The sequence below is a fragment of the Bacteroides difficilis genome, assembly GCF_048319815.1.
Lineage (GTDB): Bacteria > Bacteroidota > Bacteroidia > Bacteroidales > Bacteroidaceae > Bacteroides > Bacteroides zhangwenhongii.
In genome coordinates this window covers 2,364,528-2,595,213 of the sequence record NZ_CP182814.1, presented here as the reverse complement: position 1 = coordinate 2,595,213, position 230,686 = coordinate 2,364,528, and the positions used below count along the sequence as shown (strand labels likewise).

The 230,686-nt window shown below is 42.6% G+C and carries 165 protein-coding genes, 2 tRNA genes and 2 pseudogenes (2 of these 169 only partly in view); 104 read left to right on the top strand and 65 right to left on the bottom strand.

Annotated elements, in window-relative coordinates:
* From ACNOGP_RS09495 to ACNOGP_RS09450, 10 genes are all read right to left on the bottom strand, one after another.
* A protein-coding gene (locus ACNOGP_RS09495; RefSeq protein ID WP_186966892.1) for a sigma-54 interaction domain-containing protein crosses the window boundary here: on the bottom strand, positions 1–124 show its 5' end (the start). Its footprint begins 1,106 nt before the window's first position; the window shows 124 of its 1,230 coding nt (coding positions 1–124); its start codon is at positions 122–124; the stop codon falls past the left edge of the window.
* Between the two features lie 7 nt (positions 125–131).
* The gene (gene pdxA, locus ACNOGP_RS09490; RefSeq protein ID WP_007758311.1) at positions 132–1,226 is read right to left on the bottom strand and encodes a 4-hydroxythreonine-4-phosphate dehydrogenase PdxA; all 1,095 of its coding nucleotides are present in this window, start codon (positions 1,224–1,226) and stop codon (positions 132–134) included.
* Between the two features lie 4 nt (positions 1,227–1,230).
* Positions 1,231–2,271 carry a DUF4837 family protein gene (locus ACNOGP_RS09485; protein WP_418214649.1) on the bottom strand — a complete coding sequence of 347 codons (1,041 nt, stop codon included), beginning with the start codon at positions 2,269–2,271 and terminating at the stop codon, positions 1,231–1,233.
* An 18-nt stretch (positions 2,272–2,289) separates the two neighbouring features.
* Positions 2,290–3,324 carry a 23S rRNA (adenine(2503)-C(2))-methyltransferase RlmN gene (rlmN, locus tag ACNOGP_RS09480; RefSeq protein WP_418214648.1) on the bottom strand — a complete coding sequence of 345 codons (1,035 nt, stop codon included), beginning with the start codon at positions 3,322–3,324 and terminating at the stop codon, positions 2,290–2,292.
* 355 nt (positions 3,325–3,679) lie between these two features.
* Positions 3,680–5,821, bottom strand: coding sequence for a peptidylprolyl isomerase (locus ACNOGP_RS09475; RefSeq protein ID WP_418214647.1), 2,142 nt, complete (start codon positions 5,819–5,821; stop codon positions 3,680–3,682).
* A 119-nt stretch (positions 5,822–5,940) separates the two neighbouring features.
* Positions 5,941–7,197, bottom strand: coding sequence for a hemolysin family protein (locus ACNOGP_RS09470; RefSeq protein WP_007758316.1), 1,257 nt, complete (start codon positions 7,195–7,197; stop codon positions 5,941–5,943).
* Between the two features lie 3 nt (positions 7,198–7,200).
* Positions 7,201–7,812, bottom strand: a complete 612-nt coding sequence (gene lptC / locus ACNOGP_RS09465) for an LPS export ABC transporter periplasmic protein LptC (RefSeq protein WP_007758317.1) — start codon at positions 7,810–7,812, stop codon at positions 7,201–7,203.
* Between the two features lie 43 nt (positions 7,813–7,855).
* Positions 7,856–9,178, bottom strand: a complete 1,323-nt coding sequence (locus ACNOGP_RS09460; RefSeq protein WP_418214646.1) for a hypothetical protein — start codon at positions 9,176–9,178, stop codon at positions 7,856–7,858.
* Between the two features lie 62 nt (positions 9,179–9,240).
* Complete coding sequence (locus ACNOGP_RS09455) at positions 9,241–10,527, bottom strand: hypothetical protein (RefSeq protein ID WP_272720042.1); 1,287 nt, start codon at positions 10,525–10,527, stop codon at positions 9,241–9,243.
* The gene (locus tag ACNOGP_RS09450) at positions 10,514–11,245 is read right to left on the bottom strand and encodes a type III pantothenate kinase (protein WP_007765277.1); all 732 of its coding nucleotides are present in this window, start codon (positions 11,243–11,245) and stop codon (positions 10,514–10,516) included. The genes ACNOGP_RS09455 and ACNOGP_RS09450 overlap by 14 nt, the downstream gene beginning before the upstream one ends.
* A 525-nt stretch (positions 11,246–11,770) precedes the next feature.
* Between ACNOGP_RS09450 and ACNOGP_RS09445 the strand changes: the two genes are divergently transcribed.
* From ACNOGP_RS09445 to ACNOGP_RS09425, 5 genes are all read left to right on the top strand, one after another.
* Positions 11,771–12,994 carry a DUF4105 domain-containing protein gene (locus tag ACNOGP_RS09445; RefSeq protein WP_418214645.1) on the top strand — a complete coding sequence of 408 codons (1,224 nt, stop codon included), beginning with the start codon at positions 11,771–11,773 and terminating at the stop codon, positions 12,992–12,994.
* Complete coding sequence (locus ACNOGP_RS09440; RefSeq protein ID WP_195531954.1) at positions 12,994–14,568, top strand: alkaline phosphatase family protein; 1,575 nt, start codon at positions 12,994–12,996, stop codon at positions 14,566–14,568. The genes ACNOGP_RS09445 and ACNOGP_RS09440 overlap by 1 nt, the downstream gene beginning before the upstream one ends.
* A gap of 195 nt (positions 14,569–14,763) precedes the next feature.
* Positions 14,764–18,084 carry a preprotein translocase subunit SecA gene (gene secA / locus ACNOGP_RS09435; protein ID WP_007765267.1) on the top strand — a complete coding sequence of 1,107 codons (3,321 nt, stop codon included), beginning with the start codon at positions 14,764–14,766 and terminating at the stop codon, positions 18,082–18,084.
* Positions 18,085–18,246: 162 nt separating this feature from the next.
* Positions 18,247–19,353, top strand: coding sequence for a DUF6340 family protein (locus tag ACNOGP_RS09430; protein ID WP_418214644.1), 1,107 nt, complete (start codon positions 18,247–18,249; stop codon positions 19,351–19,353).
* Positions 19,354–19,414: 61 nt separating this feature from the next.
* On the top strand, positions 19,415–19,861 hold the full coding sequence (locus tag ACNOGP_RS09425; RefSeq protein ID WP_007765259.1) for a hypothetical protein: 447 nt from the start codon (positions 19,415–19,417) through the stop codon (positions 19,859–19,861).
* Positions 19,862–20,034: 173 nt separating this feature from the next.
* Here ACNOGP_RS09425 and ACNOGP_RS09420 read toward each other — a convergent pair whose 3' ends face one another.
* The gene (locus ACNOGP_RS09420) at positions 20,035–22,671 is read right to left on the bottom strand and encodes a valine--tRNA ligase (RefSeq protein WP_418214643.1); all 2,637 of its coding nucleotides are present in this window, start codon (positions 22,669–22,671) and stop codon (positions 20,035–20,037) included.
* A 127-nt stretch (positions 22,672–22,798) separates the two neighbouring features.
* Between ACNOGP_RS09420 and ACNOGP_RS09415 the strand changes: the two genes are divergently transcribed.
* Positions 22,799–23,851: a DUF3810 domain-containing protein gene (locus ACNOGP_RS09415; RefSeq protein ID WP_418214642.1), complete on the top strand. Its 1,053-nt coding sequence runs from the start codon at positions 22,799–22,801 to the stop codon at positions 23,849–23,851.
* Positions 23,852–25,391: 1,540 nt separating this feature from the next.
* Here the strand turns inward: ACNOGP_RS09415 and ACNOGP_RS09410 are convergent.
* Positions 25,392–25,965: pseudogene (locus ACNOGP_RS09410) on the bottom strand (IS1380 family transposase); the annotation flags it as partial.
* Positions 25,966–26,133: 168 nt separating this feature from the next.
* Between ACNOGP_RS09410 and ACNOGP_RS09405 the strand changes: the two are divergent.
* From ACNOGP_RS09405 to mazG, 3 genes are all read left to right on the top strand, one after another.
* A complete protein-coding gene (locus ACNOGP_RS09405; protein WP_418214641.1) occupies positions 26,134–26,832 on the top strand; it encodes a DUF4468 domain-containing protein in 699 nt (232 codons plus the stop codon).
* 392 nt (positions 26,833–27,224) lie between these two features.
* Positions 27,225–28,394 (top strand): ATP-binding protein, encoded by a 1,170-nt coding sequence (locus tag ACNOGP_RS09400; protein WP_418214640.1) that lies wholly within the window; start codon positions 27,225–27,227, stop codon positions 28,392–28,394.
* 36 nt (positions 28,395–28,430) lie between these two features.
* The gene (gene mazG / locus ACNOGP_RS09395) at positions 28,431–29,219 is read left to right on the top strand and encodes a nucleoside triphosphate pyrophosphohydrolase (protein WP_272720032.1); all 789 of its coding nucleotides are present in this window, start codon (positions 28,431–28,433) and stop codon (positions 29,217–29,219) included.
* Positions 29,220–29,328: 109 nt separating this feature from the next.
* Here the strand turns inward: mazG and ACNOGP_RS09390 are convergent, their stop codons facing one another.
* The 5 genes from ACNOGP_RS09390 to ACNOGP_RS09370 are packed head-to-tail and all read right to left on the bottom strand — an operon-like array spanning position 29,329 to position 33,297.
* Positions 29,329–29,799 (bottom strand): hypothetical protein, encoded by a 471-nt coding sequence (locus ACNOGP_RS09390; protein ID WP_418214639.1) that lies wholly within the window; start codon positions 29,797–29,799, stop codon positions 29,329–29,331.
* Between the two features lie 27 nt (positions 29,800–29,826).
* Entirely contained in the window at positions 29,827–30,204 is a 378-nt protein-coding gene (locus ACNOGP_RS09385) for a hypothetical protein (RefSeq protein ID WP_418214638.1), read from the bottom strand.
* 47 nt (positions 30,205–30,251) lie between these two features.
* Positions 30,252–30,803: an RNA polymerase sigma factor gene (locus ACNOGP_RS09380; protein WP_418214637.1), complete on the bottom strand. Its 552-nt coding sequence runs from the start codon at positions 30,801–30,803 to the stop codon at positions 30,252–30,254.
* A 24-nt stretch (positions 30,804–30,827) separates the two neighbouring features.
* Positions 30,828–32,369 carry a L,D-transpeptidase family protein gene (locus ACNOGP_RS09375; RefSeq protein WP_418214636.1) on the bottom strand — a complete coding sequence of 514 codons (1,542 nt, stop codon included), beginning with the start codon at positions 32,367–32,369 and terminating at the stop codon, positions 30,828–30,830.
* Positions 32,359–33,297, bottom strand: coding sequence for a ribonuclease Z (locus ACNOGP_RS09370; RefSeq protein ID WP_418214635.1), 939 nt, complete (start codon positions 33,295–33,297; stop codon positions 32,359–32,361). Before ACNOGP_RS09370 ends, ACNOGP_RS09375 begins: the two co-directional genes overlap by 11 nt.
* 167 nt (positions 33,298–33,464) lie before the next feature.
* On the opposite strand from ACNOGP_RS09370, the gene ACNOGP_RS09365 reads away from it, so the two are divergent.
* From ACNOGP_RS09365 to ACNOGP_RS09330, 8 genes are all read left to right on the top strand, one after another.
* Entirely contained in the window at positions 33,465–35,189 is a 1,725-nt protein-coding gene (locus tag ACNOGP_RS09365) for a DUF6377 domain-containing protein (protein WP_195531940.1), read from the top strand.
* Positions 35,190–35,481: 292 nt separating this feature from the next.
* Positions 35,482–38,616, top strand: coding sequence for a glycoside hydrolase family 2 TIM barrel-domain containing protein (locus ACNOGP_RS09360; RefSeq protein ID WP_418214634.1), 3,135 nt, complete (start codon positions 35,482–35,484; stop codon positions 38,614–38,616).
* A 28-nt stretch (positions 38,617–38,644) separates the two neighbouring features.
* Positions 38,645–39,943, top strand: coding sequence for a hypothetical protein (locus ACNOGP_RS09355; RefSeq protein WP_418214633.1), 1,299 nt, complete (start codon positions 38,645–38,647; stop codon positions 39,941–39,943).
* A 12-nt stretch (positions 39,944–39,955) separates the two neighbouring features.
* Entirely contained in the window at positions 39,956–40,903 is a 948-nt protein-coding gene (locus ACNOGP_RS09350; RefSeq protein WP_418214632.1) for a family 16 glycosylhydrolase, read from the top strand.
* Between the two features lie 30 nt (positions 40,904–40,933).
* Positions 40,934–42,634 carry a hypothetical protein gene (locus ACNOGP_RS09345; protein WP_418214631.1) on the top strand — a complete coding sequence of 567 codons (1,701 nt, stop codon included), beginning with the start codon at positions 40,934–40,936 and terminating at the stop codon, positions 42,632–42,634.
* Positions 42,635–42,644: 10 nt separating this feature from the next.
* Complete coding sequence (locus tag ACNOGP_RS09340; protein ID WP_418214630.1) at positions 42,645–44,120, top strand: fimbrillin family protein; 1,476 nt, start codon at positions 42,645–42,647, stop codon at positions 44,118–44,120.
* A gap of 54 nt (positions 44,121–44,174) precedes the next feature.
* Positions 44,175–46,424: a beta-glucosidase BglX gene (gene bglX / locus ACNOGP_RS09335; RefSeq protein ID WP_418214629.1), complete on the top strand. Its 2,250-nt coding sequence runs from the start codon at positions 44,175–44,177 to the stop codon at positions 46,422–46,424.
* A gap of 152 nt (positions 46,425–46,576) precedes the next feature.
* Complete coding sequence (locus ACNOGP_RS09330) at positions 46,577–48,232, top strand: IS1182 family transposase (RefSeq protein WP_418212848.1); 1,656 nt, start codon at positions 46,577–46,579, stop codon at positions 48,230–48,232.
* Between the two features lie 94 nt (positions 48,233–48,326).
* Here ACNOGP_RS09330 and rpsA read toward each other — a convergent pair whose 3' ends face one another.
* Positions 48,327–50,129 (bottom strand): 30S ribosomal protein S1, encoded by a 1,803-nt coding sequence (gene rpsA, locus ACNOGP_RS09325; RefSeq protein ID WP_004301842.1) that lies wholly within the window; start codon positions 50,127–50,129, stop codon positions 48,327–48,329.
* A 96-nt stretch (positions 50,130–50,225) separates the two neighbouring features.
* On the opposite strand from rpsA, the gene ACNOGP_RS09320 reads away from it, so the two are divergent.
* Positions 50,226–56,183, top strand: a complete 5,958-nt coding sequence (locus ACNOGP_RS09320) for a DUF3320 domain-containing protein (protein WP_418214628.1) — start codon at positions 50,226–50,228, stop codon at positions 56,181–56,183.
* A 1-nt stretch (position 56,184) separates the two neighbouring features.
* On the opposite strand, the gene ACNOGP_RS09315 is transcribed toward ACNOGP_RS09320, so the two are convergent.
* Positions 56,185–57,315, bottom strand: coding sequence for a retron St85 family RNA-directed DNA polymerase (locus ACNOGP_RS09315; RefSeq protein ID WP_418214627.1), 1,131 nt, complete (start codon positions 57,313–57,315; stop codon positions 56,185–56,187).
* A 297-nt stretch (positions 57,316–57,612) separates the two neighbouring features.
* Between ACNOGP_RS09315 and ACNOGP_RS09310 the strand changes: the two genes are divergently transcribed.
* Together ACNOGP_RS09310 and ACNOGP_RS09305 are read left to right on the top strand one after the other, a co-directional pair.
* Positions 57,613–58,815, top strand: a complete 1,203-nt coding sequence (locus tag ACNOGP_RS09310; protein ID WP_418214626.1) for an IS110 family transposase — start codon at positions 57,613–57,615, stop codon at positions 58,813–58,815.
* Between the two features lie 597 nt (positions 58,816–59,412).
* A complete protein-coding gene (locus tag ACNOGP_RS09305) occupies positions 59,413–60,615 on the top strand; it encodes an IS110 family transposase (RefSeq protein ID WP_418214626.1) in 1,203 nt (400 codons plus the stop codon).
* A gap of 318 nt (positions 60,616–60,933) precedes the next feature.
* Here the strand turns inward: ACNOGP_RS09305 and ACNOGP_RS09300 are convergent, their stop codons facing one another.
* Positions 60,934–63,141 (bottom strand): DUF5686 family protein, encoded by a 2,208-nt coding sequence (locus ACNOGP_RS09300; protein ID WP_182505752.1) that lies wholly within the window; start codon positions 63,139–63,141, stop codon positions 60,934–60,936.
* Positions 63,142–63,680: 539 nt separating this feature from the next.
* Between ACNOGP_RS09300 and ACNOGP_RS09295 the strand changes: the two genes are divergently transcribed.
* The 12 genes from ACNOGP_RS09295 to ACNOGP_RS09240 all read left to right on the top strand — a co-directional run bounded on the left by ACNOGP_RS09295 (position 63,681) and on the right by ACNOGP_RS09240 (position 81,215).
* The gene (locus tag ACNOGP_RS09295) at positions 63,681–65,870 is read left to right on the top strand and encodes a glutamine synthetase III (RefSeq protein WP_055278443.1); all 2,190 of its coding nucleotides are present in this window, start codon (positions 63,681–63,683) and stop codon (positions 65,868–65,870) included.
* A gap of 116 nt (positions 65,871–65,986) precedes the next feature.
* Positions 65,987–66,688, top strand: coding sequence for a Crp/Fnr family transcriptional regulator (locus ACNOGP_RS09290; protein WP_143865401.1), 702 nt, complete (start codon positions 65,987–65,989; stop codon positions 66,686–66,688).
* A gap of 33 nt (positions 66,689–66,721) precedes the next feature.
* Positions 66,722–67,276, top strand: a complete 555-nt coding sequence (locus ACNOGP_RS09285) for an RNA polymerase sigma-70 factor (protein WP_007765204.1) — start codon at positions 66,722–66,724, stop codon at positions 67,274–67,276.
* Between the two features lie 67 nt (positions 67,277–67,343).
* Complete coding sequence (locus ACNOGP_RS09280; RefSeq protein WP_418214625.1) at positions 67,344–68,501, top strand: FecR family protein; 1,158 nt, start codon at positions 67,344–67,346, stop codon at positions 68,499–68,501.
* 34 nt (positions 68,502–68,535) lie between these two features.
* A complete protein-coding gene (locus ACNOGP_RS09275) occupies positions 68,536–72,117 on the top strand; it encodes a SusC/RagA family TonB-linked outer membrane protein (RefSeq protein ID WP_418214624.1) in 3,582 nt (1,193 codons plus the stop codon).
* A gap of 20 nt (positions 72,118–72,137) precedes the next feature.
* Complete coding sequence (locus ACNOGP_RS09270; RefSeq protein WP_418214623.1) at positions 72,138–73,682, top strand: RagB/SusD family nutrient uptake outer membrane protein; 1,545 nt, start codon at positions 72,138–72,140, stop codon at positions 73,680–73,682.
* A gap of 38 nt (positions 73,683–73,720) precedes the next feature.
* A complete protein-coding gene (locus tag ACNOGP_RS09265) occupies positions 73,721–74,776 on the top strand; it encodes a hypothetical protein (RefSeq protein ID WP_418214622.1) in 1,056 nt (351 codons plus the stop codon).
* Between the two features lie 52 nt (positions 74,777–74,828).
* The gene (locus ACNOGP_RS09260; RefSeq protein WP_418214621.1) at positions 74,829–75,830 is read left to right on the top strand and encodes a peroxiredoxin family protein; all 1,002 of its coding nucleotides are present in this window, start codon (positions 74,829–74,831) and stop codon (positions 75,828–75,830) included.
* A 38-nt stretch (positions 75,831–75,868) separates the two neighbouring features.
* Positions 75,869–77,575 (top strand): S8 family serine peptidase, encoded by a 1,707-nt coding sequence (locus ACNOGP_RS09255; RefSeq protein ID WP_418214620.1) that lies wholly within the window; start codon positions 75,869–75,871, stop codon positions 77,573–77,575.
* A gap of 19 nt (positions 77,576–77,594) precedes the next feature.
* Positions 77,595–78,734 (top strand): aspartyl protease family protein, encoded by a 1,140-nt coding sequence (locus tag ACNOGP_RS09250; RefSeq protein WP_418214619.1) that lies wholly within the window; start codon positions 77,595–77,597, stop codon positions 78,732–78,734.
* On the top strand, positions 78,721–79,920 hold the full coding sequence (locus ACNOGP_RS09245) for a hypothetical protein (RefSeq protein WP_186966857.1): 1,200 nt from the start codon (positions 78,721–78,723) through the stop codon (positions 79,918–79,920). Before ACNOGP_RS09250 ends, ACNOGP_RS09245 begins: the two co-directional genes overlap by 14 nt.
* Before the next feature lie 5 nt (positions 79,921–79,925).
* On the top strand, positions 79,926–81,215 hold the full coding sequence (locus ACNOGP_RS09240; protein WP_272720012.1) for a thioredoxin domain-containing protein: 1,290 nt from the start codon (positions 79,926–79,928) through the stop codon (positions 81,213–81,215).
* Positions 81,216–81,350: 135 nt separating this feature from the next.
* Here ACNOGP_RS09240 and trxB read toward each other — a convergent pair whose 3' ends face one another.
* Genes trxB through ACNOGP_RS09225 form a run of 3 tightly spaced genes read right to left on the bottom strand, consistent with a single transcriptional unit; the run spans position 81,351 to position 85,497 of the window.
* A complete protein-coding gene (gene trxB, locus ACNOGP_RS09235) occupies positions 81,351–82,301 on the bottom strand; it encodes a thioredoxin-disulfide reductase (RefSeq protein ID WP_143865421.1) in 951 nt (316 codons plus the stop codon).
* A 39-nt stretch (positions 82,302–82,340) separates the two neighbouring features.
* Positions 82,341–82,988, bottom strand: a complete 648-nt coding sequence (locus tag ACNOGP_RS09230; protein ID WP_418214618.1) for a LolA-like putative outer membrane lipoprotein chaperone — start codon at positions 82,986–82,988, stop codon at positions 82,341–82,343.
* 19 nt (positions 82,989–83,007) lie between these two features.
* Positions 83,008–85,497, bottom strand: coding sequence for a DNA translocase FtsK (locus ACNOGP_RS09225; RefSeq protein WP_418214617.1), 2,490 nt, complete (start codon positions 85,495–85,497; stop codon positions 83,008–83,010).
* 125 nt (positions 85,498–85,622) lie between these two features.
* On the opposite strand from ACNOGP_RS09225, the gene ACNOGP_RS09220 reads away from it, so the two are divergent.
* From ACNOGP_RS09220 to ACNOGP_RS09175, 10 genes are all read left to right on the top strand, one after another.
* Positions 85,623–86,273, top strand: coding sequence for a DUF5063 domain-containing protein (locus tag ACNOGP_RS09220; protein ID WP_007765165.1), 651 nt, complete (start codon positions 85,623–85,625; stop codon positions 86,271–86,273).
* Between the two features lie 6 nt (positions 86,274–86,279).
* A complete protein-coding gene (locus ACNOGP_RS09215; protein WP_418214616.1) occupies positions 86,280–86,924 on the top strand; it encodes a 3'-5' exonuclease in 645 nt (214 codons plus the stop codon).
* A 6-nt stretch (positions 86,925–86,930) separates the two neighbouring features.
* Positions 86,931–88,109 carry a class I SAM-dependent rRNA methyltransferase gene (locus tag ACNOGP_RS09210; RefSeq protein WP_007765161.1) on the top strand — a complete coding sequence of 393 codons (1,179 nt, stop codon included), beginning with the start codon at positions 86,931–86,933 and terminating at the stop codon, positions 88,107–88,109.
* Positions 88,110–88,420: 311 nt separating this feature from the next.
* Positions 88,421–89,668, top strand: coding sequence for a nucleoside permease (locus ACNOGP_RS09205; protein WP_143865429.1), 1,248 nt, complete (start codon positions 88,421–88,423; stop codon positions 89,666–89,668).
* Between the two features lie 17 nt (positions 89,669–89,685).
* Positions 89,686–90,240 carry a bifunctional nuclease family protein gene (locus ACNOGP_RS09200; RefSeq protein WP_143865431.1) on the top strand — a complete coding sequence of 185 codons (555 nt, stop codon included), beginning with the start codon at positions 89,686–89,688 and terminating at the stop codon, positions 90,238–90,240.
* 8 nt (positions 90,241–90,248) lie between these two features.
* Positions 90,249–90,947, top strand: a complete 699-nt coding sequence (locus ACNOGP_RS09195) for a 16S rRNA (uracil(1498)-N(3))-methyltransferase (protein WP_186926867.1) — start codon at positions 90,249–90,251, stop codon at positions 90,945–90,947.
* Between the two features lie 50 nt (positions 90,948–90,997).
* Entirely contained in the window at positions 90,998–92,545 is a 1,548-nt protein-coding gene (locus ACNOGP_RS09190) for a DUF4836 family protein (protein WP_186966851.1), read from the top strand.
* A 16-nt stretch (positions 92,546–92,561) separates the two neighbouring features.
* Entirely contained in the window at positions 92,562–93,206 is a 645-nt protein-coding gene (locus ACNOGP_RS09185; protein ID WP_007757309.1) for an ATP-binding cassette domain-containing protein, read from the top strand.
* A 73-nt stretch (positions 93,207–93,279) separates the two neighbouring features.
* Positions 93,280–94,485, top strand: coding sequence for an ABC transporter permease (locus ACNOGP_RS09180; protein ID WP_418214754.1), 1,206 nt, complete (start codon positions 93,280–93,282; stop codon positions 94,483–94,485).
* A 16-nt stretch (positions 94,486–94,501) separates the two neighbouring features.
* Positions 94,502–97,162, top strand: a complete 2,661-nt coding sequence (locus ACNOGP_RS09175; protein WP_418214615.1) for a TonB-dependent receptor plug domain-containing protein — start codon at positions 94,502–94,504, stop codon at positions 97,160–97,162.
* A gap of 556 nt (positions 97,163–97,718) precedes the next feature.
* Here ACNOGP_RS09175 and ACNOGP_RS09170 read toward each other — a convergent pair.
* The 9 genes from ACNOGP_RS09170 to ACNOGP_RS09130 form a co-directional block, all read right to left on the bottom strand.
* On the bottom strand, positions 97,719–98,660 hold the full coding sequence (locus ACNOGP_RS09170; protein ID WP_255508065.1) for a glycosyl hydrolase: 942 nt from the start codon (positions 98,658–98,660) through the stop codon (positions 97,719–97,721).
* An 8-nt stretch (positions 98,661–98,668) separates the two neighbouring features.
* On the bottom strand, positions 98,669–101,353 hold the full coding sequence (locus tag ACNOGP_RS09165) for a hypothetical protein (protein ID WP_186966923.1): 2,685 nt from the start codon (positions 101,351–101,353) through the stop codon (positions 98,669–98,671).
* 31 nt (positions 101,354–101,384) lie between these two features.
* Positions 101,385–102,398 (bottom strand): hypothetical protein, encoded by a 1,014-nt coding sequence (locus ACNOGP_RS09160; RefSeq protein WP_186966849.1) that lies wholly within the window; start codon positions 102,396–102,398, stop codon positions 101,385–101,387.
* Positions 102,399–102,417: 19 nt separating this feature from the next.
* Positions 102,418–104,073 carry a RagB/SusD family nutrient uptake outer membrane protein gene (locus ACNOGP_RS09155; RefSeq protein ID WP_186966848.1) on the bottom strand — a complete coding sequence of 552 codons (1,656 nt, stop codon included), beginning with the start codon at positions 104,071–104,073 and terminating at the stop codon, positions 102,418–102,420.
* 15 nt (positions 104,074–104,088) lie between these two features.
* A complete protein-coding gene (locus ACNOGP_RS09150) occupies positions 104,089–107,229 on the bottom strand; it encodes a SusC/RagA family TonB-linked outer membrane protein (RefSeq protein WP_255508064.1) in 3,141 nt (1,046 codons plus the stop codon).
* Positions 107,230–107,271: 42 nt separating this feature from the next.
* Positions 107,272–109,095, bottom strand: a complete 1,824-nt coding sequence (locus ACNOGP_RS09145) for a glycoside hydrolase family 2 protein (protein WP_186966847.1) — start codon at positions 109,093–109,095, stop codon at positions 107,272–107,274.
* A 12-nt stretch (positions 109,096–109,107) separates the two neighbouring features.
* Positions 109,108–111,141 carry a glycoside hydrolase family 2 protein gene (locus tag ACNOGP_RS09140; protein WP_418214614.1) on the bottom strand — a complete coding sequence of 678 codons (2,034 nt, stop codon included), beginning with the start codon at positions 111,139–111,141 and terminating at the stop codon, positions 109,108–109,110.
* A gap of 19 nt (positions 111,142–111,160) precedes the next feature.
* Positions 111,161–111,940 carry a family 16 glycosylhydrolase gene (locus tag ACNOGP_RS09135; RefSeq protein WP_418214613.1) on the bottom strand — a complete coding sequence of 260 codons (780 nt, stop codon included), beginning with the start codon at positions 111,938–111,940 and terminating at the stop codon, positions 111,161–111,163.
* Positions 111,941–112,124: 184 nt separating this feature from the next.
* The gene (locus tag ACNOGP_RS09130) at positions 112,125–114,950 is read right to left on the bottom strand and encodes a hypothetical protein (RefSeq protein ID WP_418214612.1); all 2,826 of its coding nucleotides are present in this window, start codon (positions 114,948–114,950) and stop codon (positions 112,125–112,127) included.
* 178 nt (positions 114,951–115,128) lie between these two features.
* Here ACNOGP_RS09130 and miaA (ACNOGP_RS09125) point away from each other — a divergent pair, with 178 nt between their 5' ends.
* The 12 genes from miaA (ACNOGP_RS09125) (at position 115,129) to ACNOGP_RS09070 (ending at position 128,854) form a co-directional block, all read left to right on the top strand.
* Entirely contained in the window at positions 115,129–116,049 is a 921-nt protein-coding gene (gene miaA / locus ACNOGP_RS09125) for a tRNA (adenosine(37)-N6)-dimethylallyltransferase MiaA (RefSeq protein ID WP_007765136.1), read from the top strand.
* A 55-nt stretch (positions 116,050–116,104) separates the two neighbouring features.
* On the top strand, positions 116,105–117,031 hold the full coding sequence (locus ACNOGP_RS09120) for a diacylglycerol/lipid kinase family protein (RefSeq protein WP_143865441.1): 927 nt from the start codon (positions 116,105–116,107) through the stop codon (positions 117,029–117,031).
* Between the two features lie 36 nt (positions 117,032–117,067).
* The gene (kdsA, locus tag ACNOGP_RS09115; protein WP_287668734.1) at positions 117,068–117,868 is read left to right on the top strand and encodes a 3-deoxy-8-phosphooctulonate synthase; all 801 of its coding nucleotides are present in this window, start codon (positions 117,068–117,070) and stop codon (positions 117,866–117,868) included.
* An 80-nt stretch (positions 117,869–117,948) separates the two neighbouring features.
* On the top strand, positions 117,949–120,786 hold the full coding sequence (locus ACNOGP_RS09110) for a M16 family metallopeptidase (RefSeq protein ID WP_195531917.1): 2,838 nt from the start codon (positions 117,949–117,951) through the stop codon (positions 120,784–120,786).
* Positions 120,787–120,808: 22 nt separating this feature from the next.
* On the top strand, positions 120,809–122,302 hold the full coding sequence (locus ACNOGP_RS09105) for a DUF5687 family protein (RefSeq protein WP_418214611.1): 1,494 nt from the start codon (positions 120,809–120,811) through the stop codon (positions 122,300–122,302).
* Positions 122,303–122,342: 40 nt separating this feature from the next.
* Positions 122,343–123,047, top strand: a complete 705-nt coding sequence (locus ACNOGP_RS09100) for an ABC transporter ATP-binding protein (RefSeq protein ID WP_007765126.1) — start codon at positions 122,343–122,345, stop codon at positions 123,045–123,047.
* A gap of 26 nt (positions 123,048–123,073) precedes the next feature.
* Entirely contained in the window at positions 123,074–123,586 is a 513-nt protein-coding gene (locus ACNOGP_RS09095) for a C40 family peptidase (RefSeq protein ID WP_418214610.1), read from the top strand.
* A gap of 23 nt (positions 123,587–123,609) precedes the next feature.
* On the top strand, positions 123,610–124,248 hold the full coding sequence (locus ACNOGP_RS09090) for an HAD-IA family hydrolase (RefSeq protein WP_418214609.1): 639 nt from the start codon (positions 123,610–123,612) through the stop codon (positions 124,246–124,248).
* A gap of 140 nt (positions 124,249–124,388) precedes the next feature.
* On the top strand, positions 124,389–124,706 hold the full coding sequence (gene rplU / locus ACNOGP_RS09085) for a 50S ribosomal protein L21 (protein WP_007765121.1): 318 nt from the start codon (positions 124,389–124,391) through the stop codon (positions 124,704–124,706).
* 22 nt (positions 124,707–124,728) lie between these two features.
* Positions 124,729–124,992 carry a 50S ribosomal protein L27 gene (rpmA, locus tag ACNOGP_RS09080; protein WP_007757287.1) on the top strand — a complete coding sequence of 88 codons (264 nt, stop codon included), beginning with the start codon at positions 124,729–124,731 and terminating at the stop codon, positions 124,990–124,992.
* A 146-nt stretch (positions 124,993–125,138) separates the two neighbouring features.
* Positions 125,139–126,413: a serine--tRNA ligase gene (serS, locus tag ACNOGP_RS09075; RefSeq protein WP_418214608.1), complete on the top strand. Its 1,275-nt coding sequence runs from the start codon at positions 125,139–125,141 to the stop codon at positions 126,411–126,413.
* Between the two features lie 140 nt (positions 126,414–126,553).
* The gene (locus tag ACNOGP_RS09070; protein WP_055278458.1) at positions 126,554–128,854 is read left to right on the top strand and encodes a bifunctional dihydroorotate dehydrogenase B NAD binding subunit/NADPH-dependent glutamate synthase; all 2,301 of its coding nucleotides are present in this window, start codon (positions 126,554–126,556) and stop codon (positions 128,852–128,854) included.
* Positions 128,855–128,957: 103 nt separating this feature from the next.
* Here the strand turns inward: ACNOGP_RS09070 and panD are convergent, their stop codons facing one another.
* Positions 128,958–129,311, bottom strand: coding sequence for an aspartate 1-decarboxylase (gene panD, locus ACNOGP_RS09065; protein WP_007765116.1), 354 nt, complete (start codon positions 129,309–129,311; stop codon positions 128,958–128,960).
* A gap of 18 nt (positions 129,312–129,329) precedes the next feature.
* Complete coding sequence (gene panC / locus ACNOGP_RS09060) at positions 129,330–130,175, bottom strand: pantoate--beta-alanine ligase (RefSeq protein WP_418214607.1); 846 nt, start codon at positions 130,173–130,175, stop codon at positions 129,330–129,332.
* 142 nt (positions 130,176–130,317) lie between these two features.
* Here panC and ACNOGP_RS09055 point away from each other — a divergent pair, with 142 nt between their 5' ends.
* Entirely contained in the window at positions 130,318–131,157 is an 840-nt protein-coding gene (locus ACNOGP_RS09055; RefSeq protein ID WP_007765114.1) for a glycogen/starch synthase, read from the top strand.
* A 21-nt stretch (positions 131,158–131,178) separates the two neighbouring features.
* Positions 131,179–132,750 (top strand): DUF4270 domain-containing protein, encoded by a 1,572-nt coding sequence (locus ACNOGP_RS09050; protein WP_418214606.1) that lies wholly within the window; start codon positions 131,179–131,181, stop codon positions 132,748–132,750.
* Positions 132,751–132,950: 200 nt separating this feature from the next.
* Here the strand turns inward: ACNOGP_RS09050 and ACNOGP_RS09045 are convergent, their stop codons facing one another.
* Genes ACNOGP_RS09045 through ACNOGP_RS09035 form a run of 3 tightly spaced genes read right to left on the bottom strand, consistent with a single transcriptional unit; the run spans position 132,951 to position 137,604 of the window.
* Positions 132,951–134,363: a glycoside hydrolase family 57 protein gene (locus ACNOGP_RS09045; RefSeq protein WP_418214605.1), complete on the bottom strand. Its 1,413-nt coding sequence runs from the start codon at positions 134,361–134,363 to the stop codon at positions 132,951–132,953.
* 17 nt (positions 134,364–134,380) lie between these two features.
* Positions 134,381–135,649 (bottom strand): glycosyltransferase, encoded by a 1,269-nt coding sequence (locus tag ACNOGP_RS09040; RefSeq protein ID WP_186966833.1) that lies wholly within the window; start codon positions 135,647–135,649, stop codon positions 134,381–134,383.
* 17 nt (positions 135,650–135,666) lie between these two features.
* Positions 135,667–137,604, bottom strand: coding sequence for a glycogen debranching enzyme N-terminal domain-containing protein (locus ACNOGP_RS09035; protein WP_143865460.1), 1,938 nt, complete (start codon positions 137,602–137,604; stop codon positions 135,667–135,669).
* A gap of 165 nt (positions 137,605–137,769) precedes the next feature.
* On the opposite strand from ACNOGP_RS09035, the pseudogene ACNOGP_RS09030 reads away from it, so the two are divergent.
* Positions 137,770–137,907, top strand: a pseudogene (locus tag ACNOGP_RS09030) (rhomboid family intramembrane serine protease); the annotation flags it as partial.
* Positions 137,908–137,953: 46 nt separating this feature from the next.
* Here the strand turns inward: ACNOGP_RS09030 and ACNOGP_RS09025 are convergent.
* From ACNOGP_RS09025 to ACNOGP_RS08975, 11 genes are all read right to left on the bottom strand, one after another.
* Complete coding sequence (locus tag ACNOGP_RS09025; protein WP_418214604.1) at positions 137,954–139,126, bottom strand: redoxin domain-containing protein; 1,173 nt, start codon at positions 139,124–139,126, stop codon at positions 137,954–137,956.
* A 1-nt stretch (position 139,127) separates the two neighbouring features.
* Complete coding sequence (locus ACNOGP_RS09020; RefSeq protein ID WP_418214603.1) at positions 139,128–140,648, bottom strand: S41 family peptidase; 1,521 nt, start codon at positions 140,646–140,648, stop codon at positions 139,128–139,130.
* A gap of 14 nt (positions 140,649–140,662) precedes the next feature.
* A complete protein-coding gene (locus ACNOGP_RS09015) occupies positions 140,663–143,269 on the bottom strand; it encodes an alpha/beta hydrolase family protein (RefSeq protein ID WP_418214602.1) in 2,607 nt (868 codons plus the stop codon).
* Positions 143,270–145,255: a TlpA family protein disulfide reductase gene (locus ACNOGP_RS09010; RefSeq protein WP_418214601.1), complete on the bottom strand. Its 1,986-nt coding sequence runs from the start codon at positions 145,253–145,255 to the stop codon at positions 143,270–143,272.
* Between the two features lie 39 nt (positions 145,256–145,294).
* Positions 145,295–146,218 carry a hypothetical protein gene (locus ACNOGP_RS09005; protein WP_186966828.1) on the bottom strand — a complete coding sequence of 308 codons (924 nt, stop codon included), beginning with the start codon at positions 146,216–146,218 and terminating at the stop codon, positions 145,295–145,297.
* A gap of 36 nt (positions 146,219–146,254) precedes the next feature.
* Positions 146,255–147,694, bottom strand: coding sequence for a RagB/SusD family nutrient uptake outer membrane protein (locus tag ACNOGP_RS09000; RefSeq protein WP_418214600.1), 1,440 nt, complete (start codon positions 147,692–147,694; stop codon positions 146,255–146,257).
* Between the two features lie 55 nt (positions 147,695–147,749).
* Positions 147,750–151,364, bottom strand: coding sequence for a SusC/RagA family TonB-linked outer membrane protein (locus ACNOGP_RS08995; protein WP_418214599.1), 3,615 nt, complete (start codon positions 151,362–151,364; stop codon positions 147,750–147,752).
* A gap of 106 nt (positions 151,365–151,470) precedes the next feature.
* Positions 151,471–152,559, bottom strand: coding sequence for a FecR family protein (locus tag ACNOGP_RS08990; RefSeq protein ID WP_418214598.1), 1,089 nt, complete (start codon positions 152,557–152,559; stop codon positions 151,471–151,473).
* A 56-nt stretch (positions 152,560–152,615) separates the two neighbouring features.
* The gene (locus tag ACNOGP_RS08985) at positions 152,616–153,137 is read right to left on the bottom strand and encodes an RNA polymerase sigma-70 factor (protein ID WP_143865477.1); all 522 of its coding nucleotides are present in this window, start codon (positions 153,135–153,137) and stop codon (positions 152,616–152,618) included.
* 644 nt (positions 153,138–153,781) lie between these two features.
* On the bottom strand, positions 153,782–154,768 hold the full coding sequence (locus ACNOGP_RS08980; RefSeq protein ID WP_195477624.1) for an IS30 family transposase: 987 nt from the start codon (positions 154,766–154,768) through the stop codon (positions 153,782–153,784).
* A gap of 158 nt (positions 154,769–154,926) precedes the next feature.
* Entirely contained in the window at positions 154,927–155,526 is a 600-nt protein-coding gene (locus ACNOGP_RS08975) for a MarC family protein (RefSeq protein WP_143865478.1), read from the bottom strand.
* A 137-nt stretch (positions 155,527–155,663) separates the two neighbouring features.
* On the opposite strand from ACNOGP_RS08975, the gene ACNOGP_RS08970 reads away from it, so the two are divergent.
* Positions 155,664–156,332, top strand: coding sequence for a Crp/Fnr family transcriptional regulator (locus tag ACNOGP_RS08970; RefSeq protein WP_007765079.1), 669 nt, complete (start codon positions 155,664–155,666; stop codon positions 156,330–156,332).
* Positions 156,333–156,493: 161 nt separating this feature from the next.
* On the opposite strand, the gene guaA is transcribed toward ACNOGP_RS08970, so the two are convergent.
* Together guaA and mscL are read right to left on the bottom strand one after the other, a co-directional pair.
* Positions 156,494–158,017 carry a glutamine-hydrolyzing GMP synthase gene (guaA, locus tag ACNOGP_RS08965; RefSeq protein ID WP_143865480.1) on the bottom strand — a complete coding sequence of 508 codons (1,524 nt, stop codon included), beginning with the start codon at positions 158,015–158,017 and terminating at the stop codon, positions 156,494–156,496.
* Between the two features lie 135 nt (positions 158,018–158,152).
* Positions 158,153–158,599: a large-conductance mechanosensitive channel protein MscL gene (mscL, locus tag ACNOGP_RS08960; RefSeq protein WP_007757250.1), complete on the bottom strand. Its 447-nt coding sequence runs from the start codon at positions 158,597–158,599 to the stop codon at positions 158,153–158,155.
* 143 nt (positions 158,600–158,742) lie between these two features.
* Here mscL and gap point away from each other — a divergent pair, with 143 nt between their 5' ends.
* From gap to ACNOGP_RS08930, 6 genes are all read left to right on the top strand, one after another.
* Entirely contained in the window at positions 158,743–159,753 is a 1,011-nt protein-coding gene (gene gap, locus ACNOGP_RS08955; RefSeq protein WP_007765077.1) for a type I glyceraldehyde-3-phosphate dehydrogenase, read from the top strand.
* A 168-nt stretch (positions 159,754–159,921) separates the two neighbouring features.
* Positions 159,922–161,982, top strand: a complete 2,061-nt coding sequence (locus ACNOGP_RS08950; RefSeq protein WP_418214597.1) for a M3 family metallopeptidase — start codon at positions 159,922–159,924, stop codon at positions 161,980–161,982.
* A 9-nt stretch (positions 161,983–161,991) separates the two neighbouring features.
* A complete protein-coding gene (locus tag ACNOGP_RS08945) occupies positions 161,992–162,501 on the top strand; it encodes a DUF4847 family protein (RefSeq protein ID WP_418214596.1) in 510 nt (169 codons plus the stop codon).
* Between the two features lie 17 nt (positions 162,502–162,518).
* A complete protein-coding gene (locus tag ACNOGP_RS08940; RefSeq protein WP_186966823.1) occupies positions 162,519–162,968 on the top strand; it encodes a dCMP deaminase family protein in 450 nt (149 codons plus the stop codon).
* A 43-nt stretch (positions 162,969–163,011) separates the two neighbouring features.
* The gene (locus ACNOGP_RS08935; protein WP_143865487.1) at positions 163,012–164,694 is read left to right on the top strand and encodes a S41 family peptidase; all 1,683 of its coding nucleotides are present in this window, start codon (positions 163,012–163,014) and stop codon (positions 164,692–164,694) included.
* A 37-nt stretch (positions 164,695–164,731) separates the two neighbouring features.
* Positions 164,732–165,211, top strand: a complete 480-nt coding sequence (locus tag ACNOGP_RS08930; protein WP_229092525.1) for a 5-formyltetrahydrofolate cyclo-ligase — start codon at positions 164,732–164,734, stop codon at positions 165,209–165,211.
* On the opposite strand, the gene ACNOGP_RS08925 is transcribed toward ACNOGP_RS08930, so the two are convergent.
* Together ACNOGP_RS08925 and recF are read right to left on the bottom strand one after the other, a co-directional pair.
* Positions 165,198–165,485, bottom strand: coding sequence for a DUF721 domain-containing protein (locus tag ACNOGP_RS08925; protein WP_007765066.1), 288 nt, complete (start codon positions 165,483–165,485; stop codon positions 165,198–165,200). The genes ACNOGP_RS08930 and ACNOGP_RS08925 overlap by 14 nt on opposite strands.
* The gene (gene recF, locus ACNOGP_RS08920) at positions 165,482–166,591 is read right to left on the bottom strand and encodes a DNA replication/repair protein RecF (protein ID WP_418214595.1); all 1,110 of its coding nucleotides are present in this window, start codon (positions 166,589–166,591) and stop codon (positions 165,482–165,484) included. Before recF ends, ACNOGP_RS08925 begins: the two co-directional genes overlap by 4 nt.
* Before the next feature lie 161 nt (positions 166,592–166,752).
* Here recF and ACNOGP_RS08915 point away from each other — a divergent pair, with 161 nt between their 5' ends.
* The 8 genes from ACNOGP_RS08915 (at position 166,753) to ACNOGP_RS08880 (ending at position 174,198) form a co-directional block, all read left to right on the top strand.
* Positions 166,753–167,436, top strand: a complete 684-nt coding sequence (locus tag ACNOGP_RS08915) for a tetratricopeptide repeat protein (RefSeq protein WP_418214594.1) — start codon at positions 166,753–166,755, stop codon at positions 167,434–167,436.
* A 155-nt stretch (positions 167,437–167,591) separates the two neighbouring features.
* Positions 167,592–168,086 carry a 6,7-dimethyl-8-ribityllumazine synthase gene (ribH, locus tag ACNOGP_RS08910; protein ID WP_418214593.1) on the top strand — a complete coding sequence of 165 codons (495 nt, stop codon included), beginning with the start codon at positions 167,592–167,594 and terminating at the stop codon, positions 168,084–168,086.
* 52 nt (positions 168,087–168,138) lie between these two features.
* A tRNA-Tyr gene (locus ACNOGP_RS08905) sits at positions 168,139–168,221 on the top strand.
* Positions 168,222–168,229: 8 nt separating this feature from the next.
* A tRNA-Gly gene (locus ACNOGP_RS08900) sits at positions 168,230–168,302 on the top strand.
* Positions 168,303–168,544: 242 nt separating this feature from the next.
* On the top strand, positions 168,545–168,754 hold the full coding sequence (locus ACNOGP_RS08895; protein WP_186966922.1) for a hypothetical protein: 210 nt from the start codon (positions 168,545–168,547) through the stop codon (positions 168,752–168,754).
* 8 nt (positions 168,755–168,762) lie between these two features.
* Positions 168,763–169,653, top strand: coding sequence for a YitT family protein (locus ACNOGP_RS08890; RefSeq protein WP_007757706.1), 891 nt, complete (start codon positions 168,763–168,765; stop codon positions 169,651–169,653).
* Positions 169,654–169,725: 72 nt separating this feature from the next.
* Positions 169,726–173,079, top strand: coding sequence for a glycoside hydrolase family 2 TIM barrel-domain containing protein (locus ACNOGP_RS08885; protein WP_418214753.1), 3,354 nt, complete (start codon positions 169,726–169,728; stop codon positions 173,077–173,079).
* A 30-nt stretch (positions 173,080–173,109) separates the two neighbouring features.
* Complete coding sequence (locus ACNOGP_RS08880; protein ID WP_143865511.1) at positions 173,110–174,198, top strand: phosphotransferase enzyme family protein; 1,089 nt, start codon at positions 173,110–173,112, stop codon at positions 174,196–174,198.
* 25 nt (positions 174,199–174,223) lie between these two features.
* On the opposite strand, the gene ACNOGP_RS08875 is transcribed toward ACNOGP_RS08880, so the two are convergent.
* The 3 genes from ACNOGP_RS08875 to truA are packed head-to-tail and all read right to left on the bottom strand — an operon-like array spanning position 174,224 to position 176,576.
* Positions 174,224–174,874: a DUF3256 family protein gene (locus tag ACNOGP_RS08875; protein WP_418214592.1), complete on the bottom strand. Its 651-nt coding sequence runs from the start codon at positions 174,872–174,874 to the stop codon at positions 174,224–174,226.
* A gap of 7 nt (positions 174,875–174,881) precedes the next feature.
* Positions 174,882–175,781, bottom strand: a complete 900-nt coding sequence (locus tag ACNOGP_RS08870; protein WP_007765029.1) for a DMT family transporter — start codon at positions 175,779–175,781, stop codon at positions 174,882–174,884.
* 30 nt (positions 175,782–175,811) lie between these two features.
* Complete coding sequence (truA, locus tag ACNOGP_RS08865) at positions 175,812–176,576, bottom strand: tRNA pseudouridine(38-40) synthase TruA (RefSeq protein ID WP_007757711.1); 765 nt, start codon at positions 176,574–176,576, stop codon at positions 175,812–175,814.
* Positions 176,577–176,703: 127 nt separating this feature from the next.
* Between truA and ACNOGP_RS08860 the strand changes: the two genes are divergently transcribed.
* The 19 genes from ACNOGP_RS08860 to miaA (ACNOGP_RS08770) all read left to right on the top strand — a co-directional run bounded on the left by ACNOGP_RS08860 (position 176,704) and on the right by miaA (ACNOGP_RS08770) (position 195,603).
* Complete coding sequence (locus ACNOGP_RS08860; RefSeq protein ID WP_007757712.1) at positions 176,704–177,201, top strand: hypothetical protein; 498 nt, start codon at positions 176,704–176,706, stop codon at positions 177,199–177,201.
* 21 nt (positions 177,202–177,222) lie between these two features.
* Positions 177,223–178,869: a flotillin family protein gene (locus ACNOGP_RS08855; RefSeq protein ID WP_007757713.1), complete on the top strand. Its 1,647-nt coding sequence runs from the start codon at positions 177,223–177,225 to the stop codon at positions 178,867–178,869.
* A gap of 432 nt (positions 178,870–179,301) precedes the next feature.
* On the top strand, positions 179,302–179,979 hold the full coding sequence (locus ACNOGP_RS08850; protein WP_418214591.1) for a DUF5715 family protein: 678 nt from the start codon (positions 179,302–179,304) through the stop codon (positions 179,977–179,979).
* 102 nt (positions 179,980–180,081) lie between these two features.
* Positions 180,082–181,074, top strand: coding sequence for a PhoH family protein (locus ACNOGP_RS08845; protein ID WP_418214590.1), 993 nt, complete (start codon positions 180,082–180,084; stop codon positions 181,072–181,074).
* A gap of 88 nt (positions 181,075–181,162) precedes the next feature.
* Positions 181,163–182,107 carry a phosphoribosylaminoimidazolesuccinocarboxamide synthase gene (locus ACNOGP_RS08840; protein WP_007757719.1) on the top strand — a complete coding sequence of 315 codons (945 nt, stop codon included), beginning with the start codon at positions 181,163–181,165 and terminating at the stop codon, positions 182,105–182,107.
* Between the two features lie 2 nt (positions 182,108–182,109).
* Positions 182,110–182,847, top strand: a complete 738-nt coding sequence (gene ubiE, locus ACNOGP_RS08835) for a bifunctional demethylmenaquinone methyltransferase/2-methoxy-6-polyprenyl-1,4-benzoquinol methylase UbiE (RefSeq protein ID WP_418214589.1) — start codon at positions 182,110–182,112, stop codon at positions 182,845–182,847.
* Positions 182,848–182,876: 29 nt separating this feature from the next.
* Entirely contained in the window at positions 182,877–183,623 is a 747-nt protein-coding gene (locus ACNOGP_RS08830) for a shikimate dehydrogenase family protein (RefSeq protein ID WP_143865524.1), read from the top strand.
* Positions 183,624–183,682: 59 nt separating this feature from the next.
* The gene (locus ACNOGP_RS08825; protein ID WP_195476521.1) at positions 183,683–184,633 is read left to right on the top strand and encodes an alpha/beta hydrolase; all 951 of its coding nucleotides are present in this window, start codon (positions 183,683–183,685) and stop codon (positions 184,631–184,633) included.
* Between the two features lie 3 nt (positions 184,634–184,636).
* Positions 184,637–185,557, top strand: a complete 921-nt coding sequence (locus ACNOGP_RS08820) for a TPM domain-containing protein (protein WP_195531801.1) — start codon at positions 184,637–184,639, stop codon at positions 185,555–185,557.
* Between the two features lie 93 nt (positions 185,558–185,650).
* Positions 185,651–186,232 carry a LemA family protein gene (locus tag ACNOGP_RS08815; protein ID WP_007757729.1) on the top strand — a complete coding sequence of 194 codons (582 nt, stop codon included), beginning with the start codon at positions 185,651–185,653 and terminating at the stop codon, positions 186,230–186,232.
* 90 nt (positions 186,233–186,322) lie between these two features.
* Positions 186,323–187,489: an AIR synthase-related protein gene (locus ACNOGP_RS08810; protein WP_418214588.1), complete on the top strand. Its 1,167-nt coding sequence runs from the start codon at positions 186,323–186,325 to the stop codon at positions 187,487–187,489.
* Between the two features lie 3 nt (positions 187,490–187,492).
* Positions 187,493–188,605 carry a peptide chain release factor 1 gene (prfA, locus tag ACNOGP_RS08805; RefSeq protein ID WP_418214587.1) on the top strand — a complete coding sequence of 371 codons (1,113 nt, stop codon included), beginning with the start codon at positions 187,493–187,495 and terminating at the stop codon, positions 188,603–188,605.
* 58 nt (positions 188,606–188,663) lie between these two features.
* Entirely contained in the window at positions 188,664–189,497 is an 834-nt protein-coding gene (gene pyrF, locus ACNOGP_RS08800) for an orotidine-5'-phosphate decarboxylase (protein ID WP_143865530.1), read from the top strand.
* A 4-nt stretch (positions 189,498–189,501) separates the two neighbouring features.
* Positions 189,502–190,731, top strand: coding sequence for an HD domain-containing protein (locus tag ACNOGP_RS08795; protein ID WP_143865531.1), 1,230 nt, complete (start codon positions 189,502–189,504; stop codon positions 190,729–190,731).
* 82 nt (positions 190,732–190,813) lie between these two features.
* Entirely contained in the window at positions 190,814–191,854 is a 1,041-nt protein-coding gene (lpxD, locus tag ACNOGP_RS08790; RefSeq protein WP_272720300.1) for a UDP-3-O-(3-hydroxymyristoyl)glucosamine N-acyltransferase, read from the top strand.
* A 3-nt stretch (positions 191,855–191,857) separates the two neighbouring features.
* Positions 191,858–193,243, top strand: a complete 1,386-nt coding sequence (locus ACNOGP_RS08785) for a bifunctional UDP-3-O-[3-hydroxymyristoyl] N-acetylglucosamine deacetylase/3-hydroxyacyl-ACP dehydratase (RefSeq protein ID WP_007757741.1) — start codon at positions 191,858–191,860, stop codon at positions 193,241–193,243.
* 19 nt (positions 193,244–193,262) lie between these two features.
* The gene (gene lpxA / locus ACNOGP_RS08780) at positions 193,263–194,030 is read left to right on the top strand and encodes an acyl-ACP--UDP-N-acetylglucosamine O-acyltransferase (protein ID WP_418214586.1); all 768 of its coding nucleotides are present in this window, start codon (positions 193,263–193,265) and stop codon (positions 194,028–194,030) included.
* Positions 194,031–194,051: 21 nt separating this feature from the next.
* Positions 194,052–194,606: an IS1096 element passenger TnpR family protein gene (locus ACNOGP_RS08775; protein ID WP_007765005.1), complete on the top strand. Its 555-nt coding sequence runs from the start codon at positions 194,052–194,054 to the stop codon at positions 194,604–194,606.
* A 97-nt stretch (positions 194,607–194,703) separates the two neighbouring features.
* On the top strand, positions 194,704–195,603 hold the full coding sequence (miaA, locus tag ACNOGP_RS08770) for a tRNA (adenosine(37)-N6)-dimethylallyltransferase MiaA (protein WP_418214585.1): 900 nt from the start codon (positions 194,704–194,706) through the stop codon (positions 195,601–195,603).
* 31 nt (positions 195,604–195,634) lie between these two features.
* Here the strand turns inward: miaA (ACNOGP_RS08770) and ACNOGP_RS08765 are convergent, their stop codons facing one another.
* Both ACNOGP_RS08765 and ACNOGP_RS08760 read right to left on the bottom strand, forming a co-directional pair.
* Positions 195,635–197,263, bottom strand: coding sequence for a M56 family metallopeptidase (locus tag ACNOGP_RS08765; RefSeq protein WP_418214584.1), 1,629 nt, complete (start codon positions 197,261–197,263; stop codon positions 195,635–195,637).
* Positions 197,264–197,286: 23 nt separating this feature from the next.
* The gene (locus tag ACNOGP_RS08760; RefSeq protein ID WP_009000503.1) at positions 197,287–197,655 is read right to left on the bottom strand and encodes a BlaI/MecI/CopY family transcriptional regulator; all 369 of its coding nucleotides are present in this window, start codon (positions 197,653–197,655) and stop codon (positions 197,287–197,289) included.
* 308 nt (positions 197,656–197,963) lie between these two features.
* On the opposite strand from ACNOGP_RS08760, the gene ACNOGP_RS08755 reads away from it, so the two are divergent.
* From ACNOGP_RS08755 to ACNOGP_RS08745, 3 genes are all read left to right on the top strand, one after another.
* Positions 197,964–200,174 carry a S9 family peptidase gene (locus ACNOGP_RS08755; RefSeq protein WP_418214583.1) on the top strand — a complete coding sequence of 737 codons (2,211 nt, stop codon included), beginning with the start codon at positions 197,964–197,966 and terminating at the stop codon, positions 200,172–200,174.
* Complete coding sequence (gene lipA / locus ACNOGP_RS08750) at positions 200,174–201,022, top strand: lipoyl synthase (protein ID WP_418214582.1); 849 nt, start codon at positions 200,174–200,176, stop codon at positions 201,020–201,022. The genes ACNOGP_RS08755 and lipA overlap by 1 nt, the downstream gene beginning before the upstream one ends.
* 62 nt (positions 201,023–201,084) lie before the next feature.
* Positions 201,085–202,203 carry a hypothetical protein gene (locus tag ACNOGP_RS08745; RefSeq protein WP_007764997.1) on the top strand — a complete coding sequence of 373 codons (1,119 nt, stop codon included), beginning with the start codon at positions 201,085–201,087 and terminating at the stop codon, positions 202,201–202,203.
* On the opposite strand, the gene ACNOGP_RS08740 is transcribed toward ACNOGP_RS08745, so the two are convergent.
* Genes ACNOGP_RS08740 through ACNOGP_RS08730 form a run of 3 tightly spaced genes read right to left on the bottom strand, consistent with a single transcriptional unit; the run spans position 202,169 to position 204,773 of the window.
* Positions 202,169–202,873 carry an SAM-dependent methyltransferase gene (locus ACNOGP_RS08740; protein ID WP_186966803.1) on the bottom strand — a complete coding sequence of 235 codons (705 nt, stop codon included), beginning with the start codon at positions 202,871–202,873 and terminating at the stop codon, positions 202,169–202,171. The two genes, ACNOGP_RS08745 and ACNOGP_RS08740, sit on opposite strands and share 35 nt — an antisense overlap.
* Positions 202,874–202,904: 31 nt before the next feature.
* Positions 202,905–203,909 (bottom strand): gliding motility lipoprotein GldB, encoded by a 1,005-nt coding sequence (locus ACNOGP_RS08735; RefSeq protein WP_143865545.1) that lies wholly within the window; start codon positions 203,907–203,909, stop codon positions 202,905–202,907.
* Positions 203,910–203,915: 6 nt separating this feature from the next.
* Entirely contained in the window at positions 203,916–204,773 is an 858-nt protein-coding gene (locus tag ACNOGP_RS08730; protein WP_007749728.1) for an enoyl-ACP reductase FabI, read from the bottom strand.
* A gap of 235 nt (positions 204,774–205,008) precedes the next feature.
* Here ACNOGP_RS08730 and ACNOGP_RS08725 point away from each other — a divergent pair, with 235 nt between their 5' ends.
* The 4 genes from ACNOGP_RS08725 to ACNOGP_RS08710 all read left to right on the top strand — a co-directional run bounded on the left by ACNOGP_RS08725 (position 205,009) and on the right by ACNOGP_RS08710 (position 210,730).
* On the top strand, positions 205,009–206,649 hold the full coding sequence (locus tag ACNOGP_RS08725) for a glycoside hydrolase family 28 protein (RefSeq protein WP_418214581.1): 1,641 nt from the start codon (positions 205,009–205,011) through the stop codon (positions 206,647–206,649).
* A 203-nt stretch (positions 206,650–206,852) separates the two neighbouring features.
* A complete protein-coding gene (locus tag ACNOGP_RS08720; protein WP_418214580.1) occupies positions 206,853–208,085 on the top strand; it encodes a DUF4861 domain-containing protein in 1,233 nt (410 codons plus the stop codon).
* 189 nt (positions 208,086–208,274) lie between these two features.
* Entirely contained in the window at positions 208,275–209,951 is a 1,677-nt protein-coding gene (locus tag ACNOGP_RS08715; protein WP_418214579.1) for a glycoside hydrolase 43 family protein, read from the top strand.
* A 116-nt stretch (positions 209,952–210,067) separates the two neighbouring features.
* The gene (locus tag ACNOGP_RS08710) at positions 210,068–210,730 is read left to right on the top strand and encodes an HAD family hydrolase (RefSeq protein WP_186966798.1); all 663 of its coding nucleotides are present in this window, start codon (positions 210,068–210,070) and stop codon (positions 210,728–210,730) included.
* A gap of 510 nt (positions 210,731–211,240) precedes the next feature.
* Here ACNOGP_RS08710 and ACNOGP_RS08705 read toward each other — a convergent pair.
* Genes ACNOGP_RS08705 through ACNOGP_RS08695 form a run of 3 tightly spaced genes read right to left on the bottom strand, consistent with a single transcriptional unit; the run spans position 211,241 to position 214,757 of the window.
* Positions 211,241–211,669 (bottom strand): hypothetical protein, encoded by a 429-nt coding sequence (locus ACNOGP_RS08705; protein ID WP_418214578.1) that lies wholly within the window; start codon positions 211,667–211,669, stop codon positions 211,241–211,243.
* A 22-nt stretch (positions 211,670–211,691) separates the two neighbouring features.
* Positions 211,692–213,242 (bottom strand): right-handed parallel beta-helix repeat-containing protein, encoded by a 1,551-nt coding sequence (locus ACNOGP_RS08700; RefSeq protein WP_418214752.1) that lies wholly within the window; start codon positions 213,240–213,242, stop codon positions 211,692–211,694.
* Between the two features lie 45 nt (positions 213,243–213,287).
* A complete protein-coding gene (locus ACNOGP_RS08695; protein WP_418214577.1) occupies positions 213,288–214,757 on the bottom strand; it encodes a glycoside hydrolase family 28 protein in 1,470 nt (489 codons plus the stop codon).
* A gap of 228 nt (positions 214,758–214,985) precedes the next feature.
* Between ACNOGP_RS08695 and ACNOGP_RS08690 the strand changes: the two genes are divergently transcribed.
* Positions 214,986–216,887, top strand: coding sequence for a rhamnogalacturonan lyase (locus ACNOGP_RS08690; RefSeq protein WP_418214576.1), 1,902 nt, complete (start codon positions 214,986–214,988; stop codon positions 216,885–216,887).
* Positions 216,888–217,112: 225 nt separating this feature from the next.
* Here the strand turns inward: ACNOGP_RS08690 and ACNOGP_RS08685 are convergent, their stop codons facing one another.
* Both ACNOGP_RS08685 and ACNOGP_RS08680 read right to left on the bottom strand, forming a co-directional pair.
* Positions 217,113–217,421, bottom strand: a complete 309-nt coding sequence (locus ACNOGP_RS08685; RefSeq protein WP_143865592.1) for a HigA family addiction module antitoxin — start codon at positions 217,419–217,421, stop codon at positions 217,113–217,115.
* Positions 217,422–217,432: 11 nt separating this feature from the next.
* On the bottom strand, positions 217,433–217,750 hold the full coding sequence (locus ACNOGP_RS08680) for a type II toxin-antitoxin system RelE/ParE family toxin (protein WP_143865594.1): 318 nt from the start codon (positions 217,748–217,750) through the stop codon (positions 217,433–217,435).
* A gap of 459 nt (positions 217,751–218,209) precedes the next feature.
* On the opposite strand from ACNOGP_RS08680, the gene ACNOGP_RS08675 reads away from it, so the two are divergent.
* From ACNOGP_RS08675 to ACNOGP_RS08655, 5 genes are all read left to right on the top strand, one after another.
* Positions 218,210–222,511 (top strand): two-component regulator propeller domain-containing protein, encoded by a 4,302-nt coding sequence (locus ACNOGP_RS08675; RefSeq protein WP_418214575.1) that lies wholly within the window; start codon positions 218,210–218,212, stop codon positions 222,509–222,511.
* A 214-nt stretch (positions 222,512–222,725) separates the two neighbouring features.
* Positions 222,726–225,689 carry a glycoside hydrolase family 2 protein gene (locus tag ACNOGP_RS08670; protein ID WP_418214574.1) on the top strand — a complete coding sequence of 988 codons (2,964 nt, stop codon included), beginning with the start codon at positions 222,726–222,728 and terminating at the stop codon, positions 225,687–225,689.
* Between the two features lie 135 nt (positions 225,690–225,824).
* Positions 225,825–226,703: a sialate O-acetylesterase gene (locus ACNOGP_RS08665; RefSeq protein ID WP_418214573.1), complete on the top strand. Its 879-nt coding sequence runs from the start codon at positions 225,825–225,827 to the stop codon at positions 226,701–226,703.
* Between the two features lie 207 nt (positions 226,704–226,910).
* Complete coding sequence (locus ACNOGP_RS08660; protein WP_418214572.1) at positions 226,911–230,042, top strand: SusC/RagA family TonB-linked outer membrane protein; 3,132 nt, start codon at positions 226,911–226,913, stop codon at positions 230,040–230,042.
* A 14-nt stretch (positions 230,043–230,056) separates the two neighbouring features.
* Positions 230,057–230,686, top strand: the beginning of a protein-coding gene (locus ACNOGP_RS08655) for a RagB/SusD family nutrient uptake outer membrane protein (RefSeq protein ID WP_270539891.1). 975 nt of this gene lie beyond the right edge of the window; the window shows 630 of its 1,605 coding nt (coding positions 1–630); the start codon lies at positions 230,057–230,059; the stop codon falls past the right edge of the window.

The following is a 230,686-nucleotide window of genomic DNA, read 5'->3' as shown; positions in this document are numbered from 1 at the left end:
TAATCAGCACAGACAAATCGGTAGGAGCCACTTGAATAGCAATATCAATGGCGCGTGATAAAGCTTCGGTATTACCAATAATACCGAAACGTTGTTTCACTTGTTGTAACTCCGCTCTTGTCATTACTCTTTTACTCTTCGTCTACTGTATCCAGTTTCAGTTTATCACTATCATCCCGTTTCTCGTAATACTGTTTCCGTAACGGATTCGCACGGGCCGCTTTTTCCCGTTGACGATTGCGGAACACATCAATGGCGACATAGACTGCCTGACGGAAAGAGTCTTCACTCGCCAGCCCCTGCCCTGCAATGTCGTATGCCGTGCCGTGTGCCGGAGAAGTGCGAACCACCGGCAACCCAGCCGTATAGTTCACGCCGTCGTCCATTGCCAGTGCCTTGAACGGAGCCAATCCCTGATCATGGTACATCGCCAGAATACCGTCGAAATGAGTATAATTGCCCGAACCCATAAAACCGTCGGCCGCATAAGGACCGTAGCACAGGATTCCTTTTTCTTCCATTTCCTTCATGGCAGGAATGATCACTTCCTGTTCTTCCATTCCCAGCAAACCACCGTCACCGGCATGAGGATTGAGCGACAGTACTGCAATGCGCGGAGCACCGATACCGAAATCCTGTTTCAGGCAACGATGAAATATCATCAGCTTCTCCTGAATCAATTCTTTGGTAATCGTTGTCGCAATCTCCCGGACAGGGATATGCGTTGTCACCAAAGCTACACGGAAATCATTCTTCATCAGAATCATCAATGACTTATTGCCATTGCCCAGCCGTTCCTCGATATACTCGGTATGTCCGGGAAATGAGAACTCTTCCGACTGAATGGTATGTTTATTGATCGGCGCCGTTACAATAACGTCAATCAACCCCTCACGATATTCTTCAATGGCACGCTCCAATGCGCCCAATGCAGCTTTACCGGCTTCAGGATCCGGTTTGGAGAATTCCACTTTTACCTCATCATCGGTACAGTTCACTACACTCAGCCGGTTGTATCCCGCTTCGGAAGCACTGTTAATTATACTGAAATTAGCCTGAACATCCAATGCTTTCCGGTGATAGGCAGCCACTTTCGGCGATCCGTAAATAATCGGAGTGCACAGCTCCAGCATAGTAGGATCCGAGAAAGTCTTTAAGATCACTTCATAACCTACCCCGTTTATATCTCCTTGGGTAATGCCGATTCTTATTTTGTTATCTTCCATGTTTTTATTTATTAGTTTGTTCCGCTTCCTTAGTTTCCTCTCCCAATGGAATCTGGTTCTGCTGAACTTCGTTCGGAAGTTTCAGCGTGTACAGAGAGGCTTCCATCTGGCGAACCAGGTTGCGTTTCATTTTATCAGGTGAATAGACAAATATTTCTGCTGTAATGATTCGTTGGTTCTTCTCGTCAAGACGGGTATGCGACACATACGGACCACCCATAAAGTCACCCTTCATGCGCCACAGTCCGCGCGCTTCCATCGTGTAGCTGTTCTGCACATTGATGGGGCGGACATCCGTCAGTAAGCTGTCGGTTGCCATATAAACGCCTTCCTTGAATCCGGGAATGTTGGCTTTCATCACAGAGTCACGTTTATGGACAAAATATTCTTTGGTAAACGTATCCTTATCCGTATAAGGATAAGAGTACATCACGAAGTTACGGTCGGCAGTACCGGTATTGGTAGAAGCCCAGAAGAAGTCTTCCCCCGTCTTTGAATTAGTCAGCTCGGCAGGCAGCCAGATATCGCAACCGAACAAGCTGTCCACCTTGCTTGAAATAAAGTTGCTGTGCTTCTTTTCGAGCGAAGTGATCTGGCGGTTCATTTCCGCACGGGTGAAGAAATTGATAATCGTCTGTCTGTTCTCCTTCACAAACTTCTCGAACTCTTCTTCGTTCGGAGCCTGGATAGTCAATATCATCTGCGGATTGGCATACACATCTTTCGCATATTTGAAAGAGGCCTTTGTATATATATCCTGTATATCTACAATAATAATGTTGCGTATCAACTTCAGCGTAGAGTCATAATCTTTGGGTGAAGTGTACATGATACGGAAAGAAGGTTCCGATTGCGGCAATCCGGGCATATCGGAATCGAGTGCATCATGCAAGGCTCTTCCTGCCGCACGATCCCAAACACCGTGGTCTACTACTACCAAAAGCTCGTATGCACGTCCACTAGAAGTGTGGTTTCCTTTCAGACCACAAGAAGCAAAGACAAAGGTTACCAAAGCAATGCTCAAATAAGAAAAGTACTTTTTCATGATGTTCGGTTTTATATATTAACTCTTATTATTTTCCTCCTGTTTCGCTGTCGACAACATACCGCAAGCTGCAAAGATATCTTCACCCCGCGAAGCACGGATCGTAGTGAAAAGCCCGTGCGATGTCAGGTAATCACGGAAACGGGTCATCGTATCCATATCCGCTCCCTCAAGGTCTACGCCCGGTATGGCATGAAAACGAATCAGATTGATTCTGCAATCCAATCCGCGAAGGAGCTTCAGCAACTCTTTGGCATATATCTGCGAATCATTGAGTCCTTTAAAAACAATATATTCAAATGAAAGTCGACGCTGTTTGCTAAAATCATAGTTTTTTAACAGTTCCACCATTTCGGTAATAGAGAACGCTTTTTCCGCCGGCATTAACTCGGAACGCTGGACCGCCACCGGAGCATGCAGGCTGATAGCCAGATGGCAATCGCTTTCTTCGATGAACCGCCGCAGTCCTTTCCGCAGTCCTACTGTAGAAAGAGTGATACGCTTCGGACTCCATGCGTAACCGTAAGAGGCGGTCAGCACTTCCAATGCTTTAAGTACTTCATCGAGGTTATCAAGCGGCTCGCCCATCCCCATCATCACTACGTTGGTCAGTTTGTCGCGTTCCGGCAATGAATGGATCTGATTGATTATCTGGTTGGCGGTCAGATTGGCGGTAAAGCCTTGCTTGCCGGTCATACAGAACTTACAGTTCATCTTGCAACCGACCTGTGAAGAGACACATAACGTCGCCCGGTCGTCATCCGGAATATAAACCGATTCAACAAAATGGTTATCGCCCACTCTGTACAGATACTTCACCGTGCCGTCCACAGAACGCATTTCATCCACAGGGGGGAGTGCTCCTACCTCATAGTCCTGTTTAAGCAACTCACGGTGTTTCAATGACAAATTAGTCATTTCATCAATCGAGGTCACCTTCTTTTCGTAAAGCCAGGACGCAATCTGCTTGGCGGCAAAACCGGGCATTCCCAGCCTTTTTGCCAATGCTTGAAGCTCTACGAAGGTCATTCCTAAAAGGGGATATTTAGACATTCTTCTTTCTGTTGATGGTTTATATCTGCAAATGTAAGGAAATAAAGTCAGTTTCACCACAGATTAACACAGATTTTCACAGATTAAGAAGAGGAAGAAGAAGGAAGAAGTGAATTCTCAGGTGCAGAGATGCAGAAAAAGATAGAAAAAAACATAGAGAACGCAGAGAAGATAGAGAGCATGGAAAATGTAGAAAATGTAGAAAACGCAAAAGACGCGAATCAACCGGATTCATTCATAATAATCCGACTAATTCACGTCTATATGGTGCACCACACTAATTTATTACAGCATTCAAAGATTTTCACTCACCTTTTTAATCTGTGAAAATCCGTGTAATCTGTGGTGAAATAAGTTAGAAGAACAGGAAGCGTGTATCCTTTACATTTGCTTTCAGATACAAGTCGTTCATCAGACGGCTGGCGAAGCGAGCGTGCATATTAGCCAACGTAGCTTCTTCCGTTTTCGCGTCAAATGTCTCGTTCAGTTTGTCCTTGCCGTAAACTTGCAGTACAAATACTCCGGCATTACCCTTGATAGGTGTGCTCAACTTGTTCATTTCAGCAACAGAAGCATAGGCGCCTACCAACGGTTCACTGCTGCGCAATGCGGAAACATAAGCAGGAGCGGCGAAGGTAACCATCTTCAAAGAATCGCTTACAGCGTTAGTCATAGACTTGTATTGGTCGAATGAAGTGGCATTTGCCGATTTCATATCCGCCATAATCTTTTCAGCCTTCTTGTCTTTTACGATTTCAGCTCTCAACTGATCCTGTACAGACTTCAAAGAACGGTATCCTTCCGGTTTGATGCTCACCAAGCCTACAACCATCATGTGATCGCTTTCGCCACATTCGTACAGGCCGGAAACTTCACCCGGTTTAGCTTTATCAAATGTCCATCTCAAAGCTTCTTTAGTACCTCTCACGCCACCGATACCGTGTTCAGAGCTGTTCAAGTCTGCTCTGTCAAGCAATCTGTATCCGGCTTCTTCAGCGTTAGCCACCATCTTCTCAACACTAGGATTGGCTGCGATAAACTGGCTGAAATCATTGTAAGCGCGATTGTAAGTTTCTTTACTGAACTCTACTTCACGCTTGACAACAGCTACTTTATATTTGTCTTTTACAGCTTTCTTGTTGGTTACTTGCAGAATTACGTTTGCTTGTCCCATCGGTAAGTTCACCAATTCGTTCACACCTGTATTGTTGATGGCAGAGATGAATTTCAGGTTATCACCGTCGATCTGCGCACCTTCGTACTGAGCGGCAGTCAACCAATTAGAATCACCGGTCTGACCGTATTTTTTAGCCAGCTCCACAAAGTTGGCGCCACCTTTAATCGCATTGTAGATACTGTCTGCCAATGTCTTTGTCTTCAACGCATCTTCCGCGTATACCTGAATCTGGCGGAATTCGACAGAGTCGGCAGCAGCAGCCTTAGCAACAATCTTGAAAGAGTTGATTGTGTTATCGGCACCATTGTAGTAAGGACCGTATACCGCACCTACGGAAGCAGAGTCCAAACGTGCCACTACATCCGAGGGGAAAGCAGTCTTGTTATAGAACAAGTCTACGTACGGAGCATCCGAACCTACCGATCGGATAAAAGAAGTGTAATCGTCTGTTGTAGTAGCCAACTGAGCAGTTGCCTCGTCCACTTCTTTCTGGATAGCAGCTCTGTCCTCAGGGCTTGCAGTCACCTGTACATCGATGTACTTGATGTCACGAGCTTCCTGATATTGCTTGAATTGTTCTTTCTTCTTGTTATACAGTTCTTTCAGTTCCGATTCTTTCACTACGATTGTAGAATCTACTACTGAAGAGTAAGGAATGCCTGCCAGCAACACATTGTATTGATTCACTCTTGCGTCGAAAGCGTCCTGAGCCTCTACCGGGTTAGAAAGAAGAGCTTTAGCGACCAAAGCCTGATATTTTTCAGCCAAACGACTTTGAATCAAAGTTTTCTGAATAAACGACCAGTATTTATACATATTATTGTATTGTTCGGCATACTGTACCGGCATCTGTGATTCGTTCATCTTAGCATATTCAACAAGGAACTTGTTCAACATATCCTTATCGAAGTTGCCTGTTTGCGGATTTTGGAAAGGAGTCTGTCTCAGCAGAGGATGTACACCAGCTTTCAGAATATCCTGAATTTCAGCAGTGGAAACAGTGAGTCCCAAAGCTTTTGCTTCCTTTTCGATCAGTTTATTGTTTACGTATGAACGCCATACTTCATCACGCACCTGGTTGGTTTGTTCGTCGTTCAAGGCGTTCACTCCACGCATGAGTTTCACCACTTCGGTATATTCCTCCACCAAATTCTGATACTCCTGAGCGGAAAGAGCGTCTCCGTTCACCTCACCTACGTCATGCGCCTGATGCGGCTGCATCACTTTCCATGCGTCACCCGCAATGAAAGCAAACAGCGCCAAGCCGATAACAATCACCAATAGAGGTCCTTTCGACCTAATGTTTTGTAACGTTGCCATTTTGATTAATACGATTTATGTTTATTATTATTTCTTTCTTTTGTCGTTTTAGCGCACGAAGATACAAAAAATGCTAATATGCTTCTATTTATTAGCTAAAAATTTCTTGATTATCGTCATTATTCCAAGACTTTTAAACGAACAAGTTCGATTTTCGTCGCCGTCACCTTGATTATCTTGAATTGATAACGTCCGATCTGAATCACTTCATGTAATTTCGGGAAGCTCTGATATTGGCTCAGGATCAACCCTCCTACCGTCAGATAATCATCCGATTCGGGCAGGTCGAGTCCGAACGTCTCATTCACCTTCTCTATTTCCAGACGGGCGGCCAGCACATACTCATGTTCGTCTATCTGCTTGCAGATATAGGAGGTATTATCGTGCTCGTCCTCTATATCACCGAAAATCTCTTCCACCAGGTCTTCCAACGACACAATGCCGGACGTGCCGCCAAATTCGTCTACCACTACGGCAATCGTCTTCTTCTGCTGCATAAACAGCTTCATCAGCTTATGAGCCGACATCGTTTCAGGCACAATTGGCACTTGCTTCACATTGTCGTGCCAGTCTTTCGGGGCGCGAAACATTTCCGAAGAATGGATATAACCGACTACATTGTCGATATTCCCGTCGTATACGATTATCTTGGAGATACCGGACTCTATGAAACGGTTTTTCAGTTCGTCCAACGAGGTTGTCAGATCGACAGCTACCACCTCCGTACGCGGAACAATGCAGTCGCGTATTTTTATATTCGAGAAATCAAGCGCGTTCTGAAATATTTTCACCTCCGTGTCCAGCTCTTCTTCATTCTCGGCATTGTCGATACTACTCTGTACAAAGTAATCCAGATCGACTTTTCCGAATGCGATATCAGACGCTTCCTTATTCACCTTCATACCAAAAATGCGAAGGAACAAACAAGACAGTCCGGAGGACAATTTGGAGACGGGATACAAAATAATGTAACAGACAATAAGCGGAACGGCAAAAACATTCAGTACCAGATTAGGATTGATCTTGAACAATGTTTTCGGCAAAAACTCTCCGGTTACCAGGATGATTAAGGTAGAGATAACGGTCTGCGCCAGTACCATAAGGAAGTGATTTTCTATGAATCCCGACAATAAATTGTCTCCGATAATCTGTGCCATCAGAATACCGTAGATAACCAAGGCTATATTATTGCCCACCAGCATAGTGGAGATAAACTCATTCGGATTCTTGAAAAAGACAGACAGGATGCGGGAAGTGACTCCCCCTTTACGTTCCATTTCAAAGCGCAGTTTGTCTACCGAGACAAAAGCTATCTCCATCCCCGAAAAGAAGGCGGAGAAAACCATAGTGATAATTAGAGAGATATAAATATTCATAGCTTATTTCACAGAATCTTTTTTCACGGAATCCGGCAAGGCTTTCAGTTCCGGCTGCGTAGTGCCCGCTTCATCATCCACATAGAAAATACCCTCTATATTGTGAATGGTGTAAACTGTCATTTGCTGGTTGGAGTCGAAGCCATGTCCGGTGATAGTACGGTCCGGCTGCTGAATACGTATAAACTTGTCGGAATACACCTTCTGAGTAGCTTCGTTCCAATATAACAATTCCGTATTGAAACGTTCGCCTTTCCGGTTCTGTATATCTACGTTCCCTATCAGCTTCCAAAGCCTTTCTTTGTCATAGTAGTAGGCAGTATCCGCTTTGATACTGGCTTCTATATGAAAGATAGAGTCAAACTGCTCCAGATATACTCCTTTTTCAAATGCCCAATAAGAAGGTTTCTTTCGGTCGAACACCTGCCACTCTTCCGTATTCACTCTATAACGTGTCACTCCGGAATCGGATATAAGGGTAGTGACCCCTAGCGTACTCATCATCGGAAGAGAATCCCGTTCAGTGATAGCTTCACCTATCGCTTTCGACTTGCCGCCACAGGAAGGAAATAAAAGAAGCATAACAATTGTCCCCAGGACAATTGTTATGCTCATGCTTTTATGCAATAAACGTTTTCTTCGTTTTCGCAACATACATTTATCTAATCGTTGTAGTCTCTCCGATCCAACCGCCGATAGTAATGCGGTCACCGGCTTTATAACCCAACATGAAAAGGTCTTTAGCCTGCGGAGTATGAGCAGAATATCTGCCAATCAACTTGTTCGCTTCTTCAGCCACACTAGGATCTACCGCCTTTGCACGTTGCAGTTTGTCAATCACTGCAAAATAGGTACACTTGTTCAGAGCGGATTCATCGCTCCAGTTAGGACTCATCGCATAAAGGTTAGCGATCAGAATGTAAGGAGCACCATAATTTTCGTTGAAGCTGATAGCCTTCTGGCAATAAGATCTAGCCTGAGACAGTTTCTTGGCGGAAGCCAATACCGCTGCTGCCGCATACGCCTTTTCCGCTTTCTTCAAATTGTCAGTCTCCAAGTTCACCGCTTCGTCAAAGAACTTCACAGCACTGTCGATATCACCTTTCTTGAATGCCTGATATGCACATCCTGTGGCAGCTTCGGCAGTAGGTTCCATTTTATAAGCATAAAATGATGCCTGCAGATATGCTTCACTTTCAGTACATTTCATCATTTTCATAATATCGATTACTTTCTTCAAGTATGCCAGATCCGTTTGGTTAGCTTCCACCTTCGGTCCGTAAATGCCTTGCAATGATTCACAATCGGCAGTTCCGCTATTAACGAACAAAGCGACCAAGTTATCTTTGATACCCATATAGGCTTTCTTCTTTGATTCCTTAGTTTCGGCAGCAATAGCCGCATCTGCATACTCGGAAGCAGCCAAATAATCCTGAATGAATTGTTCCTTATGAGTAGGATCCGCTTTCAGCTTATCCAATGACATCTGCAAGAAATAGAACAAAGTAGCGGCAGCCGACTCGCCTTTCACAGCGTTAACAGATTGGCTCAACCACTGATAAGCCTGATTTACGTCCAACTTCGGAGCAAAAGCGATATAATCTACAGCCTTGATACCCAATGCTTCTTCAGGAGAAGAGACCTTTGTTCCCTTAGCCAAGAAGTCAGGCGTATATTTGATACGCAAATCGTGCGTATTCATCAGTTCCTTAAAGTATTTCTGATAATCCGGATTGTTTCTGTCCTTGATTTGTCCCATCAAGCCTTTCAGAATTTTATATCCGTCCGTAAAAGTATAGAAACGAAGCGTCGGGCAATTTTCCAACACAGCTTTCCATGGAGTATACGCATCTTTAAAGTTACCTGCACGCACAGCTTCATGCGAGATACTACTGTTTGAATTACAGTTCGCATCCTGTGCTACCACAGTAGTCGCCCCTGCTGAAAGGAACAACATAGCCACAAGCGTTTTAATCTTCATTGTATTTAAATTTTAGTTGTTATTATAAAGTCGTCTATTCTCTCTCACTTTGTTGCAACTAATTATTCTACCCGGCGCTTGAAGAACCAACGTTCGTTGAACGTCAATCCAATGCTCACACGGAAGATGTTTTCATTCACCATATTCGTTTCCAATCCTTTGACGCGGACAAACTGCCCACTTATACTGAGAATGGAACGCGAACGAGGAACAGGCAAACCGAAACCGGCAGTCACTCCATATTCGCGGGAAGCCTTTTCACCGTTGACCTTATAATACGGAGTCGTATAATAAGCTCCCAAACGATATTTGATATGGGCAAGGTAAGAACGTCCTATCAAATTAGGAATGTACTCCGCACCCATTGATATTTTATGACGGTCACAGTAAGTATATGTTTCATGCATATCATTGTCCACATCATCCCCCTTATAGTTTACATCAGCCCATTTCTGAAGACTATAATCAACACCTACTGTCAACTGCCTATTATAATTGTAAGTAACTCCCACACCAAAAGAATTAGGCAATCCCAATGTTGCATCCAACTCATTGCTGACCGTTGTACTAGCCTGTGTGGTTACCGTTACATCGTTATTCAAATTATGCTTTGGCGAATAAACCGCACCGATTGTCACCGAATGTTTTTTGCCAAAGTCCTGCGTATACTGTGCGCCAAAATCCAACTTATAATCAGAAACAGACACAGCATTCTGTCTCACAAATGAATAAGAAGAAGATGTATTCGGATAAAGCATTGTCAATGAACGAGTGATATCTCCCCAAAAATAAGAGACATTGACTCCCAAAGACAAATTCTTTAAAACCTTCACTCCTACTCCCGCATACAACTGGTGCAACCCGCCATCTCCGGCAAGTGTTTTCGTATAATCCGGCGTTGCATTATTGGCACCATCCGTTTCCGCAGTACCGCTATGACTTTCCGACACATTATATCCTACACTTGAGAAAGGCAATAGCCCCACACTCATTGCTATTCTGGGATGCAAGCGGAATTGCATTGCCAGATAGTCAAAACTAGAGTTCTTAGCGTTCAGCTTCACACCGCCGTTATTGACATTCATATTTTGCAGACTGACGCCTCCTTCGAAAATGAAAGTCAGAGAGTCAATGGCTGTATACGAAGCAGGATTCAATGGATTGATCTGCGCTCCATCACGGAGTCCAAAAGCAATTCCTCCCATCGCCTTGCTATTTCCGAAACTTTGATCGGACAAATCGCCATAGCCATATCGTGTATAAGGAGAGTTTGTATTATTTTGAGCAATTGCCATTCCGGTAACCATCGTGAGCAAAAGCGCACATAGTGTGTGTTTAAATCCTACCATTATTATAGTTTAAAATTCTATTTAATCCTTTCAACACTAAAAATCTATCTGCAAAGATGATACTTTTTACGCTGCTATCAAAAGAAAATTCATCTCCACCCGTTAAAAAAACCAAAAGTTCAGGATATTTATGCTTCATAGACTCAATATAACCTGAAATTTCGTATTCCATCCCTTTTAAGACTCCGGCACGTATAGCCGTTTCAGTATCCCGTCCCATCGGGAGTTTGCGCCCGTTGGTATCCACCAGAGGCAAACGTCCGGTGAACTGCCGGAGCGCTTTGAAACGCATTTGCATACCGGGAGAAATATTACCGCCATGATACTGACCTTTCGAGTCAATGAACTCATAAGTAATGCAAGTCCCTGCGTCAATGACCAATATATTTCTATGCGGGAACTGTTCATTCGCACCTACCACAGCAGCCATACGGTCGTATCCCAATGTTTCAGGAGTCTCGTACAAGTTGACTACCGGCAGAGGTGTCTCATGATTCAACCAGAGTAAAGGAAACGGCAAAGCAGCCAGATCCGCCAATACCCGTTCGTTCAAATCAATGACAGTAGCCACAATCCCCTGATTCACCGGATATTTGGCGCAAAGCGCTTTCAAGCAATCCAACGACTGATTGGATTCTGTAAGCACTTCCACCATCTCCCCGTCATTGAAGAGAGCGACTTTCGCCATCGTATTTCCTATGTCGATAATTAAATTCAATGCGTTTTTTATCTTTAGCGGGCGCAAAGGTATAGTAAAAAAAGAAAAGATGAAGCATACGAAAAGAATTATCTTATCAAAAACGTTGCAAACCATTGAAATATAAGTGATTTCACCATGCTTATATACTTGAAAGCTTTATAGATTTTCATACATTTGATAAGTTCCGATTAGCTATAATGAAAATAAAATTAGCTATAATGAAATCCGGATTAGCTATAATGAAAATAAAATCGGCTATAAAGAAATGGCTACCGTGAAGCACAGGGTATCTTGAGGGTAAAAGCCTATGATTCTCTTTATATAATTATGATTCTCTTCATTAATAACGTACACGGACGCAGGCGCGAGAGAATACTCTTTTATTAGAAAAAAAGCGTGTTATTGAGGGTGAGCCCCTCACCCTCAATAACACGCTTTTTTTCTAATAAATATAATAATATAGAGAAAACAATAAGTAGTATACATCGATTCTTCGTATATTCGCCGCCGAATAAAAAAGAATTTCCCCAAAAGAAACGTCCGATGAAACGATTTAATGACTTTTTCCGCTGTATGTCGCCGCTTGTGCTATTCATGTTGTTCTTTTCCACCACCGGTGCGTCCGCAATGAAAAGCAACGGCCCGGCCGCAGACGGTCATGACTCCATCCGTATCAGCCTGCTGACCTGTGCTCCCGGCGAGGAGATTTATTCTCTGTTCGGACATACAGCCATCCGTTACGAAAATCCTTCACAAGGGATTGATGTAGTTTTCAACTACGGTCTGTTCAGCTTCAACACCCCCAACTTCATACTTCGCTTCTCTCTCGGAGAGACAGATTATCAACTGGGCGCAACCGATTATGCCCATTTTGCGGCAGAATACGCATTCTTCGGACGTAGCGTATGGCAACAGACTCTGAACCTGACCGAAAGAGAAAAGGCCGAATTAATCCGTCTGCTACAAGAGAATTATCGTCCCGAGAACCGGGTGTACCGTTATAATTTCTTTTACGACAATTGCGCCACCCGTCCCCGCGACAAGATAGAAGAAAGCATTGCCGGAAAAGTGATTTATCCCGCAAAACCGCAGGACGGCTCACGGTCTTTCCGCGACATCGTGCATCAATATTGCAAAGGTCATACGTGGGCACGCTTCGGCATTGACTTATGTATCGGAAGCGAAGCAGACCGTCCTATCACACAGCGGCAGATGATGTTTGCCCCATTTTATCTGATGGATGCCTTTGCCGGAGCGCAAATTGAGAATGACTCCATTCAGCGACCGCTTGCGGAAGCCGCCCGACTGATTGTAGACGCCACTCCCGAGACGGATGAAAGCGGCTGGATATTCACTCCGCTACAATGCGCCCTGCTTTTATTTATATTGACAGTCGGCGCTACCATCTACGGTATCCGGCGAAGAACCAGACTATGGGGAGTAGACCTCTTCCTTTTCAGCGCGGCAGGTATCGTAGGTTGTGTTCTTGCCTTTCTGGCTCTCTTTTCCGAACACCCGGCCGTCAGTTCCAATTTCTTATTGCTCGTGTTTCACCCCGGACAACTTCTTTTCCTTCCCTACATCATTTATTGTGACCGAAAAGGAAAGAAATGTTGGTATTTGACCTTGAATTTGATCATTTTAACACTTTTTATAGTGCTTTTTCCGCTAATTCCACAAAGATTTGACTTAGCTGTTGTACCTTTGGCACTCAGTTTGCTGATACGTTCAGCGAGCAACTTAATTGTGACATCTAAAAAGAAATAATGAAAGGATTACTGACTTCCCTTATCACCGTACTTACCTTCACCGGGCTACAAGCTCAGTCGTTGCCTGCTGCACCCAAGCTCGTGGTGGGACTGACGATTGACCAACTGCGTACGGACTACCTGGAAGCATTCTCATCACTTTACGGGGAGAAAGGTTTCAAACGCCTTTGGAAAGAGGGAAGAGTGTTCTATAATGCCGAATATACTTTCAGCGGTGTGGACCGCTCGTCTGCCATAGCCGCCATTTACAGCGGAACGACTCCCTCCATGAACGGAATCATCTCCAAGCGATGGATGGACGCGGCTACCCTACGTCCTGTCAACAGCACAGACGACACGGCTTTCATGGGGTACTATACCGACCAGACGTGTTCTCCTTCCAAATTATTGACTTCCACCATTGCCGATGAGCTCAAAATAGCGACTCAAGGCAAGGGGCTTGTATATGCCATCGCTCCCAAATGTGACGCGGCGATTTTTGCCGCCGGACATGCCGGGAACGGTGCTTTCTGGCTCAATCCCAACACGGGAAAATGGAGCGGAACAACTTATTACGGAGAATTTCCTTGGTGGGCAAGTCAGTACAACGACCGCCAAGCCGTCGATTTCCGTATTGCGAATATCGTATGGGAACCGGTATTTCCTCGCGGGATGTACACATTCCTGCCAGACTGGCGGGATATGGTTTTCAAATATAAATTTGATGACGACCGCAACAACAAGTACCGCCGTTTCATCACCAGCCCTTTCGTGAACGATGAAGTGAATGCGCTTGCCGAAGAAGCATTGAGCAAGAGTTCAATCGGCATGGACGACATTACTGACTTATTGGCACTGACTTATTATGCCGGCAACTACGCACATAAATCCGTACAGGAATGTGCAATGGAAATGCAGGATACCTACGTGCGCATTGACCGTAGCATTGCCAACCTGCTCGAACTGCTCGACAGGAAAGTGGGCTTGCAGAACGTGCTCATCTTCGTCACTTCCACCGGATATACAGACAGCGAATCGTCTGATTCGGGATTATACAAAATTCCCGGAGGAGAGTTCTACCTCAACCGTTGCGCCGCTTTGCTGAATATGTATCTGATGGCTACGTACGGGGAAGGAAAATATGTGGAAACTTATCACAACCAACAGATTTATCTGAATCATAAGTTGCTGGAACAAAAGCAACTCAATCTGACGGAAGTACAAGAGAAGTCCGCCGAATTCCTGATGCAATTCAGTGGAGTGAATGAGGCATATTCCGCCAACAGGCTTCTGTTGGGTTCGTGGACTCCGGAAATCCACAAAATACGTAACGGATATCATCGTAAACGCTCGGGGGATCTGGTAATCGATGTTCTTCCCGGATGGTCAATCGTTGACGAGAACAGCCACGAGAACAAGGTGGTACGCCATTCGTTCATCCCCTCACCGCTGATTTTCATCGGTCACTCGGTGAAACCGGCTATCATACAGACTCCTGTAACCATTGAACATATTGCGCCTACACTGGCTCATTTCATGCGTATCCGGGCTCCCAACGCCTGCAGCTCCGCCCCTATTACCGACTTGCGGTAAAAGTTTACTCATAAAAACAGGGTGCAAAACATAAATAAATCAGCATTTTAATGTAACTTTGCAGGGATTATCCACCACGGATTCCACAGATTCACACAGATTGAAAAGAAAAATCTGTGTCCTGTATAAAAGATCCGTGAGAATCTGTGAAATCCGTGGTGCAAAAAAGATAAATAATAAACTAAATAATAGAACATGGGATTTAATGAATTTTTAAGCTCGATTTTCGGAAACAAATCCACACGAGACATGAAAGAAATCAAGCCCTGGGTGGAGAAGATTAAAGCCGCCTACCCGGAGGTTGAGAAACTGGATAACGACGCACTCCGCGCAAAAACGGAAGAACTCAAAAAATATATCCGCGAATCAGCAACCACCGAACGTGCGAAAGTGGAAGAACTGAAAGCGAGTATCGAAAGCCTTGAACTGGAAGACCGCGAAGAAGTATTTGCGCAAATAGACAAGATAGAAAAAGAAATTCTGGAGAAATATGAAAAAGCATTGGACGAAGTATTGCCCGTTGCTTTCTCCATCGTTAAGGCAACTGCCAAACGTTTTGCCGAAAATGAAGAAATTGTAGTGACTGCCACGGAATTCGACCGCCAGCTCGCTGCAACAAAGGATTTTGTACGCATCGAGGGAGACAAAGCCATTTATCAGAATCACTGGATGGCCGGTGGTAACGACACGGTGTGGAACATGGTTCACTACGACGTACAGTTGTTTGGTGGTGTCGTTCTCCATAAAGGCAAGATTGCGGAAATGGCAACCGGTGAAGGTAAGACATTGGTAGCTACCCTCCCGGTATTCCTGAACGCATTGACCGGAAACGGTGTTCATGTGGTAACCGTGAACGACTATCTGGCAAAACGTGACTCCGAATGGATGGGTCCTCTCTATATGTTCCACGGTCTGAGTGTGGATTGCATCGACCGCCATCAACCGAACTCCGACGCACGCCGTCAGGCATATCTGGCCGACATCACTTTCGGAACGAACAACGAATTCGGTTTCGACTACCTGCGCGACAATATGGCTATCAGTCCGAAAGACCTTGTACAACGTCAGCACAACTACGCGATTGTCGATGAGGTTGACTCCGTACTGATTGACGACGCACGTACTCCGTTGATTATTTCCGGGCCTGTGCCGAAAGGCGATGACCAATTATTCGAACAACTCCGTCCGTTGGTTGAACGTCTGGTAGAAGCGCAGAAGATATTGGCTACCAAATATTTGTCTGAGGCCAAGAAGCTGATCGCAACCGGTGACAAGAAAGATATGGAAGAGGGATTCCTCGCTTTGTATCGCAGTCATAAGGCATTGCCTAAAAATAAAGCGTTGATAAAGTTCTTGAGTGAGCAAGGCATCAAGGCCGGTATGCTCAAGACAGAGGAAATCTATATGGAGCAGAACAACAAGCGTATGCATGAGGTGACTGATCCGTTGTATTTCGTCATCGACGAGAAGCTGAACAGCGTAGATTTGACAGACAAAGGTGTAGACCTGATTACCGGCAACTCAGAAGACCCGACCTTGTTCGTACTCCCCGATATCGCCGGACAACTCTCGGAACTGGAGAATGTGCCGGACCTGACTAACGAGGAAAAACTCCAGAAGAAGGACGAACTGCTGACTAACTACGCCGTTAAATCGGAACGCGTACATACAATCAACCAATTATTGAAGGCGTACACCATGTTCGAGAAAGATGACGAGTATGTGGTTATCGACGGACAAGTGAAGATTGTAGACGAACAGACCGGACGTATCATGGAAGGCCGCCGCTATTCTGACGGACTGCATCAGGCTATCGAAGCAAAGGAACGCGTGAAAGTGGAAGCTGCTACGCAGACTTTCGCCACGATTACTTTGCAGAACTACTTCCGTATGTATCACAAGCTGTCCGGTATGACCGGTACTGCCGAGACGGAAGCAGGCGAACTTTGGGACATTTATAAATTGGATGTTGTGGTAATCCCGACCAACCGTCCGATTGCCCGCAAAGACATGAACGACCGCGTTTACAAGACTAAGCGCGAAAAATATAAAGCCGTGATCGAGGAAATCGAACAATTGGTTCAGGCAGGACGTCCGGTGTTGGTAGGTACCACTTCGGTAGAAATCTCCGAAATGCTGAGTAAAATGCTGACCATGCGTAAGATTGAACATAATGTATTGAATGCGAAGTTGCACCAGAAAGAAGCCGAAATCGTAGCGAAAGCCGGTTTGAGTTGCGCGGTAACGATTGCAACCAACATGGCAGGTCGTGGTACGGATATCAAACTAAGTCCGGAGGTAAAGGCTGCAGGCGGTTTGGCGATTATCGGTACGGAACGTCATGAGTCCCGCCGTGTAGACCGCCAGTTGCGTGGTCGTGCAGGACGTCAGGGTGACCCGGGTTCTTCTGTATTCTTCGTATCACTGGAAGATGACTTGATGCGTCTGTTCTCTTCCGACCGTATCGCAAGCGTAATGGATAGACTCGGTTTCCAGGAAGGCGAAATGATTGAGCATAAAATGATTTCCAATTCTATCGAACGCGCCCAGAAGAAGGTAGAAGAAAACAACTTCGGTATCCGTAAGCGTCTGTTGGAATACGACGACGTTATGAACAAGCAACGTACGGTTGTCTACACGAAACGCCGCCATGCGCTGATGGGTGAACGTATCGGTATGGATATCGTAAATATGATTTGGGACCGTTGCGCGAATGCCATCGAAAATAATGACTACGAGGGTTGTCAGATGGAACTGCTCCAAACGTTGGCTATGGAAACTCCGTTCACAGAGGAAGAGTTCCGCAACGAGAAGAAAGAGAAGTTGGCCGACAAGACTTTCAACATTGCGATGGAGAATTTCAAACGCAAGACCGAACGTCTGGCTCAAATCGCTAATCCGGTTATCAAACAAGTATATGAGAATCAAGGACATATGTATGAAAACATCCTGATTCCTATTACGGACGGCAAACGTATGTACAACATCTCTTGCAACCTGAAAGCGGCTTACGAATCGGAATCGAAAGAGGTGGTGAAATCATTCGAGAAATCAATCCTGCTCCATGTGATCGATGAAGCATGGAAAGAGAATTTGCGTGAACTGGACGAACTGAAACATTCGGTACAGAACGCCAGCTATGAACAAAAAGACCCGCTATTGATTTACAAACTGGAATCCGTAACGCTGTTTGACGCAATGGTGAACAAAATCAACAACCAGACTGTGTCTATCCTGATGCGTGGACAAATTCCTGTACAGGAAGCTCCGGACGAACCGTCCGCACGCCGGGTAGAAGTACGTCAGGCTGCTCCGGAACAACGTCAGGACATGAGCAAGTATCGTGAGAACAAACAGGATTTGAACGACCCGAACCAGCAGGCTGCCGCCAATCAGGATACCCGCGAACAGCAGAAACGCGAACCGATTCGCGCCGAAAAAACAGTAGGACGCAACGATCCTTGTCCATGCGGAAGCGGTAAGAAGTACAAGAACTGCCACGGAAGAAATCTTTGATCAATGAGGTAAGGAGCAGACGACAGGATTTGTACCCGGCGCTCCCTATCTTCCGATTATAAAAGAAAGCCTTAAACGGTTAAAAACTGTTTGAGGCTTTCTTTTGTTCTTTCAAAATAGTACTTTTGTTCAAACTACTAAATGTATTAAATTGTATTGACTATGGCAAAATCTTATTCATTGGCATTCGTTTCTCTGTTTCTATTACTATTCGGCAGCTGTCAAAGTATAGAACAGATTTCCATTGATTATCTGCAACCTGCCGATTTAAGTTTTCCTCCTCAACTTCGTAAAGTGGCCATCGTAAATAATACAAGTAATGCACCGGACGATAAGCTGACTCCCCAAACTAAAAAGTCGAAAGACAATAGAGTTGAAATAAGCCGTGCCATAGCTTATACCAATGGCGATCCTAAGGTTGCGGCAGAAGCGATGGCGGAAGAGATAGCGCATCAGAACTACTTTGACGAAGTGGTGATTTGCGACTCTGCCTTGCGGGCAAACGATAAAATCTCCCGTGAAAGTACACTTTCTCAAGAGGAAGTCCGCCAACTAGCTTCCGATCTGGGAGTAGATCTGATTATTGCTTTGGAAAATCTGCAATTCAAAATAACGAAAACAGTACGTTACTTGGAGGAATTCGGGTGTTATCAAGGTGCGATAGATGCGAAAGTCTATCCAACGGTATCCGTATACCTGCCCGAACGGAGTAAACCGATGGCTACTATCCGTCTCAATGACAGCATTTTCTGGGAGGATTTCGGAATTTCACCTACAGAAGCCGCCGCACAAATCATCCCCACAAAAGATATGCTGAAAGAGGCTGCTGAGTTCGCAGGAACCGTGCCCGTAAAATATATTGTCCCTATCTGGAAGAACGGGAAGCGTTATCTGTATACCGGTGGCTCTGTCCCCATGCGCGATGCGGCCATTTATGTACGCGAAAATTCGTGGGACGAAGCATACGAACTTTGGAATCAAGCCTACCAATCGACTAAAAACGAAAAGAAAAAGATGCGTGCAGCTCTTAATATAGCTGTTTATTATGAGATGAAAGATAGTCTGGCAAAAGCGGAAGAATGGGCTACTACCGCTCAACAACACGCCCGGAAAACAGAATTGAAAAAGAATACCGGCAACAATAAAATCAATACCGATGAAGCACCGAATTACTTCTACATCAGCCTCTATTTAACCGAATTGAAGGAGAGAAACGCCCAATTATCCAAGCTTAAGCTACAAATGAGCCGATTTAATGATGATTTTTAAGGAAATCGTGTATCAAATCTTATTTTTTTTATACCTTTGAGCTAACAAAAAGAAGGAACCCATGAAATTGAGCGAACAATCACTATCTATTATCGAATCGGCTATCCAAAAGGCAGTCGCTAAATACACCTGTAACTGTGAACAAACAGCAGTAACCGATATCCACCTCCAACCGGACCAGACTTCGGGGCAACTTAATGTTTACAACGATGATGATGAAGAATTAGCTAACGTCATGATAGAAGAATGGGCTACATACGACGGTGATGATTTTTTGGAGAATGTAGAACCTTCTTTGCGCAGTATCCTGTGCAGAATGAAGGAGGCGGGGGACTTCGAGAAGATTACCATCTTGAAGCCTTACTCATTCGTTCTGGTAGATGAAGAAAAAGAAACCGTAGCCGAGTTGTTATTAATAGACGACGATACAATACTGGTAAACGATGAACTTCTGAAAGGATTGGATAAGGAATTGGACGATTTCTTAAAAGAGTTGTTAGAAAAATAAACTCCTTCACTAATTACAATTCTTTCTATCAAGCTGATTCGTTCCAGCTTAGATTGGAACGAAATATTCAATATTAAAAGTTAATTTAGAAGAAACAGCACTTATTGAATTAACAACAGAAGGCATCCCAAATCTAATTGAGATGCCTTACATATACAAAAAGTATCAGAAAGTTATACCTTCTTCAAAGCCTCAATACTTTCTTTCAAAGATTTGATAATACTTTCCGCATCTGCCTGTTTCTTACGTTCCAATTCAAGAACAGCTGCCGGAGCATTATTAACGAATTTCTCGTTACTAAGTTTTTTCAGCACTCCTTGCAAGAACCCTTCTTTGTGTTTGAGTTCCGCTTCCATACGGGCGATCTCCGCTTCCACATCAATCATATTCCCCAATGGCACGGCGAATTCAGTTGTTCCGATCATGAAGGAAGCGGCACCTTCCGGCTTGCTCTCCACTACTGTAAGAGAAGAAAGATTACACATCTTAATGATAATCGGATTCATCTTCTCTACCGGATGACTGCCTACAACCTGCAATTCAAGTTGTTCTTTCATGGCAATATTCTTCTGCAAACGGATACTGCGAACATTACTGATAATTTCCTTAGCAACCTCAAACTCTTGCAGGAATTTCTCATTCACTTCATTCGGCTCGAACATTTGGGTTACCATCAAGCTGGCACCCGGTTTACGTTCACGCAGTTGCTGCCACAGTTCTTCTGTAATAAACGGCATGAAAGGATGAAGCATTTCAAGCAGACGTTCGAAAGAGCTAAGAACCATATCATAAATAAAACCATTTACAGGTTGTCCGTAAGCCGGTTTCACTATTTCCAGCAACCAAGAAGAAAATTCATCCCAGAACAGCTTATAAACCAACATCAACGCTTCACTCAAACGATATTTGGAGAAAAGATCGGCTACTTCAACTGCCGCCGCATCCAGTCTTTGATCAAACCATTGAACAGCCAAATGTGCATCAGCGGGAATGGGAACGGAACCCATACCATTTGTCCATCCTTTAATCAGACGGAAAGCATTCCAAATTTTGTTACAGAAGTTACGTCCCTGTTCGCAAAGCGCATCATCGAAAAGGATATCATTGCCAGCGGGAGCAGACAACATCATTCCCATACGTACACCGTCAGCACCATATTTGTCAATCAGTTCGAGCGGATCGGGAGAGTTACCGAGTGACTTGGACATCTTACGCCCTAGCTTATCACGAACGATACCCGTGAAGTAAACGTTCTTAAACGGCATTTTTCCTTCATATTCATAACCTGCCATAATCATGCGGGCTACCCAGAAGAAAATAATATCCGGACCTGTCACCAGGTCACTTGTCGGATAATAGTACTTGATTTCTTCGTTACCCGGATTGTTGATACCATCAAACAAAGAAATAGGCCACAACCATGAAGAGAACCAAGTATCCAGACAGTCTTCGTCCTGGCGAAGATCGTCTATCGTCAAAGCGGCATTGCCTGTCTTTTCTTTTGCCTTCGCCAATGCCTCTTCCGGAGTAGCGGCCACTACATAACCACCCTCCGGCAGGAAATAAGCGGGAATACGATGTCCCCACCACAACTGACGACTGATACACCAGTCTTTGATGTTTTCCATCCAATGGCGATAAGTATTCTTATATTTTGCAGGATAGAATTTCAATTCATCATTCATCACAGGAGGCAAGGCCATATCTGCAAAATGCTGCATCTTGAGGAACCATTGCATAGATAGTTTCGGTTCGATCACTACGTTGGTACGTTCCGAGTAACCTACCTTATTTGTATAGGCTTCTGTTTTCTCCAGCAGACCGGCAGCTTCGAGATCTTTCTCAATCTGTTTGCGGACATCAAAACGATCCATACCGATATACATACCGGCGGCTTCACTCAACGTACCGTTATCATTGAAGATATCAATGCTGGGAAGATTGTATTTTTCACCCAGCATATAGTCGTTTACATCATGAGCGGGAGTTACTTTCAAACAACCTGTACCGAACTCGATATCCACATACTCATCTTCAATCACAGGAATAGTACGGTTCACTAACGGAACAATTACTTTCTTCCCTTTCAGCCATGCATTTTTCGGGTCGTTAGGATTGATACACATTGCCGTATCACCCATGATCGTTTCCGGACGGGTAGTTGCCACTACCGCATAACGGCCTTCCGGATCACCTTCTACTTTATAACGGAGATAATACAGTTTTCCATGTTCTTCTTTGTAGATGACTTCTTCGTCCGAAAGAGCGGTCAGCGCTTTCGGGTCCCAGTTCACCATACGGACTCCGCGATAGATCAAGCCTTTATCGAACAAATCTACGAATACCTTGATAACACTTTCACTACGTTTTTCGTCCATAGTAAAGGCAGTACGATCCCAATCGCAGGATGCACCGAGCTTGCGAAGCTGTTTCAGGATAATACCTCCATGTTCGTCCGTCCAGTCCCAAGCGTGCTTCAGGAACTCGTCACGAGTCAAATCGGTTTTCTTGATACCTTGCGCGGCTAGTTTGTTCACCACCTTCGCCTCTGTCGCAATAGAAGCATGATCGGTGCCCGGAACCCAGCACGCATTCTTGCCTTCCATACGGGCACGACGAACCAAAATATCCTGAATGGTATTATTAAGCATATGTCCCATGTGCAGCACACCAGTGACATTAGGAGGAGGAATGACGATGGTGTAAGGTTCACGGCCATCGGGTTTAGAACTGAATAAATGATTGTCCAGCCAATACTGGTACCACTTTCCCTCCACATCAGCGGGATTGTACTTACTTGCTAATTCCATATTGCTTTATGTATATAATAAATTTATTTATTGCGAAAGTTTGCGAAATACGGGTGCAAAATTAATAAATAAGTAGAATATAGGCGCAAGAATCAGTACTTTTGTTCTTTGAAAATAGCCGAGACGTATGAAAAAAAGAAAGCGGACGATTCGATATATCATTTTAGGCAGTTTGCTGTTGTTGGTATGGCTCACTCAGATGTTGCCGTTTATGGGAGAAATATATGCACGCACGATTTACCCTGTCATATCTTATTGCCTGTCATTTTTCTCCCGATGGATTCCGTTCGCGCTAGGAGATTTATTTATCTTTCTCAGTATCATAGGGGTTATAGCCTATCCTTTCTACGCTCGTCTTCATAAAAAGTTACGTTGGAAGAAGATCCTTCTGAATGACGGTGAATATCTTCTGTGGATTTATGTCTGGTTTTACCTCGCTTGGGGGCTTAACTATTCTCAGAAGAATTTCTATCAACGGACGGAAATTCCTTATACTGAATACAATAAAGAGAATTTCCAAACGTTTGTCAATGAATATATCGATTTATTGAACCATTCATATACCCCCGTAACCAGTATCAATGAGAAGCTGGTACGTGAAGAAAACATACGGTTATATCATCAACTGAGTGACAGTCTGGGCGTACACCGTCCTCCACATAATTATCTCAAAGCGAAAACAATGCTGTTCACTCCGTTTATCTCAATGGTAGGGGTAACGGGTAGCATGGGACCTTTCTTTTGTGAGTTTACGCTGAATGGAGATTTACTTCCTGTCAATTATCCTGCCACTTATGCGCATGAACTTGCCCATTTATTGGGTATCACCAGCGAAGCGGAAGCTAATTTTTATGCCTATCAGATATGCACCTGTTCCCAAGCGATGGGTATTCGTTTTTCCGGTTATTTCTCTGTGCTCGGTCATGTATTGGGAAATGCATACAGGTTATTGCCGGAAGAAGAATACACTCAACTGCTTGAACGCATCCGACCTGAAATAATTGAATTGGCAAAAGAGAATCAAGCGTATTGGACGGCCAAATATAGTCCGGTAGTCGGTGCTGTTCAGGATTGGATATACGACCTCTATCTGAAAGGTAACAAGATAGAAAGTGGTAGGAAAAATTATTCGGAGGTGGTAGGACTACTGATTTCGTATAGGGAGTGGAAAAAGAAATAATTTTAGATTGTGCCTTGTTTTGGCACATAGTATCCCGATATTTGCAACACTAATATAAAACGGATAAGACTAATTTCATTATGGCAAAAGATCTTTTTAACCCACATTGCGCATAACTTCTAATCTATTCCATTGAAAATCAGTCATCATTTTTTTGGAGTGATGCTTTTGGGTGCACTATGGATTTCATTTCAGTCAACGTATTAGGACTGATTCCTAATGCGGCATAGATATTACGCATAGTGTCTTCCGGTGTGTGTTTTGTCTTACAGCAATAGTCCTGCCACCTTCAGCTTCGAATTCAGCTGTGACTCAAACTCGTGCGTTCATTATACGAATAATCTCATTCCACCGTATATCAATTCCTTTTAGTGCCAAATTATATTTGGTCGTCGAAACCACCCAATATGCCAAAACTGCAAGATTGAGGTGCGATTTAGTTCCTTGGTCAGTTTTATGGAACACCGGGCGTATATCGAAATCCATATTCAGGGTCTTGAAGAACTTATGTAAAGCTTTGCATAACTCCAACAAGGAAAGCAAAAGTTATCTATCACTTGGAGGGTATAACTTTAACGGACAGATTGCAGACTGTACGCTTTGCTTCATCACCTATATCGTACTAGCCCTAGATAAAAGATTTTCTGATTATGAGATTATGGGCGACCTTTTTAGGAACAACTGTTGACTTTGACACTATAGAAACGCATACTTGCATGCTTAGAAACGATGCTCACAGCCATGACTAAGTTAATAGCGTAGAGCCATTGCAAATGCTTCAAAGATAACGCCAAACAGATAGAAGTTATGGTTGATGCGCTACAGAAATACCATGCTGAAACAAGGCAAGCTGCAGCTTAACTATTTTTAGGAATAAGTTAAAGACTAATTATATATTGTTTTGAAGGATACCATCCCTCTTCAATTGCCATCAAATAGGGGTGGAAAACTTTTGATAATAACTTCAACGAAGAGTAGTCAATATCCCGATACTAGACAGTCAACCCATTGTGAAACATTATTTCAACATTACTCACCAGTTTACTTTTTGTAGGCGGACAACATTGTGAAGATACAGGTTACATCTTCGAGGCCGTTGTCGCATCTGCAGATTTTTCTGAGTGTATTATCTCTACAGGTACTACATCAACCTTACAATATTTTTTATACCAGCGTTCAAACTAGTTATAGACTATTCCGTTCATCTGACAGTACTGAACGATCGATATGGAATGAGGAACTCCTTCTTTTTGACAGCGTTCCCATAAAATCTTTAAATCTGTGCTGCTTGCCATATTTTTTTGAGTTTATGGCACAAATGTCTAACTTATGATTTGATAATACAAATAAGCAATTTAGTGCTTACTACATATTTAGGGGACTGTCATATAAATCTGCTAATACATAGTTTTCATAACGTGGATGTACATCACTCCTCCAATGATTAGAAGATGATTCTATTTCAATTCTTCCCCAACGAACATTTTCAACATTACCTTTCATAACTAAATCAATTTATTTGATAATAAACCCAGACTACCTGATTGAAGCGAACATTGACATTGCCATCATGCCTTCAATGTTGACTATTTTGTCATCTATGCAAGCCACTGCGGCACAGTAACCGAGAAACCTCTTGTAGGCAGGCTTTGTGGCATACTTTTCAGTTTCAATGAACTGATGACCAAAGTCAATGTCATATTCTTCACCGGTTTTCAAATCGCCTGTAGTAATCAGAGCATTTACAAAAAACTCATTGAGTTTATCTGCCGTATTGAAATCGTATACCTTTCCGCTGCCGAAAATGTAAGCCATGCTTGTCCAACTCGTCAATGGTTCTAAGAAAGGTATCCGCACTACAGGTCTGAAGGATTGGGTAGAGAGAAAGGTGGTGCATAAGATGGAATGTCACATCTTTCACACATGAACCGCCACAGAAGAAAACGCACATGAAAGAACGGATAATCTCGCTGTACTGATAACCCCAAAGGAGGCATCGCAGACTAAGGAGTGCTGTCAATGATTGGTGTCAAAAGACGATTAAACAGCTCCATTACGCTAAAAATTCCACCAAAAGGTGTGAGCTTCTCTGATTTTATTTGTACTTTTACCATGTCATTACTGATTTTGCTCGTTTTTGGATTTGCAACACGAAGATAAGTGAAAAATCAGACATGACAAAATCCTGGTAATATATTATTATCCAGTAGCTTATAAATAATATTAGTGAATTAAGTTGTGGAATTAAGGTTATATTTTTAAACAGCAAACATCAAGTCAATATGAAAAAGATTATCTTTATAATGTTACTAGGGTTAGTCTGTAATACAATCAATGCCCAAATTGTGACTAAACAAGAATTAGAAGAATATACTAACATAGGCAATATGTCTTGGTCAGCAAAGGCTAAGGAGCTATCCAATGAATATCAGTTGAATGAATTGGGCGAACTATCATTATCAATTATAAAAGAGTATAAAGGTCAGTCCCAATCTCAACTATACCGTAAAATTATGGATTGGATCATATCTATGTCTTCCGATGCAAAGTCAGCTATACAGGTATCAAATGAAGAAGAAGGAACAATCATAGCACGTTGTTATCTGCCTAATATTGCAAAACGTACTATGGGAGATAATTCATATAGGGTAAGCATCCGACCACTTCTTAAATTTAATTTTAAAGAAGAACGCATCCGAATGACATACACTCTACAAAATTATGAGGTATTGAAGATAAATGACGATAGTGGATATGTAATAATGTTTGGTGGAGGTTTTGGTGTAACAGGTAATGGCATTACTAAAGACACCCAAATATGGGCACTTTCTGATTGTTATCCATTTGCAAAAAACATACAACACCCTAAAGTGACATCATCACGAGCTTTTGTTTATTCACTATCATGTTGTAAAATCCTTGTAGACAAAATTGATACAGTTCTAAAGAAACCATTGCAAATAAGTGATGATGATTGGTAATTACTCCCTGCAATTCCAGCATTTTGAAATTGCGGCATAGTTATCATTCTTTTATTAACGCTTACGTTCACCACATATGTCTCTACGAAACTTGTGACTATTCTTTCTCCGTTACACTACGAAAGATAATAACGTCACTCTCACAGACATACTCTAAAGGGTTCAACTCCCGCTCCGCACTTGAACAATCCCCCTATTATCAATTAAGGATTCATTGGAATATAGAGATCTCGGAGAAATAATAAATTAGGCAATGAAGGGCGATAATTGGAATAAATGGGGAACTGGGGAAATCCTATACATTAATTGCACAACAAAAGTGCAGAAAACTATTAATTTCTGCACTTTTGTTGTGCAATTAATGTATCTTTGTGCATAAATATATGCCAACCATGGACAGATTATACGAAAACTTCAATAAACTCCTTAAAGCTACAAGTACCGATTTCATCCGATACAAGTATGCTGAAATAAATTGGGGCAGCCATATGCTCGGACTTGTCGGACCACGCGGAGTAGGTAAAACCACCATGTTCCTGCAACATATCAAGCAGAACATGAATCCGAAAGATACATTATATGTTTCAGCAGACAATATGTATTTTGCCGATAATTCCCTGATTGACCTAACGGACAAATTCAGCAAACAAGGCGGCAAACATTTATTCATTGATGAAATACACAAATATCCTAATTGGTCTCGTGAATTAAAGCAGATATTCGATTCTTATCCGGATATGCAAGTTCTTTTTACCGGTTCCTCTATTCTGGATATTTATAAAGGAACGGCAGATTTGAGCAGACGTGCACCAATCTATGAAATGCAAGGACTGTCTTTCAGAGAATATTTAAGTATGTTCCATCAAATTCATGTACCAGCCTACTCATTAGAAGAAATACTGGAGCATAAAGTTGAAATTCCGGGAATAGCACATCCACTTCCGCTGTTCGCTGAATATATACGACACGGCTATTACCCGTTTAGCAAAGATACCACTTTTGAAATTGAGTTAAACCAAGTAATCAACCAAACTATGGAGAATGACATTCCTCAATACGCTAATATGAATGTCTCGACAGGACGTAAATTGAAACAGTTATTGATGATTATTGCCAAAAGCGTCCCATTTAAACCTGTCATGCAGAAACTCGCTGACATCATCGGAGTAAGTCGTAATTATTTAAGCGATTACTTACTTTATATTGAGAAAGCGGGAATGATAGCTCAGGTTAGGGATGATACAGGTGGAATCAGAGGGTTAGGAAAAGTAGAAAAAATATATCTTGATAATACTAATCTCATTTATGCGTTAGGAAGAGAAAATTCCAATACCGGTAATATCCGTGAAACATTCTTTTATAATCAAATGCGAGTTAAACAGGATATTATATCTTCCAAGATTTCTGATTTTCAAATTGGAAAAAGAACATTCGAAATAGGAGGAAAAAACAAAGGACAGCAACAGATTGCTAAAGCACAAGAAGGATATATTGTGAAAGACGATATTGAAACCGGTTATGGGAATATTATTCCACTTTGGAACTTCGGGATGAATTATTAGTCATATCTTTGCATCAACTTTTAAATAAAAAGACTTATGTCACATACCAGACAAGAACAGATGGAAGCCTTCGGACGCTTCCTGGACATTCTCGACGAACTGCGTGTTAAATGTCCCTGGGACCGTAAACAGACGAATGAAAGTCTACGTCCCAACACTATAGAAGAGACTTACGAACTTTGCGATGCCCTGATGAGGGATGACAAGAAAGAAATCTGCAAAGAATTGGGAGACGTATTATTGCACGTCGCTTTCTATGCCAAGATAGGCTCGGAAACAGGAGATTTTGACATCAAAGATGTTTGCGACAAACTGTGCGATAAGCTGATTTTCCGCCATCCGCATGTGTTCGGAGAGGTGAAAGCAGAGACAGCCGGACAAGTTTCCGAGAACTGGGAACAATTGAAACTCAAAGAGAAAGATGGCAACAAAAGTGTATTAAGCGGTGTGCCCGCTGCCCTACCCTCGCTTATCAAGGCTTACCGTATTCAGGACAAGGCCCGCAATGTAGGTTTCGACTGGGAAGAACGGGAACAGGTTTGGGACAAAGTGAAAGAAGAAATAGGTGAGTTTCAGGAGGAAGTAGCCAATATGGATAAGGATAAGGCGGAAGCAGAATTCGGCGATGTCATGTTCAGTCTTATCAATGCGGCACGCCTTTATAAAATCAATCCCGATAATGCACTGGAACTTACCAACCAGAAGTTTATCCGCCGTTTCAACTATCTGGAAGAGCACACCATCAAAGAAGGCAAGAATCTGAAAGCCATGACCCTGGAAGAGATGGATGCCATTTGGAACGAAGCCAAGAAAAAAGGATTATAGTTTCGCATGAACCTGATACCGAAAAAAATGAAGGCTCTATTCCTACGAAAACAGAGCCTTCATTTCCCACAGACGAAACGTCTGTCCGCACTCCGACAGAGCGTCTGGTTTATTCACTTACTTTTTTTGTATCTTTACTTTCTCCCTTACGGTGCATACCTTTGATCATTTCCCTATGGAAACGCATTTCCGCCCGTTGCACAAGAAAGATCTTCTTGCTGGAAAGGATTTTATTGAACTTGCCCAAATAGGTTCTATCTAGTTGGTCGGCAGCAATACGGTTCTCAGCAATCTTCTCATTGATTTCTTTGTATTGAGCTTCCGTAGTTTTATCATCCTTGCCTTTACGCATCAGATTCCATGATTCGTCATTCAATTTTTTCTTCTTATCCTGAAGTTCAAAATAAATAGGAAAGAACTTTGCAGCTTCTTCTTTAGTCAGTTTTGCTTGTTCAATAATATATGCCTTTTGTTTTGTTCTGAATTCCTCGCGAGATAAATGTTGTTCACATCCGTCGGCAGCCCAAAGAAGGGGCATAAAGCCACACAACAAAACAAGTAATGCAATTAATTTTTTCATTTTCCGTATTCAATCAGTTTTAATAAATCATTCTACACTCGCGTCACTCAGATAGACATACAACGAATAATCATCCAACATGGCACGATCCAATGCCATATCAATCATTTCATCGGATATGACTTCAGTTTCTATCTCAGTCACCGCCACATCAATATCTGCAACAGACTTACGATCTGACGACGCCACCCGTATAATCAAGGCAGCCCCCACAAACATAGCTGCCATATAGAGCAATGGTTTCAGTCTTGTCCATGTACTGACAGGTTCTTCCTTGAAAACCACTTTCTCTTTTTCAGGAAGTTTATTCATCACCTCTGAAGTCAGGTTCTCAAAGTAACCACCAGGAACTTTGAAGGAATCTTCCTTACCAAGTTTCTTCAATAGGATATCTTCTTCTTTCATTCGTTTTTCTCCTCTCTTTGATTTAGACATAGTCCGAGTCCAAAGGTTTAATCAATGTCTTCTAAAAACTTCTCTATTTTCTTCACTGCATGATGATAAGATGCTTTCAAAGCACCGACTGAGGTACCGAAGATTTCAGACATTTCTTCATATTTCATTTCTTGATAGTATTTCAGATTGAACACCATGCGCTGTTTCTCCGGTAAAGTCATTAATGCCTTTTGCAAACACAACTGCGCCTCATCATCCGAAAAGTACGGGTCGCTTTCCAGTTTCTGCACAACCGCCGCTTCCGGATCATCAATGGCCAAGGTAGTGACGGCACGTTGCCTATTCAGGAAAGTGAGGCATTCATTCAACGCAATACGATAGAGCCAGGTAGACAACTTCGCCTCAGCACGGAAATAATCAATATTCGTCCATGCCTTGATAAAAGTATTTTGCAGGAGATCGTTCGCATCCTCATGCGACAGCACCAGCCGACGGATCTGCCAATACAATTGTTCGCTATACTGCGATACAATCATTTCAAATCCTTGTCGCTGCGTACTCTCCTCCTGGAGGAGCTTCAGAACTTCGCGCTCGTTATAAGGGGTCATAATCTCTTGTATCTCTATGTTTATTTATGGTTTCAAATCCAGATCGGTCATTGCCTTTAGTAAAGACGGATCATACTTATAAATGTCATCACAATACATCAAATTATTATCGGCAGACAGATAAACAGTCTGATAATCTATAAACAAAGGCACATATTTCTCCAAACTATAATGTTTCAATTCACGATAGGCCGCACTGATAGGAAGCTTCTTTCCTTCCTCGCTTATCGGCTTGAGGTCCATTGCAATGCGGATACGGTCTTCCAGTAATTCATCCGGTTCTTCTAATAAGAAGAAAGCAAAATCGAGTGCTTTCTGAAGACGTACACAACCATGGCTCACCGCCCGGTTCTTTCGCGTGAAAGCCCAACGGGAAGGAGTATCGTGCAAATAAACGGAATAAGGATTTGGGAAACGGAAGATGATACGCCCCAACGAATTTCCCGTCTTATTATCCTGTTTCACAGTATAAGGTACTCCCTTGCCCGCATACCTCGCCCATTTGATACTATGAGGATCGACTTGTGTACCATTCTTATCATACACCTTCATGCGGTTACGGGTAAAGTAAGTCGTATCTCTGCGATAAGTAGGAATAATCTCTTTCCGGATAATACTTTGAGGAACATTCCAATACGGATTCAGCTCCATATAGTAGATTCTGCTGGACAACAAAGGTGTTTTATTCCTCACACTTCCCACACAAATGCGCATTTCCAGAATAGAGTCTGCTTCCTCGTTGACGGCTTGCAGCATGAATGCCGCCACATTTGCCACCACATATTTCTTCCCTTTATCCAGAGCATATTGCCAACGCGCCCGTTCCAGATTCAGTAATAAACGATCCCGGTAATAATCCGTAGTATCCGTCTTTCCCCAATCATTCACGCGCACCAATTCTTCCTGCATTTTCTTATAAAGACGGGAAGAGGGTTGCGCCCAATGAAAGGCGGCAGTGGGATTGGCACGCAAAGAATCAAGAGCCGACAATGCAAATTTCATATCACAACGCTTCAGAGGAATACGGTCTATCGAATCATTCCATCTGCGCTCCGGAGGTAGAAAACCAAATTTTAACCGGCACACATACGAAAGGTAGACGGTCGTTAACTGATATTCCAAATCCGCCAACAGACTATTCATCGTTTTTCCATCCTGCAATTGCAATGTACGTATCTGCTGCAGCCCGTTACGGATACTATCCGCAGAATAAAGATTCGGATTAATCCCATGCCGCGAGATATTCTCCAGCCAATACAACATTGAGTCCGCCGCCTGCACGGTCGGCTTATCGGAGACTAATGAATCATTCAACCATAAGAAATCACCTTCCTTCTGATAATGAGAGACTAACGCGGAATCCCAGGCAGTAGCCTGTTTATTGTCTCTCAAATAGACACGAATGATCTGCCGAATACTATCCGCACTGATCCGATAGGCTGGATTAAGCAGTTCCTGAAGATTAGACAGAGAATCCGGTATCGGAGACAAAGGTTTCTCCTTTTTACAAGCAACCAAGCAAATTATACATACTATTACTCCCCAAAACAACCGACTACTTTTCATATACAGTTCCTCCGTCAACGTCAATACATAGATTTTCTTTCGCTAAAATTGTCTGCGGAAAAATGGCGGACGCTTCATTAAGTAAAACCGATTCATCTTCATATCGGGCAGAGAAATGTCCGATAACCAATTGTTTTACATTCGCATCCAAAGCAATTTGCGCAGCTTGTGCAGCCGTCGTATGATAAGTTTCTTTCGCTCGTGCCTGTTCTGTTTGTGCAAAAGTAGCTTCATGGAACAGCAAATCTACATTGCTGATTTGTTCCACCATGGACGGACGATAAATCGTATCAGAGCAATAAGCGTATTTGCGTGCCGGGGCCGAAGGACGGGTCAAACGCTGATTGGGAATAACTTCTCCTTCGGGAGTAACAAAATCCGCTCCGTTCTTAATACGGTTCAGTTCGTAAACCGGGACTTTATAAAAATCCACCATTTCCCTGATGATATGATTCGGACGTTGTTTCTCCTCAAACAGGAATCCGCAACAGGGAATTCGATGTTTAAGAGGAATCGTAGTTACAGTCACCGAACGGTCATCATAAATCTGTATCGGTTCTTTCGTCTCAAATTCGTGAAAAAACACTTTATAGGTCAGTGTCTTACAAAAAAAAGCTAGCATCGGCGCGAATAATTCTTCCAGCCCCTTAGGAGAATGAATATGTAAATCGGCCGTCCTCCCCAATAATCCGAATGTAGAGATTAGCCCCAAGAGTCCAAAGCAATGATCACCGTGCAGATGAGAGATAAAGATATGATTCAAACGGGAAAATTTAAGCCGGGAACGACGTAATTGCATCTGAGCCCCTTCCCCACAATCAATCATAAATAATTTTTCACGCAAATTGACGACTTGTGAAGTCGCAAAATGTCGTGTAGTGGGCAAAGCGGAACCGCACCCTAATATATGTAACTCAAACTTTTCCATCTCCGGCAAAGATAGAAAAAAAACATGTTAATTTCGCAAGCAGTGAAACAAAAGTCTTATTACCTGCCATATAGTATCAAAAAAGAATATATATTTGCATATCGACAACCGGTTTCAAGAACATGATATGAAAGCTGGTCACAGTATCAGAAAAAGAAGTATTTAATATGACGAATCCCTTTATATACAGAAAATTATCAGTATTGTTCCTACTGTTTATTGCTTTCGGGAATGTTTATTCCAAGAATAAAGAAATGGAACAATTGTTTTCCAGATTGGATTCCGTATTGACAAACAGTGAAAAGTACGTTTTAGAGAAAGAAGATAAAATAGAAGAACTGCGTAAGAAACAGTCTATGCCTCTAAAACCGGAAGAAAAACTATGGCTTAACAAAATGCTGTATGATGAATATTTTGTCTATAATGCGGACTCGGCTATGGTTTATGTAAACAATAATATAGAGATAGCCGGCGCATTAGGCCGAAAGGACAAAGAACAGGAGTGGATACTGCACAAAGTTTTCCTTCTTGCAGCCCAGGGGCTACTGAATGAGGCTGAGAAAGAATTATTGAATGTAGATATAGCTTCATTAAGTAAAGAAAATATGTATCAGTATTATGATACAAAAATCTATCTATACTCCCATTTGGTACAATTCATCGGTAACCGCCTGGAACTGACAAATTCTTATTACAATCTTGAGAAGGAATTCAAGCACGAAGCCAAGAAATACATAACTCCTGATCATCCTTCATATTATAGTTTTTGCGCGTCACTACATAGAGAATATCCCCGTTCTGCAGAGGGAGACAGTATAAAATTAAAATTAAAAGATATAGTAGACAAGTCATCATTGTCCACGCGGGTGGATGCCATCAATTCTTATATGCTTGCTATCATGTTTTACAATGAAGGCGATGAAGATAATTACGTAAAATACCTTATTTATTCTGCCATAGCCGATATTAAAATCTGCAACCGCGATATAGCTTCATTGGAGGAACTTTCCAATATCCTCTATTTGCGTGAAGACATAGACAGAGGCTACACTTACATCAGTTATTGCTTTAAAGCCGCATTGCTGTATCCCAACAGGGTGCGCGTAATAAACATATCGACCGTTATGGATAAACTACAGCAGGCCTATCGCGAAAGGAACAAAATACAGGAAAGCAAATTGCGTAAATCACTCTACACCACAAGTATATTATCCATTGTATTGCTCATCTCCATACTACTCATTTATTTCCAATTCAGAAAACTGTCCCGTTCACGTAAAAAACTGAACGAAAGTAACCGACTGCTTAATTCACACGTCAAAGAACTTTCCGAAGCCCAACGAATGCTGGGTGAAGTGAACGGAGAACTTAGCGAAGTAAATGAAAAGCTAAAAGTGATCAATAACCAATTACTAGAGTCCAATTATGTGAAAGAAGAATACATCGGATATGTATTCTCAATATGCTCCAATTATATAACCAAACTTGAAGAATACAGGAAGAATATCAGCAGAAAACTTAAAGCCGGCCAAATAGACGATATCAAATCATTAACTTCCAACATTACGATGGTACAAAGTGAGTTGAAGGAATTCTATCATAGTTTCGACGCTATTTTCCTACACGTATACCCCGATTTTGTAAAAGACTTCAATTCGCTCCTGCGTCCCGAAGAAAAGATAATGCTTAAAGAAGGCGAACTCCTGAACACGGAGTTGAGGATATATGCGCTTGTCAGACTCGGAATAAACGACAGTATAAAGATTGCAGAATTTCTTCATTGCTCTCCGCAGACGGTTTACAATAATCGTTTAAAAACCAGAAACAAGGCAATAATTCCTAAGGAAGAATTCACCGAGACGGTACGTTCATTGGGTAAAATGCAAAAATAGAGAGAGCAAACAAACCATTTTACTTCATAAACTATTTACCTCCACCAAACACTATATAATTAATAATCAACATATTAACTTTTTATTTATTTACTCTTACTATTTACTTGTATATACACCGTACCTTATACTATACTACCTTTGTCCTCCGAGAAATTAATCGAGTATATACTTTTTAAATTTAATCTATGAGGCAAGAGAAACTACTAAATCCAAAGCAAACTATGAAACATACGTTTGTAATCTCAGACGCTTTCTTTTCACAAAGTGCTAATTTGTTATTTTACTTATCATGAAAAATGTAATATTATTATCTTTGCTAATCCTTTTGTCCATTCCCCTTTCGGCACAACAGGAAAAAGTCTCCTTAGTCAACGACAGAACAGGTTCCAAGTTGCTTGTGAACGGTAAGTCTTTTATGGTGAATGGCATGAACTGGGATTACTTCCCAATCGGCACCAATTATTCATATTCCTTATGGACAAAGCCTGACGATATAATCAAGGCTGCTCTCGATACGGATATGTCTTTATTGAAGAACATGGGTGTAAACGCTATCAGACAACACATAGGCGTTCCCCCCAGATGGGTAAAATATATCTATGAGCAATATGGTATTCACACAATGATATATAGCTCCTTCGGACGCTATGGAGTAGCTTTGGACGGGGCATGGATGGCTAACACCGACTATTCCGACCCTAGAGTAAAAAAAGTACTTCTCGACGAGGCGAGAGAATTGGTAAAGGAATACAATAATACTCCTGGAATACTCCTCTATCTTCTTGGAAATGAAAACAATTATGGTTTATTCTGGCAAGGAGCAGAAACGGAAGATATTCCGGTAGAAGATCGTAAATCCACTATTCAAGCGGTTCACTTATATAAACTGTTCAACGAAGCGACTGTCGAGATGAAGAAAATGAATGCTTCAGCTCCTATAGCCATTTGCAACGGTGACCTTCTATTCCTTGATATTATAGCCAAAGAATGTAAGGATGTTGACATTCTGGGAATCAACTGCTATCGCGGTGACTCGTTCGGCGACTTGTTCAGCAGGGTAAAAGCGGAGTATGGAAAACCGGTATTGTTTACAGAGTTCGGATCCGATGCATTCAATGCCATAACTCAAAGTGAAGCACAAAAAGAGCAAGCAGACATTCTGTTGAAGAATTGGACTGAAATATATCTGAATGCGGCAGGGCTAGGCAACAACAATAACTCACTCGGAGGTTTCACTTTCCAATTTGCCGACGGTTGGTGGAAATTCGGCCAAAATACTAACCTGAGCATACATGACACCAATGCATCATGGGCCAACGGCGGATATGTATTTGACTATGTGAACGGTGAAAACAATATGAACGAAGAATGGTTCGGTATATGCGCAAAAGGAACTCCTGACAGCAGGGGAATATACGAACTTTACCCGCGTGCCGCATACTATGTGCTGAAAGATGTCCACAAGATTAATCCTTATTCTCCCGGAAGTACCACCTCTTCGATAATAAGCAAACTTTCCGATATCAATGTAATGTCAGCCGTTTTATCCTCCAGAAGTGATAAAACTGCCTTGCAAGGCGAAAAGACTCAGCTAATACGCCTGAGCGAACTGAGAGGTGACATAACTACCTACAATACAGGAGCAAAGAATACTACCACTCCAAGCTCCAGACCGAAGAATCCGACAAGTTTCCCCAGCTTTAAAGGCTTTGACCATACTGAATCGTTCTACGTAGGCGTAGCTTCAAAACCGGCAGAGAATGTACAGGCGGAAGTCACTGTAAATGTTCTTGGAAATGTGGCAGAGAACCCGATAGACGAAATCTTTTATGAGAACAGAGGACGCTCCAGATATATAACGGACGAAAGCGGAGAAGTAGTAGATCTGGGTCCGTTGGAACGCTTAAGACTTTATAGTGCGAGTTTTGACTGGGATGGCAAACTTTTTAATCTGAAAACATTTTACCGCAAGGGACACTATCATTGGGGATACGAAGGAGACTTCTTTGGATTGTATCCAGAAGCGAGCTACGGCGATAATATGGATATCTATGGTGGCGAAGCTCCTTTCGGAAGTGAAATTGAAGGTAAGAAATACTTCAAAGGGCTGAAAATTGCTTTCGGTCCCGAACTATGGTGGGGTGCAAACCCGGCTCTGCTTGTCAAATACCAACGGAATATAGGTAAATATAACGTAGCAGGTATTTTCCATTATGATATAGACCAGCGTGAAGGAACGACTACTTCTTACGCCATACCCCGCCCCAAGAATACACGGGCCTCTCTTATGGTGGAAAGAAGTTTCGGACGTTTCAATATTACAGCGGGCGGATTATGGTCAGGAACAACGCTTGTAGGACGGGAATTTCAAGCTACCACAGAATACAATAAAGAAGCTATCGTATATTCCGACGTAATAAAAACATCCGATACATTCGGAGGGAAGATGAAAGTGGTATATAGCGGAGGAAAGTTCAATGCCTATGCGCAGGGGGCGATAATGGGATTGGTAGCCAGTGGCGGAGCCGATTACACACAGACTTTAACAGGATGGAGGCTGAAAGATAGCGGTAGCGGAAATCAATCGAACGTCCTTGCCGGTTTTACTTATCAGATAGGCAACTTCCAGGTTGCCCCTAATTTCCTGTGGCAGAAACCGCTTGTAGGGCCAATGCCTAATGGAATCGATGCTCCCGGAAGATTACGAAATATTATTGATGATCCTTTTGCTGTTAGGGATAACAGGGAGACAACAGCGGGAGAATTGTTGCTGACTTATGACCCGACACCCGCTACTTGGATGTACGACTGGGAGAATGACAATAACGAAGATGCACCGTTTGCCGCTTCACTTGGTTTCATTTACCGCCATCATCCCACTTCACAGGATGCAGCCATAGGTATACTTGCCAACGGGCGTTCTACCTTTGCTTTCGGAGGAGCTGCACCGGCTCATGATTTATGGGAAACAAACCTGAAAATAGCGTCTAGAATATCAAGAGATTTCGGTATCATATCAAGTATCTACTGTGGTACTGCCCAAGCCAACGGAGATGATACCCGTTTAGTTAAGCGGGTAGGTGCAGACGCCAAAATGATTTATAAGAAACTGCGGCTGAACGCAATGGTGAAGTTTAATGACTGGGGACCGTACGACTATCACAGGGATTTTAACCTTACTTTCCCTTTCCAATGTATGTTAGACTTTTCGACCAGTCTCGCCAAGCCTAAATGGTTGGGCCCGGTATCCACTCGCGTAGGAATCAGAGGTACTTTCAGAACATTAGATCAATATTCTCCTCGTTACGTTGCCGGATATATACCGGACGGTTCCGGTGGTTTTGAACCAAGCACAGATATTGTAGGCGCAGGTCGTGGCAACGAATGGGAAATAAGAACCTACATTTCATTCAGCATTTTCTAATCTACGAACTAATTAATAAGATAGTTTTATGAATCACAAAATCAATATATCATGTAAGCTCTCTGTTGTCGCTGTTCTCTTTTCGTTGACAGGATGTACGAGAGATATAAATACGGATGTGCTGGCAACTTACCCAAACTTGTCTGATGTCTTTATCGATGAATTTGCATCCGACCTGCAATACCAGGCATGGGGAAAAGTAACTAATTTTGGGGTGGATACTGAAACCACCTACGACGGCACGTCATCTATGCGAATAGAAGTTCCCAATCCGAGTGATCCTATGGGAAGTTGGGCAGGAGGTACTTTCTATTCCGCTACAGGCAGAAACCTGTCCGGATATGACGCACTGACTTTTTATGCCAAGTCTTCCGTAGCTACCGCTATTGAAGTTGGAATAGGAAATTATGATACTACCGAATATCTGGTTCAAGTTAATGATGTCCAACTGAATACAAACTGGAGCAAGATTATCATCCCTATTCCTAATTCCGCAAAACTTTTATCGGAAAAGGGATTATTCTACTACTCCGCCGGTGCAGTAAATGACGAAGGCTACACCATCTGGTTCGATGAGGTCAAGTTCGAAAAACTCGGTACATTGGCTCATGCCAAAATAGAAGATATAGAGGTCCCCGGTTTTCCCGGAAAACTGACAATAGGAACTCTGACCGAGACTATCAATCTTCCGAACGGCATTAACCGTAAAATGCGGGTCTCTCCTAATTATTTTACATTCGAGTCATCTGACGCCAATGTAGCTTCGGTAACAAATGATGGTAACATAACCGTGCACAAAACAGGAGAAGCCGTTATATCGTTAAAGGAGGCTGAAGGCGAAATAAAGGTACATTGTTACGATTTCGCTCCAACACCTACGAGAGACGAATCGGAAGTGTTGTCTCTGTTCAGTGATTCTTATACTAATAAGATTTCCGCAAACTGGAATCCTAGATGGGAATGGTCAACAGCCGAATATACGGAAATAGATACCGGTGATAATCATATAGCACAGTATAGCGGTTTGAACTTTGTAGGTATTGTATTCAACAAAACAGCGGATTGTTCGTCAAAGACTCACCTCCACCTGGATGTATTATGCATGGACGAAGTAAGTAAAAGCACTATTATAACAATCTCTATATACTATGGAACAACGGAAATAAAGCATCCGATAACATTGGAGAAATATCCTGATTTCAAATCAAAACAGTGGTTGTCACTCGATCTGGAACTTGAAAAAGAAAATAAACTAATACCACAATTGGCATTGGCATGTGATGACAACACTAGGAACATTCTTTTGGACAATATTTATTTCTATTAAAAATGATAACTTATGAAACCATATAAAACAATATTGCTTAGCTTGCTGATACTTCCTTTGCCACTGTTACTTGGAAGTTGCGAGAAAGAAGAAGAGATAGAAAACACCCGATGGGTATTGGTGTGGTCGGACGAATTTGACACACCGACTCCCGACAACAGACCCGATCCTTCAAAGTGGACGTATGAAAAAGGCGCTTCAGGATATGGTAATCAGGAACTTCAGAACTATACCGATAGAGTAGAAAACGCTTCATACACGACTCACAAAGGTTTAGGATGTCTGAAAATAACAGCTTTGAACGACAATTATGACGGAATAGCTTACTCTTCTGCCAGAATAAAGACCGAAGGACTGTTCGAACAACGATACGGACGTTTCGAAGCACGTCTGAAACTTCCGTACGGTCCGGGACTTTGGCCTGCATTTTGGATGTTAGGAGCAAACTATGCCACCGATGTATGGCCAAAATGCGGTGAAATAGATATTATGGAAAATAAAGGATACCAACCTAATATCGTATCAAGTGCTCTACATTTTCCGGGACATTCGGGTGGAAATCCCATAACACAGACTTTTGGCTATGAGGACCAACGTTTTGACACAGACTTCCACGTATTTGCCGTAGAATGGGATGAATCCAAAATAGACTTCTTTGTGGATAATGTACTTTACAAAAGAGTGAAAGCCGCTGATGTAACAGATGGCGAATGGATATTCGATCATCCATTTTTCATTATTCTGAATGTAGCGGTAGGCGGTACATTCGGTGGTAATCCCACAGCAGACACTGTATTCCCCCAAAGTATGTATGTAGACTATGTCAGGGTTTATCAGAAATCAATAGAAGTACAACCCGGAACTAATACCGGAGATATCTCTTCAAACGGTTCAATTCCCGGATGGGATTTTAACGGACCGGATTCTGATAAAGGACTTATAGAGCCTGAATTAAAATAAATAACAATGTAACTGCTAAAGATTAAAATTATGAATTTAATAAAAATACAAAGATACTATTTAGGGCTTATGGCAGTCATAAGTCTTGGAGCGGTTTCATGTACGAACGAAACGGAATTTGCCAATTCGCTGGATAAAGGCGACATTGCTTTCTCAGCTCATGTAGGAAAAACGATGAGCAGAGCCACAGAAAGCGCATGGGATGGTGACGAACTGATAGGTGTGAAAGCGGGAGAAACAGTAAAAACTTACAAAGTGACAACCAATGGAAAAATGTCTACTGAAGATACACCTTATACATGGGATGGCACAAGCTATGATCTGCTGGCATGGACTCCCCTCACAGCAGAACAGATAAACCTAACAGACCAAACTACCGAAGAGAAACTCTTCGACTGTGACTTATTGGCAAGTAATGCGAAAGTGGAAGCAAAGAATGTACATTTTGTATTCAGACACAAAATGACCCGTATGTGGTGGGAACTGCAGAAATTTGAAGGATATAAAGATAAAGAAGTGAGCAACGCAAAAGTTTCGTTTATCGGTTATGGAAGTGTAACGTATACTAATGGAGAAATCACAACGGTAGGCGACGCTGACCAATTGATTTCTACTCATAACACAAAAGGAGAATATTATAGAAACGGCGAAGCTATGATGGTTCCTTGTGAAATGTGGGAGAAACCATTGATAAAAGTAGAAATAGGAGAAGATACCTATATCTATACTCCAAGTAAGTCCAACCCCAATGACGTCAATAAGAAAACCGGAGATTTGCTTCCCAATACATGGCAAAGATATTACTTGTCTGTCAGTAAAAAAGGACTGACTGTAGAAATGGAATCCGGAGAAATTAATTGGGATAATGAAAAGATCGATGACAATCAGGTTACGGATGCTAAATTTAAGGCTACAGTACCAGAATTGACAGATCGGAATATAATAGGTTTGGATAACAATACTATTATCGGTGAAAATTTCACAGTCTCTTATACAGAAAACGGAAGCGGAGGACTAAATTACGAAGGTATTTGCGATATAGAAAGAACCGTGGAAGGAAACACTCATACATATACATTCACCAATATAGCCACTGATATAAAGATTTACCACACAAACGAATATATAGTAGTAGGTGATTATTACTATTCAGACGGAACATGGGGAAACAATCCTGATAAAAGTAATTGTACTACTCTTGGAAGAGTATTCAAGGTTGGAGCACACAAAACTGATAGTCCAGAGTTATATACAGGTATGGATAAGATTCGTGGTTATGTCGTATGTACATCGCTAAACGACAATAATAAATACGCATGGATATCAACCGTTGACGCTGATTATAGAACCATACTAGCAAGTTTAGGGAATACGGATGACGCTTTAAAAAGAAACGAAGGATATTTAGGATATACATTGACAACATCTATCCGTGCAGCACTAGATGGATATGCAACTTTAGAATCCCATTTTCCTTATTGGTATGCTTTCACCACATTGGATATTCAATGTCCTGACAAAACTTCAAAATGGTATATCCCCTCTATAGCCCAATTGACAGACATCCAAGTTTCTGGAGTTTATGCTGATTTTACAGGTGAATATTGGTCTTCCAATGTATATACTGATGCTGAACGCATGTGGGCTTATGAGTATAATGCTAATGAAAAAATTTATAAAGCTAGTTGGGGATCAGATGAAAGAAAATTAATTTTAATATTAACATTCTAACCGGACTAATATGAAAGCAAGATATTTATACAGTATTATCGTCTCCTCAATACTATTCATTTCATGTAATAATGATATTCTACCAGAAGATCGAGACAACAATTTATCAGCAAATTCCATAAGAATAGAAAGTGTAGAACAAAACGACTTCGAAGCAAATCAAACTACACGTTCATCTTATATAGGATATGCCACAAAGTTTGAAAACGGTGATAAGTTAGGACTGATACTAACAAATAAAGACGGGAAACAATTGGCTAACATTCCATTCTCCTATACAGAAAATGGTTGGACTAATGACAATGCACAGCCTTATTCATCGGGTATAAACAAAATTATTGCTTATTATCCGTATAATGAAGAACTCTCGAATGAAGTTACATCTTTAGATCAATTAAAGGAAACCGTAACCATAGTATCCGACCAAAGTTCAGTGGAAGATCTTAAACGGATGGATTTACTCGTATACGAAATAGAGAATCCCTCCGCAAATCTGAATATACAATTTAAACATGCGTTCTCCATGATTGCGCTTTCTGCAATATCAACTTTAACAGTGGGAGAAGAAACATTTGATTACAATGTAGAAATGTCAAATGTATCATTATCAATCGGTGAGGCTATGTATACATTATGCAGTATTAATGGTACTTATGTCTGTCTTATCAAAGACAAATCCCTGTTACAGGAAGATGAGTTCAGATATTTCTATACTATATCCGATAAAGCAGCAGTCAAGACAGTAAACCAGGATATAATAACTAGCTCCGGCAAAAGATACACATTTCCATGCACCGTATCGGGCAGTGAAGAAATATCACCGGCTATAGGTGATTTCTATTGTGTATCTAACAGCAGCAATAATATCATAATTATTCCTGGGAAAGCAGCTAGTATTCCTACCGGTCTTACTTGTAAAGGAATTGTATTCCACATAATGAAAGATTTTGGTGATTTCTGTACCCTAAATAATCTGATAAGTACGGGCTATCCCGGTTATAATGAGAAACATGGTCTTATTGTCTCAAGTATGAATGGAGAGTTATTTGGTATGAGCAATGATAATAAAGATATTGTAACCTCTGTATTTTCCGCTACTTCAATAGACGACTACAACAACACAAATGTATCAAACGGTTACAAGTTAACTAAAGTTCTAAAGGAGGCGGCAGAAGATGAAAGTTCCGGTCTATCCTTCACAGCATTAGACAATCACACTGAACTATTAACGAATACCACTATATGGTATGCACCTTCATTCAATGAGCTTAAATACATGATACGAGGTATACAATCAGATGTAGTATCGACTAACGGGCAGGAATATATCAATAAGCAACTGAACAAAATTGGTGGAACCGAAATAACAGGGAATATCCCTTCTATCACTTTTAATGACGGGTTCTATCTTATGGAAAATGGTACTGAAATGGGATGGCATGGTATACCGGGTGCTGAAACGTACAGACCCATTTGTGCATTCTAACACAACTTTCCTGCAAGAGAATTAACAACAACTATCTATAATAAAAAACAAGTTATGAAGATAAACAAGTTATTATTTACCACAACACTGACAGCATTGGCATTAACAGCCTGCTCTCCGAAAGAAGCCAACTCAGATTCTGAGATAGAGAACAAAGTAGAAGCCTTACTGGATAAGATGACTTTAGAGGAAAAGCTAGGGCAGATGAATCAGTTGAGTCCGTGGGATCCTAACGAACTGGCAAACAAAGTTCGTAATGGAGAAATAGGTTCCATATTGAATTATATGAATCCCGAAGAAGTGAATAAAATACAGAAAATCGCAATGGAAGAGTCACGGTTAGGTATCCCCCTACTAGTGTCCCGCGATGTAATTCACGGTTACAAGACCATCTTCCCTATTCCATTGGGACAGGCAGCCACATTCAATCCTCAGATAGTAGAAAACGGAGCACGTGTAGCTGCCATAGAAGCTTCAGCAGATGGTATCCGTTGGACTTTTGCCCCCATGATAGATATATCACGTGACCCTCGTTGGGGACGCATAGCCGAAAGTTGCGGTGAAGATCCCTACTTGACTTCCGTAATGGGAGTAGCTATGATTAAAGGGTTTCAAGGAGATTCGCTGAACAGTCCGACTTCAATGGCGGCATGTGCCAAGCACTTTGTAGCTTATGGTGCATCCGAAGGCGGTAAGGACTATAATTCTACATTTATCCCCGAAAGAGTACTGCGCAATGTATATCTACCTCCGTTCAAAGCTGCGGTAGACGCTGGTTGTGCCACTTTCATGACTTCGTTCAACGATAACGACGGTGTACCGTCTACGGCAAATAAATTTGTATTGAAAGATATATTGCGCGATGAATGGAAATATGACGGTATGGTAGTAACCGATTGGGCTTCGGCTGCCGAAATGATCAATCACGGTTTCTGTGCAGATGGCAAGGAAGCTGCCGAGAAATCGGTAAATGCAGGCGTTGACATGGATATGGTGAGTGAAACGTTCATCAAAAACCTCAAGCAGTCTTTAGCAGAGAATAAGGTTTCCATAGAATCAATAGACGACGCCGTACGGAATATTCTCCGTCTGAAATACCGAATGGGCTTGTTTGAAAATCCGTATATTGTTACACCACAGAATGTGAAATATGCGGAAGAGCACTTGAAAATAGCAAAAGAAGCGGTAGAGCAATCCGTTATTCTCCTGAAGAATGACACACAAACATTACCGCTTACAAACAAAATCCGTACTGTAGCGGTAGTAGGTCCGATGGCTGACGCACCCTATGAACAGATGGGAACATGGGTGTTCGACGGTGAAAAAGACCATACTCAAACACCTCTCAAAGCTATCAGAGAAATGTATGGCGATCAGGTTAACGTAATTTTCGAACCTGCACTCGGTTATAGCCGTGACAAAAACCTAAACGGTATCGCCAAAGCCGTAAACGCGGCACGCCACGCAGATGTAGTCCTTGCTTTTGTCGGTGAAGAAGCAATACTTTCGGGTGAGGCCCATTCTTTGGCAAACCTAAATCTTCAGGGAGCACAGAGCCAACTGATACAAGCACTGTCCACTACCGGCAAACCATTAGTAACCATAGTGATGGCAGGACGCCAACTTACAATCGCTGATGAAGTTGAAGCTTCGGATGCAGTTCTTTATGCGTTCCATCCGGGCACTATGGGAGGACCTGCCATTGCCGACATCCTTTTCGGAAAGGTTAATCCAAGCGCAAAGACTCCGGTTACATTCCCCCGTATGACAGGTCAGGTACCTATATATTATGCTCACAACAGCACAGGTCGCCCGGCCAACCCGAAAGAAATGCTCATTGATGAAATCCCTGTCGAAGCGGGGCAAACATCTATTGGCTGCCGTTCCTTCTATCTCGATGCCGGGGCTTCTCCCTTGTATCCGTTCGGCTACGGATTGTCTTACACTACCTTTGAATATAGCAATCTGAAGTTGACTTCCGACAAACTTGCTATTAACGGCGAGATATCAGTCACGGTAGATCTAAAGAATACAGGAAAGTATGACGGCACGGAAGTAGTACAACTTTACATTCAGGACAAGGTAGGCTCTGTAACCCGTCCGGTAAAGGAACTGAAGGCTTTTCAACGTGTAGAACTCAAAGCCGGAGAATCAAAGAATGTTTCATTCTCTCTGCCTGTTTCAGAACTGGCTTTCTGGGGCTATAATATGACTTACAACGTAGAACCGGGAGATTTCAAATTATGGGTAGGAACAAACAGCGCTGAAGGTTTATCTGCCGACTTTACCATATCGGCTTTATAAACAATCCTCAAAGAACATAAAAACATAAATAATAAAAAGAAGGTGTGTCAAAATGCACACCTTCTTTTTTTATGGACAAAGCCCCGACTTTCACAAGCTGGGGCTTTGTTATTACCTAAAGATTTTGTATCTTTAAGCATACAAATTTAACTATGTCAAAGATACATTATCGTCCTTACATTCCCAATCAAACAGTGCTATTTCCTCAAAGAATTGATGAGGATATTGCAGAAAACGATCCGGTGCGCATGGTTGACGCTCTGGTTGAAAGTTTGAATCTTGAAAGTTTCAGGAAGTTATATAAAGAATGCGGTCGCAGCCCTTACCATCCCAAGATGATGCTCAAGGTCATTCTGTATGCCTACATGAACAACATCTACTCCTGCCGGAAAATAGAGAAGCTCCTTCATCGTGACATTCATTATATCTGGCTGGCCGGGTATGAGAAACCGGATTTCATTACCATCAACCGTTTCCGCAACCGGGTGAAGAAGGAAATCAACGAGGTTTTTACCCAAACCGTACTTCTGCTCTCTTGCAAGGGCTTCATCAGTCTGAATGTGGAATACATTGACGGAACAAAGATTGAGTCCAAGTCCAACAAGTACACTTTCGTCTGGAGAAAAACGGTTGAGCGGAACCGTGAACGCCTAATGAAGAAGATACACGTTCTGTTAGGGCAGATAGACGATGTCATCGCCCAGGAGAAATCATCGGAAAGTAATGAGGAAGTTGAATTCACTCCGGCTATGCTGACCGAAATGGCGAGAGAGTTGCGTCATGCACTTGAACAGGTTCCGGAGTCTTCCACCAAAGAGGAAAAGACTGAGCTGAAAAAGAAACGCAAACAACTGAAGGAGTTGGAAGAACACAGAGATAAACTGCAGGAATACGACAACCATCTGGACACTCTGCAGAACCGGAACTCCTATTCCAAAACAGACAAGGACGCTACTTTTATGAGAATGAAGGAAGATGCCATGCGCAATGGTCAGACGAAGCCCGGTTACAATCTTCAGATCGGTACCGAGAACCAGTTCATTACTGATTTTGCACTCTTCCCGAACCCTACGGATACACTGACCATGATACCTTTCCTAAAATCCTTTTCAGACAGATATGACAGGACAGCGCATACGGTGGTTGCCGATTCAGGCTATGGTTCTGAGGAAAACTACCGCTTCATGTCAGAAAACGGCATGGAAGCCTACGTCAAATACAACTACTTCCATATGGAACAGCGGCCGAGATTCAAACCGGATCCGTTCAAGGCGGAAAACTTCTACTACAATGAAGAACATGACTATTGTATCTGCCCCATGGGACAAAGGATGCAGAGGATAGGAACCGGACATCAGAAAACGGCATCCGGATATGTAAGTGAAAATGCCAGGTACAGAGCTATCAGGTGTGAAGGCTGTCCGCTAAGATGCCGATGTTTTAAAGCAAAAGGAAACAGGACGATAGAACTGAATCACAGGCTCAGAAGATACAAGCAAAAAGCCAAAGAGCTGCTCTGTTCAGAGGAAGGGCTGAAACATAGAGAACAAAGATGTATAGAACCGGAAGCTGTGTTCGGACAAATAAAATACAATATGAACTACAAACGTTTCCGTCATTTTGGAAAGGATAAGGTTTTCATGGACTTTTGCTTCTTTGCCATTGCCTTCAATATAAAAAAGATGTGTGCGAAAATGAAAGAAGAAGGTATAAACTGGCTGATTAAACTGTTTCATGAGCTTACAGCTGCTCTATTTGGATGCTGGGAACACATAAACCGAAGTAATAGTCAAAATATCGCTGCTTAAAGAAGACTAACTGATTTTTATAGCTAACGAAAAAAAAGAAGGTGCATCGTGCATTACGACACACCCCCTTCTGTTTATTTAGAAATACTTTTTATTATTTCTTTCCTTCCAACTGTTCTTTCAATGCAGCAAGAGCGTCGATATCGCCCAGCGTAGTTGAAGCAGCCTGGTTCTGGATCATCGGAGAATCTTCTCTCTTGTTGCTAGAAGATGACTTCTTAGCACCAGAAGCAGCTTTCTTTTCTGCTCTTTCTTCAGCCTTAGCTACATCTTCGAAGATACGGCTGTGAGACAGGATGATTCTCTTAGCGTCTTTGTTGAACTCGATCACTTTGAATTCAAGTTTCTCATCCAACTGTGCTTGTGAGCCGTCTTCTTTTACAAGGTGTTTCGGAGTTGCGAAACCTTCTACACCGTAAGGAAGAGCTACAACAGCACCCTTATCCAACATTTCGATGATTGTACCTTCGTGTACAGAACCTACAGTGAACACAGTTTCGAATACATCCCAAGGATTTTCTTCGAGTTGTTTGTGGCCAAGGCTCAAACGACGGTTTTCTTTGTCGATTTCCAATACCTGAACTTCGATGTCAGCACCAATCTGAGTAAATTCTGACGGGTGTTTTACTTTCTTAGTCCAAGAAAGGTCAGAGATGTGGATCAAGCCGTCAACACCTTCTTCGATTTCTACGAATACACCGAAGTTAGTGAAGTTACGAACTTTTGCAGTATGCTTAGAACCTACAGGATACTTTTCTTCGATAGTTTCCCATGGATCTTGTTTCAGTTGTTTGATACCCAAAGACATCTTACGTTCTTCGCGGTCAAGTGTCAGCACAACAGCTTCTACTTCGTCGCCTACCTTCATGAAATCCTGTGCAGAACGCAGGTGTTGGCTCCAAGACATTTCTGAAACGTGGATCAAACCTTCTACGCCCGGAGCAATTTCGATGAATGCACCGTAGTCAGCCATAACAACCACTTTACCTTTCACCTTGTCACCTACCTTCAAGTCAGTGTCAAGAGCATCCCATGGGTGCGGAGTCAGTTGTTTCAAGCCAAGAGCGATACGTTTCTTTTCGTCATCGAAGTCAAGGATAACAACGTTGAGCTTCTGATCCAGTTCAACCACTTCTTTCGGATCGCTAACACGTCCCCAAGAAAGGTCAGTGATGTGGATCAAACCGTCTACGCCACCAAGGTCGATGAATACACCGTAAGATGTGATATTTTTAACAGTTCCTTCAAGAACCTGTCCTTTTTCAAGTTTACCGATAATTTCTTTCTTCTGTTGTTCCAGTTCAGCTTCGATAAGAGCCTTGTGAGATACAACAACGTTTTTGAATTCCTGGTTGATTTTAACCACTTTGAATTCCATTGTTTTGCCAACGAATACATCATAGTCGCGGATCGGTTTAACGTCGATCTGAGAACCCGGCAAGAATGCTTCGATTCCGAATACGTCTACGATCATACCACCCTTAGTGCGGCACTTGATGTAACCCTTGATAATTTCTTCATTTTCCAGAGCAGCGTTAACGCGATCCCAAGAACGAGTAGCGCGGGCTTTTCTGTGTGACAGAACGAGCTGTCCTTTTTTGTCTTCCTGATTTTCGATGTATACTTCTACTGTATCACCGATCTTCAGATCCGGATTGTAACGGAACTCATTCAATGGGATGATACCGTCTGATTTGTAACCGATGTTCACAACTACTTCACGCTTGTTCATTGCGATTACGGTTCCGTCAACAACCTCACGGTCGTTCACTTTGTTAAGCGTACCGTCGTAAGCTTTTTCCAGTTCATCGTGGCTAACGTTGGTTACTGTTTCGCCATTTTCATAAGCATCCCAGTTGAAATCTTCAATAGGAGCTACGTTCTTTAAGTTTTCCATTAATAAATAAATTGTTTAATACTTTAATTAAATAAGACATTATATTATCTATAAATCGGGCGCAAAGGTAGGAATATTTTCTTGATTGACAAAAGAATGGCAGAAGAAAAGAGAATTATATCCGTATTTTTTGTAATATTGCAATCTTTAATTTATACAGTTTTTGCCATGGACGAGAGATTGGACAAAGTCAAGGTGCAATGCGACTATTTACCGCTTATTAATTTTGCGATACAACAAAACGGTGCATCAATCATTCATCAGCTTTCTATTGAGAATACAACGCCTGCCCCGCTGAAGGACATTCAGGTACAAATCACGACAGAACCGACTTTCGGAAACGCTGCTCCGATAGCTGTGGCACAGATTCCGCCCAATGAATCGATATGCCTGTCGTCATTCAATCTCACTTTGTCCGCCAACTATTTCACACAGCTGACCGAACGTTTATCCGGCAATCTGAAAATTGAAATTACTTCCGAAGCAGAATCCGTATTCTGCCAAACCTACCCTATCGACATTCTGGCATACGACCAATGGGGAGGGCTCAATGTATTGCCCGAAATGCTTGCCGCTTTCATCACCCCCAATCATACAGCCATTGTGCCGATCATCAAGAGAGCCGCTTCCATCCTGGGACAATGGACTGACAATCCGTCCCTCGACGAATATCAAAGCCGCACTCCGGACCGGGTAAGGAAACAGATGGCCGCCATCTACACGGCTATCACGGAACAACAGATTATATACAGCACCATCCCCGCCAGCTTCGAGGAATATGGGCAACGTGTACGGCTAGCCGACTCCGTGATGGCACAAAAACTGGGAACCTGTCTGGATATGGCTTTACTCTATGCTTCCTGTCTGGAAGCAATCGGGCTGAATGCTCTCATTATCATCACTCAAGGGCATGCTTTTGCTGGAGCCTGGCTAGTGCCGGAGACTTTTCCGGATCCTACCATTGACGATGTTTCCCTGTTAACCAAACGGACTGCCGAAGGAATCTACGACATTACTTTAGTTGAAACGACCTGCATGAACATGGGACATTCGTCCGATTTCGACGATGCAGTGAAGAAAGCGAACGGAAAGCTGACGGATGGAAACAGTTTCATTCTTGCCATAGATGTGAAAAGAGCGAGACATTCGGGCATCCGTCCCATCCCCCAACGCATTCTGCACGGGCAGGTATGGGAAGTAGAAGAAAAGGAGACCGACATTCAAAGAAGTGCCGTTCATGCCACTCCGCAAAGTATCAATCCGTATGATTTATCGGGCAATGAAACCCAGACCGTGATTACCAAACAACTGTTATGGGAAAGACGGTTGCTGGATTTAAGCCTGCGCAACAACTTGCTGAATATCCGGATTACCAAAAACACGCTCCAACTCATCCCGGCTAATCTATCCTGTCTGGAAGATGCATTGGCCGACGGAGAAGAATTCCGCATCCTTCACCGCCCTGCCGATTGGGAAAGTCCGGCGATGGACTTCGGGATTTATTCCTCCATACCGGAGTCTGATCCCATGGTTGGTTTCATCAACTCGGAACTTTCACAGAAAAGGTTACGTTTCTATCTGCCCGAAAACGATTTAGGTAAGGCACTGACTCACTTATACCGCTCTTCGCGTACTTCTATCGAAGAGAATGGAGCCAACACGCTCTATCTGGCTCTCGGACTTTTGAAATGGTATGAGACACCTTCCAGCGAACGCCCCCGATATGCCCCCATCTTGCTATTACCGGTTGAAATTATCCGCAAATCGGCAGCCAAAGGTTACGTAATCCGTTCCCGGGAAGAAGAAACAATGATGAACATCACCTTATTGGAAATGCTTCGCCAAAACTTCGGAATCGCCATATCAGGATTGGACCCGTTGCCTACCGACGAAAGCGGCGTAAACGTCAAGCTGATCTATTCCATTATCCGCAACAGCATTAAGAACCAGCGTAAATGGGACGTGGAAGAGCAAGCGATTCTGGGTATCTTCTCTTTCAACAAGTTCATCATGTGGAATGACATTCACAACAATGCCAACAAACTGGTTCAGAACAAGATTGTGTCCAGCCTCATCAACGGAAAGATAGAATGGGAAGCCGCCACAGAGGAAATAGATGCAACGGATATGGACAAACAAGTGTCGCCCGCAGACATTGTATTACCCATCATCGCCGATTCTTCGCAACTGGAAGCTATCTACGAAGCCGTACACGACAAGACTTTCATCCTGCACGGCCCTCCGGGAACAGGAAAATCGCAAACGATTACCAATATCATCGCCAACGCGCTTTACAAAGGAAAACGTGTTTTATTTGTAGCGGAAAAGATGGCTGCCCTCTCCGTTGTGCAAAACAGGCTGGCAGCTATCGGCCTGGCTCCGTTCTGTCTGGAAATTCATTCCAACAAGACAAAGAAATCCGCCGTTATCTCGCAACTGAAAGAAACTACGGAAATTATCAGGCAGACACCTCCCGAAGAATTCAGAAAGGAAGCGGAACGCCTGCTGAATTTACGGGCGGAATTGAATCAATATATCGAAGCCCTGCATAAAGAATACCCGTTCGGAGTTTCATTATACGACGCCATTATTCATTATCAATCCGTGGACGTCGAATCTTGTTTTGATATTCCACAAGCTTATCTGGATACATTAGATAAAGACACATTTGCCCAATGGGAAGATGCCATCGAGCTGCTAGTCCGGACGGCCAATGCGTGTGGACATCCTTACCAGCATCCATTAACCGGTATCTCGATTACCGAATATTCATCAGCCGTTAAGGAGGAATCCTCCCTACTGCTCACCGGATTTATCGACCTGTTGACCACCATCCGGCAGAAGCTGGATGTATTCTCCATACTTCTAAAAGATACGGATATACACCCTACACGCAAGGATTTCCAGACAATCGCCCACATCATCCGGAGAATACTCGACATTCCGGAACTGACTCCCGGATTGCTGACTTTGCCGTTGCTCAACGAAACACTGAATGAATACCGGGAAGTAGTGGTTCACGGACGGAAACGGGATGAACAAAGGAAAGAGATAGAAACCGGATTCACCCAAGAAATCCTGTCCATCAACGCAAAGCAGATGTTAGCCGAATGGAACCGGGTATCCGGTCAATGGTTCCTTCCCAGATATTTCGGACAGCGGAAAATCAGAAAGGCAATCAACGTATATGCTTTAAAAACGATTGAAACAGAAGATATCAAACCTCTGCTCCACCGCATTATCCGGTATCAGGAAGAAGCAGAAGCCGTCCGGAAATACATCGGACAACTTCCCTCCCTATTCGGACGCCCCGGCAAGAACGAGGATTGGAACACCATTGAGCAGATAATCGACGACATGGCTTCCCTTCATTCGCATTTGTTGAACTACGCAAAAGACATCGCCAAAGTTTCGCAAATCAAGCAGAATTTGTCCGTACAACTCACTGAAGGAATTCAAACATTCAGAGACATTCATGCTCATTCTTTCAACGAACTGTATCAGCTCGCAGATACACTCACAGCCACCGAAAAGAAATTGTCCGGCATGCTGGGTATCTCGATCGAAGAACTTTATACCGATTCAGCCGACTGGATAACGATTGCCTTGTCAAAAGCCCGAACCTGGAAAGAGAACCTCGACAAGCTCAAGGACTGGTATCAGTGGCTACAAGCCTACCAAACCCTGCATAGTCTGGGAATAGGATTTATCGCAACGGAATATAAGGAAAAGAATATTCCTACCGGCCAACTTACAGACAGCTTCCGCAAGAGTTTCTATCAGGCGGCTATCCGGTATATCATCGCCAAAGAGCCGACTCTGGAATTATTCAACGGCAAGATATTCAATGACATCATTGCTAAATACAAACAAATATCCGCCAAATTCGAAGAAACGACGCAAAGAGAATTATTTGCCCGGTTGGCCTCCAACATTCCGTCTTTCACTCATGAAGCCATCCAAAGTTCCGAAGTGGGTATCCTTCAAAAGAATATCCGCAACAATGCCCGCGGCATATCTATTCGCAAGCTGTTCGACCAGATCCCCACTTTGTTGTCGCGTATGTGCCCATGTATGCTGATGAGTCCTCTTTCCGTCGCTCAATTCATCGATACGGACGCTGATAAATTTGATTTGATTGTCTTTGATGAAGCCTCACAGATGCCTACTTATGAAGCGGTGGGTGCCATTGCACGGGGTAAAAACGTCATTATCGTAGGCGACCCGAAACAAATGCCTCCTACCAGTTTCTTCTCGGTCAACACCATTGATGAAGACAACATTGAAATGGAAGATTTAGAGAGTATCCTTGACGACTGTCTTGCTCTGTCTATCCCTTCCAAATATTTATTATGGCACTACCGAAGCAAACATGAGAGCCTCATCGCTTTCAGCAACTCCGAATATTACGATAACAAACTGATGACTTTCCCCTCACCGGACAACATTGAATCGAAAGTCAGGATAGTCAACATCAACGGTTACTATGATAAAGGCAAGTCGCGCCAGAACCGGGCGGAAGCTCAAGCTGTGGTGGACGAAATAGCCAGAAGATTGAGAAGCGAGGAATTAAGAAAGAAAAGTATCGGTGTAGTCACTTTCAGCATTGTCCAACAAGCCTTGATAGAAGACTTATTATCTGACCTCTTTATCTTTTATCCCGAACTGGAAACTCTTGCGCTGGAATGCGACGAACCGTTATTTATCAAGAACCTGGAGAATGTGCAGGGAGACGAACGCGATGTTATTCTCTTCTCTGTGGGCTATGGCCCGGATGCAGAAGGGCGCGTCAGCATGAATTTCGGACCACTGAACCGGGCAGGCGGCGAAAGAAGATTGAATGTAGCCGTTTCCCGTGCCCGGTATGAGATGATTATCTATTCCACCCTAAGGTCGGATATGATCGACCTGAACCGGACTTCTTCTATTGGAGTAGCCGGACTAAAACGTTTCCTCGAATATGCGGAGAAGGGAACCCGAAGCACCATCAGCAGTGTGCCAAGACAACTGTCGGAAACAACAGCCTCCATCGAAACGATCATTGCCGACAGACTGCGCTCATTGGGTTACACCGTGCATACAGACATCGGTTGCTCCGGATACAAAATAGACATAGGTATCGTCGACACCGAAAATACCTCTAACTATCAGTTAGGTATTATCTGCGACGGCAAAAACTACAAACGTACCAAGACCGCACGTGACCGGGAAATTGTGCAGAATAATGTATTGAAAGCACTCGGATGGGACATCTACCGGATATGGACAATGGACTGGTGGGAAAAGCCGGACGAAGTAATGGCAACTATCCAAGAGGCTATCGCCCGGAAAAAGAGTTCAAAGGTCGGCTCAATGGCAGCAGCCGAAATCAATTCTACTCCGACAGAAGTGACAGCACCTGCACCGACGGCACAGATAACCAACAATGAGATTTCATTCGTGCTCAAGGCATCGCCTGTTGCTCCTGAAAAGCAAGCAGCTTCCGTTCTTTCTACGCAAAACCGGATAGAACAAAAGTACAAGTTTGCAAAGATTACCCCATACAATTATTCACCGGAAGACTTTTTCTTTACGGACAGTTACTCTATCCTCCTCTCCCAAATACGGAAGATTATGGAAAGCGAGGCGCCAATCAGTAAATCTCTGCTCTGTAAGAAAATCCTGTCCGAATGGGGAATCAGCCGCTTGGGAACACGGGTAGAGGCACAGATAGAAACAGCACTCGACACATTGAATATCTATCGCACAGAATACGAAGGACTTGTCTTCTGCTGGAACGACAAAGAGCAATGCGCTTCCTATTCAATCTATCGCCCGGTTTCCGACCGGGAAGCGACAGACATACCACCTGAAGAAATAGCCAATGCCATCCGGCAACTATTGACCGACTCCATCAGCCTGCCTGCGGCAGATTTGATAAAAGCATGCGCACAACAGTTCGGCTTTGCCCGTATGGGATCGAACATAGACGCTGCCATGCAAAGAGGTATTCGCGAAGCTGTGAAAAGGAATTACGCCAAGATAGAAAATGAACAGGTAACGATTGCCAATTAGATTAATACCCTTTCTCCAAATATTTCAAACGGTTAATAGAATCGGATACATACGCATTGTCCGGTTCTATTGACCGCCAATAACAAAGTTCTCCAATCAGCCGTTTCAGATAAACAGGATCACTCGAGCCAATCCGGCGCTGATGTTCCGCCAGGCCTTTCGTCAGGATAAAATAGACATTCTTCCGGATCTCTCTCTTTCTGGCTTTAGGGATTGTCAGTTTCGCACCGGAAGAGACAGATACTCCTGTAATAATCTTCCTGCCATACTCATTGATAAAACGGGTCTTCTTATGATTCGGTTCGAATTTCTCATCACGGATGATTTGCTTGATCCAGGGAATAATTTGTTCTTTGGGGAACACATCTCCCGAAAAAGTCAGGTCGTCGGCATAGCGGGTATAAGTCAGTCCGTATTCCGCTGCCAATGCAGCCAATTTCTTGTCCATCTCATACCCCACGATATTGCTTAACGCCGGACTTGTAGGCGCTCCCTGCGGCAAGTGCCTGTACAAGCAGCACAACACTCCCAATACTTTAGACACATTTTCCGGATAACCGATCTTCTCAAATGTCTTTTTCACCCTCCGACTCCGTATCGAAAAGAAAAAATCATGAATATCCATTTTCAAGACATACCGCTTTCCCAGATGGGGACTGGCATTATCAACCACAGAATGACCGCTCCGGAAACCTACTGCCGCCGGATGAATCATTGTCACAGATGATAATATTCGAGAATTAATAGTGGTTTGAATAGATTGTAATTCTTTGTCAGGAGCAGAAATCATCCGATAACCTCCCTTTCTTTTTCTCATCCAGAACTCCCGGTAATGTTCGGAAACATCCCGTAGAATTTCCTTCAACCGTGCCGTTTCCACTCCCAACAAGTTGGCGCACCAAACAACAGCCGATTCATCAAACTTTTGAACATACTGCGCTCTCGGAACAGTTCCCCCCAAAGCATGCCTAAGCCAGGCTCCGTGTTCCCATTTTACCTTAGTAGTCTTTTCTTCCTTACCACTGCTTGTTGCTTTCCATCTTTTATACCCCTCCTGTTTCCTGCTTGAGGAAATCATCTTATAAACCAGGAAAGCGGTGATAACAATGATCGTTATTAAAATTCCGTCCATTTTGTATATGCATATAAAAAAGAGAGAAGAGAGGATGAGTTATTTACTAAAATAAATTTAGGTATTTATACCTTAGAATTTATTTTCTAGGAAAATACCTGTGCTTATGAGGCGACTACACCTCTTTGATGCTAAATTCTGCCCTCATCCTCTCTTATACAAAAGTATATAGAAAAATCAAGTTTTTCTATACCGGCGTAATAAAAAGCCAAGGCCAGTGTAAAAAACTCTGCCTTACACCTCGTGTAATTGATGTAAATGTCTATATTTAAGGAGTGTAACTTAAAAAAAATAAATATGGACAGAAACAGAACGGTGGCTGGCCTTGACATTCACAAAGATACAATTTATTTGTGTGTGATGAGCCACAACGAGACCATTATTTTTGAAAATGTTTATGGAACATTGACTCCTGAATTACAACTTATGTGCTCCGACATGATTTCTTATGGAGTGACAGAAGCCGCAATGGAAAGTACTGCGACTTATTGGGTACCGGTATGGAATGCCTTGTGCGACAGCATGTCGCTCAAACTGGTAAATCCTTATTTCATAAAGCAGCTTCCCGGTCGCAAAAGCGATGTGAAAGACGCCCAATGGATAGCGGAATGCCTGCTGAAGCAGCTGATTCGAGGGAGTTTTGTTCCGGATAAGACAGTGCAGGATATGCGCAAGTACAACCGTCGCATTTTTGACCTGAACGAAGACATGACTTACAACACCAATAAGCTAGACGCTGCCTTGCAACGCTGTGGTTTTCGGTTGAGCAACTATGTTTCGCGGATCAAGGGGAAAAGCTACCGGAAGTGCATCAAAGCAATAATAGATGGGGTGACAGATCCTGATAAGTTGGTGAAACTGATTCATGGAAGAACTATACGAAAATTCGGGAATGACACCCTGAAATCCGCCGTAACCGGAAACTTTCACCAAGCGGACATATGTCTGATAAGGCAATACACAGAGTTTATAAACATGATTGAACGGCAAATCGAAGAATGCAAGAATGCCCTCATTACAATGTGCAAGGAATATTTTCCAAAACCATTCAAACGGTTGCAGAGCATACCCGGTGTTAGTGAACGCGCGGCTTCGGCTATAATTGCGGAAACTGGGGCTGACATGAAGCCATTTGAAAAAGCGACAAATCTTGTAGGCTGGTGTGGGCTAAAGCCACGTAATGACGTAAGTAACAATAAAGTAAAAAGCAATAGGACTACACATGGGAATAGATTCCTACGCCAGATATTAATTGAAATATCCTGGGTCGCATCAAGAACCAGAAACTGCTTTTTCTCAAACTTCAGCTACGTACAATGCACACAACGGCATAAGAACAAGATGAAAATACAAGTGGCAATCGCTCGAAAAGTATTAGTCGCAGTATGGCACATGTTGACTAAAGATGAGGACTTTATAGATGTCTACATCAGGCGTCTTGAAAAGGAAGAACAATGGATAAATGAAATCCGGACATTAGAATCGTTAGTGGTCAAATAGACCATTCCGATAGACCTCTATAGACAACATAATTATCTTTGTGCTGCCACATGAGCGCGTTTACAAAATTATTGCATCTATAGAGGAATTGGACACCGGCGTAGTCCTTTTTAGGCTGAAGAGGAAAGTAACAAACTTTATTGGTTCAGACGACAAAAGACTTGTCGCCTAAGCTGGTTTATGTGCCAGGAGACAGAATATAAGCATAATTGATTCTATACACATGGCGAATATTCAAATATGGTAGCTGAGGGGAACTTTACTTTTTAGAGGAATGATCGTTATTAAAATTCCGTCCATTTTGTATATGCATATAAAAAAGAGAGAAGAGAGGATGAGTTATTTACTAAAATAAATTTAGGTATTTATACCTTAGAATTTATTTTCTAGGAAAATACCTGTGCTTATGAGGCGACTACACCTCTTTGATGCTAAATTCTGCCCTCATCCTCTCTTATACAAAAGTATATAGAAAAATCAAGTTTTTCTATACCGGCGTAATAAAAAGCCAAGGCCAGTGTAAAAAACTCTGCCTTACACCTCGTGTAATTGATGTAAATGTCTATATTTAAGGAGTGTAACTTAAAAAAAATAAATATGGACAGAAACAGAACGGTGGCTGGCCTTGACATTCACAAAGATACAATTTATTTGTGTGTGATGAGCCACAACGAGACCATTATTTTTGAAAATGTTTATGGAACATTGACTCCTGAATTACAACTTATGTGCTCCGACATGATTTCTTATGGAGTGACAGAAGCCGCAATGGAAAGTACTGCGACTTATTGGGTACCGGTATGGAATGCCTTGTGCGACAGCATGTCGCTCAAACTGGTAAATCCTTATTTCATAAAGCAGCTTCCCGGTCGCAAAAGCGATGTGAAAGACGCCCAATGGATAGCGGAATGCCTGCTGAAGCAGCTGATTCGAGGGAGTTTTGTTCCGGATAAGACAGTGCAGGATATGCGCAAGTACAACCGTCGCATTTTTGACCTGAACGAAGACATGACTTACAACACCAATAAGCTAGACGCTGCCTTGCAACGCTGTGGTTTTCGGTTGAGCAACTATGTTTCGCGGATCAAGGGGAAAAGCTACCGGAAGTGCATCAAAGCAATAATAGATGGGGTGACAGATCCTGATAAGTTGGTGAAACTGATTCATGGAAGAACTATACGAAAATTCGGGAATGACACCCTGAAATCCGCCGTAACCGGAAACTTTCACCAAGCGGACATATGTCTGATAAGGCAATACACAGAGTTTATAAACATGATTGAACGGCAAATCGAAGAATGCAAGAATGCCCTCATTACAATGTGCAAGGAATATTTTCCAAAACCATTCAAACGGTTGCAGAGCATACCCGGTGTTAGTGAACGCGCGGCTTCGGCTATAATTGCGGAAACTGGGGCTGACATGAAGCCATTTGAAAAAGCGACAAATCTTGTAGGCTGGTGTGGGCTAAAGCCACGTAATGACGTAAGTAACAATAAAGTAAAAAGCAATAGGACTACACATGGGAATAGATTCCTACGCCAGATATTAATTGAAATATCCTGGGTCGCATCAAGAACCAGAAACTGCTTTTTCTCAAACTTCAGCTACGTACAATGCACACAACGGCATAAGAACAAGATGAAAATACAAGTGGCAATCGCTCGAAAAGTATTAGTCGCAGTATGGCACATGTTGACTAAAGATGAGGACTTTATAGATGTCTACATCAGGCGTCTTGAAAAGGAAGAACAATGGATAAATGAAATCCGGACATTAGAATCGTTAGTGGTCAAATAGACCATTCCGATAGACCTCTATAGACAACATAATTATCTTTGTGCTGCCACATGAGCGCGTTTACAAAATTATTGCATCTATAGAGGAATTGGACACCGGCGTAGTCCTTTTTAGGCTGAAGAGGAAAGTAACAAACTTTATTGGTTCAGACGACAAAAGACTTGTCGCCTAAGCTGGTTTATGTGCCAGGAGACAGAATATAAGCATAATTGATTCTATACACATGGCGAATATTCAAATATGGTAGCTGAGGGGAACTTTACTTTTTAGAGGAAAGATAACTAAAATCTTTCGATAAAACAACCGGAACGAAGAAAACTATCGGTTGAACAACTCAAACGTGAACTTACAGCCTATTCCTCCAAATTTCCAGTTTTCGCTGCTCACAAAAACTCCAAAATCAAAGATATGCGTACCAATGCCATACCCTACTTCCAGATAAGGCTGAAGGTGCGGCATAGTGAGCGCACCGACATAAATGCGTTCATTCTGCACATAACGGGTGTACTTCATCAGATGTCTCAATATAAGGAACGGGGCTTCGTAAGTAAAATGCCCGCGCACATACCGGCGGGAAGAGTTGTACCAGCGTCCGTCAAGCACTTGGAATACTCCGCCGATTTCGTCATTCCAACCTACGGGAAGATTGTGACGGGAAAAATTGGCAAAGTCAACAAAATATAACTCATCCTGATTAGTAAACGCTCCGAAGCCGAAACGATAATAAATATTACGCATCAATCCCAAACGGATTTGATGCTGGAGATCAAATTCTATTCTTTCGTATTCGCCCGTACTCTTGAATACGCCTTTGATTCCCCGTTCATAATCAACCGAGAAAGTAGGATACAATGAACGCAGGTTTATCTTCCGCTTCCCGTTCATATAATAATAGAGTCCCGGTGTCCATTCCACCCGGACACGAGGGGCGAAACTTATATAAGTATTCTTGAATTTGTCCATAAACTCCGGAGGAGGCATCGGATAATCACCGGTTATCACAAAACGTGAAGGTTCTACGGCAGTTCTCTTATGGGCAGAGAAACCGACACTGACATCCAATCCATTGACAACCTCGACTGTATGGCGGAAATTGAAATACAAGTCCTTGAAATAATCAAGATGAATCAAGTTGAAATTGAATATACTGTCCGGCATGGCTTTCAGTTCATCCAGCACCTTACTGCTATAAATTCGGTTACCATTCCCCACATTCAAGCGGACAAATCCCCGTTTCTGCGGCCAGTACTCAAAATCTGCGTTCAATGACCAATAAAACTCCTTACGTGTGAAATTATATCCGAGTTTAGGAACAATACGGAGCAGTTTATCTCCCCTGAAAAGACGGTTATAACGAAAATCCTGCCGATATGACAAGCCATTGCTTCCACTATAACTGAACAATAGAGGATTAATGAATGGAGAAAAACGTACACTTCCGATATTAGCCAGGTTGAATTTATAGTCCTCTACCATCAAGTCACCCATCGTTCCCCAGAAAGCCTGACTTTTGGATGGCTTATGCGTTGTCGCCGTGTCACGCCTGAGCAGGTAATCACGGTAGAGTTTCTTCTCACTCTCACTCAATGGAATAGGACGCATGACAGCAAAGGTCGAAGCATCCGTCTTGTAAGCATTCGTATCACACTGCAAGGAGAATGATTCCGACAAGTTATACTTTTTCTTTTCTTTCTTGCGTACTTTCTTTTCTTTCAGTTCAATCGATTTATAATTCAAAGAAGCGGTATAATTGCCATCCACCCTATTTCCGAGAAACTTGAAAAGTGCCTCCACATTGTAACGGACCGGCAAAAATTCATCTTTCTTACCCACCTCTCCCATCTTAATCCAACATGTAAATGTTATCAGCTCCGACCGTCCCGAAAAACGTATTTCCCGGACACTCCAGACATTACTGCTGACAACCATATAACCGCCGACCAACTGATCGCTTTTTGTCCGAGGGATAAAGCGTATCCGGTAATCGAGATTATTGGGATCTCCCATCACACTATCTATCTGATATTTATAATATTTCTGTCCGTTCTTGGCAAGCGGCGACAGCAACCGTTCATCATTCAGCAGCGAAGACGAATAGATATTGACGCTGAAATATTCAAGCAAACCCGGCAGTCCTCTGTTTCCCCGCACAGTACCTTGATAGGCTTTTACTTTTTGATCGTAAATATTAGGAGCCGTATAATGAAGATCACTGTAAGTTTCGAGCAAATATTCGCGTACACCTTTCTGCAGACGGAACATAGAGGGCACATAGCGAAGAATAAAATTCTTTTTCTGGATATCCATTTTACCTTTTATATATAGGCTGGCACGATAATCACTGACGATCGTTTCATACAAAGGGGCAAAGGTCATGACACGCTCTATGATGGAATCAGCGGAGATCTCCTGACGCGTATACGGATTCATTACATAATCGTGAGCCGTTCCTTTTGAAGTAAAAAAGAACAAGCCCAATATGCATACTATCAATATTTTATATCTCAATCGTCGTATCTCCTTCATTAACGGAGACAAATATAAAAAAGAATATCGAAAAGCAAGAAGAGTTAGACACTAAAAAGAGTTATCAAAAGAAAACCTTCGCATGGCATAAATACATAACTGCATCGGAAATAAACAGATTTGTGTCCGAACAGCTCATATTTTCTATGCTCCCTCTTGCTTTTTACTGATTAATTTCGTATCTTTAGTGATTTCCATCCTTTCAAATATAGATGGTCATCTTGCATAATGACTAATGTCACGTTATAAGCAGACTAATGTCACGTTACAATGTGACATTGGTCACCATGTAAGGGGACCACTACTCGGGTGCATAAACTATTATAGTTTTTTGCACTGCAATTTCAAATTCCCTGCACAGAATAACCTTAAAGACTACGAATCATCACCGGACGAATCAAACTAAAGGAGTATAACCCTAAGAAGGGGGTATACTTCTAAAAACACATCTATTTTTAAAAATACCCCCTCTAAAATAGGGGTACTTTCAGAAAAAACATATATTTTTGCGCCATCAACCGATAAAAAGAAGACCATTTATGTCTAAAATGAGATTTTTTGCATTACAAGAACTTTCCAACCGGAAACCTTTGGAAGTGACTGCTCCTTCCAACAAACTTTCTGATTATTATGGCAGCCATGTGTTCGATCGCAAAAAGATGCAGGAGTATCTTCCCAAAGAAGCCTATAAAGCTGTCATCGATGCCATCGAAAAAGGTACACCTATCAGCCGCGAAGTGGCAGACCTCGTTGCCAACGGCATGAAAAGCTGGGCAAAGTCACTCAACGTCACACACTACACGCACTGGTTCCAACCCTTGACGGACGGAACAGCCGAAAAGCATGACGGCTTTATCGAATTCGGAGAAGACGGTGGAGTAATTGAACGTTTTTCGGGAAAATTGCTGATCCAACAAGAACCCGATGCTTCCTCTTTCCCTAACGGTGGTATCCGCAATACTTTCGAGGCACGCGGTTACACAGCATGGGATGTTTCTTCACCTGCATTCGTAGTAGATACGACTCTCTGTATCCCGACCATCTTCATCTCTTATACAGGAGAGGCGCTGGACTACAAGACTCCGCTACTGAAAGCACTAGCCGCTGTAGATAAAGCTGCAACGGAAGTCTGCCAGTTATTCGACAAGAATATTACACGTGTATATACGAATCTGGGATGGGAACAGGAATATTTCCTTGTGGACTCTTCCTTATATAATGCGCGCCCCGATCTTTGCCTGACAGGACGGACTCTGATGGGACATTCTTCCGCCAAAGACCAACAACTGGAAGACCATTACTTCGGTTCTATTCCTCCACGTGTCACTGCCTTTATGAAGGAACTCGAAATTGAATGCCATAAACTGGGGATTCCCGCCAAAACCCGTCACAACGAAGTAGCTCCCAATCAATTCGAGTTGGCTCCTATCTTCGAAAACTGTAATCTGGCGAACGACCACAACCAGCTCGTCATGGATTTGATGAAACGAATCGCCCGCAAACATCACTTCAACGTACTTTTGCACGAGAAACCTTATAACGGGGTCAATGGTTCCGGCAAGCATAACAACTGGTCTCTTTGCACCGACACAGGTATCAACCTGTTTGCTCCGGGAAAGAATCCGAAAGGGAATATGTTATTCCTGACTTTCCTCGTCAACGTATTGATGATGGTCTATAAGAACCAAAACCTGCTGCGCGCCTCCATCATGAGTGCCAGCAACAGCCACCGTCTGGGGGCCAACGAAGCTCCTCCCGCCATCCTGTCCTGCTTTTTGGGTTCACAACTCTCCGCCACTCTCGACGAAATTGTCCGCCAAGTAGGAAACGATAAAATGACACCGGAAGAAAAGACTACACTGAAACTGGGTATCGGACGTATTCCTGAGATTTTGCTCGATACAACCGACCGCAACCGTACTTCTCCTTTCGCTTTCACCGGAAACCGTTTCGAATTCCGCGCCGCAGGTTCTTCTTCCAACTGCGCTGCCGCAATGATAGCTATCAACGCTGCCATGGCAAATCAATTGAACGAATTCCGTGCATCGGTAGAGAAACTGATGGAAGACGGAGTAGGAAAAGACGAAGCCATCTTCCGGTTGCTGAAAGAAACAATCATCGCTTCCGAACCAATCCGTTTCGAAGGCGACGGTTACTCCGAAGAATGGAAACAGGAAGCTGCGCGACGCGGACTGACCAATATTTGCCACGTTCCGGAAGCATTGATGCATTACGTCGACAATCAGTCTAAATCGGTGCTTATCGGCGAACGTATCTTTAACGAAACCGAATTGAACAGCCGTCTGGAGGTGGAACTGGAAAAATATACCATGAAGGTTCAGATTGAAGGCCGCGTATTGGGTGACCTTGCTATCAACCACATCGTACCGACCGCGGTTGCCTATCAGAACCGTTTGCTTGAAAACCTTCGCGGACTGAAAGAAATATTTCCGGCTGAAGAATACGAAGTACTGAGTGCCGACCGCAAAGAACTGATCCGTGAGATTTCGCACCGGGTGACTTCCATTAAAGTATTGGTTCGCGAAATGACTGAGGCACGAAAAGTTGCCAACCACATGGACAACTACAAAGATAGAGCCTTTGCATACGAAGAAAAGGTACGCCCATATCTTGACCAGATTCGCGACCACATCGACCACTTGGAGATGGAAGTAGATGATGAAATATGGCCATTGCCTAAATACAGGGAATTGTTATTTACCAAATAAAACGTCCGTAAGATTGCACGAAAGCTCTCACTTTTGTGCAATCTTTTTATAGATTCGTTCATTTTTTCATTTTTTATTTCTACTTTTGTGCTGTATAACACAGTTTTGTAGCACTCATGGTAAAAATGAATATGTCAGACATCGATATTTCGGAACCGTTATCCGATATGTTAGCTCCTCTAAACAATGAACAAAAGGAGTTTCTGATGAATAATTATACGATTCAAACCTACAAAAAAAATGAAACCATTTACTGTGAAGGAGAAACGCCATCGCATCTAATGTGTCTTATCAATGGTAAAGTCAAAATCTTCAAAGATGGTGTAGGAGGTAGAAGTCAGATTATTCGTATGATTAAGCCACACGAATATTTTGCATATCGTGCTTATTTTGCCAAAGAGGATTTTGTTACTGCCGCAGCAGCTTTCGAACCTTCTGTTGTTTGCTTGATTCCCATGAGTGCCATCATGACTTTAGTTGCCCAGAACAATGACTTGGCCATGTTCTTTATCCGCCAGCTTTCCATCGATCTCGGCATTTCTGACGAACGAACCGTCAGCCTGACACAAAAACACATTCGAGGACGTTTGGCCGAATCTTTGATCTTCTTGAAAGAAAGTTATGGATTGGAAGAAGACGGCTCTACTTTGAGCATTTATCTTTCACGCGAGGATCTGGCAAATCTATCAAATATGACTACTTCGAATGCCATCCGCACACTGTCGCAATTCGCTACGGAACGGCTGATTACAATCGACGGAAGAAAGATCAAAATCATCGAAGAAGAAAAGCTGAAGAAAATAAGTAAGATTGGTTAAGAGTGTTCCTACACCAATCACTCCACCTTAAAAGTGAACATACATATAGAAAATATAATTGCAGACATAAAACGTGGCAACAAACAGGCTTTCAAAAAGCTATTTGATGACTACTACCCTATTCTTTGTGTTTTCTCCAACCATTATATCGAAGACAAAGAAGTTTGCAAAGATATTGCACAAGATGTATTATTAGCTTATTGGGAACGAAAAGAAGATTTCAATGACATTCTGAAAGTAAAAAGCTTTCTTTATACCGTTACCCGAAACAAATGTTTGAATCATCTCAAACACGAACAATTAGACATCCCTATTTTCTCCGGCCAAGAAGAGTTTGATAATGGTTTCGAAGCTACCATCATTGAACAGGAAACGTTCCGCATAGTTCGCAAAGCGGTAGAAGAATTGCCTACTCAGATGCGGAATATCATCTTATACTCAATGAAAGGGTTAAAAAACCATGAGATTGCTGACAAATTGCAAATTTCAGAAGGGACTGTCCATACGTTAAAAAAAATCGCCTATCGCAAACTTCGTGAAAACCTTAAAGGCATAAGCTACACCTTATTACTATTTTTATGCAAATAAAGTAACTTTTTGATTACCCCGTTTTTTCGATTGGATTGTTTTACTTATATAACAAATCGAAAAAACGATGAATTCATTCAAAGAAAAATTTAAAATTGCAAAAATCTTAGCTTCCTTATTTACTCATTCGTCTACCCCCGAAGAGGAAAAGATGTATAAAGAATGGATAGAGGGACATCCAGAAAATAGTGAACTCGGAACCCGGATTCTCAATCAAGAGAACTACGAACGCAACAACCGATTATTGCAACAATTTCCACCTCACAACGCCTGGAAACGGATCAAACCCTTATTAGACAACCGGCAAATCAAAATTCGTCCAACATGGGCACGTGCCTCAAAATACGCCGCCGTTATCTTATTTATTCTGTTACCTACTTTTCTCCTTATATATAATAAGGTGACGGAAAAATCCATTAGCGAGATAACACCAGGCGTCCACGATGGAGAAGTAACTCTAAGCAACGGCAATACATTCAAGCTATCCGACCATTCGCTTCCCGAAGGAGCTGTCAAGGTATTTACTATCGACACCGAGGGAATTAACTACCAGACTCCATCTAACAAGCCACAGGTAAAAGAGATGAGAAACACGCTCCGTACCCTGCATGGCATGGAATGTCACATCACCCTTTCGGACGGAACAAACGTACACCTCAATGCACAAACTCGTCTCACCTACCCGATATGTTTCAGCGGAAAAGAACGTATTGTAGAGGTAGAAGGAGAGGCCTACTTCAATGTAGCTACAGACAAGGAACACCCCTTTATCATACAGACTCCACACAACATGGTCAAGGTGACCGGCACTTCTTTCAACATACGTGCCTATGACGATGAACCGGAAGAGAGTGTCACTTTAGTAAATGGAAGCGTCACCATCAATCATGAAGGCGAAGAGTATCCACTGGCACCGTGCCAGCATTTTGTTTACGACAAGAACAGTAGTCAAACCTCCATTCGTAATGTCAACACAGAGTTATACACCAGTTGGGAATCGGGAGCATTCTTCTTTATCAATAAGCCGCTCGAAGAAGTGTTCGCTTATCTGTCCAAATGGTACGGGTTCCGTTACTCGTTCCGCGATGAAGCTGCCGGAAAAGTAAAGATCGGTGCTTATCTCAACCGTTATAAAAACATGAATCCCATTATTGACATGATTGAGGATTTAAATCTGGTAAGAATCAGTCAAAAGGATGATACACTTTACATCACCACGAAATAATACAACTAACATCAATCCATAATAAAAAGCGAGTATGAAAAAACGAGATTTTTCCCCGTTACGGACAATGTCCTCTATTGGCAGCCGACTGCTTAAGCTCTGCCTGCTTTGGATATTCTCCCTTTCCTCATTAGTTATTCAGGCGCAAGATGCCCAGCGCATCTCAGTCGACTTGAGAGGTGAAACCCTGGAAGCCGCCTTGTGGTATCTGCAGAACAAAACAAAGTTCGTCTTTATGTATGCAGCGAAGGACATAGCCAATGTTTCCGACATCAACGTAGCGGTCAAAAACAAAACAGTAATTGAAATTGTTGAAAAGTGCCTGGAAGGAACTGATCTAACGTTTGAAGTAAAAGGCAACGCCATTGTCATCAAGAAGTTGGAACGCCCCTTAGTGACCGTAAACGGATGGGTGCGCGACTCAGATGGAGAAGCGTTGGTAGGCGCCACCGTCATGATTCGGGGCTCTAAGAAAGGAGCTATCGTAGGTTTTGACGGTCGTTATACATTAAAAGTGCCCGACCAACCGGGACTGGTACTGACCTACTCTTTCATCGGTATGGAAAAGAAGGAAATACGCTACAACGGCAAGAAAACCCTCAACGTTACGCTAACCAGCAATAACACTGAAATAGAAGAGGTGGTAGTGACCGGTTATCAAAACATCAAGCGCCGCGATTTAGTCGGTTCCATTACCACTATCAAAGCAGACGACATCCTCATGCCTTCATTCACCACCATCGACCAGATGTTGCAAGGACGGGTAGCAGGTATGATTGTGACCAATTCCAGTAGCCGTGTAGGTACTGCTCCGAAAATTCAGATTCGCGGTACAAGCACCTTACTAGGTAATACTTCACCACTATGGGTAGTGGATGGTATTATTCAAGAAGACCCATTGGAACTGAACAGCAGCAACCTAATGACGCAAGACTTGGAAACCATCATCGGTAACCAGGTATCTTGGCTGAATCCCGCCGACATTGAGAACATCAGTATTTTGAAAGATGCTTCCGCTACTGCCATCTACGGTTCGAAAGCATCCAACGGTGTTATTGAAATCACAACCAAAAAAAACACGACTGACCGTCTGATGGTGAACTACTCAGCCAACCTCAGTATCGGTTCACGCCCTAACTACGGAATGTTTGACTTAATGAACTCGCAAGAGCGCATTCAACTCAGCCAGGAAGCTTTCAACGCAGGTGTAGCCTATCGCTTTGTTCCGTTCAAACAAATCCACAACTACGAAGGTTTGTTGCGTATGTACCTGGAGCACGACATATCAAACGAAGAATACCAATCCTATCTTCAACAACTAGAAACACGCAATACTGACTGGTTTGACCTGCTTACCCGCCGTTCGTTCAGTCACAACCATAGCGTAAGCATCTCGGGAGGTACACATAAGTACAACTACTCAGTCTCAATGGGCTATAACAATAGCGAAGGTCAGGAAATAGGTAACAACAGTGAACGTTTGACCGGACGCATCTCGCTTACTTTGCGCCCCATACAAAAGCTGACTATTAATGCCAGTATCAACGGAAGTGTGAGCACCAACAAAGGATTTGCCGGAGGTGTAGACCCAATGAGCTATGCTACAAACACCAACCGCGCCATTGCTCCCGATGCATTCTACCAAATACAGGCCGGATATACATACAATGAAAATGTGAAATCACTGTCCTACAACTTCATGAACGAAAGAGACAATAGCGGTGCCAAATCCAAGTCAAGTTATATGTCCGCCGCACTGGATGTACAATGGAAGATACTCGACTGGTTGAGCTACGAATTTACGGGAGGCTATACCGCCAACAATAACAATAGCGAATCGTGGATGGGCGAACGCACCTATTACATTGCGGATACCTATCGTGGATACGACTATAACAGCGTATCGCCTACCAGCCCTGAGTTCAAAGCTGCCATGCTCCCTTTCGGTGGCGAGTTATTCACCAGCAACGCACAACAAAATTCATACAACATTCAGAACAAGCTGCAAATCAGCAAAGCTTTTGATTCGGAGAATCGTCTGAACGCCTTACTGGGTATGGAAATCCGTTCTGCCGATAAGCAAACACTTGGAAATACAGTGTGGGGGTATGTGCCCGAACGTGGGGAAACCATCATACGTCCTACTACACCGGAAGAATTCGAGCCTATCAGCGGAGGGAATATATCCGGTTGGGGTATTTTGAATGATATGTATAGAGGCAGATGGAAAAAGACGGCGCAGACAGACAACTTTATATCTGTGTTTGCCACATTCGCCTACTCCTTCAAGAACCGCTACGTATTGAATGCCAATATTCGTAACGACTGGTCTAACCGTTTCGGTCAAGACACCAAACATCGGTTAGACCCCACCTATTCATTCGGTTTGTCATGGAGAGCGTCTGAAGAAAAATTCATGAAAGAATATCTTCCTTGGATTTCGTCTCTTAACCTGCGCGCCACTTACGGTATACAAGGAAACGCGTTGACACGCGAAAGTCCCGATTTGATTCTGACACAAGGCGGTATAGCCAATGTTTACAACCAATATGAATCAAATATTTCACAGATTCCCAATCCGCTTCTTACATGGGAGCGTACGAAGACATGGAACTTCGGTATCGATTGGGGATTGTTCAACAAGTTCCACATGAACTTAGAATATTATACCCGACGTTCCAACGCCATCATCAGCGTACCTCTTCCTTTTGAATACGGCGTAAGCAGCATGAAGCAAAACGGAGGTATTATCTACAACCGAGGCGTTGAATATACACTCTCATTCAGTCCTATTCAGAAACGGGATTATGCACTGAACATTAGCTTGAATGCATCTAAAAACTGGAATAAGGCAGGCGGTTCACAGCTCGACTTAAAGAAAGTATCCGATCTGAAACAACAATACTTGAGCGGTCGTTCGGACATCATGTTGAAAGAAGGATACCCAATAGGCGCATTCTGGTCATATTCTTTTGCCGGATTAAATCCGGAGAATGGTGAAGCTATGTTTAATTTACTTGACATTCCGGAAGACCAGCGCAACGCAAAGATAGACCCGACCACTTTCTTGGTCTATTCCGGTCAGACAGAACCGTTCTTTACCGGTGGACTCAGTTTGGGGTTCCGTTACAAATCATTGACTTTAAATACCAGTTTTTCTTTGCTGCTAGGCGGAAAGAAACGCTTAACCTCTCCTTATAGCCAGTTTGGAAGTTCCATATATATGCCAGACTCTGAAAATAATCTGAGCAGAGAATTGATCAACAGATGGAAACAGCCCGGAGATGAGGCACACACCATTATCCCATCGCTCCCGTTTGCCGGTGAAATAATAACACTTCCCGACAAAACGACCGCAACCAATAAGATTCCGTTGTGGGAAAAATCAGATGCGATGGTAGTCAACAGCACATTCCTGCGCTGTCGCAACCTTAGTCTTTCTTGGCAAATGAAGCCGGAATGGTGTGAAAAGATTCATGCTAAAAACTTGTCGCTCAGTTTCAATGTAGACAACCTATTTGTCATCGCTGACAAACGTTTCAACGGGTTCGATCCGGAACTGGGCAATAGTGTTATGCCACACACCTATTCACTAGGTCTCAACGTTAGTTTCTAACCAATGATAAAAATAAAATTATGAAAAAAAGGAATATATTATATACGCTAGCCGGAAGCATTCTACTACTGCTGAGCACGGCATCTTGTTCTGATTTTCTGGAGCCTAAGTCTCCCAACGAATATGTCCCCAAAGATGCAAACGCACTTCAAGAACTACTGATAGGCGCTGCTTATCCCACCGCCTACGGGGGAAACAGATTTTTAACTTTTGTAGATTGTTTCAGTGATGATTGGCAATTTCACAAACTGGATGCATCGTTTGCCGACGACGACATTGGACGAGAAACCGCCTTGAGAGCTCTTTTTACCTGGCAACCGGATATGTTTATCACTATGGAAACTCAAGGATATTCATATAACAATATATGGCAGGGATACTATAAATACATATTGGGCACCAATGCCGTGCTCGACTACATTGGTGATGTAAAAGGCACTGACGAGGAAAAAAACTACGTCATCGCTCAGGCATTAGCTTTACGCGGATTCTACTACTTCATGCTGGTCAATCACTTTGGAGCACCCTATAATTATGACAAGGATGCGCTTGGCGTACCTTTAAAACTGGAAAGTAAATTGAATGCAGAAGATGAGGTCTTAATTCCCCGCAACACGGTGGGTGAAGTATACAAGCAGGTACTTGCCGACCTTAACGAGGCGGAACGTTGCTTTCTTACCCTGCCCAAAGCCAAACAATACCAACTGGACTATATGATGAACCTACCTGCCGTCCAATTGCTAAAATCGCGCCTCTTCCTTTATATGGAGAATTGGGCGGAAGCAGCCAAATATGCGAATAAGGTAATTACCGATTGGAACTTCTCTTTATTGGATTTGAACAACCTGCCCGAACCGACCAAGAAAGAGCCGTACTACAATTTCGTATCACCAGATTCGCCTGAAGCAATCTGGTTCTTTGGAAATATCGATGACTTAGCCGGAATCAACGAAAGCGTTGCATTAGAAATAGAAGATCCTTCGGGAAAAAGCGTATACCGCGATGTATTCATTGCATCCGATGAATTGCTTAACTCATTTGAAGAGAACGACCTGCGAAAAGATAATTACATTGTCAAAGAATTCGATAACACTAATACAGAATTCTTAGATAGCTATAGCGTATATGGGAAATTTAAGATAAGTTCTAAAGGTGCCCCACAGAGTGGTGAAAGTTTCGCTCTTGCTCTTCGTCTTTCCGAAGCATATCTCAATTTAGCCGAAGCTTCTGCCCTCAATCAACAAGAAGGAGCAGCTCTCAATGCCATGAAGACATTGCTCGAAAAGCGCTACAAAACGGATACTTACCAGCAACCCGCCAATCTAACCGGAGAGACTTTGGTTAACTTCATCCGCAACGAACGTCGTAAAGAGCTTTGCTTTGAGGGACAACGCTGGTTCGACTTGCGCCGATACGGAATGCCGTCTTTCAGTCGTATGTGGGCAAAAGAAGTATACACATTAAAGAAGAACGACCCTTCCTACACCATGCCTATCCCTGAGGAGGTGCTGAGAGAAAACTCCAGTCTGGAACAGAACCCATTGGCCCCCTCCCGGAAGGATTAATGAAAAGACTTATTTTTTACTCATTAAAAAACAGAACAATGAAAAAGTTATATAAATTAGGAATCCTCTTATCGGCAGTCGGCATATTGGCTTCTTGCTACCAAGAAGACGATCTTACTCCTAGCGAGAATGGAATGATCTTACGATATGAAATGCCGCAAGGAAATAATGCATGGGATGAAGATATTGCCCAAATCTACGAAGAATACGGAGTGTATCTGGTATACAAAGAACTGAAAGACGCCGACTTCAACCGAAGCTGGAGTGGTAGCGGAAGTGTCATCAGTACCTCCTTATATGGAGGTTCGCCTCAGAATGACGAACTGGTAAAAGGTTATGTCAAGTTTATGAAGAGCCACATATTTCCTTACTTAACTCCCACCATTACCAGCAAGACATTACCCCTGTATTGGTATCTATCGTATGGTTGCTACCGGAAAGCCAGCCTTATGGGAATTTTTGAATATTATCAAGCACAGGACTTTTATAACGAAGGACTCGACTTTTGGGCCATGTGCATGACTGGAGACGAGCTTCCTCCTCCCTCTAATCCAGCCATTCCCAACGAAGACTATTTTACCCCTGTTTCCCAACAGGATTATCGCGACTTCAGAGCTAAGATATTGGCACATATCTATGAAGAGGCAGTCAAAAAAGGAAGCCTTCTGATTCCGGAAGCCTTCAATACAGGATTCGACCACACGACCGATATCACCACTGGATATGCAGACGAAGAAGATCCCAATTACTATTTGACAAGAGGTTATATAGGAAAAGTTTATGGAGGCAACGCCGGTGCTATAGCCATTTCCAGAGTTCAGGACGGTCTTCCTCCTACCGTGGAAGAAACTTTTATTGGTTATCTCACCACCAGTCTATGGTACACTAAGGAACAGATAGAAGAAGCTTATCCTACAGAGAAATATCCATTCATCAAAGAGAAGTTCAATTTTGTTCAGCAATACATGAAAGACTCTTACGGTATCGACCTGCACGAAGCAGCTGAAGGTCCTACAGATTGGAACTCTTGCAACTTCCCTGAACCAGAACCAGAACCAGAGCCCGACGATCCGTGGGGTGATTGGGGATGGTAAGGGAGCCTGGACTATACCAATCAATAACAATAAGGAACAAAAAGAAACAAATATGAAGAAGAAATATTACATACTGACATTATTGCTCTTATGTAGCATTAGCACTGTCTGGGGAGAGGGCAGACTAAAAATATCCGGCAAGCTACGTGTCATTAAGCCAACGCAACTTGAGATAAAGGACCTGAAAGGAAAGACGGTTCTTAGTTCCGCCATCGGAAAAGACGGTCTTTTCGAAACGGAAAGTATAGAAATTGTACCCGACGTATACACTCTCTGTATAGGTAAAACGGAACAGAACATCTATCTGGAAAACAACACCGTTGACATCAAAGGATTCTTTGATGAACTACATCCCGAGAAAAGCTCGCTGACATTCACCGGTATCGATGCTTACCTTGCTTTGCAAAACTATATGCCTACCGAAAAAGACCCCGATGAACGTACTATTCCCGTTTCTGCCAAAGGAAACTTGACACCGGGACAAGCAGCCGCTTTGGCCTATATAGCCAACATTAGCGACTATCGCTCCAACAAAATGCTACTTGACCTGATTCCTACCGACAAACGTACTTCGCAATCCGCCCAATGGCTGGTGACCAGAGTAGAAGTGCTGTCCCATCAGGTGATCGGAGCCGAATGTCCGGACTTCACGTTTGTAGACACTACAGGCAAGCAGGTCAGCCTGAAAGACTTCCGTGGTAAAATCGTAGTGTTGGACTTCTGCGCTTCTTGGTGTGGTCCCTGTCGAAAGGAAATGCGCAGTATGCTCACCATCTACAACGACCTGAAAGCCGATGACCTCGAATTTATCAGCGTATCTTTGGACGACAAGGAAACCAACTGGCGTAAAATGGTTGAAGAGGAAAAACTACCCTGGGTAATGCTTTGGGACAACGAAGGATTTCCTAAAGACTCCAAGCCCAACAAAATTCAAGACGCCTACGGATTCTTCTCCATCCCCTTCCTTGTAGTAGTGGACAAGAAAGGAAAACTCGCCGCAAGGAATGTACGGGGCGAACAGGTACGCGAAGCTATCTTAAAGCTCAGAAATTAAAAGAAATAATATTAACTCAAGAAAAATATATTAGAGACATGAAAAAACTTATACTGCCCATCGTCTGCGGACTCTTTTGCGCGTCCACATCAGCACAATTGGTAAAACAACAAACTAGTGACACGCAGGAGCAATCGAAACTAGACTGGTATAATTGTTCGTTCGACAAGGACGGTGTGTATGGAGCGGAAGTAAACAAAGCTTACGACCTACTGAAAGCACACAAGAAAAAAGCCAAAGCAAATCCCATTGTAGCCATTATCGGCACAGGCATGGATGTAGAACATGAGGACGTGAAACACGCTATATGGGTAAATAAGAAAGAAAAAAATAACGGGAAAGACGATGACAAGAACGGATTGGTGGACGACATCAACGGATGGAACTTCATCGGCGGCAAAGATGGACAAGTGATGGAAAGCCTGCTACGCGAAGGCGAACGCGAATTTTACCGCTTGAAAGACCAATACGGAGGCTATATCACCGACGGTACAAAATTCTTCAAAATCATCAATGGTAAACGTCAGGAAGTACCTGCTCCCGCCAACATGAAGGAATATGAGTATTACCGCAACAAAGTGCTCCCTCAATCACGATTGGCAAGTACTTATGGTGGCATACAGCTAGGCTATGTGCTGAACGAATATTTTGATAAATTCGACCGCGAATTGAAACAACGTTTTCCCGGCAAGGAACTGACAGTAGAGGACTTTCAGACTTGCTACGACCCCAAAGCCAAACGGGACACCTTGTCCGAAGTGACGTTTATGATTGCCGCCTACGCTTTTAGCATCTACAAGACGGACAAATGGGAAAAAGTGTATCAAATGATGGGAAGTGGTAATGAAAAACGTTCGCAAGATTCATACAACGATGCTGTGAAGAAATACGGCTTCGACAACCGGAAAGAGATTGTGGGCGACGACCCGAACGACATCACCGACACCCACTACGGCAACAACGTCTTACTGACCTCAGATGCTGCCACCGGCATTATGAAAGCAGGCGTGATAGCCGCCAAGCGTGACAATGGACTAGGGGGAAACGGTATCGCTGACCATGCCAAGATTATGACGCTCCGCGTACATCCGGGCGTAGGTGAGACTTATCTGAAAGATATGGCACTCGCCATCCGCTATGCCGTAGACCACGGTGCCTGCATCATCAACCTGCCTGAGCAAAATAGTCTTTATCCTTCCACCCAAAGAGAATGGGTGGAAGACGCATTGAAATATGCTGAAAAAAAAGGGGTATTGGTGATTGTTCCCGTATGGGATCTGTCGGAAGATTTGGACAAGGAAGAGTACTTCCCCCACCGCAAGATGTGTAAGGAAGGAGAACTGACCAACCTCATGGTAGTGGCTTCATCCGATGAGAAAGGAAACCCGGTGATGAACACCAACTACGGAGCCAACAGTGTAGATCTCTATGCTCCGGGCACAAACCTTTATTCCACCTACATGGGCGACACATACCAGAAAGGATCAGGTGAAACCATGTCCACCGCCACCGTAGCAGGTGTAGCAGCCTTGCTGAAGACCTACTTCCCAAAACTGACCGGCTCACAAATCCGGGACATTCTAATCAAGAGTGTCACTTCACGCAAGGGCGTGGAAGTGGAAAAGGGAATCCGTGTAAATGGTAATCCCTCGCAAGACTTGTTCCTGTTCGATGATCTCTGCATCTCTGGTGGCATTGTCAACGCCTACCAAGCTGTGAAAGAAGCAATGAAAGTAAGCAAATAAACACTTTGTTTGAAAAGATATGAATAGTAAACGGTTCTGGGGAACGGTCATGGCAGCCTGCCTGACCGTCTCCCTCCTAGCACAACAACATAAATCGGTGATTCCCTACAAACTGGTGGGGCAAAAGATGATCATTGAAATGTTAGTGAACGGGCAGCCCCGCCCATTTGTGTTCGACACAGGCGGACGGAACGCACTGACCACCGAAGCCTGTCAAGCATTGGGTTTATCGGTAACCGACTCTATGAAAGTGACGGATGCCAATAATGCGGTAAGCTATTGCAAAACCACACGTATCAAGACTTTGGCAACCCCCGACCGGGTATTCGGATTTACGAATGCGCCTGTCCTCATCCTCGACCGCATTCCCGGATGGGAATGCTTTGAAGCCGACGGTATCATTGGGAGTGACCTTTTAGCACAGACCATCGTTACCATCGACTCCAAAAGCCAAACCATCACCCTCACCACTGCCGAAAAAGCTCCGGCAGTCTCTTTACGGAAGATGCGCCCATTCGTTAAAGACGGCTTCATGCCGCTTATCAGTATGCAAGTGGCCCCGGCAAGCAACTTCACCGCTTTATTCGACACCGGATGCGGCGGCTTGCTCTCGTTGAAGAAAGAAGATTACGAGAAGATGAAAGGGGAAGCAGACTTGAAAGTAACGTCTGAAGGATATGGTGAAGGCAGTATCAGTGTAGCAGGTCAAGCCCCCCGTGCCTCCTCGCTTCGGGTAAAAATCCCCCTGCTCTCGCTGGGAAGCACTAAGTTCCGCAACCTCACTACCACAACCGGAACTCCACCTTACACCCTGCTGGGAGTAAAAGTGCTGGAATACGGTAAAGTGACCATCGACTATCCCCGCCGTCGCTTTTACTTCGAAGCTTATGAAGTGGAAAATAAGATAGACAATCGTACAAACAATTTCGACCTCACGGTAAAAGACGGTGATTTAGTGGTTTCCACAGTATGGAGCAGTGCTAAAGGGAAAGTGGAAGTGGGCGACAAGGTAATCAAAATCAACGGAAAACCGATAGGCAAATACGATTTCTGCGAAAGTATTATCAACGGCATTCCTGAACTGAAAAACAAGAAACGAGTAAATCTGACCATCCGAACCGACAATGGAGAAAAGGAAATTGCTTATGAGAAAGAATAAAACAGGTCGTATGACGTGGCAAACGCTGACCATCGCCTTGATTCTCCTGCTTACAAAAGGAGTATCTACAATGGCACAGATCAGCAATAAGGTGTGCGATACTATCCCGTATGAGTTTGTCCACAACAAAATCATCATCCCCGTCACTGTCAACGGCATGCAGGTGAAGTACATTGTTGACACGGGCGGAATAACGGGAACTATGTGGGAAACCGCTGTGAAGATGAAAGCTACCGCTGCAGGATACACTCGTGTATCCGATGTAAACACCCAATCATCCGGCTATCAGGAAGCATACATCACTAACTTCAGTATCGGTAAAGGATACAAGGTGCCGAAACTGAAAACAATGGTACTGCCTGCCAACCCGTTCTTTACCGGTCTAGGCGTGGTGGGTATCTTAGGTGGTGACGCTTTTGCACAATCAGTTATCACATTCGACTCACGCTCACAAATCATGGTCATCAATTACCCTTATCGTCCGGAACGGCTGAAAGTAACGGACGGCGTTCCCCTACTTGACCAAGACAAGCAACGGTGTAATGTCAATATACAAATGGGAGACGCAACACAGGAGGTGCTGTTTGATACGGGAGCTGACGGCTTTCTGCTCTACTCCACTCACGATTATCAACAATCGGGAGCTGCCGCCCATGCGAAGACTGTGACACACGGGTTCGGTATCGTATCGGCAGGCATCAACGGATTAGGCAAACCTGTCGACCTCTACAAGGTAGTGGTTCCCTCGCTCCGTTTTCTGGGTAAAGAATTCACCAACGTAGGCTGCACCACCACAGTAATGAACGGTACCATCATCGGAGTGGATATGTTAAAGTATGGCAAAGTCATCGTGGACTATATGCGCAAACGGTTCTACTTCCTACCGTTTGATAAGGGACCTACCGACATGGGAGGCGCACCCTCGCTTTGGAACGTCAGTGTACTACCTCTCAACAAACGTTTTGAGATTACCACCGTATGGGACAGCATGAAAGACCAAGTAAAGATAGGCGACGTTGTGACCCACATCAACGGGATATCACTGAAAGATTGCGAAATGAGCCAGATGGCAGTGGAAGCTATCATGAATGCCATTCCCGGAGATACGAGCTACATCCTCGTGAATCGGGACGGAAAAGAAGTGAAAATAGAAATAAAAAAAGAGAAACAACCAATCAAGAAATAAAAAATATGAAAACCATTTATACACGCGTGCTGGTCTGCCTAATGGCATTATCTGCCGCCATCAACATAAAGGCGCAGACATTGAACAGCATGACGGAAGTTATTCCGTTTAAAATGACCGACGGAAAAATTATCATAGCCGCTACCGTAAACGGTGAGCCTGCCGATTTCGTACTCGATCTCGCCGGGCACACTGCCCTCCTCCCCGAAGCGGTGAAGAAACTACGCATCGATACAAGTAAACCCGGCTCTTTCAGTGCATATCAAGACTTCCAGTTCAAGAAAGTAGCCACCGGAGAAATTTATAACATCGGCACACTGACGATAGGCAACAACATCTTTGCCAACGACCTGCCCGCTTTCATCCTAAAAGACGAACCTTACCTGCGCAAGCTTGGTGTGATGGGTGTTATCAACTGCTCCGCTTTCCGGTCGTCAGTACTTACCATCGACACCCAACGAAAGAAAATCACGCTGACGCAACCCTACCGCCCCTCGTACATGAAGCTGAACTATCGTGCCGGATTCAACTTGATACAGGGTTTGGGCAATGTCTGTCCCCTCCTTATTCAAGGAAAAGAGGTGAACCTCGTGCTTGACACTTGGAGCGAGGGTTTGGTAAATCTCACCGAAAAGGACTTCGCCGCATGGAGTACCACCTATCCCAAAGGCACATTGCAGAAAGTATCCAACGGCTACAAGGAAACCGCAACCGATGAAGAGAGCCTGATACTCCCGGAAACTATGTTTGTAAAGACTAAAATAACAGAAGCTACGGCTGTTAAGAATCCGTCACTGAAACGTTCTACACTGGGAAAGGAGATATTGAACTACGGTATCATCTCGCTGGACTACGGTCACCAAAAGGTATATTTCCAGCCGTTCGATCTAGCTCCTATCCCGGAAAATGAATCGAAAGTGATAGAAATAAAAGTAGAAGACGGCAAGCTGACTCCCATCACCCGTCAGTTCTTCATCGACCACATCTTCGACTTCCGTAAAGGTGGAGAATTCGTGAGCAAAAGCGACAAACCTATAGTTATCGATTTCTGGGCCACCTGGTGCGGTCCATGTATGCGCCTGCTTCCGCAAATGGAAAAAATGGCGGAGCAATACAAAGGGAAAGTGATGTTCTACAAAGTGAATGCAGACAAAGAAAAGGATTTATGCAATCACTTCGGTGTACAGGCATTGCCTACCTTATTCTTCATACCTGCAGGCGGCAAACCGATTATTGAAGTCGGAGCTACTCCGGAGAAGTACGTACAAATCATCGAAGAACAACTACTGAAATAGAAAGATAAAATAATTGCAAGTACTTTTAGTACGAATACTTCATAATGACTGCCCCCTAAAAGTTTTTTATTCAACTTTTAGGGGGCAGTTCAAATATGTTTTAAGTTCCGTCTTTTCCTCTAATACAACAAACTATCAAATCTTTCCTATCGAAGAAAGATAACGTTCCGCCTCAATAGCAGCCTTACAGCCACTTCCCGCAGCAGTAATAGCTTGGCGGTAATGCGGATCGGCAACATCTCCTGCAGCAAATACTCCCGGCACTTTCGTACGTGGGCTATCTCCATCCGTAATAATGTAACCTACTTCATCCGTATCGATATAGTCTTTGAATATATCCGAGTTCGGTTTATGACCGATAGCCAGGAAGAAACCGTCGATAGGCAGGCTGTAACGTTCTTCATCAGGTTCGCCCCAACGTTTTACAAGGTTCACCCCTTCTACTCCATTATCACCATATAGACCAACAGCGTTGTGTTCAAAAAGCACTTCAATCTTCTCGTGATTCATCACACGCTCCTGCATAATCTTTGATGCACGCAGGAAAGGTTTGCGGACAATCAGATATACTTTAGATGCCAGACCGGCAAGATAAACAGCCTCTTCACAAGCTGTATCACCACCGCCGACAACAGCCACGACTTTCTTACGATAGAAGAAACCGTCACAAGTGGCACAAGCGCTGACCCCCATTCCTGCATATTTCTTTTCATCCTCCAATCCCAGGTATTTAGCAGTAGCTCCGGTAGCGATAATCAATGCTTCCGTTTCTATTTCTTTCTCACCGTCAATCGTAATCTTATAAGGCGCTTTGCTTAAGTCTGCCGCAGTCGCAATGCCAAAACGGACATCGGCTCCAAAACGGCTGGCCTGAGCACGTAGATCTTCCATCAATTGCGGACCGCTGATTCCTTCCGGATAACCGGGAAAGTTCTCTACGTCCGTAGTCGTTGTCAACTGACCGCCGGGTTGCAACCCTTCATAAAGCACCGGACATAAGTTTGCACGTCCTGCATAAATCGCTGCCGTGTATCCGGCAGGTCCTGAACCAATAATCAGGCATTTAACTTTTTCTATTTCTGCCATTTTATTATACCTTTATCGTTTTATTTAATCAAAAACATTTTATCTCAAATCTATAATTTCCGCACTCGGATATTGCTTTCTGTCAAAAGTGAAAAGAGTATCCGCATACTTCTGTCCGGTCTGATAACTCGTAACGGTAATCGCGTTACGTGTCGGATGCGCACGTTGTTGAAGCAATATATATAAAGGTTCGTATCCCTCTTTCGTCACATAAAGAGTTATGCGTTCCAAATCCTGCGCCTTGTCTTTAGCCGTCAACACCACTTCCCAAATGGCTTTGCCATGAAAAGTTTTCATTGTTCCCAGCTTATAAGAGAATCCCTTCTGATACATATAAAGAAATGTATAAGGATTGATCTGCTGCAACTCTTCCTGAGTCGGGTTGCTAACATTCACTTCATCATTCTTCGCTACATAACTCCACTGCGTCTTCCCATCAAACCAGGTTACAATATCGGTTGTTTTCAATACGAATTTCTCTCCTTTCAATTGGATCGTTCCATGCTCGACACCTTCTATCAGACCATCCGTTATAACCTTTACCGTAAAATCAGCCTTCACTCCTCCTGCTTTCCGAAAAGCCTCAGCAGTTTTATCCAGAATACTCTTAGCCTGCGACTGCTGTTGTTGAGCAATCACAGGCAATGACAGTAAAGCTATTAAAACACTAAAAATGTACTTTTTCATTTGATTAATAAACGAACTGTTACTGCAAATTGTTCAAACGCATTTCAAGGTCATTATCATCAATACACAAGACGTCACGCGCCTTGCTGCCTTGCGTAGGGCCCACGATACCTGCTTTCTCCAACTGATCCATAATACGTCCTGCACGATTGTATCCGATAGCAAATTTACGTTGAATTAACGAAGTAGAACCTTGCTGATGAATAACGACTAATCGGGCGGCATCTTCAAACAAAGGATCAAGACGCCCCATATCAATATCCCCTACCTCATTACCACCATCCTCACTCACATATTCAGGCAAAAAGAACGGAGTAGGATAACCTTGCTGACGAGCAATGAACTTCGTTATTTCTTCCACTTCCGGCGTATCAATAAAAGCGCACTGCACACGCACCGGATCAGCTCCCTGTAAGAAAAGCATATCTCCCTTACCAATCAACCGGTTCGCACCCGGACGGTCAAGGATAGTACGTGAGTCCATCATAGCAGATACACGGAAAGCGATACGTGCCGGGAAATTGGCCTTAATCGTACCCGTAATAATATTCGTAGTCGGACGCTGTGTAGCGATAATCATGTGAATGCCGACAGCACGTGCCAACTGTGCGATTCGCGCAATCGGAAGTTCCACTTCCTTACCTGCCGTCATGATCAAATCACCGAACTCGTCAATCACAACTACGATATACGGCATAAACTTATGTCCCTTTTCCGGATTCAGGCGGCGATTGATAAACTTCTCATTATACTCTCTGATATTACGCACATGAGCCATCTTCAGAAGGTCGTAACGAGTATCCATTTCCACACAAACCGAATTCAAAGTTTGTACCACTTTAGTTACATCCGTAATAATCGGTTCACCTCCATCCGGAAGTTTAGCCAGAAAATGATTCTCAATTACCGAGTAGATACTAAATTCCACTTTCTTCGGATCGACCAGCACAAACTTCAGTTCAGCAGGATGTTTCTTATATAATAAGGAGGTGATAATCGCATTCAGCCCCACAGACTTACCCTGACCTGTCGCACCTGCCACCAACACGTGCGGCATTTTACAAAGGTCGAACATAAAGACTTCATTCGTAATAGTCTTACCCAATACGATAGGCAAATCATATTTAGACTCCTGAAACTTCTTACTTCCGATCACACTTTGACCGGAAACAATTTTCGGATTCTTGTTCGGCACTTCAATACCGATAGTTCCCTTACCCGGTATCGGAGCAATAATACGAATACCATCGGCAGATAGGCTCAATGCAATGTCATCTTCCAATCCGCGAATCTTTGAGATACGAACTCCCTGTTCCGGAGTAATCTCGTACAGCGTCACCGTAGGACCAACCGTCGCTTTAATGGTGCTGATCTCAATTCCGAAACTACGTAATGTATTGATAATACGATCTTTATTCGCATTCTGTTCGTCCATATCAATCGTAGGATCATCATTCTCAAAATGTTTCATCAAGTCGATCGTAGGAAAGCGATAGTTTTCCAAATCCTTAGTCGGGTTGTAAGGTTCCAGTTCAGGGCCCTGATATTCCTCTTCTGCAACTGCCGGTTCCACTTCAAATCCGGGTTCTTCTTCATCTTCGGTATCCTTAGGTATCGACGGAACCGAATCAGAAACAGTCGGTTCAAATACCATCGTAACTCCTTCACTCTCATCTGCCGCAGAAGAAGGCTCATCCGGTTCAGCGTGCTCTGTTGGAAACTCTTCCTCTTCTTCGGACTGAACATCCACCACAGCCGGAGGAGGAGTCTGCTTATAAGTCCGTTTCAGATTGAATTCTACTTCCTGAGGTTGAGAAGTAGTAAATTCCGGATTATCTTCGCCTGCCGGAATCGTCTCAACTTCTTCTTTCTTTTTACGTTTCAGGAAACTCAAAGCAAAAAGTTTACGCAACCAGATAATCGTGCGCGCACTGATATATATAAAGAAGCAGATAGCCGTTATCAACAGAATCATCCACACGCCGGGCACACCTACCTGGGAAATCAGCCAACGGCTGACATTGTATCCGTGCATTCCCCCCAGATAGATGAAGGAATCCTGATAATGCTCCATAAAAGCAAATCCAAAGAAAACGGAGAACCAGACCAGCAACAAGGTACATCCGATAAACCATTTCCACAGTCGTACGACACGTACACGCATCAACTTCAATCCCGCCACAGCCAAAAAGACAAGGATAAAGAAAGAAGAGATTCCAAAACAGTCGTTGATCAGATAACTTGCCAACTGCGCTCCGCGTGAACCAGCATAGTTCTTCACATGATTATCAACGACCGACAAATCTGCCGGATTTCCACTGTCGATAATACTCTGGTCGGCCGCTCCCGTAAAGAAGAAAGAGGAAAAAGCCAAAAGTAAATAAACAGAAAAGATTACCAACATCAGTCCAATCACAAAATGGACAGTCTCATTCTTGAATATTGCAATAATTTTGCTAGGGGAAGAGGGAGTACGTTCCGTCTCCTTATCTAATTTCTTCTTTGCCATGAGTCTTTTTATTCTTTTTATAAAACTGGGATCATAATCTAAGCTGCAAAAATAATAAAAAAATAACGAGCACTACGCTCATTCAATCCTTTTTCTTACCTTTGCGTTTCAAATCAATGCTGATTATGGAAAAAGAAAGCCAAACGATATTTGATAAGAATGTAATTGAGTTCGTAACGGTAGCCGCCGAATTTTGCGCATTCCTCGAACGTGCCGAACGCATGAAGCGTAGCGATTTCGTTGACACATCCCTTAAAATACTTCCCCTACTCTATCTCAAGGCATCTATGCTCCCCAAATGTGAGACTATCGGAGAGGAAGTGCTCGAAACGTATGTAACGGAGGAAATCTATGAGATTCTACGTATCAACCTTGCGGAATTGATGGGTGACAAGGATGATTATCTGGATGTATTCGTACAAGACATGGTTTATAGCGACCAGCCGATCAAGAAGTCCATTTCGGAAGATCTGGCGGATATCTATCAGGATATCAAAGACTTTATCTTTGTTTTCCAATTGGGGTTGAACGAAACGATGAACGATTCATTGGCTGTCTGCCAGGAAAACTTCGGAATGTTATGGGGACAGAAACTGGTCAACACGTTACGCGCATTGCACGACGTAAAGTACAGCCAACAGGACGAAGAGGACAATGAAGAAGGATTTTACGAACCAAGTGACGACGGTAACTGTTGCGAAGACGATGAGTGCCATTGCCACGATGACGATTGCCACTGCCACGAGAACGGCTGTCATTGTCACCACGATGAATAAATAAAAATGATTGTAAGAAGAACTATAAATAAAGATGAAGTAAAGGAGCTCCCGAAAACGGTTTTTCCGGGACGGATTTATGTCATCCAATCAGAAACGGAAACGGAAAAAGCAGTGGCTTATCTGCAATCCCGGTCTGTGGTAGGTATTGACAGCGAAACACGCCCTTCCTTTACAAAGGGGCAATCACATAAAGTGGCACTCCTTCAGATTTCATCGGAAGAATGTTGTTTCCTGTTTCGCCTCAACATGACCGGACTGACCCGGCCGTTAGTCGATTTGTTAGAGAATCCGGACGTGATAAAAGTCGGTCTCTCACTAAAGGATGACTTTATGATGTTGCACAAACGTGCTCCTTTCAACCAGCAAAATTGCATCGAATTGCAGGATTACGTACGCCAGTTCGGCATCCAGGATAAAAGTCTGCAAAAGATTTATGCAATCCTGTTTAAGGAGAAGATTTCCAAGTCACAACGCTTGTCTAATTGGGAAGCCGATGTGCTGAGCGACGGCCAAAAGCAATATGCCGCTACCGACGCATGGGCCTGCCTCAACATATACAACTTATTGCAGGAACTGAAGCAAACGGGCAATTATGAAATTGCTCCCGAAGAGAAGAAAGAAGAACATTTAATTGAATCAGATAAATAAAATATCATGCATAAAGTATACCTCAAACCCGGCAAAGAAGAGTCTCTCAAAAGATTTCACCCCTGGATTTTCTCAGGTGCTATCTCCCGTTTCGACGGAGAACCCGAAGAAGGTGAAGTAGTAGAAGTATACACCTCAAAAAAAGAATTTATAGCCGAAGGACACTTCCAAATCGGAAGTATCGCTGTACGTGTGCTTTCTTTTCAACAGGAACCTATCAATCACGATTTCTGGAAGCGTAAGCTGGAAATAGCATACGATATGCGCCGCAGTATCGGTATCGCCACGAATCCGACCAATAATACCTATCGTCTGGTACACGGTGAAGGAGACAATCTTCCCGGATTGGTTATCGATGTCTATGCCAAGACTGCCGTTATGCAGGCACATTCGGCAGGAATGCACGTAGACCGTATGGTTATTGCCGAAGCCTTGTCCGAAGTAATGGGAGATCAGATTGAAAATATCTATTATAAATCAGAGACAACCCTTCCTTTTAAAGCAGACCTTTTCCCTGAGAACGGTTTTCTGAAAGGAGGAAGCAACGATAATATCGCACAAGAATATGGCTTGAAATTCCATGTAGACTGGTTGAAAGGTCAGAAGACCGGTTTTTTTGTAGACCAACGCGAGAACCGTTCTTTATTGGAACGGTACGCCAAAGGCCGTTCGGTACTTAATATGTTCTGTTATACCGGTGGCTTCTCGTTCTACGCCATGCGTGGAGGTGCCAAGCTCGTTCATTCTGTTGACAGTTCCGCTAAAGCGATCGACCTGACAAATAAGAATGTCGAATTGAATTTTCCCGGCGATCCCCGCCATGAAGCTTTTGCCGAAGACGCTTTCAAGTATCTTGACCGTATGGGCGATCAGTATGATTTAATCATTCTTGATCCTCCTGCTTTCGCCAAACATAAAGATGCGTTACGAAATGCACTGCAAGGTTATCGGAAACTGAATGCCAAAGCTTTCGAGAAAATCAAGCCGGGCGGCATTCTGTTTACTTTCTCCTGTTCGCAAGTAGTCAGCAAGGATAATTTCCGTACAGCCGTGTTTACAGCCGCAGCGATGTCAGGACGTAGTGTACGCATTTTGCATCAACTGACCCAACCTGCCGACCATCCGGTAAACATTTATCATCCTGAAGGAGAATATCTGAAAGGGCTGGTACTCTATGTAGAATAACCGAATCCGTGCAATCTGTGGTGAAACAGCAAGCAATAGCAGAAAAAAGAAGGATTCAAAGTTAATTAGAGTTAACAAACAGAAGTTTTATAGCAAGACATTATGTTGTATAACATAAAACCACTTATCTTTGCACTGTGTTTTTCATGGTATTAGATTTAAGGTTAACAAAGATTGGCTGTCTGGGATAGATAGCCTTCTTTTTTTTGTACCTTTTTCTCCGATTACTAGTTCACCTATCCAATGAAAATATTATATTTGCATCTATTATCAACTATCAACGAGAAAGAGAAACACAAATTTAAAAAGTCATGAGTATAAAAGTTCGTTTGATTATTATGAACTTCCTGCAATTCTTTGTATGGGGGTCATGGTTAATATCATTAGGTGGTTATATGGGCAGAGAACTCCACTTCGAAGGTGGACAGATCGGCGCCATTTTCGCCACAATGGGAATCGCTTCTTTAGTAATGCCCGGTATCATCGGTATCATAGCCGATAAATGGTTTAATGCAGAACGGTTATACGGACTTTGCCATATCATAGGAGCCGCTTGCCTTTTCTACGCCTCTACAGCAACGGACTACGATCATATGTATTGGGCGATGTTACTTAATCTGCTGGTATATATGCCTACCCTATCACTCGCCAATACTGTTTCATACAATGCATTAGAGCAATATAAATGCGATCTGATCAAAGACTTCCCTCCTATCCGTGTATGGGGAACTATCGGTTTTATCTGTGCCATGTGGGCGGTAGACCTTACCGGTTTCAAGAATTCGAGCGCGCAGCTTTATGTAGGCGGTGCTTCCGCACTATTGCTCGGCCTTTATTCATTCACCCTACCGGCTTGCCTGCCTACCAAATCTGAAAACAAATCATGGCTTTCAGCTTTCGGACTGGATGCATTGGTGTTATTCAAAAGAAAGAAAATGGCTATTTTCTTCCTATTCTCCATGCTCTTGGGAGCTGCACTACAAATCACCAACACTTATGGAGATCTCTTCCTGAGTAGTTTTGCCGGCATTCCGGAATTTGCCGACTCTTTTGGAGTGAAACATTCGGTTATATTGTTATCCATATCACAAATGTCCGAGACATTATTCATTCTCGCTATCCCCTTCTTCCTGAGACATTTCGGAATCAAACAGGTAATGCTGATCAGTATGTTCGCTTGGGTATTCCGGTTTGGACTGTTCGGCTTCGGAGATCCGGGTTCCGGACTTTGGATGCTCATCCTTTCTATGATTGTTTACGGTATGGCCTTTGATTTCTTCAACATTTCCGGTTCATTGTTTGTTGAACAAGAAACCAATTCTTCCATTCGTGCCAGCGCACAGGGGCTATTCTTTATGATGACCAACGGATTGGGAGCGATTATCGGCGGATATGCCAGCGGCGCTGTGGTGGATGCATTCTCCGTATATGCCGATGGCAGGCTGGTAAGCCGCGAGTGGACAGATATTTGGCTGATATTTGCAGCTTATGCACTCGTTATAGGTGTTTTGTTTGCTTTAGTATTCAAATACAAACACCAGCGAGAAAGTCAAAACTAATTAAGTAAGAAAAAACAATGGATAAAAAGGTAGAATTACAAGTTATAAATATTACAAACAGTCAGGCACAGATAGGCGCATTTGCCATGCTGTTAGGCGAAGTGGACGGTGAGCGGCAATTGCCTATCATCATCGGTCCGGCAGAAGCCCAAGCCACCGCTTTATACCTGAAAGGAGTGAAAACTCCCCGTCCGTTGACACACGATTTATTCATTACAAGCCTCACCGTACTGGGGGCAAGCTTGATACGTGTATTGATTTATAAAGCCAAAGACGGTATTTTCTACTCCTATATCTATCTTAAAAAAGACAACGAGATTATACGAATCGACGCACGTACTTCGGATGCGATAGCATTGGCTGTACGTGCCGATTGCCCGATTCTTATCTATGAATCCATTCTTGAACAAGAGTGCCTGCACCTGTCGGGAGAAGAAAGAACTCGTTCCGGACAGATAAATGATGAGGGAATATCTCTTGAAGAAGCATTGCAACAGGCTATCAAAGAGGAGAACTACGAGCTGGCTGCCCGGATACGGGACCAGATTAATTCAAGAAACAATAATCAGTAATTAACATTATGCACGTTTTTTATACTCCCGATATACAGAAAAGTAACGAACTGCCCGATGAGGAAGCACAACATTGCATCCGTGTTTTACGGTTGAATATCGGAGATGAAATCACCCTTACCGACGGTGAGGGAAACTTCTATAAAGCAGAAATTACGGCAGCGACCAACAAACGTTGCCTGGTGGCTATCAAGGAAACCATATTTCAGGAACCACTCTGGCCTTGTCATCTTCACATTGCCATGGCACCGACAAAGAATATGGACCGTAACGAATGGTTTGCAGAGAAAGCTACCGAAATAGGATTTGACGAATTAACCTTCCTCAACTGCCGTTTCTCGGAACGTAAAGTTATCAAGACCGAACGAATCGAAAAGATTCTCATATCGGCTATCAAACAATCACTCAAAGCACGATTGCCGAAACTGAATGAAATGACCGATTTTGATAAGTTCATTACCCGTGAGTTCAAAGGACAGAAGTTTATCGCACATTGCTATGAAGGCGACAAACCTTTATTGAAAAACATTCTCAAACCCGGAGAAGACGCGCTTGTCCTGATAGGTCCCGAAGGAGACTTCAGCGAAGAGGAAGTAAAGAAAGCCATTGAACAAGGATTTGTCCCAATCAGTCTGGGTAAATCACGGCTTCGTACGGAGACAGCCGCTTTGGCAGCCTGTCATATATTGAATCTTCAAAACCAATAACACAACAATCGACTGAATAGATGATTATACAACTTTTAAATAACATAAGTATGGTAAAGAAAATGATTTCACGACTCTCGGTACTGGCAGTACTGATTGTTTTTCTGGCAGCATGTTCCAAGACATCAGAGTACACAAATGTGATACCGGCTGATGCTTCGGTAGTTGCTTCTATCAACCTCAAATCCCTCGCAAGCAAAGCCGGATTGGACGATAAAGAGAATGAAGCTGCCAAACAAAAAATACTGGAAGCACTGAAGAGTGGAATGAACGCCGCTACTTTCCAACAATTGGAGAAGATTATGAAAAACCCCAGTGAATCGGGAATTGACGTGGAATCTCCGGTCTATGTATTCTCGTCCTCTTCTTTCCCATACCCCACTATCGTAGGAAAAGTGAGCAACGAAGACAATTTGCATGCTTCATTGGATGTAATGGCAAAAGAACAGATCTGCCAGCCGGTGAGCGAAGCCGATGAATACAGTTTTACGACAACAAACGGAGATTTGCTTGTATTCAATAACCTCACTGTGATGATCATCGACGTAAACGGAGCTTCCCAGACCGAAAAAGCCAAAGAAGGCATTGTTACTCTAATGAAACAGACAGCAGAGAACAGTATCGCAAAATCCGGAGCTTTCCAAAAAATGGAAAAGCAGAAAAACGATATTAATTTCTTCGCATCCATGACAGCCATTCCTTCCAATTACCGCAATCAAGTAAGCATGGGGCTACCTGCCGAAGTAAAACCGGAAGATATTACTCTTGTGGGAGGATTGAATTTTGAGAAAGGCAAGATTGCCCTCAAGACAGAGAACTATACCGAAAACGACGCTGTAAAGGCTTTACTGAAAAAGCAAATGGAATCTTTCGGGAAAGCCAACAATACTTTTGTCAAATATTTCCCGGCTTCCACACTAATGTTTTGCAATATAGGAGTGAAAGGAGAAGGACTTTATAATCTGCTAAGCGAAAATAAAGAATTCCGCAATACGGTATCCATTGCCAAAGCCGACGAAGTGAAAGAATTATTCAGTTCATTCAATGGAGATGTTTCCGGAGGCCTTATCAATTTCACGATGAGCAGTGCTCCGACCTTTATGATATACGCTGATGTCAAAAATGGAAATGCACTTGAAACTCTTTATAAAAACAAGCAGTCGTTGGGACTGAAAAGAGGTGAAGACATTCTGGAACTTGGAAAAGATGAATATGTCTACAAAACAAAAAGCATGAATATATTCTATGGAATCAAGAATAAACAAATGTATGCGACGAATGATGAGTTACTTTACAAAAATGTCGGCAAAGCAGTAGACAAGTCCATCAAAGATACTCCTTATGCTTCCGACATGAAGGGTAAAACCGTATTTATGGCTATCAATGCCGAAGCGATACTCGATCTGCCCGTTGTTAAAATGATAACAGGTTTCGGAGGCAAGGAAGTAAAGACTTACCTTGAATTAGCCAACAAAGTATCTTATCTATCTATCAGTTCAGAAGGTGAAACCAGCGAAATCGACCTTTGCCTGAAAGATAAAGATGTCAATGCTCTTAAACAAATCGTTGACTTTGCCAAGCAATTTGCCGGCATGTAATCTGTAAACAAACGGTATGAATAGTATTCACTTACAGCAAACACTTCCCCAAGTGTTTGCTGACCGTAATTCGATAGTCTCGGATATATGGCATCAGGATCTTTTCTTCCGAAAAGGAAAAATGTATCTGATTGAAGCAGCTTCCGGCACCGGTAAGTCCTCGTTGTGCAGTTACATCTATGGCTATCGAAACGATTATCAAGGGATTATCAATTTCGATGAAACAAATATCAAAGCATACTCCGTGAAACAATGGGTAGACTTGAGAAAACATTCATTGAGTATGCTTTTTCAAGACTTGCGCATCTTTACCGAACTTACCGCTCTCGAAAACGTACAACTGAAAAACAACCTTACCGGATATAAAAAGAAGAAGGAAGTTCTCGCATACTTCGAGCAGTTGGGTATTGCAGATAAAATCAATGTAAAAGTCGGTAAACTGTCTTTCGGACAGCAGCAACGCGTTGCTTTTATCCGTGCACTCTGCCAACCGTTCGATTTTCTTTTCCTCGATGAGCCGATCAGCCATCTGGACAATGAGAACAGCCGTATCATGGGAGAAATTATCACAGCCGAAGTTGAAAGGCAAGGAGCCGGAGTCATCGCAACTTCCATTGGCAAGCATATTGATTTACCTTACGACCACATCTTCCAACTATGACCAGCTGTCTCATAAGAAAATACTATCACGCTCTTTCAAACCGTTAATTGTAATCTGTAAAATCGTAAACAAAATGTCTGCTCTTGTCTGGAAACTCCTCCGCCAACATATCAGTATCGGCCAGCTGGCCGGTTTCTTCTTGGCCAACCTATTCGGAATGATGATTGTATTGCTTAGTATGCAATTCTATAAGGATGTGATTCCGGTATTCACCGAAGGAGACAGCTTTATGAAAAAAGATTTCATCATAGCTACAAAGAAGATCAGCACGCTGGGGGCTTTCGCAGGAAAAAGCAATACATTCACAGCCGAAGACATCACCGACCTGAAAAAACAGCCGTTTACTAAAACAATAGGAGCTTTCACTCCTTCACAATTCAAAGTATCAGCCGGATTAGGGATGCAGGAAGCAGGAATCCACCTTTCCACAGATATGTTTTTCGAATCAGTCCCTGACGAATTTGTCGACATCAAACTCGACAAATGGCATTTTGACGAATCCACTCATACAATCCCTATCATTATTCCCCGCAATTATCTGAACCTGTATAATTTCGGATTTGCCCAAAGCCGCAATCTGCCCAAGCTCTCGGAAGGATTGATGAGCCTTATCCAAATGGACATAATGATGCGAGGCAACGGACGGGTAGAACAATACAAAGGAAACATTGTCGGCTTTTCCAATCGTCTGAACACCATTCTCGTGCCGCAATCATTTATGAAATGGGCTAACGAAAACTTCGCTCCGGGTGCAGAAGCACAACCTTCGCGACTAATCATAGAAGTCAACAACCCTGCCGACTCTTCCATTGCAGGTTACTTCCAGAAAAAGGGATATGAAACAGAAGACGGAAAACTGGATGCAGGAAAGACCACTTATTTTCTCCGCCTCATTGTAGGAATAGTATTGGGAGTAGGTTTATTTATCAGCATTCTCTCATTCTATATATTAATGCTAAGTATCTTCTTGTTACTACAGAAAAACACCACAAAATTGGAAAGCTTATTATTAATCGGTTATAGTCCCAACAGAGTGGCATTGCCTTATCAATTACTCACGGTAGGTTTAAATATTGTCGTACTTGTCCTATCCATCGGACTAGTCTACTGGTTACGTGGTTATTACCTCAACAGTATCCAATTACTTTTCCCGCAATTGGAAACAGGTTCATTATGGGTAGCCGTCAGTATGGGAATTCTGTTATTCCTCGTTGTATCTGTAATCAATATACTCACAGTCAGAAAGAAGATTTTTTCCATTTGGACACATAAGTCGTAAATGTAAAGCACACAGTATGAAAAGCAAGACTACGTTTTCTATCAATCAAAGTTCAATGGCTTTCCTCATCGGAATGCTGTTGTGTATTTCCTCAGCACCGGTAACCGTATCTGCACAAAACATGCAAGATACCATCATAGCCCATTTTAATCTGCTGGAAAAAGTACCTCAGGAAAAACTATATCTGCACCTGGATAAACCTTTCTATGGAGCAGGGGAGAAAATATGGTTTAAAGGGTATTTGGTAAATGCAGTCACACATCAGGATAATACACAAAGTAACTTTATCATTACAGAACTTGTCAATCGTTCCGACTCGATCATAGAACGGAGAAAGATTCGCAGAGATTCCTTAGGATTCCATAATGCCTTCTCACTTCCTCCCACGCTCCCTGCAGGCGATTATTACCTGCGAGGATACAGTAATTGGATGCTTAACCAAGAACCGGAATTCTTTTATTCTCACAATCTGAAGATCGGTAATTCGATTGATAATACAATCGTTTCCACCATTGAATATCAACAGGAAGATGAAACACACTACACCGCTAAAATAAAATTTACCAGCAATACTCAGGAAACGTTCAACAATACAACGATTCGTTACCGTTATATCGAAAATGGCAAAGTGGAAGACAAAGGAAAGAGGAAGACAGACGAGCATGGTCTTATTTCTATTTCCCTGCCGGATTTAAAACCTGCCGCCACCCGACAGATCATAGTAGAATTTGACGATCCCCAATACATCTATAAGAAAACCTTCTACCTGCCTTCATTCACAAAAGATTTTGATATCAAATTCTTCCCGGAAGGCGGTGCATTATTAGCTGTCCCCCACCAGAATATAGCTTTCAAAGCGCAGGGAGCGGACGGTCTGTCAAAAGAAATAGAAGGTTTCCTGTTCAACTCACAAGGAGACACCTTGACCGTTTTTCGTTCCGAGCACGATGGTATGGGAGTTTTTACCTTAAATCCAAGTGATGGAAATTCCTACTATGTAATTGCCAAATCCGATGATGGTATCAGCAAGCGATTCAATCTTCCCGCTGTCGAACAGCAAGGAATTACCCTCTCTATGACGCACTACAAAAAGGAGATACGTTATGAAATCCAGAAAACAAGTACAACCGAATGGCCTGAAAGGTTATTCTTAATAGCACATACTCGTGGCAAATTAGCTATTCTGCAACCGATCAATGCGAGCAAACCTTTCGGAAGAATGAATGACAGCCTGTTTCATGCCGGTATCACCCATTTTATGCTTATCGACCAACAGGGCAATGCGCTTAGTGAGCGGTTGGTTTTCATCCCCGACCGTAATCCACATCAGTGGCAAATCCTTCCCGACAAACCGACATACGGAAAAAGAGAAAAGGTATCTCTGCAAATCGCAGCTAAAGATCATAACGGCAGTCCCATAGAAGGAAGTTTTTCTATCAGCATTACCGATCGGAGAAGTATCCGGCCGGATTCCCTAGCAGATAATATGGTATCAAACCTTCTTCTGACTTCCGATCTGAAAGGTTATGTGGAAAATCCCGGATATTATTTTCTCCGCCAAGATCTCAGAACTCTACGTACCCTGGACTTCTTAATGATGACACACGGGTGGCGCAGACATCATATCAAAAATGTAGTAACTCCACCTTCTTTGAATCTAGCCAACTACATAGAAAAGGGGCAAACGATCAGTGGACGAATCAAAGGGTTCTTTGGAGGTAATGTGAAAAAAGGCCCTATCTGTGTCTTAGCTCCCAAACAAAAGATTGTTGCTACCACTACTACGGACGAAAAAGGAGAATTTATCGTGAATACATCATTCAAAGATAGTACAACTTTCCTCGTACAGGCACGCACCAAAAGGGGATTTGCCGGAGTAGACATAGAAATCGATACTCCTAAATATCCGGCAGCCTCCCCAAAATCGCCTTTCCGTAATGAAGCAGCAACCTTTATGGAAGACTATTTACTCAACACACGTGACCAATACTATATGGAAGGAGGTATGAGGGTGTATAACCTGAAAGAAGTACTTGTCACGGGAAGTCGTAAAAAGCCCGGTTCGGAGAGTATCTACACAGGAGGTATCAACACTTACACTATCGAAGGGGATAAATTGGAGAATTATGGTGCACAGACAGCCTTCGATGCAGTCAGCAGACTTCCGGGAGTCAGTGTGACAAACGGCAATGAGATACATATCCGAAATAATCCCGAGCAACCCGTCATTGTTATTGATGACGTTGTGTATGAAGACGACAATGATATCCTGACTATGATACAGACTGGCGATATGTCCAGTCTGAGCCTTCTTCGTGGAGCGGACGCTGCCATATTAGGTTCTCGTGGTGCGGCAGGCGCCATTGTTATCACACTGAAAGAGGGCAAAGATCTTCCTGCAAGACCCGCGCGAGGCATTATCACATACACTCCGCTAGGCTACAGCGATTCTGTCGAATTCTATCAACCCACTTACGATACTCCTGAAAAGAAGAATGCACAGCGTTCGGATTTAAGAAGTACGATTTATTGGAATCCAGCACTGCAACTGAATGCAGAAGGAAAAGCAACCATTGAATATTATACTCCGGACAGTACCGCACCGGAAGATATAACCATAGAGGGAGTGGACAAAAACGGAAAGGTATGCCGGATAGTTCAAACAATCAACAATTGATAGCAGTTCAAGCTCCTCAATAGCTTTTATATTAGGGTATCCTTGTCCTATCAAGCAAGCACTATTGTGTTAAGGTGCCTTTATCCCTGTTTTATCAAGCCGGTATTGTTCCATTGAAACACCGACATTGTTAATTCACCACGACCGTGGAGAGATCTTCTCACGGCTGTGAAGAGAAGCTACCACGGCTGTGGAGAGAAGTCGTCACGGTCGTGGAGAGTTAAAGATAAAGGCACCCTAACTGAATAATACCGGCATTTCAACACTACTTTACCGTCAGCTTAGCCTTATTCTTCCAGTATCTCAAAAGCGTATAACCACGTATTTATCAAACAATCCACCTGGGAAAGAGACAAAAAGCAGGCTGACAATAAAAGTATCATCTCCTATTGTCAGCCTATTATCAGCATCTATTGTCAGCTATATTTTCACTGATAATCAGCGGATTAATTGTTATCCTGACAGATTGACAATAAAAACTGAATAAAAAACCTTGTATCTTGAGTCAAAGTAATCAACTTGAATTAAAGTAATCAGTTACTCTTCATATACATCATCATTGTGGCATTGTCATTCCATTGGCAGGAGCAGCATCATCATTCGGATGAATTGTTGCATAATAATCTCCCAAAGAAGTCAACTTACCGTCTTTATCAACTAACATTGAAGTCCATAGGCCTGCCATTGTCGGGCTTCCACTAAACCATGCATACCGAAACACTTCATCCATATTCTCATAATCCGTAAGCACGGGTTCTATAAAATTATTACGAATCCACTCTTCTGAAACTTTGTTGGTTTCAGGCTGTCCGGAAGTGGCACTATCATCTCTGGGGGCAAACTCCGTGATCCAGATTTTCTTACCATAAGTAGAGAATATCTTCTTAACCTGGTCTGAATATGTCTGGGGAGATTGTCCCATATAGATATGTAGAGCAATATAATCCATCCGCAAATTCTGACTTTGCACCCCTTTCATAAAGTCATTGAACCATGCGGCTCCAGGCCAAGAGACAGCAGGACTTACCAGTTTAATACCCGGATCAAGTCCGTCAGAAAGCTTCTTCCAATCTTCCAATGCCTGTTCGACACTCATATTACCCTCCTCTTTCAGATCGGGTTCATTAAAGCCGAGTACATAGAATATCTTTTTCTGACGATATAAATCATTTACCATATCAATATTGGATTGAGTGACATTGGTATGGCCCCAGAACATCGGCACGAACTCCACGTTTTGTGGAGCGTATGGGTCCTGACATCCAGTCAGTCCCCATGTATAATACCAATTTGCTTTCAGATTTATAATATTCGCCCACCATTGTCCAGTACTTGTTCCCAAGCTAAATCCACAACCACGCTTATAGGTAGTTGCTTTATTAGACGATGTAACAGTTCCATCTTCATCCGTAAGATCAGTTATCATTTGATCTTTGGTGCAAGCACCGAACAAAGTCAGTATGCACATGAATGTAAATATCTTATTTATTGTTTTCATAGTTCTTCTTATTTACGTTTATAACCTACATTCTTAAGGGTCAGCTTGCCATCTTTCCATTCCCAAACATTCATATCAAAGCCTAATGATTGATACCATGACTGCGTCATCTGCGCCTGACTAACTGTTCCACCATCCAGCCCTGCCGCATCATCAATAGCGGAAGAACTGATGTCTTCATTGTTTCCATCAAGGAGTGTGACATTATATGTCCAGTTGTCGGCTAACGGAGCACCCGGATTACTACTTACAGTTGCAGGATTGATAGCAGAAATACGCTGCACTTTGGCTCCTTTTATTGTGGTAGATTCTACCACACAACCTTTGGTAGTTCCATTGTTCTGATAATTTCCATTAATTCCGGTAACAGCCTTACTCGTTCCAACAATTCCGGATATATCGGTATTACGCACAATACAGTTGGTAGCATACTTTTTATTAGTACCACATATACCTGCCGCATTACCATTCGAGCCGCTCACCGTATTGCTTACCGAAGCATTCTCAACCAAACAGTTCAATACATTAACTCCTACTCCGGCAATACCTCCGACATCATTCCCGCTCCTTACGGTTCCGGTAAACATACATTCCTCAATCTTCATGTCATTGTTATTGTTGGCTCCGAAGATACCTCCAACACCATTAGCTCCAGAAGTAGTAGCAGTAATTGTCATTGAAGAAAGGCATCCTTTTATCAAGTCGGGACCCTCACCACGTCCAACAATACCCGCAATACGAGTTTTGGAACCGGTGACTGTCAGAGTTCCCTCCGACGTACAATTACGTACTATGGCTTCACTGCCCGTACCCTTGTTACGTCCGGCAATACCACCAACCATACCACAAGTAGCTGTCATATCCAAATTTACATAACAGTTTTCAATGACACCTTGCGCTAGGTTATCACCTACAATACCGCCCAACAAATCACCGGTATTTGTACTAACGATCTTTCCGGATACTTCAATATCACGAACTGTTCCTTGATTAATTCCGGCAATTGTTCCGAAAGACTTAGTTGCAGCAACATCTACATCTACAAATTTGAGATCGTGGATGGTTCCCTTATTAGTTTTCACAAATCCTGAATTAGCATCCTTTGCATTTATCTTCAACCCTGTTACTGTATATCCTTTACCATCCAAATCACCCGCAAATTCTCCTATCATCGCCCATTCTCCAGCCAGCTGAATATCATTCTGTAAGACAATATAGCTTGAAGGAGCATTTGTCATCATTGCAGCCAACTGTTCTCCGTCCGCTACGATATATGGAGAAGATTCAGAACCATCGCCACCTTCATTCATCTTCTTTGAAGCAATAGTGATAATCTTAGGTAAAGAAATAACATTAGATCCACTTCCGGTTTCCGCTAATTTCAGTTCGATTGTAATATCACCATTCTCAAAGCCACCATTAGTAATATCAGCAGTGATTTTTCCATCAGAGAAACTGTAAGAAATATCTGCATTTGTCGTATTTGTAACTACATTTATAGATATATCCAACGGAAGGACATCAAGTAATTCACTTGCTGACATTTCCCCTAGTGTAATATTAATCAATGTCGGAAAATCCTTACCAATTGTCAATATACGACTATCTTTCTCCTCGCCGGAAGCAATCAACACTGCCAAATTATTTTCTCCTTTGACCAGTACATTATCTGCATTACAGTTCTCTAGAGCCACAACACTACTAGCTGCTACTCCGGCAACAATATTACGACCGGTCACTTCACCACTGAAATTCAAATTCTTCACTTCTGCTCCTGTACCTATTGCTCCGAAGAATGCCTGAGAGTCATTTATAGGGGCATTAATATGATAAGTTATCTGGTGACCATCTCCATTCAAAACACCAACGAACGGCGTTTCTAATGTTCCTACCGGCGCCCAATTCGATTCTACCTCTATATCATCCGTGAGAATAAATGCTTTATCCAAAGCAAACCTTAACTTATTCAATCCGTCGGCATCAGAAATCTGATAAGGCGATTCTACCGTACCGGCTCCCTCACTAAATGCATTTACGCTGATTTCTTTTACAACCGGTGTACGTGCACCGAACGAGGCTGTAATCTCTACTGTTCCTGACAATAATTCAGCATTAGGAATCAATGTAACGACACCCTGTCCGGTATTCAAATCCTGTGTGATCTTCACATTCAACCCTTGAAGTTCAGAGGCCGTTACCGCAGCCATAGTAGGCAGTACTGTAAATGGAATCTCAACCGTCGACTTCATATTAGTGATCGGGGTAGCCTCCATTTTAAATTCAATACTACCGGAAGGATCTGTATCTTCAAAGATTACAACAGATACTGTTGTTTCATATTGATAACCCATATATTCTACCGACACCGGCAAATACATAATACCCAATTCCACAGGTACACCCATAATCCGTAATTTTACAGTTCCGGCTTTATCGTCCAAAGCTAAAGATGTTTTCTCTATACGGATTCCATTCACCTCTTCCGAACTAAATGTAGCCGTTCCACCCACTGCATTCACATAAGAAATCGAAGCCTGACAATTAGACAATAATTCCGCTCCCTGCACAAAACTACCTTCTACGCTATTATGTTCAGTATCCAGCGCAAAGGATATATACTTATTCTCTTCATCTTTGTTACACCCCACTAATAAGATAAGGCCCAACAAATATAACAGTATATTATTTTTCATATCTATCACAATTTTAATAGTCAACATTCACTTAATTAGCAGGCTCTGTTGCCGCTTCCGGATCAATCCAGCCTTTCCGTATCATTACAATCTGGCGGGTAGCTCCATCCGAACAGCTTTTCCACACTACCATCTTATCATCCGTTATTGATTTTATCTGATAATTGGCACTCCAATCCGTGAAATAGAAAAGAAAACCACCGTTTCCATCTGCCGTTTTCGGCAATAACAAAGAGTAATTACCGGCACCATCCTTTAGAATTGTCCATGTCATTTTCTCAGGAGGGGTACACTGTACAAGATAATCTCCGGACGCTCCCGGATAGAATGCAGAAATCTTATCCGCACGTGTTGTTTTCCATGCAGGATCTTTCACCAACAGAGAATAAATTCCGGCTCCTGCATTAGGATTTCCAGCTGCAATCGGATTAGAAGCCGCACAACTAGAGCCGTTGTTTTCGTAAATAAAAGCAGGTCCGTCTGTATCCGTCAACTTAAATGTTATCTCATCATCATACATACCTCCACCGGTTTTATTATTTGCACGATTCTGATGACCTGCTATTTGAGCCGCCCAATCGCCATTTCCTCCCTTCTGAGGATTCTTGATAAGGTGTCCCGGAAGCAAAGAATCTACTACCCAAGTCTTTCCCTTTTCATTATTAATACCACCTGTCAATTTCTCATAAATCGGATCACTCAGCAAATCATAATTGCTCTTTATCACAGGAAGTACAATAGAAACGGAATTAGTTTGCCCGCCTTGTCCAAAAGCTTTCAATGTAACAGAATAATTGCCGGGAAAAGGAAACTCACCTGTCACAGAACTAACACCATCAGCAACAACTCCGTTGCCTAAATCCCAAAATCCGATAACATCGGCAGGGGTTGTCTTAAATGTATATGTATTAGGCTTTTCACCCGGAATTACAATAATTTTCAAGTCCTGAATAGGTTCCTCCAATCCCATCCTATCATCCGGCGAACAACTAGCCAGAACCGACATGACAACTAATACAACATATAAATATTTATTTCTTATCATAACTTATCTTCTTTAATGGTTAATACCCCGGATTTTGTTTCAACGAACCTTTTGACTGACTGATATCATACTGCGGAATCGGCATTAATCCTGCTCTCGTTTTATTATATACCACACTAAACTCATTCGGTTCGCCATTAGTCAATATTTTATCCGCATAATCTTGTCCTCTACGAAGGATATCCCAATAACGGTGTCCTTCTAAAGACAATTCATAGATTCTTTCCTTATCGATCAAATCCAGTGTCAGCTGATTCTGAGAAAGATTCACACTTCCCGCTCCCAATGCTCTTTCACGTACACGTTTATAATAACTCAACGCTTTCGCCTTATCTCCGTATAATAATTCTAATTCAGCTCCCATTAACAAAACATCTGCAAAACGAATCATCGGATAATTGTTACGATAGTTCAGTTCTCGTGTGCCTCCATACCGGCAATTATTAGCTGTAAGCGGAGTAAACTTCCGATTAAAAAAGCCTGTGTTCTGATATCCTTTTGTATAATTCAATCCTTCTCCGTCATTATCACCAACTGCCGGTTCTGCATTAATGAAAGTGGCCAATCTACGAGGATCGTTGGCTTCAAACCGATCGAAAAGTGTTTTGCTGACAGGAGCAAACGACCATCCGGCTGCATATGCACCTCCAACATCACGCATCCCCCAAAGAATGACAGCTTGGTTACCTAAACAACCCTGCCGGTTCTTCCAGTCACCCCATTTAGATAAATCAGTATACTGAATTTCAAACACTCCTTCTATATTATTCTTATTTGCTACATCAAACAGAGGAGATGTTTTACTAGCCAACGTATATTCTCTGTCATACGCATTAGGCATCAGATCGTGTCCACTGTTCTCGATAACATCCTCAATGTATCCGACAATATCTTGCGCACTTACTTCCGGTAACTGATTTTGTTGATAATAGCCTGTGTAATACAACCAGACTCTTGCCAATAATGATTGGGCAGCAGCCCGAGTTACCCTGCCTTTATCGGCAGCGTCCAACTGTAAAGAGGAGGTCGGAAGACTATAGTTGCCTTCTGAATCCTTAGCATTGATAGCCTCCAACAAATCTTCTGCAATTTGCTTATATATAATTTCCGGAGCAACTTGTTCTTGTCCATAATCAGCAGGAGTAATCGGAGTCAAAATCAAAGGTACATTTCCAAAGAGGCGAACCACATCAAAATAATAATTAGCACGTAAGAAAAGAGCCTCAGCTTTATATCGTGTCCGCAAGTTCTCGTCTACAAACTTAATATTATCAATCTTTACCAATAACTGGTTTGTACGATAGATACCTGTGAAGTATTTATACCATAAAGCTTCCGGAGCCGGATCGTTCACACGCATCTCAAAAGTATTAATACGGCCTGTAGTAGGAATATCATTAGCATTGGCACCACCAGCATAACAAGCGTCTCCCAATATCTCACTCACTATCTCGAAGGCACAATTCTGAGGGCTACCCGCAGCTGTACTGGGAGCGCTCCAATTCAATATATTATATGCAGAAGTCAGAGCTTGAAAAGCATCATTCTGATCTCTGTAAAAATTCTCTGTCACCTGTGTCATAGGCGGCTCCAAATCCAACAAATCACCACAGGACGTTACAAGTCCCAATATAAACATCAGTATAGATGATTTCAATATATTATTTCTATTCATAATCGTATGTATTTATCAGAATGTTACATTAATACCGAAAGATACCGTTCTAGGATGAGGATATACACCGGAATCTACTCCTGTACTCATTACTCCACCACCTATTTCCGGATCATAGCCTTCATATTTAGTAAAAGTGAACAAGTTATTTACCGAAGCATATACCCGGAGGCTTTCGATATAATAATTCTTCAATAATTTGGTAGTATATCCCAACATGATATTTCTTACTCTGAAATAGCTACCGTCCTTCACATGAAAATCAGACGGTTTGCTCCACGACTGATTTGTATCATTGGTCGTTACACGAGGAATAGAATTAGAAGTACCTTCTCCGTGCCAACGTCCTAATGCCCATGACTGATAGTTACTCATCGGCAAATCCATTCTACGCAACACGCTAAATACCTTGTTGCCAATCGTTCCACTTGTGTTGATCGTCAAATCAAAACCACGATATTCAAGATTCAAATTGAAACCATACGTTACGTCCGGATAAGGATTTCCCAAATTTTGGCGGTCATTGTCATCAATAACCCCATCATTATTGGTATCCTGAAAACGAAAATCGCCCGGCTTCGCATCCGGTTGGATCAGTTGTTTGGTACCGTCCTCATTAATATGTATATAAGAGTTCACCTCCTCCTGATTTTGGAAAATACCCATGGTCTTATATCCCCAAAAATATGCCATCGGATACCCCTTCTCCATCCTTGTGACTGCACCTGACATACCTTGTACGGTAGTACCCGCCACAAATCCTGTATAAGTACCTACATACGTCACTTCATTTTTGTTATAAGCCATATTAGCACTTACTGTCATATTCAATTTGTTAATCCGCTTTTTATAACTTACAAAAGCCTCAAATCCTTCATTACGAACCGAACCGGCATTCATGGTAGGGAATGTATTTCCCAAAAATAAAGGAGTGGGAGAAGTCAATAATAAGTCTTTTGTGTTCTTACGATAATAGTCCAAATTGACTGTCAAACAATTAAAGAAAGTAGCATCTACCCCAATATTGGTCTGTTCAATTGTCTCCCATTTCAAATCAGGGCTCAAGACCTTAGTAGGAGCAGCTCCCGTAGAAATAGCCTGCCCATCCAACTGACTTCCAAAAGCATAGCCCAAACCATAGGTAGAGATGGTAGACATATATTGGAAGTCACCAATATTTTCATTACCATTACGTCCCCAACTTGCACGCAACTTCAATGCGTTCAGCCAATTGAAACGTGACATAAAACGCTCGTTCATCAGATTCCAACCTACAGAAACAGATGGGAATGTACCAAAACGGTTGTTTGGACCGAAGCGGGAAGAACCGTCACGACGTAAAGTAAATGTCATCATATAGCGGTCGTCGTAAGAGTAATTGGCACGGCCAAAATAAGAAAGCAGACGTGACGGATTGCGCATACCACCGGATACTCCAGCTGTAGCAGCCGTTGCCATACTTAAATAAGCATACTCCGGATCGTCAATAATCAAATCATTACGATTGCCGGACATGAAAGTAGCAGAACGGTCAATATAAGAAGTACCGATCAAAGCGGAAACAGTGTGGGCTCCATAGGTATGCCCCCAATTCAATACATTCTCATAACTCATGGACCAAGTATTTTCCATACTCTGACTCGCTCCATTAGCCGTTGTATTTCCAGTCGTTGAATTCAAGCGATATAACGGAGTATAACCATAAGAGACATTCCAGGTTCGTTCGGTTCCAATAGAAAAACGATATTTAAAATCTTTCAGAAAGCTGATCTCTGCGAAAGCTGAGCCTATCAACTTAAAATAATTGGAATTTCCATAAGAATAATGGATACGGGCCACAGGATTTACTATTTCCTGAGATACGTACTTTGAAGAACCAAAACCACCATAAAGCGGATCTTCATTCTTTGAATCGTACACCGGAGTCAACGGGTCCATATTCAATGCACTGACTAATGGACCTGCCGTTAAACTATTCTGTGTCACCGACTGCCGCTCTACTTTTGATAAAGATACATTTTCACCTACCTTAAGATGATCATCAAAGAAACGACGTTCAGAATTCAGGTTAACCGTAATACGCTTAAAATTTGATTTTCCTTTTGCTAAGATACCATCTTGGTTGAAATAGGAAGCAGATGTAAGGAAAGATCCTTTCTTATCCCCTCCAGAAAGAGATACTTGCGCCTGCATAGTAGGAGCATTACGATAAAGCACCGCTTCCTGCCAATCTGTACCTTTATTATATCCGGCAATTTGCTCTTCCGTAAAAGGTAATGGTTGCCCCCCATTCTGCGCAGCCTCGTTTTGTAAAATACAATATTCTTTCGCATTCAGTACATCTACTTTTCTTGCCAGATTCTGAATACCATAAGAAAAATTAGCAGTGACGGAAGTCTTGCCCTCACTCCCTTTTTTAGTAGTTACAAGAATAACCCCATTACCTCCGCGAGCTCCATAAATGGCTGATGATGCAGCGTCTTTCAGTACTTCAATGGATTCAATATCTGCAGGATTCAAGTATTCTATATCCCCCACCGCCATTCCATCGACAATATAAATAGGTTGTGCCGTACCATTTGTTCCGACACCACGAATACGAATGGAGGTTGAAGTTCCCGGCTGTCCGCTATTAGATATAATCTGTACTCCCGGTGTTTTTCCCTGCAGAGCATCATCCGCACGCATAATACCGGTCATTTCCAATTCACTTCCTTTGACGGAAGCGATAGCACCTGTCACCAAGCTCTTCTTTTGAACACCGTATCCAACAACTACAACCTCATCCAATGCCATCGCATCTTCTTTCAATTTGATGTTCAATTGGTTTCCGGATGCAGTCAGTTCTTGCTGTGAGTATCCTATATAAGAAACAAGTATTACCGGATTTCTTGTTGTAACGGTTAATGTAAACCGTCCGTCCAAGTCCGTTATCGTTCCCATAGTAGTCCCTTTAACTTTCACATTCACACCAATTAACGGATCACCGGTTTTATCATCCACTACCTGACCGGTAATTTTTCTCCCTTGCTGCTGGACACTTTGTATAGTCACCGCTTCAGCCCTACCTACTTGTTCTCCCATAATCTGCTGCAACGGTAATGCAGCTAGCAACAGAGAGAAAAATCGTAAATATAAATAACATACTTTTTTCATAATACTACTTTTGGTTAATTTATCAAAGAAAATATACTTTTATTACTTATTCCTATACCATTCCTGAAGTATATAGAAAGCTTTCTTCTTTTGCCCGCGATTGGATATCAGCCCTTTTCTGTTGAATCCGTCTTGAACTTGCGGCAGCAGTCGTCTCGGAGAACGGAAATCCATTAATATCCAAGGAGAAATACCCGCAACCGGCGGCATCCGTTCATCAATCATCTTCAGCATTTTCTTGTAAAGCTCTTCCTGATATTCTTCTGTCCAAATCTGTGCTTTATCTCCATGATAACCGGCAACAGCTCCTCCACCCATTTCACTAAACACCAAAGGCTTTTCATAATCAACCTCCCAACGCACACGGTCTATCTTCTCATTCAATCCATCATACCATCCCAGATATTGATTGCAAGAGATGATATCTACATATTCACTCATCTTATCCTGAATGGAAAGCACCGTAGCCGACTTGTCCGAACGTTCCATCGCCATACTCAATAAGCGTGAGTTATCTTTTTCACGGGCAGCTTTCGCCAGATTGGACAAAAATCGGTCGCGTGCTTCTCCATGTGGCGTTTCATTGGCTATTGACCAAATGATAACCGCTGCCCGGTTCTGATCCCGTTCAATCATTTCCATCAATTGATTATGTGCATTCTGGTAAGTATCCTTGTTTTCCCACTGAATAGTCCAGTAAACAGGGATTTCCGACCAAACCATCAACCCCATTTTTTCAGCCAGACGAACCATCTTCTCGTTGTGAGGATAATGTGCCAATCGCACATAGTTGCATCCAAGTTCCTTCGCCCAATTCAATAATGTCAAATCCTCTTCTTCCGAGCAAATACGGCCGGAACGAAAAGGAGCTTCTTCATGAATGCTGATTCCCTTTAAAAATACAGGATTGCCATTCAAAAGAATCTGACGACCTTTTGTCTCTATTGTACGGAAACCTATTTCATCCGTCACTTTATCTGTATCCGTGCTCAAAGACACCTGATATAAATAAGGATTCTCCGTACTCCATAAAATCGGTTTTGCCTTTATTTCAAAAGAAGCATAACCTTTAGCGTCTGTCGTAAGCTCCTTTTTGATTCTTAGCCCGGGAATTTCTAACTGAACTTTATGTGAAGCAACTGCTCCGTCCATCTTCACATAACCTGTCAGTGTATCTTTACTTCCTTTCTTCAATTGTACATAGTAGCTGCTTATATAAGTTTGAGGAACCTCAACTAACATCACATCACGCGTGATTCCACCAAAATTGAACCAATCGCAGTTCAATGTCGGCACTCCCTCCGCAGTACGTTTATTGTCAACTTTCACAACTACAAAGTTTTCTCCGTCTTTAATCTGACTCGTTACTTCCATATTGAAAGGAGTATAGCCACCGATGTGCTCTCCCACCTTTGTACCGTTCAAATAAACTTTCGCATCATAATTGGCTGCTCCCAAATAAAGATAGACTCTATGATCTGTCTTTTTATAAAAGAATTTATGCTTAAACCACATGGTTCCCTCATAAAAGAAAAAACGGTCTTCCCAGGTATTCCAGTCGCCCGGAATAGCCATTACAGGTGCTGAATCAAAATCATACTCTTTGTAGGCAGTAACGTTATCTACTACTGGATCTTTGAAGAATCCATTAGGATCGGGTGTACGGCGATAATTATAATATCCCACCTCTAATTGGTCCAATAGATAGCTCCAATTACCATTCAATGAAATAGTTTGCCTCCCATATACATTCTGGATAAGAGGATCCAGTTTGGGATTGCTTTGTGCAGATACGGTCTGTCCCAAAGGTAACAGTACCCACAACAGTGATGCGAGCACCCAAGTCTTTTTCAAATATTCTCTCATAGCATTTTATTTTTAGTTTTCTGATAAATAATACCAAACTACTTTATCTTCAAGCTGCTTATCTCCTTGATAAGCTAAAGCTTCTACATGATTCACTCCAACTTTCAACGCAATCGTCCCGGATACCAATATGTGTTTTTCCCTTTTCTCTAATGGAATTTCTTCTCCATTGAGTTTCAGAATCACTCTTTCGCAATTCGAATAGAGCCTCACACTTGTTTCCGGTTGGGTACGTCCGGTAAACCGACGTTCACAGATGTACACCATTGGCTCCGGATTCCAATTGACTTTATAGAAGTAATAGGCGTCTTTCTTTATCTGTCTGTCATGAGTAATCAGACCTTTATCATTGATTCCCGGTTGATTTCCTTCATTACGGCTATCCGAGGCAAAATCATACGCCGCCCATACGGAAGTACTCCACAGATAAGGACGTTGCTGGATAGCTTTCAAGTAGCCTTCATGAAAATAGGTCTGATAACCCTCCGGATGCCAGTGCCCGTCTATATCCGGTTTCCCATTCCCCTCCTGATGCTGATATGGATGTGCTCCTGCACCGTATTCACTAAAACCGATACAGCGCTGCGGATATTTCTGATGAAGTTTATCGGCAAATGTACCTATCTCTTCTACGGTATTATAATACCATCCGTCATAGCGATTATTGGAATAAACGTCAGTAATCAAGTTGGTAGGTCTTTCGGAAAACATGGCAGCCAATGTGCTGGGACGAGTCGGATCTTCCTGATGTACCAACTTATTCAGTCTCTCAATCAGTGGAACCGGATTCGGACCTTTCCGGTAGTTTATCTCATTGGAAACTCCCCACACCACTATGGATGGATGATTATACAATTGACGAATCAAACTTCTCAATCCGTTTTCACAATTTACTGCAAATTCCTCTGTATCTTTTATCTTATTAATAACCGGAGTCTCCGCCCAACAAATTATTCCCAAAGAATCCAGGTAACGATAAGTAAAATCACCATGCTGATAATGAGATAAACGTATATAGTTACTTCCCATAGCGACGATTCTGTCAATATCTTCCTTGCGTTCGGTATCGCTAACCGCATTCCCTTTATCTTTTCTCTCTTCGTGTAACGATACTCCCCGCAAAGGATATGAGCGTCCATTAAGTATAAATCCCCGATCCGGATCGATAGAATAATAACGAATCCCTAAAGGAAAAGTATAGTTATCTACAATTTCAGAGCCTACCTTCACCTTCACTTCCGCAATATATAAATAAGGATCTTTCTTTCCATTCCACAAATGAGGATTACCTATCCGGAAAGTGCTTGTTATCGGCATAGTGGTTTTAGGAAGAATCATCTTTTCTTCTTTTGTCTCTTTTAGCACTTTACCATCCCGTTCTTTTATAAGGAAAGAGATCACAGCCTTTTGAGCGTTCTTTTCCGTATTGCGCACTTTTGCTGTAAAGGAAAGTATTGCTTCTTTATCCGAAACCTTATCTTGACGAACATATACACCATTCGAACCATAATCTTCTGCAGTGATATGTAATTTATTCTTTTTAATTAATTCTACACCACGAATCAATCCTCCGAAAAAGGTAAAATCAGCAGAAAGAGGAGGGATGGGCAATCCATCAGCATTACTGACTTTCACCAGTAATTGGTTAGACATATCATAACGGACAAACGGAGTGATATCAAATGCAAAAGCGGTATATCCACCCGAATGTGTACCAATCAATACCCCATTCAAATATACTTCTGTCAAATAGTTAGCAGCTCCGAAACGCAAATAAATACATTTGCCCCGATCATTCTTATCAAGCGAAAGAGCACGCATATACCAACCTGTTCCCCGATAATAATCGTCACCGCCATCTTGCCCGTCATACCCATTCCAAGTATGAGGAAGGGTGATATTTGTCCAGACTGCTTGCTGAGAAAGCATAGACACATCAATATCCCCTTTGGCAAATTTCCAATGATCATTCATAGAAATTCGCTGTGCATGAGCAGAACTCAGCAAATAGCAACATAAAATCAAGAAAGTATAAATTAGCTTCATAGTATTCAATATATTTTAATTAGTTAGCATATACACGTACCCAATCAATGATAAAAACTTGTGGAAAGATCGAATTATCTATTCCCTTTTTACCTCCCCAGTTGCCACCTACGGCCAGATTAAATAAAATATAATGCGGTTTGTCAAAGGGCCAATTCTGTGGTGTTTTCTTTTCCGGTGCATATACATAAAAAGGGGTTTCCGGATCATCAATATAAAACTCTATCTTATCTTTATCCCAATTGATGCCATAGATATGGAATCCTTTTTCCAAATTCTTTACCTCTACCTGTTTTTTATTGATGGTAGCACCGTGACTAGAGCGCGTATGCAATGCAGAATGAGCGACACCCGGTTGATAACCCACATATTCCATAATATCAATCTCTCCGCTATCCGGCCAGCCTCCCTCTGTTCCCAACATCCAGAAAGCAGGCCAAATACCCTTACCGATAGCCAACTTCATACGGGCTTCGATACGACCGTACAGAAAATTTCGTTTATTTTTGGTTGAAATGCGGGAAGAAGTATAATCACCTCTTTTCTTGTCATCACCTACTTTCTTTGCAGTAATAACCAGTTTTCCTTTTTTAAAAGAGATGTTGTTTGACGTATAGTTTTGAAGTTCCTTATTTCCCCATCCATCATTCTGTGATCCATAACCGGATGCTATAGTCCAATTACTTTCATCTAATTGTTTGGAATTAAATTCATCACTCCATATCAACCGATGTTGGCTATAAAGAGAAGCGATTGGAAACAACGACAGGCAAATTGCACTTAAAAGAAGTTTTTTCATACTATTACTTTTTGGGGTTGGTGCAAATATAAAACAGGCTTAATCAGTTCCCAAAAATCCAAGCCCTACAAACACTATACAACCTAAAAAAAGTAAAATATCACCCCCCTACATTCACCTGACAACAAGTAACATAACATATTATATTTCAATTATATAACAAATAAATACTCCCCCCTACAAATCAATCATTAACAAAAGATTTTAATGTAGCTATAACTTCCGTCAAATAATAGGGTAAAGCAACAGATTCATCCAACTCCAGTTTTTTTCTTAGACGATATTTAGCCATTTCTACAGAGGAAGAAGACACATTCATTAAAGAAGCTATTTCTTTAGTACTTAAATTTAAACGAATATAAGCACATAATCTTAAATCACTATTAGTTAATTTCGGATGTTTCTCTATCAAACGATCGAAAAATCCATTGCAGGTGTTATTAAAATGTTCGGCAAAATTATCCCAACCACTCTGGTCATTCAACTGCCGTTCAATATCTTTCACTATACGTTGTACTTGCTGCTTAATAACAGGTGACTGGCCCGTATCTATATCCGACACCGCATCTTTTATCTTTTTAAGGAAAGTATTATTCTGTACACCTAGCATTGTTATACTCATCAATTTACTATTTTTATTTCCCAATTCTTCCTGAAGACAATTCAACTGATAACGTTCCATCTCCTCCTTACGTTTTCTTTCCTCATTTAAACGGATCTTTTCTTCTTTCCTTCTAGTTTGAATAAGTATGACTTCATATATCAAGAATACAATGACAACAACCAATAAACTATAAAAGATATAAGCATAAGTGGTGGCATACCATGGTGATGCAATGTGCAACATTACTTGACTCGTTTCCGAATGAATACCATAGCCATTAGTACTTCTTATCTCCAATGTAAAGTCTCCTGAACGAAGATAGGACAACTGAATATATCCTCCGGAAGAATTCTCCCACTTATCGCCACGCTCCACAATACGATATTCCACTTGCCGTTCCCTATTTAAGGCAGTGAGCCACAACCGTACCATATTAATATGCGCAGGAATGGAAAGATTACCTTCTTCCAAACTTAAAAGCCGATTTTCCAACTCTCCTACAATCTCTGCTTTCCTAATATGTGGTTTCTTCATAGAAGACTGACCATTTAATGCAGTAATATTCATAATTCCCAATCCATTCTCCAAACCAATGGCATATATACTATCTTGCAATTGAATCACTTTACGGAATCCTTTGGGTATAAACTGATCTTTCATACGAGCGAACAATCCGGCATTTACCATCACTTTATTATAATTTTTCTGCAATAAACAAACGCCATCTTCATTGATTTGCCAGAACCGGTCATCAAAAGCTTGAATCCTTAATATATCCCGATTGATTGTTGACAATAAAGTAGCATAATATTCATCCGATTGAAGCGTATTATTCAACTCATTATATTTATAAACTCCTCCCTCATTATTCATAAAAATAAGGTCATTACCAACTTTTACCATAAAAGCACGTTTGGATAATGTAGTGGGAACAGTATAAATTTCAGACTCAACAATAGAAGTATAATTGTTGTCGAAACGAAGCCGCATATACCCCCGCCTTGAATGAGTGATCCATAAATTTCCATCTTTATCGAATACACAGTTCTGTACTAAATCATCGTAACCGGATATATTATTACAAAACGTCAGTTTGCCATCCTTCATTTCATAAAGCGATAATCCCACGTAATTTCCGCTAATATAATATCCAGGACGAGAAGGAATCGGAACTAATGTATAGACCCCACTATGTTTTATTTCACGGAATGTACCATTAAAAACACTGAATAGTCCTTTATTATGAGCTACAACCACTTCATCACCTATATGATATAAATCCCAAACTTGCCCCTTAGATTCAGGTACCAAGACAAACTTTGTTTGTTTATCTTCCTTATTCATATAAAAAAGTCCCTTATTAGTACCTACATACAACTGTTCCTCCCGATCCACCGCACAATATACATATCCGATACTTTCTTTAGGGTCAAGCAATAAAGATTCTTCTTTAACACTTTCCTCAATCATCATAATTCCACCATTCAACCCTAACCATATATCACCTTTATTATTAACCCCAACACTCAACACTGTATTTTTCAACCCCATCTGCTCTCCTACTTTCGAAAGAACCGTACCATTTTCATCTATTCTATAAAAACCTGTATTTCCGGTGCCAACTAAATAATCTTCTCCCAAGCGGCTCATAGAAGTAATGCGCATATTGGTTTCATAAGATATATGTTTTTCAATTTTTCCTCTTTCATCCAATAATAATGTCCCTTTTTCCGAACTAAAAAGACGAAGCCTACCGTCACTCGCCAAAGACATATAAACCAAATAGAAGTTTTCCAATTGATCCGTTATCATCTGTTTTTCATACCCATCCAATCGATAAAGATAATTATTTTGCTGTACATATACCTTCTCACCAACAATAAACAAAAAATGAAATCTCATTCCATCATCTGCCAACGGAGTAATCTTACCTGTTACCATATCATACACCAAAAGTGATAATGGAGACTCAAAATAAACTAAACGACTACCGGGCACCTTTGCAATTTTCCAAAATTCCTGAGTCGGAGCACTAGGAGAATTTTCATACAAGACAGTGTATTGCAAATTACCATATTCATCGTATTTCCAATATCCGAACTCATTTACTCCACCACTGTATGCCACTTTATTTTCTTCATCATAAAATACACTTCTCATGATACATTCACTCGGAGTCACATATTTTTCCCACCGTACTCCATCATAAAGTACAATTCCTTCATTTGTGGCAAAATAAACATCATCATATTCTCCTTTAGAAATACTCCACACTTGTGCATCACTTTTATATTCAGAAGGAGTATAAAAACGAACAGGCTTACTGGTTATATTATCTACAGAATTAGAATATAAATTTACACAGCACCAGAGAAATAAAAAAGACAAGAAGTATAGTTTTATCATATAATCAGATTTAAATTCCTGTTCAAACGCTATATAGTTCACTTTAAACTAAAGACAAAAATACGTATTCCTCCCTTTTCTGCAAATTTCCCAAGCTCTAATCTTCATAAAAAAGTAGTTGTATACCGGATAGGTTAAATTTATTTCGTAATTTTGCGGATATATAAAGAATGAAGCTATGCCGGACTATGATTTAATCACCATACTCGGACCTACCGCATCGGGCAAGACTCCTTTTGCTGCTGCTTTGGCCTATGAACTCAACACAGAAATTATCAGTGCCGACTCCCGCCAGATATACAAGGGAATGGATCTTGGCACAGGGAAAGACCTTGCCGACTATACAATAAACGGACATACGATTCCCTATCATCTGATTGATATTGCCGAGCCCGGATATAAATATAATGTATTTGAATATCAACGCGATTTCCTGATTTCTTACGAATCAATTAAACAAAAAGGCCGCCTCCCCGTTTTATGTGGAGGAACAGGTATGTATCTGGAATCCATACTGAAAGGATACAAACTAATGCCCGTACCGGAAAATCCGGAACTGCGTACCCGCTTGGCGAATCATTCCCTTGAGGAACTGACAGAAATATTAAGCCGCTACAAAACATTGCATAACTCTACCGATGTGGATACAGTAAAGCGTGCCATTCGCGCCATAGAAATCGAGGAATATTACGCCACCCATCCGGTTCCCGAACGTGAGTTTCCGGCACTGAACAGCCTTATCATCGGAGTAGATATCGACCGGGAGCTACGTCGCGAGAAGATTACCCGCCGATTGAAACAACGGTTGGAAGAAGGAATGGTAGATGAAGTACGACGTTTGATTGAACAAGGCATTTCACCGGACGATTTGATCTATTACGGGTTGGAATACAAATACCTGACATTGTACGTCATAGGTAAGTTGAGCTATGAAGAGATGTTCAACGGTTTGGAAATAGCCATCCACCAGTTTGCCAAGCGGCAAATGACTTGGTTCAGAGGCATGGAAAGAAGAGGATTTAACATTCATTGGGTGAATGCGACACTTCCAATGGAAGAAAAGATAGCTTTTGTAAAAGAAAAACTGAAAGAGATTTAGTATCTTTGTCGGTTATTAAAGTGAGATTTTAATACAGTAGGATAGGAATACGAATATGAGTGTAGAACCGAACAAATGGGGTGTGATTTACAACCCGAAAGCTGGTACCCGAAAGGTAAAAAAGCGCTGGAAAGAGATCAAGGAGTACATGGACAACAAAGGTGTTGATTATGACTATGTACAATCCGAAGGTTTCGGTTCAGTAGAACGTCTCGCAAAGATTCTAGCCAACAATGGTTATCGTACTATTGTCGTTGTAGGCGGTGATGGAGCATTGAATGACGCCATCAACGGTATTATGCTATCCGACGCTGAAGACAAAGAAAATATCGCACTTGGCCTGATTCCGAACGGAATCGGAAACGACTTCGCTAAATATTGGGGACTCAGCACTGAATACAAACCAGCAGTGGATTGCATCATCAATCATCGGCTGAAGAAAATAGACGTAGGCTACTGTAACTTCTATGACGGCAAAGAACACCATCGCCGTTATTTCCTCAATGCCGTCAATATCGGATTGGGTGCACGAATCGTAAAGATCACCGACCAGACCAAACGTTTCTGGGGAGTAAAGTTCCTGTCATACGTTGCAGCCCTGTTTTCTTTGATATTCGAACGAAAACTATACAGAATGCATTTACGCATCAACGACGAGCATATCCGCGGACGCATCATGACCGTATGTGTGGGTAGTGCCTGGGGATGGGGACAAACGCCCAGTGCCGTACCCTACAACGGATGGTTGGACGTTTCCGTAATCTATCGTCCGGAATTTCTACAGATTATTTCCGGACTATGGATGTTGATTCAAGGAAGAATCTTAAATCATAAGGTAGTGAAAAGCTACCGTACCAAAAAGGTAAAAGTACTTCGGGCACAAAACGCATCCGTAGATTTAGATGGCCGTCTGCTTCCCAAGCACTTTCCTTTAGAAGTGGGAGTACTTCCGGAAAGAACAACGCTTATTATTCCGAACTAATATTGATTGACAACCTGTAATTCATTAAATAACAAAATGATAGAACTTAAGAACAATCCTGCCGGTAACTTTTTCCTATTGGCCGGTCCGTGTGTGATAGAAGGAGAAGAGATGGCAATGCGCATTGCCGAACGAGTAGTAAAAATCACCGGAACATTGCAAATTCCATACGTATTCAAAGGCTCTTACCGCAAAGCCAACCGTTCGCGGCTTGACTCATTCATGGGTATCGGTGACGAGAAGGCACTAAAAATACTACAAAAGGTACGCGACACGTTCGGGGTTCCTACCGTAACGGATATCCATAGTGCAGACGAGGCCGAAATGGCAGCCGAATATGTGGATATTCTCCAAATACCGGCTTTTCTCTGCCGCCAGACAGACTTATTGGTCGCAGCGGCTAAAACAGGAAAGACAATTAACATCAAAAAAGGGCAGTTCCTTTCTCCTTTGGCTATGCAGTTTGCCGCTGACAAAGTGGTGGAAGCTGGCAACAAAAACGTGATGTTGACCGAGCGCGGTACGACTTTCGGTTACCAGGATTTAGTAGTAGACTATCGTGGTATCCCTGAAATGCAGTCATTCGGATATCCGGTCATTCTGGATGTCACCCACTCTTTGCAACAACCCAACCAGACCAGTGGCGTTACCGGTGGTATGCCGCAACTGATAGAAACCGTTGCCAAAGCAGGTATAGCCGTAGGAGCTGACGGACTATTTATCGAGACACACGAGAATCCTGCCGTAGCCAAGAGTGATGGTGCCAATATGCTCAGACTGGACCTTTTGGAAGGTCTGTTGACCAAGCTGGTCCGCATAAGAGAAGCTATAAAATAACTATTTTGCTGTCAATTTGTGATTTAACGCCAAACACTACGACAAATTACTCAGAAACATTTATTTAAATTAAATAGAACATGAAACATTTATTACGTGGATTATTTATTGCAGTTCTTCTGATATGCTGCAATTTCCAGTCCGTACTTGCACAACCGATGCAACAACTGCCTGTGGACAAAAATGTCCGTATTGGCAAGTTAGACAACGGACTGACTTATTACATTCGCCATAACGCACTTCCGGAAAAGCGTGTAGAGTTTTACATCGCACAGAAAGTGGGTTCAATACTTGAAGAGCCGCAACAACGTGGTTTAGCCCATTTCCTGGAACACATGGCATTCAACGGAACAAAGAATTTTCCCGGCGATGAAACCGGATTGGGCATTGTGCCTTGGTGTGAAACAAAAGGTATCAAATTCGGAACAAACCTGAACGCATATACCAGTGTGGACCAGACAGTATACAATATCAGTAACGTTCCTACAGAAAACCCCAATGTAGTAGACTCTTGTCTGCTCATTCTTCATGACTGGTCAAATGCCATCAACCTTGCCGACAAGGAAATCGACAAAGAGCGTGGTGTGATCCGTGAAGAATGGAGAAGCCGCAACAGTGGTATGCTCCGCATCATGACAGATGCACAGCCCACGCTATATCCGGATTCCAAATATGCTGACTGTATGCCCATCGGAAGCATTGACGTAATCAATAACTTCCCTTATCAGGCCATCCGCGATTATTATGCCAAATGGTATCGTCCGGACCTACAGGGAATCGTCATTGTCGGCGATATCAACGCGGAAGAGATGGAAGCCAAATTGAAAAAAGTATTCGAAGATGTGAAAGCGCCTGTAAATCCTGCCGAACGTATCTACTATCCGGTATCAGACAACCAGGAACCGCTTATTTATATCGGAACTGATAAAGAGGTGAAGAATCCTTCTGTAAACATCTTCTTCAAACATGAAGCTACCCCGGATTCTTTAAAAAATACAATTAGCTATTACGCCAGCCAATACATGCTCAGCATGGCTATGACTATGTTGAACAACCGTTTGAATGAACTTCGCCAGACCGCCAACCCTCCTTTCACCAACGCAAGTGCAGGATATGGAGAATTTTTCCTTGCCAAAACAAAAGAAGCATTCAGTCTGGATGCGAGAAGCAAGGTAGACGGTATCGACCTGGCAATGAAAACCGTATTGGAAGAAGCTGAACGCGCACGCCGTTTCGGATTCACCGCTACTGAATACGAACGCGCACGTGCCAATTATATGCAAGGCGTAGAATCTGCTTACAATGAACGTGAAAAGACAAAAAGCGGTTCATACGTTAACGAATATGTAAACAACTTCCTTGATAAGGAACCGATTCCGGGAATTGAATTCGAGTATATGCTCACCAAGCAAATGGCTCCGAATATTCCGGTAGAAGCCATCAATAAGATGATGCAACAACTTATCACAGACAACAATCAAGTGGTTCTGTTGGCCGGTCCGGAAAAAGAAGGAGTAAAATATCCTACTAAAGAAGAAATCGCCGCTTTATTGAAACAAATGAAGTCATTCGACTTGAAGCCGTATGAAGACAAAGTTTCTAATGAACCGTTAATCTCCGAAGATCTTAAAGGTGGAAAAATCGTATCCGAAAAAGCCGGAGAGATTTATGGGTCTACCAAGTTAGTACTTTCCAACGGTGTGACCGTATATGTGAAACCGACTGACTTCAAAGCTGATCAGATTGTAATGAAAGGTGTAAGCCTCGGTGGAACCAGTGTATTCCCGAACGATGAAATCATCGATATTGCCCAATTGAACGGAGTAGCTTTAGTAGGTGGTATCGGTAACTTCAGCAAAGTAGATTTGGGCAAGGCTCTTGCCGGTAAACGCGCATCCGTAGGAGCCGGTATCGGTAATACGACAGAAACGATTTCAGGTAGCTGTTCTCCGAAAGATTTCGAAACAATGATGCAGCTTACTTACCTGACATTCACTTCTCCACGCAAGGATAATGAAGCTTTCGAATCTTATAAGAACCGCCTGAAAGCTGAACTTCAAAATGCGGACGCCAATCCGATGAGTGCTTTCAGCGACACGATTACAAGCGCATTATACAACAATCATCCGCGTGCTATCAAGATGAAAGAAAACATGGTAGACAAAATCAACTATGACCGCATTATTGATATGTACAAAGACCGTTACAAAGATGCCAGCGACTTTACTTTCTACCTGGTAGGAAATGTGGATTTGGAAAAAGTAAAACCAATGATTGCCAAGTATCTGGGAAGCCTGCCGGCTATCAACCGCAAAGAGACTTTCAAAGATAACAAGATGTATATCCGCAAGGGAAAATACAAGAATGAGTTTGCCAAGAAACAGGAAACTCCGATGGCTACCATCATGTTCTTCTATAGCGGCACTTGCAAATACGATCTGCGCAACAATATTCTGCTCAGCTTCCTTGACCAGGCTTTAGATATGGTTTACACAGCAGAGATCCGCGAAAAAGAGGGTGGAACTTATGGAGTAAGCTGTAACGGAAGTCTCGGAAAATATCCGAAAGAAGAACTCATTCTTCAGATTGTATTCCAAACAGACCCTGCCAAGAAAGATAAATTGTCTGCTGTTGTCGTAGAACAATTGAACAAGATGGCAAAAGAAGGTCCGTCTGCCGAACACATGCAGAAGATCAAAGAGTATATGTTGAAGAAATATAAAGATGCACAGAAAGAAAACGGCTACTGGCTTAATAATCTGGACGAATACTTCTATACAGGTATCGACAATACAAAAGATTACGAAAAGATAGTCAACAGCATTACAGCAAAAGAAGTGCAAGACTTCCTCGCTAAGCTGCTGAAACAGAACAACGAAATTCAAGTTGTAATGACTATGCCGGAAGAAGCCAAATAAAATTCTCTAGCATATCAACAGAATGATGATATTCAACGAATTACGCAAACATGGAAGGCTCGCCGCCAAACGGCATCCGATGTATGAAAAGAACAAAGTAGCTAAAATACTCGGTTATGTCATGGGCGCATTTTGGGCCGGTTACCTGATATTCTTCGGTACGACGTTCGCGTTCGGTTTTTCAGATATGGTTCCCAATCGGGAACCATATCACGTTATGAACGGCGTAGTTTTGATTTTTATCCTGGCACTCGATTTCCTGTTGCGTGTTCCGTTCCAAAAGACACCGACACAGGAGGTAAAGCCCTACCTCCTGCTGCCGGTTAAACGGAATCGCGTCATCGACTTTCTTCTTATCCGTTCCGGACTTAGTCTGTTCAACCTGTTCTGGTTATTCCTATTTGTCCCTTTTTCTTTCATCACCATTACCAAATTCTTTGGTACCATTGGAGTCATTACCTATCTCATAGGCATTTTACTTCTGGTTATCGCTAACAATTACTGGTATTTGCTTTGCCGGACACTTATCAATGAACGTATTTGGTGGATTCTGTTACCCATCGTTTTTTACGGTGGAACAGGTTGCCTTCTTTTAATTCCCCAAGACAGTCCGCTCTTCTATTTTTTCATGGATCTGGGAGACGGGTATATTCAAGGGGACATCCTCTATTTTCTCGGCACGATACTGGTCATCATCCTTCTATGGCTGATCAACCGCAAGATTATGTCCGGACTTATCTATGCCGAATTATCTAAAGTAGATGACACCCGGATCAAGCATGTTTCCGAATACAAATTCTTCGAACGTTACGGAGAAGTTGGCGAGTACATGAGACTGGAACTGAAAATGCTCCTACGCAACCGCCGTTGTAAGGGCTCACTGCGCAGTATCACCATCGTAGTTATAGCCTTCTCCACCCTGCTCAGTTTTTCGAGTGTCTATGACGGTAACGTCATGACCTCCTTTATCTGCGTTTACAATTTTGCCGCTTTCGGAATGATCATCTTATCACAAATAATGTCATTCGAGGGTAATTACATCGACGGATTGATGTCTCGCAAAGAATCAATCAGAAGTTTGCTTAAAGCTAAATACTACATTTATAGTATAGGTGAAATCATTCCTTTCCTATTGATGATTCCCGCCATCATCATGCACAAACTGACTCTGTTAGGTGCTTTCGCCTGGTTTTTCTATACCATCGGCTTTATTTATTTCTGTTTTTTCCAACTGGCTGTTTACAATAAGCAGACAGTCCCCCTCAACGAAAAAGTAACAAGCCGCCAAACCAACAGTGCGATACAGATGTTAGTCAACTTTGGGGCATTCGGTGTCCCTCTTATTTTATACAGCCTATTAAATACATTTTTAGGTGAAACGATTACTTACACCATCCTGTTGGTAATCGGGCTTGGTTTTGTCCTGACTTCTCCGTTATGGATCAAGAATGTATATCATCGCTTCATGGAGCGGAGATACGAAAATATGGAAGGTTTCAGAGACAGCCGCCAATAAAAAGTTCATGAATCATTAACCCATATAAACATAGAAAGTCATGATTGCCATTGACAGACTTAGAAAGAATTTCGGTGAAAAGGTTGCGGTAGATATAGAACACTATGAAATCAATCAAGGTGATATGCTCGGCTTGGTAGGAAACAACGGTGCCGGAAAGACAACGCTTTTCCGATTAATGCTCGACCTATTAAAAGCGGACAACGGGAAAGTAGTGATCAATGACATTGACGTAAGCCAAAGCGAAGACTGGAAAAGCTTTACAGGCGCATTTATAGATGACGGATTTTTGATTGACTATCTTACTCCTGAAGAATATTTCTACTTCATCGGAAAGATGTACGGATTAAAAAAGGAGGAGGTGGACGAACGCCTGGTTACTTTTGAACGCTTCATGAACGGAGAAGTGATCGGACACAAGAAACTGATCCGTAATTACTCCGCCGGCAACAAACAGAAAATCGGTATCATCTCCGCCATGCTTCATCATCCGCAATTATTGATATTGGATGAACCGTTCAATTTCCTCGATCCCAGTTCCCAGTCTGTCATCAAACATCTGCTGAAAAAATATAACGAAGAATACCGGGCAACAGTCATAATCTCCAGTCATAACCTGAATCATACGGTAGATGTATGTCCTCGAATAGCTCTGCTGGAATATGGGGTAATCATCCGCGATATAACCAACAAGGACAATTCAGCCGAAAAAGAGTTGGAAGATTATTTTAATGTGAAAGAATGAGGGTATTTACTATTTAAGAATAAACGATGAAAGCAAAATTCAAACTGATACTTATTCTAGTAGGGCTGACCGCCATGCTCAGTTCCTGCCGCACCTCCGCTCCACGTCTGGATTATCAGGCATTGGCACGGGCTTCTATCCTATTAGGGGTGGACATCAATATGGAAGATAACCACAAGCTCTATCTGGAAGCGGCCAATTGGATAGGAACTCCCTATCGTGGAGGTGGAGACTCAAAGAGAGGTACTGACTGTTCCGGCATGGTTTATCAGATATATCGTAAAGTATACCGCATTCAAGTGCCACGCAACACGGAGGCCCTGAAAAACAGGAGCAACAAGATAGCCAAACGAAACCTGAAAGAAGGAGACTTGCTCTTTTTTACCAGCAACCGCTCTAAAAGAAAAGTAGCCCATGTCGGCATCTACCTGAAGAATGGAAAGTTCATTCATGCCAGCACAAGTAAAGGAGTAATAGTCAGCAGGCTAAGTGAAGATTACTATAACAAACATTGGATTAGCGGAGGCAGAATCCGTTAACAATTAAACCCCAAAGTTCCCCTATGAATTATAAAACCTATTTATTTGATTTCGACTATACCCTGGCCGATTCGTCACGCGGCATCGTTAAATGCTTCAGAATCGTACTTACCCGTCACCAATATTTGACAGTCACTGATGAAGCTATCAAACGTACTATCGGTAAAACACTCGAAGAATCTTTCAGCATTCTGACCGGAGTGACCGACCCGGCACAACTTGCAGCCTTCCGACAGGAATACAGGCAGGAAGCAGATATACACATGAACGTGAATACCCGTCTTTTTCCCGACACATTATCAACATTGACAGCGCTGAAAAAACAAGGTGCCCGTATCGGCATTATCTCTACTAAATATCGTTTTAGAATAGTAAGCTTTTTGGAAAAGTATATGCCTGAAGATTTTCTGGATATTGTGGTGGGCGGAGAAGATGTGAAAGCCGCCAAACCTTCACCGGAAGGAGTACGATTTGCTTTGGAACATTTGGGTAGTGCACCTCAAGAGACCTTGTATATCGGAGACAGCACCGTTGATGCGGAGACTGCCCGCAACGCCGGAGTGGACTTTGCCGGAGTACTCAACGGAATGACTACCGCAGAAGAACTGCAAGCTTATCCACACAAAATCATCATGAGAAATCTTGAAGAGTTAGTCCGATAGCAAAAAAATAAAAGAAATATTTGCCGGGTATGAATAAAAATAGTACTTTTGTGCCCGATTATTCCGCAACGGGTTCGACAAAGAGTTCTCTAAGTGATTAAAGACCACCCGCCGGAGCTAACTTATACATTATATATAAGATGTACGCAATTGTAGAAATTAACGGTCAGCAGTTTAAAGCAGAAGCTGGTCAGAAGTTGTTCGTTCACCACATCGAAGGTGCAGAAAACGGTTCAACAGTAGAATTTGAAAAAGTTCTTTTGGTAGACAAAGACGGAAACGTAACAGTAGGTGCTCCTATTGTAGAAGGCGCTAAAGTTGTTTGCCAGGTTGTATCAAACTTGGTTAAAGGTGACAAGGTACTTGTTTTCCACAAGAAAAGAAGAAAAGGTCACAGAAAATTGAACGGTCATCGTCAACAGTTCACTGAGTTAACAATCACAGAAGTAGTAGCTTAATCAATTTAAAAAGTAAGAAGAAATGGCACATAAAAAAGGTGTCGGTAGTTCTAAGAACGGCCGCGAATCAGCAAGTAAGAGATTAGGCGTTAAGATATTTGGTGGCGAAGCTTGCAAAGCAGGCAACATCATCGTTCGTCAAAGAGGTACTGAATTCCATCCGGGTGAAAATATCGGAATGGGTAAAGACCACACTCTTTTCGCTTTGGTAGATGGTACAGTTAGTTTCAAGGTAGGCAAAGAAGACAGAAGATATGTTTCTGTTGTTCCTGCAACTGAAGCGTAATTGCATTACAGAAAATATTCAAGAGAAGGAGATGTAATCCAAGTGATTGCATCTCCTTTCTTTTTTATGTCAGTTTTCATTGCTTGGTTCTTTGTTTTTTCTTTATCTTTGCATCCATTAAACGAAAGTTCATTAAAAGTATAGATATGCTTACCATTAAACAAATTACAGAAAACACAGAGGCGGTTATCCGCGGACTGGAAAAGAAGCATTTCAAAAATGCAAAAGAGACAATCGACCAAGTGATTGCTTTAAACGACAAGAGACGTACTACACAAAATCAATTAGATAAAAACCTGGCAGAGGTCAACTCGCTTTCGCGTACTATCGGACAACTGATGAAAGAAGGCAAGAAAGAAGAGGCTGAATCTGCACGTGCCCGCGTTGCCGAACTGAAAGAAGGTAACAAAGAATTGGATGCTGTCATGACACAAGCTGCAACAGAAATGCAGAACGTGCTCTACACGATCCCCAATGTTCCTTATGACAGTGTACCTGAAGGTGTAGGAGCAGAAGACAATGTCGTAGAAAAGATGGGGGGTATGGAAACAGAACTTCCTAAAGATGCGCTTCCTCATTGGGAATTGGCTAAAAAATACGACCTGATTGATTTCGATCTGGGTGTAAAAATCACAGGTGCAGGCTTCCCTGTATACAAAGGTAAAGGCGCACAACTTCAACGTGCCCTTATCAACTTCTTCCTGGACGAAGCACGCAAGTCCGGATATACCGAAATCATGCCGCCGACAGTTGTCAACGCTGCTTCCGGTTACGGCACAGGACAGCTTCCCGACAAAGAAGGACAGATGTATCACTGCGAAGTAGACGATTTATATCTGATCCCGACAGCAGAAGTCCCTGTGACAAACATCTATCGTAACGTAATTCTGGAAGAGAAACAGTTACCGATTATGAACTGCGCATACACTCAATGTTTCCGTCGTGAAGCAGGTTCATACGGCAAAGATGTGCGTGGCCTGAACCGCCTGCACGAATTCTCCAAAGTAGAATTAGTCCGTATCGACAAGCCGGAACACTCTAAGCAGTCTCATCAGGAAATGCTTGACCACGTAGAAGGCCTGTTGCAGAAACTGGAACTTCCGTACCGCATACTTCGCCTTTGCGGTGGCGACATGAGTTTCACCGCTGCGCTCTGCTTCGACTTTGAAGTATATTCGGAAGCACAGAAACGCTGGTTGGAAGTAAGTTCCGTATCCAATTTCGATACTTATCAGGCCAACCGCCTGAAATGCCGCTACCGTAATGCGGACAAGAAAACCGAGCTTTGCCATACATTGAACGGTTCGGCATTGGCACTCCCCCGTATCGTTGCCGCTTTACTCGAAAACAACCAGACTCCGGAAGGTATCAGAATCCCGAAAGCACTGGTTCCATATTGCGGCTTTGACATGATAGACTAATAAAAGAGCAAGTATATAAAGAGCCACTCATCAAAAGAGTGGCTTTTCTTTTTTGTTTTTCGTAAATAAGCTGTATCTTTGCCGAAATTTATAACATTCTGATAGCAGTTACGTAATAAAACCAACAAAATAATTAGATAATGAACAAAATCATTAGCAAAGAACGCTTTTCTGAGAAAGTATTCAAATTTGAGATTGAAGCTCCTCTGATTGCTAAATCTCGTAAGGCCGGACACTTCGTCATCGTACGTGTAGGCGAAAAGGGAGAACGTATGCCTCTGACTATAGCCGGTTCTGACGTAAAGAAAGGCACTATTACCTTAGTAGTACAGGAAGTCGGGCTTTCTTCAACCCGTCTTTGCGAGCTGAACGAGGGTGATTACATTACGGATGTAGTAGGTCCGTTGGGACAGGCTACACACATTGAGAAGTTCGGAACAGTAGTTTGTGCCGGTGGTGGTGTAGGTGTTGCTCCGATGCTCCCCATCGTACAGGCTTTGAAAGCTGCCGGAAATCGTGTGATTACCGTATTGGCGGGACGTAACAAAGATCTTATCATCCTGGAGAAAGAAATGCGTGAAAGTTCCGACGAAGTAATCATCATGACGGACGACGGTTCATACGGCCGCAAAGGTCTGGTGACGGAAGGTGTGGAAGAAGTTATCAAACGCGAGAAAGTGGATAAATGCTTCGCCATCGGTCCTGCAATCATGATGAAATTCGTTTGCTTGCTAACCAAAAAATATGAGATTCCGACCGATGTTTCACTAAACACTATCATGGTGGACGGAACAGGTATGTGCGGTGCTTGCCGTATTACCGTAGGAGGAAAAACGAAATTCGTTTGTGTAGATGGTCCCGAATTTGACGGTCACCAGGTTAATTTTGACGAAATGCTGAAACGTATGGGTGCGTTCAAGAATATCGAACGCGAAGAAATGCACAAGCTGGAGTCAGAATGCGAAGCCACTAAAGAAATAGACGAAAACAGCCGCAATGCAGCCTGGAGACAGGAGTTGCGCAAATCAATGAAACCCAAAGAACGTACAGCGATTCCCCGTGTAGAGATGAATGAGCTTGACCCGGAGTACCGTTCACACAGCCGCAAAGAAGAGGTAAATCAAGGTTTGACGGCAGAACAGGCAGTTACAGAAGCCAAACGTTGTCTTGACTGTGCTAATCCGGGATGTACCGAAGGCTGTCCGGTAGGTATCGATATTCCTCGTTTCATCAAAAATATCGAGCGCGGAGAATTCCTCGAAGCAGCCAAAACCTTGAAAGAGACAAGTGCGCTTCCGGCTGTTTGCGGTCGTGTTTGTCCGCAGGAGAAACAGTGTGAATCAAAATGTATTCATCTGAAAATGAATGAGAAGCCGGTCGCTATAGGTTATTTGGAACGCTTTGCCGCTGATTACGAACGCGAAAGCGGACAAATTTCAGTACCTGTCATCGCTGATAAGAACGGTATCAAAATAGCAGTAATCGGTTCCGGACCTGCCGGACTGGCATTTGCCGGTGATATGGCTAAGTTTGGCTATGATGTAACTGTATTTGAAGCATTACATGAAATTGGTGGTGTATTGAAATACGGTATTCCCGAATTCCGTCTGCCCAACAAGATTGTAGATGTAGAAATAGACAACCTTGTGAAGATGGGGGTTAACTTTATCAAAGACTGCATCGTAGGAAAAACAATCAGCGTGGAGGATTTGAAGGCAGAAGGTTTTAAAGGCATATTTGTGGCTTCCGGTGCGGGACTGCCGAACTTTATGAATATTCCCGGAGAGAACTCGATCAACATCATGTCTTCCAACGAATATCTCACCCGTGTCAATCTGATGGACGCAGCCAGTGAAGAATCCGACACTCCGGTAGCTTTCGGCAAGAATGTAGCGGTTATCGGTGGAGGAAACACAGCTATGGATTCTGTTCGTACCGCCAAGCGTCTGGGTGCCGAACGTGCCATGATTATCTACCGCCGTTCGGAAGAAGAAATGCCCGCACGTATCGAGGAGGTAAAACATGCCAAAGAAGAGGGAGTAGAATTCCTGACACTCCATAACCCCATCGAATACATAGCCGATGAACAGGGATGCGTAAAACAGGTAGTCCTGCAAAAGATGGAATTAGGTGAACCTGACGCTTCCGGACGTCGCAGTCCTGTACCCATTCCCGGAGCAACAGAAACAATAGACATCGATCTGGCTATCGTCAGTGTAGGTGTATCTCCCAACCCGATTGTTCCGAGTTCTATCAAAGGATTGGAATTAGGACGCAAAGGAACGATTGCCGTTAATGACAATATGGAATCTTCCATTCCCATGATTTATGCAGGCGGCGACATCGTGCGCGGTGGAGCTACAGTCATCCTCGCTATGGGAGACGGCCGCAAGGCTGCTGCTGCCATGAATGAGCAACTAAAAGCAAATGCCGGCAACTAACTACCGGCACTTGCTTCAGCATAATAAAAATAGAATAAGGAAAGCCCCGTCTACATCAAGTAAACGGGGCTTTTCTTATTATTCAAATATCAAAGATACTTTCCTACTTTACCACTTTGTTTGTCTCAGGATCCGGGAAAATAACTGTCGGTTTAAACGACTTGGCTTCCTCAAAATCCATCAATGCGTAAGACATGATAATAACAATATCATCCGGTTGCACCTTACGTGCCGCAGCACCATTCAGGCAAATTTTGCCCGAACCGCGTTCACCTTTGATAATGTAGGTTTCAAAGCGCTCGCCGTTATTGTTATCGGCAATATACACTTTCTCCCCCGCAATCATGTTTGCAGCGTCCAGCAAATCCTCATCAATCGTGATGCTACCCATATAGTTTAAGTTAGCTTCCGTGACGCGCGCGCAATGAATTTTCGACTTCAACACTTCAATCATCATAAGGTTTCGTCTTTTTAGTTATTCTTTATATTTAATGTTATCAATCAGTCGTACTTCCCCGCAGAATACGGTGATACACCCTACCGCATAAGAAGTATCTTCCCAATCATTTATCTTCTGCAATGTATTTCCGTCTACAATCTCAAAGTACTCCAAACGCAAGCCCGGTGCAGCTTCAATCGCATCTTCCACCATCTTTTGCGTCTCACTTACCGTATGAGTGGCCGCAAAGTTACGACTTTTAAATAATGTGCGGGAAATATTTAAAGCATTTTCACGTTCTTCTGCAGACAAACGCTTGTTACGGCTACTCAATGCCAACCCGTCTTCTTCACGTACGATCGGGCAACCCACAATCTCCAAAGAATAATTTAATTGCCGAACCATCTCACGGATAATCGCCAACTGCTGGAAATCCTTCTCACCGAAATAAGCCCTATCCGGCTGCACTGCGTCAAACAGCTTGCTGACAATCTGGCAAACACCATTGAAATGTCCCGGACGGAACGCTCCTTCCATCACAGTATCCAACGGAGCATAACTGAACTGACGGGTATCCGGTTCCGGGTACATCTCACTCACCGAAGGAGCAAATACCAATGCTGCACCACATTCTTCCAACAAGCTGCAATCAGCCTCCAACGTACGCGGATATTTCTCTAAATCGTTTTTATCGTTAAACTGTGTGGGATTCACAAAGACACTCACTACAGTTACACCATTCTCACTTACGCTGCGCTTTACCAGAGATGCGTGTCCCGCATGCAAAGCACCCATTGTAGGAACCAATCCTACCTTTTTACCCTGGACTTTCAGTGCCGACAATTCGGCCTGTAAGTCCTTGATAGTGTGCACTACTTTCATTTTCGTCTATTGGTTTATGTTTTACTCGTTTGCAAAAACTCTGCAAAATAAACTAATATTTGCCACATAAAGAAAGAATATCTTATTTAATGTGTCTTTTTTTTCGTATCTTTGCACAATATTATAGAGAACTATTGTTATTATGACAAAGGCGAATAAAGTTTTATTTATTACTCAAGAGATTACACCTTACGTTTCAGAATCCGAAATGGCCAATATAGGTAGAAACCTTCCACAGGCGATCCAAGAAAAAGGCCGTGAAATCAGAACCTTTATGCCCAAATGGGGAAACATCAATGAGCGCAGAAACCAACTGCACGAAGTGATTCGTCTTTCCGGTATGAATCTGATTATTGACGATACTGACCACCCCCTAATCATAAAAGTCGCTTCTATTCAATCCGCACGTATGCAGGTATATTTCATCGACAATGATGATTATTTCCAGAACCGTATGCAGACTGCAGACGAAAATGGTGTGGAATATGATGATAACGACAGCCGCGCCATCTTCTATGCACGCGGCGTGCTGGAAACGGTGAAGAAGTTGCGCTGGTGTCCGGATGTAATTCACTGTCACGGCTGGATGACTGCTTTGGCTCCTCTTTATATTAAGAAAGCCTACAAAGACGAGCCTTCTTTCCGTGACGCTAAAGTAGTATTCTCGGTTTATGAAGACGACTTTAAAAATACACTTAGCGATGACTTTGCAACTAAATTGATGTTGAAAGGTATCACAAAGAAAGACTTGGGTGATTTGAAAGAACCGGTAGATTATGCTGCTCTCTGCAAACTAGCTGTTGATTATTCCGATGGAGTAATACAAAACAGTGAAAAAGTGGACGAATCCATTATTGAATATGCCCGCCAATCAGGCAAGCTGGTACTTGATTACCAAAATCCAGAAAACTATGCAGATGCCTGCAATGAATTCTACGATAAGGTATGGGAAACTACTGCCAGCAATAACGAAGAAGAATAAAAAATTCAAGATACGACGATCATGAAAGCAAAATATGCCTTAATAGCTTTATTGGCAATCACTTTTTTCGGCTGTGATGATAATACAGCCGGTTTGGGACTAGGAATGTTTCCGGGAAGTGACCAGAATATTAATGGAAAACTAACGACATTTGACGTGACAACCAAATCTATTCCTGTCGGAGAAGTTTACGCCAAAACAAATATCGGATATGTAGGAAAGTTTACAGATGAAATATTTGGAACTTATCAAGCTGGCTTTTTAGCTCAACTTAACTGTCCGGAAGGCATGACCTTTCCTGAAGCTTTCAAAGGAGATTACAATAGTGGTACAGGAAAGATGATAACGGATTTCGATAAGGTAGATGAAAGCATATCTAAAAATTATACGATCATAACAGAAGACGGAGATAATGGTGCAATCGGCAACTGTCAAATTAATATTTATCTTTGGTATGACAGCTATTTTGGAGATTCTTTGACTGCTTGTCGTTTGAGTATGTATGAATTGGATCAGACAGTAGACGGAGCATATTGGTACAAAGACCCGAAAGCCTATTATACCGACATAGATCCCACCCGATATTATAATCAAGAGACCAGTTTATTAGGTAGAAAATCCTACACGGCAGTTGATTTATCCATTAGCGACTCCATACGCAACCTTTCGACTTATACTCCTTATGTTAAGATCACATTAGATAAGGCAAGAACGGAAAAACTAGGAAGAGATCTTTTAACGGAAGGACGTACGAAAGATCTATATAAAGAATTCCAAAATATATTTCCCGGACTATATGTAGAAAGTGACTATGGAGATGGTACAATTCTCTACGTTAATGCTGTGCAAATGGACGTAGCATTTCTTGAACATGCCAGAGATAGTATAACAGGTGCTAAATTACACACGTATACAGGAAAAGACTCCGTGATATATGCTGGACGTTCTTTCACATCCACACGTGAAGTTATTCAAGCAAACAAGCTAGAGAATGGCACAAAAATTGACGAGTGTATTGACCAAAAAGACTGTACTTACCTAAAAAGTCCTGCAGGGATATTCACAGAGGTAACACTTCCTATCGAAGAAATATCGAACACACTCGGAAATGATACACTTAATGCCGTTAAATTAAGCATTCCTATTTATAATGAAGCGACAAGTGATAAGAAATTCGGAATGTCAGTTCCTAGAAGTGTTTTGTTGATACGTAAAAAATATAAAGACGATTTCTTTAAAAACAATGAGTTAAGTGACGGTATAAAATCATCCTTGTTTGATTATTCATCTTCTACAACGAGTCTCACCGCATACACATTCAACAACATCACTCAGATGGTAAATGATTGTTTGGCCGATAAAGATAAAGGAGAAGATTGGAATAAATTTGTACTTATTCCAGTACTTGTAACTAAAGACTCTTCCTCAAACAGTTATTATGGAAGTTCTTCTAATGTAATCAGCATACAGCACGATTTAAAGCCTGGTTATGCACGATTGAAAGGCGGAGCATACGCAACGGAAGCGTCCCCCGAAGAGCAAGATAAATATAAATTAAAACTTGAGGTCGTTTCTACAAGTTTCAAGCAATAATTTTGTTCACCACAGATTACACAGATTCTCACAGATTAAATATTGAAATAACTGATTTAGTTTTCTATAAAATAATCTGTGAGAATCTGTGTAATCTGTGGTGAGTCTCCCCCGTAGAAGCACAATAAAAACCCCGTGAGTTTGATGTAAATTACATCTCATTCACGGGGTTTCATTATAATCAGATACTTATTCCTTCTTTACTTTTCAGTTGTTTTAGTTTTCTTGGGTCTTCCGGTTGTTTTTTTCGGTTCAGCTTCAACCTTTTTAGCAGCAGCCTTCTTTTCTACGGATTTCGTAGCCGTTTTCTTAGCAGCAGTTTCTTTAGCTACCTTTGCCTGCAACTTCTCAACCATTTTCTCCAACTCAGTAATTTCATCTCCCTGGTTCTTGATCGTAGTCAGCAAAGAATTAAGTTCCTCGCTATCCACATCGGCAGGATACAATGAATCCACCCGTTTAATGAAGTCACCTAAAATATTCATGTAGTTAGTGAACGCATCATAAGGAGAATCATAAATACCACGATTCAGCCAGATACCCGTATTCTTCGTAGTCATAAAACGGAAGTTGTTACTTGCCTGCAAATAATCCCAGTCCTGCTTGATACGGCGGTCATCACTCAAATGAACGCGTTCCGCCACACTATACAATTTGTTGAAAGCCTCACGTTGCATGACATTACCCAACCAGCAGCTAGTATCTCTTTCCTCATCCACCCATGACATCGGATAGGCAACGTCAAGCTGAGATACAGATTTCAGTTTCGTCACAATTTCGGTCGGTGTAGAGAAAGTAATACCTTTCGCCTTTGCGCATTCCGGCAAAGCCTTCAAGAACTCCAGAATATTAGAAGACAACGGTTGAGCCATACCAAGCGCACTCAATTCCATAAAGATATTGATAACCTGTTCTTCCTGTGGCAACGCATCAATCCAACTGATATACTTATCTGCAAACAGAGGATATTCCGCCCAATCCGAGTTAGAGAAACGCAAACTGATATCATCCGACAACTTAAAATCTCTCAACAGAAGTTTAAGACTGGGAGCTTGATTGCAGTGATATACATAATGCGGACTCTTCCATCCCAATACGTGCTTAGCACCTTCCGTCAACATTCCTTTGAAGCCCATAGAAGCCACCAATCCACCAATATCGTCCGAGTAAATCAAACTGGAATTGCGGAATACCTTCGGTTCTTTGCCAAACATCTGTTTCATCTTATTACGCTGGCGAATCACCTCCTCACGGAAACAATCCTCGTTAGCAAGTGAGGACAGGCCGTGTGAATAAGGTTCGCAAAGGAACTCGCAACAACCGGTATCGTTCAACTGATGCAACAAATCAATTACTGCCGGAGCATGGATCTCCAACTGTTCCAAAGCCACACCCGAGATAGAAAGCGCCACCTTGAAAGCGCCACCCGAATTTTTAGCCATCTCAATCAATGCACTGAGAGCAGGAATATATGAACGTTCGGCAACCTCATTCATACTCGTTTCATTCGCATAATCATCATAATAATAATGATCATTACCGATATCGAAGAAACGATAACGTTTCAAATGTATAATTTGATGTATTTCAAAATAAAGACAGATAGTTCTCATTTTTGTATATTGTTTCGTTATTTACCATAGTTTCTTAACACATCCTCGTAGAGAGCACGGATTCTCAAGCCTACCTTTTCCCAAGTAATTCCATCCACTTCCCGCTTTCCTTCTTCCTGTAGATACTGGAAAAGAGACGGATTGGTACAAATGGAATAAATCGCATCGGCCATCGCATGAATATCCCAATAATCAGTCTTAATCACCTTATCGAGAATTTCACCGCATCCCGACTGCTTTGATATAATGGAAGGCGTTCCACATTGCATCGCTTCCAACGGGGCGATACCGAAAGGTTCTGATACAGAAGGCATAACAAACACATCGCTATTCTTATAAACCTCATATACCTGCTTACCTTTCATAAATCCCGGAAAGTGGAAACGGTCGGCAATACCACGCTCGGCAACCAGATTGATCATGGCATTCAACATATCACCCGAACCTGCCATCACGAAACGGATGTTACGGGTACGCTGCAACACCAGAGCGGCCGCCTCCACAAAGTATTCAGGACCTTTCTGCATTGTGATACGTCCGAGGAAAGTAACTACTTTCTCTTTTGAATGATCGGGACGTGGAATATCTTGAAGTTCCTGCGACAATGGATAAACGGCATTGTGCATGGCAAATACTTTTCTTGGATCCTGATGATATTCATTAATCACCGTACGGCGAGTCAGTTCGGACACACACATGATACAGTCGGCATGATCCATACCGTTCTTCTCAATCGAATAAACAGTCGGATTGACTTTTCCGCGAGAACGGTCAAAATCCGTAGCGTGCACATGGATACAAAGCGGTTTGCCGCTCACCATCTTGGCGTGCACACCGGCAGGATAAGTCAGCCAGTCATGCGCATGGATAATATCAAACTCCTGCTGACGGGCTACTACTCCGGCAATAATCGAAAAGTTGTTGATTTCCTCGTGCAGATTTCCAGGATAACCGCCTGCAAACTCCATACATCCCAAATCATTGACATGCATATAGGAGAAATCGGCATAAATATGGTCGCGGAAAGAATAATATTCTTCCGGTGACATCCCCCCCTGCAAGCGTGACTTCAGATAGTCATAATTAACATCACGCCACACAATAGGCACTTGGTTCATACCGATTATTTTCAAGAACTTTTCTTCTTCACCACAGGGCTTAGGCATACAAAATACTGTTTCCATATCACCCTGCAAGCTCAATCCTTTAGTTATTCCGTAAGAAGCAACTGCAAGACCACCATATATTTTCGGAGGGAATTCCCATCCAAACATTAAAACTTTCATCTTCGTTCCTCCTTTCTTTAATAATATTTAGACAGCAGCTTCAAAACACGCAATATTTCCGCTACATTCATTGCAAATGACACAGCACCACGTCCTCTGAAAGGCGGATTTCCATCAAACAGTTCGGCAATGGAACCCACACAATGGCTTGTCATTTCATCATCATAGCTAATCAACTGACGCTCAACGAACGACAGTCCGCTCGTCTTATAGATCCGTAAGTAAGCCTCCAGATAGAATCCCATCAGCCAAGGCCAAGCCGTTCCCTGATGATATGCATAATCACGCTGTACCTGCGGACCTACATAATTCGGATTGTATCCCCCACTCTTCGGACTCAGTGAGCGAATTCCCTTAGGAGTAAGTAATTCTTTGGTTACGATATCGAGCACCTGTTTCTTCTGTGCCCTGTCCAAAGGAGAATAATCAAATGCTACGGTAAATATCATGTTCGGACGTACACTCCAATCCATCATATTACCATCTACATAATCGAGCAAATATCCATATTCGTTACGGAACACCTCCACGAATGATTTACCGGTCACTTCGGCCTGCGCATCAAGTTCATCTGCAAGGATTACATCACCACCTTCGCGTACCAAATCAGCCACAAAGCGCAACGCATTATACCACAACGCATTAAATTCAACAATATATCCCGTACGCGGAATCACCGGATGACCGTTTACCGTAGAATTCATCCAAGTAATCGCCTTCTCCGTACCGTTGGCATACAACAGTCCGTTTTCATGCAGGAAGAGGTTATCATGCTTCCTTTGACGGATAAATACCATGATATCTTTCAAAAGCTCTCCATATTTCTGGCGGCACTGTTCGCGCGAAGTTTCTTTGGTATATTGCTGCAAAGCCCATACAGCCCACAGCAACACATCGGGGTGTTCCATTTCATAAATTTTGTACCCCACAGGTTCTTCATTGATGAAGTTACGGATTGCCTTTTCCGCCGTTTTCATCACATCTTCAAACTGATCTATCTCGTCAATGGCAAGTGTCAGTCCCGGCAAAGCGATGAACATATCGCGCGCCCGACATTTGAACCACGGATAACCGGCAAGAATATAGTGTTCGCCCTCCTGCTGATTGTGGAATTGATGAGCAGAGTTCTCCAAACAGTGATAGAAACTATCACGCGGTGTACGATCGGCCACTTCCGCTTCAAATGTCTGTTTCAGCCTGCGAGTCGTCGTTTCTGAAATTCCGGCAGAGAAAACAATGCTTTCTCCTTTCTTTATATCCACTTCGAAATAACCGGGTACATAAAGATCCTCATTGAAGTCATATCCGCGTTCCTGTTCCTTCGGATATTCGATTCCCCGATACCAGTCGGGTTGGAAATGGAATTCACATTTTTTATTCAACTGCATGTAAAGTTCCGGATATCCGGGATACATACAAGTCTTGATTCCGTTCTCCACTAATTGATACTCACGGCTCGCCTGAGCGTTTTCATGGGTATATTCGCGTACACTTCTGAAAGCAAGAAACGGCCGGAAACGCAAAGTTGTCGCCGAATGAGCGTCCAGCAACGTATAACGAATCAGGATTCTATTTTCATGATGTACAAAGATTTTTTCTTTGCGGAGAACCACACCTCCAACACGGTAAGTTGTCGCCGGGATATGTTCACAATCAAATTCACGGATATACTTGTGCCCGTTAGGACTAAAGTTATTTCCTTGATATTTATGCAATCCCAAGTTAAACTCTGCACCGTGTTGAATTACCGTTTCATCAAGAGAAGATAGCAGCACATGATTTTCATCGTCTATATTGGGGATAGGAATCACCAACAGGCCGTGATATTTGCGTGTGTTACAATCAACAATCGTTGTACAATGATAAGCTCCTGCCTTGTTCGTCCGAAGAATTTCTCTTTGAAGAGACTCTTCGAGATTCGTCATGAGGGTCTTGTCAAATCGTAAATAACTCATAGTTGTGCATTATTTAAAGGTTAATTATTGGTCATTATATTGTATATATATTACCGTCATATTGCATATATATCGGCTAGAGCGGTATATACAACGGGTATAATGCCCAAATGTACAAATTATAGATAAAAACAAAAATAAAAAGGCTTTTTATTTTCAGTTTTTGTGCAAATATTCGTAGTATTGCGTAAAATATCTAAAGAAAAGAATGTCGTGAAGCAAGATATTCAGCGTATCATGCTGGCTACAGCAAAATCTTTGTTCCCAATTTTTATCCTAATATGTCTTGGAAAACTAAGAGTCACCACAGAGACAGTACGAAGGTCGAATGCTATGTTCTATTAATATCTTATTTATTTTTCGCTGCCAATAATTCCTTTATTGCATTCTCCAGCTTATAATCATGTAAATTACGCACTGCAATTTTCCCTTTCTGATCGATCACAATAATAAAAGGAATCGCACTTATAGCATAATCTTTAGTTATCGTACCATGCCAACCTTTCAAGTCAGAGATTTGCGGCCAAGGAATCTGATGTTTTTTCACAGCAGCCTCCCATGCACTTCTTTTCGTATCCAGAGAAACACTGACAATATCTAATCCTTGCCCGTGATAGGTTTGATACAACGATTTCAAAAAAGAAAGTTCCTGCACGCAAGGCACACACCAAGATGCCCAAAAATCAACCATTGTCACATGACCAAGATGTACGTAATCGGACAATTTTACCTCTTTTCCTGCTAAATCCCTACAAATAAAGTCACGATAGACATTACCAATCTCTGTTAATTCTACGGACTCTCTCCAATGCTCCACAGCCTCTTTATCTTTTTCCTTCTTCAATTCTGCTTTGCATCGATAATTTTCGCCTACCAAAGCCAATAAATTAGCGTAAATATCTGCCGGATAATAATTTTCCGGATAAAAGAAAAAGAAAAATGCTCCAACCTCTGTTCCTATATAATCGGAAACAAATCGGACATGAGCCGGCTTCAGTTCGTTATACAATGCACCGATACGCTGATTGAAGGCAGACATTTCCTCCGGATTCAAAGTACGTGACTTCTCTACGGAATCCCGTTCAGCCACAAGCACATTATTTCTTTTCTTAATCTCCCGATTTAGGGCTAAAAGGCGATCATCATATTGTTGATTCAGCATTCCTCCTTCCAATCGAACTCCCAAAGAAGTATAATCCAGTTTTATCTCTCCAGTCTCCACAATACAATTACATTCCGGCAGACCATACATAAAATGATCATCTTTCGGCGGCAAAGCCAATTTGACGACAAAAGGTTCACCATTCACTTGACACTCAAAGCTAAAACGCCCGTTACGAATCAATACACTATCCAGTTTCTGATCATTTTCTCTAAAAATTACATCTGGCCGGATCATGTAAATATACAAACTATCATATTCATTCGTATGCACATCCGCTTCCAATTTAAATACAGAAGCCTGCCTGCACGAAGACAAACAGACACATAGCATAAAGATGTTTATTACAATATATTTCATATCAGTCATTTTCTCTTAAAATCATTTGATAATCACTTGGGGTACTTAATATTTCATAGGCTTTCCGGACACATGGATTCATCGAATTTAATACCTGATAATAATATCGGTTTTCGTTAAACAAATCACGGGCTAAAAGCGCTTTCAGCTGTACAGTCAAGAAGCTTTTCGATTTCTCATATTCTTCTTCCGAGAAAGTTATATTAGCCTCTCCTGCCATTCTACATAGTTCTTGTAATAAATCATCTCCTTGGAAATCTCTTTGAAAAGTTTCAAAAGTCTTATATTTTTTCTGCAATGCCATTCGATGTTCCACCACAAAATCACGCACAGTTTGTTTTTGTACCCCACTATACACCAACATATTATACCATTGCGTAAAATGCATTGTATCGGCCTGCACACTAATATCCGGCATAATTCCTCCTCCACTCTTCAAAGTACGATGAGTACGCAAAGATTTGTAGATATCACTTGATGGCTTGAATGGCTGCTCCTCTTTTTTATATACTTTTTGAATAGAACGTCCGCTCGGAGTAAAATAACGTGCTACGGTCAGTCTGAGTGCTGACCCGTCCTCAAAAGGAAAAGTATCCTGAATAAGTCCTTTTCCGAAAGTACGGCTTCCTAACAAAACTCCGCGATCCCAATCTTGTAAAGCACCTGCCAGAATCTCTGCCGCCGACTTAGTCTGCCCACTGACCAACACTGTCAGCCGCCCCTGTTCAAACAGGCCTTTAGTACCAGCTTGAAATGTCATCCGGTCCATATGTACGCCATCTGCATAAACTATAGACTTAGTTCCATCCAATAACTCATCCGCTATCGTCACCGCTTCATCAAAAAGTCCCCCTTCATTCTTTTGAATATCAAGAATCAGGTTTTTCATTCCCTGACGAAGTAGCCCCTGAAGGTGTTTTTTAAAGTCGTTTGAGACATTTTTAGAAAAAACAGAAATAGCCAGATAACCAGTTTCCTCATCGATCATATAGGAAGTTCTTATGCCGGAAACCGGTAGATAAGCACGAACTATCTTCCGTTCAGGAAGTAGTTTCTTACCCCGCTTTACTTGCAAAGTAACCACGCTTCCCTCTTCTCCGTTCAATAAACGAAAGATCTGCCCGTCTTGTAGTTGTCCCAGCGTCTTTCCGTCCACCGATACAACCTCATCTCCCGCCCGAATACCTTGTTTCCAAGCATTTCCATTCCTCTCAACAAAAGTCACATAAAAATGTCCGTTTTTCCAAGTACCTTCCACACCTATTCCAGCAAAATTTGTCATCCCTCCCAATACCTGCTCATTGCCTTGCAGCTGTACAGGCGGCAAGTATTCAGAAAAAGGATCCAGCTTCCTCATCATCTCCGCAATTGTATGATTGATATAAGCTTCTTTAGATATTGAATCAACATAAAGATTCGTTATTGCATACAACGTTTGCATCAGTTTCTCTTCCGGAGTTGATTGAGCCTTTAGCGCGCAGCCAGCAATCATCAACAGTGCCCACAATAATATTACTTTCATTCCTATCCGTTTTATTAGTTACTTTCAGCTTTCATCCATTCCGGCATAGGAGCAGCCTTCAAATAATAGTCAAAGAAACCAATCAACCTCTGCATAAAGTCACGACATTCGGCATCTCCTCCCATTTGATGGCCTACATCACGATAATTCAACAGCCAGGCCGGACGTCCCAAACGACGCATAGCAAAATAAAGAGCCATACCCTGATAAACACGCACACTCGTATCTTTCTCACCATGGAATATTAACAAAGGAGTATGTATCTTGTCTGCATGCATAACCGGAGAATTGTCAAGATATAATTGTCTGTCCTCCCACAATGTTTTGCCCAAGCGTCCTTGCGCATCCTCCTCAAAATACATATTGGGCTGCCCGGTTCCACGGAGCATCAGATAATCTGCCACCTGATCAGTTACTGCAGAACATGGAGAAGCGCATTTAAACAAGTTCGTACGTGTCACCAACCAAGCAGTCTGCGAACCTCCCCAACTATGCCCGTTGATACCAATACGTTCTTTATCCGCAATTCCATCCCTTATAAGTTGCTCAACTCCGCTTATCACCGCATTATAACAACTTTCATAAGGTGCACCAATACGATAACTAATGTCCGGACAGAAAACAACATATCCATTACTTACAAACCAAGGAATATCAATAGTTGCACTACTATATTCCGGTATACGATAACTATTAAGTCCTTGTGTCATCTTCTCATAAAACAATACGATCACAGGGTAACTCTTTCCTTTTTGGTAATCCTCCGGCAAAAACAAGATTCCTTCATTTTTCTTTCCCTCCAAATTAGTCCATGTGTACAATTGGGTACTCCCCCAATTAATATACTTTACCTGTGGATTAGTATCTGTCACCCGTTTCGGATTCCGTAACGTCAAGTCGGACACCCAAAAGTCTCTCTCTCCATAGTTTTCTTTCGTCCAAAGCACTACTTTATGATTTGCCGTACTCGCTTTTACCACAAGATTATAATGAGGATCCACAGCCATTTTACGCAGTCTCTTACCTTCTAGCACATACAACCCTTTAGTTTTACTTTTTTCATCAAAGCCTTCCAGATATAGTTTTCCCCCCGATATAGAAACCGGTTTTTCAGCTTTACGGAAAGTAATTAATTCTTTTCTGCCAATTCCTTGTGTCAAACACACCGGAGTTTTTCTATTTTTCAAATCAATACTCCATAAATCATACCGATCGTATACTATTACAGACTGATTATCCATATTCCAATCCGCTACACCATAAGAAGAAGCGTCAAAAACGTAATCATGATCTTCCTCATATATAGGATAAGGTAATTTGCCAGTTGTCAAATCCCGAATATCTCCCGTTGCCATATTGATCAACCGCCATGCTTTAGGAGCCGGATCATATAGCAATGCTTGACTTCCATCGGGAGCCCAACTCAAATCATATTTACCATGGCTTGCCAACTTCTTCTTACTACCATTCATTCCGATATAATAAACATCATTATTAGGAGACATGGTCCAATCGGACTCCTTATACCAAGGAGTTGCATCAAACGCAATACATCCTTTCACTTCCTGTCCTTGCGGGAAAGCCAACGAAGACAATCCTTTCGTAGGCAAACTGAAACATTTTCCGGCAACAATATCATAAATATATTTATCATATGAAGAGACGTCAAAACCGGAACGTTTGAAAGAACGACGGGGTGAAATATTCTCATCCCAAACCCATAGTTCCAGATTCACCTGATCCGCTTCCCTCCTCATTTGTGGATAGACGGTCGGTTCCAGCTCAATCAACAGTTGAGTATTATTATTTATCAATCTAGACGAAGAAGATATCTTCGTCCCATCCGGTAATCCGGTAATATCACCATAAGACAGCAACTTTGTACACAGACGTTTATTCAAATCAAAAGTATAAATAGAAGCGACATCGAAACGAGTATCGTAATCGGAAGCACATGTCAAAGTTCCGCAACCATTGGCCTCCGGGACACTAATGCCTGTAATATAGTACGGCACTTCTCCGATTCGTACTTGTTTCCCTCTGTTCCACAAATACAAAGTAGACTTCAAACTATCCGACACACTGTAAATCAAACGGTTCGCTTCAACCTGTCCAAAAGTATTAATACCAGTGATATGGTCCTCTTCTTCCGTCAACAGATTGACAAAAGTAAAATCAATCTTTCCTGCTGCCTTATATTGTACATAATAAGCCATGTCGGTACCCGCAATCGGAACTAGAAAAATATTCTCAGGCCATTGTTTTTCTACTTGCGTAGCTAAATTCAGCGTATAAACCAAAGGACGTCCTGAACCGGAATCATTTCCTTCCTTCTTCTTTTCATATTTCAGCAATTTACCATTACCCATAAAGGAGAAATTAGACAATCCGGTTTTTAAAATTATCTCTCCGCTTTGTACATTATATATGTAAGTGGTATCCAAATCTTGCCTATAGAGAGCTCGAAAATTATATACTATCCACTTTCCATCCGCAGACAACTGAATCTGATCCACCGAACGCCACATTTTACAGTCATCCAATTTCATTGGAGGCTTCTGCGAGAATGCTTCTCCCATCCCCGACAGAAGAAGCATCATCAAACAAATAAATCCTTTCATTTATCTTTTCCGTATTAGTTCAACTGCATAACTGATTTCATCTGCCAATTGAGAGGGGCTTCCTGAATATCCCTCAGCTGTATAAAGCATTCTACCATTCTTTAAAATTACCTTACGGGGAATACCAGATGAGTTAAACTTCTGCGAAAATATGCTAAAAGTTTGATTGTAACTTTTTGTCCCCTCTTTCAATGTATCAAACAATACCTTAAAATGAGAATATCCATTATTGTTTAAGTACTTTTCTACAGCGGGTTTGCCCTTGATGCCAAAATCCATAGTATTTACAAAATAAAAGACAACATCAGAATCATTTGCATAAGCATCTACAGCTATTTTCATCCCCTCAAATGCCCGTTTACATGGTGCACACCAATTGGCCCAAAAATCAATCACTACAATCTTATCTTTAAAGCTATCACTTTTTACAATGTTACCATTCATATCCAATAATTCAAAAGAAGGAATTTCTACATCAGTCATATGAGACTTCACCTCTTCATATAAGGCCTTTTTCAAAGCTACCCCTTTCAAATTATCAAGATAAGTCTTAAATTCAGCGTCAGATACAGGCTTAACCTCTTTGCGTAAAGCAGCCATCATTTCCGTAGTAATCGTATTATATTTCACTGACTTTTTCAAGACATCCAATGCTTGTTCATCCTTTCCTGCTGTTACCAGGATATCATAACGCGTCTGATTAACAGTTGCATCTGCATACGACAATTGGTCATCTCGGTAATAAGTCAACCAAGTCAACGCCTCTTCTGTTCTATTCAAATCTTTCAATAATTGTAAATAGATTCCTAAACGTTCGTAAAACTGAATATCAAGCAATACTTGCGCTTCCTTCGGAGTATATCTTAACTCCTCCGTATTATTCGATAAATCATTCCGCTTCAGCACTAACTGTTCCATCAGCGCTTTCGCTACCGGATAAATCGAGTCATTTTTTGCCAGTCTCAGTTTGTAAGCACGAAATATATTCCAGCGGAACACCTCACTTAATGTAACAAAATTCATAGATGGTAAAGCAGCCATTAACCTATCATACCGCTTTCCATCAAAAAGAGTAGAAGCATAAACACGTGTCAGATTATAGTACATGTAAGCTTGTTGCTTAGAGAACCGATCGTTCACGCAATCCTCATAAGGATACTTTTTAAAGAAACCTTCTGTCTGTGTCAAACGTTCTTCACCCAACGGCATCGCCTCTATCTGATGGAACATTTGGGCACGGGCCGTAAACCCATTAGGATATTGTTTTAAAACAATCGCCTTTATCGAATCAGCCTTCTCTTTATCTTGCAACTTAAAACGATAGATATTCTCAAAAGTAGTATAAATAAATTCTGTTACGGCAAACTCCTTATTTATTTTCTGAAACAGAAAATCAACTGCCTTCTTGTTTTTTTCTCCCATACGTAAGGCTACCATATTCATATAGATGTCCACAAACTTAGGAAGGTTGGCTGCATAATGCTCCATTTCCTTAGTTGTCCACATCTCCACAGCCTCATCCTGAATATCAAACTTCTGAAAGTAATTTCCAATATGGAAGCAGGAAGGCTTACGAAATGTCCCCCATCCTAAATAGCCACCAGGGAGCATTTTTCCCTGTGTATCTAATGTAGTAAATACATATCCCCCGTTCTCATCATTATTATCTATTATACGGTTCCACATTTCACCAGCAAGAAATGAAAGAGCAAACAAAGCACAATTATCGGATAATTGATAAGTACCTTTCCACTGATTCTTTTCAACACGGGTTAAAGTCACATCGTCCATTCTCCATAAATAATCTTCATAAAGATAAACAGTACAAGACAACGTATCATGGTTCTCCAACGGTCCTCCCGTTGCTTGATAATTAAATGAAATAAGAGAACCTGCCTGTGGTTTTTCAATACCGGACAAACGAGACTGTGCATAGCCGCTAAATACATATGCACAAAAAACAAACAATACTAATAACTTTTTCATTTTGTTTTTACCTTAGTTTTTATGCTCTAGAGTTTTTGATTATTGCAACTGAGATATCCTGGCCCCAATCTCATGAAGGTCAATCTCTAAAGTGTCTTGAAAATAATCAATTACTGCTTCATATTTATTCTTTACAGGATATCCCCGGTAGGAGTTCCAATTGGCATCATAGTATGTACCATTATCAAATTCATCCGTTAGGAAAGTACTCTCAAACTCCTCTTTGCTCATCATCACCAGATACTTTACAAACAATCCAAAATCATAATAGACATCCATGCCACCATCACGATACTCTAGAATACCTCCCCGATTGTATCCCCAATCACCCACATAATCTCCTCCCGCATTATTGATATAATCGTCATGATAAGTTTGAAACTTTTGCGGAATCTCCATCTTTTCTTTTGAAGTCGCGTAACCTGTAATAGCAAAAGCTATTTCACCAATCAATTCTTTCTTCTCTGAAACAGAAAGAGAAGATAACCTACCATTCACCGCACCAAAAGTAAGATGATTAAGTCCATATATAGCTTTCTTTGGAATCTTCTGATAGATTTTATTTCCTTCATCATCATATTGATAGGTATCTTTTAAACTGTACACTTCTGAAGCCAATAAAATCCGATAGGGCATAAACTTCCTCAAAAAATCATCACTCCAGATAGACAAACAATTTTCTTTCAGAAAACTCCATCCATCTTCGATACTATTACTCTCAGCTTCTATCGCATAATATGGAATATATTCCGTAATGTTCCAACGAAAATCAGCTTCACTAAATTTATATAATACTTGAACTCCATATTTATTATAAAACTCTACGAATTCCTGATCATAAGTGGCGTCTCCTTGAGGAAACTCTCCAAAAGTCATTGGTTCTGAAGGTGTTAAATCATCCTCTCCACAAGAATATATCCCAATAGAAAGCAAACAAATCATTAAATATATAAACTTCTTCATGCCATCATTTTTTATTTATCCATATTAGTTTAGTACTTAATTCATCTCACCAATACGCTCCGGTGCCAATTCGTTTTGTTTCAAAGCTGAATTCGTATCCATCGCATCTTGCGGAATAGGTAATGCATAACCTAGATCTCTTTCTTTCAATGTATAAACAGTGCGATTGCCCGACGCATCATACCAAGAATGTTTGATAGAAGGCATACCATAACGACGAAGATCAAACCATCGGTGTGACTCAAAGCAAAGTTCACGACGGCGCTCCTCATGACAAAACTCAATCAAGTCTTCTGGGGTAGTCAATGTATAGGCTGTAAAATCTGATAAACGCTTGCTACGGAGAGCATCCAGGTCATCTGCCGATTTTTGCCCGCAAGAATTATCCCCGGCAGCATATTTGCCTGCATAAGCTTCGGCACGATTTAAATAAAGTTCTGCAGTACGCCATACAAAGCCTTGTTCTTGGGTTCCCCGTTTAGCCATCCAATATTTATAATACATATTCATTTCACTAAAAAAGATACCTTTACGAGCATCCGAAGGTTCATATAGACTTAATAATCCACCGTCCGATCTACTCTCAGACACTTTAATAAGCGTAGCTTCCGTTTTTATACGTCCTGTTACACCTCCATTGATAAATATGACTTCCGGAAAGTCTCTGGAAATAATATTATTAGTAGAATACTGCGGTAAGAATGTATTACTCAACTGATATGTTGTCAGATCGACCAGTGCCGGTGCGTTTGTCAAAGCGGTATTCACATGTTCTATTACCTTATCCCAATTCTCCATATACAAATAGATACGAGAGGCTAAAAGATGAGCTCCAACATAATTAATACGGAATAATCCGATATTATTACTAGCTTTGTCATCAAGCAGTCTACAAGCCTCTTCAATATCTTTACATATCTGAGCATAAACTTCAGCAACAGTATTACGTGCAATGCCCTCATCTTTTATCTCCGGTTCAATAACCAAAGGTACACCCAAAAGAGTTTCCGGAGTATTTCCCGGACAATTATAAGGCATAGAATACATATTTACTAATAAAAAATAGTAATAAGCGCGAAGCGACAAAGCCTCGCCTCTTGTCTGTGCTTTTTCATCCTCTGTTCCATCCGCATCAGTCAATCCATCAATCACAAGATTACAAGCCATAATACATTTATAGAGGTTTTGATATGCGTGCAACAGACTAGTCATATCATAATCAGCCAACAACAAATACATATTGGGTTGCCACGTATAAACCGCCCGATGAGCCAAATTCTCATCTGTATAATTATACGATTGCCCTTGTACCCCTTCAACATCATCACTCAATACATCCGTTATAGGATCCAGACAGATTGTCGTCGAATATCCTTCTCCATTCAACAATTCTTGATAAGCAGTTGCGGTTTTCGGTTCAAATTCATCCTGTGAGACTTCTTTTAAAAAGTCTCCACAAGAAGATAGTATACACACAATGAATATTGTTAATATATTTTTCACTTTCATAATCTACAAAAGATATTAAGATTTAAAAACTAAGACTTACCGAAAATGAATAAGTCCGTGTAATGGGCAATGCTACGCTTCCTGTAGATTCCACCTCCGGATCTTGCCCGTTAAATTTCGAACTACACAAAGTAAAAAGATTAGTAACATTAAATGAACAAGACATACTTCCGACATTTAACGGACGCATCCACTTATCTGGAAAAGTATAAGTCAACATCAGATTACGGCAACGGAAAAAGTCACCTTTTACTACACGGACATCTGAATAATTATACATATCATAAGTATTCTGTTGAGATGCATTCGCAATCGGAGTATAGACATAATAGTTCTGAGCCTCTCCAAAAGCAATGCCCGGAATATTTGTATGCTCCTCATCGCCAGGTTCACGCCAACAATTCAAAAAATCCGTAGTTAAGTTTGTCTGTGGAGTAGGCATCTTCATTGTTCCGTTGAATAAGAAATTCAGACGTCTCACATGACCAAAAGCATAAGCAAATTGGGCATTCAATATAAAGTTCTTATAACGCAAAGAAGTAGAAAGTCCGCCATTAAATTTCGGATCGGTTGAACCGCAATATTTCAAATAACTTTTCGGGTCGTCACTTTTCTCCACATCCGATTCTTTTGTTGAACAATGCGCAAACGTAGCACGTCCCGTCTCATGATCAAGCCCTGTAAACTCCCATGCATACAGTGCATTCACAGGCTTTCCATCTTCATAGGCATTACCAGCCAAATAATCAAGATAAGTGTAATCCTGTTTAGTAGTATTACTAATATTATTAGTATTCTTTGAATAAATAGGAGTTAATGTCCAAGTAAAATCACGGGTCTTGATAGGAATGAAAGTTAACCCTACCTCAATACCATAGTTTTTCATACTAGCTCCATTACGGAAAGTTTGAGTCGTTCCATATTCACTGGCTACCGGCAAACTAAAAATCAGGTCTTTTCCTTTACGAACATAATAATCAACAGTACCGGATATCCGGCCATTCAAAAGAGAGAAATCCAATCCGTAGTTAGTACTTATAGTCTTCTCCCAACGTAAATCCGGATAAGGAAGCCTTTTGATACCCAACTGGTAATTCCCGGAGAAACGGTTGACTGCAAGCGCCATATACTGCGCTACCAAATTCGGACCCACCGAAGTCGGAATATTTCCTTGCTGACCATAAGAAAAACGTATGCTAAAATCATCTAAAGCTTTCCATCCCCTAAACCAAGCCTCATCATTCACTTTCCATCTTGCAGCCATACTCCACACCGGAAGAAATTTATGATTTGTATATTGTCCAAAGCGATTGGAGGCATCCCCACGTAAATTAGCATTAAAAATATAACGATTCTTTAATGCATAAACAAAAGTGGCATAAGCAGATACCGTATTGCTTTTCGAGTTCTTACGCGACACATTATGTTTGTCCAATGAAGAATTATTCAGAACTCCACTTCCAGCACTTTCCTTATCATACTCATAACTAATGGCCATTCCACGATCCGGATAATACCCATATTCCACATCACTTAATCCATCATATTGATTAGAATTGGCTTCATAGCCAATCATAGCATTAATAGCATGTTGTTGCATCGCCCCTAAAAGCGTAGCATAAGAAAATTGTGCACGAGCCGTATAGCTTACGTTATTTGTAGAACTGTAATTGAGAATACCCCCATGTGGCAACACGCTTTTCTTTTCTTCTTCACTGTTAGGAGCTACCGCACCATAATCATATCCACGAATACTAGCAATATAATAAGAACGTTCGTCCGCCCATTGATAGTTAGTAGAATTAACATAGCGCATCCCAAAAAGAGTCTGGAGTTTCAATCCTTTCAAGATATCTATGTCAATACCCACATTACCACTGAAATTACGAGATTTAGCCTCATTGCCGGTATGTGCCAACTCATTGAATATATTATAGGTCAAAGGATAGTTGTTGGATAACCCATCGATTGTATTATTTTTGGTTGTATAGTACTCATCAGAAGCAATGGCACGGGTTGTCTCTAACGCATAAGAATAAGGATTAGTAGTGTAAAATCCATCACTGCTTTGTTCCGAAAAGCTCAAACGAGTATAAGCTCTGACCTTTTTTGTAAGACGTGCGGAAATATTGGATGTCAGACTATAACTGGTTGAATTATCTCCCTTTGTCGTACCTTTAGAATTATTATATCCAATAGAAGTATAGTAATTGACAGTTTCATTTCCTCCTGAAATACTGGCACTATAATCTTGATTAAAGGCATTTTGGCAAAGCAACTTAAACCAATCTGTGTTCATTGTCTCATATTTAGCCACCTGTGCGTCAAACTCACTCTTCGTAATCTTCATATTATAAAAATCGAACAAAGCACCTTCAAAACCTGTCGCATAAGGTATATAATCATATAAATACCCTTTTTCTGCCACCTCTTTAGAAATACCAACACGTTCTTTTGAATTCATAAGATTGTACTGCGAATAACGAGGCCGCCCCGTGAAACCCAAAGAAGCCGAGAAACTTATCGAAGGTTTCCCTATCTTACCTTTCTTTGTTGTTAACACAATGACTCCATTCGCTGCACGCGTACCATAAATAGCGGTAGCCGAAGCATCTTTCAAAAATGTAATGGATTCAATATCATTCGGATTAACTCCCGCAATTGCATTCCCCAGCAAACTACGGGTGGCATTCAAGTTCACCTGTTCAAGCATATCTGCTCCTGTTCCCTGTAACACATTATTCAATTCATCATTAGACAAATCAACAGGATCTTCATAAACAATTCCATCCACCACCCACAAAGGAGAAGCATTTCCATAAATCGTAGAAGAGCCGCGCATACGAATACGGGGAGTAGCATTAGGAGAACCGGAACTATTCTGTACCATTAACCCCGGTACAGTACCTTGTAACATTTTATCCACTGTATTGAGAGTCGGAATTTTTATATCATCCATCTTCACCATAGAAGTGGAACTTGCTATCAGACGCTTATCCATCACTTGATAACCGGTAACTACCACTTCATCAACAGCATTCACCAGTTCTTCCAGTTTCACCTGGACTCCCCAGCCATCATTTACCATTTTTTCTACAGTCTTCTTCCCTATAAAAGAAAAGGTAAGCATCGCACTCTGTCCCTCTTTTACCGGAATAGAAAAGCAACCATTCAAATCGGTCAATGTTCCTGTCGAACGTCCATTCTTCACACGCACGGATACACCAGGCAAAGGTTCGTCATTTTCATCTACTACCTGACCGTTTAAGAAACCTTTCTGCGAATAATCTTTTTTCAAGAACACATGAATATACCTACCATCTACCGAACTGTTAATCGGTTGTCCGGCAATCAGTTTCTTTACAGCTTCCGGAGCAGTCAATCCCTCAATAGTAGCATTTACACGGATGGCATGAAGTTCATTGTAACTAAATACAATTTTATAACTAGACTGCTTCTCTATTTTCTTCAAAGCATCTGTTAATTTTTCATTCACGCATTTCATCGTAACCCTCTTTTCCTTCTCCTGCGCAGCTAAATCAGTAACCAAGGCGCACATTATCAGGAAACACACCAGGTACTTCCAATACCGTACCCCCGATCTTTCTCGGAGCTCTTCATTCAATCGTCTCATCATATATTATTTGCTAATTTAAATGTAAAGTCACAAATAATACGTAATCAACAATAATCGGGTACCAATTTTAAAAAGAAAATAGCAAAAAGATTAAAAATAGAAGATTTTATTGAATTATTATTCGGTTTCCATCCAATGTTACATAAAATATGCCAAGCGCATTCAAATTACGTATCGCATACATCAGGCTTTCTGTACGACTGGCAACAAAGTGCATCTTATAATCGATCATCTCATCATTCTCAAAAACAACATCCACATTATACCATCTTCCTAATTCCTGCATTATCTCTATAAGTGATACATTATCAAAATAAAAATATCCTTTCTGCCACTCTAAATATGGATAGGTATCTACTACCTGCTTCTCTAACTTTCCATTTTCAGACAAGGTAACTTGCTCTCCCGGTTCCAAAATCAAAGATTCCGTTTTGTCATTAGTTACCGTCACTTTACCCTCTAACAAAGTGACATGAGCATCTATCTTGGAATAAGAACGCACATTAAATTTAGTACCGAGTACAGCAGTCTCGAAATAATCGGTCTTCACAATAAAAGGATGTTCTTTATCCGACGCTACATCAAAATAAGCTTCTCCTTTCAAATAAACGATTCGTTGTTCTTTCACAAAAACATCCGGAAAGACTAGCTGACTGGCAGCATTAAGCAATACGGTAGTTCCATCGGAAAGAGTAACCGTATAGTCCTGTCCACAAGGAGTAGTCAGTGTTTGCAACTGTTCTTGCAAAGGTAAAACAGACGTTTTCTTCGCACTCAAATCAATGGATTTACGAGTGGCAACAATCCCATGAGCATATAACTGACGATCCGGCGTTTCTTCTTTTATTACATAAGTAACATCTCCGAAATTCAACTTGGGATCTACTGCCGACTCATCGGCTGCAAATACCTGTACCTGCACCACAGAAGGGTGATAGAAAAACACTCCCAAAAACAATCCTAAAAACAATATGGCAGCCACCGAAGCGGCAATACACCAACGCTTCAGCCGCCGCATCTTCACAGATTCGTCACAACGTACTTCATTGACAGATGAACGAATCTGTTTTTGTTTCTCCCAAAAACGTTTCCTTTCCTCCTCTATATCAGGAAAAGGAATATTGTCCATTGCCATTGCTCGTTTACAGTCTAATATCAGCCCTATATCTTTTTTATCATCTATATTTTCTATCATATTGCTACAACTTACTTTTATATTAATACGGTTTACCCCCATTTTGGGTACCATTTTTACGATTTTATAACAGATAACCGTTCTCGAAGTATAGAAAGTGCTTTCATAATATGCTTTTTCACTGCACTGGAAGTTACATCGAGAATCTCTGCTACCTCCTGATATTTCTTATTATTGAAATAACATTGTTCTAAAACAAATCGTGTCCGAGGAGGTAGTTCCGATATAATCTGTTTCACGATTCTGAGCCGTTCTTCATATTCTTCCGGAGTCATTCCCTCATCATCTTCCACAACATCCTGCAAATATTCCACATACTGGCGAGCCGCTTGATCATGCCGCAAATAGTCTATACATTTATTTCGCACGCACGAATACAAGTAACTTCCAATTGTAGCTCTCTCCAAACGCTCTATATTTTCCCACGCCTGTCCAAAAACATCCGATACAATATCACGACAAGTCTCCGAATCCTCCACGAAACCATAGGCATAGTAGAAGAGTTGGGAATAATATTTACTATATATCTTATCGAACTCCTCTATTGTTATCTTCAAATTCTTTTCATGCATCTTCATCAGCCCATTCGTTTGGAGCCAAAAGTACAAATTATAGATAAAAACTAAAATAAAAAAGCTTTTTATTTTTAAATCCTGTACTCATCTTTGTTCTATAATCTCTTATAATCCAAATGACTGGCAATCTCCCCTTTCTCTTTCCATCGAACAGCATTCCTTAAAACAACAAACTGTATTTTAGAGATAAACAAACATTTAAACTCCTGTTGTTCAACTACTAAAGTCCGATTTCCAATAAGATACCCCAACCGTTACACTCTAGTGAACAGATCTGCTCACTAGAGTGAATAGATCCGTTCACTTCAATGCAAAGAACTATTCACTGGAGTGAAATGGTTGATATGTCTATTAGAAAACGGAGAATAAAGGCTAAATCGCTTAAAAAATGCGGTAATCCGACACATAAACAGCCTTTAATTTAAGACAGAAAGGATAATACAAATCGTGTATGAGAGATAGCAGAGAAAGGAATGAGAGATAACGACATAGAGTATGAGAGATACAGATACATTAAAGTATCTCTCATAAAACAAACAACTAATTATCAATAGCTTATCATTATTTTATGAGAGATATGAGAGATGATTTTTTAAATCGTTTTAGTAATAGCTGAATTCAATTTGTAAATGCGACACCTCCTTATTTTATAAGTTCAATTTTTTCTTGAGCTGCTTAATCTTTCTAAAATTTTGTGCCTCTTTGGGTGATAAAAATCCCAATCTTTTTCTTGGTCTTTGATTAATTTCTAATGTAATTTCCTCTATATATTGGTGTGTAATATATTCGAACGAAATGCCTTTCGGTATATATTGCCTGACTAATCCATTTAGGTTTTCATTTGCTCCTCTTTCCCATGGGTGATGTGGTTTTGCAAAGTAAAAATCTATCCCTAATTCTTTCGCAATATATTGGTGGTCTGCAAATTCTGATCCATTGTCTGAAGTAATTGTATGTATTCGCCCTTTATATGGTCTCAATAGTTGCACGGTTGCTGCCGCCACATATTTAGCTTCCTTACTTGGCAACTTGTATGTCCATAGCCACCCAGTTTTTCTTTCATTTATTGTAAGAATAGCCCCTTTATTATTCTTTCCAATAATAGTATCCATTTCCAAATCTCCCCATCTCTTTTTTTTCTCCACAATAGCAGGTCTTTCCGAAATATCCTTGCGATTGGGAATACATCCTCTACTATTATGTGCGGAACCTCTCTTTCCATGCTTCCGCCCCTTTCTTCTAAGTGACCGATATAAATCCCCGCCTTTTCGTTTATCGTCCCATATCCACTGATAAAGCCTCTCCACGGAAACCATCGGGAAGCCTAGCCCCTTACATCTTCCTACTATTTGTTCCGGGCTATAATTCAGCTGGACAAGCATGGCTGTGGCTCTGGCCTTGACACACTCTGTGAATTTCTGTGGACGAATACGTTGCTCTTTACGACGTTCGTAACGATACTGTGCATAGTCAGCATCATAAGAGTCCGTGGGATTCCATTTATTGCGACATAACTCACGATAAAGGGTACTACGATGAATACCCAGCAAATGGGCTATTTCATCTTTTTTAATTCCTGCTTGCAGATACGCTTGTAATTTGTATCTTTGTCCTTCGGTTAATTGTTTCATCATGCGACTGATTTGGTAGGAGATTGAGGGAGCAAGATAGAAACTTTATTCCAAGGGAGAAGCAAGATGAAGATTTTTTTCATCCGCTTCTCTCTAAAAATATTTTTCTAAACTATATTCTCACTCAACTGTCGCATTTATAACTTGAACTTAGGATAACATCAATGATTCTGCAATGCCTCAATCAACAATGTTATATTGGCGGTGAACAATCTGACGGAAATAGCCAATAGAATGATACCAAAGAACTTACGAATAATATAGATACCACCTTTGCCGAGAAAACGCTCAACACGTCCGGTCATACTCACCACGAAATATACCCAGATCATATTCAGCACCAAAGCTATAATAATATTAATGCTTGCATATTCAGCACGGAGAGAAAGCAACGTCGTGAAAGCTCCAGCGCCCGCAAGCAGAGGAAAAACAAGCGGAACCAAAGTAGCCTCTTTGATAGGCCCCTGATTCTTAAAAATCTCAATATCCAGAATCATCTCCAAAGACATGAGAAAAATAACAAATGCACCGGCAACCGCAAATGACTCAATATCCACATGAAAAAGCTTCAACATCATATCACCCGCATAGAAGAACCCGATTAACAAGACGAAAGAGATGACAGTAGCTTTCATCGCATTTACATCTTTGCCTCTTTCTTTCAGGTTAATAATAATAGGTATAGAGCCGATAATATCTATTACGGCAAAAAGTACGATAAACGCACTGACCATCTGCTGCCAATTAAAGCCTGTGAACATAATTTCCTCCTTTTTTTCTGCAAATATACTCTATTTTTATGCATTCAAACAATAAAAAAAACAAAAAGAGAGGTCAGATGTTGACAGCAGTATCGTATTATGAGTAAATTTGTACGATTAACAAGAAATTACGACGTATGGAAACAATGTTCGACACTTTGCTCCAATTGCCTTTATTTCAAGGTCTTTGTAATGAAGATTTTACCAGTATTCTGGAAAAAGTAAAGCTACACTTTATTAAACATAAAGCGGGGGAGACCATCATTGAAAATGGAAGTGCTTGCACACAACTTTGTTTTCTATTGAAAGGAGAAGTTTCAATCGTCACAAATTCCCCCCAAAATATATACACAGTCATCGAACAGATGGAAGCACCTTATTTAATAGAGCCGCAGTCACTGTTCGGAATGAGCACCCATTACACCTCTTCTTACATAGCACATACAGAAGCGCATACTGTAAGTATCAGCAAAGCCTTTGTGCTCAGCGACCTGTTCAAATATGATATTTTCCGGCTTAATTATATGAATATTGTCAGCAATCGGGCACAAAATCTCTATTCCCGTTTATGGGAGGAACCGGCTCAGGACTTGAAAAATAAAATCATTCGTTTCTTCCTGCTACATTGCGAAAAAACACAGGGAGAAAAAATATTCAAGGTAAAGATGGACGACCTTGCCCGTTATCTGGATGACACCCGGCTGAATACTTCCAAAGCTCTTAATGAACTGCAAGACAGCGGTGTGCTTGAATTACGCCGGAAAGAGATCCTGATCCCGGACGCAGTGAAGTTAGTGAACGATTAGAAGTGGCTCTGCAATAAACGAAACAATTCGACTATTGCTAAATTTTTCACCACAGATTACACAGATTTTCACAGATTAACATTAAAAGTTCGTTTTAATAAAAAATCTGTGGAAATCTGTGTAATCTGTGGTAAGTCTTGATATATAACCAGGAATAATTGTCACTCCCACTCTATGGTAGCTGGCGGTTTAGAACTAATATCATAGGTTACGCGATTCACGCCTTTCACCTTATTAATAATATCATTTGATACTTTACCCATAAATTCATATGGCAAATGTGCCCAATCGGCAGTCATAGCATCGGTTGAGGTCACAGCACGCAATGCAACAGCACGTTCATATGTACGCTCGTCACCCATGACACCGACAGACTGCACCGGCAACAGAATAACTCCCGCCTGCCATACTTTATCGTACAGTCCCCAATCACGCAATCCTTGAATAAAAATATCATCCGCATCTTGTAAGATACGTACTTTCTCACGGGTAATATCGCCCAAAATACGTACAGCCAAGCCCGGTCCGGGGAACGGATGGCGGGTAATCAGATGCTCCGGCATACCCAATTCACGCCCCACACGACGAACTTCATCCTTGAACAACAAGCGAAGCGGCTCGCAAAGTTTCAGATTCATCTTTTCTGGAAGTCCGCCTACATTATGGTGGCTTTTAATCACCGTACCTGTAATAGATAACGACTCGATGCAGTCCGGATAGATTGTTCCCTGAGCCAGCCATTTTACATCCTTTATCTTATGAGCCTCCACATCGAATACATCGATAAAACCCTTACCTATAATCTTACGTTTACCTTCCGGCTCAGTCACGCCCGCCAGTTCCGAGAAGAATTTTTCGCTGGCATCTACACCAATCACGTTCAGTCCGAGACATTCGTAATCTTTCATCACATTCTTGAACTCATTCTTACGCAGCATGCCATGATCTACGAAAATACAAGTCAGGTTCTTGCCAATAGCCTTATTCAACAACACGGCAGCAACAGAAGAATCTACACCACCGCTCAAACCGAGCACAACCTTATCATCTCCCAACTGGGCTTTCAATTCAGCTACGGTACTTTCAATGAAAGAGGCCGGTGACCAGTCTTGCTTGCAACCGCAGACATCCACCACAAAATTCTTCAATATCTGCGTACCGTCTTCACTATGAAACACCTCCGGATGGAACTGTACGCCCCATACCTGCTCACCCTCTATCTGATAAGCCGCAATCTCTACTTTATCCGTCGAAGCGATCTTTTTGAAATTGTCAGGAATAGCGGTAATCGTATCACCGTGGCTCATCCATACTTGCGAGCCGTCACGCACTCCTTTCAGCAGCACATTATCTTTGCAGAAAGAAGCCAAATGAGCACGTCCGTATTCACGTGTACCTGCCGGTTCCACTTTTCCACCATTGGTATACGACAGATACTGCGCACCATAACAGATACCCAATATCGGATATTTACCGCGAATCTCACTCAAATCGACTTTAAACGCATCTTTATCGTAAACCGAAAAAGGACTGCCCGAAAGGATTACCCCTTTAATTGTAGAATCATCTTTGGGAAATTTGTTGTAAGGAATGATTTCGCAATATGTATCCAATTCGCGCACACGACGGCCTATAAGCTGTGTTGTTTGTGAACCGAAATCAAGAATTATTATTTTTTCCTGCATATAAATGGTTGGATTTTAAATAAATGATTTGCAAAAGTAGAAAAAAGTACGCAATCTATTATTAATAATAAGGAGAAAAATAAAAGGAGATTCACAGGATAATGCCCGGAATCTCCTCCTATTATTTTATCGGAATTAATCTCTCTTCTCTTTCAGCAAGTCACGAATTTCCGTCAACAGTACCTCTTCTTTCGTAGGTGCAGGAGGAGCAGGAGGTGCGGCAGGCGCTTCCTCTTTTTTCTTTGCCGTCAGTTTCGTAATCAGGCGTATAAATAAGAATATAGAAAAGGCAATAATCAGAAAGTCAAAGGTAGCCTGCAAGAACTGGCCGTAATCCAATGATACCGCAGGCGCAATCTCTTTGCCGTCGGCTCCAATCTCAGCCGCCTTCATTACCCATTTCAAATCCGTAAAGTTCACACCGCCAACCAGCAAGCCGATCGGAGGCATAATTACATTAGCAACCAGCGATGATACGATCTTGCCGAACGCCCCACCAATAACCACACCGACAGCCATGTCAATGACGTTTCCTTTCATTGCAAACGCCTTAAAGTCCTGTAAAAATGTACTCTTTCCCATCTTTTTTCAATATTTAATGTGAATTTAATATGCGAATATAAAAACATTTTTGTAATTTTGCACCGCATTTGAAAAATAAAACAAATGCGGAGACCGAGAGATATTTGAACAAATATTATAAAACCCTTAAAAGTTTAAACAAAATGATTAAAGTAGGTATTAATGGATTCGGACGTATCGGACGTTTCGTTTTCCGCGCTGCAATGAAGAGAAACGATATTCAAATCGTAGGTATCAATGACCTTTGCCCGGTTGATTACTTGGCTTACATGTTGAAGTATGACACAATGCACGGTCAATTCGATGGTACTATCGAAGCAGATGTTGAAAACAGCAAATTGATCGTTAACGGTCAAGCTATCCGTATCACAGCTGAAAGAAATCCGGCTGACTTGAAATGGAATGAAGTAGAAGCTGAATACGTTGTAGAATCTACAGGTTTGTTCTTGAGCAAAGACAAAGCTCAGGCTCATATCGAAGCTGGTGCAAAATATGTTGTAATGTCAGCTCCTTCTAAAGATGACACTCCGATGTTCGTTTGCGGTGTAAACGAAAAAACATACGTTAAAGGTACTCAATTCGTATCTAACGCTTCTTGTACTACTAACTGCTTGGCTCCTATCGCTAAAGTATTGAACGACAAGTTCGGTATCCTTGACGGTTTGATGACTACAGTTCACTCTACAACTGCTACTCAGAAAACAGTTGACGGTCCTTCTATGAAAGACTGGAGAGGTGGTCGTGCTGCTTCTGGTAACATCATCCCTTCTTCTACCGGTGCTGCTAAAGCTGTAGGTAAAGTTATCCCTGCATTGAACGGCAAATTGACTGGTATGTCTATGCGTGTTCCGACTTTGGACGTATCTGTAGTTGACTTGACAGTTAACTTAGCTAAACCGGCTACTTACGCTGAAATCTGCGCTGCAATGAAAGAAGCTTCTGAAGGCGAATTGAAGGGTATCCTGGGTTACACTGAAGATGCAGTTGTTTCTTCTGACTTCTTGGGTGACACTCGTACTTCTATCTTCGATGCTAAAGCAGGTATCGCTTTGACTGACACATTCGTTAAAGTTGTATCTTGGTATGACAACGAAATCGGTTACTCTAACAAAGTTCTTGACTTGATCGCTCACATGGCATCAGTTAACGCTTAATTAGAAGATTAACATATAAGAAACCGCTGCGGATAACCGTAGCGGTTTTTTTGTATTCATTTTATATATTGTTAAAAAGCAAGCTTTTATCCGCATAGTAAGCTACAATTTTAGTAGTTTTGTGTTCTTATGGAAAGATTATTAATAACATTGATACTAATTTGCAGCATGAGTAATATAATAAATGCCCAGAATCCTTTCTTCGGGCAGTACTTGACACCGCACGAAACCGTGCCTTTTGACCGTATAAAAACCGAGCACTATGAACCTGCTATTCTTGAAGGAATCAAACAACAAAATGCAGAGATAAATGCTATCATACAGAACCCGGAAAAAGCAGACTTCCGAAATACAATAGAAGCTTTCGAACAATCCGGAGAGTTACTGGACAGAGTTACCGCCGTGTTCGGCAATATGCTCAGTGCGGAAACCAACGATGACCTGCAGGCATTGGCACAAAAAATAATGCCGCTACTCAGCGAGCATAGTAACAATATCACGCTGAATGAGAAACTCTTTGCACGTGTAAAAGAGGTATACAACCAAAAAGAAAACTTACAGCTCAATCCGGAAGAAAGTAAGTTGTTGGAAAATGCCTATAACAGCTTCGTTCGTCACGGTGCTAATCTGGAAGGAGAAGCACGTGAAGAATACCGCCGGTTAACCACCGAGTTAAGTAAGTTGACACTGACTTTCAGTGAGAACAACTTAAAAGAAACAAATCGCTACCAAATGCTGTTGACGAAAAAAGAAAGTCTTGCCGGACTTCCCGAAATTATTGTGGAAGCAGCTGCCGAAACAGCGAAAAGCGAAGATAAAGAAGGATGGGCATTTACCCTTCACGCGCCAAGTTATGTTCCTTTTATGACCTATGCCGACAACCGTGATTTACGACAGAGGTTATACATGGCGTACAATACAAAATGTACGCATGACAACGAATTCAACAATATCGAGATCGTAAAAAAGATAGCAAATACGCGCATGAAAATAGCGCAATTGCTAGGTTACAAGGATTATGCGGAATATACGCTCGTAAAACGGATGGCCGAAAACAGCGAGTCTGTATACAAGCTGCTTAACCAACTGTTGGAAGCATACACACCTACCGCACAACAGGAATACAAAGAGGTACAGGAGTTGGCACGTAAAGAGCAAGGAGAGGATTTTGTCTTAATGCCGTGGGACTGGAGTTATTACTCCAACAAGCTGAAAGATAAGAAATTCAATATCAACGAAGAAATGCTTCGCCCCTACTTCGAACTCGAACAGGTAAAGAAAGGAGTATTCGGACTTGCAGAAAGGTTATATGGAATAACTTTCCGCAAAAACACGGAGATTCCTGTCTACCATAAAGATGTAGAGGCATTTGAAGTATTCAATAAAGACGGGAGATTCCTGGCTGTCCTGTATACTGACTTCCATCCGCGTCTAGGAAAACGTGCCGGAGCTTGGATGACCAGCTACAAAGATCAATGGATAGATAAGCAAACCGGTGAAAACAGCCGTCCGCACGTATCCGTTGTTATGAACTTCACCAAACCGACCGAAAACAAGCCTGCCCTGCTGACTTTCAATGAAGTAGAGACATTCCTTCATGAGTTCGGGCATAGCCTGCACGGTATGTTTGCCAACTCTACCTATAAAAGTTTGAGCGGAACCAATGTATATTGGGACTTCGTGGAGTTGCCTTCACAAATCATGGAGAATTTTGCCATAGAAAAGGACTTCCTAAATACATTCGCCCGCCATTATCAGACAGGTGAAGCCCTGCCTGATGATTTAATAAAACGATTGGTAGACGCTTCAAACTTCAATGTAGCATACGCTTGTTTGCGACAGGTAAGTTTCGGTCTGCTCGATATGACATGGTATACCCGCAATACAGCCTTTGAGGGGGATGTGAAAGCCTACGAGAAGGAAGCCTGGAAAAAGGCGCAGATATTGCCGGTCATCGAAGAAGCTTGCATGAGTACACAATTTTCTCATATCTTCGCCGGTGGCTATGCCGCAGGATATTACAGTTATAAATGGGCGGAAGTATTGGATGCAGATGCATTCTCCCTGTTTAAGCAGAAAGGAATATTCAATCGCGAAGTTGCCGATTCGTTCCGTAACAACATTCTATCGGAAGGAGGAACGGAGCACCCGATGGTACTTTACAAACGTTTCAGAGGACAAGAACCGTCTATTGACGCGTTGCTAATCAGAAATGGAATAAAGAAATAAGTATTAACTATGAAGAAGAGTATATTTCAAATAATAGGACTATTATTATTACTTCCTTTATTTTCAGGATGTAATGATTCGGATGATGTAGCCGCCATATTTACAGGAAAGACTTGGAAGCTAAACTATATCACTGTTGATGGAGGGCACGAGATGTTCGGCTTTTGGGAAAGTGAAGCGGAAAAGAAGAAAAGTATGGATGAACTTAAAAAAAATGGTACATATAATGTTATATTTGAGGGTACAACCGAAGATGATCTGATTAGAGGAAACATAAGAGGAAGCGTTATCACTTCGTATCCCCTTGCCGGAACCTGGAGTGCAAACGGCAAAGACAATAAATTCAAAGCCAATATCACGGAAGGAAAGGACGGAGGCGATAAACTTGCCAAAAATTTTCTGGAAGGTCTCAAGAATGCGACATCTTACGAAGGGGACAGCAAAAATTTATACCTTTTGTATAAGCCTACCGGAAGTCAGCAGACCTTTCGAATGGTCTTTTACGTTGTTAATCAGTAACTAATCCGACACACAATATGGACACAGAGAAGAAACAATCAGAACTTGACAAACGTTATATACGTATGGCTAGCATATGGGCGGAGAACTCCTATTGCCAACGCCGCAAAGTAGGAGCTTTAATCGTCAAGGATAAAATGATTATCTCCGACGGTTATAATGGAACGCCTTCCGGTTTTGAGAATGTATGTGAAGATGAAAACAACGTGACAAAGCCATACGTTCTGCATGCGGAAGCAAATGCGATCACCAAAATAGCACGTTCAAACAACAGCAGTGACGGTGCAACGATGTATGTCACCGCTTCTCCCTGCATCGAATGTGCCAAATTAATCATACAGGCAGGTATCAAACGGGTGGTTTACTCGGAGCATTATCGCCTGGAAGATGGAATAGAGTTATTAAAGCGGGCAGGAATCGAAGTTATCTATGCAGAACTGGATGAAAAGCCTGCTTCGGACAAATAATAAGATGAATAAATAAGACGAACGTTTTAAAAAAGGAATAGACATGAGTACAAAAAGCTCTTCACGTTTTACACCTGTCATCATAGCAATCAGCGTGGTAATCGGGATTCTTATCGGCACATTTTATGCCAAACATTTCGCCGGTAACCGTTTGGGTATCATCAATGGTTCCTCCAACAAGCTGAACGCACTATTGCGAATCGTAGATGACCAATATGTAGACACTGTAAACATGACCGACCTCGTAGAAAAAGCTATGCCGCAGATTCTTGCCGAACTTGATCCGCACTCAACTTATATCCCGGCACAGAACCTCGAAGAAGTCAATTCGGAGTTGGAAGGCAGTTTCAGTGGAATCGGTATTCAGTTCACCATACAGAATGACACTATTCATGTGAATGCAGTCATTCAGGGAGGTCCTTCTGAAAAAGTGGGACTGATGGCAGGCGACCGTATCGTCACTGTGGACGACAGTTTATTTGTCGGCAAGAAAGTAACCAATGAACGGGCCATGCGTACCTTGAAAGGGCCGAAAGGTTCTCAAGTGAAATTAGGAATCAAACGCATGGGAGAAAAAGAACTGTTGAACTTCAATATCACACGTGGAGATATTCCTCAAAATACTGTAGACGCCGCTTATATGGTGAACGATGATATCGGCTACATAAAAGTGAGCAAGTTCGGACGTACCACTCATGTAGAGCTGCTCAACGCATTGGCACAGTTGAACCATAAAAAATGCAAGGGGCTGATTATCGACCTGCGTGGTAACACCGGAGGATACATGGAAGCAGCTATCCGCATGGTAAACGAATTCTTGCCGGAAGGGAAACTGATAGTATATACGCAAGGCCGTAAATATCCCCGTGCAGAAGAATTTGCTAACGGCACAGGCAGTTGCCAGAAAATGCCGCTCGTCGTACTCATTGACGAAGGTTCCGCTTCTGCCAGCGAGATCTTCACCGGAGCTATTCAGGACAACGATCGGGGAACAGTTATCGGACGACGCTCGTTCGGCAAGGGACTTGTACAGCAACCTATCGACTTCAGTGACGGTTCCGCTATCCGTCTGACGATTGCCCGCTATTACACTCCGTCCGGACGTTGTATCCAACGCCCATACGAAAGTGGCAAAGACCGGAACTACGAACTGGATTTATACAACCGGTATGAGCATGGAGAATTTTTCTCACGCGACAGTATCAAGCAGAATGAAAAAGAACGCTATAATACCAGTCTGGGACGTACCGTATATGGCGGTGGCGGTATCATGCCGGATATATTCGTACCGCAAGATACTACAGGAGTCACTTCTTACCTTTCTACGGTTATCGGTCGCGGACTGACTATCCAATTCACTTTCCAATATACCGACAATAACCGGAAAAAACTCAGCGAGTACGAGACGGAAGAAGAACTGTTGAATTATCTCCGCCGTCAAGGACTGGTAGAACAGTTTGTCCGCTTTGCTGACAGTAAGGGAGTGAAAAGAAGAAATATCCTGATCCAAAAGTCGTATAAGCTGTTAGAAAAAAACATTTATGGCAACATCATCTACAATATGCTAGGGTTAGAGGCTTATCTTCAGTATTTTAACAAGAGTGACGCCACTGTCAACAAAGGTATTGAAATACTCGAAAAAGGAGAAGCCTTTCCAAAAGTACCGATAGCTGTAGAAGAGGAAGAACCGACCAATAAAGATGGAAAGAAAAAAGGAACTGCGTAAACATATAGCAACACTGAAGACACATTATAATTCAGTGTTGCGGAAGTCGCTATCAACCCAAATACTTGCCGCCCTCGAAGCCCATCCGGCTTTTAGGGCGGCAAGCACCGTTTTACTTTACTATTCACTGAAGGATGAAGTAGATACACATACATTTGTACAAAAATGGAGCAAAAAGAAACGTATTCTACTCCCGGTAGTGGTAGGTGATGATTTAGAATTACGGATATATACCGGTCCCGAAGACATGGCAACCGGAAGCTATGGCATAGAAGAACCGACGGGAGAATTATTTACCGATTATGCGACCATAGACTTTATCGCTGTTCCCGGAGTAGCTTTCGACCTGAAAGGAAACCGTCTGGGACGGGGAAAAGGATATTACGACCGGCTTTTACCACGCATACCGTCAGCCTACAAAGCAGGTATCTGTTTTCCGTTCCAATTAGTAGAAGAAGTTCCTGCGGAATCTTTCGACATCCGCATGGATATAATTATAACCATCAACGAAAAATAATATTTGTAATAACGGTAGCCCCCACTTTCGTGTTAAGCGCACGTATCAGCATTTCACGCCCCATCATCAACTCCTGCCGAAGAGCCGCAGAAGTGAGATGCACATACAAAGTCTGATTACGGATATAAAGATTGCTGGTATAAGTTGCCGCAGGTCCCAAGATTTTAGGCCAGGCATCCAACAATCTTTGTTCATTCAACGGAGACTCCAAACTCTCCTGACGAAGAAATTGCTGTATCAGTTTCCCTATCTGTTCAGCGTCATTACGTTTCATTGTTCAGCCTCCATTTCGCGAATGATTCCTTTTTCAACAAAAAACATCTTATAGTCACTGCCCACTTTATACAAAATGCGATCCAGATGTTCCCGATTCGTATCCGTAATAAAGATCTGCCCGAAATTATCTCCGGCAACCAATTTCACTATCTGCTCCACACGTGAAGCGTCCAGCTTATCAAAGATATCATCCAGCAATAATAGAGGAACGGTCCTTCCGGTACGTTTCAAAAAATCAAATTGAGCCAGCTTCAAAGCAACCAAATACGTCTTATTCTGTCCTTGCGAACCTTCTTTCTTGATCGGAAACTCCCCTAAAAGCATATTTAGTTCATCCTTATGAATTCCCCGCAAAGAGAAGCCCATAATCTTATCCCGTTCCCGGCTTTGCTTCAATACTTCCAACAAAGAAGCCTCCCGCGCATGGGAATCGTAAGACAGTCCAACCTGTTCCTTATCTTGAGAAATGAATGAATAAAAAGACTGGAATATAGGAATAAACTCTTTGATAAACGCCTCACGCTTCTTGAATACGACCTCACCGGCTTGTGCCATCATCTCCTCCCACACCAGAAAGAGTTCTTCTTCCACCAGCAGTTCGCTTTTCAGCAAAGTGTTGCGCTGCGTCAATGCTTTATTATAACGGATCAACGCATCCAGGTATTCCTTATCATACTGGGAAATCACCACATCCATAAACCGTCGGCGTTCATCACTTCCACCGGCAATCAGTTCTGAGTCGGCAGGCGACACCATGACCAGAGGCAGGAAGCCGATGTGGTCCGAAAAACGGCTGTATTCTTTCTTATTCCTTTTGAATTGTTTCTTCGAACGGCGTTTCATTCCACAATAAATCTCTTCGGGAGTTCCATCCTCCGCCTCATAGAAACCTTGAATAACAAAGAAGTCCTGTTCATGACGAATATTCTGAGAATCAATCGGATTACCGGAGCTCTTACAGAAAGATAAAAAGTACACCGCATCCAACAAGTTGGTCTTTCCCATTCCATTCTGTCCGAAAAAACAGTTCAGTTTAGCGGAGAATCCCAGCTCCACCTCTTCCAGATTCTTATAATTCAATATGGATATTCGTTTCAGTATCATTGTTTACACGTTAATTTGTTCACAAAAGTAGCAAGATTTTCGTGGTTTTCGGAGGTAAAATAAAAAAAGATGGCTCTAAATTTCATTTGTAGATATAAAAAAACTAATTTTGCGAGTCGAAATATCAAACAGTGAATAATAACAAAAAGAATCATATAAAAATGGCAGAACAAAAAAATCAGAATGAACATCTGAACGTAGAAGATGCACTGACACAATCGGAAGCGTTTCTTATCAAGTACAAAAACGCAATCATCGGCGGTGTTGTTGCTGTGATTATTATTGTAGCAGGTTTTATCATGTACAAAAACCTCTATGCTGAACCTCGTGAAGAAAAAGCACAAGCTGCTCTTTTCAAAGGACAGGAATACTTTGAGCAGGACGCTTTTGAGCAGGCTCTGAACGGTGACAGTATCGGTTATGCCGGTTTCCTGAAAGTAGCGGATGACTACAGTGGAACAAAAGCCGCTAACTTGGCAAAAGCATACGCAGGTATCTGCTACGCACAACTCGGTAAATATGAAGATGCAGTAAAGATGTTGGATAGCTTCGATGGAAGCGACCAGATGGTTGCTCCGGCAATCTTGGGTGCTGCCGGCAACTGCTATGCACAACTTGGACAATTGGATAAAGCGGCTTCTACTCTGCTGTCGGCAGCAGACAAAGCTGACAACAATACACTGAGCCCGATCTTCCTGTTGCAAGCCGGAGAAATCCTGGTAAAACAAGAAAAATATGACGATGCAGTAAACGCTTATACTAAGATTAAGGATAAATATTTCCAGTCTTACCAAGCAATGGACATCGACAAATACATCGAACAGGCTAAATTGATGAAAAAATAATAAGGCTCTAAATACCTTATTATATATAACTAAGTATATTATACTTTTTAGACGCGGATAACGCAGATAACGCGAATTTCAAAATGAACAAATCCGCATTATCTGCGTTATTTACGTTTAAAAGTCAATCCCCAAAATTCAAATTACTACTTACTATGGCAACAGCTTACCATAATTTATCCGAATACGATTTCAACTCCGTTCCGAATGCAGAAAATATGAAATTCGGCATTGTTGTATCTGAATGGAACTTCAATATTACAGGTGCTTTACTGAAAGGAGCGGTCGATACATTAAAAAAACATGGAGCCAAAGATGAAAATATTCTGGTAAAAACCGTACCCGGAAGTTTCGAACTTACCTTTGGCGCTAATCAAATGATGGAAAATTGTGATATTGACGCAATAATCGCAATAGGTTGCGTAATTAAAGGAGATACTCTGCATTTTGATTACGTTTGCATGGGAGCCACTCAAGGAATTACCGAGTTAAACGCAACTGGCGATATACCAGTAATTTACGGATTAATTACCACCAATACAATGGAGCAAGCAGAGGATCGTGCCGGTGGTAAGCTGGGTAACAAAGGAGACGAATGTGCAATCACTGCAATAAAAATGATTGATTTTGTTTGGAGTTTAAATAAATAGTTGTATCTTTGCACCGCAATTGAGAAACAAACCTCCTCAAGAGCAAAATAAAGGGCAAATACCAGAGTGGCCAAATGGGGCAGACTGTAAATCTGCTGGCTTACGCCTTCGGTGGTTCGAATCCATCTTTGCCCACAAAAATTGCGGAAGTAGCTCAGTTGATAGAGCATTAGCCTTCCAAGCTGAGGGTCGCGGGTTTGAGCCCCGTCTTCCGCTCTCTAAAGAGAATCTGAGAAATTGGATTCTCTTTTTTTATATACTTTAGACCGCCAAAATTATCTCTGCACCATGAAACCGAAACTATACAAACAGAAATTATAAAAAATATTATCAAAGCTCCATACAAGTACAAATGATTAAGAAAAAAGTAATATCTATTTTCTACTTGAAATATGAATAAAATTATTACTTTTGACACTCAAATGAAAAGAGGAGTAACCCTTATTAAAAAATAAAATATGATGAAAAGACTACTTACAGTTACTGCAATCGGTCTAACACTGCTAACCTGGCATGATAGCTGCACACACCCACCTAAAACTCAAGCAGCTTTCGTTCCCAAAGTGGCAACTCCTACCCGTCCCACCGAACTGAACAGACTTTCCATCGAGAACAATTCATCTCCGGTTGAAATCCCGTTTTCACACATGGCGGATGAAACAAAGTAAATACATTTATGAAAACAGCTATTCCAAAACCCTCCAAACAGAGCATTATCCGTGAAGCCAGAGATTATGTAATGATTGCCGTCGGCATGATTTTGTACGGCATCGGCTGGACAGTATTCTTACTACCTAACGATATAACCACCGGAGGAGTACCGGGTATCGCATCTATCGTATATTGGGCTACCGGCTTCCCCGTGCAATACACATATTTCGCCATCAACTTTTTCTTGCTTTTGCTTGCCCTTAAATTATTAGGGTTGAAGTTCTGTATCAAAACGATTTTTGGAGTATTCACTTTGACCTTCTTTTTGTCTGTTATTCAAAAGATGGCGACAGGTATCAGTCTGCTTCACGACCAGCCATTCATGGCATGTGTCATAGGAGCCTCATTTTGCGGAGGTGGTATCGGTGTAGCCTTTTCATCCAACGGGAGTACAGGCGGAACAGACATTATCGCTGCCATCATCAACAAATATAGAGACATCACTTTAGGACGAGTTGTATTAATTTGTGATATGATTATTATCTCTTCCAGTTATTTTGTCTTAAAAGACTGGGAAAAAGTGGTGTATGGATTTGTAACTCTATATATTTGTAGTTTCGTTCTTGACCAGGTAGTGAACAGCGCACGCCAATCCGTACAATTCTTTATCATATCCAACAAATATGAAGAAATAGGGCGGTGTATTAACGAATATCCACATCGGGGAGTGACGATTATCAATGCAACCGGTTTTTATACGGGACGTGAAGTGAAGATGATGTTCGTATTAGCGAAAAAACGGGAATCACCTATCATATTCCGGTTGATTAAAGATATAGACCCGAATGCTTTTGTTTCACAAAGTGCAGTCATCGGAGTGTATGGAGAAGGATTTGATCATATAAAAATAAAATAAACAAGAAATGAAAAACCAATATTGAAAAACATGAAATTTCGACCAACCCCCAAGTTATTAACAGGCATTTTCATGGGAATCGTTTCCCTGACAACATTTAATGCGACGGCTGAGAACGCTGTAAAGCCTTATTGGCAAGACGTGCAAGTAGTTGCTGTCAACAAAGAGTACCCCCGTACTGTGTTTATGACGTATGACAACCGCGACGATGCGCTAAGCGGCAAGTTTGAGCGAAGCAAATATTACCGCTTATTGAATGGAACATGGAAGTTCTATTTTGTAGATTCCTATAAAAAACTTCCTGATAACATTACCGATCCGAATATCAGCACAGAATCGTGGGATAATATTCAAGTACCCGGTAACTGGGAAGTACAAGGACATGGAACAGCCATCTACACGAATCACGGATACGAGTTCAAACCGCGTAACCCTCAGCCTCCTACCCTGCCCGAAGCGAATCCGGTAGGAGTATACCGCCGGAATATCGACATTCCCTCCGATTGGGACGGACGGGATATCTACCTGCATCTGGCCGGAGCCAAATCCGGTGTATACGTATATATCAACGGACAGGAAGTGGGATATAGCGAAGATTCTAAGAATCCCGCTGAATACCTTATCAATAAACATGTGAAACCCGGCAAGAACGTACTCACCCTAAAGATCTTCCGTTGGAGTACGGGTTCTTATCTCGAATGTCAGGACTTCTGGCGTATAAGCGGTATCGAACGTGACGTATACCTCTATTCACAGCCCAAAGTGGCAATCAAGGATTTCCGGGTAACATCGACATTGGATGATACTTATAAAAACGGTATCTTCAAGTTGACTATGGATATCCGCAATACCGGTTCTCAAACTTCCAAAGATTATATTATCGGATATAAGGTTTTTGATCCGAAAACAAATAAGGTAATCGCCGAAAGCGAAAAGAATTCCGCATTCAACGCCAACAGTACGGTTTCTCTCTTCGGACATACGGAAATAGAAATACCCGATGTAAAGACATGGACCTCAGAACACCCCAATCTCTACAAACTGCTGATGTATATCAAGGACGGAGATAAAATTGTGGAAATGGTTCCTTTCAATATCGGTTTCCGCCGCATCGAGATTAAGCCGATCGAACAAAAAGCCGCCAACGGACAGCCGTATGTCTGCTTATTCATCAACGGCCAACCTCTGAAACTGAAAGGAGTGAATATCCATGAACACAACCCGGCTACAGGACATTACGTGCCAGAGGATTTGATGCGTCGTGACTTCGAGTTGATGAAACAACATAACTTGAACAGCGTACGTCTTTGCCACTATCCGCAAGACCGCCGCTTCTACGAACTTTGCGACGAATACGGGCTGTACGTCTATGACGAGGCAAACATAGAAAGTCATGGAATGTACTACGATCTCCGTAAAGGCGGCACATTGGGTAACAACCCCGAATGGCTGAAACCACACATGGACCGTACGATCAATATGTTCGAACGTAACAAAAACTATCCGAGTGTTACCATCTGGTCATTGGGCAATGAAGCTGGAAACGGATATAACTTCTATCAGACTTACCTATGGCTGAAAGAAGCGGATAAGAATATCATGGCACGCCCCGTTAACTACGAACGTGCTCAATGGGAGTGGAACTCCGATATGTATGTTCCTCAATATCCGGGTGCCGATTGGTTGGAAAGTATCGGCAAAAACGGCAGTGACCGCCCTGTAGCTCCTTCCGAATATGCGCACGCTATGGGTAACTCCACCGGAAACCTGTGGGGACAGTGGCAGGCTATCTATAAGTATCCGAATCTTCAGGGTGGATATATTTGGGACTGGGTAGATCAAGGTATTCTCCAAAAAGACAAAAACGGGAAAGAATATTGGGCATACGGAGGCGATTTCGGTGTAAATGCGCCCAGCGACGGTAACTTCCTTTGCAACGGTCTTGTAAACCCCGACCGAGGTCCGCACCCCGCAATGGCTGAAGTGAAGTATGTACATCAGAATGTAGGATTTGAAGCAACAGACATCGCATCCGGCAAATTCAAGATTACCAATCGTTTCTACTTCACTAATCTGAAAAAATATCAGATTCATTATAATGTGGTCGCTAACAACAAAATCATAAGAGGCGGCAAGGTATCATTGGATATCGAACCGCAAGCTTCCAAAGAATTCACAGTACCGGTCAATGGGCTGAAAGCACAGCCGGGAACAGAATATTTTGTCAACTTCAGCGTAACGACAGTGGAGCCGGAACCTTTAATTCCGATTGGTTATGAAATAGCATACGACCAGTTCCAACTTCCTGTTCAGGCAGAAAAAGAAACTTATAAAGTCAGCGGACCTGCACTAAGCACATCCACACAAGGAGATGAACTCATTGTATCATCTTCAAAGGTAAATTTCGTATTTAATAAGAAAAGCGGTCTGGTGACTTCCTATAAAGTAGACGGTACTGAATATTTCAAGGATGGATTCGGTATCCAACCTAATTTCTGGCGTGCTCCCAATGACAATGATTATGGAAACGGCGCTCCCAAACGTTTACAAGTTTGGAAAGAGTCGAGCAAGAACTTCCATGTGACGGACGTCAGCATGACGAATGAGAATAAAGTGGTTTCATTAAATGCAACTTACTTGTTGGCTGCCGGAAACCTTTATATAGTCACTTACAAAATCTATCCGAGCGGAGTGGTCAATGTGAATGCCAAGTTTACTTCTACGGATATGCAAGCGGCAGAAACGGAAGTTTCCGAAGCTACCCGCATGGCTACTTTCACTCCCGGGAGTGATGCAGCCCGCAAAGCGGCTTCCAAGTTGGAGGTTCCACGCATCGGAGTACGTTTCCGTCTGCCGGCTCAGATGAATAACATACAATACTTCGGTCGCGGTCCGGAAGAAAATTACATCGACCGTAATCACGGAACAGTTGTCGGTGTATATAAGACAACGGCAGACAAAATGTATTTCAACTATGTTCGTCCGCAAGAAAACGGACATCGCACCGATACACGTTGGATTGCCCTGTCTCCGGACAAAGGTAAGGGGCTGGTCATTGTAGCCGACAGCTTAGTCGGATTCAACACTTTACGCAACTCCATCGAAGATTTCGATTCGGAAGAAGCGCTTCCTCATCCTTACCAATGGAGTAACTTCACCCCCGAAGAAGTTGCCAATCACAATGAAAAAGCGGCACGTAATGTTCTGAGAAGAATGCATCATGTCAATGACATCACTCCAAGAGACTTCGTGGAAGTATGTGTGGATATGAAGCAACAAGGCGTGGGTGGCTATGACAGTTGGGGTTCACGTCCGGAACCAATCTATCAGATTCCGGCCAATCGCGAATACAATTGGGGATTCACACTCGTCCCCGTCCGTTCTCCCGGTCAGGCCAATGAAGCCGCTAAATATGATTATCGATAACCTTAGTATAAATTTTTAAAGAAAAGACCCATGAAAGATTTATCTGGCATTGTAGCTAAATTCAAAGTTCAAGGCACAGTAGAAGAGATCAAGCCTTTAGGAACAGGACTTATCAACGACACCTATAAAGTAAACACCAAAGAGGTAGATGCCCCCGACTATGTCCTGCAACGCATCAATCATGCTATCTTTCAGAATGTAGAAATGCTTCAAGCAAATATATCCGCCGTTACAGGACATATACGCAAAAAACTGACAGAAGCAGGCGAAGCGGATATTGACCGCAAGGTGTTGAACTTCCTCGAAACGGAAGAAGGCAAGACATATTGGTTCGACGGTGAAAGTTACTGGCGTGTGATGGTATTCATCCCACGTGCAAAGACCTACGAGACGGTCAATCCCGAATATTCAAATTATGCCGGAAAAGCATTCGGTAATTTCCAGGCTATGCTGGCCGATATTCCGGAAACACTGGGCGAAACGATTCCCGACTTCCACAACATGGAGTTCCGTCTCAAACAACTTCGTGACGCTGTTGCAGCGAATGCAGCCGGAAGAGTGGCAGAAGTACAGTACTATTTGGATGAAATAGAAAAACGTGCAGACGAAATGTGTAAAGCGGAACGTCTGTATCGGGAAGGTAAACTCCCCAAACGGGTCTGCCATTGCGATACGAAAGTTAATAATATGATGTTCGACGAAGATGGCAAAGTGTTGTGCGTCATTGACTTGGATACGGTAATGCCCAGCTTTATCTTCTCCGACTACGGTGATTTCCTCCGTACGGGAGCCAATACGGGCGATGAGGACGACAAGGATTTGGATCGTGTCAACTTCAATATGGAAATATTCAAGGCATTTACAAAAGGCTATCTGGAAGGCGCCAAGTCATTCCTGACTCCGATAGAGATCGAGAATCTTCCTTATGCAGCCGCTCTATTCCCTTATATGCAGTGTGTACGGTTCTTGGCTGATTACATCAATGGAGATACTTACTATAAGATTAAATATCCCGAACATAACTTGGTTCGCACCAAAGCACAATTCAAGTTATTGCAAAGCGTAGAAGCTCACACACCGGAAATGGTGGAATTCATCAACGAATGCTTAAAAAGTTGAGAGTGGAGAATTGAGAGTGGAGAGTTTACCTGGTAAAAACTCCATTCTCCCAGCGATAAACAATAGGACGGTGGAGAAACGGCTTCAGTTTCTCTGCCGTTTCTTTTGACATATAATCGGGAGTGGTCAAGGTAACGGTCAGCTCTGTATTCTCTTTATTAAAGTCAGCTTTCATCAGTAGCATATCTGCCGGACGGCTAGCCTCATCAAATTCATAAACAGCTGTCGGTTCCGGAGTATTCAGGAAATCGTTCAATATCGGTAAAGTGATAAACTGAGAAGCTGCAAGCGGTTGCCAGTCGGTAGTATAAAAGTGAATACGGCTGTCGCAAGCAGGAGCGCAAGCCGTAGAAATAGTACAAATAATATTCGTCGTATCGTTCAACGCTAATAATTTCATTTGCCACGTAGTCTGTGGAGACATCTGCATACGGATATAGTCTTTACTTAAATCCGTCATTTCCGATTTCTTACCGAATCGGTTCTCTACCTGTGCCCTCATCTTACTTTCCAGAAAGTCGATACAGTCTTCACGATTTACTTTGGTCAGCAGAGGACTCAAAGAATCCGGCATATTCACAAATACGGTTTTAGCTTCTTGCGCCTGAAGAGAAGTCATAGAAATGCTCCCGACAACAGAAAAAAAGATAGCGACTGCTAATTTATTTATTTTCATATTTATCTTATTTAGTCCCCAAATATAAGAATATCATTCCGATTAACACTAGTATAAGGTCAATCGCTTTGCTTTTTAAATTCTTTTCACGGAAGAAAAGCGCACCGAAAATGAAAGAAACAATTACACTTCCCCGACGAACCATCGAAACAATGGAAATCATGGAATCATCATAACTCAATGCATAGAAATAGACAAAGTCGGCTGCAGAGAGGAAAATGGAAATAAGGATAATCGTCCAATCCCAGCGAAAAGGGGTAGTCGACTTTCTTTTCGGCCACCAAAGCAATAATAGAATGGGACACATAATAAAAACCTGATAAACATTATACCAGGACTGCACCAACATCGGGTTCAATGACTTCATCAGATACTTGTCATACAATCCGCTGATAGCTCCCGTTATCGCAGCCAGCACGATAAAGAATATCCATTTATTATGCTTGAAGTCGATTCCTTCTTTCTTTCCAGAACGGCTCAGCATGAAAAAAGAGACAACAGCCAGCAGCACACCGATCCATTGATAAAGGTTCAACCGCTCGCCAAACACGAGCATTGCCCCTACAAGAACCATCACCGGACGGGTGGCATTGATCGGTCCTACGATCGTGATGGGCAAATGTTTCATCCCGAAATAACCGAATATCCATGAAGACAGCACTATGAATGACTTGATGATAATATATTTATGCTGTTCCCAACCCGCAACAGGGACATTGAATATACTTCCTCCCAACAGATTCGGCTCATATATAGAGAACAGGATAAACGGCAGGAAGATAAGGCTGGAAAAGAAAGTGTTCAAGAACAATACAGGAAGCACCGCATTGTCTTTCAGTGATTTCTTTTTAAATACATCATAAAAGCCCAACAAAGTAGCTGATAGAAAAGCCAACAATAACCACATAGAAAATAAGTAAGAATTAAAAATTAAGAATTAAAGGTGTGTAGGAGAAAGGAATATCGTATCGGGATATTCCACATTCACCAGAAACAAAGCCTGTCCCGGAGCGGAAGTCCCGGCTTTGCAACGGTCTTTCTGTTCTATAATTCGCCTGAAGCCCTCAATGGAAAGCTTTCCACGCCCCACTTCAATCAGTGTGCCCACTATGGCACGCACCATATTCCGCAAAAAGCGGTCGGCCCGGATGGTAAACACCCAAGTGGCGTCCTCTTCCCGTGTCCATTCCGCATGAGTAATATGGCAGATATTTGTCTTTACATCCGTATGCAACTTGCTGAAACTCGTAAAGTCAGTATATTCGAAAAGCACTTTCGCCGCCTCATTCATACGTTCATAATCCAACGGACTGTAAACCCTGCAGCGATATTGCCGGTTGAAAGGATATTTGGCAGTGGTCACATAATATTTGTAAGTCCGGGCTGTCGCATCAAAACGCGCATGAGCCTCCGGCCGGACACGGCAAACACGGTAGACAGAAATATCAGGCGGTAACAAACGATTCAGTTTGTCGGCAACGGATTCCGTATCCAACGGTTCATCATAGTCAAAATGGGCGACCATCAAAGAGGCGTGCACCCCCGCATCGGTTCTCCCCGCTCCCACAACTTCTATCTCACGACGCAGAAAGGTAGACAATGCGTTCATCAAGCATTCCTGCACACTAATTCCATTCGGTTGAATCTGCCAACCGTGATAGTTGGTTCCATCATAAGCCAAATAAATAAAATACCTTTGCACGCTTATTCCTCCTTTTTTGAATTTTCGCGTGCAAAAGTAGTCATTTTATCTTATTTATCTTTGTATAGTTCGCATAAACTCGTATATTTGAAAAACAATATGGATGATTCACTAACTGTACCCAATTATGAGCAGTACTATTTTCCTCATTATCGCCCTCGTCACAACAGGCATTTTTGTGATTCAATTTATTCTATCAATCTTCTTCGGAGATATAGACGCTGATGTTGACGTAGACACTGACATCAGCAGCGTAGTTTCTTTCAAGGGGCTCACCCATTTCGGAATCGGATTTGGCTGGTACATGTATTTGGCAGGAAATACGGAGATTCAGACCTATGCCGTTGCAATCTTTGTAGGACTCTGTTTCGTTCTCGCTGTCTGGTTCTTGTATAAAAAAGCTTTCCAACTACAACAGGTAAACCGTTCCGAACAGACAGAACAGTTGGTCGGACGCGAATGTACGATCTACTTCAAGCAAAATGACGGCAGATACACCGTACAGACAAAACGGGATGGAGCCATGCGCGAAGTGGACGTAATCTCCGAATCGGGGAAGACGTATCAAACGGGAGACCATACGGTTATCACCCGATATCAGAACGGGACATTGTATATTCAGTAACTATTTAAAATACACAAATCTATGACACAAGAAATTCTAATCATGGTCGCTATATTAGTGGCGGTCATCTTACTCACTTTTATCGGTATCTTGTCTCGTTATCGCAAATGTAAGAGTGACGAAGTCCTCGTTGTATACGGTAAGACAGGAAGAGACAAAAAATCCGCAAAGCTATATCACGGAGGAGCAGCCTTTGTATGGCCGATTATCCAAGGGTATGAGTTCTTGTCAATGAAGCCGATGCAGATCGACTGCAAACTGACGGGGGCTCTTTCCGCACAGAATATACGTGTCGATGTACCGACTACTATCACTGTAGCCATCAGCACCGACCCGGAAGTGATGCAAAATGCCGCCGAACGTATGTTAGGGCTGACAATGGACGACAAACAGAATCTGATTACAGATGTAGTCTATGGGCAGATGCGTTTGGTTATCGCCGACATGACGATTGAAGAACTGAACTCCGACCGCGACAAGTTCCTTTCTAAAGTAAAAGACAATATCGATACGGAACTTCGCAAATTCGGTCTGTACCTCATGAATATCAATATCAGTGATATCCGTGACGCTGCCAACTATATCGTAAACTTAGGTAAGGAAGCCGAAAGTAAGGCACAGAATGAGGCGCAAGCGAACATCGAGGAACAGGAAAAATTAGGTGCCATTAAGATTGCCAATCAAATAAAAGAACGGGAAACAAAGGTTGCCGAGACGCGTAAAGACCAGGATATCGCCATTGCGGAAACAAAGAAATTGCAGGAAATTTCCGTTGCCAATGCAGATAAGGACAGAATCTCCCAAGTAGCCATCGCAAATGCGGAAAAAGAATCTCAAGTAGCCAAAGCGGAAGCAGAAAAGAATATCCGTATCGAGCAGGCAAATACCGAAAAAGAAAGTCGTATTGCCGAACTGAACTCCGACATGGAAATCAAACAGGCGGAAGCTGCGAAGAAAGCCGCTATCGGGCGAAATGACGCACAAAAAGAGGTTGCTTTATCAAATGCGGATTTGGCTGTAACACAAGCTAACGCTGATAAGCAAGCCGGTGAAGCCGCTGCAAGATCGGAAGCCGCAGTACAAACAGCCCGTGAAATCGCTCAAAAAGAAGTAGAAGAAGCAAAAGCCCGGAAAGTGGAATCTTCATTAAAGGCGGAAAAGATTGTACCTGCCGAAATCTCCAGGCAGGAAGCTATTCTTCAAGCAAACGCTATTGCGGAAAAGATAACCCGTGAAGCGGAAGCCCGTGCAAAAGCCACTTTGGCACAAGCGGAAGCAGAAGCAAAAGCTATCCAACTGAAACTGGAAGCGGAAGCAGAAGGTAAAAAGCGTTCATTACTTGCTGAAGCGGAAGGTTTCGAAGCAATGGTAAGAGCTGCCGAATCAAATCCGGCTATCGCCATCCAATACAAGATGGTAGACCAATGGAAAGAAATTGCCGGTGAACAGGTGAAAGCATTCGAACATATAAACTTAGGAAATATCACCGTATTTGACGGCGGAAACGGAGGAACAAGTAATTTCTTGAATACATTAGTAAAAACGGTTGCACCAAGTCTCGGTGTATTGGACAAGTTGCCTATCGGTGAAACAGTGAAAGGTATCATTAATCCGGAAAACAAAACGGAAGAAAAGCCCGCAACGAAAGCTGAAGAAAAAAAGAAATAATCCGAATTTATTAGTTTAGTAAAGTGCGCTGATGAGAAAAAGAAAAGTCTTATTCTCATCAGTGCATTTTTTCATATATACGAATCAGTATAAAAACGGTGCGGAAAGGGGCCAAATACTATTTTTATTTCTTTTTCTGCCTAATCAGATTAGCCGCATTACTTATTCTTTTTGCGTTTGACTATAGTCTTCCTTACGTATAACTATAGTCATACGCAAAGTACACTATAGTTATACGAAGTAAAAGTAACGAATGAAATGAGTCTAAATAGTGAATCGATTATAAAAGAATGCCTATAGAAATCAATAAGAATAAGAAGGCTATCATTGTTTAATTCAAAACCTAGTACGTTATGAATATGCAGCGGAAAATAATGCAAAGCATAGAACGTATGGAAAAATAGCGTATATTTGCGGGCAAAAAAGGACAAAATGACTATTTACAAGCTTCGCATATTACCACTATTTTTACTAGTTATTAGCTTCACGACACTCACTTCAGGGTGCAAAAAGAAAGATATGTCACTGAAACTGAATGAGCCCCGCAACATTCGTGGCGTTGTCAGTTACAAACGCTCTTTCCCTGATTTGAACGATGCACATCTGAAAGCCGCTAAAAAGATAGGTATCAGCCCGTTGGCAGACCGAGAGGAAGCGGAAACTATGAAAGAAAAACTGACTCATATCACTGATAATGATTTCTATACAGTAGATTCATTAACACACTCCATCCCCTACCTCGTTCCACGTGCCAGCGCATTGCTCGATACAATCGGCTCCAACTTTCTCGATTCACTGGCTGCCAAAGGGTTGAACCCGAATCAAGTGATTGTCACCTCCGTGCTGCGTACACAAAACGATGTGAAGCGTCTCCGCCGTCGCAACGGAAATGCTTCCGCCAATTCGGCACATTGTTTCGGGGCTACTTTCGATGTGAGTTGGAAACGCTTCAAGAAAGTAGAAGATGAAGACGGACGTCCTTTACAGGATGTCAGCGCAGACACCCTTAAACTCGTTCTGTCAGAGGTATTGAGAGACTTGCGGAAAGCCGAAAAATGCTATATTAAATATGAGCTGAAGCAAGGTTGTTTCCATATTACGGCCAGGTGACGTAAGAAATGAATGTAAATTGCAATAAAATTCGCCCCTAAACAATCAGAGAATCCAAAACGTTTCATTAAATTTGCAGAAATTTTTCTTTAATACAATTGAATGATAGAGAAACTGATTGTTCTTGAGGACATTGATCCGGTTATTTTTTACGGCGTAAACAACGCCAACATACAGTTAATTAAAGCTTTATATCCAAAGCTACGCATAGTTGCCCGAGGTAATGCCATCAAAGTGCTGGGCGATGAGGAAGAAATGTGTGCTTTCGAAGAAAATATCACCAAACTTGAGAAGTACTGTGCCGAATATAACTCTCTGAAAGAAGAGGTTATCATTGACATTATAAAAGGAAATGCCCCGCAAGCAGAGCAAACCGGGAACGTGATTGTATTCAGCGTCACAGGAAAGCCCATCATCCCCCGAAGCGAAAACCAGCTGAAACTGGTAGAAGGATTTGCCAAGAATGATATGGTATTTGCCATCGGTCCGGCGGGTTCGGGAAAGACATATACCGCTATCGCCCTTGCCGTACGCGCATTGAAGAATAAAGAAATCAAGAAAATCATCCTTAGCCGCCCCGCCGTAGAAGCCGGAGAAAAGCTCGGTTTCCTGCCCGGTGACATGAAAGATAAGATCGACCCATACTTGCAACCTTTATATGATGCCTTGCAAGACATGATACCTGCCGCCAAGTTAAAGGAATACATGGAATTGAACGTTATCCAGATCGCTCCGTTAGCCTTTATGCGCGGACGTACACTGAATGACGCAGTCGTAATTTTGGATGAAGCCCAAAACACCACTACGCAACAAATCAAAATGTTCCTTACCCGTATGGGTATGAACACCAAAATGATTGTGACGGGAGACATGACACAGATCGACCTCCCCGCTTCACAAACATCGGGATTGGTGCAAGCCCTCCGTATCTTGAAAGGAGTGAAAGGTATCAGTTTTGTCGAACTGAACAAAAAAGATATCGTACGTCATAAACTGGTGGAACGTATCGTGGATGCTTACGAAAAATTCGACAAAGAAGCGAAAGCCGAACGGAATGGTTCACCACAGAGGACACAGAGTACACAGAGGATTTAATCCAAATATTTCAATGAAGACTCTGTGTACTCTGTGTCCTCTGTGGTGAAATTAAAGAAAGAAGCATAATTTTAATATATATATCATTATGAAAGCATTAACAAAAACAGATTTCAACTTTCCGGGACAGAAAAGCGTGTACCACGGAAAAGTGCGCGATGTGTACAACATCAACGGCGAAAAACTCGTCATGGTAGCAACCGACCGTATTTCGGCCTTTGACGTAGTACTGCCCGAAGGTATCCCTTACAAAGGACAAATGCTGAACCAGATTGCAGCTAAATTCCTTGACGCCACTACTGACATTTGCCCGAACTGGAAACTGGCTACTCCGGACCCGATGGTAACGGTAGGTGTATTGTGCGAAGGCTTCCCGGTAGAAATGATTGTACGCGGCTATCTGTGCGGCAGCGCATGGCGTGCTTACAAAAGCGGCGTACGCGAAATTTGCGGTGTGAAGTTACCGGACGGAATGCGTGAAAACGAGAAATTTCCGGAACCAATCATCACTCCGACTACAAAAGCCGAAATGGGATTGCACGACGAAGACATCTCCAAAGAAGAAATCCTGAAACAAGGACTGGCTACTCCGGAAGAATATGAAGTTCTCGAAAAATACACATTAGCTCTCTTCAAACGTGGCACTGAAATCGCAGCAGAGCGCGGACTGATTCTCGTAGATACAAAATACGAATTCGGTAAGCATAACGGTACCATCTATCTGATGGACGAAATCCACACGCCGGACTCAAGCCGTTATTTCTACTCTGAAGGTTATCAGGAACGTTTCGAAAAAGGCGAACCGCAGAAACAGCTTTCTAAAGAATTCGTCCGCGAATGGTTGATGGAGAACGGTTTCCAGGGTAAAGAAGGTCAGAAAGTGCCCGAAATGACTCCGGCTATCGTACAGAGCATCAGCGACCGTTATATCGAATTGTTCGAAAACATCACCGGTGAGAAATTTGTAAAAGAAGATACCAGCAATATTGCTGAACGTATCGAAAAGAACGTTATGAATTTCTTGACTGAATAAGAATGGATTACCCGCAACAACATATCAAACCTTACGACAAGGAAGGAAAGAAAACCGAGCAGGTGGAACGTATGTTCGACAACATCGCGCATGCCTACGATAAGTTGAATCACACCTTATCCTTAGGGATAGACCGCAGTTGGAGACGTAAAGCCATAGCCTGGCTTCGCCCTTTCCATCCGCAACGTATGATGGATGTAGCTACCGGCACAGGAGATTTTGCCATCCTTGCCTGCCGCGAGCTGCAACCCACTGAGTTAATCGGCACGGATATATCAGAAGGTATGATGAATGTGGGACGTGAAAAAGTAAAGAAGGAAGGACTCTCGGACAAAATATCTTTTGCCCGGGAGGACTGTACTTCACTCTCTTTTGCCGACAATGGCTTTGACGCTATTACCGTAGCTTTCGGTATCCGCAACTTCGAAGACCTCGACAAAGGTCTCTCCGAGATGCGCCGTGTACTGAAACCGGGAGGCCATCTTGTGATTCTGGAGCTAACCACTCCGGAGCGCTTTCCGATGAAGCAACTATTTTCCATCTACTCAAAAATCGTCATTCCGTTACTGGGCAAACTTCTCTCCAAAGACAACAGCGCTTACCGTTATTTGCCGGACACCATCAAAGTATTTCCGCAAGGGGAAATAATGAAAGGAGTTCTTTCAAAAGCCGGATTCGGTGAAGTGAGTTTCAAGCGGCTGACCTTTGGTATCTGCACTCTTTATACTGCGACAAAATAGTGAGTTAATTAATTTAATCCTTTTCTTTTATGGAAAAATATGGTTTAATCGGTTATCCTCTGAGACATTCATTTTCTATCGGATACTTTAATGAGAAATTCAAATCCGAGGGTATCGATGCAGAGTATGTGAATTTCGAGATTCCCAGTATCAATAACTTCATGGAAGTCATCGAAGAGAACCCCAATTTATGCGGACTCAATGTCACCATTCCTTACAAGGAGCAAGTAATTCCTTTCCTGGATGAACTCGATCGTGACACGGCAAAGATAGGTGCAGTAAACGTGATTAAAATCATCCGCCAACCAAAAGGTAAAGTAAAATTAGTAGGTTATAACTCTGACATTATCGGATTTACCCAATCCATACAGCCTTTATTGCAACCCCATCACAAGAAAGCCTTGATTCTAGGTACCGGCGGGGCCTCCAAAGCAGTCTATCACGGACTTAAAAATCTGGGAATCGAAAGTGTATTCGTTTCACGCACTCATAAAGCGGACAATATGCTGACTTACGAAGAGCTAACCCCCGAAATCATGGCGGAACATACGATTATCGTCAACACTACTCCCGTAGGTATGTTTCCTAAGGTCGATTTCTGCCCGAATATCCCATACAATCTAGTAACTCCAAACCATTTGCTCTACGATTTGTTATATAATCCGAATGTTACCCTTTTTATGAAAAAAGGGGAAGCACAAGGAGCCGTCGTCAAAAACGGTCTGGAAATGTTGCTTCTTCAAGCATTCGCCGCTTGGGAAATCTGGCATAAGTAAATCACATTTCCCCTCACTCTCGGCAGAAGAAGTCAGGGGCAAATCAAAGAGGTATAATTATGAGGAGAAAAGTTGTCTATAGCATTATCGTTGTCATGTTGATATTGACCGGCTGTACCATTGGAGGAAGTTTCTATATGTTGAATTTATCTCTGACGCCGGATGGCAAGATATTGTCTAAAGACGCTGATTCTTATCCTTTTATGTACAGAAACTATCCTTTTCTGCGTTCATGGGTAGATAGTCTGCGACAAGTAAATGCCCTGAAAGACACTTTTATCGTCAACCCGCACGGCATACAGCTTCATGCTTACTATGTGGCTGCTCCCAGACCCACAAACAAAACCGCAGTTATTGTACACGGATATACGGATAATGCCATCCGTATGTTTATGATCGGTTACCTCTACAATCGGGATTTAGGCTTCAACATTTTGCTTCCCGACCTTCAGCACCAAGGCGAAAGTGAAGGTCGGGCCATTCAGATGGGATGGAAAGACCGTCTGGATGTATTGCAATGGATGAACATCACCAATGCTATCTTTGGAGACAGCACGCAGATGGTAGTGCACGGTATTTCGATGGGAGGCGCAACCACAATGATGGTATCCGGTGAGGAGCAGCAGCCTTTCGTCAAGTGCTTTGTGGAAGATTGCGGTTATACCAGTGTGTGGGATGAATTTTCCCATGAGCTGAAAAGTTCTTTCGGTCTCCCTCCTTTCCCTTTGATGTATACCACCAGTTGGCTATGCGAAAAGAAGTACGGATGGAATTTCAAAGAGGCCTCTTCGCTGAAACAAGTAGCAAAATGCAAACTACCGATGTTGTTTATCCACGGCGACAAAGATACATACGTTCCGACTTGGATGGTTTATCCGCTTTACGAAGCAAAACCGGAACCTAAAGAACTTTGGATAGTACCGGGTGCGGCTCACGCCCTTTCATACAAAGAGAATAAACAGGAGTACACAGACAAAGTCCGTAAGTTTGTCGGGCAATATATTCATTAAACGATGAAATTAATATTCACATTCATAGCTATTACTTTCTTGCTGACCCCCTTACGGGCTCAGGAGAAAGTGTACACAGTAGACAATCTTCCGAAAGTCCACTTACAGAACAAAATGCAATATGTATGTAATCCTGCGGGAATACTGTCAAAAGCAGCCTGTGATAGTATAGACTCCATGCTTTATGCTTTAGAACTGCAAACCGGTATTGAGACAGTCGTTGCAGTGGTTCCCTCCATTGGAGAGGAAGATTGTTTCGATTTCTGTCATCAACTGCTCAATCAATGGGGGGTAGGAAAGAAAGACAAGAATAACGGTTTGGTTATTCTATTGGTAACCGACCAACGCTGCATTCAATTTTATACCGGATACGGTCTGGAAGGAGTTCTCCCCGACGCCATCTGCAAGAGGATTCAGACGAAATACATGATTCCGTATCTGAAAGACGGGAATTGGAATGCCGGAATGGTGGCCGGTTTGAAAGCGACTTGCCAAGTCCTTGACGGTTCTATGGAGAACGATTCTCTTTCCGGTTCAACCAATAACGGAGGTTCATTCGATTTCATCCTCGCCATATTTTTCTTTATACTGATTGGTGGAGGTATCGCTTTCCTTTCCGCACGCAAGCAAAGCCGTTGTCCGAAATGCGGAAAGCACACGTTACAAAGAAGCGGTAGCCGGCTGATCTCCAGAGTCAATGGCGTGAAAACCGAAGACATCACTTACACGTGTAGAAATTGCGGTCACACCCTCACACGTCGCCAACAAAGTTATGACAATGATTATCATCACCGAGGTGGTGGCGGCGGTCCGTTTATTGGTGGTTTCGGCGGAGGCAGAAGTTTCGGAGGCGGAGGCGGTTTTGGCGGAGGAAGCTTCGGTGGAGGAATGGGCGGCGGAGGTGGTGCCGGTTCACGATTCTAGTCAATTCACGACTCCAACTAAAACCTAGGAAAGTCAAGGAAACACCAAGATTTAAAATCAAATTATCAATATCAATCAATAAAAACGATAAATATGAAAAAGTCAGTTATCATTATTTTAGCTGTTATAGCTGTCATTGTCATTTGGGCTGTCAGCATGTACAACGGTCTTGTCGCTATGGATGAGAAAGTAAATGGTCAATGGGCCAATGTAGAAACTCAATACCAACGCCGCGCCGATTTAATTCCCAACCTGGTAAATACAGTAAAAGGGTATGCGACACATGAAAAAGAAACGCTGGAAGGAGTGGTTGAAGCACGCAGTCAAGCAACACAAATGAAAGTCGATGCAGCCGACCTGACACCGGAAAAACTCGCTCAATATCAGAAAGCACAGGGTGCCGTTACTTCCGCCTTAGGCAAATTATTAGCGATCACGGAAAATTATCCGGATTTGAAGGCTAATCAGAACTTCCTTGAACTACAAGCACAATTGGAGGGGACGGAAAACCGTATCAACGTGGCACGCAAAAATTTCAATGATGCTGCACAGGCTTATAACACCAATATCCGTCGTTTCCCCAAGAATATCTTTGCCGGAATGTTCGGATTTGAAAAGAAAGCTTACTTCGAAGCGGAAGAAGGTAGCGAAAAAGCACCGAAGGTAGAGTTCTGAAAAGAGGCAACGGCATTTCTAGTAAGATAGTTGGCTGTACAAAAAAAAAGCAGTACTTTTGCAGCCGTATACAAAATAATTCTATAACTCATGAGTAATCAACGATACATGATGCGTGGCGTAAGCGCATCAAAAGAAGATGTGCACAACGCCATCAAGAACATCGACAAAGGAATTTTTCCTAAAGCATTCTGCAAAATCATTCCCGATATATTGGGAGGCGATCCGGAATACTGTAACATCATGCATGCCGACGGAGCCGGAACCAAGTCTTCGCTTGCTTATATGTATTGGAAAGAAACCGGCGACCTATCCGTTTGGAAAGGTATTGCGCAGGACGCTTTGATCATGAATATCGATGACCTGCTTTGCGTGGGAGCCGTAGATAATATTCTTGTCTCTTCTACCATCGGACGCAACAAGCTGTTAATTCCGGGGGAAGTAATTTCCGCCATTATCAATGGAACGGATGAGCTGCTTGCCGAGCTCCGCGAAATGGGAGTAGGCGTATATGCCACCGGTGGTGAGACAGCCGACGTCGGTGATCTTGTCCGCACTATTATTGTTGATTCCACAGTAACTTGCCGCATGAAACGTTCGGATGTGATAGACAATGCCAACATCCGTCCGGGTGATGTAATTGTCGGTCTTGCTTCTTACGGACAAGCTACTTATGAAAAAGAATACAACGGCGGCATGGGCAGCAACGGCCTGACAAGTGCCCGCCACGATGTATTCGGCAAATACCTTGCAGAAAAATATCCGGAAAGCTATGATGTGGCAGTTCCCGAAGAACTGGTTTATTCTGGAAATCTAAAATTGACAGACAATGTGGAAGGCTCTCCGATCGACGCCGGCAAGTTAGTACTCTCTCCTACCCGTACATACGCGCCGGTAGTAAAGAAGTTGTTGGATGCACTACGTCCTGAAATACACGGAATGGTACACTGCTCCGGTGGTGCACAAACCAAAGTTTTACACTTTGTTGAAAACGTTCGTGTAGTGAAAGATAACCTTTTCCCTGTTCCTCCTTTATTCAAGACTATTCAAGAACAAAGTGGCACAGATTGGGCGGAAATGTACAAGGTGTTCAATATGGGACATCGGCTTGAAGTCTATCTGTCACCGGAACATGCTGAAGAAGTTATCGCCATTTCCGAATCATTTGGAATACCGGCACAGATTGTCGGGCGTATCGAAGCATGTGACAAGACTGAATTAATCATTAAGAGTGAATTCGGAGAATTTAGATACTAAAGAATGGCAGATAACAGTACCATATTAGAGAAACTGGACGGTCTTGTAGCCCGTTTTGAAGAAATATCAACCCTCATCACCGACCCGGCAGTCATTGCCGACCAGAAACGTTATGTCAAACTGACAAAGGAATACAAGGAACTGAATGACTTGATGAAAGCCCGCAAGGAATATATTCAATTACTGGGCAACATCGAAGAAGCTAAAAATATCCTTGCCACCGAGTCGGATGCAGATATACGCGAAATGGCCAAAGAGGAAATGGACCTTAGCCAGGAACGCCTTCCGGTATTGGAGGAAGAAATCAAGTTAATGCTTGTTCCTGCCGACCCGCAAGACAGCAAGAATGCCATTCTTGAAATTCGTGGTGGAGCAGGAGGCGATGAAGCGGCAATCTTTGCCGGTGACCTTTTCCGCATGTATGCCAAATACTGCGAAGTAAAAGGATGGAAACTGGAAGTCTCCAACGCCAATGAAGGAACTGCCGGCGGATACAAGGAAATAGTTTGTAGCGTCACGGGAGACAATGTTTACGGCACATTGAAGTATGAATCGGGTGTACACCGCGTACAGCGTGTTCCCGCCACAGAGACTCAGGGACGTGTACATACTTCGGCAGCTTCGGTAGCCGTACTTCCTGAAGCGGAAGAGTTCGATGTGGTCATCAACGAAGGAGAGATCAAATGGGATACTTTCCGAAGTGGCGGCGCGGGTGGACAGAACGTTAATAAGGTAGAATCCGGAGTGCGTCTGCGCTATATCTGGAAGAACCCTAATACCGGTGTTGCCGAAGAAATCCTGATCGAATGTACCGAGACACGCGACCAACCCAAAAATAAAGAGCGCGCATTGGCCCGCCTCCGTACTTTCATCTACGACAAGGAGCATCAGAAATATATCGACGACATTGCTTCCAAACGTAAAACGATGGTTTCAACGGGAGACCGCTCTGCGAAAATCCGTACATACAACTATCCGCAAGGACGTATCACCGACCACCGCATTAATTACACGATTTATAATCTTGCGGCTTTCATGGACGGGGATATACAAGACTGTATCGACCACCTGATCGTAGCTGAAAATGCGGAACGGTTGAAGGAAAGCGAACTTTAGATAAGTTGAAAGTTGAGAGTTGAGAGTGATTCTAAAATAGTAATATATAAATAATAAAATGGATAAGAAAGAATTATTTGAAAACATAAAACGCAAAAAATCATTCCTTTGTGTAGGGCTTGATACTGACATCAAGAAAATCCCGGAACATCTGCTGAAAGAAGAAGATCCGATTTTTGCTTTCAATAAGGCAATCATCGACGCGACAGCCGATTTGTGCATAGCCTACAAACCCAATTTGGCTTTTTACGAAAGTATGGGTGTAAAAGGATGGATCGCTTTTGAAAAGACAGTAAAGTATATCAAGGATAATTATCCGGATCAGTTCATCATTGCCGATGCAAAACGTGGTGACATAGGAAACACTTCCGCCATGTATGCCCGTACTTTCTTCGAGGAACTGGATATCGACTCTGTAACCGTAGCTCCTTACATGGGAGAAGACAGTGTGACTCCGTTTCTTACTTACGACAACAAATGGGTTATCCTGTTGGCATTGACTTCCAACAAAGGATCTCATGACTTCCAATTGACAGAAGATGCAAATGGCGAACGTCTGTTTGAAAAAGTACTACGCAAATCACAGGAATGGGCAAACGATGACCGTATGATGTACGTAGTAGGTGCTACTCAAGGACGTGCTTTTGAAGATATCCGCAAAATTGTTCCTGACCATTTCCTTCTCGTTCCCGGTATCGGAGCGCAAGGCGGCTCGCTCGAAGAAGTTTGCAAATATGGTATGAATAGCACTTGTGGATTGATTGTAAACTCTTCCCGTGGCATTATCTACGTAGATAAGACAGAAAAGTTTGCAGAAGCTGCCCGTACTGCCGCACAAGAAGTTCAGGCACAAATGGCAGAACAATTGAAGAGAGTGATTAACAATCAGTAATTAAGTGGTCTACGAAAGAAAGATAATTAACGACCCGGTATTCGGGTTCATTAATATCCCCAAGGGGTTGCTGTATGATATTGTACGTCATCCCCTATTGCAGCGTCTTACCCGCATCAAGCAGGTAGGACTCTCATCGGTAGTATATCCCGGTGCACAGCACACCCGTTTCCAACATTCACTGGGAGCATTCTACCTAATGAGCGAAGCAATCACCCAACTAGCGTCCAAAGGTAATTTTATCTTTGACAGTGAAGCGGAAGCTGTGCAGGCTGCCATCCTTCTGCATGACATTGGGCATGGCCCATTCTCACACGTACTGGAGGATACAATCGTGAAAGGAATTCCTCACGAAGAAATTTCCCTCATGCTGATGGAACGGATGAACAAGGAGATGAACGGACAACTCAGTCTTGCCATCCAAATCTTCAAGGATGAATATCCAAAACGTTTCTTGCATCAGCTGGTTAGCGGGCAACTGGACATGGACCGGCTTGATTATCTTCGTCGTGACAGTTTTTATACAGGAGTAACAGAAGGAAACATCGGCTCTGCACGGATCATAAAAATGCTTGATGTGGCCGATGACCGTCTCGTAGTCGAGTCTAAAGGTATCTATTCCATAGAGAACTTTCTTACGGCACGCCGTCTGATGTATTGGCAAGTATACCTGCACAAAACTTCGGTCGCATACGAAAAAATGTTGATCAGTACTCTTCTACGCGCTAAAGAACTAGCCTCACAAGGAATAGAACTGTTCGCATCGCCTGCATTACGTTTCTTCCTTTACAACGACATCACTCCTACAGAATTCTACAGCAATCCCGATTGCCTGGAGAATTTTATCCAGCTGGATGACAATGATATCTGGACGGCTTTGAAAGTATGGAGCACACATACCGATAAAGTACTTTCTACTTTAAGTATGGGAATGATTAACCGAAATATCTTCAAAGTGGAAATTTCGTCGGAACCGATTAGTGAGGACAGAAAAAAAGAATTAACTTTGCAAATCAGCCAACAACTAGACATCCCCCTTTCCGAAGCGAACTATTTTGTTTCTACCCCCAGCATCGAAAAGAATATGTACGACCCGGCAGATGACAGTATTGACATTATCTATAACGACGGCACAATCAAAAACATAGCCGAAGCTTCGGACATGCTGAACATCTCATTATTGTCCAAAAAGGTAAAGAAATACTATCTCTGTTACCAGAGATTACACAGATAAGTATAAAATATTCATTCAATAACACGGAAATCTGAAAAAAAAGTCCGTTATTTGTGAACTAATTAAATTTTAAACAAAAGACATGGAGTTCTCGGCTAAGCAAATTGCAGAATTTATCCAAGGGGAAATCATTGGAGACGAAAACGCTACGGTACACACATTCGCTAAAATTGAAGAGGGAATGCCCGGAGCTATTTCTTTCCTGTCGAACCCTAAATATACACCTTATATCTACGAAACACAATCAAGCATTGTCCTGGTTAACAAGGATTTTACTCCTGAACATGAAATCAAAGCCACTCTTATCAAAGTGGAAAATGCATACGAAAGCCTGGCGAAACTGCTCAATCTCTACGAAACGAGCAAACCTAAAAAACAAGGTATTGATTCACTAGCATTTGTCGCCCCCAGTGCCAAGATTGGTGAGAATGTATACATTGGTGCTTTTGCCTATATCGGTGAAAATACCGTAATTGGAGATAACACCCAGATTTATCCGCATACTTTTGTTGGAGACGGCGTGAAAATAGGTGATAATTGTCTGCTTTACTCAAATGTCAACATCTACCACGACTGCCGTATAGGTAATGAATGTATCCTGCATTCAGGTGCTGTGATCGGGGCGGACGGATTTGGCTTTGCTCCTACTCCGAACGGATACGATAAGATTCCTCAAATCGGAATCGTGATTCTGGAAGATAAAGTGGATATAGGCGCCAATACCTGTGTAGACCGTGCTACAATGGGAGCTACAATAGTACATAGTGGTGCTAAAATAGATAATCTGGTGCAGATAGCACATAATGATGAAATAGGTTCACATACGGTAATGGCTGCGCAAGTCGGTATTGCCGGCTCTACAAAAATCGGTGAATGGTGTATGTTCGGCGGTCAGGTCGGTATTGCCGGACACATCAAAATAGGGGATAAAGTAGGATTGGGTGCACAATCCGGTGTTCCCGGAGACATCAAATCCGGAAGCCAGCTGATCGGAACTCCACCTATGGACCCCAAACAATATTTCAAAGCGTCCATCGTAAGAAAAAGCCTGCCGGATATGCAGAAGGAGCTACGTGACCTGCGCAAAGAAATCGAAGAATTAAAACAACTATTAAATAAGTAACCAATGCTGAAACAAAAAACGCTGAAAGATAGCTTTTCACTGAGCGGGAAAGGTCTTCACACTGGACTTGATCTCACTGTAACATTCAATCCGGCTCCGGACAATCACGGATATAAAATCCAACGTATTGACGTAGAAGGACAACCAATAATCGATGCAGTAGCCGACAATGTGGTGGAAACCACACGTGGTACTGTTTTGTCGAAGAATGGAGTTAAAGTAAGCACCGTGGAACATGGTATGGCAGCCCTTTACGCATTGGGCATTGATAACTGTCTTATCCAGGTAAACGGCCCGGAATTTCCGATATTGGATGGTAGTGCACAATATTATGTACAAGAAATAGAACGTGTAGGAACAGTAGAACAGAATGCTGTCAAGGACTTTTATATTATCAAATCTAAAATAGAGTTCCGGGATGAAACGACCGGTTCATCCATCATCGTATTGCCGGATGAGAATTTTAGCCTGAATGTATTGGTTTCCTACGATTCAACCATCATTCCGAATCAGTTTGCAACACTCGAAGATATGCATAAATTCAAAGACGAAGTGGCTGCCAGCCGTACTTTCGTCTTTGTTCGCGAAATAGAACCGTTACTTTCCGCCGGCCTGATTAAAGGTGGCGACTTGGATAACGCTATCGTAATCTACGAACGTAAGATGTCGCAAGAAAGTTTCGATAAGTTGGCAGATGTGATGGGAGTACCCCACATGGACGCCAACCAGTTAGGCTATATTAATCACAAGCCATTGGTTTGGCCGAACGAATGTGCACGTCACAAATTACTTGATGTTATCGGTGACCTTGCTTTAATCGGTAAACCGATCAAAGGACGTATCATCGCTACCCGTCCCGGGCATACTATCAACAACAAATTCGCCCGTCAGATGCGGAAAGAAATCCGTCTGCACGAAATCCAGGCACCGGGCTATGACTGCAATCGGGAACCGGTAATGGATGTAAACCGTATCCGTGAGCTACTGCCTCACCGTTATCCGTTCCAATTGGTGGACAAAGTAATTGAAATTGGTGCCAACTATATTGTAGGCGTCAAGAATATCACTGCTAATGAACCTTTCTTCCAAGGTCATTTCCCACAAGAACCCGTTATGCCGGGTGTACTTCAGGTAGAGGCTATGGCACAGGTCGGAGGTTTGCTTGTTCTCAACTCTGTTGATGAACCGGAACGTTATTCTACTTATTTCATGAAGATAGACGGTGTGAAATTCCGCCAGAAAGTAGTGCCGGGAGATACACTGATTTTCCGTGTGGAATTGTTAGCCCCCATCCGTCGTGGAATCTCTACCATGAAAGGTTATGCATTTGTTGGAGAGAAAGTGGTTTGCGAAGCTGAATTCATGGCACAAATAGTAAAAAACAAGTAATTAACAATTGGAAATTCAAATGATAAGTCCTTTAGCGTATATCCATCCCGAAGCTAAAATAGGGGAAAATGTAGAAATTGCGCCTTTTGTATTCATAGATAAAAACGTGGTTATCGGCGACAATAATAAAATTATGGCTAATGCCAATATTTTATATGGCTCGCGTATCGGTAACGGAAACACTATATTTCCGGGAGCCGTCATTGGGGCCATCCCGCAAGACCTTAAATTTCGCGGAGAAAAATCAACCGCTGAAATCGGAGACAACAACCTGATTCGCGAAAACGTAACAATCAACCGTGGTACGGCAGCTAAAGGGCGCACGATTGTGGGAAGCAACAACTTACTGATGGAGGGTGTGCACGTAGCGCACGATGCATTAGTGGGAAACGGATGTATCATAGGCAATTCTACCAAAATGGCAGGCGAAATCGTGATTGACGACAATGCAATCGTCAGTGCTAACGTATTGATGCACCAATTTTGTCATGTAGGTAGTCATGTAATGATTCAAGGCGGATGTCGTTTCAGCAAAGATATCCCTCCTTACATCATCGCAGGACGCGAACCGATCGCCTTCAGTGGTATCAACATCATCGGTCTGCGCCGTCGCGGTTTTGCCAATGAAGTGATCGAAAGCATTCACAATGCCTATCGTATCATCTATCAAAGTGGTTTGAATACGACAGAAGCATTAAAGAAAATTGAAGATGAATTTGAAAAGAGTCCGGAGATTGACTATATTATCAACTTCATCCGTAACTCAGAGCGTGGCATTATTAAATAAACAGTTCAAAATAGTCATATTATGATATACAGATTTACTATTATATCTGATGAAGTTGACGATTTTGTCAGAGAAATACAAATTGACCCGGAAGCTACTTTCTTTGACTTCCATGAGGCAATACTGAAATCAGCAGGGTATACAAACGACCAGATGACTTCTTTTTTTATCTGCGATGATGATTGGGAAAAAGAAAAAGAAGTAACTCTGGAAGAAATGGATGATAATCCCGAAATGGATAGCTGGGTGATGAAAGAAACTACAATCAGCGAATTAGTAGAAGATGAGAAGCAGAAATTACTCTACGTATTCGATTACATGACAGAACGTTGTTTCTTCATCGAACTATCTGAGATTATCACCGGAAAGAATATGACAGGTGCCAAATGTACCAAGAAATCCGGAGAAGCTCCCAAACAGACTGTAGATTTTGAAGAAATGGCTGCTAGCGGCGGTTCGCTTGATTTAGATGAAAATTTCTATGGCGACCAAGACTTCGATATGGAAGACTTCGACCAAGAAGGATTCGATATCGGTGGCGATGCAGGTAGCCCTTATGATGAAGATAAATATTAATTTAACGATTAGTGATTTAATGATAAGTGTGGTAAAGATTCGTTTTATCCACAGATCATTAAATCACTAATCTGTTACCATTAACCACTTATCCCCCTTGCCTACTCTCATTGTTCTTATAGGTCCTACCGGTGTAGGAAAAACAGAATTAAGCCTACGGATAGCAGAGTCTTTTCAAACAAGCATTGTATCTGCTGATTCAAGACAACTTTATGCCGAATTAAAAATAGGTACGGCAGCTCCTACTCCCGACCAGCTCAAACGTGTACCTCATTATTTGGTCGGTACGCTCCATTTGACAGATTATTACAGTGCCGCTCAATACGAAACGGAAGCGTTGGAAATCCTCGATAAGTTATTTATGCAACACGAGGTCGTAGTTCTTACCGGTGGCTCAATGATGTATGTAGACGCTATTTGTAAAGGTATCGACGATATTCCTACCGTTGATGCGGAAACCCGCCAACTCATGCTACAGAAATATGAGGAAGAAGGACTTGAACAACTCTGTGCAGAACTTCGCCTGCTGGATCCGGAATATTATCGGATAGTCGATCTGAAGAATCCCAAACGGGTAATTCATGCATTGGAAATTTGTTATATGACCGGACGCACTTATACTTCGTTCCGCACCCAACAAAAGAAAGAACGTCCGTTCCGCATTATTAAAATAGGATTAACCCGTGACCGGGAAGAGTTGTATGACCGTATTAACCGTCGGGTAGATATGATGATGGAAGAAGGATTACTGGAAGAAGTACGCTCGGTACTTCCCTATCGCCACCTCAATTCGCTCAACACAGTAGGTTATAAAGAGCTGTTCAAGTATCTGGATGGAGAATGGGAACTCCCCTTTGCCATAGATAAAATCAAGCAAAACTCCCGCATTTATTCACGTAAACAGATGACTTGGTTCAAACGGGATGAAGAAATACAATGGTTCCATCCGGAACAAGAAACGGAGATACTGGCGTACCTCCGTCAATTCTTATCATAATGTATTCTGACCGTATTTGAAAAATCCACTGTTATTCTTCAGATGCGGTTATTTTTATTGTTGAAGTTACTGTATCATTCACAGTACGAATAGGAATCTGACGTACTTGATATTCCTCTTTTACTAAAAGATTCACTTCAATCACTCCATTCTTCCCCTTATCACCATAAGCCGCCAAAGCATTCTTATCTTTCAATACAGATATGCTTCTAATACGATCAGGAGATATATTTGCCAAAGGATCATCACCAGAAGCCTCTTTGCCATCAATAATAATCAAAGGCTTCCCTCCAGTAGCAGAATGAAACGTAACACCCCAATTCTTAGCCCCACTATTCAATGCGTCTAACCTTGTTTTATTAAGACTTCCTATTTCTATCTTTTTCGGTTTAAACTTCTTTTCCGAATATAGCTTTATATCCATCAATCCATCCTTAGCCTTTTCCCCATAAATCTTGATAGCCTTTTCAGCACCTATAACCGAGATACTCTCAATACGTTCCGGATTCAAAGCATTTACCACTTCATAATCCGACTCCTTCCCATTAATAATAACTAAAGGTTTTTCTTCACCTGAAACTCCCCGCACCGAAAGAGCTACCTTCTTTTCTCCGGATGTTAAGACAGAATCTTTCTTTTCTGCACGATACCCTACTACTATCACCTTATTTTTAGCAGTATCAGCCGGTTCTTTAACAACATTTTCTTCACTCTTTTTTTCTACAATTGCTGCCAAATCATTAACTTTGGCAACAGAAATCTCTTCCATTTTTTCAGAGATTTCAGGACGGGCAAAAGCAGTTACTGCAATAGCTGCCAACGGAAGTACATACAAATACTTCAACCGTGCCCACGGATTCGATTTTTCTTTTAACATCATAGTGATACGTTTTTTAAGTTTACTGTGATTAAAGCTGTTGACCATAGAGTAGAGCCTTGTGCCAACAGCTTTTTTTATTAATAATAGTTGATATTCTTTCGCGTTTACACCCTCATTGATTACAGTCTCATCCGCTTCGTACTCATGAATATTCTGCAACTCTTGTTTCAACAACCATGCACCGGGATTGAACCATTGGAAAAAGATACAAATATCCGCCAATAACAAGTCAATAGAATGGCGGTGGTGAATATGAGCCATTTCATGTATGAGAATCTCCCGCCCATTCTCTTCCAGATCTTTTTGACTAATCACAATATACTTCATCCAACTGAACGGAGCTATCTCTTGATGGTGTATCACAAGCGTACCCCCTTTCTCTAACTTCTCCCGTTTTCCGGAATGTATCAACCGGAAAAGACTTATCAACGAATAAATACTCCGACAGGCAAGAAATAGAATACCCGCCAAATAGACCAGCAAAACAACTTGTATCCAGGACGCCACCGTTTCCTGCACTGCACCGGCTTCAACAGGGGTAGCTTCCAACTCTGCCATCAGTAGCAACTGCTCGATGGAAAGCATAGCCTGTTGCACCTCAACCTGATGCCGGGTAGTTACTTCGATACAAGGAATGAGTAATGAAAAGAACAACACTCCCAATAAAGCCATCCGATTGAAACGATGAAAAGTTTCCTTGCTAAGTAATAACCTGAAAAACAGGTAAAACAAAACAAGACAAACTGACGATTTTAATATATAGATGAAGAAAACTCCCATAGCATAGATTTTCGTTAAAAAGATTAGTGTTTCTTATCAGCCTGTTCCACTTCGTGAATAAGTTGCTTCAATTCATCCAGCGATATATCTTCCTCCTTAACCAAAGAAGAAACAGCATTCAGATAAGAATTATTAAAATACTTGCTAATCACATTCCGCAACGTTCCTTTACGAAAATCCTCTTCGCTGACTACAGGATAGTATTGATAAGTATTCCCAAAAGTATAGTGAGCTAAAAAGCCTTTTTCTTCCAGCCCACGCACAATCGTAGATAATGTATTAAAATGCGGCTTGGGCTCTTCATAGAAAGCCAACATTTCTTTCACGAACAAGGGGCCTTTTTCCCAGAAAAAGCCCATAATTTCTTCTTCTTTTGCTGTTAATCCTTTCATATTTGCAACTTTGTTTGCTGCAAATAACGAAAAGTTTTAGTTCATAAACTAATTTATTTAGTTAATGTAAACTAAAAGCTATAGTTAAGAAGAAAAGCTTACTATTAAATACCTGTGAAACAGAATTTCTACTAATCCTTTAGCCCCACAGTTTATTTGTAATATTTAAAGTCCTTTTCACAAAGAGATTGAAACTTCCCAATAATCCTTATCAAATCTGCATAAAAATCCATCAGGTTTTGTCGAATCTAAGTTTATTGTTACTTTTGCAATTACGAATAAAAACCAAAACCGAATTAAAAAAGCAGATGAAAAAGATCAGCATCACTCTATTACTCTGCCTTCTCTGTCTGACAGGAATGGCACAAGGACAAAAAGCACTCGATTTAAAAGATATCACCTCGGGACGTTTCCGCCCGGAAAATATTCAAGGCGTAATTCCGATGCCTGATGGAGAACATTACACACAAATGAATGATGACGGCACTCAAATCATCAAATATTCTTTCAAGACAGGTGAAAAAGTAGAGGTGATCTTCGATGTAAAGACTGCCCGCGAATGTGATTTCAAGCACTTCGACAGCTATCAGTTCTCACCCGACGGAAAGAAACTACTGCTTGCTACCAAGACGACCCCGATTTATCGGCACTCATATACAGCTGTACATTATATCTACCCTTTGAAACGAAATGATAAGGGCGTTACGACAAACAACATTATTGAGCGGCTGTCTGACGGCGGACCTCAACAGGTCCCCGTCTTTTCTCCGGACGGAACAATGATAGCTTTTGTCCGCGATAACAATATCTTTCTTGTGAAACTGCTTTATGGCAATAGTGAAAGCCAGATTACCGAAGACGGTAAACAGAACTCTATTATCAACGGCATCCCGGACTGGGTGTATGAAGAAGAATTCAGTTTTAACCGTGCGTTGGAATTCAGTGCCGATAATACGCAAATCGCTTACATCCGTTTTGACGAATCGGCAGTACCGTCCTATTCTTTTCCGGTATTTGCCGGACAAGCACCCCACATTAATGCTTTGAAGGACTATCCGGGTGAATATACCTACAAGTATCCGAAAGCCGGATATCCGAATTCCAAAGTCGAGGTACGCACTTATGATATCAAATCGCACGTCACCCGCACAATGAAACTTCCGTTGGATCCGGATGGATACATTCCCCGCATCCGCTTTACCAAAGACGCCAACAAGCTGGCCATCATGACACTGAACCGTCATCAAGACCGCTTCGATCTTTATTTTGCCGACCCACGTTCAACACTTTGCAAACTGGTGCTACGTGATGAATCACCCTATTATATCAAGGAGAACATCTTCGATAATATCGAATTCTATCCTGAATATTTCAGTTTGCTCAGCGAGCGTGACGGTTATAGCCACCTCTATTGGTACAGTATGGGAGGCAATCTGATCAAAAAGGTTACAAACGGCAAATACGAAGTAAAAGACTTCTTGGGATATGACGAAGAGGACGGATCTTTCTATTACACCAGCAATGAAGAAAGTCCTTTGCGTAAAGCAGTCTACAAGATAGATAAGAAAGGTAAAAAGACCAAGCTGTCTCAAAAAAGCGGAACCAACACCCCGCTCTTCAGCAAATCAATGAAGTACTACATGAATAAGTTTACGAGTCTTGATACTCCCATGTTGGTTACGTTGAACGACAATTCGGGTAAGACTCTCAAAACATTGGTTACGAATGACAAGTTGAAACAGACCCTGTCCGGATATGCTGTGCCGCAGAAAGAATTCTTTACTTTCCAGACTACGGATGGTGTAACCTTGAACGGATGGATGATGAAACCTGTTAATTTCTCCGCATCGAAGAAATATCCGGTGTTGATGTATCAATATAGCGGACCGGGCTCGCAACAAGTATTGGATACATGGGGAATCAGTTGGGAAACCTATATGGCGAGTCTCGGCTACATCGTAGTATGCGTGGATGGTCGGGGAACAGGAGGACGCGGAGAAGCCTTCGAGAAATGTACCTATCTGAAAATCGGAGTAAAAGAAGCCAGAGACCAAGTGGAGACCGCTCTCTATCTCGGTAAACAAGCATACGTGGATAAAGACCGGATCGGTATTTGGGGATGGAGCTACGGCGGATACATGACTCTAATGAGCATGAGCGAAGGTACTCCCGTTTTCAAGGCAGGCGTAGCCGTTGCCGCACCGACCGACTGGCGTTTTTATGACACTATTTATACCGAACGTTTCATGCGTACTCCCAAAGAGAATGCAGAAGGATACAAGGCCTCATCCGCTTTTACCCGTGCCGACAAACTGCATGGCAACTTGTTGCTCGTACACGGTATGGCAGATGACAACGTTCATTTCCAGAATTGTGCAGAGTATGCCGAGCAGCTGGTACAACTCGGAAAACAGTTTGATATGCAGATTTATACCAATCGCAATCACGGAATATACGGTGGAAACACTCGTCAGCACTTATACACCCGGTTGACTAACTTCTTCTTGAACAATTTGTAATGGCTGACAGAGTACGTAAGCCTGAATGGCTGAAAATTAATATCGGTGCCAACGAACGGTACACTGAAACCAAACGAATAGTTGACTCCCACTGCCTGCACACAATCTGTAGCAGTGGGCGTTGCCCCAATATGGGAGAATGCTGGGGGAAAGGAACGGCTACTTTCATGATCGGCGGTGACATCTGCACCCGCAGTTGTAAGTTTTGCAACACACAGACCGGTCGGCCACATCCGCTGGATAGTAACGAGCCTACTCATGTGGCAGAGTCTATCGCACTCATGAAACTCAACCATGCTGTCATCACTTCCGTAGACCGTGACGACCTCCCGGACTTGGGGGCCGAACATTGGGCACGTACCATCCGCGAGATAAAGCGCCTGAATCCTCAGACTACCATCGAAGTGCTGATACCCGATTTTCAAGGAAAAACGGAACTGGTAGATCTCGTGATAGAGGCCCATCCCGACATTATTTCACACAATATGGAAACCGTACGCCGCATTAGTCCGCTAGTGCGCAGTGCAGCCAACTACGACACAAGTCTGCAAGTAATCGGCCGCATCTCTTCCAAAGGAGTGAAATCAAAAAGCGGCATTATGGTCGGTTTAGGAGAAACGCCCGAAGAAGTGGAAACATTGATGGATGACTTATTGACTGTCGGTTGCCAGATTCTTACTATCGGACAATACCTGCAACCCAGCCACCGTCATTATCCCGTTGCAGAATACGTAACTCCCCTCCAATTTGCGAAATACAAAACAATCGGTTTAGAAAAAGGATTTAACATTGTAGAGAGCGCTCCCCTTGTCCGTTCATCCTACCATGCAGAGAAACACATCCGTTAGCAAACAAAACACAGGCACTATTTGTTTTATAAGCAGAACCGACAAATAAACATTAAGTAGAGATGGAGCATAAAGGAATACTTTCTTCCGCATTTAACATGTCACTGGGTTTTGTCCCCGTTATTATTTCCATTTTATTGTGTGAACTTATAACGCAAGACACGGCTATTTACATCGGTACAGGTATAGGTATCGTAGGTATATATCTTTCTCACCGACAAAAGGGGGTACTACTCCCTAACTTTATCCTATACATAGCAACCGGAGTATTGTCATTATTATCCTTAGCCGCACTCATTCCGGGAGATTATGTTCCGCCGGGTGCTCTACCGCTTACCTTGGAAGTAGGTATTCTCATTCCCATGTTAAGCCTTTATATGCATAAGAGAAGGTTTATCAACTATTTCTTAAGGCAGATAGGCGCTTGCAAAAAACGTTTATATGCCCAAGGAGCCGAAGCCGCTGTCGTATCGGCACGTATTGTCTTGATTTTCGGTATACTTCATTTTATCATTATCAGTATTACCGTTATTCTCCAGTCTCCGTTGAGCAAGACCAGCTTGTTTGTACTTTATAAGATACTGCCTCCTACAGTCTTTATAATGAGTATCTTGTTCAACCAGATCGCCATCCGTTTCTTTAATCACCTGATGGCTCACACAGAGTACGTGCCTATTGTCAATACCAAAGGAGACGTGATTGGAAAGACTCCCGCGATAGAAGCCATCAATTATAAGAACACCTATATCAACCCGGTGATACGCATAGCTGTCTCCACACACGGAATGCTCTTTCTTTGTGACAGACCGTCCACAGCCATTCTGGATAAGAACAAAGTGGATATTCCAATGGAATGTTATCTTCGCTATGGAGAATCCTTGACAGAAGGTGTCAACCGTCTGATCAGTAATGCAATTCCCCAAGCAAAAGATATCAAGCCGGAATTCAATATCGTCTATCACTTTGAAAATGAAGTGACAAACCGTCTCATTTATCTATTTATCATCGATTTGGAGGACGATTCCGTTCTGTGTACTCCCCGCTTCAAGAACAGCAAGTTATGGAATTTCAAACAGATCGAAGAGAATCTAGGGAAAGGCTTCTTCAGTTGTTGTTTCGAAGATGAATACGAACACCTGAAAAACGTTATTTATATAAGAGAAAAATACAAGGAATCTTAGACAGATCGGGCACATGCCCCTTCCAGTCTTTCACCGTACGTGTCTGGATATACTCTCCTTCGCAAGTAATATTGGCGGCAATGCACAACTTCGTTTGCGGACGGCAGTTTTGTAGAATGTCTTCCACCATTTTGTGATTCCGATAAGGCGTCTCGATAAACAGTTGTGTCTGATTCTCAGCATACACGCGCTGCTCCAATGCCTTCAGTTTCTTGCCACGTTCTCCCGGTTCAATCGGCAGATAACCATGAAATGCGAAACTCTGACCGTTAAAGCCCGAACCCATCACCGAAAGAATAATGGAAGAAGGTCCGACCAGAGGCACCACCTTCAACTTTTTACGCTGTGCAATAGCCACCACATCCGCTCCCGGATCAGCAACAGCCGGACACCCCGCCTCTGAGATAACTCCCATAGAAGCACCACCTATCAGAGGTTTCAAGTAACCGGAAATATCCTCGGGCGAAGTATGTTTATTCAACGGATAAAACGTCAACGCATCAATATCAATCTCCTTATCTACCTTTTTCAGAAAACGACGGGCCGAACGGATATCTTCGACTATAAAATACCGGATACCGGAAATGATTTCCTTATTATAAGAAGGCAATACTTTCTCAATAGGCGTATCACCTAAGGTCACGGGCAACAAATAAAGGGCAGTTTCCACTTTTAAATGAAGAATTAAGAATTAATCTATCTCAAGAAGCCAGATAGTTGGATTCACTCAGCATTGTATGATAGTCGGTAAACTCTAAAAGATCTTTCAACTTCATATCTTTATGCTTTTTCATATACGAAGCAACAATCCTCGCACCGACCCATGTTCCTATCAATGCCGGAGCCTGGCAACCCAACATCTCAACAGCCGGAGCCGGTTTCATATAATAACGGAATACCATCGGATCACGGGCATGAAGATGATCGTTGGAACAGATATAATCCCAGATAGCCTTTTCATTCTCCCTGCACCAGTCGTTTTCCTCTTTCGAATACCCCATCGCCTCGCCTATATTATCATAATCCAGCAAGTTCTGCACAACATAATTAATCTTTCCGGAGTGTATCATCAAGTCAATAAGGCACGTTCCCTCATGATAATCCATATCATAACGGCTCAGAAGATAAAACGAAAAACAATCCGGCACAATACGTTCCGGGCGCATGGAGCGACACTGGTAATCGTAATAGAAACGCTTATACAAAGGATAATCTTCTCCCATATACTTATCCAGACTGATACCCAACAGAGAATCTACCAGAACGATAGACTCGTTGAACGCCGAGATTTGCGAGTAGACAAGCGGAACCTCCGTATTGGGAACCTCCTTCTTCAACTTCCGGAACCCCTTAGTAAGCCCCTCCTCTACTGCATCCAAATTGGGAAACTGAGTTTCCACATCATTCATCAGACGAACCAGCGTCGTATCTGAATAGAATTTTTGCAGGCGTTGCGAAATCGTATCATCTTTCACCGTGCCGATAGCCAGCACATCCTCAATCAGTATCTTTGTCGGCATACGGTAATCCATCGTCAACTTCTGCATAGCAGAAAAGCTGTTGGAGCGAACATATTCGCTCAACAGCTTATCATATCTCAGAACAGAAATCTCTCCTTCTTTCTGCTCCGTACCTTTTCCTGTGCTTATCCCACAGGAGGCGAGAAGCATACTTATTATAATAAGAAGAGAAATCCGTAATTTCATAATTTATTATCCGTAAATGATATTACCATTTTCGTCCTTGTACTCATCGAGCCCCTTCTCGTATGTAGCCATAGCACGGAGACTCATACCTACGCTGGAGAATCCACCGTCATGGAACAAGTTCTGCATAGTCACCTTACGGGTAAGGTCGGAGAACATCACGATACAATAATCGGCACATTCGTCAGCAGTCGCATTTCCCAGCGGAGACATACGGTTGGCAAAGTCGAACAGCTTATCCATACCTTTCACTCCCGAACCTGCAGTAGTGAATGTAGGCGACTGAGAGATCGTATTCACACGCACACTATGTTCGCGTCCGTAGATATAACCGAAACTGCGGGCAATAGATTCCAACAGCGCTTTTGCATCCGCCATATCGTTGTAGCCGTAGAAAGTACGCTGTGCAGCAACATAACTCAATGCAACGATTGAGCCGTAATCGGCAATAGCGTTCAGTTTCTTGGCCGACTGAATCATTTTGTGGAATGAAACGGCCGAAATATCCAATGTCTTATCCAACATTCCATAGTCAAGGTCATCGTAAGTACGTTTCTTGCGTACGTTGGGAGACATACCGATAGAGTGGAGCACAAAATCTATTTGTCCGCCCAGTATATCCATCGAGGTCTTGAATACATTCGACAAATCCTCCACACTGGTCGCATCTGCCGGAACGATCTGGCAATTCAGTTTTTCTGCCAAAGCATTGACTTCTCCCATACGGATAGCCATCGGAGTATTTGATAACGTAATAGTTGCACCTTCTTCTACAGCACGTTCAGCCACTTTCCAAGCAATAGACTGATCATTCAGCGCGCCGAAGATAATACCTCTTTTTCCTTTCAACAAGTTGTAACTCATATCTTTTAATAGTTAAATTTTGTGCAAAGATAGGATATTTCTGCATAAAAACACGAGAAGTGTGCAAATAATAGACACAAATGACAAAAAATACACGTATTCTATCAATTAGTCCACATTCCCTTGAACTTTCACTCCTATCTTTGCAATCGTTAATTACGAGTTCTTGCAGTGCTCGACAGAATACCAAGAAAAACAATAAAATGTATAACCCTATAGAAAATTAGATTACTAAATGAACACATTGACAAAAAGATTCCTCTGGATGGCTATATGTTGTTTGCCGTTTATTTCAGGATGCAAACAAAGTGAGTGTGCCGTAGAAGAGAACTTGATAAGTGATGCTCTTTACCGGAATTTACCTTTCGAAATGCCTAAAGTACAACAACCGGCTTTTCCTGCTTATGAAGTGAACATTGAAAAATTCGGAGCCAAAGGAGACGGTTTGTTCCTGAACACGAAAGCGATCAACGATGCTATCAAAGACGTAAACCAACATGGAGGGGGAAAAGTGATTATCCCGGAAGGTATCTGGCTGACAGGACCTATCGAACTGCTAAGTAACGTCAATCTTTATACGGAAAGAAACGCGCTGGTACTCTTCACCGGTGACTTTGAAGCATACCCCATTATCGCCACTTCTTTTGAAGGGCTGGAAACCCGCCGTTGCCAATCTCCTATCTCAGCCCGCAATGCGGAAAATATCGCTATCACAGGATACGGTACATTCGATGGAAACGGTGACTGCTGGCGGCCGGTCAAAAAAGGAAAGCTGACCGCATCACAGTGGAAAAAGCTGGTCAATTCAGGCGGTGTACTCGACGAGAAACAGGAAATATGGTATCCTACACCCGGTTCACTGAAAGGAGCAATGGCTTGCAAAGATTTCAATGTGCCCGAAGGTATCAATACGGATGAGGAGTGGAATGAAATCCGTCCTTGGTTACGTCCTGTACTATTAAGCATTGCCAAAAGCAAAAAAATACTGCTCGAAGGAGTCACCTTCAAGAATTCACCGAGCTGGTGTCTGCATCCGCTGTCTTGCGAAGACTTTACAGTGAACAACATCATGGTCATCAATCCCTGGTATTCACAGAATGGTGATGCAATCGACCTGGAATCTTGTAAGAATGCGCTGATTATCAACAGTGTGTTTGATGCGGGAGATGACGCGATCTGTATCAAGTCCGGCAAGGATGAAGACGGTCGCCGTCGCGGAGAACCTTGTCAGAATGTGATTGTGAAAAACAACACTGTATTGCACGGACACGGCGGATTCGTGGTAGGTAGCGAAATGTCCGGTGGTGTGAAGAATATTTATGTGGAAGATTGTACTTTTATGGGAACTGACGTAGGTCTGCGCTTCAAAAGTACACGTGGACGTGGCGGTGTGGTAGAAAACATCTACATTAATAACATCAACATGATCAACATACCGAACGAACCGCTGCTCTTCGACCTGTTTTACGGTGGAAAGGGAGCTGGTGAGGAATCGGAAGAAGACCTGTTGAACCGCATGAAAACCGCTATTCCCCCGGTTACAGAAGAAACTCCCGCATTCCGCAACATCCACATTTCAAATATTGTGTGCAGAGGTTCGGGAAGGGCTATGTTCTTCAACGGATTACCTGAAATGCCGATCAGCAATGTCACTGTTAAGGATGTCGTGATAACAGAAGCAACGGACGGAATCGTCATCAACCAGGTAGACGGGGTGACTTTGGAAAATGTATATGTAGAATCTTCCAAAGGCAACAATATATTAAACGTTAAGAACGCCAAGAATCTGACGATAGACGGAAAGGTTTATGAGGAATCGGCGAAAGAGAAGAAGTTCACCACAGAGGACGCAGAGGACACAGAGGTACAAATCTAAATAAATGGATTTTATATTATTAAACCGAATCCTCTGTGACCTCAGTGTCCTCTGTGGTGCAAAAAAAGAAAACCACAATATCATTATATAGAGTAAAAAGCTCAAATAGCAGACTATTTTATCTTCCAAAGATAGACAGTCTGCTATTTTTTTCAACTACTTTTGCAAAGAGAAATACGACGTATAACATCAACCTTAGAATCATGAAGAAGAATCTTATTATACTTGCTTTCCTTTTAGGAGGTTTCCACTTGTCTTCCCAAGCACAGAAACAGGAGAAAACCATTACGGTAGAAGTGCATAACAATTGGAATCAGGCAAAAACAGACGCCCCGATTGTTATCAACCTGCATGAGTTACACGCAGATTTCAAAATCAAATCCGCCGTTGTCATGGAAGGGACGAACGAGGTTCCTTCCCAACTAGATGATTTGGACAAAGACCGCAAGATGGACGAACTGGCTTTCGTCGCCGACCTTCCCGCTCATGGCAGAAAAACATTCCAGGTCACTCTTTCTTCGGAGAAGAGCACGAAGACCTATCCGGAACGGGTATATGCCGATATGTTTATCGCAGACCACCGGAAAGGGAAACATCAGCGGGTGCAGGCAATCACCGTTCCCGGTAGCAGTAATATATATAGTATGGTACGTCCTCACGGTCCGATTCTGGAATCGGAGCTGGTGGGATACCGACTTTACTTTAACGAAAAGCAGACACCGGACATCTATGGGAAATTCAATAAAGGCCTGGAAATCAAAGAATCTCAGTTCTATCCAACGGACGCACAGTTAGCTAAAGGATTCGGTGATGACGTACTTCGCGTATTCGACAGTTGCGGACCGGGTGCATTGAAAGGCTGGAACGGACAAAAGGCAACGCATATCACTCCGGTAGAAACACGGACGGAGCGTATCATATCCTACGGTCCGGTACGTGCAATTGCAGAAATAGAAGTAACCGGATGGAAATATCAAGGCACGGAATTGGACATGACAACCCGCTACACACTGTATGCCGGACATCGTGACCTTCACATCGAGGCTTTTTTTGACGAACCGCTCGATAAAGAAGTTTTCTGCACGGGTGTACAGGACATCGTAGGCGCTTCCAAGTCCTTCTCCGATCATAAGGGGTTAGTAGGAAGCTGGGGTACGGACTGGCCTGTCAATGATACGGTGAAATATGCCAAAGAAACTGTTGGGCTGGGTACCTGCATTCCGCAACGTTATGTGCAATCGGAGGAAAAAGATAAAGCGAACTTCCTCTATACGATTACCGCTCCGGGAAACAACTATTTCCAATATCATACCACTTTCACTTCGATGAAAGAAACATTCGGATATAAAACTCCGGAAGCTTGGTTTGCCTATCTCCGCAAATGGAAAGAAGAACTGGCACATCCGGTAACTGTAAAAATTAAAGGTATCCGCTAACAAAGCGATATCCACACTATATAAATAAGGTAGATACAAATACAACTAACAAAATTTACGAGGTTTCTACCAATTTTTATACGACTCTGCACAATTATTCCTCCTTGTGCAGAGTCTTTTTTCATACCTTTGCCACATCACATAAATCGTATAAATCATTTATATAAAACTATTTAATCTATTTATATCATGAAACGACTGACACAGACTCTGGTTCTCTGCCTGCTGACTGCCTTCCCTATTCTGGCACAGAGCAACTATGTATCCGAAGTATGGGTTTCCGATCTTGGAAACGGGAAGTATAAGAATCCGGTACTCTATGCCGATTATTCCGATCCGGACGCTTGCCGTGTAGGCGACGATTTCTATATGACTTCATCCAGTTTCGGCTGTCTGCCCGGACTACAAATACTACATTCCAAAGATTTGGTAAACTGGACGTTCATCGGTGCAGCAGTACCCGACGTGCTTGCTCCTATCCAAACTCCCGAACGTCCCGAACACGGCAACCGTATATGGGCTCCTTCTATCCGCCATCACAATGGTGAGTTTTATATCTTCTGGGGAGATCCCGATCAAGGAGCTTTCATGGTGAAAGCCAAAGATCCGAAAGGCCCATGGAGCGAGCCCGTTTTGGTAAAAGACGGAAAAGGAATCATCGACACTTGTCCGTTATGGGATGAAGACGGAAAAGTATATCTGGTACACGCATATGCGGGAAGCCGTGCCGGATTAAAAAGTGTCATCACTATCTGCGAACTGAATGCTGAAGCCACAAAGGCCATCACTCCTTCACGCATCGTCTTCGACGGTCATGAAGCCCACCAAACTTGTGAAGGCCCCAAATTCTATAAAAGAAACGGCTATTATTATATTTTCCATCCGGCAGGCGGTGTGCCGACAGGATGGCAAGTGGTGCTACGCTCCAAAAACGTATACGGTCCTTACGAATGGAAAACTGTACTTGCACAAGGTAACTCTCCCGTCAACGGGCCTCATCAAGGCGCATGGGTAGATACGCCTACCGGTGAAGACTGGTTTCTCCACTTTCAAGACGTAGGTGCTTACGGACGTATCATGCACCTGCAACCTATGAAATGGATAAACGACTGGCCTGTGATCGGGGTAGACAAAGACGGTGACGGGTGTGGTGAACCGGTCCTGACTTACAAGAAGCCTAATGTGGGAAAGACTTATCCTATCTGCACTCCACAGGAAAGTGACGAGTTCGACGGCTACACACTGTCTCCGCAATGGCAATGGCATGCTAATATCAACGAGAAATGGGCCTACTATGCAGGTGACAAGAGTTACGTGAGATTATACTCTTACCCTGTCGTACAAGATTACAAGAATATGTGGGATGTAGCTAACCTATTATTACAAAAGACTCCTTCTGACAATTTCACAGCCACAATGAAACTGACCTTCACTCCCAATCAGAAAAACAAAGGTGAACGTACCGGATTGATTGTGATGGGCAGGGATTATGCCGGATTATTCCTAGAAAATACGGATAAGGGACTTACTCTGTCGCAAGTGGAATGCAAAAGAGCCGATAAAGGGAAACCGGAACAATCGAATGCTTCTGTCAGCCTCACTCAAAACACTGTTTATCTGAAAGTAAAATTCAAATGTGACGGAAAGAAAATCAAAGCCAGCGAAGGCGGACATGACCTTCTTGTCATGTGTGACTTCAGCTACAGTCTTGATGGAAAGAAATATCAACCACTAGGCAATCCTTTTCAAGCAAGAGAAGGACAATGGATCGGTACCAAGATCGGAACATTCTGCACACGTCCGGCTATCGTGACTAATGATGGCGGATGGGTGGATGTGGATTGGTTCCGCATTGCCAAGAAGTAAAAATGAGTAAGTAAATACTAAAAAGACGCTCCCACATCACAAAATTCTTGTAGGAGCGTCTTTTCTTTTTTACCTTTGCAAATAAAAGCAACTTAGAATAATAACCCCAAACCACAATGAAGAAACTAGCAATATTCGATTTGGACGGTACATTGCTAAATACGATCGCCGATCTGGCACACAGTACCAACTATGCTCTAAATAAATTAGGATATCCCACGCATGAAATAGAAAAGTATAACTTCATGGTAGGAAACGGTATCAACAAACTCTTTGAACGTGCCCTGCCCGAAGGAGAAAAAACAGAGGAAAATGTACTCCGTGTCCGCAAAGAGTTTATTCCTTATTATGATATTCACAATGCGGATGATAGCCGCCCCTATCCGGGGGTTCCTGAGTTATTGACCGACCTGCAGTCCGCCGGCATTCAGATTGCCGTAGCCTCCAATAAATATCAGGCCGCTACGGAGAAACTGATAGCTCACTACTTTCCGAACATTCATTTCACTGCCGTGTTCGGTCAGCGGGAGGGAATCAGTGTAAAGCCCGACCCTACGGTTGTCTTCGATATATTAAAGTTGGTCAATGTAGAAAAAGACGAAGTTCTCTACATAGGAGACTCCGGAGTAGATATGCAAACGGCCGCCAATGCAGGAGTAACCGCTTGTGGGGTAACATGGGGCTTTCGTCCAAAAAGCGAACTGGAAGAATTCAAACCGGCATATATCGTAGATACTACAGAAAAGATTTTATCACTTTTTACCCTCATACCCTCATAAACAGCTGTATCGACTTATTCATCGGCATTTCAGCAATGAGAGCAAGCCTGATAGTAAGTATGAGAGTAACTTTTACTCTCATACTTACTATCAGGAGTTTCAAATATAAACAAGCAGTATACACTCCTTGAACAACTGTATGTTTAATGTAGAACAACAACACAGACAAAGTTAATCTACCCTATTTCTTTTGTTAAACTCCCGATATTTATAAAGGCTCACATTCGTGAGCCCTTGAGCTAACAGCCATAAACCTTTCAGCTCACAGTTGTGGACAAAACCGCTCATTAATGTGAGCCTTTACGATTCTCAGACGTTTTACATACTAAGTACGTATGTTCTTACTAACAGGTACGTAGCCTTTACGTATTACATACGGGCATCCGGCACCTAATCTACTATCGGATCTTTCACAATCTTCACTTCTTGACGAATATCCAGATTAAGCATGGGAGCTCTGGTATATGGATCGAGAACCATGATAAAAGAAATTAAGGCTAATGCAAACTCTCACTTAGCGAGCACCAACTCCCCCTCTCTATCATCACTACCGAACGTGAGAGAATAATGCCCGTCCTTTATCACAGACACTTCCAATTGTTTTAAAACTATGATTTCAGTCTGTTTCCCTTTTTCCACAATTCTCAAAACAGGAGTAGCCTTCTTTCCCGTAGACCAATCTCCCTGCCATAGCAATCTGTATTGTTTACCCTCTGTAAGATTGGTTATTGCAACGGAACCTGGCTGTACCAGCAAACCCCAACCGTTCGGTTCTTCCAAAAGGATTTTCGTATCCCACAAGAAATGAGGCGTTTGCTCCGAAGGCATATCAGGATTTATGTCATCCATACCATTATCATTACCGCAAGCAATGAGAAAGAGACAGAACAGTACTCCCGTAGCTAAAAAAATTCTTGTTATTATGTGATGTTTTCTCATATCAATAATATCTTCAAGGTTATTATTTGTTTACCTTTAACCGGACAATAGTACCGTTGGCAGCTCTTGCTTCCAACATTACAAGTCCCTGATAGGAAGAAAGGTCAACTTTTCTTTCCGTAAACGATACGCGATTGTTGTTCACAAAAAAACTGGTAAACAACTCTGCATCCGGTCCTACCACACTTGCCATATTATCTTCCACTGCGATAGCGGTAGCTTCCAGCCAACCGAATCGATCTTCATCGGGAACAGGAACTTGCCCACTGGCCTCATATCCCATGCCTTTGCCATAAAGCACGCTGCTTGCCGCTATTTTCAGAAAGCCAATATCCGGCAAAGTTCCGTCCGCCTGACGCGGATTCATCAGTTCCGTATCTTCAAGACTTATAAAGTCGGCAGAAGTCAGTTCATAACTTTCGGGAGCAAAAGAGTTGTTCACAATCTCGCACAGTATTTCATCCACGTCTATCAAGTGTTTGTCCGCACTTCGCGGCATATAAGATATGTTATTCTTTATAATATGACCATAACCCGGCACATCAACTTTTTCGGATGCACTTTTCCTGTTCAACATACAGAAATTGGACGGGTTTTGGTAGCCCGTGTTATTATACCAGGCAATCCCTCCCAGATGATGATTGGCATAGAACCCTTTGTTTTTATTCTTATAAGCCAGACAATACTGAACGGTATGCATCGGAATCTCCTTCGGCACCTTTGGATTATCACTCATGCCATAACCTCCTGATTTAAATCCGGTTCCATCTCCGGTCTTATCCCCCTCCTTCGTATATCCATTCAGAAAAGACCAGCAATTATCAATGGTAAAAGCCGCCTTGCAATTAATTAAATCGAAGCCATCGTCGCTATTGTACCAGGCACGACATCCCCGAAACACATTACCCGTATAGGACTCCGAAGTCAGATGGCCTCCGAAGCCGTCCACATTTCCTCCTCTTCCGCTATCGGATACAGGATCATAATTATTGTATGCATCGCAATTCAGCACCAGATTATCTTTGCCCGTCACTATATAAAAGCCGATAGCCATGCCATCGTGCATAGACAAATGCTCATAGATATTGTTACTGCCTCCTTCATTGCGGAAACATTCGGACTGTGTATGTTCTGTGATTGTCACTTGCGTGCCCACTACTTCCATATTTCTGAAGTGCAGATACGAACCGCTTACATAAAACACAATAACCCGTTCATTGACGGGCTTTACTTCCGAAAGGTCGAATACCGGACGTTCGTTCTTATAGCCGGAATAGCAAATCCGCTTATCCTTCCCCGTCCCGCTTTTATCCATTTTAAAGACACGGCTCCAGGTAGTACTCCCCACCGTATGGTGTTCCATCACCTCAGACTCCGTTATCTTGTATGTCCCCCGACGGATATAAACAGTATCTCCGGCAACCACTTTCGATTGTGCTTTCCTCAAAGTGGCAAAAGGTTTCTCTATTGTTCCACTGTTGGTATCGCTACCATTCGTAGCCACAAAATAATTTGTTGCCGGAAGAGAAAGACACATCCCTATAAAAGAAAGAAAAAAGTAAAAGCGTTTCATGGTATTCATATCAATATATATAAGGTATTATTGCAAAAGGAAAAATCATTTATAATCTATCTCAATCCGACTGTCTATATTATCCGCCTCCTGCACTTTAGTCTTATCTTCCACTGTCAGACGGATATCCTTCAACCGGAAGTTCTTGCTATAAGCGATTTTTCCAGCAGACTCCACACTCGCATTAATATTAGACAGGTAGAAGTTTTCAATGCGGAGCTCCTCATTCCATCCGGAAGCTGTGATAAAACGTTTTGCCCTGTCGGCCTGTATATTCGAGAAATACACATTCCGGAAATAAGGATATCCTTTCTCCTTTGGTTCGACGGGAGTCAGCATGGTAACCCAGTGTGACGGAATCTTTTTCCCCTTATATTCTTCGGGCAAAGCGGAGTAACTGTATTTGGGATTCCAGTTCAGCCCCACAGCCAATACATACTTTACGCTATCAGCCTTCACACGGGTCATATAAATATTCTCCACCGTTCCTCCACGATTCATGGATGATTTCAGACGCAACGCCGCACCCGTGCCGTAAGCTTTCAGATCGTAGGCAAGCACATTACGGATAGAACCGGAAGTCTCACTGCCGCACGTCACCAATCCCGCCCCTTTGCGTGCGGTACAGTTACGGATTACCACATTCTCCGTCGGTCGGTTCACGCGTAGCCCATCCGCATCGCGACCCGCTTTGATACAGATATTATCGTCATTGCAATCCACTTCACAGTTCTCAACCAGAATATTGGTCGAAGAGTCTATATCAATTCCGTCCGTACTCGGTCCGTGTCCTCCCACATTATTATTAATAGTAACGCCATCCACCGAACAATGATCGGAATACAAAATCTGGCAAGCCCAAAAACCGGTACGTACAAGGGTGAAATCTTTTAAAGTGATATGTTTGCTGTTTGAGACAAGGATTCCCCGCACCCGTTTGCAGTCGTAATCCACAATCCAACGGAGTTTCTTCTTCTCATATTCCTTGCGCATCTCCCAATATTTATCCCAAAACACCTTTCCACGGCAATCAATGAATCCTTCACCTGTCAACGCTGCATTCTCCGCATCCATGATATTGATAACGGCCGAAGGCCATGTCATTTCAATGCCGGCAATACGCGAAGGAAATTCCGGATAGTCACGGATATCCTCACTTGCTATCAACGTTGTGCCTTTGCTCAGATGAAGGTTCACTCCGCTTTTAATGAATAAGGCGCCTATATGGTAAACGCCCGAAGGAATGATAACCGTCCCTCCTCCCTTTTCATGGCAAGCGTCAATAGCCGACTGAATAAAACGGGTACTAAGAACGGAAGTATCACTTTTCAGTCCGAAGTCCGTTGCATGGATACAGTCGGACTTAGGAGCCCGTTGCGCACCTACCTGTTCCGCCCACGACAAATCGGGCTGTACGGGGACATTCCCCCAGTCATGCGCGGAAACGGTAATGGTTCTTTTCGGACTCGTAAAGCCAATCAATGCCAATAGTACAATAGATAAAAGATACTTCATATTCACTCCTTTTTATTCACATTGCAAAATTACCGCATTCCGTAGAAAGCGAAATAGACGAATGTACACAAAAGATAGAAATTTATATGGAATGGATAATCCTATATACACAGGTGGACAATTCTATATTGTCTTTGTACATATTTCCATGTACAGGCATTCAAAAAAGGACTAAATTTGCCACATGAAATAAAAAGAATTATCTAATACTCAAAATAATAGAGTGACATGAAAAGAAGTACAAGCTGGTTACTGTTATGTATGCTTACATTGGTTACTATACCGACTGTAATGGCACAACCCAATTACAACTATTCCAAACTCCAACGGGAGAAGCTCGGACGCGGAGTAATCGCTATCCGTGAGAACCCTTCGGAAGTTGCCGTCTCCTGGAGATATTTATCTTCCGACCCGATAAAAACCGGATTCAATGTTTACCGGGACGGCAAGAAGCTGAACGACCAACCCGTTATCGCCGGTACGATGTTTCGCGACAAGAACGGAAGTCCGGCAACGGCAGTTTATGAAGTACGCCCTGTGATAAAAGGCAAAGAGACTCACCATACGGATGGCAAGTATACCTTACCAAAGAACTCTCCTCTCGGCTATCTGCAAATACCATTGAAAAGACCGGAAGGCGGAGTGACTCCCGCAGGAGACAGCTATACGTATAGTCCTAACGACGCTTCCATCGGTGATGTGGACGGTGACGGAGAATATGAAATCATCTTGAAGTGGGACCCAAGCAATTCACGGGACAATTCGCATGACGGATATACCGGAGAAGTGCTTATCGATTGTTACCGGCTGAACGGTGAACAGTTATGGCGCATTAATCTAGGTAAAAACATACGGGCAGGGGCACACTATACACAATTTATGGTATATGACCTGGACGGTGACGGGAAAGCGGAAGTCGTGATGCGCACAGCAGACGGAAGTGTTGACGCAAAAGGGAATGTCATAGGGAACGCTCAAGCCGATTATCGTGAACCCGGTACTTTCAGCAAGAAAAGAAACGCGATTGTCAATCAAGGACGGGTATGGAAAGGCAAGGAGTATTTAACCGTATTTTCCGGACTGACGGGAGAAGCCTTGCACACGATTGACTATATCCCTCAGCGCGGTGATCCTTCCGATTGGGGAGACGAGCGTGCCAACCGCAGCGACCGTTTTCTGGCTTGTGTAGCCTATCTGGATGGAATTCATCCAAGTGTAGTGATGTGTCGGGGTTATTACACCCGCACCGTCCTGGCTGCCTTCGACTGGAACGGGAAAGAACTGAAAAAACGCTGGGTATTCGATAGTAATGACCCCGGTTGCGAAGATTATGCCGGGCAAGGTAATCACAACCTGCGTGTAGGAGATGTGGACGGTGACGGTTGCGATGAAATTATTTACGGTTCTTGCGCCATTGACCATAATGGCAAAGGACTCTACTCTACCAAGATGGGACACGGAGACGCCATCCATCTTACCCATTTTGACCCTTCACGCAAGGGACTGCAAGTGTGGGACTGCCATGAGAACAAACGTGACGGCAGTACTTATCGCGACGCGGCAACGGGAGAAATCATTCTCCAAGTGAAAAGCAACAAGGATGTAGGCCGCTGTATGGCAGCCGACATCGACCCTACCCAGCCCGGAGTGGAAATGTGGTCGTGGGAAGCAGGAATGCGCAATGCAAAAGGAGAAGCTATTGCAGGCAGGATAAAAGGATTGCCTACCAACATGGCTGTGTGGTGGGATGGCGACTTGCTGCGCGAGTTATTGGATAAGAACATTATCAGCAAGTATGACTGGAAAGCACAAAAGGTAAACAGAATCGTAACATTCGAAGGGGCTCTCTCCAATAACGGAACGAAAGCCGTACCCTGTCTGCAAGGTGACATCGTGGGTGACTGGCGTGAAGAAGTGGTGTTACGCTCGGAAGACAACTGTTCCCTGCGCCTGTATGTATCGACTATTCCTACTGAATACCGCTTCCATACCTTCCTGGAAGATCCCATATACAGAATCAGTATCGCTACCCAGAATGTTGGCTATAACCAGCCAACGCAACCCGGATTCTATTTCGGGCCGGATCTCACTAAGAAGAAAGAGACTTTCAGAGGGTATCAGTTCAAGTAATATCCATCCGTTAGGCGGGCCACGCCTAACGGAGTATCTTTTTGTTTGGGTAAATCTTCCGATAAAGCCATATTTCAAATATATTTCCGACCCGGCCCAAGAAGCGGGTATTCTGTTTTAAATAGACAAATTTATAAATGGATAAATATATCAAAAATCGACAACGGCACGTACCACAAGAGAAGTGTACTTATGGTAAATGTTCCCGTAGGTAAAGTCTGGCTCTTATAGCAACGCTGCGTATTGTCGTATCCGATTCAAACGTTCCATAAAAGATTTGTCATTTCGGGTCTGCTGCATGTTGTAATCCAACTGCATACGCATCAGCAGTCCGGCATCTATCCCTAAAACCGCTTCGAGCAGCAACGCGGTGGAAGTGGTCAGAGGACGGCGGCAGTTCAGAATATCGTTTAAAATCTTGTACGAAATTCCCGCCTGTGCAGCAAGTTTGGCTTGCGACAGTTTGCGGCTTTCAACCTCTTCCTTGAGCAGTTCGCCCGGATGTATGGGGCGTTGACATGTATATTTTCCCATATGCCTTTCGTTTATTTATAATGGTTCGACAATTCTAAAATATTGCATATCGTCACGACTGTTTCGGACGAGATTTGCTTTACTGTAAACTCAATGCGGTATTGGTCGTTCACCCGGACGGACGAGATGCCTGCTTTATCACCCTTCAGCACTTCATAGTGCAGCGAATTGATTGCAAGGAGTTCTTCTATACCCCGGACTTGTTCCAAGACCTTGATACGTAGCTGATATCGGGCTATAATATGAGGTTGGAAGCGGTGTTTTTTATCCACTGTCATCCCTTCCTCATACAATTGACGCAGATATTCTTTATCAAAGCTTATTTCCATTATTTTTCCGTATCGTTTATTGTGCAAAGATAGAGTATATTCCTAAAGTTCCACTATAAAAGTGGAACTTTATTTTTAGCTCGTATGCTTTTTGAGAAAGTTTCTCGTTTTCCCAACATATCAAAGAACACTTTGCGGCTTATATCTTCACCGTTTTCTTGCCTGCATCGCCCGGGCTTCTTCACGGCTTCTACAGCCATGCAAATGCTGCGGGATTACGGGGCGCTTAAAAAGCGAGAGAGAAACGCACTCTAAAAGAATCGCCGACCTTACTGCCGTAGTATATGTAGCCAAAGTCGAAGTTCATGTTGTACGCGTTGCCATAGCTGCGCTCCGTACTCGACTAATAGAGGGACAGAGAGCCAAATCTCTTGTTTACAACCTTCTTGCACTCATCCACTTTTATTTTCGTTTTTTATCCTTATCTTTGTTGCGTAAGATAAAACACATAAATTCACTATGAAGAAGAATACGTTACTTATATTCTCCCTCCTGTTATTCTACTTGTACCCGGCATTCGCCTCCGTAGAGGTACGTTCCAATAAACTGACTACCGGAGACGGATTAGCCAATAACTCCATCCGGTATATGTCGCAAGACAGTAAGGGATTCATCTGGCTGGGTACGCTCAACGGATTAAGTTATTATGACGGCAATTCTTTTGTCAACATCTACCCTGACATCCACAATCCGCTTTCATTGGCCGACTCACGCATCCGGAGTATAGAAGAAGATCCGAACGGCTTCCTATGGATTTCAACGATTTCCTCTTTTATCAGTTGTTATGACCTGCGTCACGGCCGTTTTGTGGATTTCACCGGATGCAACGAATATAAAGAAAACTATTCTAAGTTCTTCATTACCTCCGATAATTCCGTCTGGCTATGGCATAATCAAAACGGATGCAGGAGAATCGTTTATCAGGATGGGAAGTTCTCGTCACAGACTTATAAGAAAGAATTGGGAAATCTACCTTCCGACAGGGTGCAGTTTGTATTGGAAAGCGCCAAAGGAGAAGTCTGGATCGGAACCCGTAAAGGGCTATTGAAATACCGGAACGGGCAAACTGACAATCTGGACCCGCAGAGCCAAAGTTGGGAACATATCATCGCTTATGACCAATATACCTGCATCATCACCGACAAGAATGAAATCTACCGTCACACCTACTCTACCGACAAACTGGAAAAAGTAGGTTCACTTGCCGCAAGCTTTGACGACAACAGTCGTGTCACGGGCAACTTCCTCCTGGCAGACAAATGGGTATTGTTTACCGCCAACGGCAGTTATCTGCTGGATATCCCTACCGGAAAACTTTCCCGCTATTCCGACCTGAATATCAAAAACGGTGCGGTCACCAAAGACAATAAAAAGAATGTATGGGTGCACAACTATACCGGACATTTATGGTACGTCGACGTTACAACGGGCAATATCAAACCGTTTCAGTTCCTTTCTTCCGAACATATCGGCTATATAGATGTGGAACGATATAGTATCGTACACGATTCACGGGATATCATCTGGATTACAACTTACGGAAACGGACTTTACGCATACGAGCTGGCTACGGGAGACTTGCAGCATTTCACCTTTGACATCGGCCAATCCAGCCATATTAACTCTAATTACCTCCAATATGTAATGGAAGACCGTTCCGGCGGTATCTGGGTAAGCTCCGAATTTTCCGGTTTATCTCATCTGGAGATTCTGAACAAAGGCACACAACGTCTCCATCCCAGCGGCGAGAACAGTTCCGACCGCTCCAATACCATCCGTATGCTTTTCCAAACCCGAAACGGAAATATCTATATGGCAAACCGCATGGGCAGCCTGTACGAATACGACCCCGGTCTGACCAAGACAATACGCCGCGAGGATTTCACCCACAATGTGTACAGTATGAACGAGGACCCGGAAGGTAACCTATGGCTGGGTATGAGAGGAACCGGTCTTCGTATCGGAGCGGACAAATGGTACAAGAACAACAGCAAAGATCCCAATTCGCTCTCCAACGACCAGGTGTTCTCCATCTACCGTGACCGGAAAGGTCGAATGTGGCTGGGAACGTTCGGCGGAGGACTGAACTTAGCCGTAAAGACGAAGGACGGCTATCAATTCCGGCACTTCTTGCAGGACAACTATGGAGAGAAACGTATCCGTGTCATCGAAGAAGACAAGAACGGACGGATGTGGGTAGGCACCAATAACGGTATTTACATCTTCCATCCGGATTCCCTCATCGTTTCGCCCAAGAATTATATCATATACAATCATGTCAACGGCACATTCCCCAACAATGAGATACGTTGTCTGATGAATGACCATGAAGGCAATATGTGGATCGGAACCGCCGGAGCCGGATTTGCCGTCTGCCATCCGGAAGGCGATTATCAGCATCTGACCTTCAACTGTTACGACATCAAAGACGGGTTGTCCAATGCCGTAGTGCAGTCCATTGTTCAGGATAAGGATAATAAGATGTGGATAGCTACCGAATATGGCATTTCACGCTTCACTCCTGCAACCAAGCAAATTGAGAATTATTTCTTCTCTTCCTACACTTTGGGAAATGTATATAGTGAGAACACCGCTTGTGTAAGCAATGACGGCAAACTACTGTTCGGTACCAACTATGGCTTGGTTGTATTGAATGCCGATAAAATAGAGAATCTGGACAAACCGACTTCCGTAGTCTTTACCGGACTTCAGATCAACGGAGCCAATATGCTTCCCGGTGTGGAGGATTCTCCTTTGCAGGAGGCAATGCCATACATCAACGAGCTGAACTTGAAATATTATCAACAATCATTTGTCATCTCCTTCTCCACATTCAACTATCTGAATGGGGTATCCAAGTATTCCTATTGCCTGCCCCCTTATGACACGGAATGGAGTTCGCCTTCCAGCCTGAACTTCGCCACTTACCGGAACTTGCCTCCGGGCAAGTACAAACTCCACGTGAAAGCTTGCAACGCCGCAGGTATCTGGGGAGAAGAGAATGTGATGGAGATTGTGATAGCCCCTCCGTTCTGGAAAACGACTTGGGCTTACCTGTTATATGCCCTGTTAATCGCAGTAGCCGGCTATTTCAGTTTCCGTATCATCCGGAATTTCAACGCATTGCGCAACCGCATCACAGTAGAAAACCAGTTGACGGAATACAAACTGGAATTCTTCACCAATATATCTCATGAGTTCCGTACTCCATTAACCCTGATTCAAGGAGCTTTGGAAAGAATCGTCAATATGGGAAACCATTCCAGAGATATGCAACATTCCCTAAAAATCATGGATAAGAGTACCAAGCGAATGTTGCGGCTTATCAACCAATTGCTGGAATTCCGGAAGATGCAGAAGAATAAACTTGCCCTTTCATTAGAAGAAACGGACATTATCGCTTTCTGCTATGAGATATTCCTAAGTTTCAAGGATGTAAGCGAATCCAAAAACATGGATTTCCGCTTCGAGCCGTCACATACCTCTTACAAAATGCCTGTCGATAAAGGAAATCTCGACAAGGTGATTTACAATCTACTTTCAAATGCATTCAAATACACTCCGTCCAACGGGAAAATCATATTCAAGGTAGAAATCTCGGAACAAAAGCAACAACTTTGTATCCAAGTGACGGACACAGGAGTAGGCATCCCGAAAGAAAAAAGAAACGAATTGTTCAACCGCTTCATGCAAAGCAGCTTCTCACACAGCAGCGTAGGTGTAGGGCTTCACCTCACCTATGGTCTGGTCAATATACATAAAGGAACGATTTCTTATAAGGAAAATGAAGGAGGCGGCTCTATCTTCACCGTAGAACTACCGGCAAATGCCGACGTTTACGAGGAAAAAGACTTCCTCATCCCTAACCAAATACTGATTGAGGAAGAAGAACAACGCCATAAAGAATTTATTGCGAGTGACAAGACAAAAGAACCGGCAGAACCTTCCGTTCCATTGAATAAACGGAAAGTATTAATCATAGAAGACGACAACGATGTCCGTGAATTCTTAAAAGAGGAAATCGGTCAATACTTCGAAGTGGTGGCCGAAGCGGACGGGATCAGTGGCTTTGAACGTGCACAGACCTTTGACGCCGATTTGATTATCTGTGATGTGTTAATGCCGGGAATGACCGGATTTGAAGTGACTAAGAAACTAAAGAATGAGTTCGCAACAAGTCATATCCCCATCATCCTGCTGACTGCCCTTAATATGGATGAAAAATACCTGGAAGGTATAGAGGCCGGAGCGGATGCCTATATCACCAAACCATTCAGTGTATCTTTGCTGCTCGCCAGAGTATCCAGACTGATAGAGCAACGGGACAAACTCCGTGAGAAGTTCTCCAATGAGCCGGGAATCGTCCATTCAGCAATCTGCACCAACAACAAAGACAGCAAGTTCCTGGCAAAGCTGAACGAAATACTGAACGAGCACATGGTAGAAGCCGAATTCTCGGTAGACGACTATGCCAACCTTATGGGATTGGGACGTACCGTATTCTATAAGAAAGTACGTGGAGTGACAGGATACTCTCCGAATGAATACTTACGTGTTATCCGTATGAAGAAAGCAGCGGAATTGTTATTGACCGAAGACCTGACCGTTGCCGAGATTTCCTATAAAGTGGGTATCAATGATCCTTATTATTTCAGTAAATGTTTCAAGAACCAATTTGGAATCGCTCCTTCGATTTATCAGAAGAATAAAAGACAGCATGGTTCGAGTTCACCACAGATTACACAGATTAACACAGATTAATTTAATGCATTAATAATCAAGATCTATTATCTGTGTTAATCTGTGTAATCTGTGGTGAAAAGAAGCCCCAGTGTACTATCTTACGGATTTGCGTACAAATCTCCATTACTGTTTTTTCATCAAAAGATAAAAAATACATCCTTTCCGTACGGGAGTATAGGCGTATTTTCCATTAATGTGCTTCCTTTGCAGCAAAACATTTTAATTGATCATCATGAAACACAACTTATTTCTTTTCGTATTTTTGCTGGTCGCATTGCCCGCCGTCAAGGGACAGGCAAGTGAACGTAAAAAGTACAATTTCAACAGCGAATGGAAACTGCAAACAGGAGATTTTCCTAAAGCCAAAGATGCAACATTCGATGACAGCAAGTGGAAACAAGTCACTTTGCCTCATGCCTTCAATGAAGATGAAGCATTCAAAGTTTCTATCGAACAACTGACAGACACGGTGGTGTGGTATCGTAAAAGTTTCCGCATTCCCGATTTAAAAAGTAATCAGAAAGTATTTATCGAATTTGAAGGAGTACGCCAGCGTGGAGACTTCTACCTCAACGGACACAGTCTGGGAAGACATGAAAACGGGGTGATGGCAGTAGGTTTTGACCTGACTCCTTATATTAAACAAGGCGAAAACGTGATTGCCGTACGGACGGACAACGACTGGATGTACAGGGAAGAAGGAACCAAGTCCAAATTTCAATGGAACGACCGTAACTTCAACGCCAATTATGGCGGTATTCCCAAAAACGTATTCCTCTACGTTACCGACAATGTATATCAGACACTTCCCCTGTATAGTAATCTGAAAACGACGGGAGTATATACGTACGCTAAGGACATCGACATCAAAGGCAGAAAAGCTACGATCTGTGCAGAATCGGAAGTCAGAAACGACAGTAAAGAGCCTCGCCAGTTCACCTATCAGGTGACTATATTAGATGCCGACGGCAAACAAGTGAAGACTTTTCAAGGCGACAAAGTGACTTTGAAAGCAGGGGAAACTAAAACAGTAAAAGCCTCTGCCCCTGTCGGCGGCCTTCATTTTTGGAGTTGGGGATATGGCTATTTGTATACGGTAAAGACAGCTCTGAAAGACAGTAACAACCGTATATTCGACGAAGTAAGCACTCGTACCGGATTCCGTAAGACACGTTTTGCAGAAGGAAAAGTTTGGCTGAACGACCGGGTGATCCAGATGAAAGGATACGCCCAACGTACCAGCAATGAATGGCCTGCTGTCGGACTTTCCGTTCCGGCTTGGCTGAGTGATTATTCAAACGACCTGATGGTGAAGAGTAATGCCAACCTGGTTCGCTGGATGCACGTCACTCCTTGGAAACAGGATGTGGAATCTTGCGACCGTGTAGGTTTGATACAGGCAATGCCTGCCGGTGATTCGGAAAAAGACCGTGAAGGACGCCAATGGGAACAACGGGTGGAGCTGATGCGTGACGCTATCATTTATAATCGCAACAATCCCAGTATCTTGTTCTATGAATGTGGAAACAAAGCGATCAGCCGGCCTCACATGATTGAGATGAAAGCCGTTCGTGACAAGTATGATCCGTTCGGCGGACGTGCCATCGGTTCCCGCGAGATGTTGGATATCCGTGAAGAGGAATATGGCGGCGAAATGCTGTATATCAACAAAAGCGAACATCATCCGATGTGGGCAACCGAATATTGCCGCGACGAAGGTTTAAGAAAATATTGGGATGAATACAGTTATCCTTTCCATAAAGAAGGAGACGGACCTCTTCACAAAGGACAACCGGCTACCGATTACAACCACAATCAAGACCAGCTTGCCATTACTATGATTAACCGTTGGTATGACTATTGGCGTGAACGTCCCGGAACAGGCAACAGAGTCAGCTCCGGTGGAACCAAGATTATTTTCTCCGATACCAATACTCATTATCGCGGTGAAGAGAACTACCGCAGAAGCGGGGTGACGGATGCCATGCGCATTGAGAAAGACGCATTCTACGCTCATCAGGTCATGTGGAACGGATGGGTGGATACGGAAGCAGACCAGACCCACATCATCGGTCATTGGAACTACCCGGAGAATACAGTAAAACCGGTACATGTAGTATCCACCGGCGAGGATGTGGAACTTTTCCTGAATGGTAAATCGTTAGGAAAAGGCAAACGGCAGTACAACTTCCTCTTTACTTTCGACAAGGTCACTTTCAAACCGGGCAAGCTGGAAGCTGTCAGCTACAACAAGGACGGAAAGGAAATCAGCCGTTACGCCGTAAGCACGGTGGGTGAACCAGCCAAACTGAAACTTACCGCCATCCAGAATCCGGAAGGCTTCCACGCAGACGGTGCCGACATGGCTCTGATACAGGTAGAGGTAGTAGATAAGGACGGCAAACGTTGCCCGTTGGATAACCGTACTGTCCAATTCACTTTAAAGGGAAATGCCGAATGGCGCGGAGGTATCGCACAAGGTGAAAACAACCATATCCTCGATACCAATCTGCCGGTAGAATGCGGTATCAACCGTGCACTTATCCGCAGTACGACAACCGCCGGAAAAATAACACTGACCGCACAAGCCAAAGGGTTACCTGCAGCCACTCTTACATTGGAAACGGTTCCGGTGAAAGTAAACAATGGATTAAGTTCCTATCTGCCTCAAGCTAGTTTGAAAGGTAGATTGGACAGAGGTGAGACTCCTTCCACTCCTTCTTATAAAGATACCAAAAGAGGAATCCGAATTGTATCGGCAAAGGCCGGAGCCAACAGCGGAGATGTTGCCAAGAGCTACGATGATATAGAACTGTCTGAATGGAAAAACGACGGCAAGCTCAGCACTGCATGGATTACTTATACATTGGAAAAAGAAGCAATGATAGATGACGTTTGTCTGAAACTGCACGGATGGCGTTCGCGCAGCTACCCGCTGGAAGTATATGCAGGCAAAGAGTTGATATGGAGCGGCAACACAGAGAAGAGTCTGGGATATGTCCACCTGAGCATAGACAAGCCAGTATGCGCCAATACCATTACGATCCGTCTGAAAGGCAATACAAGTGACAAGGACGCTTTCGGGCAGTTGATAGAAGTAGAAGCGAAAGCCGCCAACAAAATGGAACTGGAAAAGAGCAGCAGTAAGAATCAGCTACGAATCATCGAGGCAGAGTTCCTCGAGACAATCAAATAGATTCGTTTTCAATAGGTATATAGAACCCACATAAGATTGTTAGTTTGATTAAAAAGTCCTCTTTTACGTCTCTATCGTTTGGGAGGACTTTTTATTATTCAGTTTGTATTTAAAATCATAAACCATCATTTCATCATGAAAAATTTAGTTATCATTTTAATGCTTGCATTCTGTTGCAATTGCCTGGCAGACAATAACCAACCTGCCCATGTCATTATCACTGCCGGACAGTCAAACACCGACGGACGCGTGCCCAACGACCGTCTACCGGATTACATCAAAGCTATGTCCACAGACACGGCCTTCACCACAGGAGCCTACAAATACTGTAAAATAGCCCAGAACCGTACAGACGGGAAGTTCCGTCCTTTCTGGCCGAAGAGCAAAAGAAGAGCCAAGCCCCACACATGGGGATATGACGCCATCACCTACTATTGGTTAGAGCAATTATGGCAAGAGCCTTTTTACGTTATCAAATGGGCTATCGGAGGCACTTCTATCGAACCGTCCACCAGTTCGGACAAGTCGGTTCACTGGTCGGCAAATCCCGAATGGCTATCCGGCAACGTGGCAACCAGCCAAAAGGGACGTTCCTTATTGCTTTCTTTTATCAATGACATAGACGGTTGCATCGACAACACCTTATCGAAATTAAAGAACGGTTACCGGATTGACGCATTCCTGTGGCATCAAGGAGAAAGCGACCGTGCATACGGCGACAAATACTACGAGAACCTGAAAGCAGTCGTCTCTTATGTGCGCAACCACCTGAGTGAAAAGACAGGAGAAGACTACTCCAAGCTTCCGTTTATCTTCGGTACGGTAGCCAGGAAGAACAAGCAATACGGCAGTGAGGTTGAAGAAGCGATGAAACGCCTGGCGAAAGAAGACAAGAATGCCTATCTGATAGATATGTCGGATGCGGAATTGATGGGCGACCGCCTTCATTTCAATCAGAATTCAGCCGAATATCTGGGCAAACAGATGTACGAGCAGATAAAAAAACTGCGATGAAAAGGCTATATTTGTACTTTTATAAGGGGTTGCATACAAATATCAGGAGTATTTTTCAGCCATTAGTATAATATTACATCTTTTTCGTACGAATACTTGCGCATAATTTCTTCCGATACGCTTCCTTTGCAACGGAAGTCGGACAGACCGTCAGGCTCTGTTTGTTTCTTCCGTTATTTACTAATTTAATCACTTAGATATATCAACATGAAAAACATTCTGCATGGAAATGGTAGTCTGGGAAGGAAGATGCAATCTCTCTTTTTGATGACTCTGTTCGTATTACAATCTACCCTGTCGCTCGCACAGAACCGAGCTGTGACGGGAGTGGTAGTAGATGAGAAAGATGAGCCGATTATCGGTGCAAACGTCACAGTGAAAGGTACTTCCAAAGGAACGATTACAGACTTGGACGGTAAATTTGTGATTTCCGCTCCCGCGAATGCCAAACTTCTGGAAGTATCTTTTATAGGGTACAACACCCAGACTGTTACAATCACCGGTAAAACTCTCCAAATCAAGCTGACCGAATCTGCCATTGCATTAGATGAGGTTGTTGCTATCGGTTATGGTAGCGCAAAGAAAGGAAATGTAACCGGCGCTATCGCTAAAGTCAATGCTGAGAAACTGGAAGACCGGGCAACAACCAACATTGCCTCTTCACTGCAAGGGCAGTTAGCCGGTGTGGAAGTGCGCAGCACTACCGGAGAACCGGGTTCGGAACTTCAGATTCGCGTACGTGGAGCCGCTTCGATCAACGCGGATGCTACCCCATTGTATGTGGTGGACGGTATTCCCGTAGACGATCTAGGCAGTCTCAATCCGGGTGACATACAATCTATCGAGGTATTGAAAGACGCTTCTTCATCGGCAATCTACGGTTCGCGCGGTGCCAACGGAGTTGTTTTGATCACAACCAAGCAAGCGAGCGCCGATGATAAAGTAAAAGTACAGTTTCAAGCTTCTTTCGGTATCCAATCATTGGAAAGGAAAGTGGATGTCCTGTCACCGGAAGAGTGGATTGAGTTCCGCACCGCATACAATAATAACCGGTATATTTCCCAATACGGAAGTAAAGGAGCTACTATTGAAGACGACTACGCCACCCGTCTGGCAATGATAGGAGGCAAAGAAAGCTATTATTTCCTGAATGACCCGCGCTGGACAGAACCCGGCTACGGCAACTTGCAGTTGATTGACTGGCAAGATGAATTCTTCCGTCTGGCGCCGATACAAAATTACCAATTGTCACTTTCAAGCGGTCGCGGCAATACCAAATACCGTGTATCTTTGGGCTACACCGACCAGAAAGGTATTGCTATCGAAAGCAGTTACAAACGTTTGAACTTCCGTGCCAATGTAGAGTCTAAACTATTCAACCGGATTACCGTCGGAGTGAATCTGGCGCCTTCTGCCAACTGGAGTGACGGCGGACGGGTAGACGGCAAGGACCGCCAGGCAACCAACGTTCTTACTATGGTGCCCGTTGCGGAACCGGAAGACGGTATATATACCGGTTCAGGCTCCAAAGGTTATTATCGCTGGACCAGTTCAAGCAAGGTAAGTCCTATCGCATATATGGAGGAAGTGACCAATCATGGTGAAAGTGTCCGTTTTAATTCCGCTGCCTATGTGAAAGCGGATATATGGGATGGGCTGAAAGCGGAAGTTACCGGTTCCTACAATTTCAGCAGTACGCAAAGCCGCTCATTCATTCCGAGCAGCGTCACCAAATACAGAACAGACAGCGAAGGGTACAAAACGACTGCAAGCCGTTCGGAAGCACGCAGCAATAAATTCCTTCTCCAAACGATTCTGCATTATAACAAAACGTTCGGCAGGCATACTGTCGGAGCGATGGCAGGTTATTCGATGGAAAGCTCCGAAGGCTCTTCCAGCAAATTAAGCGCTACGCAGTTCCCTGATAATTCTTTGGAAGTGTTCGACATGGCAGATGTAGTGCTGACAGCAGCCGCAGCTTCTTTGTCCACCCCTTCCCGACTGATGTCCTACTTCGGACGTGTGCAATACGAATATGATGACCGTTACCTGCTGACAGCCAGTATCCGTCGCGACGGTTCTTCACGTTTCGGTAAGGAAAATCGTTGGGGAGTCTTCCCTGCCGTTTCTGCCGCTTACCGCATCTCAAACGAGAAATTCTGGCCGAAAGACTTCTTTATGAACTCTCTTAAAATACGCGGAAGTTGGGGAGCCAACGGTAACAACTCAATCCCTACCAACACCGCCCTTGCCAAACTAAGCAGTGCCAATTACTCGTCCGGAAACATCATTAACGGTTTTGCACCGACATCGCTTGCCAATCCGGATCTTGGCTGGGAAAAGACGGAAAGCTGGAATATCGCATTCGATATGGGAATGTTCAACAACCGTATCTTTCTATCTGCCGACTATTATGTAAAAACAACCAAAGACCTGCTGTATCAAGTTACCGTTCCCGCCTTGCTCGGTTTCACCCAAGCTTGGGGAAATATCGGTTCGATCCGCAATAAAGGTTTTGAACTGGAGCTGACTACCCAGAACCTGACGGGAAAACTGAAATGGACGACGTCTCTGAATGTATCTTACAACAAGAATAAAGTTCTCAGTCTGGGAGATGACAACAGCACCGTATTCACCGGATACGACAAAACGACACAAGTGTTCATGGTAAACCAGCCTTTAAGATCATTCTATATGTATGATGCAGTCGGTGTGTATCAGACGAAAGCCGACTTACAGAAATATCCTGTCATGCAGAACACCAAAGTTGGTGATGTACGCTATCGGGATGCAAACGGTGACGGAGTGATCAGCGACAGTGACCGTACATTGATGGGGAAACCTGATCCGGATTATACTTTCGGTATGACCAATACTTTCAAATACAAGAACTTCGATCTTTCCATCCTGATCACAGGACAGACAGGCGGACATATTTACGGAGTATTGGGACGTGCAATGGACCGTCCGGGTATGGGCGCCAATATCAACGTGCTTGCACATTGGAAAAATATGTGGAAATCGGAAGCAGAACCCGGTGACGGCAAGACTCCCGGTATCGACAATGCCAACACCGGACAATTCTACGACAGCCGCTGGCTGTACAGCACCGACTTCATCAAGATCAAGAATATTACATTGGGCTATCGTCTTCCGTTCAAAAAGAAATTTATTCAGAACGCACGTGTCTATCTGTCGGGAGAGAACCTGCTGATGTGGGATAAGTACGACGGCGGATTCTCGCCGGAAGCCAACAACGCCGGTTCAAGCGGAGACTACGACTACGGTTCGTACCCGCAGGCAAGAGTCATTACTTTGGGCGTTAATGTTACATTCTAAAAAAGCAATAAACTATGAAACTATATAAATATATCATTTGCGGAGGACTGGCGCTGACATTGACTCTGTCCTCTTGTGAAAGCTGGTTGGAAGTAGAACCCAACGATACACGTACCACTGATTATTTCTACACCACTCCCAACGAAATGGAGCAGGCATTGATCGGTATCTACAACGGTCTGCTGCCGATTGCCAATTATTCATGGATGTTGTCGGAAGTTCGTTCGGACAATGCTTGGGTAGATAAAACCACCGACAAACAGCGCGACTATATCGACATAGGTACGTTTAATCCCAATATATCCACCATCAGCACTCTTTCGTCTGCATGGAATGATTTGTATGAAATCGTAGCGCGTGCCAATATGTTCCTCAGCAAAACGGACGGTGTTACTTTCTCCGACGAAAAGATAAAGAATCAGTTTATCGGTGAAGCCAAATTCCTCCGGGCATTGGCTTACTTCGACCTGGTTCGTTACTTCGGACATATCCCCATCGTATTGGAACCTGTATCGGTGAATGAAGCAATGACCATCAAACAGTCAAAACAAGTCGATGTTTACGAGACCGCAATTGTCCCCGATCTGGAAGATGCAGTGAGAAAGCTGGTAGACACTCCCTTGAATTATCAAGGAAACAATGCT

Coding starts and splice junctions, on each gene's coding strand:
- pdxA (WP_007758311.1), bottom strand. CDS start 1,226: ATGGAAGATAACAAAATAAGAATCGGCATTACCCAAGGAGATATAAAC.
- ACNOGP_RS09485 (WP_418214649.1), bottom strand. CDS start 2,271: ATGAAAAAGTACTTTTCTTATTTGAGCATTGCTTTGGTAACCTTTGTC.
- rlmN (WP_418214648.1), bottom strand. CDS start 3,324: ATGTCTAAATATCCCCTTTTAGGAATGACCTTCGTAGAGCTTCAAGCA.
- ACNOGP_RS09475 (WP_418214647.1), bottom strand. CDS start 5,821: ATGGCAACGTTACAAAACATTAGGTCGAAAGGACCTCTATTGGTGATT.
- ACNOGP_RS09470 (WP_007758316.1), bottom strand. CDS start 7,197: ATGAATATTTATATCTCTCTAATTATCACTATGGTTTTCTCCGCCTTC.
- lptC (WP_007758317.1), bottom strand. CDS start 7,812: ATGAGCATAACAATTGTCCTGGGGACAATTGTTATGCTTCTTTTATTT.
- ACNOGP_RS09460 (WP_418214646.1), bottom strand. CDS start 9,178: ATGAAGATTAAAACGCTTGTGGCTATGTTGTTCCTTTCAGCAGGGGCG.
- ACNOGP_RS09455 (WP_272720042.1), bottom strand. CDS start 10,527: ATGGTAGGATTTAAACACACACTATGTGCGCTTTTGCTCACGATGGTT.
- ACNOGP_RS09445 (WP_418214645.1), top strand. CDS start 11,771: ATGAAACGATTTAATGACTTTTTCCGCTGTATGTCGCCGCTTGTGCTA.
- ACNOGP_RS09440 (WP_195531954.1), top strand. CDS start 12,994: ATGAAAGGATTACTGACTTCCCTTATCACCGTACTTACCTTCACCGGG.
- secA (WP_007765267.1), top strand. CDS start 14,764: ATGGGATTTAATGAATTTTTAAGCTCGATTTTCGGAAACAAATCCACA.
- ACNOGP_RS09430 (WP_418214644.1), top strand. CDS start 18,247: ATGGCAAAATCTTATTCATTGGCATTCGTTTCTCTGTTTCTATTACTA.
- ACNOGP_RS09425 (WP_007765259.1), top strand. CDS start 19,415: ATGAAATTGAGCGAACAATCACTATCTATTATCGAATCGGCTATCCAA.
- ACNOGP_RS09420 (WP_418214643.1), bottom strand. CDS start 22,671: ATGGAATTAGCAAGTAAGTACAATCCCGCTGATGTGGAGGGAAAGTGG.
- ACNOGP_RS09415 (WP_418214642.1), top strand. CDS start 22,799: ATGAAAAAAAGAAAGCGGACGATTCGATATATCATTTTAGGCAGTTTG.
- ACNOGP_RS09405 (WP_418214641.1), top strand. CDS start 26,134: ATGAAAAAGATTATCTTTATAATGTTACTAGGGTTAGTCTGTAATACA.
- ACNOGP_RS09400 (WP_418214640.1), top strand. CDS start 27,225: ATGGACAGATTATACGAAAACTTCAATAAACTCCTTAAAGCTACAAGT.
- mazG (WP_272720032.1), top strand. CDS start 28,431: ATGTCACATACCAGACAAGAACAGATGGAAGCCTTCGGACGCTTCCTG.
- ACNOGP_RS09390 (WP_418214639.1), bottom strand. CDS start 29,799: ATGAAAAAATTAATTGCATTACTTGTTTTGTTGTGTGGCTTTATGCCC.
- ACNOGP_RS09385 (WP_418214638.1), bottom strand. CDS start 30,204: ATGAAAGAAGAAGATATCCTATTGAAGAAACTTGGTAAGGAAGATTCC.
- ACNOGP_RS09380 (WP_418214637.1), bottom strand. CDS start 30,803: ATGACCCCTTATAACGAGCGCGAAGTTCTGAAGCTCCTCCAGGAGGAG.
- ACNOGP_RS09375 (WP_418214636.1), bottom strand. CDS start 32,369: ATGAAAAGTAGTCGGTTGTTTTGGGGAGTAATAGTATGTATAATTTGC.
- ACNOGP_RS09370 (WP_418214635.1), bottom strand. CDS start 33,297: ATGGAAAAGTTTGAGTTACATATATTAGGGTGCGGTTCCGCTTTGCCC.
- ACNOGP_RS09365 (WP_195531940.1), top strand. CDS start 33,465: ATGACGAATCCCTTTATATACAGAAAATTATCAGTATTGTTCCTACTG.
- ACNOGP_RS09360 (WP_418214634.1), top strand. CDS start 35,482: ATGAAAAATGTAATATTATTATCTTTGCTAATCCTTTTGTCCATTCCC.
- ACNOGP_RS09355 (WP_418214633.1), top strand. CDS start 38,645: ATGAATCACAAAATCAATATATCATGTAAGCTCTCTGTTGTCGCTGTT.
- ACNOGP_RS09350 (WP_418214632.1), top strand. CDS start 39,956: ATGAAACCATATAAAACAATATTGCTTAGCTTGCTGATACTTCCTTTG.
- ACNOGP_RS09345 (WP_418214631.1), top strand. CDS start 40,934: ATGAATTTAATAAAAATACAAAGATACTATTTAGGGCTTATGGCAGTC.
- ACNOGP_RS09340 (WP_418214630.1), top strand. CDS start 42,645: ATGAAAGCAAGATATTTATACAGTATTATCGTCTCCTCAATACTATTC.
- bglX (WP_418214629.1), top strand. CDS start 44,175: ATGAAGATAAACAAGTTATTATTTACCACAACACTGACAGCATTGGCA.
- ACNOGP_RS09330 (WP_418212848.1), top strand. CDS start 46,577: ATGTCAAAGATACATTATCGTCCTTACATTCCCAATCAAACAGTGCTA.
- rpsA (WP_004301842.1), bottom strand. CDS start 50,129: ATGGAAAACTTAAAGAACGTAGCTCCTATTGAAGATTTCAACTGGGAT.
- ACNOGP_RS09320 (WP_418214628.1), top strand. CDS start 50,226: ATGGCAGAAGAAAAGAGAATTATATCCGTATTTTTTGTAATATTGCAA.
- ACNOGP_RS09315 (WP_418214627.1), bottom strand. CDS start 57,315: ATGGACGGAATTTTAATAACGATCATTGTTATCACCGCTTTCCTGGTT.
- ACNOGP_RS09310 (WP_418214626.1), top strand. CDS start 57,613: ATGGACAGAAACAGAACGGTGGCTGGCCTTGACATTCACAAAGATACA.
- ACNOGP_RS09305 (WP_418214626.1), top strand. CDS start 59,413: ATGGACAGAAACAGAACGGTGGCTGGCCTTGACATTCACAAAGATACA.
- ACNOGP_RS09300 (WP_182505752.1), bottom strand. CDS start 63,141: ATGAAGGAGATACGACGATTGAGATATAAAATATTGATAGTATGCATA.
- ACNOGP_RS09295 (WP_055278443.1), top strand. CDS start 63,681: ATGTCTAAAATGAGATTTTTTGCATTACAAGAACTTTCCAACCGGAAA.
- ACNOGP_RS09290 (WP_143865401.1), top strand. CDS start 65,987: ATGGTAAAAATGAATATGTCAGACATCGATATTTCGGAACCGTTATCC.
- ACNOGP_RS09280 (WP_418214625.1), top strand. CDS start 67,344: ATGAATTCATTCAAAGAAAAATTTAAAATTGCAAAAATCTTAGCTTCC.
- ACNOGP_RS09275 (WP_418214624.1), top strand. CDS start 68,536: ATGAAAAAACGAGATTTTTCCCCGTTACGGACAATGTCCTCTATTGGC.
- ACNOGP_RS09270 (WP_418214623.1), top strand. CDS start 72,138: ATGAAAAAAAGGAATATATTATATACGCTAGCCGGAAGCATTCTACTA.
- ACNOGP_RS09265 (WP_418214622.1), top strand. CDS start 73,721: ATGAAAAAGTTATATAAATTAGGAATCCTCTTATCGGCAGTCGGCATA.
- ACNOGP_RS09260 (WP_418214621.1), top strand. CDS start 74,829: ATGAAGAAGAAATATTACATACTGACATTATTGCTCTTATGTAGCATT.
- ACNOGP_RS09255 (WP_418214620.1), top strand. CDS start 75,869: ATGAAAAAACTTATACTGCCCATCGTCTGCGGACTCTTTTGCGCGTCC.
- ACNOGP_RS09250 (WP_418214619.1), top strand. CDS start 77,595: ATGAATAGTAAACGGTTCTGGGGAACGGTCATGGCAGCCTGCCTGACC.
- ACNOGP_RS09245 (WP_186966857.1), top strand. CDS start 78,721: ATGAGAAAGAATAAAACAGGTCGTATGACGTGGCAAACGCTGACCATC.
- ACNOGP_RS09240 (WP_272720012.1), top strand. CDS start 79,926: ATGAAAACCATTTATACACGCGTGCTGGTCTGCCTAATGGCATTATCT.
- trxB (WP_143865421.1), bottom strand. CDS start 82,301: ATGGCAGAAATAGAAAAAGTTAAATGCCTGATTATTGGTTCAGGACCT.
- ACNOGP_RS09230 (WP_418214618.1), bottom strand. CDS start 82,988: ATGAAAAAGTACATTTTTAGTGTTTTAATAGCTTTACTGTCATTGCCT.
- ACNOGP_RS09225 (WP_418214617.1), bottom strand. CDS start 85,497: ATGGCAAAGAAGAAATTAGATAAGGAGACGGAACGTACTCCCTCTTCC.
- ACNOGP_RS09220 (WP_007765165.1), top strand. CDS start 85,623: ATGGAAAAAGAAAGCCAAACGATATTTGATAAGAATGTAATTGAGTTC.
- ACNOGP_RS09215 (WP_418214616.1), top strand. CDS start 86,280: ATGATTGTAAGAAGAACTATAAATAAAGATGAAGTAAAGGAGCTCCCG.
- ACNOGP_RS09210 (WP_007765161.1), top strand. CDS start 86,931: ATGCATAAAGTATACCTCAAACCCGGCAAAGAAGAGTCTCTCAAAAGA.
- ACNOGP_RS09205 (WP_143865429.1), top strand. CDS start 88,421: ATGAGTATAAAAGTTCGTTTGATTATTATGAACTTCCTGCAATTCTTT.
- ACNOGP_RS09200 (WP_143865431.1), top strand. CDS start 89,686: ATGGATAAAAAGGTAGAATTACAAGTTATAAATATTACAAACAGTCAG.
- ACNOGP_RS09195 (WP_186926867.1), top strand. CDS start 90,249: ATGCACGTTTTTTATACTCCCGATATACAGAAAAGTAACGAACTGCCC.
- ACNOGP_RS09190 (WP_186966851.1), top strand. CDS start 90,998: ATGGTAAAGAAAATGATTTCACGACTCTCGGTACTGGCAGTACTGATT.
- ACNOGP_RS09185 (WP_007757309.1), top strand. CDS start 92,562: ATGAATAGTATTCACTTACAGCAAACACTTCCCCAAGTGTTTGCTGAC.
- ACNOGP_RS09180 (WP_418214754.1), top strand. CDS start 93,280: ATGTCTGCTCTTGTCTGGAAACTCCTCCGCCAACATATCAGTATCGGC.
- ACNOGP_RS09175 (WP_418214615.1), top strand. CDS start 94,502: ATGAAAAGCAAGACTACGTTTTCTATCAATCAAAGTTCAATGGCTTTC.
- ACNOGP_RS09170 (WP_255508065.1), bottom strand. CDS start 98,660: ATGAAAACAATAAATAAGATATTTACATTCATGTGCATACTGACTTTG.
- ACNOGP_RS09165 (WP_186966923.1), bottom strand. CDS start 101,353: ATGAAAAATAATATACTGTTATATTTGTTGGGCCTTATCTTATTAGTG.
- ACNOGP_RS09160 (WP_186966849.1), bottom strand. CDS start 102,398: ATGATAAGAAATAAATATTTATATGTTGTATTAGTTGTCATGTCGGTT.
- ACNOGP_RS09155 (WP_186966848.1), bottom strand. CDS start 104,073: ATGAATAGAAATAATATATTGAAATCATCTATACTGATGTTTATATTG.
- ACNOGP_RS09150 (WP_255508064.1), bottom strand. CDS start 107,229: ATGAAAAAAGTATGTTATTTATATTTACGATTTTTCTCTCTGTTGCTA.
- ACNOGP_RS09145 (WP_186966847.1), bottom strand. CDS start 109,095: ATGAGAGAATATTTGAAAAAGACTTGGGTGCTCGCATCACTGTTGTGG.
- ACNOGP_RS09140 (WP_418214614.1), bottom strand. CDS start 111,141: ATGAAGCTAATTTATACTTTCTTGATTTTATGTTGCTATTTGCTGAGT.
- ACNOGP_RS09135 (WP_418214613.1), bottom strand. CDS start 111,940: ATGAAAAAACTTCTTTTAAGTGCAATTTGCCTGTCGTTGTTTCCAATC.
- ACNOGP_RS09130 (WP_418214612.1), bottom strand. CDS start 114,950: ATGATAAAACTATACTTCTTGTCTTTTTTATTTCTCTGGTGCTGTGTA.
- miaA (WP_007765136.1), top strand. CDS start 115,129: ATGCCGGACTATGATTTAATCACCATACTCGGACCTACCGCATCGGGC.
- ACNOGP_RS09120 (WP_143865441.1), top strand. CDS start 116,105: ATGAGTGTAGAACCGAACAAATGGGGTGTGATTTACAACCCGAAAGCT.
- kdsA (WP_287668734.1), top strand. CDS start 117,068: ATGATAGAACTTAAGAACAATCCTGCCGGTAACTTTTTCCTATTGGCC.
- ACNOGP_RS09110 (WP_195531917.1), top strand. CDS start 117,949: ATGAAACATTTATTACGTGGATTATTTATTGCAGTTCTTCTGATATGC.
- ACNOGP_RS09105 (WP_418214611.1), top strand. CDS start 120,809: ATGATGATATTCAACGAATTACGCAAACATGGAAGGCTCGCCGCCAAA.
- ACNOGP_RS09100 (WP_007765126.1), top strand. CDS start 122,343: ATGATTGCCATTGACAGACTTAGAAAGAATTTCGGTGAAAAGGTTGCG.
- ACNOGP_RS09095 (WP_418214610.1), top strand. CDS start 123,074: ATGAAAGCAAAATTCAAACTGATACTTATTCTAGTAGGGCTGACCGCC.
- ACNOGP_RS09090 (WP_418214609.1), top strand. CDS start 123,610: ATGAATTATAAAACCTATTTATTTGATTTCGACTATACCCTGGCCGAT.
- rplU (WP_007765121.1), top strand. CDS start 124,389: ATGTACGCAATTGTAGAAATTAACGGTCAGCAGTTTAAAGCAGAAGCT.
- rpmA (WP_007757287.1), top strand. CDS start 124,729: ATGGCACATAAAAAAGGTGTCGGTAGTTCTAAGAACGGCCGCGAATCA.
- serS (WP_418214608.1), top strand. CDS start 125,139: ATGCTTACCATTAAACAAATTACAGAAAACACAGAGGCGGTTATCCGC.
- ACNOGP_RS09070 (WP_055278458.1), top strand. CDS start 126,554: ATGAACAAAATCATTAGCAAAGAACGCTTTTCTGAGAAAGTATTCAAA.
- panD (WP_007765116.1), bottom strand. CDS start 129,311: ATGATGATTGAAGTGTTGAAGTCGAAAATTCATTGCGCGCGCGTCACG.
- panC (WP_418214607.1), bottom strand. CDS start 130,175: ATGAAAGTAGTGCACACTATCAAGGACTTACAGGCCGAATTGTCGGCA.
- ACNOGP_RS09055 (WP_007765114.1), top strand. CDS start 130,318: ATGACAAAGGCGAATAAAGTTTTATTTATTACTCAAGAGATTACACCT.
- ACNOGP_RS09050 (WP_418214606.1), top strand. CDS start 131,179: ATGAAAGCAAAATATGCCTTAATAGCTTTATTGGCAATCACTTTTTTC.
- ACNOGP_RS09045 (WP_418214605.1), bottom strand. CDS start 134,363: ATGAGAACTATCTGTCTTTATTTTGAAATACATCAAATTATACATTTG.
- ACNOGP_RS09040 (WP_186966833.1), bottom strand. CDS start 135,649: ATGAAAGTTTTAATGTTTGGATGGGAATTCCCTCCGAAAATATATGGT.
- ACNOGP_RS09035 (WP_143865460.1), bottom strand. CDS start 137,604: ATGAGTTATTTACGATTTGACAAGACCCTCATGACGAATCTCGAAGAG.
- ACNOGP_RS09025 (WP_418214604.1), bottom strand. CDS start 139,126: ATGAAATATATTGTAATAAACATCTTTATGCTATGTGTCTGTTTGTCT.
- ACNOGP_RS09020 (WP_418214603.1), bottom strand. CDS start 140,648: ATGAAAGTAATATTATTGTGGGCACTGTTGATGATTGCTGGCTGCGCG.
- ACNOGP_RS09015 (WP_418214602.1), bottom strand. CDS start 143,269: ATGAAAGGATTTATTTGTTTGATGATGCTTCTTCTGTCGGGGATGGGA.
- ACNOGP_RS09010 (WP_418214601.1), bottom strand. CDS start 145,255: ATGAAAAAGTTATTAGTATTGTTTGTTTTTTGTGCATATGTATTTAGC.
- ACNOGP_RS09005 (WP_186966828.1), bottom strand. CDS start 146,218: ATGAAGAAGTTTATATATTTAATGATTTGTTTGCTTTCTATTGGGATA.
- ACNOGP_RS08995 (WP_418214599.1), bottom strand. CDS start 151,364: ATGATGAGACGATTGAATGAAGAGCTCCGAGAAAGATCGGGGGTACGG.
- ACNOGP_RS08990 (WP_418214598.1), bottom strand. CDS start 152,559: ATGATAGAAAATATAGATGATAAAAAAGATATAGGGCTGATATTAGAC.
- ACNOGP_RS08985 (WP_143865477.1), bottom strand. CDS start 153,137: ATGAAGATGCATGAAAAGAATTTGAAGATAACAATAGAGGAGTTCGAT.
- ACNOGP_RS08980 (WP_195477624.1), bottom strand. CDS start 154,768: ATGATGAAACAATTAACCGAAGGACAAAGATACAAATTACAAGCGTAT.
- ACNOGP_RS08975 (WP_143865478.1), bottom strand. CDS start 155,526: ATGTTCACAGGCTTTAATTGGCAGCAGATGGTCAGTGCGTTTATCGTA.
- ACNOGP_RS08970 (WP_007765079.1), top strand. CDS start 155,664: ATGGAAACAATGTTCGACACTTTGCTCCAATTGCCTTTATTTCAAGGT.
- guaA (WP_143865480.1), bottom strand. CDS start 158,017: ATGCAGGAAAAAATAATAATTCTTGATTTCGGTTCACAAACAACACAG.
- mscL (WP_007757250.1), bottom strand. CDS start 158,599: ATGGGAAAGAGTACATTTTTACAGGACTTTAAGGCGTTTGCAATGAAA.
- gap (WP_007765077.1), top strand. CDS start 158,743: ATGATTAAAGTAGGTATTAATGGATTCGGACGTATCGGACGTTTCGTT.
- ACNOGP_RS08950 (WP_418214597.1), top strand. CDS start 159,922: ATGAGTAATATAATAAATGCCCAGAATCCTTTCTTCGGGCAGTACTTG.
- ACNOGP_RS08945 (WP_418214596.1), top strand. CDS start 161,992: ATGAAGAAGAGTATATTTCAAATAATAGGACTATTATTATTACTTCCT.
- ACNOGP_RS08940 (WP_186966823.1), top strand. CDS start 162,519: ATGGACACAGAGAAGAAACAATCAGAACTTGACAAACGTTATATACGT.
- ACNOGP_RS08935 (WP_143865487.1), top strand. CDS start 163,012: ATGAGTACAAAAAGCTCTTCACGTTTTACACCTGTCATCATAGCAATC.
- ACNOGP_RS08925 (WP_007765066.1), bottom strand. CDS start 165,485: ATGAAACGTAATGACGCTGAACAGATAGGGAAACTGATACAGCAATTT.
- recF (WP_418214595.1), bottom strand. CDS start 166,591: ATGATACTGAAACGAATATCCATATTGAATTATAAGAATCTGGAAGAG.
- ACNOGP_RS08915 (WP_418214594.1), top strand. CDS start 166,753: ATGGCAGAACAAAAAAATCAGAATGAACATCTGAACGTAGAAGATGCA.
- ribH (WP_418214593.1), top strand. CDS start 167,592: ATGGCAACAGCTTACCATAATTTATCCGAATACGATTTCAACTCCGTT.
- ACNOGP_RS08895 (WP_186966922.1), top strand. CDS start 168,545: ATGATGAAAAGACTACTTACAGTTACTGCAATCGGTCTAACACTGCTA.
- ACNOGP_RS08890 (WP_007757706.1), top strand. CDS start 168,763: ATGAAAACAGCTATTCCAAAACCCTCCAAACAGAGCATTATCCGTGAA.
- ACNOGP_RS08885 (WP_418214753.1), top strand. CDS start 169,726: ATGGGAATCGTTTCCCTGACAACATTTAATGCGACGGCTGAGAACGCT.
- ACNOGP_RS08880 (WP_143865511.1), top strand. CDS start 173,110: ATGAAAGATTTATCTGGCATTGTAGCTAAATTCAAAGTTCAAGGCACA.
- ACNOGP_RS08875 (WP_418214592.1), bottom strand. CDS start 174,874: ATGAAAATAAATAAATTAGCAGTCGCTATCTTTTTTTCTGTTGTCGGG.
- ACNOGP_RS08870 (WP_007765029.1), bottom strand. CDS start 175,781: ATGTGGTTATTGTTGGCTTTTCTATCAGCTACTTTGTTGGGCTTTTAT.
- ACNOGP_RS08860 (WP_007757712.1), top strand. CDS start 176,704: ATGAGCAGTACTATTTTCCTCATTATCGCCCTCGTCACAACAGGCATT.
- ACNOGP_RS08855 (WP_007757713.1), top strand. CDS start 177,223: ATGACACAAGAAATTCTAATCATGGTCGCTATATTAGTGGCGGTCATC.
- ACNOGP_RS08850 (WP_418214591.1), top strand. CDS start 179,302: ATGACTATTTACAAGCTTCGCATATTACCACTATTTTTACTAGTTATT.
- ACNOGP_RS08845 (WP_418214590.1), top strand. CDS start 180,082: ATGATAGAGAAACTGATTGTTCTTGAGGACATTGATCCGGTTATTTTT.
- ACNOGP_RS08840 (WP_007757719.1), top strand. CDS start 181,163: ATGAAAGCATTAACAAAAACAGATTTCAACTTTCCGGGACAGAAAAGC.
- ubiE (WP_418214589.1), top strand. CDS start 182,110: ATGGATTACCCGCAACAACATATCAAACCTTACGACAAGGAAGGAAAG.
- ACNOGP_RS08830 (WP_143865524.1), top strand. CDS start 182,877: ATGGAAAAATATGGTTTAATCGGTTATCCTCTGAGACATTCATTTTCT.
- ACNOGP_RS08825 (WP_195476521.1), top strand. CDS start 183,683: ATGAGGAGAAAAGTTGTCTATAGCATTATCGTTGTCATGTTGATATTG.
- ACNOGP_RS08820 (WP_195531801.1), top strand. CDS start 184,637: ATGAAATTAATATTCACATTCATAGCTATTACTTTCTTGCTGACCCCC.
- ACNOGP_RS08815 (WP_007757729.1), top strand. CDS start 185,651: ATGAAAAAGTCAGTTATCATTATTTTAGCTGTTATAGCTGTCATTGTC.
- ACNOGP_RS08810 (WP_418214588.1), top strand. CDS start 186,323: ATGAGTAATCAACGATACATGATGCGTGGCGTAAGCGCATCAAAAGAA.
- prfA (WP_418214587.1), top strand. CDS start 187,493: ATGGCAGATAACAGTACCATATTAGAGAAACTGGACGGTCTTGTAGCC.
- pyrF (WP_143865530.1), top strand. CDS start 188,664: ATGGATAAGAAAGAATTATTTGAAAACATAAAACGCAAAAAATCATTC.
- lpxD (WP_272720300.1), top strand. CDS start 190,814: ATGGAGTTCTCGGCTAAGCAAATTGCAGAATTTATCCAAGGGGAAATC.
- ACNOGP_RS08785 (WP_007757741.1), top strand. CDS start 191,858: ATGCTGAAACAAAAAACGCTGAAAGATAGCTTTTCACTGAGCGGGAAA.
- lpxA (WP_418214586.1), top strand. CDS start 193,263: ATGATAAGTCCTTTAGCGTATATCCATCCCGAAGCTAAAATAGGGGAA.
- ACNOGP_RS08775 (WP_007765005.1), top strand. CDS start 194,052: ATGATATACAGATTTACTATTATATCTGATGAAGTTGACGATTTTGTC.
- ACNOGP_RS08765 (WP_418214584.1), bottom strand. CDS start 197,263: ATGGGAGTTTTCTTCATCTATATATTAAAATCGTCAGTTTGTCTTGTT.
- ACNOGP_RS08760 (WP_009000503.1), bottom strand. CDS start 197,655: ATGAAAGGATTAACAGCAAAAGAAGAAGAAATTATGGGCTTTTTCTGG.
- ACNOGP_RS08755 (WP_418214583.1), top strand. CDS start 197,964: ATGAAAAAGATCAGCATCACTCTATTACTCTGCCTTCTCTGTCTGACA.
- lipA (WP_418214582.1), top strand. CDS start 200,174: ATGGCTGACAGAGTACGTAAGCCTGAATGGCTGAAAATTAATATCGGT.
- ACNOGP_RS08745 (WP_007764997.1), top strand. CDS start 201,085: ATGGAGCATAAAGGAATACTTTCTTCCGCATTTAACATGTCACTGGGT.
- ACNOGP_RS08735 (WP_143865545.1), bottom strand. CDS start 203,909: ATGAAATTACGGATTTCTCTTCTTATTATAATAAGTATGCTTCTCGCC.
- ACNOGP_RS08730 (WP_007749728.1), bottom strand. CDS start 204,773: ATGAGTTACAACTTGTTGAAAGGAAAAAGAGGTATTATCTTCGGCGCG.
- ACNOGP_RS08725 (WP_418214581.1), top strand. CDS start 205,009: ATGAACACATTGACAAAAAGATTCCTCTGGATGGCTATATGTTGTTTG.
- ACNOGP_RS08720 (WP_418214580.1), top strand. CDS start 206,853: ATGAAGAAGAATCTTATTATACTTGCTTTCCTTTTAGGAGGTTTCCAC.
- ACNOGP_RS08715 (WP_418214579.1), top strand. CDS start 208,275: ATGAAACGACTGACACAGACTCTGGTTCTCTGCCTGCTGACTGCCTTC.
- ACNOGP_RS08710 (WP_186966798.1), top strand. CDS start 210,068: ATGAAGAAACTAGCAATATTCGATTTGGACGGTACATTGCTAAATACG.
- ACNOGP_RS08705 (WP_418214578.1), bottom strand. CDS start 211,669: ATGAGAAAACATCACATAATAACAAGAATTTTTTTAGCTACGGGAGTA.
- ACNOGP_RS08700 (WP_418214752.1), bottom strand. CDS start 213,242: ATGAAACGCTTTTACTTTTTTCTTTCTTTTATAGGGATGTGTCTTTCT.
- ACNOGP_RS08695 (WP_418214577.1), bottom strand. CDS start 214,757: ATGAAGTATCTTTTATCTATTGTACTATTGGCATTGATTGGCTTTACG.
- ACNOGP_RS08690 (WP_418214576.1), top strand. CDS start 214,986: ATGAAAAGAAGTACAAGCTGGTTACTGTTATGTATGCTTACATTGGTT.
- ACNOGP_RS08685 (WP_143865592.1), bottom strand. CDS start 217,421: ATGGGAAAATATACATGTCAACGCCCCATACATCCGGGCGAACTGCTC.
- ACNOGP_RS08680 (WP_143865594.1), bottom strand. CDS start 217,750: ATGGAAATAAGCTTTGATAAAGAATATCTGCGTCAATTGTATGAGGAA.
- ACNOGP_RS08675 (WP_418214575.1), top strand. CDS start 218,210: ATGAAGAAGAATACGTTACTTATATTCTCCCTCCTGTTATTCTACTTG.
- ACNOGP_RS08670 (WP_418214574.1), top strand. CDS start 222,726: ATGAAACACAACTTATTTCTTTTCGTATTTTTGCTGGTCGCATTGCCC.
- ACNOGP_RS08665 (WP_418214573.1), top strand. CDS start 225,825: ATGAAAAATTTAGTTATCATTTTAATGCTTGCATTCTGTTGCAATTGC.
- ACNOGP_RS08660 (WP_418214572.1), top strand. CDS start 226,911: ATGAAAAACATTCTGCATGGAAATGGTAGTCTGGGAAGGAAGATGCAA.